Origin of the sequence: Kineosporia sp. NBRC 101731 (assembly GCF_030269305.1) — a bacterium.
In the GTDB taxonomy this organism is placed as follows: Bacteria; Actinomycetota; Actinomycetes; order Actinomycetales; family Kineosporiaceae; genus Kineosporia.
In genome coordinates this window covers 1-230,686 of record NZ_BSTC01000007.1, presented here as the reverse complement: position 1 = coordinate 230,686, position 230,686 = coordinate 1, and the positions used below count along the sequence as shown (strand labels likewise).

Annotated in this window: 202 protein-coding genes and 9 pseudogenes (1 of these 211 cut by a window edge); 96 read left to right on the top strand and 115 right to left on the bottom strand. The window is 69.5% G+C overall.

Annotated features, from left to right (window positions below):
- Positions 1-1,169: the 5' portion of a helix-turn-helix domain-containing protein gene (locus QSK05_RS21080; RefSeq protein WP_285598988.1), read on the bottom strand. The gene continues 130 nt to the left of window position 1, outside the view; only the first 1,169 of its 1,299 coding nucleotides appear in the window; the start codon lies at positions 1,167-1,169; its stop codon lies off the left edge, out of view.
- A 265-nt stretch (positions 1,170-1,434) separates the two neighbouring features.
- Positions 1,435-2,733 (bottom strand): toll/interleukin-1 receptor domain-containing protein, encoded by a 1,299-nt coding sequence (locus QSK05_RS21075; RefSeq protein WP_285598987.1) that lies wholly within the window; start codon positions 2,731-2,733, stop codon positions 1,435-1,437.
- Positions 2,734-2,911: 178 nt separating this feature from the next.
- On the opposite strand from QSK05_RS21075, the gene QSK05_RS21070 reads away from it, so the two are divergent.
- Positions 2,912-3,370, top strand: a complete 459-nt coding sequence (locus tag QSK05_RS21070; RefSeq protein WP_285598986.1) for a pyridoxamine 5'-phosphate oxidase family protein — start codon at positions 2,912-2,914, stop codon at positions 3,368-3,370.
- Positions 3,371-3,499: 129 nt separating this feature from the next.
- Positions 3,500-4,114, top strand: a complete 615-nt coding sequence (locus QSK05_RS21065; protein WP_285598985.1) for a DoxX family membrane protein — start codon at positions 3,500-3,502, stop codon at positions 4,112-4,114.
- A gap of 183 nt (positions 4,115-4,297) precedes the next feature.
- Here the strand turns inward: QSK05_RS21065 and QSK05_RS21060 are convergent, their stop codons facing one another.
- The 4 genes from QSK05_RS21060 to QSK05_RS21045 all read right to left on the bottom strand — a co-directional run bounded on the left by QSK05_RS21060 (position 4,298) and on the right by QSK05_RS21045 (position 9,926).
- Positions 4,298-6,682: a phosphoketolase family protein gene (locus QSK05_RS21060; RefSeq protein WP_352302118.1), complete on the bottom strand. Its 2,385-nt coding sequence runs from the start codon at positions 6,680-6,682 to the stop codon at positions 4,298-4,300.
- 221 nt (positions 6,683-6,903) lie between these two features.
- The gene (locus QSK05_RS21055; RefSeq protein WP_285598983.1) at positions 6,904-7,374 is read right to left on the bottom strand and encodes a putative universal stress family protein; all 471 of its coding nucleotides are present in this window, start codon (positions 7,372-7,374) and stop codon (positions 6,904-6,906) included.
- Positions 7,375-7,558: 184 nt separating this feature from the next.
- Entirely contained in the window at positions 7,559-9,292 is a 1,734-nt protein-coding gene (locus QSK05_RS21050) for a sensor histidine kinase (protein ID WP_285598982.1), read from the bottom strand.
- A 148-nt stretch (positions 9,293-9,440) separates the two neighbouring features.
- On the bottom strand, positions 9,441-9,926 hold the full coding sequence (locus QSK05_RS21045) for a pyridoxamine 5'-phosphate oxidase family protein (RefSeq protein WP_285598981.1): 486 nt from the start codon (positions 9,924-9,926) through the stop codon (positions 9,441-9,443).
- A gap of 140 nt (positions 9,927-10,066) precedes the next feature.
- Between QSK05_RS21045 and QSK05_RS21040 the strand changes: the two genes are divergently transcribed.
- A complete protein-coding gene (locus QSK05_RS21040) occupies positions 10,067-12,001 on the top strand; it encodes a DUF2264 domain-containing protein (RefSeq protein ID WP_285598980.1) in 1,935 nt (644 codons plus the stop codon).
- A gap of 24 nt (positions 12,002-12,025) precedes the next feature.
- Here the strand turns inward: QSK05_RS21040 and QSK05_RS21035 are convergent, their stop codons facing one another.
- Positions 12,026-12,319 carry a hypothetical protein gene (locus tag QSK05_RS21035; protein WP_285598979.1) on the bottom strand — a complete coding sequence of 98 codons (294 nt, stop codon included), beginning with the start codon at positions 12,317-12,319 and terminating at the stop codon, positions 12,026-12,028.
- A gap of 119 nt (positions 12,320-12,438) precedes the next feature.
- Between QSK05_RS21035 and QSK05_RS21030 the strand changes: the two genes are divergently transcribed.
- Positions 12,439-13,851 (top strand): ATP-binding protein, encoded by a 1,413-nt coding sequence (locus QSK05_RS21030; RefSeq protein WP_285598978.1) that lies wholly within the window; start codon positions 12,439-12,441, stop codon positions 13,849-13,851.
- Positions 13,852-13,924: 73 nt separating this feature from the next.
- Here the strand turns inward: QSK05_RS21030 and QSK05_RS21025 are convergent, their stop codons facing one another.
- The gene (locus QSK05_RS21025) at positions 13,925-14,263 is read right to left on the bottom strand and encodes a tetratricopeptide repeat protein (RefSeq protein WP_285598977.1); all 339 of its coding nucleotides are present in this window, start codon (positions 14,261-14,263) and stop codon (positions 13,925-13,927) included.
- A 157-nt stretch (positions 14,264-14,420) separates the two neighbouring features.
- Here QSK05_RS21025 and QSK05_RS21020 point away from each other — a divergent pair, with 157 nt between their 5' ends.
- The 4 genes from QSK05_RS21020 (at position 14,421) to QSK05_RS21005 (ending at position 16,500) form a co-directional block, all read left to right on the top strand.
- The gene (locus tag QSK05_RS21020) at positions 14,421-14,702 is read left to right on the top strand and encodes a hypothetical protein (RefSeq protein ID WP_285598976.1); all 282 of its coding nucleotides are present in this window, start codon (positions 14,421-14,423) and stop codon (positions 14,700-14,702) included.
- Positions 14,703-14,749: 47 nt separating this feature from the next.
- A complete protein-coding gene (locus tag QSK05_RS21015) occupies positions 14,750-14,974 on the top strand; it encodes a hypothetical protein (RefSeq protein WP_285598975.1) in 225 nt (74 codons plus the stop codon).
- Positions 14,971-15,825 carry an NAD-dependent epimerase/dehydratase family protein gene (locus QSK05_RS21010; protein ID WP_285598974.1) on the top strand — a complete coding sequence of 285 codons (855 nt, stop codon included), beginning with the start codon at positions 14,971-14,973 and terminating at the stop codon, positions 15,823-15,825. Before QSK05_RS21015 ends, QSK05_RS21010 begins: the two co-directional genes overlap by 4 nt.
- A 255-nt stretch (positions 15,826-16,080) precedes the next feature.
- Positions 16,081-16,500, top strand: a complete 420-nt coding sequence (locus QSK05_RS21005; protein ID WP_285598973.1) for an STAS domain-containing protein — start codon at positions 16,081-16,083, stop codon at positions 16,498-16,500.
- Here QSK05_RS21005 and QSK05_RS21000 read toward each other — a convergent pair.
- The 9 genes from QSK05_RS21000 to QSK05_RS20960 form a co-directional block, all read right to left on the bottom strand.
- On the bottom strand, positions 16,460-17,188 hold the full coding sequence (locus QSK05_RS21000; protein WP_285598972.1) for a GAF and ANTAR domain-containing protein: 729 nt from the start codon (positions 17,186-17,188) through the stop codon (positions 16,460-16,462). The two genes, QSK05_RS21005 and QSK05_RS21000, sit on opposite strands and share 41 nt — an antisense overlap.
- Positions 17,189-17,228: 40 nt before the next feature.
- Entirely contained in the window at positions 17,229-17,894 is a 666-nt protein-coding gene (locus tag QSK05_RS20995; RefSeq protein WP_285598971.1) for a GAF and ANTAR domain-containing protein, read from the bottom strand.
- A gap of 219 nt (positions 17,895-18,113) precedes the next feature.
- Positions 18,114-19,178, bottom strand: a complete 1,065-nt coding sequence (locus tag QSK05_RS20990; protein ID WP_285598970.1) for a fatty acid desaturase family protein — start codon at positions 19,176-19,178, stop codon at positions 18,114-18,116.
- A 362-nt stretch (positions 19,179-19,540) separates the two neighbouring features.
- Positions 19,541-20,935 (bottom strand): GH1 family beta-glucosidase, encoded by a 1,395-nt coding sequence (locus QSK05_RS20985; RefSeq protein ID WP_285598969.1) that lies wholly within the window; start codon positions 20,933-20,935, stop codon positions 19,541-19,543.
- A gap of 23 nt (positions 20,936-20,958) precedes the next feature.
- Positions 20,959-23,499, bottom strand: a complete 2,541-nt coding sequence (locus QSK05_RS20980; RefSeq protein ID WP_285598968.1) for a glycoside hydrolase family 2 protein — start codon at positions 23,497-23,499, stop codon at positions 20,959-20,961.
- Positions 23,500-23,551: 52 nt separating this feature from the next.
- A complete protein-coding gene (locus tag QSK05_RS20975) occupies positions 23,552-25,576 on the bottom strand; it encodes a beta-galactosidase (protein WP_285598967.1) in 2,025 nt (674 codons plus the stop codon).
- Complete coding sequence (locus QSK05_RS20970; protein WP_285598966.1) at positions 25,573-26,466, bottom strand: ABC transporter ATP-binding protein; 894 nt, start codon at positions 26,464-26,466, stop codon at positions 25,573-25,575. The genes QSK05_RS20975 and QSK05_RS20970 overlap by 4 nt, the downstream gene beginning before the upstream one ends.
- Entirely contained in the window at positions 26,463-27,356 is an 894-nt protein-coding gene (locus QSK05_RS20965) for an ABC transporter ATP-binding protein (protein WP_285598965.1), read from the bottom strand. Before QSK05_RS20965 ends, QSK05_RS20970 begins: the two co-directional genes overlap by 4 nt.
- A complete protein-coding gene (locus QSK05_RS20960) occupies positions 27,353-28,213 on the bottom strand; it encodes an ABC transporter permease (RefSeq protein WP_285598964.1) in 861 nt (286 codons plus the stop codon). Before QSK05_RS20960 ends, QSK05_RS20965 begins: the two co-directional genes overlap by 4 nt.
- On the opposite strand from QSK05_RS20960, the gene QSK05_RS20955 reads away from it, so the two are divergent.
- On the top strand, positions 28,212-28,397 hold the full coding sequence (locus QSK05_RS20955) for a hypothetical protein (RefSeq protein ID WP_285598963.1): 186 nt from the start codon (positions 28,212-28,214) through the stop codon (positions 28,395-28,397). The two genes, QSK05_RS20960 and QSK05_RS20955, sit on opposite strands and share 2 nt — an antisense overlap.
- A gap of 108 nt (positions 28,398-28,505) precedes the next feature.
- Here the strand turns inward: QSK05_RS20955 and QSK05_RS20950 are convergent, their stop codons facing one another.
- Together QSK05_RS20950 and QSK05_RS20945 are read right to left on the bottom strand one after the other, a co-directional pair.
- On the bottom strand, positions 28,506-29,495 hold the full coding sequence (locus tag QSK05_RS20950) for an ABC transporter permease (protein ID WP_285598962.1): 990 nt from the start codon (positions 29,493-29,495) through the stop codon (positions 28,506-28,508).
- A gap of 94 nt (positions 29,496-29,589) precedes the next feature.
- Complete coding sequence (locus tag QSK05_RS20945) at positions 29,590-31,293, bottom strand: ABC transporter substrate-binding protein (protein ID WP_285598961.1); 1,704 nt, start codon at positions 31,291-31,293, stop codon at positions 29,590-29,592.
- Positions 31,294-31,489: 196 nt separating this feature from the next.
- On the opposite strand from QSK05_RS20945, the gene QSK05_RS20940 reads away from it, so the two are divergent.
- Together QSK05_RS20940 and QSK05_RS20935 are read left to right on the top strand one after the other, a co-directional pair.
- The gene (locus QSK05_RS20940; RefSeq protein WP_285598960.1) at positions 31,490-32,710 is read left to right on the top strand and encodes an ROK family transcriptional regulator; all 1,221 of its coding nucleotides are present in this window, start codon (positions 31,490-31,492) and stop codon (positions 32,708-32,710) included.
- Positions 32,711-32,778: 68 nt separating this feature from the next.
- The gene (locus QSK05_RS20935; RefSeq protein WP_285598959.1) at positions 32,779-34,911 is read left to right on the top strand and encodes an alpha-galactosidase; all 2,133 of its coding nucleotides are present in this window, start codon (positions 32,779-32,781) and stop codon (positions 34,909-34,911) included.
- Here QSK05_RS20935 and QSK05_RS20930 read toward each other — a convergent pair.
- Positions 34,908-35,771 carry a LacI family DNA-binding transcriptional regulator gene (locus tag QSK05_RS20930; RefSeq protein WP_285598958.1) on the bottom strand — a complete coding sequence of 288 codons (864 nt, stop codon included), beginning with the start codon at positions 35,769-35,771 and terminating at the stop codon, positions 34,908-34,910. The genes QSK05_RS20935 and QSK05_RS20930 overlap by 4 nt on opposite strands.
- Before the next feature lie 75 nt (positions 35,772-35,846).
- Here QSK05_RS20930 and QSK05_RS20925 point away from each other — a divergent pair, with 75 nt between their 5' ends.
- Positions 35,847-37,160 carry an ROK family transcriptional regulator gene (locus QSK05_RS20925; RefSeq protein ID WP_285598957.1) on the top strand — a complete coding sequence of 438 codons (1,314 nt, stop codon included), beginning with the start codon at positions 35,847-35,849 and terminating at the stop codon, positions 37,158-37,160.
- Between the two features lie 125 nt (positions 37,161-37,285).
- On the opposite strand, the gene QSK05_RS20920 is transcribed toward QSK05_RS20925, so the two are convergent.
- The 5 genes from QSK05_RS20920 to QSK05_RS20900 form a co-directional block, all read right to left on the bottom strand.
- The gene (locus tag QSK05_RS20920) at positions 37,286-37,990 is read right to left on the bottom strand and encodes a helix-turn-helix transcriptional regulator (RefSeq protein WP_285598956.1); all 705 of its coding nucleotides are present in this window, start codon (positions 37,988-37,990) and stop codon (positions 37,286-37,288) included.
- A 218-nt stretch (positions 37,991-38,208) separates the two neighbouring features.
- Positions 38,209-38,922 (bottom strand): helix-turn-helix transcriptional regulator, encoded by a 714-nt coding sequence (locus QSK05_RS20915; RefSeq protein WP_285598955.1) that lies wholly within the window; start codon positions 38,920-38,922, stop codon positions 38,209-38,211.
- Positions 38,923-39,062: 140 nt separating this feature from the next.
- Positions 39,063-40,178, bottom strand: a complete 1,116-nt coding sequence (locus QSK05_RS20910) for a TFIIB-type zinc ribbon-containing protein (RefSeq protein WP_285598954.1) — start codon at positions 40,176-40,178, stop codon at positions 39,063-39,065.
- A 40-nt stretch (positions 40,179-40,218) separates the two neighbouring features.
- Positions 40,219-41,361, bottom strand: a complete 1,143-nt coding sequence (locus tag QSK05_RS20905) for an SPFH domain-containing protein (protein ID WP_352302115.1) — start codon at positions 41,359-41,361, stop codon at positions 40,219-40,221.
- Positions 41,362-41,596: 235 nt separating this feature from the next.
- On the bottom strand, positions 41,597-42,469 hold the full coding sequence (locus QSK05_RS20900) for an aminoglycoside phosphotransferase family protein (RefSeq protein WP_285598952.1): 873 nt from the start codon (positions 42,467-42,469) through the stop codon (positions 41,597-41,599).
- A gap of 390 nt (positions 42,470-42,859) precedes the next feature.
- On the opposite strand from QSK05_RS20900, the gene QSK05_RS20895 reads away from it, so the two are divergent.
- Positions 42,860-43,540, top strand: coding sequence for a DUF7007 domain-containing protein (locus QSK05_RS20895; protein WP_285598951.1), 681 nt, complete (start codon positions 42,860-42,862; stop codon positions 43,538-43,540).
- On the opposite strand, the gene QSK05_RS20890 is transcribed toward QSK05_RS20895, so the two are convergent.
- Genes QSK05_RS20890 through QSK05_RS20880 form a run of 3 tightly spaced genes read right to left on the bottom strand, consistent with a single transcriptional unit; the run spans position 43,541 to position 45,748 of the window.
- Positions 43,541-44,581 carry a nucleotidyl transferase AbiEii/AbiGii toxin family protein gene (locus QSK05_RS20890; RefSeq protein ID WP_285598950.1) on the bottom strand — a complete coding sequence of 347 codons (1,041 nt, stop codon included), beginning with the start codon at positions 44,579-44,581 and terminating at the stop codon, positions 43,541-43,543.
- On the bottom strand, positions 44,578-45,192 hold the full coding sequence (locus tag QSK05_RS20885; protein WP_285598949.1) for a hypothetical protein: 615 nt from the start codon (positions 45,190-45,192) through the stop codon (positions 44,578-44,580). The genes QSK05_RS20890 and QSK05_RS20885 overlap by 4 nt, the downstream gene beginning before the upstream one ends.
- Positions 45,193-45,235: 43 nt before the next feature.
- Complete coding sequence (locus QSK05_RS20880) at positions 45,236-45,748, bottom strand: hypothetical protein (protein ID WP_285598948.1); 513 nt, start codon at positions 45,746-45,748, stop codon at positions 45,236-45,238.
- 161 nt (positions 45,749-45,909) lie between these two features.
- On the opposite strand from QSK05_RS20880, the gene QSK05_RS20875 reads away from it, so the two are divergent.
- The 5 genes from QSK05_RS20875 to QSK05_RS20855 all read left to right on the top strand — a co-directional run bounded on the left by QSK05_RS20875 (position 45,910) and on the right by QSK05_RS20855 (position 52,098).
- Positions 45,910-47,886 (top strand): elongation factor G, encoded by a 1,977-nt coding sequence (locus QSK05_RS20875; RefSeq protein ID WP_285598947.1) that lies wholly within the window; start codon positions 45,910-45,912, stop codon positions 47,884-47,886.
- 309 nt (positions 47,887-48,195) lie between these two features.
- Positions 48,196-49,161, top strand: coding sequence for an RNA polymerase sigma factor (locus tag QSK05_RS20870; protein WP_285598946.1), 966 nt, complete (start codon positions 48,196-48,198; stop codon positions 49,159-49,161).
- A gap of 91 nt (positions 49,162-49,252) precedes the next feature.
- Complete coding sequence (locus QSK05_RS20865) at positions 49,253-50,227, top strand: SAM-dependent methyltransferase (RefSeq protein WP_285598945.1); 975 nt, start codon at positions 49,253-49,255, stop codon at positions 50,225-50,227.
- A 158-nt stretch (positions 50,228-50,385) separates the two neighbouring features.
- On the top strand, positions 50,386-51,036 hold the full coding sequence (locus QSK05_RS20860; protein ID WP_285598944.1) for a GntR family transcriptional regulator: 651 nt from the start codon (positions 50,386-50,388) through the stop codon (positions 51,034-51,036).
- A 54-nt stretch (positions 51,037-51,090) separates the two neighbouring features.
- Complete coding sequence (locus tag QSK05_RS20855) at positions 51,091-52,098, top strand: 1-aminocyclopropane-1-carboxylate deaminase (RefSeq protein WP_285598943.1); 1,008 nt, start codon at positions 51,091-51,093, stop codon at positions 52,096-52,098.
- Here QSK05_RS20855 and QSK05_RS20850 read toward each other — a convergent pair.
- A complete protein-coding gene (locus QSK05_RS20850; protein ID WP_285598942.1) occupies positions 52,077-53,480 on the bottom strand; it encodes a hypothetical protein in 1,404 nt (467 codons plus the stop codon). The two genes, QSK05_RS20855 and QSK05_RS20850, sit on opposite strands and share 22 nt — an antisense overlap.
- Positions 53,481-53,532: 52 nt before the next feature.
- Entirely contained in the window at positions 53,533-54,309 is a 777-nt protein-coding gene (gene otsB, locus QSK05_RS20845) for a trehalose-phosphatase (RefSeq protein WP_285598941.1), read from the bottom strand.
- A gap of 371 nt (positions 54,310-54,680) precedes the next feature.
- On the opposite strand from otsB, the pseudogene QSK05_RS36400 reads away from it, so the two are divergent.
- The 6 genes and pseudogenes from QSK05_RS36400 to QSK05_RS20820 form a co-directional block, all read left to right on the top strand.
- A pseudogene (locus QSK05_RS36400) lies at positions 54,681-54,782 on the top strand (FAD-dependent oxidoreductase); the annotation flags it as partial.
- Positions 54,783-56,174, top strand: a complete 1,392-nt coding sequence (locus tag QSK05_RS20840; protein ID WP_352302020.1) for a GMC oxidoreductase — start codon at positions 54,783-54,785, stop codon at positions 56,172-56,174.
- Positions 56,175-56,217: 43 nt separating this feature from the next.
- On the top strand, positions 56,218-57,558 hold the full coding sequence (locus tag QSK05_RS20835; protein ID WP_285598940.1) for an aminotransferase class III-fold pyridoxal phosphate-dependent enzyme: 1,341 nt from the start codon (positions 56,218-56,220) through the stop codon (positions 57,556-57,558).
- Positions 57,555-58,451: a sulfotransferase family protein gene (locus tag QSK05_RS20830; RefSeq protein ID WP_285598939.1), complete on the top strand. Its 897-nt coding sequence runs from the start codon at positions 57,555-57,557 to the stop codon at positions 58,449-58,451. Before QSK05_RS20835 ends, QSK05_RS20830 begins: the two co-directional genes overlap by 4 nt.
- A 9-nt stretch (positions 58,452-58,460) precedes the next feature.
- Positions 58,461-59,300, top strand: coding sequence for a sulfite exporter TauE/SafE family protein (locus QSK05_RS20825; protein WP_352302112.1), 840 nt, complete (start codon positions 58,461-58,463; stop codon positions 59,298-59,300).
- Positions 59,301-59,428: 128 nt separating this feature from the next.
- The gene (locus QSK05_RS20820; RefSeq protein WP_352302017.1) at positions 59,429-60,586 is read left to right on the top strand and encodes an RNA ligase RtcB family protein; all 1,158 of its coding nucleotides are present in this window, start codon (positions 59,429-59,431) and stop codon (positions 60,584-60,586) included.
- A 41-nt stretch (positions 60,587-60,627) separates the two neighbouring features.
- Here the strand turns inward: QSK05_RS20820 and QSK05_RS20815 are convergent, their stop codons facing one another.
- From QSK05_RS20815 to QSK05_RS20805, 3 genes are all read right to left on the bottom strand, one after another.
- Positions 60,628-61,035, bottom strand: coding sequence for a hypothetical protein (locus tag QSK05_RS20815; RefSeq protein WP_285598937.1), 408 nt, complete (start codon positions 61,033-61,035; stop codon positions 60,628-60,630).
- Positions 61,036-61,150: 115 nt separating this feature from the next.
- Entirely contained in the window at positions 61,151-62,416 is a 1,266-nt protein-coding gene (locus tag QSK05_RS20810) for a DUF1996 domain-containing protein (protein WP_285598936.1), read from the bottom strand.
- Positions 62,417-62,497: 81 nt separating this feature from the next.
- Positions 62,498-63,409 carry a LysR family transcriptional regulator gene (locus tag QSK05_RS20805; protein ID WP_285598935.1) on the bottom strand — a complete coding sequence of 304 codons (912 nt, stop codon included), beginning with the start codon at positions 63,407-63,409 and terminating at the stop codon, positions 62,498-62,500.
- Between the two features lie 78 nt (positions 63,410-63,487).
- Here QSK05_RS20805 and QSK05_RS20800 point away from each other — a divergent pair, with 78 nt between their 5' ends.
- Complete coding sequence (locus QSK05_RS20800) at positions 63,488-64,726, top strand: MFS transporter (RefSeq protein WP_285598934.1); 1,239 nt, start codon at positions 63,488-63,490, stop codon at positions 64,724-64,726.
- Positions 64,727-64,837: 111 nt separating this feature from the next.
- Positions 64,838-65,668, top strand: a complete 831-nt coding sequence (locus QSK05_RS20795) for an oxidoreductase (RefSeq protein ID WP_285598933.1) — start codon at positions 64,838-64,840, stop codon at positions 65,666-65,668.
- 78 nt (positions 65,669-65,746) lie between these two features.
- Here QSK05_RS20795 and arfB read toward each other — a convergent pair whose 3' ends face one another.
- The 6 genes from arfB to QSK05_RS20765 form a co-directional block, all read right to left on the bottom strand.
- On the bottom strand, positions 65,747-66,172 hold the full coding sequence (gene arfB, locus QSK05_RS20790) for an alternative ribosome rescue aminoacyl-tRNA hydrolase ArfB (RefSeq protein ID WP_285598932.1): 426 nt from the start codon (positions 66,170-66,172) through the stop codon (positions 65,747-65,749).
- Between the two features lie 4 nt (positions 66,173-66,176).
- The gene (locus tag QSK05_RS20785; protein WP_285598931.1) at positions 66,177-68,423 is read right to left on the bottom strand and encodes a DEAD/DEAH box helicase; all 2,247 of its coding nucleotides are present in this window, start codon (positions 68,421-68,423) and stop codon (positions 66,177-66,179) included.
- Between the two features lie 438 nt (positions 68,424-68,861).
- Positions 68,862-69,935: a PNPOx family protein gene (locus tag QSK05_RS20780; protein WP_285598930.1), complete on the bottom strand. Its 1,074-nt coding sequence runs from the start codon at positions 69,933-69,935 to the stop codon at positions 68,862-68,864.
- A gap of 165 nt (positions 69,936-70,100) precedes the next feature.
- A complete protein-coding gene (locus tag QSK05_RS20775; RefSeq protein WP_285598929.1) occupies positions 70,101-70,487 on the bottom strand; it encodes a hypothetical protein in 387 nt (128 codons plus the stop codon).
- 7 nt (positions 70,488-70,494) lie between these two features.
- Positions 70,495-71,568, bottom strand: a complete 1,074-nt coding sequence (locus tag QSK05_RS20770; RefSeq protein ID WP_285598928.1) for a hypothetical protein — start codon at positions 71,566-71,568, stop codon at positions 70,495-70,497.
- A gap of 5 nt (positions 71,569-71,573) precedes the next feature.
- The gene (locus QSK05_RS20765; RefSeq protein WP_285598927.1) at positions 71,574-72,161 is read right to left on the bottom strand and encodes an RNA polymerase sigma factor; all 588 of its coding nucleotides are present in this window, start codon (positions 72,159-72,161) and stop codon (positions 71,574-71,576) included.
- A gap of 178 nt (positions 72,162-72,339) precedes the next feature.
- Here QSK05_RS20765 and QSK05_RS20760 point away from each other — a divergent pair, with 178 nt between their 5' ends.
- Entirely contained in the window at positions 72,340-72,624 is a 285-nt protein-coding gene (locus QSK05_RS20760) for a hypothetical protein (RefSeq protein ID WP_285598926.1), read from the top strand.
- 192 nt (positions 72,625-72,816) lie between these two features.
- Here the strand turns inward: QSK05_RS20760 and QSK05_RS20755 are convergent, their stop codons facing one another.
- Positions 72,817-73,752, bottom strand: coding sequence for a hypothetical protein (locus QSK05_RS20755; protein WP_285598925.1), 936 nt, complete (start codon positions 73,750-73,752; stop codon positions 72,817-72,819).
- A 166-nt stretch (positions 73,753-73,918) separates the two neighbouring features.
- Between QSK05_RS20755 and QSK05_RS20750 the strand changes: the two genes are divergently transcribed.
- From QSK05_RS20750 to QSK05_RS20740, 3 genes are all read left to right on the top strand, one after another.
- The gene (locus QSK05_RS20750) at positions 73,919-75,034 is read left to right on the top strand and encodes an alpha/beta hydrolase (RefSeq protein WP_285598924.1); all 1,116 of its coding nucleotides are present in this window, start codon (positions 73,919-73,921) and stop codon (positions 75,032-75,034) included.
- Between the two features lie 173 nt (positions 75,035-75,207).
- The gene (locus tag QSK05_RS20745; RefSeq protein ID WP_285598923.1) at positions 75,208-76,320 is read left to right on the top strand and encodes an FAD-dependent monooxygenase; all 1,113 of its coding nucleotides are present in this window, start codon (positions 75,208-75,210) and stop codon (positions 76,318-76,320) included.
- 212 nt (positions 76,321-76,532) lie between these two features.
- The gene (locus tag QSK05_RS20740) at positions 76,533-78,710 is read left to right on the top strand and encodes a pyridoxamine 5'-phosphate oxidase family protein (RefSeq protein ID WP_285598922.1); all 2,178 of its coding nucleotides are present in this window, start codon (positions 76,533-76,535) and stop codon (positions 78,708-78,710) included.
- Positions 78,711-78,828: 118 nt separating this feature from the next.
- On the opposite strand, the gene QSK05_RS20735 is transcribed toward QSK05_RS20740, so the two are convergent.
- The 3 genes from QSK05_RS20735 to QSK05_RS20725 form a co-directional block, all read right to left on the bottom strand.
- Positions 78,829-79,236: a RidA family protein gene (locus tag QSK05_RS20735; protein ID WP_352302008.1), complete on the bottom strand. Its 408-nt coding sequence runs from the start codon at positions 79,234-79,236 to the stop codon at positions 78,829-78,831.
- Positions 79,237-79,454: 218 nt separating this feature from the next.
- On the bottom strand, positions 79,455-80,144 hold the full coding sequence (locus tag QSK05_RS20730) for a TVP38/TMEM64 family protein (RefSeq protein ID WP_285598920.1): 690 nt from the start codon (positions 80,142-80,144) through the stop codon (positions 79,455-79,457).
- Positions 80,145-80,253: 109 nt separating this feature from the next.
- Entirely contained in the window at positions 80,254-81,474 is a 1,221-nt protein-coding gene (locus QSK05_RS20725; RefSeq protein WP_285598919.1) for an MFS transporter, read from the bottom strand.
- Positions 81,475-81,599: 125 nt separating this feature from the next.
- On the opposite strand from QSK05_RS20725, the gene QSK05_RS20720 reads away from it, so the two are divergent.
- Complete coding sequence (locus tag QSK05_RS20720) at positions 81,600-81,926, top strand: hypothetical protein (RefSeq protein WP_285598918.1); 327 nt, start codon at positions 81,600-81,602, stop codon at positions 81,924-81,926.
- Between the two features lie 57 nt (positions 81,927-81,983).
- Here the strand turns inward: QSK05_RS20720 and QSK05_RS20715 are convergent, their stop codons facing one another.
- Positions 81,984-82,397, bottom strand: a complete 414-nt coding sequence (locus QSK05_RS20715) for a VOC family protein (protein ID WP_285598917.1) — start codon at positions 82,395-82,397, stop codon at positions 81,984-81,986.
- 72 nt (positions 82,398-82,469) lie between these two features.
- Positions 82,470-82,664 carry a hypothetical protein gene (locus QSK05_RS20710; RefSeq protein ID WP_285598916.1) on the bottom strand — a complete coding sequence of 65 codons (195 nt, stop codon included), beginning with the start codon at positions 82,662-82,664 and terminating at the stop codon, positions 82,470-82,472.
- 207 nt (positions 82,665-82,871) lie between these two features.
- Between QSK05_RS20710 and QSK05_RS20705 the strand changes: the two genes are divergently transcribed.
- Positions 82,872-83,525, top strand: coding sequence for a hypothetical protein (locus QSK05_RS20705; protein WP_285598915.1), 654 nt, complete (start codon positions 82,872-82,874; stop codon positions 83,523-83,525).
- 81 nt (positions 83,526-83,606) lie between these two features.
- Here the strand turns inward: QSK05_RS20705 and QSK05_RS20700 are convergent, their stop codons facing one another.
- From QSK05_RS20700 to QSK05_RS20690, 3 genes are read right to left on the bottom strand one after another with little or no spacing between them, the layout of a single operon-like run.
- The gene (locus QSK05_RS20700) at positions 83,607-87,779 is read right to left on the bottom strand and encodes an nSTAND1 domain-containing NTPase (RefSeq protein ID WP_285598914.1); all 4,173 of its coding nucleotides are present in this window, start codon (positions 87,777-87,779) and stop codon (positions 83,607-83,609) included.
- A gap of 47 nt (positions 87,780-87,826) precedes the next feature.
- Positions 87,827-88,483: an RNA ligase family protein gene (locus QSK05_RS20695; RefSeq protein WP_285598913.1), complete on the bottom strand. Its 657-nt coding sequence runs from the start codon at positions 88,481-88,483 to the stop codon at positions 87,827-87,829.
- The gene (locus tag QSK05_RS20690; RefSeq protein WP_285598912.1) at positions 88,480-89,760 is read right to left on the bottom strand and encodes an AAA family ATPase; all 1,281 of its coding nucleotides are present in this window, start codon (positions 89,758-89,760) and stop codon (positions 88,480-88,482) included. Before QSK05_RS20690 ends, QSK05_RS20695 begins: the two co-directional genes overlap by 4 nt.
- 96 nt (positions 89,761-89,856) lie before the next feature.
- On the opposite strand from QSK05_RS20690, the gene QSK05_RS20685 reads away from it, so the two are divergent.
- Together QSK05_RS20685 and QSK05_RS20680 are read left to right on the top strand one after the other, a co-directional pair.
- On the top strand, positions 89,857-90,078 hold the full coding sequence (locus tag QSK05_RS20685) for a hypothetical protein (protein ID WP_285598911.1): 222 nt from the start codon (positions 89,857-89,859) through the stop codon (positions 90,076-90,078).
- 97 nt (positions 90,079-90,175) lie between these two features.
- Positions 90,176-90,373 carry a hypothetical protein gene (locus QSK05_RS20680; RefSeq protein ID WP_285598910.1) on the top strand — a complete coding sequence of 66 codons (198 nt, stop codon included), beginning with the start codon at positions 90,176-90,178 and terminating at the stop codon, positions 90,371-90,373.
- 124 nt (positions 90,374-90,497) lie between these two features.
- Here the strand turns inward: QSK05_RS20680 and QSK05_RS20675 are convergent, their stop codons facing one another.
- The 13 genes from QSK05_RS20675 to QSK05_RS20615 form a co-directional block, all read right to left on the bottom strand.
- Positions 90,498-91,019 (bottom strand): hypothetical protein, encoded by a 522-nt coding sequence (locus QSK05_RS20675; RefSeq protein ID WP_285598909.1) that lies wholly within the window; start codon positions 91,017-91,019, stop codon positions 90,498-90,500.
- A gap of 61 nt (positions 91,020-91,080) precedes the next feature.
- On the bottom strand, positions 91,081-92,403 hold the full coding sequence (locus QSK05_RS20670; RefSeq protein WP_285598908.1) for a condensation domain-containing protein: 1,323 nt from the start codon (positions 92,401-92,403) through the stop codon (positions 91,081-91,083).
- A gap of 51 nt (positions 92,404-92,454) precedes the next feature.
- Positions 92,455-93,951 (bottom strand): amino acid adenylation domain-containing protein, encoded by a 1,497-nt coding sequence (locus QSK05_RS20665; protein ID WP_285598907.1) that lies wholly within the window; start codon positions 93,949-93,951, stop codon positions 92,455-92,457.
- A 25-nt stretch (positions 93,952-93,976) separates the two neighbouring features.
- Positions 93,977-95,836 (bottom strand): ATP-binding cassette domain-containing protein, encoded by a 1,860-nt coding sequence (locus tag QSK05_RS20660; protein ID WP_285598906.1) that lies wholly within the window; start codon positions 95,834-95,836, stop codon positions 93,977-93,979.
- Complete coding sequence (locus QSK05_RS20655; protein WP_285598905.1) at positions 95,826-97,649, bottom strand: ABC transporter ATP-binding protein; 1,824 nt, start codon at positions 97,647-97,649, stop codon at positions 95,826-95,828. Before QSK05_RS20655 ends, QSK05_RS20660 begins: the two co-directional genes overlap by 11 nt.
- Positions 97,646-102,064, bottom strand: a complete 4,419-nt coding sequence (locus tag QSK05_RS20650) for a type I polyketide synthase (protein ID WP_285598904.1) — start codon at positions 102,062-102,064, stop codon at positions 97,646-97,648. Before QSK05_RS20650 ends, QSK05_RS20655 begins: the two co-directional genes overlap by 4 nt.
- Positions 102,061-106,185 carry an AMP-binding protein gene (locus tag QSK05_RS20645; RefSeq protein WP_285598903.1) on the bottom strand — a complete coding sequence of 1,375 codons (4,125 nt, stop codon included), beginning with the start codon at positions 106,183-106,185 and terminating at the stop codon, positions 102,061-102,063. The genes QSK05_RS20650 and QSK05_RS20645 overlap by 4 nt, the downstream gene beginning before the upstream one ends.
- Positions 106,182-113,978, bottom strand: coding sequence for a MupA/Atu3671 family FMN-dependent luciferase-like monooxygenase (locus QSK05_RS20640; protein WP_285598902.1), 7,797 nt, complete (start codon positions 113,976-113,978; stop codon positions 106,182-106,184). The genes QSK05_RS20645 and QSK05_RS20640 overlap by 4 nt, the downstream gene beginning before the upstream one ends.
- 776 nt (positions 113,979-114,754) lie before the next feature.
- Complete coding sequence (locus QSK05_RS20635; protein WP_285598901.1) at positions 114,755-115,606, bottom strand: helix-turn-helix domain-containing protein; 852 nt, start codon at positions 115,604-115,606, stop codon at positions 114,755-114,757.
- A gap of 36 nt (positions 115,607-115,642) precedes the next feature.
- On the bottom strand, positions 115,643-116,491 hold the full coding sequence (locus QSK05_RS20630; RefSeq protein ID WP_285598900.1) for an NmrA family NAD(P)-binding protein: 849 nt from the start codon (positions 116,489-116,491) through the stop codon (positions 115,643-115,645).
- A gap of 188 nt (positions 116,492-116,679) precedes the next feature.
- Entirely contained in the window at positions 116,680-117,900 is a 1,221-nt protein-coding gene (locus tag QSK05_RS20625) for a TolB family protein (protein ID WP_285598899.1), read from the bottom strand.
- A 61-nt stretch (positions 117,901-117,961) separates the two neighbouring features.
- Positions 117,962-118,186 carry a sortase domain-containing protein gene (locus QSK05_RS20620; RefSeq protein WP_285598898.1) on the bottom strand — a complete coding sequence of 75 codons (225 nt, stop codon included), beginning with the start codon at positions 118,184-118,186 and terminating at the stop codon, positions 117,962-117,964.
- A gap of 4 nt (positions 118,187-118,190) precedes the next feature.
- Positions 118,191-118,640, bottom strand: a complete 450-nt coding sequence (locus QSK05_RS20615) for a rhodanese-like domain-containing protein (protein ID WP_352301993.1) — start codon at positions 118,638-118,640, stop codon at positions 118,191-118,193.
- Positions 118,641-118,725: 85 nt separating this feature from the next.
- On the opposite strand from QSK05_RS20615, the gene QSK05_RS20610 reads away from it, so the two are divergent.
- Both QSK05_RS20610 and QSK05_RS20605 read left to right on the top strand, forming a co-directional pair.
- Positions 118,726-119,184 (top strand): Lrp/AsnC family transcriptional regulator, encoded by a 459-nt coding sequence (locus QSK05_RS20610; RefSeq protein ID WP_285598896.1) that lies wholly within the window; start codon positions 118,726-118,728, stop codon positions 119,182-119,184.
- A 134-nt stretch (positions 119,185-119,318) separates the two neighbouring features.
- Positions 119,319-119,777: a hypothetical protein gene (locus tag QSK05_RS20605; protein ID WP_285598895.1), complete on the top strand. Its 459-nt coding sequence runs from the start codon at positions 119,319-119,321 to the stop codon at positions 119,775-119,777.
- A gap of 52 nt (positions 119,778-119,829) precedes the next feature.
- Here QSK05_RS20605 and QSK05_RS20600 read toward each other — a convergent pair whose 3' ends face one another.
- Together QSK05_RS20600 and QSK05_RS20595 are read right to left on the bottom strand one after the other, a co-directional pair.
- Positions 119,830-120,966 carry a 4-hydroxybenzoate 3-monooxygenase gene (locus QSK05_RS20600; protein WP_285598894.1) on the bottom strand — a complete coding sequence of 379 codons (1,137 nt, stop codon included), beginning with the start codon at positions 120,964-120,966 and terminating at the stop codon, positions 119,830-119,832.
- Positions 120,967-121,041: 75 nt separating this feature from the next.
- On the bottom strand, positions 121,042-121,803 hold the full coding sequence (locus QSK05_RS20595; RefSeq protein WP_285598893.1) for a helix-turn-helix transcriptional regulator: 762 nt from the start codon (positions 121,801-121,803) through the stop codon (positions 121,042-121,044).
- Between the two features lie 141 nt (positions 121,804-121,944).
- On the opposite strand from QSK05_RS20595, the gene QSK05_RS20590 reads away from it, so the two are divergent.
- The 5 genes from QSK05_RS20590 to QSK05_RS20570 all read left to right on the top strand — a co-directional run bounded on the left by QSK05_RS20590 (position 121,945) and on the right by QSK05_RS20570 (position 129,261).
- On the top strand, positions 121,945-124,209 hold the full coding sequence (locus QSK05_RS20590) for a putative bifunctional diguanylate cyclase/phosphodiesterase (protein WP_285598892.1): 2,265 nt from the start codon (positions 121,945-121,947) through the stop codon (positions 124,207-124,209).
- A gap of 143 nt (positions 124,210-124,352) precedes the next feature.
- A complete protein-coding gene (locus tag QSK05_RS20585; RefSeq protein ID WP_285598891.1) occupies positions 124,353-124,958 on the top strand; it encodes a J domain-containing protein in 606 nt (201 codons plus the stop codon).
- A 157-nt stretch (positions 124,959-125,115) separates the two neighbouring features.
- Positions 125,116-127,881, top strand: coding sequence for a cation-translocating P-type ATPase (locus QSK05_RS20580; RefSeq protein ID WP_285598890.1), 2,766 nt, complete (start codon positions 125,116-125,118; stop codon positions 127,879-127,881).
- Positions 127,878-128,279: an NUDIX hydrolase gene (locus tag QSK05_RS20575; protein ID WP_285598889.1), complete on the top strand. Its 402-nt coding sequence runs from the start codon at positions 127,878-127,880 to the stop codon at positions 128,277-128,279. The genes QSK05_RS20580 and QSK05_RS20575 overlap by 4 nt, the downstream gene beginning before the upstream one ends.
- 49 nt (positions 128,280-128,328) lie before the next feature.
- The gene (locus QSK05_RS20570; protein ID WP_285598888.1) at positions 128,329-129,261 is read left to right on the top strand and encodes a glycoside hydrolase family 26 protein; all 933 of its coding nucleotides are present in this window, start codon (positions 128,329-128,331) and stop codon (positions 129,259-129,261) included.
- 48 nt (positions 129,262-129,309) lie between these two features.
- Here QSK05_RS20570 and QSK05_RS20565 read toward each other — a convergent pair whose 3' ends face one another.
- From QSK05_RS20565 to QSK05_RS20555, 3 genes are all read right to left on the bottom strand, one after another.
- On the bottom strand, positions 129,310-130,836 hold the full coding sequence (locus QSK05_RS20565) for a hypothetical protein (protein ID WP_285598887.1): 1,527 nt from the start codon (positions 130,834-130,836) through the stop codon (positions 129,310-129,312).
- A 130-nt stretch (positions 130,837-130,966) separates the two neighbouring features.
- The gene (locus QSK05_RS20560) at positions 130,967-131,239 is read right to left on the bottom strand and encodes a hypothetical protein (protein WP_285598886.1); all 273 of its coding nucleotides are present in this window, start codon (positions 131,237-131,239) and stop codon (positions 130,967-130,969) included.
- Positions 131,236-131,994 carry a DeoR/GlpR family DNA-binding transcription regulator gene (locus tag QSK05_RS20555; RefSeq protein WP_285598885.1) on the bottom strand — a complete coding sequence of 253 codons (759 nt, stop codon included), beginning with the start codon at positions 131,992-131,994 and terminating at the stop codon, positions 131,236-131,238. The genes QSK05_RS20560 and QSK05_RS20555 overlap by 4 nt, the downstream gene beginning before the upstream one ends.
- Before the next feature lie 55 nt (positions 131,995-132,049).
- Between QSK05_RS20555 and QSK05_RS20550 the strand changes: the two genes are divergently transcribed.
- Positions 132,050-132,445: a DUF4406 domain-containing protein gene (locus QSK05_RS20550; protein WP_285598884.1), complete on the top strand. Its 396-nt coding sequence runs from the start codon at positions 132,050-132,052 to the stop codon at positions 132,443-132,445.
- Between the two features lie 7 nt (positions 132,446-132,452).
- Here QSK05_RS20550 and QSK05_RS20545 read toward each other — a convergent pair whose 3' ends face one another.
- Positions 132,453-132,734, bottom strand: coding sequence for a hypothetical protein (locus QSK05_RS20545; RefSeq protein ID WP_285598883.1), 282 nt, complete (start codon positions 132,732-132,734; stop codon positions 132,453-132,455).
- 541 nt (positions 132,735-133,275) lie between these two features.
- Here QSK05_RS20545 and QSK05_RS20540 point away from each other — a divergent pair.
- The 4 genes from QSK05_RS20540 (at position 133,276) to QSK05_RS20525 (ending at position 135,756) form a co-directional block, all read left to right on the top strand.
- Complete coding sequence (locus QSK05_RS20540) at positions 133,276-134,085, top strand: DUF5753 domain-containing protein (RefSeq protein ID WP_285598882.1); 810 nt, start codon at positions 133,276-133,278, stop codon at positions 134,083-134,085.
- On the top strand, positions 134,082-134,282 hold the full coding sequence (locus tag QSK05_RS20535; protein ID WP_285598881.1) for a DUF397 domain-containing protein: 201 nt from the start codon (positions 134,082-134,084) through the stop codon (positions 134,280-134,282). The genes QSK05_RS20540 and QSK05_RS20535 overlap by 4 nt, the downstream gene beginning before the upstream one ends.
- 160 nt (positions 134,283-134,442) lie before the next feature.
- Complete coding sequence (locus tag QSK05_RS20530) at positions 134,443-135,297, top strand: RpnC/YadD family protein (RefSeq protein ID WP_285598880.1); 855 nt, start codon at positions 134,443-134,445, stop codon at positions 135,295-135,297.
- 228 nt (positions 135,298-135,525) lie between these two features.
- A complete protein-coding gene (locus QSK05_RS20525; protein ID WP_285598879.1) occupies positions 135,526-135,756 on the top strand; it encodes a DUF397 domain-containing protein in 231 nt (76 codons plus the stop codon).
- Between the two features lies 1 nt (position 135,757).
- Here the strand turns inward: QSK05_RS20525 and QSK05_RS20520 are convergent, their stop codons facing one another.
- Positions 135,758-136,666, bottom strand: a complete 909-nt coding sequence (locus QSK05_RS20520; protein ID WP_285598878.1) for a LysR family transcriptional regulator — start codon at positions 136,664-136,666, stop codon at positions 135,758-135,760.
- 71 nt (positions 136,667-136,737) lie between these two features.
- Between QSK05_RS20520 and QSK05_RS20515 the strand changes: the two genes are divergently transcribed.
- Positions 136,738-137,682: a DMT family transporter gene (locus tag QSK05_RS20515; protein WP_285598877.1), complete on the top strand. Its 945-nt coding sequence runs from the start codon at positions 136,738-136,740 to the stop codon at positions 137,680-137,682.
- A 150-nt stretch (positions 137,683-137,832) separates the two neighbouring features.
- Here QSK05_RS20515 and QSK05_RS20510 read toward each other — a convergent pair whose 3' ends face one another.
- Entirely contained in the window at positions 137,833-139,338 is a 1,506-nt protein-coding gene (locus tag QSK05_RS20510) for an MFS transporter (RefSeq protein WP_285598876.1), read from the bottom strand.
- Between the two features lie 391 nt (positions 139,339-139,729).
- On the opposite strand from QSK05_RS20510, the gene QSK05_RS20505 reads away from it, so the two are divergent.
- Positions 139,730-139,930 carry a hypothetical protein gene (locus QSK05_RS20505; protein ID WP_285598875.1) on the top strand — a complete coding sequence of 67 codons (201 nt, stop codon included), beginning with the start codon at positions 139,730-139,732 and terminating at the stop codon, positions 139,928-139,930.
- A gap of 87 nt (positions 139,931-140,017) precedes the next feature.
- On the opposite strand, the pseudogene QSK05_RS20500 reads toward QSK05_RS20505, so the two are convergent.
- The 3 genes and pseudogenes from QSK05_RS20500 to QSK05_RS20490 form a co-directional block, all read right to left on the bottom strand.
- A pseudogene (locus QSK05_RS20500) lies at positions 140,018-140,560 on the bottom strand (ATP-binding cassette domain-containing protein); the annotation flags it as partial.
- 50 nt (positions 140,561-140,610) lie between these two features.
- Positions 140,611-141,000 carry an ABC transporter transmembrane domain-containing protein gene (locus QSK05_RS20495; protein WP_352302106.1) on the bottom strand — a complete coding sequence of 130 codons (390 nt, stop codon included), beginning with the start codon at positions 140,998-141,000 and terminating at the stop codon, positions 140,611-140,613.
- Positions 141,001-141,081: 81 nt separating this feature from the next.
- Positions 141,082-141,453 (bottom strand): annotated as a pseudogene (locus QSK05_RS20490) (carboxylesterase family protein); the annotation flags it as partial.
- A gap of 205 nt (positions 141,454-141,658) precedes the next feature.
- On the opposite strand from QSK05_RS20490, the gene QSK05_RS20485 reads away from it, so the two are divergent.
- The 5 genes from QSK05_RS20485 (at position 141,659) to QSK05_RS20465 (ending at position 143,783) form a co-directional block, all read left to right on the top strand.
- Complete coding sequence (locus tag QSK05_RS20485; protein WP_285598873.1) at positions 141,659-142,129, top strand: DUF6281 family protein; 471 nt, start codon at positions 141,659-141,661, stop codon at positions 142,127-142,129.
- Between the two features lie 129 nt (positions 142,130-142,258).
- Complete coding sequence (locus tag QSK05_RS20480) at positions 142,259-142,711, top strand: hypothetical protein (RefSeq protein ID WP_285598872.1); 453 nt, start codon at positions 142,259-142,261, stop codon at positions 142,709-142,711.
- A gap of 72 nt (positions 142,712-142,783) precedes the next feature.
- Positions 142,784-142,984: a hypothetical protein gene (locus QSK05_RS20475; RefSeq protein ID WP_285598871.1), complete on the top strand. Its 201-nt coding sequence runs from the start codon at positions 142,784-142,786 to the stop codon at positions 142,982-142,984.
- A gap of 51 nt (positions 142,985-143,035) precedes the next feature.
- Positions 143,036-143,311: a matrixin family metalloprotease gene (locus QSK05_RS20470; protein ID WP_285598869.1), complete on the top strand. Its 276-nt coding sequence runs from the start codon at positions 143,036-143,038 to the stop codon at positions 143,309-143,311.
- A 25-nt stretch (positions 143,312-143,336) separates the two neighbouring features.
- Positions 143,337-143,783 carry a hypothetical protein gene (locus QSK05_RS20465; RefSeq protein WP_285598868.1) on the top strand — a complete coding sequence of 149 codons (447 nt, stop codon included), beginning with the start codon at positions 143,337-143,339 and terminating at the stop codon, positions 143,781-143,783.
- A 296-nt stretch (positions 143,784-144,079) separates the two neighbouring features.
- On the opposite strand, the pseudogene QSK05_RS20455 reads toward QSK05_RS20465, so the two are convergent.
- From QSK05_RS20455 to QSK05_RS20445, 3 genes and pseudogenes are all read right to left on the bottom strand, one after another.
- A pseudogene (locus tag QSK05_RS20455) lies at positions 144,080-144,872 on the bottom strand (alpha/beta hydrolase family protein).
- Complete coding sequence (locus QSK05_RS20450) at positions 144,869-145,495, bottom strand: NADPH-dependent F420 reductase (protein WP_285598865.1); 627 nt, start codon at positions 145,493-145,495, stop codon at positions 144,869-144,871. The pseudogene QSK05_RS20455 and the gene QSK05_RS20450 overlap by 4 nt, the downstream one beginning before the upstream one ends.
- A gap of 41 nt (positions 145,496-145,536) precedes the next feature.
- Entirely contained in the window at positions 145,537-146,268 is a 732-nt protein-coding gene (locus QSK05_RS20445) for an SDR family oxidoreductase (RefSeq protein WP_285598864.1), read from the bottom strand.
- Between the two features lie 103 nt (positions 146,269-146,371).
- On the opposite strand from QSK05_RS20445, the gene QSK05_RS20440 reads away from it, so the two are divergent.
- The 4 genes from QSK05_RS20440 to QSK05_RS20425 all read left to right on the top strand — a co-directional run bounded on the left by QSK05_RS20440 (position 146,372) and on the right by QSK05_RS20425 (position 150,528).
- On the top strand, positions 146,372-147,220 hold the full coding sequence (locus tag QSK05_RS20440) for a LysR family transcriptional regulator (protein ID WP_285598863.1): 849 nt from the start codon (positions 146,372-146,374) through the stop codon (positions 147,218-147,220).
- Positions 147,221-147,409: 189 nt separating this feature from the next.
- Complete coding sequence (locus QSK05_RS20435) at positions 147,410-148,417, top strand: LacI family DNA-binding transcriptional regulator (RefSeq protein WP_285598862.1); 1,008 nt, start codon at positions 147,410-147,412, stop codon at positions 148,415-148,417.
- 175 nt (positions 148,418-148,592) lie between these two features.
- Positions 148,593-148,754: a hypothetical protein gene (locus tag QSK05_RS20430; protein WP_285598861.1), complete on the top strand. Its 162-nt coding sequence runs from the start codon at positions 148,593-148,595 to the stop codon at positions 148,752-148,754.
- Positions 148,755-148,899: 145 nt separating this feature from the next.
- Positions 148,900-150,528, top strand: a complete 1,629-nt coding sequence (locus QSK05_RS20425) for a GGDEF domain-containing protein (RefSeq protein ID WP_285598860.1) — start codon at positions 148,900-148,902, stop codon at positions 150,526-150,528.
- Between the two features lie 41 nt (positions 150,529-150,569).
- Here QSK05_RS20425 and QSK05_RS20420 read toward each other — a convergent pair whose 3' ends face one another.
- Positions 150,570-150,851 (bottom strand): type 2 periplasmic-binding domain-containing protein, encoded by a 282-nt coding sequence (locus QSK05_RS20420; RefSeq protein WP_285598859.1) that lies wholly within the window; start codon positions 150,849-150,851, stop codon positions 150,570-150,572.
- Here QSK05_RS20420 and QSK05_RS20415 point away from each other — a divergent pair.
- Entirely contained in the window at positions 150,829-151,476 is a 648-nt protein-coding gene (locus QSK05_RS20415; protein ID WP_285598858.1) for a zinc-binding dehydrogenase, read from the top strand. The genes QSK05_RS20420 and QSK05_RS20415 overlap by 23 nt on opposite strands.
- A gap of 48 nt (positions 151,477-151,524) precedes the next feature.
- Here QSK05_RS20415 and QSK05_RS20410 read toward each other — a convergent pair whose 3' ends face one another.
- The 4 genes from QSK05_RS20410 to QSK05_RS20395 form a co-directional block, all read right to left on the bottom strand.
- Positions 151,525-152,607, bottom strand: a complete 1,083-nt coding sequence (locus QSK05_RS20410; protein ID WP_285598857.1) for a Gfo/Idh/MocA family protein — start codon at positions 152,605-152,607, stop codon at positions 151,525-151,527.
- A 133-nt stretch (positions 152,608-152,740) separates the two neighbouring features.
- A complete protein-coding gene (locus tag QSK05_RS20405; RefSeq protein ID WP_285598856.1) occupies positions 152,741-153,319 on the bottom strand; it encodes a phosphotransferase in 579 nt (192 codons plus the stop codon).
- A gap of 276 nt (positions 153,320-153,595) precedes the next feature.
- Positions 153,596-155,191, bottom strand: coding sequence for a YfjP family GTPase (locus QSK05_RS20400; RefSeq protein WP_285598855.1), 1,596 nt, complete (start codon positions 155,189-155,191; stop codon positions 153,596-153,598).
- The gene (locus tag QSK05_RS20395; RefSeq protein WP_285598854.1) at positions 155,191-156,990 is read right to left on the bottom strand and encodes a P-loop NTPase family protein; all 1,800 of its coding nucleotides are present in this window, start codon (positions 156,988-156,990) and stop codon (positions 155,191-155,193) included. The genes QSK05_RS20400 and QSK05_RS20395 overlap by 1 nt, the downstream gene beginning before the upstream one ends.
- Positions 156,991-157,468: 478 nt before the next feature.
- On the opposite strand from QSK05_RS20395, the gene QSK05_RS20390 reads away from it, so the two are divergent.
- The 3 genes from QSK05_RS20390 to QSK05_RS20380 all read left to right on the top strand — a co-directional run bounded on the left by QSK05_RS20390 (position 157,469) and on the right by QSK05_RS20380 (position 162,138).
- The gene (locus tag QSK05_RS20390; RefSeq protein WP_285598853.1) at positions 157,469-157,888 is read left to right on the top strand and encodes a response regulator; all 420 of its coding nucleotides are present in this window, start codon (positions 157,469-157,471) and stop codon (positions 157,886-157,888) included.
- A gap of 102 nt (positions 157,889-157,990) precedes the next feature.
- Positions 157,991-160,603: a bifunctional lysylphosphatidylglycerol flippase/synthetase MprF gene (gene mprF / locus QSK05_RS20385; RefSeq protein ID WP_285598852.1), complete on the top strand. Its 2,613-nt coding sequence runs from the start codon at positions 157,991-157,993 to the stop codon at positions 160,601-160,603.
- Positions 160,604-160,686: 83 nt separating this feature from the next.
- Positions 160,687-162,138 carry an alpha/beta hydrolase gene (locus tag QSK05_RS20380; RefSeq protein ID WP_285598851.1) on the top strand — a complete coding sequence of 484 codons (1,452 nt, stop codon included), beginning with the start codon at positions 160,687-160,689 and terminating at the stop codon, positions 162,136-162,138.
- A 64-nt stretch (positions 162,139-162,202) separates the two neighbouring features.
- Here the strand turns inward: QSK05_RS20380 and QSK05_RS20375 are convergent, their stop codons facing one another.
- From QSK05_RS20375 to QSK05_RS20365, 3 genes are read right to left on the bottom strand one after another with little or no spacing between them, the layout of a single operon-like run.
- Complete coding sequence (locus QSK05_RS20375; RefSeq protein ID WP_285598850.1) at positions 162,203-162,715, bottom strand: MarR family winged helix-turn-helix transcriptional regulator; 513 nt, start codon at positions 162,713-162,715, stop codon at positions 162,203-162,205.
- A gap of 10 nt (positions 162,716-162,725) precedes the next feature.
- Positions 162,726-163,583: an MBL fold metallo-hydrolase gene (locus tag QSK05_RS20370; protein ID WP_285598849.1), complete on the bottom strand. Its 858-nt coding sequence runs from the start codon at positions 163,581-163,583 to the stop codon at positions 162,726-162,728.
- 46 nt (positions 163,584-163,629) lie between these two features.
- Positions 163,630-164,898, bottom strand: a complete 1,269-nt coding sequence (locus tag QSK05_RS20365; protein WP_285598848.1) for an amidohydrolase family protein — start codon at positions 164,896-164,898, stop codon at positions 163,630-163,632.
- Between the two features lie 121 nt (positions 164,899-165,019).
- Between QSK05_RS20365 and QSK05_RS20360 the strand changes: the two genes are divergently transcribed.
- Entirely contained in the window at positions 165,020-165,514 is a 495-nt protein-coding gene (locus QSK05_RS20360) for a MarR family winged helix-turn-helix transcriptional regulator (RefSeq protein WP_285598847.1), read from the top strand.
- Positions 165,515-165,532: 18 nt separating this feature from the next.
- Here QSK05_RS20360 and QSK05_RS20355 read toward each other — a convergent pair whose 3' ends face one another.
- Positions 165,533-166,117: a TetR/AcrR family transcriptional regulator gene (locus QSK05_RS20355; RefSeq protein ID WP_285598846.1), complete on the bottom strand. Its 585-nt coding sequence runs from the start codon at positions 166,115-166,117 to the stop codon at positions 165,533-165,535.
- 82 nt (positions 166,118-166,199) lie between these two features.
- Here QSK05_RS20355 and QSK05_RS20350 point away from each other — a divergent pair, with 82 nt between their 5' ends.
- From QSK05_RS20350 to QSK05_RS20340, 3 genes are all read left to right on the top strand, one after another.
- Positions 166,200-166,919 (top strand): SDR family oxidoreductase, encoded by a 720-nt coding sequence (locus tag QSK05_RS20350; protein WP_285598845.1) that lies wholly within the window; start codon positions 166,200-166,202, stop codon positions 166,917-166,919.
- Between the two features lie 224 nt (positions 166,920-167,143).
- On the top strand, positions 167,144-167,707 hold the full coding sequence (locus QSK05_RS20345) for a manganese efflux pump MntP (RefSeq protein ID WP_285598844.1): 564 nt from the start codon (positions 167,144-167,146) through the stop codon (positions 167,705-167,707).
- A gap of 74 nt (positions 167,708-167,781) precedes the next feature.
- A complete protein-coding gene (locus QSK05_RS20340) occupies positions 167,782-168,285 on the top strand; it encodes a DUF427 domain-containing protein (RefSeq protein WP_285598843.1) in 504 nt (167 codons plus the stop codon).
- A gap of 23 nt (positions 168,286-168,308) precedes the next feature.
- Here QSK05_RS20340 and trxA read toward each other — a convergent pair whose 3' ends face one another.
- The 5 genes and pseudogenes from trxA to QSK05_RS20315 form a co-directional block, all read right to left on the bottom strand.
- Positions 168,309-168,644, bottom strand: coding sequence for a thioredoxin (trxA, locus tag QSK05_RS20335; RefSeq protein WP_285598842.1), 336 nt, complete (start codon positions 168,642-168,644; stop codon positions 168,309-168,311).
- Positions 168,645-168,962: 318 nt separating this feature from the next.
- The gene (locus QSK05_RS20330) at positions 168,963-169,850 is read right to left on the bottom strand and encodes an SDR family NAD(P)-dependent oxidoreductase (RefSeq protein ID WP_285598841.1); all 888 of its coding nucleotides are present in this window, start codon (positions 169,848-169,850) and stop codon (positions 168,963-168,965) included.
- Positions 169,850-170,587, bottom strand: coding sequence for an SDR family oxidoreductase (locus QSK05_RS20325; RefSeq protein ID WP_285598839.1), 738 nt, complete (start codon positions 170,585-170,587; stop codon positions 169,850-169,852). Before QSK05_RS20325 ends, QSK05_RS20330 begins: the two co-directional genes overlap by 1 nt.
- A gap of 81 nt (positions 170,588-170,668) precedes the next feature.
- Positions 170,669-171,790 (bottom strand): PQQ-dependent sugar dehydrogenase, encoded by a 1,122-nt coding sequence (locus QSK05_RS20320; protein ID WP_285598838.1) that lies wholly within the window; start codon positions 171,788-171,790, stop codon positions 170,669-170,671.
- Positions 171,787-173,153: pseudogene (locus QSK05_RS20315) on the bottom strand (aldehyde dehydrogenase family protein). The gene QSK05_RS20320 and the pseudogene QSK05_RS20315 overlap by 4 nt, the downstream one beginning before the upstream one ends.
- 227 nt (positions 173,154-173,380) lie before the next feature.
- Here QSK05_RS20315 and QSK05_RS20310 point away from each other — a divergent pair.
- A complete protein-coding gene (locus QSK05_RS20310) occupies positions 173,381-174,010 on the top strand; it encodes a TetR/AcrR family transcriptional regulator (RefSeq protein ID WP_285598837.1) in 630 nt (209 codons plus the stop codon).
- A gap of 67 nt (positions 174,011-174,077) precedes the next feature.
- Here the strand turns inward: QSK05_RS20310 and QSK05_RS20305 are convergent, their stop codons facing one another.
- Positions 174,078-174,644 (bottom strand): TetR/AcrR family transcriptional regulator, encoded by a 567-nt coding sequence (locus QSK05_RS20305; protein WP_285598836.1) that lies wholly within the window; start codon positions 174,642-174,644, stop codon positions 174,078-174,080.
- A 56-nt stretch (positions 174,645-174,700) separates the two neighbouring features.
- Here QSK05_RS20305 and QSK05_RS20300 point away from each other — a divergent pair, with 56 nt between their 5' ends.
- Positions 174,701-175,339: an NAD(P)-dependent oxidoreductase gene (locus tag QSK05_RS20300; protein WP_285598835.1), complete on the top strand. Its 639-nt coding sequence runs from the start codon at positions 174,701-174,703 to the stop codon at positions 175,337-175,339.
- Complete coding sequence (locus tag QSK05_RS20295) at positions 175,336-176,259, top strand: SDR family NAD(P)-dependent oxidoreductase (RefSeq protein ID WP_285598834.1); 924 nt, start codon at positions 175,336-175,338, stop codon at positions 176,257-176,259. The genes QSK05_RS20300 and QSK05_RS20295 overlap by 4 nt, the downstream gene beginning before the upstream one ends.
- Here the strand turns inward: QSK05_RS20295 and QSK05_RS20290 are convergent.
- Positions 176,214-176,456, bottom strand: a complete 243-nt coding sequence (locus QSK05_RS20290; RefSeq protein ID WP_285598833.1) for a hypothetical protein — start codon at positions 176,454-176,456, stop codon at positions 176,214-176,216. The two genes, QSK05_RS20295 and QSK05_RS20290, sit on opposite strands and share 46 nt — an antisense overlap.
- A 164-nt stretch (positions 176,457-176,620) precedes the next feature.
- Here QSK05_RS20290 and QSK05_RS36660 point away from each other — a divergent pair, with 164 nt between their 5' ends.
- The 7 genes from QSK05_RS36660 to QSK05_RS20260 all read left to right on the top strand — a co-directional run bounded on the left by QSK05_RS36660 (position 176,621) and on the right by QSK05_RS20260 (position 183,151).
- A complete protein-coding gene (locus QSK05_RS36660) occupies positions 176,621-176,812 on the top strand; it encodes a DUF8730 family Cys-rich protein (protein WP_502879794.1) in 192 nt (63 codons plus the stop codon).
- 37 nt (positions 176,813-176,849) lie between these two features.
- Positions 176,850-178,514 carry an FAD-dependent oxidoreductase gene (locus tag QSK05_RS20285; RefSeq protein ID WP_285598832.1) on the top strand — a complete coding sequence of 555 codons (1,665 nt, stop codon included), beginning with the start codon at positions 176,850-176,852 and terminating at the stop codon, positions 178,512-178,514.
- A 59-nt stretch (positions 178,515-178,573) separates the two neighbouring features.
- The gene (locus QSK05_RS20280; protein WP_285598831.1) at positions 178,574-178,783 is read left to right on the top strand and encodes a hypothetical protein; all 210 of its coding nucleotides are present in this window, start codon (positions 178,574-178,576) and stop codon (positions 178,781-178,783) included.
- A 348-nt stretch (positions 178,784-179,131) separates the two neighbouring features.
- Positions 179,132-179,971 carry an iron uptake transporter permease EfeU gene (gene efeU, locus QSK05_RS20275; RefSeq protein ID WP_285598830.1) on the top strand — a complete coding sequence of 280 codons (840 nt, stop codon included), beginning with the start codon at positions 179,132-179,134 and terminating at the stop codon, positions 179,969-179,971.
- A complete protein-coding gene (gene efeO, locus QSK05_RS20270; RefSeq protein WP_285598829.1) occupies positions 179,964-181,139 on the top strand; it encodes an iron uptake system protein EfeO in 1,176 nt (391 codons plus the stop codon). Before efeU ends, efeO begins: the two co-directional genes overlap by 8 nt.
- On the top strand, positions 181,136-182,437 hold the full coding sequence (efeB, locus tag QSK05_RS20265) for an iron uptake transporter deferrochelatase/peroxidase subunit (RefSeq protein ID WP_285598828.1): 1,302 nt from the start codon (positions 181,136-181,138) through the stop codon (positions 182,435-182,437). Before efeO ends, efeB begins: the two co-directional genes overlap by 4 nt.
- A 150-nt stretch (positions 182,438-182,587) precedes the next feature.
- Positions 182,588-183,151, top strand: a complete 564-nt coding sequence (locus QSK05_RS20260) for a dihydrofolate reductase family protein (protein ID WP_285598827.1) — start codon at positions 182,588-182,590, stop codon at positions 183,149-183,151.
- A gap of 27 nt (positions 183,152-183,178) precedes the next feature.
- Here the strand turns inward: QSK05_RS20260 and QSK05_RS20255 are convergent, their stop codons facing one another.
- The 4 genes from QSK05_RS20255 to QSK05_RS20240 form a co-directional block, all read right to left on the bottom strand.
- Positions 183,179-184,027 (bottom strand): sugar nucleotide-binding protein, encoded by an 849-nt coding sequence (locus QSK05_RS20255; RefSeq protein ID WP_285598826.1) that lies wholly within the window; start codon positions 184,025-184,027, stop codon positions 183,179-183,181.
- A gap of 433 nt (positions 184,028-184,460) precedes the next feature.
- The gene (locus QSK05_RS20250; protein WP_285598825.1) at positions 184,461-184,865 is read right to left on the bottom strand and encodes a hypothetical protein; all 405 of its coding nucleotides are present in this window, start codon (positions 184,863-184,865) and stop codon (positions 184,461-184,463) included.
- Between the two features lie 468 nt (positions 184,866-185,333).
- On the bottom strand, positions 185,334-186,899 hold the full coding sequence (locus QSK05_RS20245) for an MDR family MFS transporter (RefSeq protein ID WP_285598824.1): 1,566 nt from the start codon (positions 186,897-186,899) through the stop codon (positions 185,334-185,336).
- A 44-nt stretch (positions 186,900-186,943) separates the two neighbouring features.
- A complete protein-coding gene (locus tag QSK05_RS20240) occupies positions 186,944-187,561 on the bottom strand; it encodes a TetR family transcriptional regulator (RefSeq protein ID WP_285598823.1) in 618 nt (205 codons plus the stop codon).
- A gap of 73 nt (positions 187,562-187,634) precedes the next feature.
- On the opposite strand from QSK05_RS20240, the gene QSK05_RS20235 reads away from it, so the two are divergent.
- The gene (locus QSK05_RS20235) at positions 187,635-188,801 is read left to right on the top strand and encodes an FAD-dependent oxidoreductase (protein WP_285598822.1); all 1,167 of its coding nucleotides are present in this window, start codon (positions 187,635-187,637) and stop codon (positions 188,799-188,801) included.
- A 100-nt stretch (positions 188,802-188,901) separates the two neighbouring features.
- On the opposite strand, the gene QSK05_RS20230 is transcribed toward QSK05_RS20235, so the two are convergent.
- The 8 genes from QSK05_RS20230 to QSK05_RS20195 all read right to left on the bottom strand — a co-directional run bounded on the left by QSK05_RS20230 (position 188,902) and on the right by QSK05_RS20195 (position 195,792).
- A complete protein-coding gene (locus QSK05_RS20230; protein ID WP_285598821.1) occupies positions 188,902-189,735 on the bottom strand; it encodes an SAM-dependent methyltransferase in 834 nt (277 codons plus the stop codon).
- Positions 189,735-191,558 carry a cyanobactin maturation protease PatG family protein gene (locus QSK05_RS20225; RefSeq protein ID WP_285598820.1) on the bottom strand — a complete coding sequence of 608 codons (1,824 nt, stop codon included), beginning with the start codon at positions 191,556-191,558 and terminating at the stop codon, positions 189,735-189,737. The genes QSK05_RS20230 and QSK05_RS20225 overlap by 1 nt, the downstream gene beginning before the upstream one ends.
- Before the next feature lie 14 nt (positions 191,559-191,572).
- On the bottom strand, positions 191,573-191,800 hold the full coding sequence (locus QSK05_RS20220) for a hypothetical protein (RefSeq protein ID WP_285598819.1): 228 nt from the start codon (positions 191,798-191,800) through the stop codon (positions 191,573-191,575).
- Positions 191,797-191,997 carry a cyanobactin biosynthesis system PatB/AcyB/McaB family protein gene (locus tag QSK05_RS20215; RefSeq protein ID WP_285598818.1) on the bottom strand — a complete coding sequence of 67 codons (201 nt, stop codon included), beginning with the start codon at positions 191,995-191,997 and terminating at the stop codon, positions 191,797-191,799. Before QSK05_RS20215 ends, QSK05_RS20220 begins: the two co-directional genes overlap by 4 nt.
- Positions 191,998-193,878, bottom strand: a complete 1,881-nt coding sequence (locus QSK05_RS20210) for a PatA/PatG family cyanobactin maturation protease (protein ID WP_285598817.1) — start codon at positions 193,876-193,878, stop codon at positions 191,998-192,000.
- A gap of 80 nt (positions 193,879-193,958) precedes the next feature.
- The gene (locus QSK05_RS20205; RefSeq protein ID WP_285598816.1) at positions 193,959-194,114 is read right to left on the bottom strand and encodes a hypothetical protein; all 156 of its coding nucleotides are present in this window, start codon (positions 194,112-194,114) and stop codon (positions 193,959-193,961) included.
- 120 nt (positions 194,115-194,234) lie between these two features.
- Positions 194,235-194,390 carry a hypothetical protein gene (locus QSK05_RS20200; RefSeq protein WP_285598815.1) on the bottom strand — a complete coding sequence of 52 codons (156 nt, stop codon included), beginning with the start codon at positions 194,388-194,390 and terminating at the stop codon, positions 194,235-194,237.
- 472 nt (positions 194,391-194,862) lie between these two features.
- Positions 194,863-195,792 carry a LysR family transcriptional regulator gene (locus QSK05_RS20195; protein WP_502879798.1) on the bottom strand — a complete coding sequence of 310 codons (930 nt, stop codon included), beginning with the start codon at positions 195,790-195,792 and terminating at the stop codon, positions 194,863-194,865.
- An 86-nt stretch (positions 195,793-195,878) separates the two neighbouring features.
- On the opposite strand from QSK05_RS20195, the gene QSK05_RS20190 reads away from it, so the two are divergent.
- Positions 195,879-196,802: an EamA family transporter gene (locus QSK05_RS20190; RefSeq protein WP_285598813.1), complete on the top strand. Its 924-nt coding sequence runs from the start codon at positions 195,879-195,881 to the stop codon at positions 196,800-196,802.
- Between the two features lie 118 nt (positions 196,803-196,920).
- Here QSK05_RS20190 and QSK05_RS20185 read toward each other — a convergent pair whose 3' ends face one another.
- Positions 196,921-197,307: a DUF1304 domain-containing protein gene (locus QSK05_RS20185; protein WP_285598812.1), complete on the bottom strand. Its 387-nt coding sequence runs from the start codon at positions 197,305-197,307 to the stop codon at positions 196,921-196,923.
- 121 nt (positions 197,308-197,428) lie between these two features.
- Between QSK05_RS20185 and QSK05_RS20180 the strand changes: the two genes are divergently transcribed.
- Positions 197,429-197,998, top strand: coding sequence for a TetR/AcrR family transcriptional regulator (locus QSK05_RS20180; protein ID WP_285598811.1), 570 nt, complete (start codon positions 197,429-197,431; stop codon positions 197,996-197,998).
- A 12-nt stretch (positions 197,999-198,010) separates the two neighbouring features.
- Here the strand turns inward: QSK05_RS20180 and QSK05_RS20175 are convergent, their stop codons facing one another.
- Positions 198,011-198,493 (bottom strand): MarR family winged helix-turn-helix transcriptional regulator, encoded by a 483-nt coding sequence (locus QSK05_RS20175; protein ID WP_285598810.1) that lies wholly within the window; start codon positions 198,491-198,493, stop codon positions 198,011-198,013.
- Between the two features lie 113 nt (positions 198,494-198,606).
- Here QSK05_RS20175 and QSK05_RS36395 point away from each other — a divergent pair.
- The 3 genes and pseudogenes from QSK05_RS36395 to QSK05_RS20165 form a co-directional block, all read left to right on the top strand.
- Positions 198,607-198,936, top strand: a pseudogene (locus QSK05_RS36395) (alcohol dehydrogenase catalytic domain-containing protein); the annotation flags it as partial.
- A gap of 148 nt (positions 198,937-199,084) precedes the next feature.
- Positions 199,085-199,624: pseudogene (locus QSK05_RS20170) on the top strand (quinone oxidoreductase family protein); the annotation flags it as partial.
- Positions 199,625-199,698: 74 nt separating this feature from the next.
- Entirely contained in the window at positions 199,699-200,196 is a 498-nt protein-coding gene (locus tag QSK05_RS20165; protein ID WP_285598809.1) for a hypothetical protein, read from the top strand.
- A 24-nt stretch (positions 200,197-200,220) separates the two neighbouring features.
- On the opposite strand, the gene QSK05_RS20160 is transcribed toward QSK05_RS20165, so the two are convergent.
- Positions 200,221-201,150, bottom strand: coding sequence for a hypothetical protein (locus QSK05_RS20160; RefSeq protein ID WP_285598808.1), 930 nt, complete (start codon positions 201,148-201,150; stop codon positions 200,221-200,223).
- A gap of 452 nt (positions 201,151-201,602) precedes the next feature.
- On the opposite strand from QSK05_RS20160, the gene QSK05_RS20155 reads away from it, so the two are divergent.
- The 3 genes from QSK05_RS20155 (at position 201,603) to QSK05_RS20145 (ending at position 205,169) form a co-directional block, all read left to right on the top strand.
- The gene (locus tag QSK05_RS20155) at positions 201,603-202,424 is read left to right on the top strand and encodes a phosphotransferase enzyme family protein (protein WP_285598807.1); all 822 of its coding nucleotides are present in this window, start codon (positions 201,603-201,605) and stop codon (positions 202,422-202,424) included.
- On the top strand, positions 202,414-202,638 hold the full coding sequence (locus QSK05_RS36655) for a transposase (protein WP_502879792.1): 225 nt from the start codon (positions 202,414-202,416) through the stop codon (positions 202,636-202,638). Before QSK05_RS20155 ends, QSK05_RS36655 begins: the two co-directional genes overlap by 11 nt.
- Positions 202,639-202,712: 74 nt before the next feature.
- Positions 202,713-205,169 carry a bifunctional diguanylate cyclase/phosphodiesterase gene (locus tag QSK05_RS20145; RefSeq protein WP_285598806.1) on the top strand — a complete coding sequence of 819 codons (2,457 nt, stop codon included), beginning with the start codon at positions 202,713-202,715 and terminating at the stop codon, positions 205,167-205,169.
- Positions 205,170-205,237: 68 nt separating this feature from the next.
- Here the strand turns inward: QSK05_RS20145 and QSK05_RS20140 are convergent, their stop codons facing one another.
- The gene (locus QSK05_RS20140; RefSeq protein ID WP_285598805.1) at positions 205,238-205,369 is read right to left on the bottom strand and encodes a hypothetical protein; all 132 of its coding nucleotides are present in this window, start codon (positions 205,367-205,369) and stop codon (positions 205,238-205,240) included.
- 304 nt (positions 205,370-205,673) lie between these two features.
- Between QSK05_RS20140 and QSK05_RS20135 the strand changes: the two genes are divergently transcribed.
- On the top strand, positions 205,674-207,827 hold the full coding sequence (locus QSK05_RS20135) for an MMPL family transporter (protein WP_285598804.1): 2,154 nt from the start codon (positions 205,674-205,676) through the stop codon (positions 207,825-207,827).
- 555 nt (positions 207,828-208,382) lie between these two features.
- Here the strand turns inward: QSK05_RS20135 and QSK05_RS20130 are convergent.
- Complete coding sequence (locus QSK05_RS20130) at positions 208,383-209,864, bottom strand: HAMP domain-containing sensor histidine kinase (RefSeq protein WP_285598803.1); 1,482 nt, start codon at positions 209,862-209,864, stop codon at positions 208,383-208,385.
- Complete coding sequence (locus QSK05_RS20125; protein ID WP_285598802.1) at positions 209,861-210,553, bottom strand: response regulator transcription factor; 693 nt, start codon at positions 210,551-210,553, stop codon at positions 209,861-209,863. Before QSK05_RS20125 ends, QSK05_RS20130 begins: the two co-directional genes overlap by 4 nt.
- 1,141 nt (positions 210,554-211,694) lie before the next feature.
- On the opposite strand from QSK05_RS20125, the gene QSK05_RS20120 reads away from it, so the two are divergent.
- From QSK05_RS20120 to QSK05_RS20110, 3 genes and pseudogenes are all read left to right on the top strand, one after another.
- Positions 211,695-212,819, top strand: a complete 1,125-nt coding sequence (locus QSK05_RS20120; RefSeq protein WP_285598801.1) for an amidohydrolase family protein — start codon at positions 211,695-211,697, stop codon at positions 212,817-212,819.
- Between the two features lie 494 nt (positions 212,820-213,313).
- Positions 213,314-213,517, top strand: a pseudogene (locus QSK05_RS20115) (NAD(P)-binding domain-containing protein); the annotation flags it as partial.
- Positions 213,518-213,562: 45 nt separating this feature from the next.
- Positions 213,563-213,752 (top strand): annotated as a pseudogene (locus tag QSK05_RS20110) (ISNCY family transposase); the annotation flags it as partial.
- A gap of 129 nt (positions 213,753-213,881) precedes the next feature.
- Here QSK05_RS20110 and QSK05_RS20105 read toward each other — a convergent pair.
- Positions 213,882-214,484 (bottom strand): TetR/AcrR family transcriptional regulator, encoded by a 603-nt coding sequence (locus QSK05_RS20105; RefSeq protein WP_285598800.1) that lies wholly within the window; start codon positions 214,482-214,484, stop codon positions 213,882-213,884.
- 49 nt (positions 214,485-214,533) lie between these two features.
- On the opposite strand from QSK05_RS20105, the gene QSK05_RS20100 reads away from it, so the two are divergent.
- Complete coding sequence (locus tag QSK05_RS20100; RefSeq protein WP_285598799.1) at positions 214,534-215,490, top strand: quinone oxidoreductase family protein; 957 nt, start codon at positions 214,534-214,536, stop codon at positions 215,488-215,490.
- A gap of 416 nt (positions 215,491-215,906) precedes the next feature.
- Here QSK05_RS20100 and QSK05_RS20095 read toward each other — a convergent pair whose 3' ends face one another.
- Positions 215,907-217,613 (bottom strand): flavin-containing monooxygenase, encoded by a 1,707-nt coding sequence (locus QSK05_RS20095; RefSeq protein WP_285598798.1) that lies wholly within the window; start codon positions 217,611-217,613, stop codon positions 215,907-215,909.
- A gap of 186 nt (positions 217,614-217,799) precedes the next feature.
- Between QSK05_RS20095 and QSK05_RS20090 the strand changes: the two genes are divergently transcribed.
- From QSK05_RS20090 to QSK05_RS20060, 7 genes are all read left to right on the top strand, one after another.
- Positions 217,800-218,657, top strand: a complete 858-nt coding sequence (locus tag QSK05_RS20090) for a sugar phosphate isomerase/epimerase family protein (protein WP_285598797.1) — start codon at positions 217,800-217,802, stop codon at positions 218,655-218,657.
- Positions 218,658-218,857: 200 nt separating this feature from the next.
- Positions 218,858-219,856 (top strand): FecCD family ABC transporter permease, encoded by a 999-nt coding sequence (locus QSK05_RS20085; protein ID WP_285598796.1) that lies wholly within the window; start codon positions 218,858-218,860, stop codon positions 219,854-219,856.
- Entirely contained in the window at positions 219,853-220,938 is a 1,086-nt protein-coding gene (locus tag QSK05_RS20080) for a FecCD family ABC transporter permease (protein WP_285598795.1), read from the top strand. Before QSK05_RS20085 ends, QSK05_RS20080 begins: the two co-directional genes overlap by 4 nt.
- A 2-nt stretch (positions 220,939-220,940) precedes the next feature.
- Positions 220,941-221,885: an ABC transporter ATP-binding protein gene (locus tag QSK05_RS20075; protein WP_352302100.1), complete on the top strand. Its 945-nt coding sequence runs from the start codon at positions 220,941-220,943 to the stop codon at positions 221,883-221,885.
- Complete coding sequence (locus tag QSK05_RS20070; RefSeq protein ID WP_285598793.1) at positions 221,882-222,760, top strand: siderophore-interacting protein; 879 nt, start codon at positions 221,882-221,884, stop codon at positions 222,758-222,760. The genes QSK05_RS20075 and QSK05_RS20070 overlap by 4 nt, the downstream gene beginning before the upstream one ends.
- A 2-nt stretch (positions 222,761-222,762) precedes the next feature.
- Positions 222,763-224,577: an ABC transporter transmembrane domain-containing protein gene (locus tag QSK05_RS20065; protein ID WP_285598792.1), complete on the top strand. Its 1,815-nt coding sequence runs from the start codon at positions 222,763-222,765 to the stop codon at positions 224,575-224,577.
- Positions 224,570-226,342 (top strand): ABC transporter ATP-binding protein, encoded by a 1,773-nt coding sequence (locus tag QSK05_RS20060; RefSeq protein ID WP_285598791.1) that lies wholly within the window; start codon positions 224,570-224,572, stop codon positions 226,340-226,342. The genes QSK05_RS20065 and QSK05_RS20060 overlap by 8 nt, the downstream gene beginning before the upstream one ends.
- Here QSK05_RS20060 and QSK05_RS20055 read toward each other — a convergent pair.
- From QSK05_RS20055 to QSK05_RS20040, 4 genes are all read right to left on the bottom strand, one after another.
- Complete coding sequence (locus QSK05_RS20055) at positions 226,335-227,966, bottom strand: (2,3-dihydroxybenzoyl)adenylate synthase (RefSeq protein ID WP_285598790.1); 1,632 nt, start codon at positions 227,964-227,966, stop codon at positions 226,335-226,337. The genes QSK05_RS20060 and QSK05_RS20055 overlap by 8 nt on opposite strands.
- A gap of 5 nt (positions 227,967-227,971) precedes the next feature.
- A complete protein-coding gene (gene panD, locus QSK05_RS20050) occupies positions 227,972-228,379 on the bottom strand; it encodes an aspartate 1-decarboxylase (RefSeq protein ID WP_285598789.1) in 408 nt (135 codons plus the stop codon).
- A 27-nt stretch (positions 228,380-228,406) separates the two neighbouring features.
- Positions 228,407-228,652 carry an MbtH family protein gene (locus QSK05_RS20045; RefSeq protein ID WP_285598788.1) on the bottom strand — a complete coding sequence of 82 codons (246 nt, stop codon included), beginning with the start codon at positions 228,650-228,652 and terminating at the stop codon, positions 228,407-228,409.
- 55 nt (positions 228,653-228,707) lie between these two features.
- The coding region (locus QSK05_RS20040) for a phosphopantetheine-binding protein (RefSeq protein WP_285598787.1) at positions 228,708-230,686 on the bottom strand (1,979 nt) is incomplete at its 5' end.

The following is a 230,686-nucleotide window of genomic DNA, read 5'->3' as shown; positions in this document are numbered from 1 at the left end:
TACTCGGCGTCGTCCAGTACCTGGTGCGCGAGCGTGCAGGCGGTGTCCGGGTCACCGGCACCGGCTGCGGCCAGGGCCAGGCGGCCCTTCACCCGGGCCCGGGCCCGGCGGGCGTGCTGCGGCACCCGCGCCAGATGCCGTTCGAGCACCGGGACCGCCTCGCGCGAGCGGCCCAGGTCGTGCAGGCACCAGCCGAGCACGAGGTCGCTGGGGTTGGCGACCGTCGTCGGCCCCAGCGGGGTGTTGACACCGATGGCCCGGTCGAAGAGGACGTCGGCCCGGTCGAGGGCCCGCCGGCAGTCGTCGTACCGGCCCTGCAACGCCAGTCCCTGGGCCTGACGCTGCAGGGCCAGGGCCCCCACACGCGTCGAGGACGGGCCACCGGCCGGCGCCTCGTGCTCGGCCCGGGTGGCGAGGGCGACGGTGGACACGGCGTCGTCGCGGTACAGGGCCGCGTTGGCGTGCCGGATGTGGGCGTAGGCCGCCAGTTCCCGGTCGCCGGCCGCGTCGGCGCAACTCACGGCCAGATCGGTCCAGCGGACCATGGCCCGGTCGTCGCCGGACTCCTGAGCCATCCACCCGGTGTACTCGGCGAAGCGTGACGTGAGCATCAGCAGCGCGCCCCGGTCGTCCGCCCGGGCGGCCCGGGCCAGCGCCAGCAGCGTCTGCACCTGGATGTCGAGGATCGGCAGCAGCAGGCCCGGGGGCTGGTTCTGGCCGAGCTTGCGCAGCTCGGCGAGCATCGCGGTGAACCCGGTCGTGATCGATCCGTCGGCGGCCACCGTGGCCAGCCGTTCGGGGCCGGCTGCGGCCAGAAGGGGAAGGGAACCACCGATGGCCAGGACCTCGCGGCGGCCGAGGGTGGGACCGGGCCTGCCGTCGTCGGCCACGTCTACGCCACCGTCTGGATCAGAAGCTCGGCAAGCTTCGGAAAGCTCTGAGGTGGAGACGGTTTCGGCCAGACGGCGGAGCTCTCCCCCGGCACCGAGAGCGGCGTCGCAGAGTCGGACCAGGTCGGGGCCGGGCCGCTTGGAACCGTTCTCGATCTTGCTGAGGTAGCCCTTGCTGTAGTGGACGCGGTCGGCGAGACCGCCCAGGGAGAGACCGGACGCCAGTCGCCGGCGCCGGATCTGCGCGCCGATGGACGCCGGGCCGGATTCTGGGTGCATGAGCTCTCCCCGTGACCTGCGGTCAGGCCGAAATAATACGTCGTCGTGCTTTTTCTCGGCAGGCAATCGTTCATCACGACCCGCTCTCCCTGTACCGGTGCTGCCCACCCGGTCCTGGAGGGTGGCGGCTTCTGATACCGATCGTGGTCCCGGAATCGGCACTGCACCAGGGGTTTCCTATTGCCCACCCGCGCGTTTCCCAGGTCCCGGGGTGGAGGGCAACGGGAAACGGCTTGCCGGAGGCATCAGGGCCGGGCGAGGCCGGCTAGGCGGCGGGCACCCGGGCCGGTACCGGTCGGCTGAGAGCCACCCACAGCCCCAGCGCGATGACGACGTTGAGCACGATCCGGCCCATCGCGTCGGTCAGCGACGCATCACCTTGAGGGTGCAGCGCGACATAGTTGACGGCCGCGACCACCGAGACGACGGCGAAGGCGGTGAAACCTGACAACACCGCGATCCGCACGGACTCCGGGATGCTCGGCGGAACCAGAACCGCCGCGACGATGATCAGGACGGCGATGGCGACCGGGACGGTGAACCAGTGGTTCTTACCTGTCACCTGCAGGAACTGGCCCATCAGGATCAAGATTCCACCGGTCGCGACCGTGGACGGGTTGCGTGCGTGCCGGGGTTCGGACGCGGGTCGGCCCCGAACCCAGAGGCCCACGGCTACCAGGAGCACCACGCCCGAGAGAACAGCCACCCAGACACCCATTCCGATGACGAAGGGGTATTCATTGTCCAGGAGCTGACGCCGGACCCAGAGGGGATCGAAGACGGCAACCACACCGGCGAGCGCGACCAGCCCCATGGCGACTGCTTCGAACGTCCCGCGCAGGAGCCAGTAGAGGGCCGTGCCCAGACCGGCGAGCGCGAGGACACCGCGGGGGAAGAGCACCGAGTACTCCCACTCGTCCCAGCCGAGCTCCACCGCCCGCTCGTGATCCACCCAGGGCAGCCAGAGGGAGAGCAGGAGTAACGCCAGGCCAGTCAGAACCAGCCACAAGGAAACACTTTGGCCCGGGGCGGTCTGCTCGACCGAGCCACCGACGGACGTCTGGCCGCCTGTATGCGGGCGGTCCTGCGTCTTCTGGTGCATCTGCAGCCCGGGCACCCGCTGCCGCAACCGCTCGACCAGCAGGCCGATGTCGGAGTCTGCCTCTTTGTGGCTGAGGCGGATGTACTGCCGGTCGGCGATGGCCCGGATGTCATCGGGCAGTTCGTCGGGTGACAGGGGCCGCACCCCGTCGACCAGCACCGGCACGATCAGGAGCCCGTTCTCCAGGGCCAGCCGGATCTCCCGGCGCACCCAGTCACCGGGCTCGTCGATGCGGCGCAGTCCTCCTTCGCGTTGTTCGAGCCAGCGTGGGCCGATCACGGCGAGCAGGACGGACGCGTTGGTGACGCCGAGCCGGATCCGTTCCGGGAACGACTCTCCCATCTGCATCGTCCGACTCGCCCGGAATACCTGGTCGGGGCCGAAGACGATCGACAGTTCCCGGTCGAGCACGACGGACCATCCCGGATCCTCACTGCGGTAGGTGATGAAGATCCGAGCCACCGATCAACCCCCGGTCGATGAGGCCACCGCCCGTGCGGTGACGCGCCGTGACCAGCATAGACGTTTTGCGTTAATAGAGACTTTTCGTAGGGTCAACGGACCTCAAGGGATGTGCCGGGCGGCGGTCCTGGGACCTACGCCTCTGACACGACGTCCGGCCCGGGGGGACCGTGAACCCATGACGAGCTCGCCGGCCCCCGAACATCTCTCCCCGAGCAGTTGCTGGGAGTACCTGCGCTCGAGCGACCTCGGGCGGCTGGCCGTGGTCGTGGCCGGCCGGCCCGACATCTTCCCCATCAACTACGCGGTGGACCACGGCTGTGTCCTGGTCCGCACCGCGGACGGGACGAAGCTCTCCGCGGCGCTCGGGGGCGACGTCGCCTTCGAGGCCGACGGCTTTGCTCCCGGCACCGGTCAGGCCTGGAGTGTGGTGCTGCGGGGCCGGGCCGAGGAACTGGTGCACCTCGACGAGCTCCTGGCCGTGGACGACCTCCCGCTGAACCCGCTGCACGGCGCACCGAAGAACCGGTTCCTGCGGATCGTGCCCGACGAGATCAGCGGACGCCGGTTCGTCACGATCGGGTCCGACATCTGGAAGGGCCCCCTGACGGGTTCCCGGCGGGTCCCGCGGGAGTGATCCGGCCGGGCCCGGCGGCGGCATCGGTGACCTTCGTCCCGCGAACGGGTGCCCACCGGCCGCTCCGGTCCGTCGAGTGACCTGAAAGTCTCATTTCGTCAGCCGGTTTCTTCGATCGAGGAGACGATCATGGCTCTGCACTTCAGCACCCGCCCGGCGAACGACAATCACCAGCTGCCTCCGCCGGAGGCCGCCCGCACCGCCCCCGCGCACGGCGCCGTGATGACCACCCGCGCGGCCCCCGTCCTGGCCGTCACCCGCATCGCCACCGGATTCGTCTTCCTCTGGGCGTTCCTGGACAAGACCTTCGGATGGCACTACGCCACCCCGGGCGCCAAGGCCTGGATCGACGGCGGCTCACCGACCCGGGGTTTCCTGTCCAACGTCGAGGTCGGCCCGTTCCAGTCGATGTTCCGCGACTGGGCCGGCGCCACCTGGGCGGACTGGGCGTTCATGATCGGTCTCGCCGGTGTCGGGATCGCCGTGATCGCCGGGGTGGCCCTGCGGATCGCCGCGACCAGCGGCACCATCATGATGCTCATGATGTGGGCCGCCGAATGGCCACTGGCCCAGCACACCAGTGGCGGCGCGCCCAGCATGTCCACCAACCCGCTCATCGACTACCACATCATTTTCGCGCTCGTCCTCATCATCAGCGCCCTCACCTACGCGGGGAACACCTGGGGTCTGGGCCGGATCTGGAACGCCCTTCCCCTCGTCGAACGCTACCCCTGGCTGCGATGACGGAAGAGGACGGAACGGCTCCCGGGCAGCGGTGGGTGACCTCGTCACCCACCGCTTTCGTCTGTCCGGACGACCATCCGAACTGTCCGGGCCGTCCGGGCCATAGCCTTTCCGGGGAATGCTCCCCCGGCAGGGGTCCGGCCCACGGGTTCAGCGCCGCGGACCGGCCTCCTGCCGGCGGGCTCAGCCTTCCGTGATCCGGCTGTCCAGGGTCCAGTTCCGGACCTCGGGCAGGTCTTCCAGGTGCTCGACCACGTAGTCCGCGTGCTCGTCCAGCCGGGCCTGACACCAGGCCTTCAGCTCGCTGGCCCCCGGCGGTGTGCGCCGGGCGTTGTTCAGTGCGTCCATCACCAGGTGATAACGCGAGACCCGGTTGCGCACGACCATGTCGAAGGGCGTCGTGGTCGTTCCCTCGTCGATGAAACCGCGCACCCGGAACCGGTCCGCGTCCGGGCGCCCGTGCACCAGCTGATGAATCGCACCGGGATACCCGTGGAAGGCGAACACGACGTCCACATGATCGGTGAACAGCTCCTTGAACAGGGTCTCGTCCATACCGTGCGGATGGTCCCGGCGCCGGGCCAGCGTCATCAGGTCCACGACGTTCACCACCCGGGTGCGCAGGTGCGGCAGCTTCTCTCTCAGAATAGCTGCGGCAGCTACCGTTTCCATGGTCACGACATCACCGGCGCAGGCCAGGACGATGTCCGGGTCGGCGCGGCCGTCGTCGGTACCGGCCCACGACCAGACGCCCGCGCCGCGGGTGCAGTGCTCGATCGCCTCGTCCATCGTCAGGTACTGCAGCTGCGGCTGCTTGTCGATGACGATCAGGTTGACGTACGAGCGCGAGCGCAGACAGTGATCGGCGACCGAGAGCAGACAGTTGGCGTCCGGCGGCAGATAGACCCGGGCGACATTGCCGCGGGAGGTGATGACGTTCTGGATGAGCCCCGGACCCTGGTGGCTGAAACCGTTGTGATCGTTGCGCCAGGCCGTCGAGGTGAGCAGGATGTTCAGGCTGGGTACCGGCGCTCGCCAGGGCAGGGCGGCCGCTTCCTCCAGCCACTTGCTGTGCTGGATCGTCTGGGAGGCACTCACCATGGCGAACGCCTCGTAGGAGGCGAAGACGCCGTGCCGGCCGGTGAGGGTGTAGGCCTCCAGCCAGCCGTGGCAGTTGTGCTCGGACAGGACCTCCATCACCCGCCCGTCCACGGACAGCGAGACGTCGTACGGCGTGGTGCGTTCGGCGAACGCGCGGTCGCTGACCTCGAAGACCGCGCCGAGCCGGTTGGAGTTCGTCTCGTCCGGGCAGAACAACCGGAAGCGGTCGGGGTTGTCCCGGTAGATCTCCCGCATCATCTCCCCGAACTTCCGGGTCGACTCCAGGTACACGCTGGCCGGCGACGGGACATCGACGGCGAAGGCACGGAAGTCCGGCAGATCGAGGTCTTGCGTGAGCAGGCCGCCGTTGGCGTGCGGGGTGGCGCTCATCCGCAGGTCGCCCTCCGGGTTGGCCCGCCGGACCAGCTCGGTCGGCGCGCCGTCGTCGTCGAAGAGCTCCTGCGGCCGGTAGGAACGCAACCAGGTCTCCAGCAGGGCCAGGTGCTCGGGATTGTCCCGGACACCGGACAACGGCACCTGGTGGGAGCGGTACGTCCCCTGGATCTGGACGCCGTCGACGACGTCCGGACCGGTCCAGCCCTTCGGCGTCCGCAGGACGATGAGGGGCCAGTGGGGACGCACGCCGTCCCAGGAACCTTCCCGGGCCGCCGCCTGGATGCCCCGGATGCTCGCCCAGGCCCGGGCCAGGGCCTCGGCGAACCGGTCATGCATACCGGGGAGGTCGGAGCCCTCGACCTCGATCACCTCGTAGCCGTGACCCTGCAGGAGTGAGCGCACCTCGGCCGGGTCCTTACGGCCCAGCACGGTCGGACCGGAGATCTTCGCTCCGTTCAGGTGCAGGATCGGCAGCACGGCGCCGTCGCGGGCCGGGTTCAGGAAGGAAATGCCCTTCCAGGCTCCCTCCAGCGGTCCGGTCTCGGCCTCGCCGTCACCCACGACCGCCAGGGCGATGAGGTCGGGGTTGTCCATCACCGCCCCGAACGCGTGCACCAGCACGTAGCCGAGCTCGCCACCCTCGTGAATGGATCCGGGGGTCGTCACCGAGACATGGCTGGGGATGCCGCCGGGGGCCGAGAACTGACGGAACAGCCGGTGCAGGCCGTCGGCGTCCTGACCGATCCGCGGATAGGTCTGGGAGTAGGTGCCTTCCAGGTATCCCGCCGCGACCAGGGCCGGCCCGCCGTGTCCCGGACCGGCCAGGTAGAGCATCTCCTGACCGGTGTGACGGATCAGCCGGGAGGCATGGGCGTAGATGAACGACAGACCGGGACTGGTGCCCCAGTGCCCGAGCAGCCGCGGCTTGATGTGCTCGGGCCGCAGCGGTTCACGCAGCAGGGGATTGGCCATCAGGTAGATCTGCCCGACGGTCAGGTAGTTGTTCGCCCGCCACCAGGCATCCAGCTCCCGGACCTCCTCCGGGGCCGGACGGGCGAGGCGTTCCACCAGATCGTTTCCTGGTCGGCGGTTCACGTCGATGAGGCTCACGTCGCTGCTCCTCGAACTCGTGGGTCGCATCAGCAGGGCCGGGCCACACTGCCCGGGTTGCCTGATCGCGGACGGGTCCCACCCTCCTCCGCACAGGTCCCCGGCGACACCGCCGAACGTCCCGAATCACTGCACCGGCGTGGCCTGGTTCGCCGGCCGGCCCGACCGACCGACCGACAGCCTCAGCCCGCGCGGGAGCGGTCGGATGCCGGCCGGACCCGGACGACCTGGCAACCCGTCGCCCTGACCAGGCAGTCGATCAACGGGGCGGATGAGCGCCCGGGCGCCGGGCCGGGATACTCACCCACCACCAGCAGGCGCGCGGAGGCGAACGGCTCGACATCGTCGTGGACATAGGCGCGGTGCAGGTAGTGGGTCGAGACCTCGAGGTCTGCGTAGGTCTGCGCCAGCATCGACCGGGCCTGGGCCAGGGCCCGGCGGGCCTGGTCACAGGCGTCCACGGCCTCCTGCCCGGGCCACCGCGGTTCGGGGCCCGTCGGGTCTGCCGGGTCCGTCGGATCTGGTGAGGGCACGAGGGTGACGATCGCCAGCCGCAGTCCCTGACGGGAGGCCTCGTCCGCGGCGACCTCGAGCACGTGCCCGGACTGTGGCCGCCCGTCCCAGCCCACCACCACGCTGCTCTGTCTGGACATGGCCACCTCGTCATCCCGGTCACGACCCGGGGCCGGGCGGTGGATGCTTCACCGTCTCCGTCCAGGAACCGCTCGCCTGCCGGTCCCAGGTTCTGGGGCGGGGACTCGTGGCAGCAGAGGCGAACGTCCCTTCTTTCGCGCCGCGGGCCCCGCTCCCGACCTTTCCTCAGGAGCCTCAGGAGCCTCAGGAGACGGACACGGTCCAGAGCAAGGTCACGCCCAGGGTGCCGGCGGCCTGCAGCGACACCTGCCCGCCGTGGCGTTCGGCGCGCTCGCGCAGGTTCACCAGGCCACTGCCGACGTGCTCACCGCGCAGGCCGACACCGTCGTCCTCGATCCGGAGTGTCAGCCGGCCCGATGCCACCGTGACCTCGATCTCGACCTGGCGCGCACGGGCATGACGGGCGACATTGCTCAGCCCTTCGCGCACGACGGCGACCAGATCGTCGACGACGGCACCGCGCAGGGCGTCGAGCAGGCCCGAGAAGCGCAGCCCGGGCTCGAACCCGAGCGCGGCCCCGCTCTCGGCCACGACGTCCAGGAGCCGGGCGCGTGGACCCTGGACGCTGCCCGGGGTGCGCTGGAGCTGGAAGATGGTGGTCCGGATCTGCGAGATGCTCTTGTCCAGCTCGTCGATCACCCCGGCGATGCGGTCGCCGGCCGGGGCCGGCAGATCACGCGGAACCAGCGACTGCAGGGACAACCCGGCCCCGAAGAGCCGCTGGATCACATGGTCGTGCAGGTCGGCCGCGATCCGGGCCCGCTCGTCCAGCATGGCCGCCCGGTGCTGTTCGGCCCGGGCCTCGGCGAGCTCGATGGCTACGGCGGCCTGATTGGCGAAACCACTCGCCGAGGTCAGGTCTTCCGCCGAGAACTCTCTTTTTCCAGCCTGTTTGAATGCCGACAGCACGCCGAGAACTCCGGTTGACCCCAGGAGCGGCACCGCCATCACGGGGCCGATCTCCTTCCCCGGCGGGGTCGGCAGAACGAAGCCCGCCTCGCCGGGGTCACGCAGGCGCAGCGGCTCCTTGGTCACGAAGACACGCCCGCTGATGGTGTTGTCCAGGGCGAGCGGCCAGCCCTGGAGCCCCTGCGTGCCCTCGCCCACGGCGACCTCGATGAACAGGGACTCCCGGTCGGCCTCGGGCAGAGCGAGAACGACGAGGTCGGCACCGGAGACCTCTCGGCTGCTCTGGGCCACGAGGTGCAGGGCTCCCGCGTCGTCGGTATCGGGGCTGAGAAGATGACGGGTGAGCGCGGCAGACGCCTGTAGCCACTCCCCGCGCACGTGCGCGGACGCGTACAGGCGGGCGTTCTCGATCGCCACGGCGGCCGTGGCGGCCAGCGCCTGCGCGAGTTGCTCGTCCTCCGCGCTGAAGGCTCCCCGGGTGCTCTCGGTCAGGTACAGGTTGCCGAACACCTCGCCCCGGATCTCGATGGGGACGCCGAGAAAGCTGTGCATCGGCGGGTGCCCGGCCGGGAATCCGGAAGAACGCGGGTCGTCGGCGATGTGCTCCAGCCGGATCGGTTCGGGGTTCTCGATCAGGGCACCCAGCAGACCCTTGCCCTCCGGCAGGTGCCCGATCCCCGGGATGGCCTCGGCGGGCATCCCGACGTGCACGAACTCCTGGAGAAGACCGCTGTCACCGATCACCCCCAGAGCCGCATACCGGGCTCCGATCAGGTCGCGGGCGGCCTCGGTGACATGACGCAGCACCGACGGGAGGTCCAGGTCGGTGATGATCAACTGGTTCGCCCGCAACAGGCCCCGCAGACGCCCCTGGGTTCCCATCACCTCGTTGGCCCGGTCCACGAGCTGACCGAGCAGCTCGTCCAGCTCGAGGCGCGGAAGGTCGGGAAACGTGAGGGACGCGGCCGTGACCCGGGCGGCCTCGGGATCGCGGTGGTCTGAGCTCATGCGCGATCCCCAGAGAGTTCTGCGAGCGTGAGAGGTGGCCCCAGCATGATAGGGGCCACGCACCTGTCGCAGGCGTCTCTTGACGATCTCGCCGGATCTCAGTGTCGGACCGCTCCGCCCTTCGTGCCCGGGCCGTGATCCATCCAGATCAGTCCTGCGGGGAACGGCGCCGGAGGGTGAACGGGTTGCGCCACATGGCCGGGTCGACGACCGGGAACCGGCGGCCGGTGATCTCCTCCACCTCGATCCGGACGAACCGGGTCTTCGGCGTACCGCTGAGGGGGGCCAGCGGCAGGCCGGCGGCGTCGACCAGGTCTTCCAGTTCTCTGATCTCGGAGGCCGTGCCCTTGATGATGACGCTCCAGGCCTCGTCCGGCCCGGCGTCGTAGCCATCGACCTCGAAGGCCACCCGGCCCTGCGTCACCGCCCGCAGCTTGGTCCCCTCGGCGGTGCGGAACACCACGGACTCGCGCTCGACGACGAAGTTCACCGGAAAGATCTCGGGGTTTCCGTCGACCACGACGGCCAGGTGCCCGACCTCGACCCCGCGCAACCGCTGCCAGCAGCTGCTGATGTCCAGGGGCTTCGTCGGCCGCGGCTGTTCCGACTCAAGGGCGTCCGCCAGGTTGTCCATGCTCCGACCCTGCGCCCGCAGGAGAACTCCCACCAGGGTCTTTGGTCCGTCGTCCCGTCGTCGGGCACGGCCACGCCGGACCAAGGTCCGGTTCACGACAGATCCGGTCCCACGGACCCTCGCGGATCTATCGTGAACCGGTGAACAGTCTCTCCAGGAGGTTGCAGCAGCTGGAAGACCGCGACCTGTCCCCCTTCACCGGCTGGACCCGGCGCTCGTGGGCCCTGCTGGCCGACGAGATGCTGCTGTCGGTGCGGCCGTTCCTCACCCCGGACCGGTCCGGGATCGACCTGCCCGGGCCTGCGGGCCGCAACGGGCATCGCGTCGACCTGCTCGAGGGGTTCGCCCGCACCTTCCTGGCCGCGGGATTCCGGATCGCCGGCGAGTGCGGTTCCGACCCGCACGGCTTCCTCGGCCAGTACGCGCAGGGGCTGGCCGCCGGGGTGGACCCGGCCTCGCCGCAGCGGTGGGTGCGTCTGGACGAGCACGACCAGGCCAAGGTGGAGGCGGCGTCGATCGCGCTGGTGCTGCACCTGACCCGGCCCTGGCTGTGGGACGTTCTTCCCGACCGCACCCGGGAGCAGACCGTGGACTGGCTGTCGGGTGCGGTCGGAGCGGTGTATCCGGCCGACCACTCGGTCTGGTTCCGCATCGTCGTCAACCAGTTCCTGAAAACGGTCGGCGCCCCGTGGTCGCCCGACGACCTGAGTGCCGACCTGGCCTTCACCGACTCGCTGGTGCGGGAGCACGGCTGGTCGTCGGACGGCACCACGCGGGCGTTCGACCACTACGCCGGCTGGGCCCTTCAGCTGTACCCGCTGCTGTGGAGCGAACTGGCGGCCGGTGATCCGGCCGCCGATGCCCGGCGCGGGGCGTACGTGCAGCGGGCCGACCACTTTCTTGAGGACGCGGCTGGTCTCGTCGGTGCGGACGGGTCACCACTGCTGCAGGGACGAAGCCTCACCTACCGGTTCGCCGCGGCCGCCCCGTTCTGGGCGGGAGCTCGCGCCGGGGTGCCGTCCAGCTCGCCCGGGCTGCTGCGGCGGGCGGCCTCCGGCGTGGCCCGGCACTTCGTCGAGGCGGGCGTACCCGACGAGCGTGGTCTGCTGTCGCTGGGGTGGCACGCCCCCTGGCCCCGAATCGCCCAGACCTCCTCCGGTCCGGCATCCCCCTACGGGGCGTCCAAGGCTTTTCTCGGCCTGAGCCTGCCCGCCGACCACCCGGCCTGGACCACCCCCGAAGAGCCGCTGCCCGTCGAGAAGGACGACACCGCATTCGTCGTCGCGGCCGCCGGCTGGCTGGTCTCGGGTCGCCGGCACGACGGCATCGTGAGGGTCGTCAACCACGGCACCGATCACGCCCGGCCCGGCGATCTGCTCACCGACGCCCCCTGGTACGCCCGCCTGGCCTACTCCACGGCGACCGGCCCGGTGATCCCCCGCCCGGACGAGCGGGTCCTGCCCGACCAGTCGGTGGTGCTCGTCGACCGTGACGGCCACCCCACCTCGCGCACCGGTTTCGACCGTGGGCGCATCCAGACCCTGCCCGGGGGAACGCTATACGGATCGTCCTCCTGGAGAGCGTCGTGGATCGACCCCGATCCCCTGACGCACGACCACGGCGCCGGACGGCCCGGCACTGTCCGGCCCGGCCCCCGGCTGAGCGTCGCCTCGCTCGTGCACGGCGACTGGGAGGTGCGCACCGTGCGCCTGCTCGACGATCCCGGCCCTCCCGATGATCCCGGCCCTCCCGATGATCCCGAACGGCAGGCCACGCTGCGACTCTCGGGCTGGGCCGTCGCGCCGGACCGCCCCTCCCGGCTCGTCGTGCTGGAGGGCCTTGACACCACCGGCGACTCGACGGCACTGGACGCCACCCCGTTCGACCCCCTCACCCACCTCCCCTGGGCACAGGTTTCTCTGCCCCGCAAGGGTTCTCGTTACACCGTGGCGCTCGCCCTCAACCCCGCGCAGAGCCCGCCCGTCCTGGTTCCGGGCACCACCCCGGCCGACGACGCCACCGTGCTGTGGGCGGACGGCTGGACCGACGACCTGACCGTGCCCGGCTACAGATAGTGCCCGGCTACAGGTAGTGCCCGGCTACAGGTAGAGCCCAGGCGGGTCCGGCGCCGGGATGACGGGCAGTTCCGGTGCGGCACCGCGCAGCAGGAGGGCCGCACCGGCCTGGTCGCCGCGGCGCACCAGGAGAAGGGCGGCATCCAGCGCCGGCTGGGGATCGACGGCCAACGGCACCAGACCTTGCACCAGCTGGTCGCGGATCCGGTCCAGCTCGAGCGCCGCCGGGACCAGGTCGAGGTCATCGGCGTGGCCGAGCCACGCCTCGACACAGCGCTCCGGATCGACGCTGTCCTCCAGATCCGTGCCGAAGCTCACGCACCACCACCCTGACCGGCCCGAAAATGTCGATTCCCCCTCGGCCCGGCGGACCCGGACCTGAGCCATCCGGGCCCGCGTGCTGCTGCGGGCTCGCCGATCCGGTCTATCGTGATCAGATGGACACTTTCGAGGCCGCCGGGGGCCGCTTCGACGTGGACGCCGCCGGTGCGGTGATCACGCAGGTGCTGGCCGCGTCCGGGCCGCTGCCGCGCCCGGTGCTCCACGATGCGGGCACCGGGTGGCCGCGGCTGGGCCTGACCGTGACCCCGGAAGGCAACCAGGTCCGCCTGGAGGGCCGGATCACGTCCCAGGAGCCGGGCTTCGACGGGCCTCTGCATCAGTTCATGATCGGCACCGATTACGTGGCACCGGTTTTCGAGACGCTGGGGCGTTTGTTCGGCGGCCTGGGTGAGACTCCCGGGGAGACGCTCACGCACGAGGGGCTCACCGCCTCCGTCCGCACCGGCCGGGCGCTGCTCGACGGGCGGGTCACCGATCGGGTCGTCACTTCCCTACCGCGCAGCGAGCTCACCGCACCGGTTCTGGCCGCCCTTCTGCGCCTGATGGTCACGGTGGCCGCACGTCGTTCCGGTTCAGGAAACTTCCTGAGCGGCCGCACCTTCCGGCTCGACCCGGTGCCGCCGCGAGAGAACCCCCAGCCCTTCGGGGGCCGGGCGAACTGGCCCGGAGCGCCGGCCCCCGACCGCCGTGGGCCGCTGGACGACGACGTCCGCCTCGCCGATCTGGGTGGCCTGGACGACGTGGTGGCCCAGTTGCACGACGTCGCCGACTCCTTCCGTCATCCCGAGGTGATGGCTCGCTGGGGAGCGCGCCGGCCCCAGGGCATCCTGATGTGGGGCCCTCCCGGCACCGGCAAGACCACGCTGGCCCGGGCCCTGGCCCACGAGATCGGCGGAACACTGAAAGAGGTCCGCAGCAACGACATCCTCGACCGCTGGATGGGTTCCTCCGAACGCAACATCGCCCGGGTCTTCGCGCAGGCGCGCCGCTACACCGAGCCCACGGTGCTGCTGTTCGACGAGTTCGACAGCATCGTCAGTTACGCGGGCAGCCCGCAGGGTTCCGCCGACCAGGCCATCAACTCGGTCGCCGGGATCTTCAAGCAGGAGATGAACGACCTGATCGACGCCAACCCCCACGTGATCGTCGTGGCGACCACGAACTTCCCCGAACGGGTCGACGATTCACTCATCCGGTCCGGTCGTTTCGACGTGAAACTGGCCGTGCCGCTGCCCGGCCCCGGCGCCCGGGCCGACATCCTGGCCCACCAGATCCGGGCGCTGGAGCGCCGGCACACCACCGACGCCTTCCGGCTGTTCGCCGACGACGTCTGCGTGCCGGAACTGGCCGCGCGCTCGGCCGGGCTGTCCGGCGCCGACCTGGCCGAGGTGCTGCGCCGGGCCCAGCTGGAGAAGGCGATGACCGAGGCCCGGGGCGGCCCGGCCGGCCCGATCACACATGACGACCTGCTGCGCGGCATCGTCCAGCTGACCGGCGCCGCGGCCTGACTGCCCCGGCCAGGCCGTGATCATGCGAACTGTCCCCGGGAAAGTTCGCATGATCACGAACGAGAAAACGGGCTCAGGCGACGCCGAAGCCGTCCGCGATGCGGTGGTACCGGGCCGACTCGCTGTCCGCGCGCCGGCGGGCGAGGGTACGAGCCAGCGTGCGGTGCGCCCAGCCGTTGGCCGGGGACTGATCGATCAGCCGGCGCAGCACCCGCTCGGCGCTGCCCAGCTGGGCGGAGTTGAAGTAGGCCCGGGCCAGCAGCTCGAGCACGGACTCGGGGACACCGTCGTGCTGCTCCAGCGGGGCAGCGATCCGCGCAGCATCGATCGGGCGCCCCTGCTCCATGAGAGCCACGGCCCGGCGGTAGACGTCGTGGGAGTTGTCTTCGAAGATCTCGTTCTGCTCACTCACGGTGCCTACAACCACAGCGGGCCGTGCGGGATTCCGCCCCTCTTCCGGGGGACCCGAGGTCAGAATTTGCGCACGATGGAACACGGTGCGCAACGGGGTGACAAAGTTTGCTCGTCCCAGGTGGACGGGACGGGTATCTGCCCGCAAGAGTGACACCGTGAGTGACGAGGACATCGACGAGGCCCGGCAGCGGCTACACATCCTGCAGGCGATGGAACTGGCCGTGAGCCGACGGGACGAGGTCTTCGCCACGGTCGAGGCCTGCACCGACGCCGGCGAGGCCCGGGTGAGACTGTCGGAGCGCTTCGACCTCTCGGAGCACCAGGCCCTGGCGGTGCTCAGCCTCCAGATCAGCCAGTGGAGCAGCGGGATGCGCGAGTGGCGGGCCGCCGAGATCGCCCGGTGCGAGAAGCTGCTGGGGGCCGCCGAGACGCCCTGAGACGGGTCGTACGGCCGGCCCGCGGGCCGGCCGGTAGCGTGCCCGGCATGGATCTCGAACTTCACGGGCGGGTCGTGCTGGTGGGGGGAGGGACCGCCGTCGCCGGGTCCGGGGTCACGGTCACCACCGTCAGCCCCGGCCCGGTGTCGGGCGACGCGGCCATCGCGGTCGAGCCGGGGTGGCCCGGGAAGTCCATCGCGACCGGGCACCGCGTCCACGGCACGACCTCCCCGTCAGCGCCTTTCACCCTCCAGACCAAGGACGTGCCATGACCGAGACCGTTGCCGTCACCGGAGCCCTGGGCAAGGTGGGCCGGGCCGTCGTGAGAGACCTGCTGGCCCACGGCTACACCGTGCGGGCCACGGACGCGCAGGGCCCCTTCGGCGAACGCGCCGGACTGGGCGTGGACGTGATGCGCGCCGAGCTGACCGACTACGGCCAGGCCGTGGAGGCTCTGGGTGGCTGCTCGGCGGTCGTGCACCTGGGCAACATCCCGCAGCCCGGCATGGAGTCGGCACCCGACACCCTGAACCGGAACCTGGCCGCCAACAACAACGTCTTCCTGGCCGCCCAGCGGCTCGGGCTGCGGAAAGTGGCGTGGGCCTCCAGCGAGACGACCCTCGGGCTGCCGTTCGACGTCCCGCCGCTGTACGCGCCGGTGGACGAGGCCCACTTCCCGCACCCAACCTCGACCTACGCCCTGTCGAAGGTGCTGAGCGAAGACGTGGCCGCCCAGGTGTCGCAGTGGTCGGGCATCCCGTTCGTCGGTCTGCGGCTGTCCAACGTGTTCGTCCCCGAGATGTACGCGAACGTGCCCGGGTACTGGGCCGACCCGGCGGCGCGGCGCTGGAACCTGTGGGGGTACATCGACGCGCGCGACGCCGCGACCGCGTTCCGTCTGGCGCTGGAGGTGGAGACGACCGGCTCGCAGAACGTCATCATCGCCGCGGCGGACACCCTGATGGACCGGCCCTCCGCCGACCTGCTGGCCGCGCAGTTCCCCGGCGTCGAGATCCGCCGGGACCTGAAGGAGTTCGAGACACTGCTGGCGATCGACGGGGCCCGGGACCTGCTGGGATTCGTCCCGCAGCACTCCTGGCGTGACGAGGTTCCGGGCGTCTGACGGGGGGACCGGCAGAACCGCCCGGTGAGATGACTGTCAGGATGCCGATTCACCCCGTAGGATGAAACCGGTCGATCAAGCTGCCCTGGACCCGGTGGCGACGACCACGGCGTCTCTTGGAAAAACAGGGTCATGTCCTCATCCAGCCGGGCGGTTCTGTCCGCCGTCGATCGGGTCGTACAACCGCTGGTCCTCCGGGACCGGTCTGTCACTGTGAGCTTCTCCGGTGACCTTCGCGCCGCCGGTGTACCGGTCATGCGCTTGCATCTGCTCAGTCTCGCCTGCGAAGACGGACCGGAAGAGATCGTTGTCGATCTCTCCGGCGTGACCTGGCTCGATCGCGACGGGATAGAGCCGCTGGTCGAAGCCCACCGCCTCCAGACTTTCCGGGGTGCGGTGCTGCGCCTGGCCCAGATCTCCGCCCCGGCAGGCCGTTTCCTGAGATCGCAACCGCGACTGGCGCAGATGCTCGGCCGCTCTCCCGCCCCATCGGCACCGGACGACTCCTGGCGTCGTTTTCCCCCGGAGGACGGAGAACCGGACTCCTGGGCCCCGGTTCCTGACGACGCCGAGGTGAAAGCGCTGCACGAGGAGATCGCGTCGCTCCGGGCCGCCCTTTCGGGCCACGACCCGCTCAGCCGCTCCCGAAATCAGGAACCCGAGCGGGATCGTTGACGATCGTCCGGGCCATGTCGCTCAGACGCAGGTGGTGAGTGCGGCAGTACGTCCGTAGCAGCGTGAACGCCCGGTCGATCGTGACCCCGGTGGACTGGGCAATGACGCCCTTGGCCTGTTCGATGACGATCCGGCTGTTCAGGGCCCCCTGCAACTGCTCGGTCAGGACCTGGCCGCGGCGCACCTGCCGTTCCTGCAGGATACCGATGGTGGCCACGTCGACCAGCGCCTGCACCACCCGCACATCGCCTGGGGACATCGCCACCGCAGCGGCGCTGAAAAGCCCCATGCTGCCGATGACCTGCTGACGCCGCCGCAACGGGAAAGCCTGGACCGAGGCGAAGCCCGCCGTTCGCGCGGCGGGGGCGAACCTCGGCCAGCGGGTGCCGGCGCGTTCCAGGTCAGCATCGCCCACCGGAATACCCTGCCGGAAGCAGTCGCGGCACGGGCCCTCGTCGGCCTGGATCTGGAAGAGATCCAGCAGGTGGACGCGCTCGTCGGAGGCGGCCATGAAGTGCAGCCGGTCGTCGGCGTCGGCCAGCAGCAGTCCGGCCGCGCGCGCCCCGGTGAGCTCCGACGCGCGAGCGGTCACCATCTGCAGGAATTCCACCAGGTCGAAATCGTCCACGAGAGTGTCGGCCAACTCGACGAACACATCGGCCAGACGTTCTGGAGCGATCGAGCTCATCGGCTGCTCGCCCCCTCATTCACCGGATCGGCTGGTCCTGTCATGCTTCATCCCGTTCGAGAGTGAGTTTACGGTCGACGATGTCGCGAGCGACATCGCCCAGCCGCCGTCCCTGGAGATAGGCCTCGGCCCGCAGGCGCAGAAGCGCAGACTCGGGGCCGACCCCGAGCTGGACCTGGAGCATGCCCTGCGCGTGGTACACCTCCACCCGGTAGCGCGAGACCTGGCTGATCTCATAGGCAAGCCGGTCTGCGCCCATCACCTCGTGCGCGTCCAGCAGACCGGTCAGGGCAACCCCGGTGAATACCTGGGCCAGATCGAAGGCATCGGGTGGGAGCACCCCGGGGCGGGCACGGTACATGTCCAGCACTCCTAGACGCACCGCACCGATCCGCATCGGGAACGCGAAAACTGCCTCCACCCCGTGCTCCATCGCTGCCGAGGTATAGGCCGGCCAGCGCGCCCCGGATTCCCCGGCCAGGTCCGGGACCAGCACCGGCCGACCCTGCGAGCGCGCGTCCAGGCAGGGTCCCTCGCCGAGGGTGAACTGCAGTTCCTCGACCAGTTCGCTGCGGGTGTCCGAGGCGGCCGCCAGCCCCTGGGTGCCGCCCGCGACCATCACGCTGATCGCGGCGCCGGTCACCGGTAGGGCCCGGGTGGCCGCCCGGCACAGACACTGCAGCCAGGCGATCGACCCACTCGACACCTCCGAATCGGGTGATTCCCGAGCGATCAGGCCATGGACCCAGGCGGTGTCCGCACCTGGAACCTTCATGACCGGACCGCGGCCGGTCGCAGAACATCAAACATGGCAGCACCATTTCTCTTTGGGGCCGCCAAAGGACCGGAGCCTTGCGTACGTACGTTCGTACGTCCTCGACCCTACTCGGCCTACCGTGACCGGCACATTGCGGAATGTCTCGGTTCAGTCGCGGTACTGCCGGACCAGGGGGCAGGCGAACGGGTCACGGTCGGGCCGGCCGACGGAATTGAGGTACTTCACGACGATGCGGTATGAGCCGATCAGGCTGGTCTCGGTGTAGGCGACCTGCCGGCTGCGGCAGAACGCCCGCACCACCGGCCGGGCCCGGCGCAGGTTGGGCCGGGGCATGCTGGGGAACAGGTGGTGCTCTATCTGGTAGTTCAGCCCACCCATCGCGATGTCCGTGACCAGACCGCCGTGCACGTTGCGGGACATCAGGACCTGCCGCTGGAGAAAGTCGATCCGGGTGTCCCTCGGCACGATCGGCATGCCCTTGTGGTTGGGCGCGAACGAGGCGCCCAGCAGGAGCCCGAACACGCCGAGCTGAACAGCGAGGAAGGCCGCCGCTTTTCCGGGCGGCAGCACGCTCAGGAGCACGCCCAGGTAGAGGACGAACCGGGTCAGGATGATCGCGCACTCCAGCCGCCGGTGCGGCAGCGCCCGGTTCGACAGCAGTTCCCGCACACCGCTGACATGCAGATTGGCCCCCTCCAGCAGGAGGAGCGGGAAGAACAGGTGCCCCTGGTGCCGGGTGAACCAGGCGGACCCCCCGGTGCGGGCCCGGGCCACCGCCGGGGTCATGGCGATCGGCCCGGGAGCGATGTCGGGGTCACGGTTCTCCTGGTTCGGGCCGCTGTGGTGACGGTTGTGCTTGTGCGACCACCAGCCGTAGCTCAACCCGGCGAAGGCACCGGACAGCACCCGGGCCGCCCACTCGTTCCATCGGGAGGAGACGAAGATCTGCCGGTGGGCGGCATCGTGACCCAGGAATCCGAACTGGGTCAGGACAACTCCCAACAGCACCGCGACCAGCAACTGGCACCAGGTATTTCCCAGCGCGAGAACAGCTGTCCAACAGGCGAAGAACGCTGCCACCAGGCCGATGGCCCAGCCCCAGTAATAGGTATAACGCCGCCGGAGCAACCCGGCGTCGCGGATCTGCCGGGACAGCTCGGCGTACGCCGAGACCTGTCGCACCCGGACCGGTCGAGTCTCCAGATTGCTCATGTTCAGCTGCTTTCACGGGCCTGCGGACGAACCGCCGGGTCCGGGGCAGCACTGTTACAGTACCCCGCATCCCGACGTGGCACCCGCGCAGCGCCCCCCGCCCTCACCGGGGGGGCCGCACCCGTCGGCCAGAAACCGGCCGGCTCCGCACCGGCCCACAGACCTTCATCGGCCGCGGCCCGACAGACCTCCTCCAGCACCTGCCGTTCCGCCCGGCCCGTGGCCGCGGCCAGCCGGGCGACGTCGTCGAACTCGGGCATCACGCGCCATGACCCGGACAGAAGCGAACCGAACCGATCAGCATCGAACAACGCCTGCCCCGGGGCTCTCACCCCCCGGGGCAGGCCCGCGTCAGAACGTCGTCACCCGAGAGGATCCACCGGGGCCGGCAGGAGACCGGTGGTGGTCACCCCGCTGTACCAGTGCCCGGAGTCCTTGATCGTGCGGGTCTGCGTGGCGTAGTCGACGTGCACCAGCCCGAAGCGCTTCCCGTAACCGTACGACCACTCGAAGTTGTCGGTCAGCGACCAGGCGAAGTACCCGCGCACGTTCGCACCGGCGTCCAGGGCCCGGCCGACTGCCTCGAGGTGGGCGTGCAGGTAGGCGGTGCGCCGCTCGTCGTGGACCCGGCCGTCGTCCGCCACCACGTCGTCGAAGGCCGCGCCGTTCTCGGTGATGTACAGCGGCAGGCCGGGCCGGCGGCGATGCATGTCGAGCAGCAGGTCGGTCAGGCCCTGCGGTTCGACCAGCCAGCCCATCTCGGTGTACTCCCCCTCGGGCCGCACCCGGGCCACGCCGTCCACCAGGGTCGGCTGGAACGGGTCGCGGTCGGGATCCTCACCCGCCCGCACGGTGGAGGTCGAGTAGTAGTTCAGGCCCAGGGCGTCCAGCGGGGCGTGGATGATCTCCAGGTCGCCGTCCTGCACGAACGACCAGTCGGTGAACGCCGCGGTGGCCTCGAAGAGACCCTCGGGGTAGGCGCCGTCGAGCTGCGGGGCCAGCAGGATCTCGTTGTTCACCAGGTCGAGCTTGGTCTTGACGGCCACGTCCTGCGGTGCGGCGGTCGCGGCCTGGTTGACCTGAATGTTATGGGCGATCGCCACTTTCGCGTCCGGACCGGCGTGCTCGTGGATCGCGGCGGCGCCCAGGCCGTGGGCCAGGTTGAGCGTGTGCACCGAGGCCAGGGCCTGGGCCGGGTCCTTGATGCCGGGGGCGTGCTCACCGGACAGGTAGCCCAGGTAGGCGGCACACCACGACTCGTTCAGGGTGATCCAGAGATTCACCCGGTCGCCCAGTGCGTCGGCCACCAGACCGGCGTACTCGGCGAACCGGTAGGCGGTGTCGCGGTTCGGCCATCCCCCGGCGTCCTGCAACGGCTGCGGCAGGTCCCAGTGGTACAGGGTGAGCGCCGGGGCGATCCCGGCGTCCAGCAGCTGGTCGGTCAGACGCCGGTAGAAGTCCAGGCCCGCCTGGTTGGCCGGCCCGGAACCGGTGGGCTGCACCCGGGGCCAGGCCACCGAGAACCGGTAGGCGTTCAGCCCCAGGTCGCCCATGAGCTTCACGTCGTCGGCGACCCGGTGGTAGTGGTCGATGGCCACGTCACCGTTCTCACCGTTCACCACCGCGCCCGGGATGCGGGAGAACGTGTCCCAGATGGACGGCCCGCGGCCGTCGGCCTCCACCGCACCCTCGATCTGGTACGAGGACGTTGCTGCTCCCCAGAGGAAATCGGTCGGGAATCGCCGGGGTTCGGTCATTTCTGCTCCTGGTTCAGGATGTTTCAGGAAGTGGACATGTGGGTCGACGGGCCGGTCGCCTCGGGCGCCGGGCGCACCGCGACGCCTCGCAGCTCGTTGGCCGTGCGCAGCACGGGCGATCGGGTCAGAGCCTGCGGGTCGAGATCAGCGGAGGTGGTGATCAGGAAACTCGTCCGGGCCCCGGCCGGCAGGCTGACGACACCGTCGTCCACCTGCGCGTCCGCCGCCAGGCGATCGGGAAGCACGGTGATGCCGTCGGCGAAACTCCGCGCCAGCACATCGATCCGGTAGCCACCCTCGACCCGCTGGGCCGAGACCTCCAGCGGGTCGGGGTCCAGCTCCAGGTCGACGTCTTCCACGAACGTGTGAACGGTTCGCGCACCCCCGAACTCGGCCACCACCACCTCGCCGGCCGGGTCGTCCGGCGTGGCCACGTCGGCGGACACCGGCTCGAACTCCACCGACCGGGGCGCCACCGTCAGATCCGTGATCAGGGTGACGTACCCCTCCCCCGCCAGCGTCTCGCGGCGCACCTCGGCCGTCCCCGTCCAGGGCTCGTCGCTGTCGTTGACCGCGACCAGCGTCAGGTCCTCGTCGTCCGCCATCAGGTACAGGGCCCGCGGCGCATTGGCCCGGCGCAGCGCGAAATACACCGGCTTGGGCCGCTCCTGGCTGTCGACCAGGGCCCAGGAGACGACCGGCCAGCAATCGTTGATCTGCCAGACGATCCACCCGGCCGTGCGCGGCCACCACGACCGGTAGTGCTCCACCGCGTGCCGGATCGCCCGCGCCTGGTTGAGCTGAGCGGCCCAGTGCCAGTCCTCGAAGTTCTCCGGAACACCGGTGTGCGGGGCCATGCCACGCCCGAGCTTGCCGGTGCCGTCGTCGGCCTTCTGATGGATCAGGAACACCGGGTCGGCGCAGGCGTCGGCCACCGCCGTGAGCGGCCCGCCGTCGGCGGCGTGCACGTGATCGGTCAGCGTTTTCCAGGCCGGCGGCCCCTGGTAACCGAACTCCGAGCAGAACCGCGGAATCTCGTCGCTGTACACGGACCAGTCCAGCCGGTTCCAGACGTCCCACTGGTGGTGCGTGCCGCGGTCGGGATCGTTGGGGTGCGACTGCTCCGGCGTGCGCCGCGGCGTGAACGGGCTGTTGGCGCTGTAAGGCCTCGTCGGGTCCAGCTCGGCGACCACGTCGGCGAACAGCTGCGTCGCGTAGGCGTGCCCCCAGGTCTGCCCGTCCAGCTGCGCCTTCCACCCCCAGTCCTCGTGGCCCCAGAGGTTCTCGTTGCCACCGTTCCACAGCAGGAGCGACGCGTGCGGCATCAGCCGCACGACGTTCTCGCGCGCCTCGGCCTCGATCTCCGAGCGCAGCGGCTCCTCCTCCGGATAGGCCGCACAGGCCAGCAGGAAGTCCTGCCAGACCAGAAGCCCTCGCTCGTCACACAGTTCGTAGAAGTCCTCGGACTCGTAGATCCCCCCGCCCCAGACCCGCAGCAGGTTCAGGTGCGCCCCCAGCGCCTGGTCCAGGCGCCGGGCCACGCGCTCGCGGGTGATCCGGGTGACGAAGTGGTCGTCGGGGATCCAGTTCGCGCCCCGCACGGCGATCGGCTTACCGTTGACGAGAACGGTGAAGGCGGTGCCGTGTTCGTCGTCACCGGTGTCGACCTCGACGGTGCGGAAACCGATCCGCCGGTTCCACGCGTCCAGCATCTCGTCGTCGGCGGTCAGTTCGACGCTCAGCTCCGCCAGTGGCTGTTCCCCGTGACCGACCGGCCACCACAACGGCGCATCGGGCACCCGCAGCGCCAGCACGGCGCTGTTCTCGCCGGCCGGGATCGTCGCCGTGGCCGTGATCCCGCGGATCTGCGCCCGAACCTGCACGGCAGAAGCGGTTTCCAGACCGGAGCGCTCGATGTCGAGGTGCACCTCGACCGTTCCGGTCCCGTCGGCGACCACTCCTACCACAGGACGCACCTGCGCGAGTCGGGCGGTCGTCCACCGTTCGATCCGCACAGGTTTCCACAGACCGGCCGTGCGCAGGTCCGGACCCCAGTCCCAGCCGAACGAGCAGGCCATCTTGCGGACGAAGTTGAACGGGCGGGGCACGTTCACGGCCGGACGGTTGCCGAGCTTCTCGCGCAGTGCCTCGGCCCAGGTCGTGGCCGACGTGAGGTTGACCTCCAGGGCCAGCTCAGAGCCTGTTATCAGGGAGGTGACGTCGAAGCGGTAGCTGCGGTGCATGTTGGCGGTCTCGCCGAGGGCGGTGCCGCCCAGGCGCACTCCGGCCACGGTGTCGATACCGTCGAAGACCAGGTCGACCCGCTCACCGGGGGCGGGAGCGGCGAGGTCGAGGGTCGTGTCGTAGCGCCAGTCGGTGCGGTGGAACCACTCCAGGTCGCTCTCGTGCGCGTCGTCGTACGGCTCGTCGATCGCCCCGGCGGCGAGCAGGTCGGTGTGGACGCATCCGGGCACGGCGGCCGGATGCGTTCCGGTCGCCCGTTCGGGCACCTCCCCCGCGGTCGCGGTGACGGTCCATCCGCTGGTCACGCTCTGGTGTTTCACGAGGCCCTCCCGGGCTGGGTGGTCATGGCTGACTTCGGGAACGATTTCATGATCACCGGGGAGGTTTTGCATGATCACGAACAGAGGATTCGCGCACCACCCGGACGCCTCCGGCGGGGACCAGGGTGGACGGGCCGACCTTTTCGTCCGTGAGCAGGTCCAGCCCGCCGGCCGCGACCTCCACGTCGGTGTCGAGGTGGTTGATCAGGAACAGGTACGAGGCGTCGTCGCCGATGCGGCGCACCGCCTCGAGCCCGGCCGGCGCCTGCACGGTGCGGGTCAGGCCGGTCTCGGTGATCAGCCGGGCGGTGATCGCGTCGATGCTGCTCCCCGGCAGTGCGGCCGACACGTACCAGGCCGCGCCCTCACCCACCGCGCGCCGGGTCACCGCCGGGCCACCGGCCAGCGAGCTACCCGCGTAGGAGATCACGGCCGACGCCCCGTCGAGCTGCACCCGCTCGGTCCAGTCCCGCACCACCCCGCCGTCGTCCAGCGGCACCTCCTGCGAGGTCTGGAGCGGGTAGAACTCGTCGGTGAAGATCCCCAGCACGTCGCGGAAGGCGCCCGGGTAGCCGCCGGTGCGGACCCGGCCGGTCGGGTCGCAGACCCCGGACAGGTAGGTGACCAGCAGCGTCCCCCCGCGGGCCGGCACCGCCGACAACCGCGCGGCGACCTCGTCGTCCACCAGGATCAATCCGGGCACGAGCACCAGGTCGTAGGAGGCCAGATCGGACTGCGGACCGGTGGCCGGCACCAGGTCGACCAGCACCTGCCGCTGCCACAGAGCCTTGTGCCAGGCCCGCAACTCGTCGCCGTACCGCAGGCCGCGGTGCGGTTTCAGGCCGTGCTGCAGGTACCAGCCCGACTCGTCGTCGACGACCATCGCCACCCGGGCCGGCTCCACCCGTGACCCGGCCACCTCGGCCAGCGACCGCAGGTGGCCCCCGAGCTCGACCACCTCCTGCCAGACCCGTGACCGGGTGCCGGCGTGCGGCAGCATGGCCGAGTGGAACTGCTCGGCCCCGGCGGTGGAGGCCCGCCACTGGAAGAACATCGCCCCGTCGGATCCGCGGGCCACGTGGGCCAGGGCGTTGCGGGCGATCTCGCCCGGGTCCTTGGCCCGGTTGCGCTGCTGCCAGCTCGGCCCGCCGGTGGAGTGCTCCATCAGCAGCCAGGGCCTGCGGCCGGGCGACATCCCCCGCATCCGGTCGCCCGAACACGCCAGTTCAATGGCCCGGTCGGGGTCGTCGACCAGCGTGTAGTGGTCGTTGGCGACGATGTCGGTGTGCGGGGCCCAGCGGGCGTAGTCGACGATCTGGGCGCCCGGCCCGACCATCAGGTTGGTCGTCACCGGGCGGTCGGAGAACTGCTGGATCACCTCCCGCTCGGCCCGGTAGTGCGCCAGCAGGGCGTCGGAGGAGTAGCGCTCGTAGTCCAGGAACAGGCCCGGGTTGGGGGCGCCGTGCTTACCGCGCGGTGGCAGGATCTCCTCGAAGGAATTGAACCGGTGTCCCCAGAACGTCGTGCCCCAGGCCTGGTTCACCGCCTCGACGGTGCCGTGCCGCTGCGCCAGCCATTCCCGGAAGGCGACCGCCGAGACGTCGCAGTAGCAGCGCGCATTCCCGCCACCGAGCTCGTTGCCGACGTGCCAGAGCCGCACCGCCGGGTGGTCCCCGTAGCGGCGCGCCAGCCGTTCGGCGATCCGCAGGGCGTACGCGCGGAACACCGGCGAGCTGGGACACCAGGCGTTCCGGCCACCGGGCGGCTGCTGGTAGAGGTCGGCGTCGAACGGCAGAATCTCCGGGTGAGCGGTGTGCAGCCAGCTCGGCGGCGCCGCGGTCGGGGTGGCCAGGTCGATCCCGATGCCGTTCTCGTGCAGCAGGCCGACGACCTCGTCCAGCCAGCCCAGATCGAAGACGTTGTCGGCGGTCTCGATGAGCCCCCAGGAGAACACGCCGAGCGTGACCAGGTTGACCCCGGCCACCCGCATGAGGGCCACGTCCTCGACCCAGGTGTCGCGCGTCCACTGTTCGGGGTTGTAGTCGCCGCCGTAGACGAGCCCGTCGGCGAGCCTCATGCCGCGACCTTCTGCGTGCCGCTGGGTACCCACTCACCCAGATCGTGGTCGTAGCAGACGGAGTCGTCGATAGACTCCCGGTCGGGGGCGGTGGAGTGAACGACCGCACCGACCCGGTTGGGGTCGGGGGCCGACAGCGCCAGCAGCTTGGTGTAGTCGTGGTGCGGGTCGAGGATCACGGCGTCGGCCGGGCCCCGCTCGACCACGCGCCCGTGGTGCAGCACCAGGATTTCGTCGGAGAAGTGCCGGGCCGTGGCCAGGTCGTGGGTGATGTAGAGCACCGCCAGGTCGCTTTCGCGCTGCAGGCGGCCCAGCAGGTTCAGCACCCCCAGGCGGATCGAGACGTCGAGCATCGAGACCGGTTCGTCGGCGATGAGCACCTGGGCGCCGGGGGCCAGGGCGCGGGCGATGGCCACCCGCTGACGCTGGCCGCCGGACAGTTCGTGCGGGCGGCGGTCGGCCATGTCGGCCGCCGGGGTGAGGTTGACGCGCTCCAGCATCGACAGCACCTCGGCCCGGGTGGCTGCGCCGCCCTGGGTGCGCCCGTGCAGCCGCAGCGGGCGGGCGATGTGGTGGGCGACGGAGTGGAACGGGTTGAGCGAGGCGAACGGGTCCTGGAACACCATCTGCACGTGCCGCCGGTACAGCGCGTTCGGCACCGCGGAGCCGTCGTCCTCACGCACCTCGATGCGTCCCGAGGTCGGACGTTCCAGCCGGGTGAGCAATTTGGCGATGGTCGACTTGCCCGAGCCGGACTCCCCGACCAGGGCCACCGTGCGGCCGGGTTTCAGGTCGAAGCTGACGTGGTCGACGGCCCGCAGCCGGCGCCGCTTCAGGCCGTCGCGGATCCGGTAGTCCTTGGTCAGGTCGCTGACGTGCACGCTGGTCATGCCGAGAACCCCTCATCTGCGCGCCCGGAACGGACGAAGTCGCTGCGCTCACCGGTGAGGCTCGGGAAGGAGCCCAGGAGTTTGCGGGTGTAGGGATGCTGCGCCGCCGCGTGCAGCTGCTGGGCCGTCTCCAGCTCGACGATCTCCCCGCGGTACATCACCGCGATCCGGTCGGCGATCTCCAGCAGCAGCGGCAGGTCGTGGGTGATGAAGAGCACGGCGAAGTCGAGTTCGTCCCGCAGACGCAGGATCTCGCGCAGGATCTCGCGCTGCACCACCACGTCGAGAGCGGTGGTCGGCTCGTCCATGATCATGATCTGGGGCTGCAGCAACATGGCCATCGCGATCATGGTGCGCTGCCGCATGCCGCCCGACAGCTCGTGCGGGTAGGACCGCAACCGCACCGGGTCGACCCCGACCCGGGTGAGCACCTCCGCCGCACGCTCCTTGCGCTGGGCCCGGGTCATCGACGGGACGTGGGCCTTGAGCGTGTCGTCGAGCTGATAACCCACGGTGCGCACCGGGTTCAGGGAGTTCATCGCCCCCTGGAAGACCATCGACAGCTGCGACCAGCGGAACGTGCGCAGCGCCTCGTCCTTCAGGCCCAGCAGGTCGATGTCGCCGCTGTCGCGGTCGTGGAAGACCACCGACCCGGACGCGATCCGGGCCGGGGGCTGGTGCAGCCGGTTCACGGCGTAGGCCAGGGTGGTCTTGCCGCAGCCGGATTCCCCCGCCAGGCCGAGGATCTCGCCGCGGTGCAGTTGCAGGGAGGCCGACCGGACGGCGGTGAACGGTTGCTCGGTCTCGTAGACGACGGTGAGGTCGGTGACGGTCAGCACCGGGCGCCGGGTGGTGACCGGCTCGGTGGTCGGTTCGGCGGTGGTCGTCATCGCCCCTCCTTGGCCGCGCTGCGGAGCCTGCGCCGGGAGGTGCGGGCGTTCTTCAGCTTGGGGTCGATGATCTCGTCGATCGAGAAGTTGATCAGGGACAGGCCCATCCCGAACAGGGCGATGATCAGACCCGGCGGCACGAACCACCACCAGGCGCCCAGCGGCAGGGCGAAACCGTTCTGGGCGTAGAAGAGCATGGTGCCCAGGGTCGAGGAGTTCGACGCCCCCAGGCCCAGGAACGACAGGCCGGCCTCACCGAGGATGGCCGCGATGACCGCGTAGACGAACTGGGAAGCCAGCACGGGCAGCAGGTTCGGCAGGATCTCGACCGCGATCACCCGCCAGGGCCGCTCCCCCGCCAGTTGTGCCGCGGCCACGTAGTCGCGGTTGCGCACCGACAGGGTCTGGGCCCGGAGCACCCGGGACGAGGCCGCCCAGCTGGTCAGGGCCAGGACGAGCGCGATGGTCCACAGCCCCCGGTCTTCGGGCGGCACGAACCCGGAGATCACGATCACCAGCGGCAGACCGGGAATGACCAGGAAGACGTTGGACAGCAACGAGAACGCCTCGTCGGCGTAGCCGCCCAGGTAGGCGCCGTAGATGCCGAAGAACGCCGACAGCACGGTGGCCATCACCCCGACCAGCAGGCCGATCTGCAGTGATCCCCGGGTGGCGAAGGCCAGCTGGGAGAGCACGTCCTGACCGGTCTGGGTGGTGCCCAGGAGATTGGCCCCCGACGGGCCGGACAGGCCGATGTCGTTGATGGCGTCGGGGTCACCGACGAAGAACGGGCCGAACGCCCCGAACAGGCCGATCGCCACGACGAGCGTGAGACCGACCGCCAGCCAGGGGGTCATGGTCGGCAGCAGGGAACGACGGCCCCGGGGCATCGGATTCGCCGTCGGAGCGGTGGCCGCAGCCGCGAGCGGCCCGCCGGGCCCGGTAGGGGCGGCCGGTGCCGCAGCGGCCGACGCGGTGGTGGACGCGGTGGTGGACGCGGTGGATGTTGTGGGGGTTACCGCGACCCCCCTTTCTTCGTGATCATGCAGAGTTTCCCGGGGAAGGTTTGCATGATCACGGGCAAGGGGTTCCGGCGAGGTGCCGGAGGCGGGTGTCTCCGGATGCGATGTGCTCACCCTGATTCTCCTCTCAGCCCTTCGCGCGGGTGCGCGGGTCGATGAGGCCGTACAGCAGGTCGACGACCAGGTTGGCGCCGAGCACGGCCAGCGTGATGTAGAGGAAGATGCCCTGCATCAGGGCGTAGTCGTTGTTCTGCACGGCCGACAGCAGTTTCGAGCCGATACCCGGGTAGGAGAACACCTGCTCGGTGACGACCGACCCGGAGACCACGAACCCCAGGGAGATGGCGAAGCCGGCGATCGAGGGCAGAACCGCGTTGCGGGCCGCGTAGTTGCGCATGATCGTGCGCTCGGGCAGGCCCTTGGCCCGGGCCGTGAGCACGTAGTCCTCCGACAGGGTGGAGACCATCATGTTGCGCATGCCCAGCATCCAGCCGCCGAGCGAGGCCAGCACGATGGTCAGGGCCGGCAGGAACCCGTAGAGCAGGGCGGACTGGATGAACGACCCGTTGAACCCCGGATCGAGGACGACGTCGTAGCCGCCCTGTGAGGGGAACCAGCCGAGCACCCGGGCCAGCAGGTAGACCAGCACCAGGGCGAGCCAGAAGTACGGCACCGCAGCGAGGATCGTGGTGGCCGGGACGGCCGAGTCGAGCCAGGTGCCCGGCCTCCAGCCGACCACGGCGCCGAGCCCGACCCCGAGGATCGCGGCGATGACGGTGGCGATCCCGACCAGGGTGATCGTCCACGGCATCGAGGTCGAGATGACGTCGGTGACCTTGGTCGGGAAGTACGTGACCGAGGTGCCGAGATCGCCGTGCGCGAGATTGACCAGGTAGGTCCAGTACTGGTGCAGCAGCGAGTCGTCGGTGTCACCGCCGAGCAGGGCAGCGTAGGCCTCCCGCGACTGCGGGGTGATCGTCCCGCCGCGCTGCTGGAGCTTGGCCAGCAGGATGTCCACCGGATTGCCCGGCAGCAGGCGGGGAATCGCGAAGTTGAGGGTGATGGCCGCCCAGACGGCGACCGCATAGAACAGGAGTTTGCGCAGCACGTAGTTCACGCCGAGACCGCCTTCCGGGCGACTGAGGTACAACCCTCCCGTCCGTGATCATGCAATTCCGGGGAGGTTTTGCATGATCACGGAAGGGGTTTGGCTAGGAGGCCGGCTTCAGGTTCTTGATGATGGCCGCGAAGTCGTTCTTCGACCAGACGGCGGGCACCGCGTACATGTTGTCGTCGCTGGGCCAGCCGGTGAACTTCTTGGTGCTCCACTCGCTGGTCGTGCCGCCGGTGAGCACCGGGATGTAGGGCATGTCCTCGACGATCTTCGTCTCGATCGTGTCCAGGAACGGCTGCCGGGCCGCCTTGTCGTCCTGCGGGAGCTGGCGCAGCGCCTTGATCGCCGCGTCGACGTCCGGGTCGGAGAAGCGGGAGACGTTGTTGCCCGACGTCTTCCCCACCTTGGCCCCGGCCGAGGAGGCGAAGAAGTTGTTGTAGACGTAGTACGGGTCGGGCGCCGAGCCCTGGTACAGGGAGTCGATGGCCAGCTCGTACTTGCCCTGGGTCTTCTTCTCGGTCCACTCGTTCCAGGACGACTGGGCCACCTTCAGTTCGATGCCGGCCTTCTTGAGCTGCTGGGCCATGGTCTGCACGGCGGTGATGTAGTCGGTCCAGCCGGTCACCACCTCGACCGTGAGCGACAGCTTCTCCCCGCCCTTGGCGTAGATGCCGTCGCTGCCCTTGCTCCAGCCGGCGCCCTCGAGCTCCGAGGTGGCCGCGGCGACGTCGGCCGTGTCCGGGGCCACGGGCTGCTCGATCGAGGAGGAGATCAGGTCCTTCTGGTTCGAGGTCAGCACGAACGTGGGCGAGATCTCGCTCGAGGTGTTCTGGAAGGCCAGCGCGTTCAGCTGCTTACGGTCGATCGCGTGATAGATCGCGCGGCGCACGGCCGGGTCGGTCTGCGGGCCGGTGCAGCCCATGTCCGCACTGGAGCAGGTGAGCAGGGCCGTCTGGCTCTGGTTGACGGTGGCCGAGTCGTAGCCCGGGTAGGTCTCGGCGACCTTGTCGATGTTGGGCACCGGGCCGGTCTGCCAGTCGATCGTGCCCGCCGCGACGCCGTCGGCACCCGCGGTGTTACCGGACAGCGACAGGAACCGGACCGTCTTGATGGCCGGGGCGCCGCCCCAGTAGTCCTCGTTGGCCACGTAGGTGAAGGCCTGGGCCTTGAAGTCACCGAGCTTGAGAGGTCCGGTGCCGACCGGCTTCTCCATCACGTCGGTCTCGGGGTTGACGTCCTTCCACAGGTGCTCGGGCACCATGTAGGTGTTGCCGAGCACGTCCGGGCCCTGGGTGTAGGCCGGCTTGTCGAAGGTGAAGACGACGTGGGTGTCGTCGGTCGCCGTGGCCGAACCGTCGTAGCCGATCGAGTTGAGGGCGGCGTGCTTCTTCAGCAGGCCGAAGGTGAACACCACGTCGTCGGCGGTGAAAGCCTCCCCGTCGGTCCATTTCACCCCGTCGCGCAGGGTGACCGACAGCTGCGTGCCCTCGTCGTTCCAGGCGTAGTCGGTGCCCAGCAGCGGTTCCGGGTCACCGGAACCGGCCTTGTTGATGAAGAACAGCTGCTCGTAGATCGCCGCGCCGCCACCGATCTGGGTCGGCGAGAACGGGTTGAAGTTGATCTGGTAGTCGCCGGACTGACCGGTGTAGGCGACCAGGGTGGTGGTGCCGCCCCCGGATCCGCTGCCGTTACCGCTACTGCCCGAGCATCCGGTCGCGAGCAGGCCGGCCACGGCCAGTCCCGCTGTCAAGCCCAGGGCCCGGCCCTTGCGGGAGCGAGCCCTCTTCGCCGTAAGGAACATCCTTGGTCCTTTCCGTCCACCGCCACGTCTCAGGGGCGGCTCGTCTCCCGCTGCATTGCGGTTGGCGCAATTCTTACGTTGGTAAATTTAGTATGTCAATATAGGTCCCGGGACACCGCGACGACGCCGGTCACCGGCGACGAGCGCGCCCCTGACCTGCCGTGAATCTCCGCGAAACCTCTCCCGAGGGAGTCCCTTGGCCACCACGACGCCCGCCCTCGTCCTCGATCTGATCCGTACCGCCGGTCCGGTCAGCCGCGTGGAGCTGGCGCAGCGGGCCGGGCTGACCGCCGCGACGATCACCAACATCGTCCGTGATCTGCTGGCCGGTGGGCTGGTGCGGGAGACCGGCCGGCGCCCCGGCGCGATCGGCTCCCCGCGGCGTCTCCTGGAGCTCGCGGCCGACGCCTGGTACGCCGTGGGCGTCCAGCTCTCGCGGTCCACGACGACCACTGTCGTCACCGACTTCACCGGCCGCCGGCTGGCCGGCACCCACTCACCGGGCGTCGGTGACGGCCCTCCGCAGGTCACCCTGACCGCGCTGGCCGCCCACGTCGAGCACCTGCTGACCGCGACGGCGGTGCCCCGCGAACGGGTACTCGGACTGGGGCTGGTCACGCACGGTCCGCAGGACCGCGAGCGCGGCATGGTCCTGACCTCCCAGCCGACGCCGGCCTGGCAGCGGTTCCCGCTGACCACGACGCTGGCCGAGCTGCTCGCCCTACCGGTGCTGCTGGAGAACGACGCGACGGCGGCGGCGGTCAGTGAGCAGTGGACGGGGTCGCTGGACGTGGACACCTTCGGGGTCGTCTGGATGGGTGGGGGCATCGGGGGCGGGGTGGTGCTGGGGGCCGAGTCCTTCGGTGGCCCGACCGCCAATCCGGTGGAGATCGGCCATGTTCCGCTGGATCCGGCGGGGCCGGTGTGCGGCTGCGGGAACCGGGGCTGTGCGGAGGTCACGGCCGGGCCGACGGCGGTGGTGGCCCGGGCGATGACCGATCGGCGGGTGCGGACCCGGCTGCGGTTGTCGGGGCGCCTGGACGACACCCTGTCCGACTTCGAGAAGCTGGTCGTGGCCTCCGGGCAGGGCGACGGGGCGGCCGCGGATCTGCTGCGGGCCTCGGCCGAGCGTCTGGCCGACGCCGTGGTGACCCTGATGAACCTGTTCGACCTCGACACCGTGGTGCTGTCCGGGCCGGCCCTGGTGACGGCGGGGCCGCTGTACGCCGAGGCGGCGAACCGGGCGGCCGAGCGCGGGGCGCTGGCCCGGTTGTTGCGGCCGGTGCGGGTTCTGGTCTCCCCCGATGCCGGGACCGCGGCGGCCGTGGGTGGTGCGCTGGTGGTGCTGCGGTCACCGCTGGTGCACGCCGAGCCGGTGGTCGCTGCGCGGCAGAAGGTTCTGCCGATGAACACGTAAGAACGAACGTCCGGAAGGTGCCTGCACCTCCCCGAAATCCCCGTCCCACCAGCACATCAAGGAGCACCATGCCGACCCCCTCGTCCCTCATTCGCCGTGACGGAGTCGCCGTCCTCGTCCGCCACCCGCAGGACGCCCCGCCGGTCGTGCAGCACTGGGGCGCCGACCCCGGCCCCCTGACCGCCGATGACCTGGCCGCACTGACCGACGCCGACGAGCGCCAGACCCGCCCGGGCACGCTCGACGCGACCTGGCGGCCGGGGCTGCTGCCGGTCGAGCCGGACGGCTGGCCGGGTCGCCCGGGTCTGCTGCTGGTGCGGGCCGGGGTGCCGCTGATCCCCCGCTGGCAGCCGGTCGACGTCAGCGTCACCGATCACGAAATCATCGCCCGGTTGCACGATCCCGCCGCCGGGTTGCGCCTGACCAACCGGCTGCACCTGGAACCCGGTGGGCTGCTGGGGGTTGAGCACACGCTGACGGCGCAGGTCGAGGTGGAGGTGCAGTGGCTCGAGGCCACTGTGCCGGTGCCCACCCGGGCCGACGACGTCACCACGTTCTCCGGGCGGTGGACCCGGGAGAAGTCGCCGCAGCGATCGCCGCTGGGCCGGGGATCGCTGGCCCGCCAGACCCGGCGGGGCCGGCCCGGGCACGACCAGCCCTGGCTGCTGGCCCTTTCCGACGGCCCGGCGAGGTCTCGTTCCGGCGAGGTCTGGGCCGTGCACCTGGCCTGGAGCGCCGATGTCACCTACCGCACCGACCGGCTGCCCGACAACCCCACCCTGCTGGGGGCCGGGGAACTGCTGCGCCCGGGCGAGATCCGGCTGGGCGCCGGTGAGGAGTACACCTCCCCGACGGCGTGGTTCGCCTGGTCGCCGGTGGGCCTGGACGGGATCACCGAACGGTTCCACACGTACCTGCGTTCACGTCCCCACCATCCTCAGTCACCTCGTCCTCTGGTACTGAATACTTGGGAGGCCGTCTATTTCGACCACGACCCGGCCACCGTCGCACGGTTGGCCGAGCGGGCGGCCGAGATCGGCGTGGAGCGGTTCGTGCTGGACGACGGCTGGTTCCCGGCCCGGCGCGACGACACCCGAGGCCTGGGCGACTGGGAGGTCGACCGCAGCGTCTGGCCCGACGGGCTGGAGCCCCTGGCCGACCGGGTGCGTGAGCTCGGGATGCAGTTCGGGCTGTGGTTCGAGCCCGAGATGGTGAGCCTGGACTCTGATCTGGCCCGCGCCCACCCGCAGTGGCTGCTGCACGACGCGTCCCAGGTGCCTTCCCCCGAAGACCTCTCCTGGCGCACCCAGTACGTGCTCGATCTGGCCCACCCGCAGGCCTACTCCCACGTGCTGGAGCGGATGAGCGCCCTGGTCGCCGACCTGGGCCTGGCGTTCATCAAGTGGGACCACAACCGCGACCTGGTGGATGCCCGGCACGAGGGTCGCCCGGGCGTGCACGCCCAGACCACGGCGGCCCTGCGGCTGATGGCCGAGCTGAAGAGCCGTCATCCGGGGCTGGAGATCGAGTCGTGTTCCTCCGGCGGGGCGCGGTGCGACCTCGGCGTGATCGAGGTGACCGACCGGGTGTGGGCCAGCGACTCCAACGACGCGGTGGAGCGCCAGGACATCCAGCGCTGGACCGAACTGCTCCTGCCGCCGGAGCTGATCGGCGCGCACGTGGGCCCGCCCACCGCGCACAGTTCCGGCCGTACCGTGGACCTTTCGTACCGGCTGGCCACGAGTCTGATGGGCTCGGCCGGGTTCGAGTGGAACGTGCTGGAGTGCGACCCGGAGCAGGTCGAGCAACTCCAGCGTTTCGCGGGTCTGTACCGGGAGCTGCGGGGACTGTTGCACACCGGAACCGTGGTGCACGCCGATGTCCGCGACCCGGCGCTGCGCGTGCGCGGGGTGGTCGCCGGCGACCGCAGTGCCGGGGTCTGGACCGTGGCCACGGTGGCCTCGCTGGAAGACGCCCGCCCCGAACCGGTGCGTCTGCACGGCCTCGATCCCCAGCGTCACTACCGGGTGCGGGTGCGCGACGAGATCGGGCCCTCGCGCTGGGGCTGGATCACCCCCGGCTGGCTGTCCCACGGCGAGGTGGTGCTGACCGGGCGGGTACTCGACGTCGTCGGGCTCCAGATCCCCACCCTCTGGCCGGCCCAGGCCCTCGTCCTGCACGCCACCGCCGTGCAGTCCTAAACCGGCGGGGCGGTCGAGGCGCGGGCCACGACCTGGGCGACCGGCGGCGACTCGAGGGTGGGGGCCTCACCGCGCACGGCCCGCAGCAGCAGGCCGGCGGTGAGGACCCCGAGTTCGTGTACGTCGCGGCTCACCACCGACAGCGGCGGGTGGCAGATCCGGCTGTTGGCCGAGTCGTCCCAGGCCAGGATCGAAAGGTCGCGCGGCACCTGAAGACCCAGACGCTGAGCGGCTTTCAGGCCGGCCACGGCCATCAGGTCGTTGTCGTACACGATGGCCGTGGGGCGTGGGTCGGCCGCGAGCAACTCACCGGTGAGGGCGGCCCCGGCGGCCGCACCGTAGTCGCCCTCCCACCGGGTGCCCTCGCCCCCGGCGGCGGCCACGGCCTGCGCGAACGCGGCGGCCCGGTCGCGGGTGTGCCGGTACCGGTCGGGCCCGGAGACCCAGGCGATGCGCCGGTGCCCCAGCCCGGTGAGGTGATCCACCGCCGCGCACATGGCCCTGGCGTTGTCGTAACCGACCACCCATTGCCCGGACTCACCCGAGGCCGGATCGCCGCCGATGTGGACGGCGGGCAGGCCGAGCCCGGCACAGACGGCCTGGCGGGGATCACCGTCGACCAGGTCGGAGACGACCACCGCATCGACCAGCCCTTCGGCCACCCACCGCCGGTAGGCCAGGATCTCGGCGTCCAGGTCGGGCACGACGTGCAGGAAGACCGTGCCGTCGTGACGATCCAGCTCTTCCTCCATGCCGGCCAGCAGATCGGCGTAGAAGGGTTCCAGGCCGCCGTCGTCGTTGATCGGCAGCAGCGCCATGCCGACCCGGGGACCGGGGCCGGACCTCTCCAGCGACGTCATGCCGACCAGGATGGCACGCCCGGCCCGCCGTCAACCTGGCGAGGTGGGACCGGGAACCGTGTAATGCTTCTGTCCGTGTACGGAGCGGACGCTGGGGCGGAGACGCAGAGACCATCCCGCCGGGCTCCCCGGACCTCGACGCGGCGCCTGGTCCTCGACCTGATCCGTACCCGTTCCCCGATCAGCCGGGTCGAGCTGGCCGAGATCACCGGCCTCACCCCGGCGGCCATCACCCACGCGGTGCGGTCCCTGCTGGACGACGGCCTGGTGCAGGAGAGCGGGCAGCGCGAGCGCACCGGCGGCAAACCCCGCGTCATGCTGACGATCTCGCCGCGGGCCCGGTGTGCCGTGGGGGTCCAGCTGGGCGCGGACTGGATCGTGGTGGTGATTATGGACGCGCGAGGCGCCGTGGTCGGGCGGGTCCGGGCCCGCGGGGCCCGCCAGGACGACCCCACCCAGGTCGTCACCGTGGTCGCGGCCCACGTGAACACCCTGCTGCGCGCCACCGCCATCACCCCGGACCAGCTGGTCGGGGCCGGGCTGGCGGTGCCCGGCACGATCGACCTGGACGCCGGGGCGATCCGGGCCTCCCGCACACTCCCGCGGTGGGGCGGGCATGCCGTGCGCGACGCCCTGGCCCAGGCCCTGGGAGTGCCCGTGGTGATGGACACCGACGCCACCGCGGCCGCCGTCGGGGAACACTGGAGCGGGCGCACGGCCGACGCCGCCGCCCACTGCACCCTCTACATGGGCGCCGGGATCGGCGCCGGATTCATCCTCGACGGCGCCGTCCACCGCGGGGCCGGGGGCAATCCCGGACCGCTGGGACGGCTGCACCTGCACCGCTCCCCACCGTCCGGCCACCCCGGCCACGCCGGCCACCCGGGCCACTCCGGACGAGACGCCGGGCCGGCTCTGGAAGATCTGGCCGCACCCCACGCCGTGGCCCGTCGGGCCCGGGCCGCGCTGGCCGCCGGCCGGGAGTCCGCGATCGCGCTCACCGACGACGAGGATCCGTTCCGCGACTTCGGGATGGTCGCCTCGGCCGCGGTGCACGGCGACGCCCTGGCCGTGGAACTGGTCGAGGAGTCCGCGCACTACCTGGCCGACGCCGTGGTCACGGTCGCCGACCTGCTGGACATCGACTCGCTCGCGCTGGCCGGGCCCTCGTTCAGCACAGCCGGTTCCCTCTACGTGACGGTGCTCGAAGAACGACTCCACACCGACCTCTACGCCGCCCGGCCGCACGGCGTGAACGTCACCCTGGCCGCCCACATCGCCGACGCGGCGGCCGTCGGGGCCGCCGCCCTGGCCTTCCACGAAGACCCGGGCAACGGCCCGGCCATCGTGCGGCCGGCCCGGGCGATCTACGAGGTACCGGCCCCCTAGGGCCCACTCCCCCTGGAACCGCTTCCCCCAGGGCCCACTTCTTCGTTCGTGATCATGCAAAACCTCCCCGGGGAGGTTTTGCATGATCACGAACGAAGGGGAGGAGCGCCATCGCGCTGGATCTGCTAGATCAGGCCTTGCCGCAGGGCCGCGGTGACCGCGTGGGTGCGGTTGCGCAGGTGATGGCGCTGGATGACCGTGGACAGGATGCCCTTGACCGTGCGCTCGGAATAGCCGATCAGCGGGGCGATGTCGGCGGTCCCCAGACCGTCGGCGATCAGGCGCAGCACCATGATCTCGCGTTTGCCCAGGCCGCTGAGGTCCGGGACGCCGGAATCCGGCGCGGCCGACTCGGGGCGGGCGAGGTCCGCCTCCAGCGCCGCCAGCCGATCGGCCACCGAGGTCCCGCCGCGGACGTCCGCGTGAGCCCGCCGGAGCACCTTGGCGACCACCGCCACCGTCGCGTCGTCCCGCCAGATCACGCCGTACAGACCGGCCTGCGCGGCCGTCGCCAGCAGGCCCGGGTCGCCCGGCTCCTCCAGCACCGCGCAGACCGGCAGTTGCCCGCCCCGCGAGTACGAGGTCAGTGCGCCGAGCAGGACCAGGTCGATCGCCCGGTCGACGACGACCAGCAGATTGCTCTCGTGGCGACGTGAGTCGGGCAGCAGGTGCATCTCGCTGCGCTGCACGATCAGGCTGGCGATCCCGGCCCGGCTCAGCGGGTCGGCCGTGACCAGACCGACCCGGATCGAGCGGGCGCAGGCGTCCGGGGGCCGGCGGCGTTCGGGCTCCGCCGCGGCGGAGGGGGTGCGCGTGAGCGTTGAAGTCATCATTCTCCCGGGCGATGCTCGCCATCGTGGTGCGCACGGACGCAACCGGAAGTGCTGCCGCTGGCCTTCCTCGTACGTCCTCGGGCTTCCTTGCACCGACCAGACACACTGACGACACACTGACGCGCGCCGGAGGGTCCAGCCATCGCCGGGGAACCCGCACGTCCGTCCGTCCGGCGGAATCTGCCCGATCGGACATCGCCGGAGGCCACCAGGATTCAGAGCACGCCGGCCCGGATCGCATAGGCCACGGCCTGTGACCGGTTGGCCAGTCCGTGCCGGGTGATCATGCCGTAGAGAATGGTCTTGACCGTGCGCTCGGAGTAGGCCAGTTGCCGCGCCACCTCGGCGGTGTCGAATCCCTCGGCCACCAGCCGGATCACGTCGATCTCCCGGGCGTCCAGACCGGAGGCGGTGAGCCGCCGGGGCGCCAGGACGGTCTGCTGCACCCGCGCCACCGCGTCCACGAGCATCTCCTGGATCTCGGCCGGCAGGTAGACACCGCCCCGCCGCACCAGGCGGATCGTCTGCAGCAGCCGCTCCCCCGTCGCCTCCGAGCGCCAGACCAGAGCCCGCACCCCGACCTCCACCATGGCGAAAAGGTCGGCGTCACCGAGGTGATCGAGCACCAGCACGCACGGGGGCCGGCCGGAACCGGCGAGCGCCCGCAGTTCCTCCATCACCGAACTGGTGACGGAGGTGGACACCACCAGTGTCACGTCGATGTCGGCGACGTCGGTCGACAGGACCGGCTCGATCCGGGGGCCGGCCGCGAGCAGGCTCAGGACCCCCGTGCGGCTGAGGCGGTCCTGCGCGCGCACCAGCACGGTGATCCGCTCGGTCTCCTCCAGTCCGGAGACCATGCGCAGGGGTGCCGGCCGTCGCCGGTCCGGTTCGGGCGCCGGAGGGATCTGGTCGGTCCGGGAAGTCATCCGGCCGCCCCGTGGGAGCAACGTTCATCCGTCGGGGCAGTGATCAATACCGTCACAACCGGCCGACCCTAGCGCCCCAACGGGATCATGATCCACTCGAGGATCAGGAACAACGACACGTTCACCCCTGCCCGAAGGGTCTACCGGCCCTTCAGCAGGGTGTAGGCCAGGACCAGGGCCGCCACCACCACGAGGGCGGCCAGCACCGCCGCCACGATCTTCGCGACGCTGTAGGGACGGTCGCCGATCACCTCGCCGGTGCGGGCGTTGATCATCACCTGCCAGACCCGGTTGTCGAAGCGGTAGGCCGCGAGCCACACCGGCAGCAGGAGCAGCTTGAACGTCACCGAGTTCCACTCGGTGTCGGTCGAGGAGACCTGCTGCTCGTCACCGCCGATGTCGTCGCGGCAGTCCCGCTCGATCTGCCGCTGCGCGACTTGCTGGAACCGCTGCAGGCCCTCGGGCGGCTCCACCTCGTAGCGCATCGTCTGGTAGCCGGCCAGGTACTCCGGCCGGTAAGGCACCACCACGGGCAGGTCCCACGGGTCGAGCTTGTCCACCTTGTCGACGGGAAGGTTCTTCACCGCGGAGACCAGGACGTCGTCGAAGATCCGCTGCACCGTGCCGTAGACCGGGGTCCAGCGCGTGCGACGGACCTCGCGCTCCTGCTCGTCACCGTTGGAGTCACGGTAGGTCTCGGTCACGTAGTAGTGGTCGCCGCGCTGGCCGTGGTAAACGGTCGTGGTGTCGCTGTCGTAGGTCCAGAAGGGCAGATAGGTGCCCTGCAGGCCTTCCCGGGCCGCGAGCGCCGTCAGCGAGTTGGGCGCGAACCAGCGGCTCTTCACCCAGCCCTGGAACAGGTCCATCGCCTTGGCCGGGGTGATCGCGAACGGCAGCACCCCCTCCGGCGTGATCATCACGTCGGCGTCCGGCTCGACCACGACGGCCGCACCGCAGAACGGGCACGCGTCCGAGAGCTTGTCGGTCTCGCTCCGGGCACCGCAGCCCGAGCAGGTCACCGTGTGCGGGGCGATCTGGGTGACCGGCTTGTCCTTCGCGGTGGCCAGCCACTGGTCGAAGGAGTGCTCGCGCACCTGGCGGTCGGCGTCCTGGACCACTTCCTGCTCGAACCCGCAGTAGGGGCACTTCAGGGCGGTGGTGCCCGCCGCGAAGGTGAGCCGGGCGCCGCAGGAGGCACACGGGTACTGCTGCTGGCTGTACTGCGGCGCCGGGCTGCTACTGCTGTCGTCCGTCATTCCCTGACCTGTTCGCGTTTCGTCCGGTGGTGGGCCGTGCCTACTGCGGGGGCAGCGGTGGCGGGCCCTGCGGCAGCAGGCGGGCGATCTCGGGAACCGAGGACGCGGCTGTCCACTCGGCCATCCCGGCTTTCCACACCAGGGTGGTCGCCGCGAGGTGGCCGCCCGAGACCTGGCTCTGCAGACCGGACTCGTCCAGCGGGCCGACCTGCTGGCCGTTGGCCGCGATGTACCACTGCACGGCCGTCGGCAACGGCGGCGGCCCCGCGGGAGCGGCGACCGGCGGGGCCGGCGCGGCGGCGGCCGGGGCGGGCGGCGGCGAGGCCTGCTGCTGGTACATCGAGGCGGCCGCCTGCTGACCCAGCCCGACCCCCAGACCGATGCCCATCGCGTCCCCTGCTCCACCGGGGTTGTTCGAGGCGTTCTCGATCGCGTTGGCGGTCTGGAACTGCGTGTACTTGTTCAGGTCACCGAGCACACCCATCTGGGTGCGCTTGTCCATCGCCTGCTCGACCTCGGGCGGGAGCGAGACGTTCTCGATGATGAACTTGGGGATCGCGATGCCGGAGGGGGCCAGTTCCTCGGTCAGCGTCCCGGCCAGGCGGGCGGCGATCGCCTCCTGGTTGGCCGCCAGGTCCAGCACGGCCACCTGCGCGTGGGCCAGGGCCCCGGCCAGGCGCCCGACGATCATCTGGCGCAGGTATTCCTTGACCTCGTCGGTCTTGAACAGGCCGTCGGTGCCGACGAGCTCCTTCAGGAACTTGCCCGGGTCGACCACGCGGGCCGAGAACCCGCCGAAGGCACGCACCCGGACCATCCCGAAGTCGGCGTCGCGCATCATGATGGGGTTCTGCGTGCCCCACTTCAGCTCGGTGAACTGCCGGGTGCTGACGAAGTAGACCTCGGCCTTGAACGGCGAGTTGAAGCCGTACTTCCAGCCCTTGAGCGTGCTCAGCACGGGCATGTTCTGCGTCTCGAGCGTGTGGGTGCCCGGCTGGAACACGTCGGCGATGGTGCCCTCGTTGACGAAGACCGCCGTCTGCGACTCCCGCACGATGAGCTTGGCGCCCATCTTGATCTCGTTCTGGTAGCGCGGGAACCGGTACACCATCGTGTCCCGGCTGTCATCGAGCCACTCGATGATGTCGACCAGCTCGCCGCGGATCTTGTCGAACAAGCCCACCATGTCTCCAGACTGTGTAGCCGTCTCTGCCCGGCCGCGATCGTAACTGCCCCGGCCGGTGCGCAGATGCCCGGTCCGGACATCATGCTCCCGTCAGACGGGGAACCGGGCGTGGATGTTGCATCGGCCCGCGCGCCCCTTCGCGCAAGGGGCGGACCTCACAACGCCGGCGGGGAAATTCCGTGCGGTCCGGGCGCACGGAATCTCCCCGGTAGGGCAGTCGCGGGCCCGACCCTCACACCAGCGCGGCCAGGGCGGTGGCGACCGGTCGAAGCTCTGCCTGATCGAACGACTCCCGCACGCTGCGGGCGAACAGCCAGGCCACCACCCGGTCCCGGTCGAGACCGGCCAGGTCGGCCATCCGGTGCGCCTGGCCGCGGGGGTCGGTGAACAACTGCTCCCGGTTGTTGAGCAGGTGCTGCAGCACGTCGTAGTGCGGATCGCCGACGTACGGCTTCGGGTCGATGACCAGCCACGGTTCCCGGTGCGTGGCGATCACATTGCCGGCATGCAGGTCGGTGCACAACAGCACAGAACTGGCTGCGCTCAAGGGTAATTCGCGCAGGAGCGCGATCCCGGCCCGGCTCAGGCCGGGATCGAGCGGAGTCGGCCGCGCCTCGCACGCGTCCGCCCAGTCCGCGCACATCCGGCTCAGCGGCCGGAACGGGTGCGCACCGGCCGGCGTCCGCCACAACCGGTTCAGCAGCCCGGCGATCACGACGTCCTGCTCCACCGCGGGCAGCATGCGCAGCGTCGTGCCGGGTTCACAGCGCTCGAGCAACAACATCATGGTGGACGCGTCGGTGAGATTTTCGTACAACCGCACCGCACCCTGTCCCGCCCAGGCCGGCAAACCGGCCGCCTCGTCCTGTGCTTCATCGTGCCGCCAACCGACTTTCAGCACCAGCCGGCGGCCCGCCGGATCACCGGCCGGCGCCACCCAGGAACAGGCACCCCCGGGCTGGTAGGGATCCCCCAGCTGCAACGACCACCGCCGCGCGGCTGCGGCCACGACGGCCGGCAACGCGTCCACCCACGCCCGGAACGCCACGTCGTCCGACCGGCGCACGGCATCGCCCAGGTGGGCCGGCAACGTCAGCGGAGCCATAGCGAATCCATGGATGCATTGTCACCCCCCGATGACAAGACCTGGGTGGCTGCGCCAGAAAAAATTTACGACTCCTTGACCCTCGCCTGCATGTCGTCCGGCAGGTTACGCAGAGCCAGTTCGTTGACCGAACCATCAGCGGACCCGATCCGCAACCCCGCACGATCCCAGGACTTCTCCCGTCCGGGCGGCTTACCGGCCGATTACAGACTGCGAACCCGGAAAGGCCCATTCCGCTTCCCACCAGCCATGTTGCGGCCGTGAGACCGGACACCAGATGTGCAGCACCGGTGCACATCCGAGTCAAATTCGGTTACGGTCAATGCCTTGCCCATCACGCAGAGCTGGACGTGTGACGGGTAGTACACGTAGGCAGAAACCGGAGGAACGATGCTCACCACCGAACCGCCGCCCCTGAGCCCCTGGGGCAGCATCCGTGCGTTCGACCAGGTGGGCACCGAAGGCATCCTGCGCGTGCACACCGACACCGGCACCGGATACTTCGTGCCCCGGCAGCTGAACGCCCGCGTCCACGAGATCTGGCGCATTCCCACCGGATGGTACGGGCACAGCGACGAAGATCGGCACTGGGCGATCGTGGCCATCACCTTCCCGGCGCTGTTCCCCGACGCGCTGGTCGAGCAGGCCCACGCACTCCAGCAGCAGGCTGACTCGCAGTGCTACACCATCGTTCTCGCAGCCGAGCTCGCGGTGGTGACGGCCCCCGTCATCTCCAGCACAACCGAGGCGACCACCACGAACGACAGCAGCGAACCCCTCCCCGAACGCACCCAGCTCATCCCGATCGCGGCGAGCGCCCCCGCCGACCAGCAGGTGCCCGAAACTCCCCGCCCGGCCTGGGTGCGCAAGTCCGGCCCGATCGCCCGGCAGGTCTGGGGCGACTGGCACGAGACCGTGCCCACGGGCTTCGTCGGGGTCGTCGCCTCTCCCGACGAGGCCCCCGAGGACGAGACCTGGCATCTGGTTCCCGTGCAGGAGTACGAGTCGCGCGGCACCTTCCGGTTCGTGGTCGACGTCGAGAACCACGAGGCCTGGAGCGGCCACCCCTGATCAGGCTGATCCAGCTGATCCGGTTGATCCGGGGCTGAGCGCCCGGACCAGCCGTCCCGCCAGTTCTGGCGCCACCTCCCGCAGCTGCGGGTACTCCAGCACCAGATGCTCCAGCTGCGCCTCACGGGCCGCGTTCGGCAGGTGACCGATCGTCAGGGTGCGCGCGTGCCACACCGCCGAGGGTTGCCCGGCCTGCTCGAACGCCCAGCGCAACAGCTCGTCCGGCAGTGGGTAGTGCTCGGCCAGGAGCACCGCGTCGTAGAGGTCCTTGCCCTGCGGATGCGTATCGGTGAACAGCCAGAGCAGTTTCCAGGCCAGCGACAGGGCCGGTGACGCCGCCTGCACCACACCGCCGCCGGGTAGTTCCACCAGCTCGGGCTCCTGAGGCATCACCTCGTTGAAGACGAAGTCGAGCTGGATGTTCCCACCCGGCAGCCCAGACAGCTCAGGCTGATCCGGCTGATCCGGCTGCTGCGCCACCGACCAGGGCAGGACCAGACGCCGGCCCGGCACCCGGTCGTAGGTCCAGATGTCACCCAGCACGGCCAGCGACGCGTCGAAGTCGATGCCGCCACCTTGACCGTTCGCGAAAGTGGCCATCAGGGAAGGGATCGCGGCCAGCATCGCGACCGATGCGGCGTGATCGATCGCCTGGGTGGGCGGCACCACGACGAAGTCCAGGTCACCGGGCTCACGGGCCGCGGCGGGGAGCCAGAGCGCCATGGCCACGCTCCCGCGCAGTACCAGCGACTCGACCCACGGCGAGTCCGCGATGGCCGCGAGCGCCAGGAACAACGCCCGGCGCCGGGCGACCCGCCAGACCGCGCCCCGGGCCGGATCGCTGAACTCCGGGTCGCCGGCCCGGTAGGCGTTGCGGTGGTGCAGCGTCGCGGGATCGAAGAGAAACTGCTGATGGACGTCGTGCGCGCCGATCGCGCGGAACGTCGCCGGGAGGTCGTTGTACTCCCGGGTGGCCTCGTCCAGCGGCGCCTGGGGCACCTCGACCCCGGCCGCCGCGGCCAGGTACGTCTTCTTCGTCATGCTCTGACCTCCTGCGCGATCCAGCCCTCATCGAGGGCGAGATAGCTGTCGTACAGCACGAATTCCTGCTCGACCTCGACGATCTCCAGCCCGTCGAGCGCCTCCAGCAGCAGCAGCAGCGCCGCCTGAGCCCCCGCGGGGCCGACGCCCCGGCAGCGCTGGGTCACGAACCGCTCGTGCCGGCCGTCGGCCCGGGCACGCCGCGCGTTCCAGGACAGGTGCGCGCCGTGCGGCACCACCCGGACGGCCAGCGTGTCGAGGTCGCAGTCCGGTGGCAGCACGAGCTTCACGTGGTGCTCGTAGTACTGCCCGTCCGAACACGGTCCGGCCGGTACCTCGGGCGCCCCGGTCGTCGACTCGATCTTCACCCGCACCGGCTCGAACCCCTGCGCCCGCAACCACTCCACGACGTCCCGGGCCTTCACCCTCTCGTCGGCATAGGAGCGCGCCCCGGCGGCCGTGACCATCAGCTGGGACGGGGTCCGGCCGCGAGCCAGCATGATCTGCGTGAGCTTGAGATCTGCCACCGCACAACACCGTTCCAGCCGATCACTCTCGGCCGGACTCTCGGTGCGGACGGTCACGTGCGTCTCGTACTGAACTGTGGACACATCCGGGAGCTTCCCAGAATCGGCTGGCCCCCGGCACCGGATTTCAGGGAAGCGTGCGCCGCCTCTGGCCCGCCGCCGAGGCCAGACCGGCAACCACCGCGGTCACCACCAGCGAGCCCACGAACACCATCACCACCCCGACGACGAACAGTCCGGTCTCGTCGTCCCGCCAGTCCAGGTAGGCACTCACCGCCAGCCCCAGCGGAACCGCGAGCGTTACCGACGGCCCCCAGTTGAGCCACGCGGCCGGCAGTCCGACGACGGCCAGGGTCAGTACCAGACCCACGACCCGCCAGACCGGATAGTCGACGCCGGGTTCCAGGCCCAGCCGCATCCACAGGGCCCAGCCCAGCAGCGTGACGACGAAGCAGACCAGCGCCACGACGACGTCGGACACGACGAGCAGCGGCCCCTTCTTCCAGAGTTTCCAGCCGTCGGGAGCCGGTGGCCAGGAGGGATCCGGCGCCCAGCCCGGTTCCGGACGCCAGCCGCCCGGGGGGACCGGCCAGCCCGGCGGTGGGTCGAACGTGGGGCGGCGGGAAGGTCGGGAGAACATGGGCCATTCTTTCAGCTCCGCCGCGCCTGCCCTTAATCGGTTGCACCGCGCGGGCGCCCCTCGTCATCCTGGGCCCGTACCCGTCAGCCTTCGAAGGAGACCGAGCATGCGCACAGCTTCCACGCCCCGACCCCTGACCGGTTCGATCGTGGAGTTGTCCCATGTCATGTCCCACCGCCTCGCTGACCCTGGGCGTCGTCGCCCATGTCGACGCCGGTAAGACCAGTCTCACCGAACGGCTGCTGTTCGAGACCGGCGCGTCCACCTGCCTGGGCAGCGTGGACGCCGGCACCACCCGCACCGACTCGACAGACCTGGAACGCAGCCGGGGCATCACCATCCGCGCGTCCGTGACCGGGTTCGCACTGGGCGATCTCACCGTCACACTCGTCGACACGCCCGGCCACCCGGACTTCATCGCCGAGGTGGAGCGGGCCGTCGGGGTGCTCGACGCGGCCGTGCTGGTGGTCTCCGCGGTCGAGGGTGTGCAGTCGCAGACCGTGCAGATCTGGCGGGTGCTGCGCCGGGCCGGCATCCCCACCGTGCTCTTCGTCAACAAGGTCGACCGGGCCGGCGCGGACACGGCGCGGGTCCTGCGGGAGCTGGGTGCCCATCTCACCCCCGCCCTGGTCCCCTTGACCCGGGTGAAGCACGAGGGCACCCCCGGCGCGAGCGTGCACGGTATCGACATCACCGCGGACGAGGTACTGGAAGCGATCGCCGCCGTCGACGACCGCGCTCTGGAGGCCTGGGCCGACGACCGCATCCCGGACCAGCTCGGCTCGCTGCTGCAGGACCTGATGGCCCGGACCCGGCTGACCCCGGTGCTGTTCGGGTCGGCCCTGACCGGCACGGGCATCATCTCGCTGCTCGCGACGCTGGTGCAGTTGCCGCCGGCGCCCCAGGCGGTCCAGGCGGTCCAGGACGAAGCCTCGGCAACGGTTTTCGCCATCGACCGGGACGAGCAGGGTCAGCGGCGGACCTGGCTGCGGATGTGGCAGGGGTGTCTCGTCCACCGCTGTCGTCTGGCTCTCGGCGACCGGCGTGCGCATCTGGTGACCGGGCTGTGGGTCAGCACGGCCGACGGCCTGCAGCCGGCGCACGAGATCCGGGCCGGTCAGGTAGGTGCCGTGGTGGGGCTTCCCGATTCACGCATAGGTGACGTCGTCGGGCGCGGGTCTTCGCGCCCACCCCAGCATTTCCCACCGGCCACGGTGCGGGCGCTGGTCCAGCCGGTGGACGCCGCCCGGCGGACCCAGGCCTTCCAGGCGTTGCAGGAGCTCGCCGAGGAGGACCCACTGATCGGCCTGGAACTCAGCGAGGCCGATCAGGAGACCGCCGTCAGTCTGTACGGGGAGGTCCAGCAGGAGGTCATCGCCGCGGTCCTGGCCGAGAGATTCGGCGTGGAGGTACGTTTCGCCGAGCAGTCGGTGGTGTGCGTCGAGCGGGTACGGGAAACGGGGGACGCGGTCGAGCGGATCGGTGAGAACGGCAACCCGTACCTGGCGGGCCTGGGTCTGCGCGTCGAGCCGACGCCCGAGAACAGTGGTATCACCTTCTCCCCCGGCCTGGAACCCGGCCGGCTCCCCACCGCCTTCATCTCTGCCACCGAGGAAGGAGTACGAAAGGCACTACGAGTCGGGCGTTCCGGATGGGAGGTGTGCGACTTCCGGATCACGATGACCTCGTCGCAGTACTGGCCACGCCAGAGTCACGGGCACGAGAAGTTCACCAAGTCCATCTCCACGGTCGCCAACGACTTCCGCCATCTGGCGCCGGTGGTGCTGCACACCGCCCTGGCCCGGGCCGGCACCTACGTCTGCCACCCGGTGGACCGCTTCGAACTGGAGGTGCCCGAGGCAGCACTTCCCGCGATCCTGACCTCCCTCGGGCGACTGGGTGCCCGGGTGGACGACTCCACCCAGGTCTCCGGCCGGGTCGTGCTGCACGGATTCGTCCAGTCGGCCCGCATCCCCCAGTTCAGCCGCGCTCTGCCCGAACTCACCTCCGGTCACGGCATCCTGACCACCGGCTTCGCCCGGTACGAGCCGGACCGCTCACCGTCCGCCCCCACCCGCGCCCGCCGCGGCCCGGATCCGGCCGACCGGATCACCTGGTTCCGTTCCCACCCGCGCTGATCCGATGTCTCGCCCCCGTACGGGACCATGTTCCAGCCATCCCCGCCCGGACAGCCGAAGCGTTGTGTACACCTGGTACATCCGGTACCGGATGTACCAGGTGTACACAACGCAGACCTGCCGCCCCCGACTCCGGTCACCGTCGGCCCTGCACCGCCGTGAACGGCTCTCCCCGGCTTACACGGAGGTCCCGGTCGCAACCGTGCCCCTTCGCGATACTCGCGCCGGGGTTGCGTCCGATTCATCCGGGAGAATCCTGGTCAGCGACCATCAACGAACATCAGCGGACGCGGCAGGAGGTGTGAGGGCGTGAGCACAGCAGGGGACGATGTGGCACCGGACGGGTATCTGGTCCGGTCGGCCCGGGCCGGGGACATGACGGCGTTCGCCCTGCTGGTCCAGCGGCACCAGGCCTCGCTGCGCGCCACGGCGATCGCGCTGCTCGGGTACACCGACGACGCGGACGACGCGGTGCAGGACGCTCTCCTGATCGCGATGCAGCGGTTGCCCGACCTGCGCGACGTGAACGGGTTCGGCCCCTGGGCCAAGGCGATCGTGCGCAACAACTGCCGCGCCCAGCTGCGGGCCCGGCGGGCCGTACCGGTGCCCGATCCCGAGCACTTGCTGCCGCCCGATCCCGGCCCCCGCCCGGAAGACCGGCTCGAACGGGCCGTGCACCGCGACTGGGTGCGCGAGGCGATGGCCGGTCTGTCCGCCCCGGTGCGGGAGGTGATGCTGCTGCGCTATTTCAGCGGGGTGTCGTCGTACCGCGAGATCGGCCAGATCTGCGGGATCCTGCCCGAGACGGTCGGCAGCCGGTTGCGTGACGGGCGACGGGCGCTGGCCCAACGCCTGCAGGAGACCGCGGGCCAGGTGCGCACCGACGTCCGGGCCGACACCGCGGCCGCGGCCTGGCACCGCGAGTCCACCCAGATTCTCGGGGCAATGGCCGACGGGACGTTCGCCCGGGTGCTCGACGACTGGTACCACCCGGACGCGTCGATCGTGGTCATGGGCTTCCTGCACGGGCGGCGCACGCTGTTGCTAAACATGCTCGAGCTCACCTTCAGCGCGGATGTGAAGGTGAGGCTGCACAACACCATGGCCAGCAAGGACGTGCTGCTGTGGGAGGCGGACTTCCTGAACCCACCGTCCGATCCCGGGCACTGCCCGCCCACGATGGCGGCCCTGTTCACCCTCGACCAGGGGCGGGTCTCCCGGATGGGCATCACCTACGGCACCCATCACCCTTCCGATCATTCGGCCGATCAGTGACGTGACCTGGATCACCTCTCGAGGAGCGCATTTCCGATCGGCCCGCTCCCTCTTGTCCGGTCCTGACGTATCGCCGGAACTGGAGAAGTAGATGACTGACACACAGCCGCCCCTGCTGAACGCCCTGGCCGCCCGCGCAGTGGTGCGGGAATGGGTCAAGGGTGCGCAGACCCTGGCCATCGTCGGGGCCGCTCACCGGATGGGCTGGCTGGAGAAGCTCGCCGAGCCCCTGTCCCTGGCCGCTCTGGCCACCGACGCGTGGCCGCAGGCACGCGTCCGAGGTGTGGTGGACGTCCTCCAGCAAGCCGGTGTGGTGAGCGGGGCCGACGGCACCTGGCAGCTCACGCCACCGTTCGCCGACCTGCTGGCCGGGGCGTCGGGCGTGAGCCTGGAGACGGTGCTGGACTCGGCCCGGCTGGACCTGGCCGCTCTGCAGAAGCTGGACCGCGAACAACCCGAAATGGTGGACGGGGTGGCCGCATTGGTCGTGGCCCGGGACGCCGGGATCGCGGCCGACCCGGTCACGCAGATGCTCTACCGCTCGGTCTACGACGCGATGCCGGAGGTCTCGGCCGTGCTGGAGAGCGGTGGGCCGATGCTCGACCTGGGCAGTGGGGTGGGCGGCGCACTGCTCACCACCGCGCAGCTGTACCCGCAGCTGAAGCTGGTCGGCGTCGACATCGTGCCCGAGGTCGCGGCCGAGGCGGTGCGTCGCCGTGACGAGCTGGGACTGACCGACCAGGTCGAGGTGCGCTGCGTGGACGCCCGGAACCTGCCCGACCGCAGCACGTTCCGAGTGGCCTACTGGGCCCAGTGCTTCTTCCCCGACGCCGACCGGGCCGAAACCCTCGCCGTGTTGCGGCAGGCACTGACCGATGACGGCCTGCTGATCCTGCAGGAACAACTCGCCGGCCCGACCGACGTCGTGCAGCTGGGACAACGGGGCATCAGCGGTGGGCACACCGTGGATGAACTGGCCGCCGAGGCCCGGGCGGCCGGATTCGTGCTCGTGCGGCAGGTGACCACGAACCTCGGAAACCTGACCCTGGTGCGCAACCAGCCGTAGCCCCGTTCTTGTTCGTGATCATGCAAACGTTCCCCGGGGAAGTGCGAGCACCTACCGGCCGAAGGCTGGGGATTGCATGATCACGAACAGATAGGGGTGCGGGGCCGGAGATCCGCCCTCTCTGGCCCTCATGCAATATTTCGCATACCGTATTCCGCATGCCGGTCCCCAGTGCAAGCGCCGCGACCCCCCGCCCCCTGCTGCGCGACCGCGCCCTGGTGGCGCTGCGCGCGGCGATCGTCGACGGCACGCTGGAGCCGGGTGAGCGACTGGTCGACGCCGAGCTGTGCGCCTGGCTCGGGGTCAGCCGGACCCCGGTGCGCGAGGCCCTGACCCACCTGGAGAAGACCGGCCTGGTCCAGATCCGGCCCGGCAGCAAGACGATCGTCGCGCCCCTCGACGTCCGGGCCGCCGTCGAGGCGCAGGCCGTCGCCGCCGGCCTGCACGAGCTCGCCGCCCGCGAGGCCGTACCCCTGGTGAGCCCCGCGCACCTGGCCACGATGACGACAGCCAACACCGCGTTCGCCGGCGCGCTCGCCCAGGCCGACGTCGATGCCGCGATCGCCGCGGACGACGCCTTTCACCGGGTGTTCATCGACCTCGCGGCCAACCGCATGCTGACCGGCATCCTCGAAGACGTGACGCCGCTGCTGCGGCGCATGGAGCGGGTCCGCTTCGCCTCGCTCACCGGGCGGGCGTCCGTCGCCCAGCACCGCTCGATCATCCAGCACGCCCGGGACGGGGACGCCGACGGCGCCGCCCGGTTGACCCGCGCCAACTGGATGACCCTCCAGCCTCCCACCGACTGAGCCCTACCGACTGACCCCTACTGACCGACCCCGTCCCGATCGCAGGAGAACACCGTGTCGCTCGATGATTTCGCCCGCTACCCACTGCTCTTCGGACCCAGCCCGGTGCATCCGCTCGACCGACTGACCCAGCACCTGGGCGGTCCGCAGATCTGGGCCAAGCGCGAGGACTGCAACTCCGGCCTGGCCTACGGCGGCAACAAGACCCGCAAGCTGGAGTACATCGTCCCCGATGCCCTGGCCAGCGGGGCCGACACACTGGTCTCGATCGGCGGGTACCAGTCCAACCACACCCGTCAGGTGGCCGCCGTCGCTGCCAAGATCGGCCTCAAAGCCCGCCTGGTACAGGAAAAATGGGTCGACTGGCCGGACGCTGTCAACGACAAGGTCGGCAACATCCTGCTCTCCCGGATCATGGGCGCCCACGTCCAGCTCGACTCCGCCGGTTTCGACATCGGCATCCGCGACTCCTGGGAACAAGCTCTCGAAGACGTCCGGGCCGCCGGCGGAACGCCCTACGGCATCCCCGCCGGAGCCTCCGAACACCACCTCGGCGGGCTGGGTTTCGCCAACTGGGCGCGCGAGGTCGAGCAGCAGGAGGCGCAGCTCGGCGTCTTCTTCGACACGATCGTGGTCTGCACCGTCACCGGCTCCACCCACGCGGGCATGATCGCCGGTTTCGCCCAGCAGGACCGTCCCCGCCGGGTGATCGGCATCGACGCCTCCGCCACCCTGGAGAAGACCCGCGCCCAGGTCGAGCGGATAGCCCGCCACACCGCCGATCTGATCGGCCTGGGCCGCGACCTGCGTGACGACGAGATCACCGTGCTGGAGGGCTGGGCCGGAGACCTCTACGGAGTACCGGTGCAGTCGACCATCGACGCCATCCGCCTGACCGGTCAGCTCGAGGGCATGATCATCGACCCGGTCTACGAGGGGAAGTCGATGGCCGGCCTGATCGACCTGGTCCGCCAGGGCGACATCCCGGCCGACTCCACCGTGCTGTACGCCCACCTCGGCGGCCAGCCCGCCCTGAACGCCTATTCCGGCGTCTTCTCCTGAGTCCGGCCGGCAGCGCCGGAGAGCTCCCGCAACAGGTCCAGCCACGGGCCGGTGGGGAAGTTCTCCTGCGCGATCTGCCGGTTGCGGCGCAGGCGGTCTTCCAGCTCGGCCGGGCGGGTCCGGAGCACGGTCATCAGCTCCTGGCCCGCCTGCTGCGCGTCCTGCGGTGACGGGCCGACCCGGACCGTCCAGAAGTCCTTGCCGTAGGTCGGGACAAAGGCATCGTAATCGGTTACCGCACATGGGATTCCGGCCACAGCGGCCAGGGCCGGCCCCAGGCCGACGGTCTCCACGTCCAACAGGTTCGGGGTGAACAACACACCCCCACGACCGGCCGCGGCGAGCCGTAGCAGGTCGACCTCGTCCAGGTGCCAGTGGCCGGTCCCGTCCTGATAGCTGCGCAGCGGAACCCCTTCGAGGAACCGCAGGTCCTGCTCCAGCCCCAGGGCGCGGGCCTTGGTGACGACCTCCTGGGCATAGACCGGGTCTTCGCTCAGCCCGCCGAACACCAGCAGCACCGGGGCCTGGTCGTCGTCATGGCCCGGCCGGGCCCCGGCCAGCACGTCCAGGGCGATCTCGACGCCCTTCACCCGGAACACCCGCACCGGGTTCAACAGGATCGGCCGGCCCGGTGAAATGCCCTGCTGGCGAAGGAATTCATGGTGCCGATCCGCCAGCGGACCGGTCGGGACCTCGGGCAGCACATTCGGGACGATGTGGGGCTCGGCCCCGGTCGGGTACTGGCGGCACTCCTGCGCCAGCGACTCCGAGACCACCGCCCAGCGGTGGAACGGCTCGTCCGCCGGCAGGGTGGTGAACTCGTTCGGATGCTGTGGGTAGACCCGCTGCCCTTTCTCGAAGATGGCGCAGCTGCCGAACAGGTCGTGGTCCCAGAACAGCACGCCGCCGGAACCTCTCGCGCCGTAGTACTCGGCGGCGGCCTGGTGCAGGGCCGTCGTGACCGGCACCGCGTCCGACAGCGTCATGTTGACCGCGCAGACCCAGTCGACCTGAGCCTCCTGCAGCCACCGGCCGAAGTACTCCCGGTAGGGAGCGGCCAGCCGGTCGATGCGCCGCCGGAGCTCCTCGCGGTCGGCACTGTCATTCAGTGCCACCGCATTTCGCACAGCCGTCCATTCAGCCGCTGCCGGTCCGGACGGGAGCGGGATCGGCAGCGGGGCCAGGAACTCGTGCCCCTCCGGATCGGGTGGACCGTCGGGGAAGTACCCGGGCTTGTCCGGGCGCCAGGAGTAGCCCAGCTCCGCCGGCACCGGGCCCGCCTCCACCAGGCCGTCCCGGCGGCCCAGGTCGATCACGTTGCGAAAGATCGTGAGCAGCCCACTGACCGGAACACCATCTCCGGAAACCAGTCCGATACGCATCCTTGCGTCTCCCTCGTCAGCCTCGTCAGCCCTGTCAGCCCCGTCAGCCCCGTCAGTCAGCTTGGGACAGCACTTCCAGCCAGGAGGCGAAATCCTCCGGGCCCTCGAAATGGGTACCGGCCACCGCCGCCACCTCCGGTGCCGTCTCGTTCCCGTGGACCACCAGCGCATACCCGCCCGCCGCGCCCACCGCCGCGAACGCCGGCAGGTCGCCCTTGTCGTCACCTGCATAGGCCACGACGTCGAGCCGCTCCTCACCGATCAGCTCGCGCAGCGACGTGCCCTTGTCCACCGGCAGGGGCGGCCGCAGTTCCTGCACCAGCTTGCCCGGCTCCTGGCCCAGCCCGGTCGAGGCGGCCACCCGGGCCACGACCTCGTTCACCAGCTGCCCCACCGTGCCCCGGTCCGCGGCGTTGCGCCAGTGCACGGCCACCGCCACGCTCTTGGACTCGATGTGGACGCCCGGCACCGGCGCCAGCTGGTCGGTCAGGAGAACCTCCGCCTCCCGCACCCGGGCGAGCCACTGCGCCACGTCGGGCCGCACGAGAGTCGAGCCCTCGACCCTGCGCTCCAGCCCGTACGACCCCAGGAGTACCAGCCCGGGGACCGGCACCCGCTCCGCCAGGAAGTCCACCGGCCGCCCGGACAGCAACGCCACCACGTCCAGCCGTTTCACCAGTCGTTCCAGCGTGGGGACGAGATCGGCCGGCAGACGACTGGCGGCCGGGTCGTCGACGATGGGCGAGAGCACCCCGTCGAAATCCATGACGATCCCGGATCGCCCGTCGCCCTTGATCAAAGATTCCACGATCCCGGCTCGGTTCTGCATGCCGCCAACATTCCACGGATATCCCAGATCAAGCAAGAACCCCGAATAACGCGACGTAAACGCACGGTGAAACCGGCGGCGTCACTGAATGCCGGGCGGACCTTTAGGTGATCTTGAAGGATTCCTTGACGGCCCCTGGGACCGGGGCTAGAGTCCGGATTGTTCTGTTACGCGGCAGTTACACCGAATGGCGCCGCCCGGCCGTGTGCACCGTCATCCACCGGCCCGCAGACAGCCCGTTTCTCGGGCGGCCGAAAAGAGCTGTTGCCAGCGGCTTCCGACGCGCCTGAGGAACTTCACGCCACCATCCACCCGCAGCCGGGTGACGGCCCCCGCGGACCTCATGACCGCTCGACCATCAAGGAGTTGCCATCACCGGGGATCCAGACGTCTGCATTGTCGGGAGCGGTGCCAGCGGAGCGACAGCAGCCCTGGCGCTAGCCGAAAAAGGTTTAAAAATAGAAATTCTCGAGGTGGGTCAAGGCGCCCACCGGCCATCGGACTACCTCGCCGCCCGCACGGTGATGGCCGGCGCCGACCACCGCAGCACCGCCACGGCGCCCGTGCTGCCGGACGCTGCCAACCCGTGGACACTACCGGCGGTCGGCGGCGGCATGACCCGCTTCGCCGGAATCTTCTTCCGCATGCGTGAGCGTGATTTCCACCGACGCCAGGAAGAACTGCCCGGAGCCGATCTGGCCCCGGAATGGCCGATTCGCTACGCCGACCTGCGGCCTTGGTACGAGCAACTCGAACAGCGCTTTGGAATTGCACGATCGGCCACCGGTGATATGAATGCGCCGCCCTCCGGTCCCCCCATTCTTCCGGCCCATGAATCATCTCCCGAAGCACATTTGTTCGAGGCGGCGGCCGGCCGGCGGAACATCTCCTGCTTCCCCACCCCCGTCGCCGTGAATTCCCGCCCGCACGGTGGGCGTCCGGCCTGTTCGTACAGCTCCGTGTGCAACGAGAAGCTCTGCCCCAGCGGCGCCCGGGCCGATGCCGTCAGCGAACTGCGCTCCTCACCCAGCGCCGGCAATGTCCGGATCACCAGCAACGCCTACGTGCGCCGTCTCCTGGTGCGCGGCGACACCACGGTGGGCGCGGAGTGGGTCGACCTGGCCACCGGAACCCTGCGGGTCACCCGGGCGAAGACCTTCCTGCTGGCCGCCGGTGCCGCGCAGAGCGCCGCCCTCCTGCTGCGCTCACCCACCCGGTGCTCACCGGGTGGACTGGGTAACGAGACCGACATGGTGGGGCGGGGCCTGTGCCTGAAGAGGAGCGGCTACGTCTGGACGCGCATGCCCACCCGGGCATCGCAGGGCCCGTCCCTGTTCTCGACCATCTGCACGACCGACTTCTACGAGCGGTTACCGTCGGGGCTGAGACCCGGCGGTCTCATCTACGAGGCCAGACTCTCCGAGCACAGCACCCCGGAATGGCGCCTGCACTGCGTCACCGGCGACACTCCCCTGCGCTCGAACCGGGTGCAGGTGGAAGGCGTCCACCGCAGCGGTCCGCTGCGCGGCGAACCGAAGATCGTCATGCAGTACCGCCCGACGCCCCAGGACGACCGGCGCCTGGGCGAACTGCTCGACGTGACCGCTTCCACCGTGCGGGAAGCCGGAGGCCAGGACGTCCGCACGACAGTGATCCCCAACGAGCGCGGCGCCGCTCATCTTCTCGGCAGTTGCCGCGCGGGCGACGACCCGGGCACGTCCGTGGTCGACCCGGGCGGCCGCGTCCACAGCTCCGACAACACCTACGTCGTGGACGGGGGCTACTTCCCCTACGCGACCGCGGTGAACCCCACCATGACGATCATGGCCAACGCCCTGCGGATCGTTGCGCCCCTGAGCCGGTAGTCACCCAGCTGTCCGGAACCGACCAACCTGCGAGGTATTCATCGTGACGTCAACGCCGACGAAGCAGACGCCCACCACCCGGAACGAACTCGACCGGGCCCTGGCCATCACCTCCTCCCGTACCTGGGACGCGGACCGGCGCATGCCCCTGGTGCCCGACCGGGGGCAGGGTGCCCATTTCTGGGACTCCGCCGGGCAGGAGTACATCGACCTCACGTCCTGTACCGGCGCCGCTCCCCTGGGCATGGGCCACGCACCGGTCCTGAACGCGGTGATCGACGAGATGCGCCGCAGTGGAGGAGTTCTCCCGGGCGTCATGAGCAGCCTGCGGACCGACGTGGCGCAGGACCTGTGCTCGGTCTTCCCGTGCGCGCAGCGCGCCCTGTTCTTCCGTACCGGTTCCTGCGCGACCAGTGGCGCGGTCCGGCTGGCCCGCGTGCACACCGGTCGCGACCTGATCCTCACCTCCGGTTTCCACGGGTGGCACGACTGGCAGTTGCAGTACAAGGGAACCCCCGACGTGGTGGGACGCGACGCCGGCGTCGTCGACTTCGGGTACGACATCGAGCGGCTGCGCACGCTGCTGGAGAGTCACCCCGGGAGGGTCGCGGCGGTCTTCGTCACGCCCGAGTCGACCTGTATGCCGCTGGCCGACCTGTTCACGATGCAAGACCTGGCCCGCTCGCACGGCGCCCTCTTCGCCCTGGACGAGGTGATGACCGGATTCCGGTTCCTGAACGGCGGCCTGCACGGCGCCCTGGGCCTGAGTCCCGACCTGATCACCGTGAGCAAGGGACTGTGCAACGGCATGGCCCTCTCCGCGGTCCTGGGTGCGCGCAGCGTCCTGGAGGCGCACGAGAAGACCTATCTGGGAAACACCTTCATGCGGGAAGTGGCTCCGTTCGCCGGCGCCCGGGTCTCCGTGGAGCTGCAGCGGGGCGGCGGGATCCAGACCATCATCGACCACGTGTCCCGCCTGGTGCCCGGCATCAACGCGGCGTTCGGCCGGCACGGCCTGGCCGCCCGGGCACTGAGCGCGGCCGGTATCTTCCACGTCCTGTTCGAGGACGACGACCTCGGGCAGCGCTTCTACACGCAACTGCGGCGGCGGGGTGTGCACGCGGAGTTCGGTGGCGCCCACCTGGTCAGCGCAGCCCTGACCCCGGACGACATCGACCAGGCCGTGCTCACGTTCGACGAGGTGGCAGCAACGTTCGCCGGCCCGTCGGCCGCAAGCATCAGCCCCGAGGCGTTCGCCCGCTTCGCCGGGGATGCCTTCCGGGTGACGCCGCCGGTCGCGGCACGGTGGTGGGAGCAACTGGGCCCGCGTCTGGACACCGCCACCACGGATGCCGGAGCCACCCTGGTCGGGAGGTCCGCGTGAACACTCCCCTCCTCCTCGGCGGCGAACACCGTTCCGGGACGACGCTCCTCAGCGTCGTACTGGACTCGCACCCGGCCCTCGACGTCGGCCCGGAACTCGATTTCGCCGAGCCCACCAACCTGGGCACGCTGGTGATCGAGACGTGCCGGTTGCTGCGGGAGGGCGACCCCCGCGTCCTGGGCCCCGGCACGGACACGAATGACCCTGCTTACTACGACGTGGCCCACTTCGTGAAACAGTGCGAGCGCTACGGCATCCCGCCGGCCACCCTGTCCGACCTCGTCGAGCAGCAGATCGCGCAGGACGGCCGGGACATCGTGGCCCTGCGCGACCGGTGCCGGCTCCTGGATCGCATCGGGAAGTTCAAGATGGCGACCACGGGCAAGCTGACCTGGGGGATCAAGCTCCAGCGCAAGATCCAGGACGTGGACCGCTACGCGCAGATCTTCCCCGGGTCCCGCTTCATCCACATCATTCGCGACGGCCGGGACGTGGCGGCGTCGCACCTGCGGACCGTGCCGGACTGGGGGTACCGGTCGATCGACGACACGGCGTACAAGTGGGCCAACCTGATCGAGGCCACCCGGTTGCGGGCTCCCGCCCAGCGGTATCACGAGATCCGGTACGAGGATCTGGTCGGCGAACCCGAGAAGGCCTGCCGGGCCCTGTGCGACTTCCTCGAGATCCCGTTCGCGAGCCAGATGCTGCAGCACCATCTCGTCGACCACACGCTGCACGCCCACGACTGGTCCCATCCGTCGTCGGAGGCGACCAAGAATCCGCTGAGTGAGGCACCCGTCGGGCGGTACCGACACGATCTCACCGCCGAGCAGATCGCGGACTTCGAGAACATCGCCTCGGGTACGCTCCGGACGCTGGGCTACGCGGTGTGACCGGGATCGATCCTACGACCAGGCCTGGAGGACTGCATTTTTCACGCTGTCATCGCCCTTCTCGACTTCCCCGGGAACACCCAGATCGCGCTGGCCGGCCTCATCATCCTCTTCTCCTCCGCGTTGCAGGCCGTGATGGGTTTCGGCTACGCGATCTTCAGCATGCCGCTGCTGACGATGATCTGGGGCCCCCAGGAGGCCGTGTGCGTCGTCATCGGTTCGGGGTTCGTCGTGGAGATCCTGGTGCTGGTGGCGAGCGGCAGCCGGCCCCGGTCGTCGCGGCGGGCCGTCCTGGAGTTGTCCCTGTGGTCGGTGCCCGGCCTCCTGCTGGGGGCGATCGCGCTGACCCGGGTGCCACAGATCCCGCTGCAGATCCTCATCGCCCTGGCGGTCGTGCTGGCCGTGCTGAACCAGCTGAGGTCCCGGTTCCCGGGCCGGTCCGTCGTCACGACCGGGGCCCCGGGCCACTGGGTGGACTCGGGCGTCGCCGCGCCGCTGGTCGGCACGGTCTCGGGGTTCCTCAGTTCGTGCACGTCGCTCGGGGCCCCGCCCGTCGTCCTGTACCTCAACGCGCGGCTGCAGGAGCCCCGGCGGGTGCGTGACACGCTCGTCATGCTGTCGGTGGCGCGGCTGCCGCTGAGCGTGGGCATCCTGCTGGTGACGAGTGCCTGGGTGCTGCCGGCCGGGCTCCCCCTGCTGTGGATCGCCGCGGGCCTGGGCTTCCTGCTGGGACGCAAGGCCTTCCAGCTGCTCAGTGCGGAGTTCTATCAGCGCGCCACGTTCGGGCTCCTGGTGGCCGCCGCGGCGATGGCGCTCGGTTCGGTGGCCTTCGGCGTGATCACCGGCTGACCGGCGGATCCACGACCCGGACCGCTCGCGACGGGAAAATCCGTTGCGTGACCGGACCCCCTTGGCCAGAGTGTGGCCATGACGTACTGACGGACATTCCCCTCCCCGGCTCCACCCTGTCCTCCGTCATGCCCTCTCGCACCTCCCCAAGGATTCCTGTGCCCGTTTCCGCACCAGACCAGGCCACCGTCACCGTCTTCGCCTCCCCGCGCAGCTGGATCGAGTCGTCGGCCGTCGACCAGTGCCACCAGGTCGCCTCCCTGCCCGGCATGGTCCACGTGGCCGGGATGCCCGACCTGCATCCGGGCAAGGGCGCGCCGATCGGCGCGGCCATGACCTCACGCGTGCTCTATCCCCATCTGGTCGGCGGTGACATCGGCTGTGGCATCGCCGTTTTCCCGCTGCATCTGCGAAAGCTCGCGCCGGAGCGACTGGCCCGGCGGTTTCCCGACCTCGACGAGGCCGTCACACCCGAGGGCGAGGTGCTGGAGGAGCTCCAGGCGATGGACGCCCTGGGCGGCCTCGACCGGATGCCGGGATTCGGCACCGTGGGCCGGGGGAACCATTTCGTCGAGCTCGCCCGCGTCGACACCGTCCAGGCCCCCGGGCACGCCGAGCGGCTGGGGATCGGGCGTGGCGACCTGGTGCTCGTCGTGCACAGCGGATCGCGCGGCATCGGGGAGCACCTCCTGCGCGCCCACACGCAGGAGCACGGGGCCGGTCCCGCCGCGGACCCGCAGGCGTACCTGGCCGCCCACGACGCCGCGGTGCGCTGGGGGCAGCTGAACCGGCGAACGATCGCCGCCCGGGTGGCCACGGCGATCGGGGCCCGCGTAGCCGACCCGGTCGTCGATCTGTGCCACAACCAGGTCGAGATCCGCGACGGCGTCTATCTGCACCGTAAGGGAGCGGCCCCCGGCGACGACCGCGACGTCCTGGTCGCCGGCACCCGCGGCACTCCGTCCGCCCTGGTGGCCGCACACTCCCCGGCGGCCGCCAACTTCTCGGTGGCCCACGGGGCCGGGCGCAAGATGTCCCGCTCCGACGCCCTGCGCCGCAACCAGGCCAAGCACACTGTGGCCGAATTGCGGCGCACGCCGGTAGGTTCCATCGTGATCTGCGGCGACCGGCAGTTACTGTTCGAAGAAGCGCCCTCCGCCTACAAGCGCATCGAGCAGGTGGTCGACGACCTGGTCACCCATCACCTGGCCACACCGGTGGCCACCACGGTCCCGATCATCACCTACAAGACGCAAGACCTCTCCGACGGGCGGCGCCGGCGATGAGGCCCACCGTCGCCTGCTGCTCTCGGCCGCCGTAGAGGGGCTCACCGCACCGCCAGGACGGCCGCGGCGAGCGCGATCGTGGCGGTCAGGGCCCGCGCCCGGTCGATCCACAGCAGGCGCCTGACGGCTTCGTGGTCGTGCCCCGTCCCCAGCCGGCCGTGGACCCGGGCCGCGCAGGCCGTGACCCCGAAGGTGGCGGCCACGGCGCCCAGGGCCACGCACGTCCAACCGCCCGGGCCGGACAGCAGGGCCCAGCCGCCGGCCAGGACGAGGGTCCCGTACATCACGATGACGAGGGGGACCACGGCCCGCGAGTGGGCCTCATGAGCGGGTGCCCATTCCTGAGCGGGCACCCGCGCCAGGGCCGGGTAGACGAGCGCCGTGACGGTGACCTGGAAGCCGAGGTGAGCGGCGGTGGCCGCCAGGAGAAGCGTATCGACAGTGGTCACCACCCGAGCGAAGCACGCCGGTCCGGACGGCGCACCTGGGGCCCTACCTCGCCGCCAGGCCGGCCGGGATGCCGTGGCACCCCGACCGGCCCCGACCGGCCGGATCCGAACTACATCAGAACTGCTTCTCCTTGTTGCAGGTCACCAGCTGGTTCACGCAGCTCTTGACCAGGTCGGCCATGGTCTTGGTGTCCCAGGCGAAGAACCCGTCGAAGTGCATGGACGAGGCCATTCCGCTGGCCAGCTCGAACCCGGCCTGGGTACCTTCGGTGTCGTAGTTGACGACGAAGGTGACGGCCGGGATCCGGACCGGGAACGCGGCCGGGCAGGTGCCCTGCGCACCGTAGGCGACGTGCGACTTGTGGTCCGGGCTGTCCAGGTTCTTGCCGTCCCAGCAGTCCGGGAACCGCTGCAGGAAGTGCAGCGAGCCGTTGTCCTGGCAGACGGGCCAGTTGCCGTCGTCGCTGCGGGCCACGCCGTCGGCCGGGCCACCGGCGCACCAGAACTGGTTCACCGTGCCGACCGGGGTGGCCTCCTGCTTCTTTGCATCCCCCACGACCATCCGCATGCCGTTCGGCATCGGCACCGTCTTGGTCTTGTCCTCCAGCAGCGAACCGTAGTAAACGATCAGCTCTTTCGGTTCCACCTTCTGGCCGGTGCTCTTGTCGGTCAGTGACGGCATCCAGTAGGCCGAGTGGTCTTCGGTCGGCCGGCAGGTCGTGGACGTGAACTTCATCAGGTCCTCGGTGGTGCTGTTCGCGTCGGTGCTCTCGTTGCCGAAGAACGAGTGCAGGTGCGACTTCCCGGTCTGGCCGGGGAACACGATCGGGTCGTTGTTGCCCGAGTGGCTGTACGTGCAGGTGGCGTTGAACTCGGGGTTCTTCTTCGCGGTGGCCGGCGGGGTGCGCGGCGTCAGTGCCTCGAACTCCTCGAGCTGGGCCTTCCAGGCCGCCGCATCCACCGGGATCCAGTCACCGGCGGGCATCGTCATGGTGGCGCCGGGGGTCATCGTGTGGTCCGGCGTGCTGGTGTCGGTGGGGGTGCTCGTGCTGGTCGGGCTGGTCGGGGCGGTCGGGGCCGGGGTGCTACTCGGCGTGGCACTGGGGCCTGGGGTCGGCGTACTGCCGTGCCGCCGCTTCTTCGTGGCCGGCTTTCCCAGTGTGCTGGCGTATTTCGCCGCCTGCGCCGTGGTCATCTCCAGCTCGTCATCACCCGCGGAACCGGCGACCGGCTGCACCGTGCTGCCGTGGTGGCTGCCCTGGGGCAGGTTGGCGGAGTTACCCGGGACCGCGCCGAACGCGATCGCCGCGCCCACCCCCAGGATCGAGGCCGTCGCCAGCGCAATGGCCGGGCGCAGCAGCCGGGGACGTCGTCGCGACACGTGATGCTCCTTCTCGTGGTCAGGGAACTCGAGTGGTCCGACCCAACCGCGAGCCTGTGAATCACCTGTAGGCCCAAAGTCCTAGACCTGGGTCCCGCCCTGGGTCCCCGGCCCCTGCGCGCCCCGGGCCAGCGCAGCCAGGCGGGCGGCCGCCGCGGTCAGTGTGCGCCCCCGAGCCGTCGCCACGCTGACGTACATCTGGAAGTCGGCGTCCTCCACCTCGATCCAGTGCAGCGAGGGGTCTTTCTCGACCAGGTACCGGGGCAGGAAACCCGCGCCGAGGCCGTTGCGCACCAGTGCCGCGGTGTCATGGGTGTCGGAGGCCTCGATGAACACGTCCCGCCGCAGCCCCCGGCGCCGGAACTCGGCGTCGACGAGGGTGCGGTTGGCAAACCCCTGGCGGAAGTCCACGAACCGCAGCGGGGCGGCCTCGGCCAGGGTGATCGTTTCCCGGCCGGCCAGGGGATGATCCAGCGCCACCGTCAGCCCCAGGTCCGAGCTGGCCAGCACATCGATCTGCAGGTCGGGATAGTCCTCGGGGCGCGCCGCCATGAACGCCACGTCGATGTCACCCACCCGCAGGCTCTCGGACAACCCCGCGGTGCCGGAGGGGGCCGGAGCCAGGCGCATCGTGACATTCGGGTGCTCGTGGGTGAAACGGCCCAGCAGACGCGGCACGTCGAACAGGGTCACGTTCGTCATGTAGCCGATCCGGATCGAGCCGGTCAGGCCACCGCCCACCGCGTCGACCGCGTCCCGGGCGACCTGGAAGGCGTCCAGGATCCAGGACGCGTGCGGCAGCAGGGCGCGCCCGGCGGCGGTCAGGCGCACCTGCCGGGTGGTGCGGTCGAACAGGCGCTCCCCCAGATCCGATTCCAGGGCCGCGATGGTGGCCGACACCGCCGACTGCACCAGATGCAGATCAGCGGCGGCCCGGGTGAAACCACCCGCCCGGGCGACGGCGACGAAGACCTCGAGCTGACGGCTGTCCACGACTCATCACTATGCCAGATCAATTCGATCGGATTTCATCGTTGGACGGGATAACTGCAGGTGAGTCAGGCTCATGCCATGTCAACCGCCACGCTCTCGGCCCCGGCCCCGGCCCGTCGTGAGGTCAGCCACGGCGCCGGTTTCTGGATCGCCGCAGCCTCGTTCCTGATCGTCATGGCCTACAACACCGTGCCCACCCCCCTGTGGTCGATCTACCAGCGCCGCGACGGCTTCTCCACGTTCGCCATCACGATCGCCTTCGCCGCCTACGCCGTCGGCGTGGTGATCGCCCTGTTCCTGGCCGGTCACCTCGGCGACGTCCACGGCCGCCGCCGGATCCTGCTGCCGGCCATCGCGCTGCAGATCGTCTCGGCCGTGGTCTTCATCGCCTGGCCCGAGCTGCCCGGCCTGATCGCCGCCCGGGTCATCGCCGGGTTCGGCGTCGGCATGCTCACCGCGACCATCACCGCCCACATCCTCGAACTGCACCTGACCTCGCGCCCGGGCGCCGACCCGGTGCGCGGGCAGATCGTCGCCGGCATGGCCAACCTCGGCGGCTTCGGCATCGGGGCCCTGGTCTCGGGCATCCTGGCCGAAGGGGTGGGTTCGCCGCTGGTGACCCCGTACGTCGTGTTCCTGGTGCTCCTGGTCCTGGCCTTCGCCGGTATCGCGCTCGTCCCCGAGACCGCCACCCGTCCGCAGCAGCGTCCCGCCTACCGGCCCCAGCGCGTCAGCGTGCCGCACGCCGCCCGGGGCCGGTTCTTCCTGGCCGGCGGCATCGCCTTCTCCGCCTTCTCGGTGCTGGGCCTGTTCACCTCGCTGGCCCCGGTCTTCGTCGCCGGCCAGCTGCACATCACCTCCCGCGCCACCGCCGGCCTGGTGGTGTTCGTGACCTTCGCCGCCGCCGCGATCTCCCAGATCGCCGTGCGCCCTCTGAGCGTGCCGGCCCGGATCGCTGTCGGCACCGTCCTGCTCGTCGCCGGGATCGCCGTCCTCGCTGTAGTCGTGGAGACCGTCGGAGCCCTGGGCTGGTTCTTCCTGGGCGGCGTCGTCAGCGGTGCGGGCGCCGGTCCGCTCTTCGCCGCCGCCCTGGCCGTGGCCGGGTCCCTGTCCGCACCCGCGCAACGCGGCGAGGTCCTGGCGGGCATCTTCCTGATCGGCTACATCGGGCTCACCCTGCCGGTGGTCGGCATCGGTGTCGCCACCCTGTCGATCAGCCTGGCCAGTGCCCTGGTCGGTTTCGCCGTGGTCATCATCGCGATCGCCCTCCTCACCGCCGTGCCGCTGCTGGCTGCGCTGCGGCGGGCAAAGGGCTGAGGGGTAAGAACAGGGCCTCCCTCAGAGCCGGGCTGGACGCGCACCCCCGATCCGGCGGTCATAGCCTCGGGGCGAGTGGTAGACCACCCATGCTCTGGAGAAAGGCATTTCATGACCACCTGGCTGATCACCGGCTGCTCGACCGGCCTCGGCCGCGCCTTCGCCGAGGCTGTGCTGGCACGGGGCCACCATGTCGTCGTCACCGCGCGGGACGTCTCCCGGGTCCAGGACCTGGCCGATGCCCATCCGGACACCGCCCTCGCCCTGCCGCTGGACGTCACCGACCAGGAGCAGGTGTCCGCCGCCGTGATGGCGGCGCAGGAGCGGTTCGGGGCGATCGATGTCCTGGTCAACAACGCCGGGTACGGCTACCGAGCCGCGGTCGAGGAGGGCGAGGACGACGCCGTCCAGCGACTCTTCGAGACCCACGTGTTCGGGACCACCCGCCTGGTCAAGGCGGTCCTGCCGGGCATGCGGGAGCGTCGCTCGGGCACGATCGTGAACATCTCCTCGATCGGGGCCCGCGTCTCCCCGGAGGGCTCCGGTTACTACGCGGCGGTGAAGGCCGCCGTCGAGGCCCTCACCTTGTCGCTGCGCAAAGAGGTGGCGTCGCTGGGGATCGCCGCGATGGTCGTGGAGCCCGGAGGCTTCCGCACCGACTTCGCCGGTCGTTCCCTGACCCAGGCGGCCGTACCGATCGCCGACTACGCCGACACGGCGGGCCGGCGCCGCAAGGAGCACGACACGGTGCACGGCACCCAGAAGGGCGATCCGGCCAGGGCTGCGGCCGCGCTCATCGAGGCCGTGGAATCGAAGGAGCCGCCCTTCATGCTGCTGCTGGGCAACGACTCCTCGGACGAGTTCCGGAAGGCTCTGGACGCCCTGCGCACCGAGGTCGACGCCTGGGAGAAGCTCAGCCGGAGCACCGACTTCGACGAGTGACGCCACCCCTTGTTCGTGATCATGCCGACCTTCCCCGGGGAGGGTTCGCCTGATCACGAACAAAGGTGGGTCACCGCGCTAGTCGGAGGTGTCCCGGCGTAAGCGTTTGACGTTGCCGCGGCGCTTCTTCTGGGCGATCCGGCGTTCCTGGGAACCCCGGGTGGCCTTGGTGGCGCGCCGCGCCCGCGCCGGTGGGGCGAGCGCGGCCGCCACGATCTGCGCCAGTCGCTGTTCGGCGGTCTCGCGGTTCTGGAGCTGCGAGCGCTGCTCGGACGAGGTGACCTGCAGAACCCCGTCCACGAGGCGCGAGCTCAGACGACCGAGCAGTCGTTCGCGTTGTTCGGGTGTGAGTACCCCACTGGCAGCCGCGTCCCAGCGCACCTGGACGCGGCTGTCAGTGGTGTTCACACTCTGGCCGCCCGGCCCTGAGGAGCGGGAGAAACGCCAGGTCAGTTCGTTCTCCGGGATCGTCACGGTCGCGTTCACCCGCAGGGGCCCGGCCATGTCGTTATTCCGCCGGCTCGCTCAGGGGATCGTCGAGCGGTACCGCCAGGGGGTCGTCCACCGGTTCGTCCCCGGCTGTGTCCAGGAAATCCTCCAGCGGCCCGGCATCGGGCTGCAGGGCCTGGCTGAGCTCGTCGGCCAGCAGGGCGACGAGCATGTCGAGCTGGACGTCGGACGAGGACGAGACCTCGGTGTCGGATCCGTCCAGGGCCCGGGCGGCCAGTCCGGCCTTGCTGTCGATGAGCTCGGCGATGCGGGCGTCGATGGTCTGGGCCGCGATGACCCGCCAGGCGGTGACCGGCTCGGTCTGACCGATGCGGTGGCTGCGGTCGATCGCCTGGGTCTGCTCGGCGTCGGTCCAGGACAGCTCGGCCAGGACGATGTTCGAGGCCACCTGGAGGTTCAGCCCGACGCCGGCGGCGGTCAGGGAGCAGACCGCGACGGCGACGCTGGGGTCGTTGACGAAGGCGTCGATGTTCTTCTGCCGCAGTGAGGGGGTCTGGTCGCCGCGGATGGACGCGAACCGTACGCCCTGCCGGGTGAAGGTCTCCTCGGCGGTGTCCATGACGTCGACGTGCTTGGCGAAGAAGACGACCTTGCCGGCGCTGCGGGCGAGCTGGCCCGCGTAGTCGGCGGCCAGCCCGGCCTTGGCCTGGCCGATGCGGCGCATCATGCTGAAGACGTTCTCGCCGGTCTTGGTGGCTGTGTCTTTCAGCTCGGCCCGGGCCACCCGGCGCGCCAGTTCCAGATCGATCCCGTCGGCGGAGTTGGTGGACGAACGGCTCGCCAGAGCGCTCTGATAGCGCTCGACCATGCGCCGCGCCAGGTCGCGCTCGGCCGCGCGGACCGATCGGCCGGCGGCGCCCTCCAGCTCGACCGGGAGGTCGGCGACGCGGCGGGCGGGGATGTCGGCGGCCACGTCGACCTTGCGGCGCCGCACGATGCCGCTGTCGATGACGCACTGCCGCGCGGCGCGGTAGAAGCCCGGGTCGGCGGGGTTGAGGCCGGTCTCCTCCAGGGAGTCCATCAGCTTCCCGAGCGGCTTCTTGTCGTCGATCCAGCCGAGGAACTGCCAGATCGCCCGGAAGTCGTCGATGTCGTTGATCAGTGGTGTGCCGGTCAGGGCCATCAGCAGCGGCTGCGCCGAGCGGGCGCGCAGGCGCTCGGACAGGCGCAGCACGTTCTGCGAGCGCTGGGAGGTCTTGTTCTTGATGAAGTGGGCCTCGTCGACGACCATGCCGCCCAGGCCGAAGTCGCTCAGCCAGCCCACGTGCCGGTCGAGGACCTCGTAGTTGACCACGACGATGTCGGCGAACCCGTCGACCGCGTCGCCGTTACCCTGAACCACGGTGACGGGGCGGTGCGGTGTCCAGCGGCGGGCCTCGCGGGCCCAGTTGGTCTTGACCACGTTGGGCACGACCACGAGCAGCGGGTACGCGTTGGCGGCCTCGGCGGCCAGCAGCGCCTGGGCGGTCTTGCCCAGGCCGGGCTCGTCGGCCAGCAGGAAGGTGCGGTGCCCGGCGGCGGCCGCGGCGACCAGTTCACGCTGGTGCGGCATGAGCTGGGCGCTCATCGGCCGGCGGGAGACCGTCCCGGTCGGGAGCTTCATGCAGGCGGGGGCTCCGCTGTCGGCGCGTTCGAACGAGTCCAGCAGCGGGCCGAGCAGTTCCCATCCGGCCAGCCGGTGCCGGGGGGTCGGGGCCGGCCGGGCCGCCGAGAAGTCGGGGACCAGGAACGGGTTGGCCATCTGCCGGGAGACCACCGAGCGCGGGATCACGCGGCTCTCCGCGGGGGCGGGCGCCGTCGGGGTCTCGGAGGGGGTGGCCGCCCGGGGCTCGGTCTCGGGCTCCGGTTCCAGGCCCGCGGCCTGCTGCATCTCCCGCTTGAGCGACCGGGCCGCGTCGGACAGCGGCGTGTCCTCGGTGAGGAAGGACATCAGCCCGGTGTCCTGGACGGCGGTCGTCGCCAGGACGGTCGCGAGCCCGTCGAGACGTTTGAGCTGTTCGGCCGTGCGGGCACCGCTGGAGGAGGTGTCGGCCCGCAGGCGGGCGCGTTCCTCCCGCAGCAGCGCGGCGACGGCCTGGAACTTGGCCCGTAGGGCAGGGGTCAGGCGGCCGCGGCGGGCGGCGTCCTGGATCTCCCGCATCGCGGCGGCGAGCACCGCGATGACATCTTGGCGCTGACGAACCCGCCGCTGGTTCTGCGGCGCAGGACGGCGATGACCTGCTCCACGCTGGCCTGGTCGGGCCACAGACTCCTCCTCCACATCCGCCCGGGAAGGGCGTACAACTCCGGCACGGCCACCCGGGTGGTGTATCGCCCGGGTGCCGTCCGGTTCTTCAGGCCCGCCACGAGACATCCGGGACGGGAGCTACGGTGCTCCGACCCCGGGCGAGCCTGGTAGATCGGCACACAACAACGCTTGAGGCCACGGTGGCCCCCTCGCAGGCCCCTGAACGCACCAGGGCCTGGGCCATCAACACCACGACCGGTTCCGGTCTCGTGGTCAGTGCCCCGCCTATCCTAAACGCATACGCGGGCATCTCATTCCTCGGACCCTCCTTCGGGCCTCCGGAACGTGCCGCCGACCGCTGATCAAGCGCTTACCTGCGGGTCCGGCAGGGCCGGCCTCACCCGGTCCACCGCATCGTCCGTCGGTGTGCCACCAGCGAACGAGGCGTCGGTCTCCTCATCCCTCGGCCGGCCGGCGATCCCCGTCCCGAAGAGTCGTGGGCGATGGCGCGTCCGTCCGCCGGACACGCACCACCGGGCAGGCCATACCTACCGCTGTCGGGTACGAGGAGATGTAGGCGGCCCAGGCATCCTCGTATCCCTGGTCGTTCGGCCTCAGGAGGGAGGCGTCGGCGTCCACCCAGCATCCGCGTTCGGTGAACCTCACCCGACCGGGCATGATCAGATTGCGCCACCATTGCTTCTGCTCGGGGTGGCCGACCCCGATGATCAGGTCATGCTCCGCACCCGCGGCGACCATCACCACCAGGCGGTGCCAGGTGCCGCTGCGACGCCCGTGAACCTGCAGACCGGCGAACCTGACCGGGACGATCCGGTACAGCGGTGAGGACAGCAGGCCCAGAAGGATCCTCCCAGGGACGGAAGGACCGCCCAGTGAGGGCGCACAGAGTCCGAGCACAGCTCCCAGGACCGCACCCGCGATCAACCCGGTACCCAGCCCGAGGGCGATGACCGATACGTCGGCCCAGTCGCTGTCCGGCAGGGTGGCTCCGGTGAAGATGACCGCCATCGCCGGGCACCAGGCCATAGCGCTGAACGAGACCCACCGGAACGGATGCCGGGCCACGCCATGCAGGACGAGTGCCTGGGCGCCACCCAGGACCGCTCCCATCATCACCCCGATGGCCGCGGCGCCGACCAGGATCAAGGCCAGCGGAGGGGACGCCTGGGAGCTTCCGTCCCCGGAGAGAGCAGCCGGTACGGTGCCGGCGGCCCATCCGAGGGCGGCGACCAGAGTCGTCACGGCCACCCAGCGCCCGACCGGCAGTCTCGGGAAACTGCTCCGGAGCAGGCCGGCCATCGCGACCGACACCGCTACCCCCTCCACCACTCCCCCGGCGACAGCCAGCCCGATGGTGAACAGGACCTCGCCGGATCCGTCTGCGGCACCGACCACAGAGTCCGTGACCCTGGCCGCCGCGGCTGCGGCGGTCATCCCCACGCCCTCAGCCGCTGCCAGCGCCAGCACCCAGTGCCGGACCGGAGTCCAGGGCTTCGATTCCCGCTCCATGCCCATCACCAACCCTGATCAGAGCCTGTTCTTGCCCCTCACCCTCCAGGTCCAGAGTTGACACGCGCCCCAGCTCTCGGCAGAGGCAAAAGTCCGCCATCCGCCGGGCCCCCGGACAGGGCCTTGACGAGCACGCGGTACCTGCTGGTGCCATCGCACGACATCTCACCCCCGTGGCAGATCGTCCGAGAGCTGTTTCATGTATAAGGAAACATCCTGATGGATATCTACTTTCGCGGCGAAGATCGTTACTTGGACACCCCGGTCGCCGGTCTCGTTCATTTCCTCCTGCACGACGACCAGCGACGCGATCGCGTGCCGGCGGCCCCGTCCGGCCAGGAGCAGACTCAGGACGGCCGTCGCGTGCCCGGGTTTCAGGCACCCGGACAGCGCGCTCCGGTCCTCGTCCCTTACGGCCGGAACGTAGTCCAGAAGGCGCACGGCGAGCGCGGTCGCCGCCACCGGTCCGGCCCCGTGCGCACCGGCCTGTTCGGCGAGCGCGGCCTCGACGAGAACGCGGCACCGGACGCGCTCTGGCCGGGGCCTGCGCATGCGGGTCTCACCCCCGCGGCAGATCGCACGAGAGCTGTTCCATGTACGAGGAAACGTCCTGACGGATACTGACCTTCGCCGCGAAGACCGGTACCTGCGCGCCCCAGTCGCCGGTCTCGTTCATCTCGTTCAGCAACGGCCAGTCCCGGTGGCTGCTGAGCGCCGTGTCGACCGCGGCCATGCTTTCCTCGTCCCGGTCCGCGCGAGCGTGCGTGTAATCCTCCAGCCAGGCGCAACTCACCGCGGTCAGGAGTTCGGTGCCGAAGTAGTAGCGGTCCTGGCTCAGTTCGGTGACCGGGTCGGGGAGGTCGAATCCGGCCGGGAGCGGCACGCCGCGCAGCATGGTCGCGGCCGTGGCCGCCGAGTTCCCGGGCGTGACGGTCCCTTCTCCCAGATCTGCGTTCCACTTCTGGGGGTCCACGACCCGTAACGAGCTCAGCACCGCGAGGAACTCCTCGTGGTCACGCGCGCGGTCGAGCCGGACGGAGACGAAGATCTCCCCTGCGGGGATGAGAATCTGCTCGGAGAGCGCCGTCTCGAACAGTGGCGCCTGCCGGCCGAAGATGGTCAGGGACGTCCGCCGGCTGACGTCGGCGCCGATGCGCTGCACGGTGCGTTCGTAGGCGGACTCGGGCCCCCACCAGATCGTCAGTTTCTCGTCGCCCTCCCCGGTGAACTGCTGCTCCCCGTCGTCGGGCGCGTTCTGGACCAGGGAGGCCGGGCGCCACCGGTCGTCGTCGACGGTGAGGTACGGATTGCCCGTGGCCACGAGGGGTTCCTGGGGCAGTTCGTCGGCCGGCGCGACCGGGGCCCTTCCCTGGACGAGCACGACGCACACCGCGACCACCGCTGCGGCCACCGCCGCCGCGGCCGGCCACGGACGACGTGAGGGCCGGGTCGCCAGGGCCGGCGGCCCGTCGTCCAGGTCGAGGGCCGGGATCCGATCCGGCAGCACGTCGTCGTTCCGGTCTCCGCGCAGGATCTCCTCCAGGAGTTCCTGCCCGGCACGATGGAATCGCGCAGGCGACGACGGGGCGGGACGCACCCGGTGCATCAGATCCTCGAACTCCCGGTTGTTCATTGATCTCAACTTCTTTCCGGCTGGGACGCGGTACGGGCAACCACTACATGTCCGGGTCCGCCGTGGTCGTCGCGTCGCCCGGCGCCCACCCGTTCGGGAGCCCGAAAGTCTTTACGCACGGCCTTGCGGGCGCGGAACAACCGGGAACGCACCACCGGGGCGGGCAGATCCAGCAGGATGCCGATCTCGCTCGGGGTCAGCTGGTCCCAGACGGTCAGCTCCAGCACCTCGCGGTCGGTCGCCTCGAGTGCACCCAGGGCCGCGTCCACGGCCAGGACCTCGACCAGATCGGCCGACGGGTCGTCCACCGCGTCCTCCCGCAACTCCAGCCGGAGCCGCTGACCGAGCTGGCTGCGGCGCCGTTCCCCCCGGGCGTGGTTGGCCAGCACGCGGCGCGCCACGCCGAACAGCCACAGTCGTGCATCTTCCCCCGCCGGTATCTCCTCACTCCGGCGCCAGGCCACCAGAAACGTCTCCGCGACCACGTCGGCCGCGTCGTCGGGGCCGTTCACCCGCCGAAGGACGTAGTTCAGGATCACCGGGAAGTGGGCGGAGTACAGGTGCCGGTAGGCAGCGTCTGACAGTTCCCTCACGACCTACTCATGTCCGGACCAACCACCGGCGTTGCGCGGTGGCGGGAACATTCTGACCGCGCCGACCGGGCCCGTCGTACAGTGCGACAAAAGGGGTGACACGCCCTGGCATCCGGATCATGACCACGTCGTCCTCCGCGCCCCGCCCGATTCTCGGCCCGCTGAACCGGCAGTCCCCGTGGATGAGGCCCTGCCCGCAGACCGCGTGCGCAGTCGGCTCTCCGCCTACGTCTACGGCAACATCCTGGTCCTGGCCGCGATCATCGGCACCACCGGGGCCGCGGACCATGCCCACTCCTGGCTGATCGTCCTGGCCACGGCCCTGACCACCTACCTGGCGCACGTCTTCGCCCACCACGTCGCCGAGCAGGTCGGGCGCACCGATGAGGAACACCGCAGCCACCTGATGCACGAGATTCGTTATGCGGTACCATTCTCAGTTCGGGGATCACCCCGGTGCTGATTTTTCGCCGGTCTCGTCGAGCTGCGCCTGGCCGGCACCGGACTGGTCGTCGAACGCCTGAGCGGCCGCCGGACCTCGGCCGCCACCCTGTGGAGCGGAGCCGGGATCGCGGCGGCCGGCATCGTCATCGCTCTGCTCAAGGTGAAATTCTCACGCTGAGAACGGTTCCGGGTCAGGTTCGCCGGAACTCGCTCACCTCCCGTCGCGGTCGCATCCGAGCAGGTCCACGTACTCGGAGGCGTCCTGCCGGGTGCCGACCTTGCCCGACAGCAGGAGGATCCCCGAGTCGGGAGCCTCTGCCCGCGCGTTGATCTCCCTCTGCAGCGACCATTGCTGGTAGCCACTCAGCGCCTTGTACACGGCGGCCATCTTCTTCTCGTCCTGGTCCGCGTAGGCCCGGAGGTACTCCCCCAGCCAGGCGCAACCGACAGACCCCAGGACCCGGCCGCCGAAGGTGGTGCGGTCTTCGCTGAACCTCGTGGCCAGGGTCGAGGTGTCGAAGTCGTCAGGAATCGGCACGTCGCTCAGCATCTGCCCCGCCACCTCCGGCGACTGCTCGGGCCGCACCACGTCCGGCCCCAGGGAATCCTCCCACCGAGCGGGTTCCAGGACCTGCAGCTCACTCAGTACCGCGGTGAAGGCGTCACGATCGCGCACCCCGTGCACCCGCACCGTGATGAACGCGGAACCCGAGGTGAACAGCACCTCCTGATTCAGCGCATCTTCGAGAACTGTTGCCCTCCGGCCGAAAATAGTCAGCGGATCCCGCTCCCGCAGGTCGGCCCGGCGGCTGCTCAGGACCAGGTCCGCAACCCGGGACGGATACCACGTGATGGTCACCGTCCGCCCCGCCAGCGTGAAGACCTGACTTCCGCTGCGCTCGTCGTCCTGGCTGAGCGACGTCAGCCGCCACCGGGCATCCTTCATGAACAGATGGGGATTGCCGTCGGTCGCCACCGGTTCCTGCGGCAGTTCGACGGCGACGGGATCCGCCGACCCGGAGTTCTCGTCATCGCGGTGGACGAACACGAGCAACGCAACGGCGACAGCCATGACGACTCCCACCCACCACCAGCCGGACGCGCGCCGCCCACCGGGTGTTCGGGAGCTGACATCGGGACTGGACATGATCTCCTCCAGGAGCTGCGGCCCGGCCTCCGGGGAAAGGGACGGCGGGCGAACGCATCGTGCGGACACCCCCTACATGTCCGGCCGGCACCCGTACATCGCGGCACAACCCGGGAACGGCCTGCGGCGTCGAACAGCCATCGGCTGAACAATCCTGAGGAGTGAGATGACCAACCTGCTCGCCCGCCCCCGTCACCTGATCCTGATCGGGTCGATGGCGGCCGTTCTCGCGGTAGCGGTCATGGTGGACGCGTCCCGGCCCGCCGCGGCGGGCCAGCCTCCGGCTTCGGTCGCGGCGGGGACGACGATCGCCCAGCAGGTCGTCACCACGACCTACGACCTGGGTGACACGGCGTTCCGGGACCGGGAGACCGGTGCTGTCAGCGAGGTTCGCGGCGTCGTGTTCCGGCCCCGGACGATCAGGGGCAAGGTGCCACTCATCGTGCTCGAGCACGGCACCTGGTACGCCTGCACGAATGCGGACGAGACGAAGTGGCCCTGCCGGAAAGGACGCGCCGATCCCAGCTACCGGGGATACGACTACCTGGGCCGGCAACTGGCGGCCCAGGGGTACGTCGTGGTATCGATCGGCTCCAGCGGCATCAACCAGACCGCGGCCAGTGAATACGGAGCCCGGGCCGCTCTGATCAATCACCACCTGAAGCTGTGGAAGCAACTGCAGGAGGGCACCGGTGCGCTGCGTCCCCGGCTGGCCGGGCTGACCGGTCACGTGGACCTGCGGCGGGTCGGCACGATGGGACATTCGCGGGCCGGGAAGGGCGTCATGTGGCAGGCCTCGGACAAGCACCGGCACCAGTGGCCGAAAGGCGTGACGGTGAAGGCCGTGCTTCCGCTGGCGCCGGTGAAGTTCGACTGGCCCCTGGGTGACATCAGCGACACCTTCACCACCCGGGTGCCGGTCGGGGTCGTCATGGGCTCGTGCGACGGCGGGATCAGTCAGTCGCTGGAGGGACAGGGCTACCTGGACGACGTGAAGGGAAAGACACGGGCGGGCGCCTACTCCATCGTTCTCGAGGGGGCGAACCACAACTTCTACAACACCCGGTGGACGCCGCCCACACCGCTCGCGTACGACGACAGCACCTGCCCCGGCCGCACGCTCACCCCGGCCACCCAGCACAGCGCCCTGGTGCAGTACGCGACGGCGTTCTACGGGCGTTTCCTGCTGGGAAAACACAGTGCCGAAGCGACTCTGAACGGTGACAAGCCCCTGACGGGGGTCACCAGCCGGACGCGGACCGTCGATCCGGTGAAACCGTGAGGTCGCATGACCTTTCGACGGGAGTGGAGACGCCGGCCCGGCTCGCCCGCCACCAGGCCCCGGCCGGGTGTGAACCCTTGACCGGTCCCGCCACGTGCTCTCTCGGGCACCTCGACAACGTCGCCGACGGTCTGTCCTGGTGAACGGTTCGCGAGTGCTGGAAGGACGATGTCATGGGCGAGCAGGTACTGGTGGCCGGAGCGGGGATCGCCGGTCTGGCGGTGGCGCGGGCTCTGCGCGGCCATGACATACCGGTGGTGCTGAGCGAGCGGAGCGAGGACCGCTCCGGGCTGGCCATCGTACTGCCGGGCAACGCCGTGACGGCCATCGACCGGCTGGGGCTGGGCGAGCGGCTGGCCTCGCTCGGGTCGCCGACCCGGCGCCGGGAGTACCGCAGTGCCCGGGACCGGCTGATGTTCGGCGTCGACGAGGACGCCTTCTGGGGGCCGCAGGCCCGGCCCCGGTGTGTGCGGCGCTCAGACCTTCTGGATCTGCTGGCCGACGGCCTGGACGCACCGGTGCGCCGGCCGCTGGCGGTACGGGCGACCACCCCGCAGGACGACTCGGTGCGGGTCGAGTTCGGGGACGACACCACGGAGGACTTCGGGTTCGTGATCGGTGCCGACGGCATCCGGTCGGCCGTGCGGTCCGGGCTGCCGGGAGGCGCCGAGCGCACCCAGGCTCTGCTCACCGGGTCCAACTGGCGCTTCATGGCACGCAATCCCGGGGTGGACTGCTGGACCGTGTGGACAGGGCCTACGGCGACGTTCCTCCTGGTGCCGGTGGATCAGGGGCAGGTGTACGGGTACGCCTCCAGCGTGGTCGGAGGTGTGGTCGCCGACAATCCGGACTGGCTGCAGACCACTTTCGCCACCTACCCGGCTCCGGTCCGGCAGGTGCTGGCGGAGCTCGCCGGGCGCCCGGACACGCTCTACCACTCAGCGGTCGAAGAGGTCCGCTCCGGCACCTGGGCACATGGACGCCGCGTGCTGATCGGTGACGCGGCGCACGCCACCGCCCCGGTCTGGGCCCAGGGCGCGGCCATGGCCCTGGAAGACGGTCAGGTGCTGGCCGACCTACTGGCCACCCACCCGTGGGACCAGGTCGGCGAGCGCTACCAGAATGCCCGGCGCGCTCGGGTGCAGCACGTCCAGGACTCCACCGACCGGTTCTCCCGGGCGGCGGCGCTGCCTGCCATCGTCCGCAATTCGCTGGTCCGGTTCGTCGGGCCGCGTTCCTACCGCAGCACGTACACCCCGCTCAGGACGCCACCTGCGGCCGTCTGACGGGCCCCGATTCACCGGCGGGGCGGTCACGTCATCCGTGGCCGCCCCGCCGGGCGCAGGCGAAACGTGGTGGCCACCATCGGAAGTTCCGCGCCCCTCACGGAACTGATCCTCGGGCACCGCACCGTGGGCGTCGTCCTCTGATCCGAGGTCGGCGTGTCCGCGGTATCGCTTGGCCGCCATTCGCAGACCGGCCACCCTAGCCTGGTGGGATGACCACGGAGATCCCGGGCGAAAGGCTCACGACAACAGCGTTTCTGACCACTCCGGACGAGATCGCTGCACTGCTGGGCAAACCCGTGCCCGCCGTGATGATGAAGCAGATCGATCACCTGGATCCGGGCGCCGTCTCGGTGCTGCGGCATTCCCCGATCGCGGGTGCCGGATACCGGGACACAGCAGGATCGCGCCGCAGCACGTTCGTGGGTGGTGACGCCGGGTTCCTCGAGGTACTCACCCCTACCCGGATCGCCTTCTCCCTGCCCGAGACCTCCCCTGTGCCAGCGAATTCGACCGGTTTCTCCTTCGTCTTCCTCCTACCCGGGGTCAGTGAGACCCTCCGGCTGAACGGCCTGATGCTGAGCCGCGACGGGGCCCGGACCGTCGTGCGGGTGCAGGAGGTCTACGTGCACTGCGCGCGGGCCATCGGACGGTCCCAGCTGTGGGTGGCCTCGCATTCCCCGGCTCCATCCGGCCGCAACGTCCCCGGCGGATCCGGCCCTCTGAATGCACCGGGGGTACGGGAGTTCCTCGCCGCCGCACCGTTCCTGGTCTGCACCAGCGGCGATGCCGACGGCGGGAGCGACACCAGCCCCCGGGGTGACCGGCCGGGTTTCGTCCGGGTCATCGACGGGCACACGATCGCCATCCCGGACCGCAAGGGCAATCGCCGCGCCGACACCTTCCACAATCTGCTGCAGGACCCCCAGATCGCCCTCGCCGCGCTGGTGCCGGGCTCCTCGCAGGTCCTGCACCTGAACGGGACCGCTTCGGTCACCACCGATCCGGATCTGCTCAGCACCATGGCGTTACGAGGTATGAGCCCGCACGCGGCGCTGCTGATCGACGTCGCCGGAGTGGAACTGGGCGTCAGTGTCCCGGTGCGAGACGCCCACCTGTGGGATGCGACGGCCCACGTCGACCGCGACGCGTTCCCCGATCTGAACATCCTGGCGGCCCAGCACCTGGCCACCAACCCGGCCCACCGGTGGGGCCTGCTGATCCGGCCGGTGGCAGCCCTCCTGAAGCTCTTCCCGAACGTCACCCGGCGCCTGATCGGCCGGTCGTTCAGCTCGGCCCTGGCCCAAGAGGGCTACGACAGTGATTCTCCGGCCGCCGTGCCCACCCCGCCGCGCCGGGCGTCCACACCCGCGCGCCGGTTCGAGGTGTCCGCGATCCGCCGGGAGACACCCGACGCCGTCACGATCGTCCTGCGGGGCGGCGACGAACCTCTGGACTTCGCTCCGGGACAGTTCTTCACGTTCGGCCTCGACGTGGACGGGACCACCGTGCGGCGCGCCTACTCCGCGTCCTGCGCTCCCGGCTCCCCCGAACTGGAGATCACCGTCAAACACATCGACGACGGGATCTTCTCCAGCCATCTGCACCGGAAGCTCGCGGTGGGCGACCAGATCGAGGTCCGCGGACCCTCGGGTGCACTCTTCGACCCGGCCCCGGCCGACACCGACGAGATCGTCATGGTGGCCGCCGGCAGCGGTGTCACCCCGATGATGAGCATCATCCGGGCGCGGCTGGCCGGTCCGGGCCGCGCCCGTCTGATGCTGCTGTACGGCAACCGGGACGAGACCAGCATCATCTTCGCCGGTGAGCTGGCCCGGCTGCAGCGGGAGCATCCGGGCCGGCTGGTGGTGACGCACCAGCTGACCGGCCCGGAACCCACCTGGACCGGCCGGACGGGCCGGATCACCGGCGCGTCCCTGACCGGCTGGCTGGCCACCGTGCATCCCTCTCCCGAGGCCCGCTACTACCTGTGCGGCCCGGACACCCTCATGAACGGAGCCCGGGAAGTCCTGCGGGAACACCAGATCCTGGACGATCGGATCCGGCTGGAGAGCTACCGCAGCGCGGCCCCTCCCGACCCGAGCGGCACCGCCCACCGGATGAACGTCACCGACGGCGGGGCCGAGATCGGCGCCGGAACGGTCCCGGCCGGACAGACCCTGCTGGAGGCCGGGCTGGCCGCCGGGCTGCCGATGCCCTACTCCTGCACGGTCGGGAACTGCGGCGAGTGCGTCGTGAAGCTTCTCTCCGGCCGGGTGACGATGAGCGAGCCGCACTGCCTGCCCGTCGGGCAGGAGGCCGAAGGTTACGTCCTGACCTGCGTGGGCCGCGCCCAGACCGACGTCACGCTCGACATCGCCGACCTCTGAGCCGCCTCGGTCCAGGATATCCACCTTCTTGTTGGTGATCATGCAAATCTTCCCCGGAAGGTTTGCATGATCACGAACGAAGGAGCGGCGAACGTTGCTGGTCGATCCCCGGGGTGTCTCAGTCCAGGACGGCCAGGGCGTCGATCTCGACGAGCATCTCCTCGCGCGGCAGGCCGGTCATGACGGTCGTGCGGGCCGGGAGGACGCCCGAGGCGCAGCGCTGCGTGACGAACTCGCCGTAGGCCTCGTTCATCGCGGCGAAGTCGTCGCGGGTGGTCAGGTAGACCCGCAGCATGACGACGTCGTCGAACGTGGCGCCGCCGGCCCGCAGGATCGCGTCGACGTTCTCCAGCGTGCGCAGCGTCTGGGCCTTCACGTCGCCGGGGTACAGGTACTCGTTCGTCACCGGGTCGACCGGGCCCTGGCCGGACACCTGGAGCACCGGACCCTTGCGCACTCCCTGGGAGAACGTGTGGGCGGGCGCCGGGGCGTCGGTCGTGGTGATGGCGGTGCGGGGCATGCTCATGGCTCCTACTGACTTTCTTCAGGGATTCCGATGCGGCGATGGAGCGGACGAGATACTCAGGCGCAGTAGGACGCTCGGCCAACGCGCGGATGACGACAGCCGGGGATCGACCCACAGCACGCAGTTCCTGTCGACCTCGACACGTCCCGCCGGGGACGAGCCTAGTACGGACGAGTCCCGGTTCTCCTGAACGGGCTCGATGTTCTGCGAGCTCGCCCTCACCGTGGCGGGGTGACCTCGTCCGTACGTCCCTGGTGGTTCCGGCGGGTCAGCCACCAGCCCAGGCCCAGCCCGACCACACTGACCCCGACCCCGACCCCGGTCGCGACGACGGCCAGGGTTGCGTCACCGGAGACCGCCGCGTCACCGAGCGCGGTGTAGGCGAACGCCCGTGGGGCCGAGCCGATCAGCGTACCGAGGGCGATCTGGTACGCGCGCAGACCGATCACCCCGAAGGCGTAGGACAGCGGCGCGTCCGGCACCCCGGGGATCAGCCGCTGCACGACGACCGCGACGGTGCCGTGCCGCCGGGCCAACTCCGTCAGCGCGCGGGTGCGTTCCCCACCGATCTCCTCGACCGTTCCTCCCCCGGCCCGGCGGGCGATCAGCAGGGCCAGCACCGAGGTGAGCGTGGTGCTGGCCAGGCTGCACGCGAAGCCCAGGCCGGTGCCGAACATCGCGCCGCCGGCGGCGGACAGCAGCGGCCCGGGCACGAACACCAAGGCCAGCACGGCCGATGTCACGATGAACACGGGCCCGGCCAGAAGACCGAACCGCTGCATCTGCGACTGCAGACCCTCGACCGAGACCGGCAGGAAGAACGCCGTCAGCAGGCCGAGCGCCCCCAGGAACACGACGAGCCCGGTGAGACGGAGCACCGGACGCTGCACGTCGACAGCCTCGCACATCCGGCCGATCGTCCCCCTCGAGGGCCGCTGATCAGGTCCAGGACCACCGCACCGTGACCGAGGACGACACCGACAGCGTGCCGGGCGAGATCGAGATCCCGACCGGCGCTCATCGGCCCGATATCCCGGTCATGGCCGGCGTGCCGACCGGCGGATCCAGGTCACGGGTGGCCGGGACCAGGACGGCAGCGATGGCGCCGAGGGCCCAGATACTCGCCAGGGTTGCCGCGGCGACCTCGACCCCGGCTTTCTCGGTGAGGACGGCCGCGCCCATGATGCCGAGGGCGGGGGCGCCGGTCATCAGTGCGTTCTGGGTGCCCATGACGCGTCCGCGCAGGTCGTCGTCGATGCGTTCCATACTGAGAACACCGAGCAGGCTGGCGAAGAGGCCGCTGGAGAATCCGATCAGGAAGGCGCCGGTGAGGATCACGACGGTGCTGAGAAGGGTTGCCGTCACGGCGAATCCGGCGACGGTTCCGGCCATTCCGGTGACGAGCCAGAACCGGCGGGAGCGGGTGCGGGCGGCGACGGCGTAGAGGCCGCTGCCCAGCAGCAGGCCGAGGGCGAGGGTGGTGAGCACCAGCCCGAGCCGGTTCTGCTGGCCGGTGCTGGTGAAGTGGACGGGCAGGACGAGGCCCTGCAGAGCGGCGAGGACCACGGCGGACAGGCAGATGAGTGCGGTCGTCGTCACCAGAAAAGGGCTGCTGAACAATGCTTTCCAGCCAGCGCGGAGACCGGTCCCGGGCCCCGGCGCCTCTACCGTGGTGAGTGTGCTCGGGATCAGCAGGGTGACGAGGGCGGCGGCCAGGGAGGTCACGGCGGTCACCCAGAGCACGGTGGTGCCCTCGAAGAAGGTCAAAGCCCCGGCCGCGATGGCCGGCCCGATCACGATGCAGAGGGCGCCGAGACTCTCCCGGAGTCCGACCAGACGCTCGGGGGTCATGCCGCTGTTGCGGGAGATCGCGGGCAGCAGGGCCTCTCGGGCGGTCAAGCCGGGAACGTCGCCCAGTGATCCGAGGACACCGAACAGGACGAACCAGCCGACGGTCAGGTCGGTGGTGAGGGCGACCAGGGGCAGGGCGGCAGTCGTGGCGGCGGAGACCAGGTCGGTGACGATCGACGACGTGCGGCGGTTGATCCGGTCGATGACGCTTCCCATGAAGATCCCGGCCATGACGGCGGGGACCGCAGTGGCCGCGGCGACCACACCGGCTTTCAGAGGGCTTCCGGTGGACTGCAGGATCACCAGGGGCAGGGCGACCGCGGCGATCGAGTTACCGAGGACGGACAGGAAGTAGGAGCCGAGATAGGCGAGGACGACGCGGGGCATGGGCCCAGTGGAAACTGCGACGTAGCGGCAGGGTCAAGGGCCGGGATCCGGCCGCTGACTTGGTCATGTTGAGGTGCTCGGCACGGTCCTGGTCGACTCGCCGTCACAGATCCCCAAGAGGAATGATGACCGCCGACCCCGACCTTAAAGCCTTCCTCGCTGCCGCAGAGATCTACCTCGACGTGAACGCCTTCGACGCCACGTCCATGAGTGATCTGGTTGCTGCCTTTACCCGCGAACCGGCACCCGAGAACCAAGTTGCTTTCCGCCGCGGTCTGGTCAAAGGCGTGCGGGTGGACGAGATGATCGCCCGCGGGATGCGAGAGGCCACCATCGTGGGGGTGCAGCGGTTCGTGACCGAGGACACGGTGAGGGAGCTGCGCCGTCTGGCCATCTTGAACTGGTTGCCGGACGGCTGGAGGCACCCTGGGGAACCGAGAACTGCCAGGTGAGAGCCTATGGCAGAGGGCTTCCCATCAGGTTCTCTGCTGAGCCCGGGGCCGTGGCGATCAGGACGCTTGATGGCAGACGGCCTCCAGGTTGATGCCGTAGGGGTCGGTCACGAAGCCACCGAAGTAGTCCTCGTGGTACTCGGGATGGAACGCCGGGGTCAGCAGCTCGGTGGCGCCGGCAGCCAGTGCGGTGTCGTAGAACGCGCGCACCTCGTCGTGCGTGTCAACGGTGAAGGCCAGATGCATGTTGGTGCCCACCGTGCCGTTGTCGACGAGCCAGAAGTACGGTTTCACCCCGGCCAGACCGAAGCCCACCATGGCCGGCATCCCGGGCTCGTAGTCCGGCGGGATGTCGAGCATCCGCGTGATGCCGATCGAGGCCAGTACCGGGTCGTAGAACCCGACGGCCGCGACCAGGTCCGGCACGGCAATGTTCAGATGGTCGATGCGAGATCCGGAACGATCGGTCATCAGAGTTCCCCCTTCGGCAGGCAGTGAACCCACCGTAACCATCGAACTCCGTACCGCGAGTGGACCGGGCGCTCAGCCCATCCTGCGGGACTGCAACTCTTCGGGTGTGTAGCGGGTGGCTTTCCGGTGCCATTCAAGGATTCCGGACATCCAGTTCTTCAGATAGGCCACGTGCTGCCCCAACGCCTCGCCGACCGCGTCATCGAGTTTCAGCTCGGTGATCAGGGCGGGCAGGTCGTGGTCGGCGATCAGGGTGAACTGCTGCATTGAGGAAGTAGGCGTAGTCCTGGGCGGCGGTGTCGAGTTCACGCAGTACTCGATGGGCGGCTGCGGCTTCGCCGGCGATTTCGCAGACGCTGCCTGAGCTTTGCGCGGCAAAGCGACACGCCCGGCGGATGCCTGGACCAGCTCGGCGTCGAGCCGGGATGTCCCTGGTGCGGTCCTGCGTCGTGTCGCCGTCGATAGCCTTGATGGGTGATCATGATGACGCCGATGCTGGAGCGCTGGAGTGTCGTCGACTGTCCGTTCTGGGTGGTCGAGCAGCCCCAGTACTTCGTCCCGGTGTCCGCGCGGCCGACGCCCGGGCAGGTAGGAGCCGCGATGTGGGCGTTGATCGGCCGCACGGCCACTGCTGACGACCTGTCGATCATCCCGGCGACGGCGACCGAGGCCATCGAGACGTATCTGACCAGTGACGACGGTGACTTCGCCCCCGGTGGCCTCCAGATCACGGCGCCCGACGTCGTCATCGACCCCGGCTGCTGCTTCGGCCTCGACGAATGGCGCACCTGGCTCGAGGTTCTTCACGGTGACAACATCTACCTCGGCCACGACCCAGACGTGTCGCTGGAGCACCGCGGATCGACGGTACGTCTGTGGAAGACCAAAGACGAGATCCGGCCAGGAGAAGCGCCCGGCGACCATCACACCGACATCCCTCGCGATGCTTTGGCCCGACTTCTGCGTGATGTTCAGCAGGACCTCATCGGCTTCCTCACTGCCCTGCGACCTTGGGCGCAAGCGATCGTCCCCCATCTGGCCGAGCCGCTGACCCTCGCGGTGGACCAGCGCCTGCGCATCAGCGCCCCTCTTGAGCTCGAAGCAGAGCAGCATCCGTCTCAGATCTGACGGAACTGCAAGGGCGAGAACCCACATCAAGCCAACGAGGAATCAGGGGGATTTCCTACTGTCTCCCCGGCGGAGAGGGTGTCAGCCGCACGTGCGGCGATAGTCCCCACCGATGTACTCGGCCCACTCGGCCCGCGTGAGATCACGGCCGGCGCGACCGCAGAGGTGTTCCTTCGACGTGTTCGCGCCGAGGTACCAGATCTCCACCGGCCCTGGCCCTCTCATGGCCAGGTGAACGCCGTCCGGGCTGAATGTCAGGAGATCCACCCCTGCCCCATGGTCGGAGATCAGCCCCAGCGCCCTACCGGTGGCGACGCGCCACATCCGCACGGACTCGTCCTGGCCCGTACTGGCCAGCGTTCTCCCATCGGGAGAGAAAGCAAGGGCTTCGACGACGTCCTCATGGGCGGTGATCACGTGCAGTTGCTGACCGCTCGCAACGTCCCAGACCCGAACCGTATGGTCATAACCACCACTGGCCAGCGTTTTTCCGTCCGGGCTCAGCGCGAGAGCCAGCACATACGAGGTGTGCCCGGTGAGTTGCCGCAGCAATCTGCCACCACGGGCGTCCCAGATCCCGATCTGGTTGCCGTTACCCGTGACGGCCACAGTAGTTCCGTCGGAACTGTAGGCAAGGCGGCCCACCTGACTGGTGGCGCCCGCGAACGTCCGTACGACCGTGCGGCGAGCGGTGTCCCAGATCCGGACGGTTCCGTCGTGGTAGCCGGCAGCGAGAAGATGACCGGGGCCGAAATCCATTGTGGTAAGACGCTTGCCAGCGACAGAGAGTTTCCCGGTGGGCAGACCGGTCACCGGGTCGCGTAATTGCACGGTCCCGAATCCCCCGGTGTTCCCGGTGTCCTCGAAGGACCCTGGCACGCCGACATCACCGGTGGCCAGGACAGAGCCATCGGCACTGAACTCGACCTGCCCCGTTCCGCCTATCCCCCGGTCGACGTTCCCCCGAGCCCGACCGGTGTGGGCATCCCAGAGTCGCAGCCGGTCTGCCAGATACCCCTGCGCCGAGGCAAGGAGCGAGCCGTCCGGCGAATAGGCCAACCCCATGATCTGTCTGGGCGCTTGCCCCAGAAGACGGGTGCTGTCGCCGGTAGCCAGTGTCCACAGACGTACGCGATTCGCCACGGCGGCCGCCACGGTCTTGCCGTCGGGGCTGAAGGCCAGGCCGGAACCGCTGACGGCCTCCCCCGCGAGACTCATCGACAGCACCTCGCCGCCGTTCAGGTCCCACACCTGCACCCGGTCGGAGCGGTTGAGTGTGGCCAGATGCCGGGAATCGGGACTGTAGGCGATGCCGGACACCGAGTGGAGCGCGTAGGCAGAGACGTCACCCCGGCTCTTACCGTCCTTCGCCCCCCAGATGCGGAGCTCCGAATCCGGCCCGACACCAGCGAAGGTCTTCCCGTCCGGACTGTGCACGAGAACATCTGTCGAGCTGGTGGTTTGTCCTTTCACCACGTGGATCTGCCTCCCGGTGGCACCCGACCAGATCCGGATCGTCTGATCCGCGCTCGCCGTCACGACGGTGTTCCCGTCCCGGCCGTACGAGACCGTATTAACCGTTTCCGTGTGCCCCTTCAAGGTGTGCAACAGCTTCCCGGTGGCTGCATCCCACAGGCGCGCCGTGTTCCTCGTACCGTCGGCCGTGGCCAGCGTCGTGCCGTCCGGGCTGAATGAGACACCTGTCATGGCCTCCGTCCGACCGACGCCGGCCGCGGCAGTCGCGGCGTCCGTCAGACGGCGAATCTCCCGTCCGGTGAAGACGTTCCAGAGGCGCGCCGTACCGTCCCCGCTACTACTGGCGACCATCGCGCCGTCAGGAGACCAGACCACCTGCAGCACCGCGCCCTGATGTCCGGTAAGGACACGTTTCTGGCTGCCGTCGGCGGCATTCCAGATCCGTACGGTCTTGTCGTAGCTGGAGGTCGCGAACATCGTGCCGTCGGGACTGTAGGCCACCGCGGTTACCTCGTCGGTGTGCCCACTGACCGTGCGAAAGATCGGCGACCGGGCCGCGACAGTCAGCAGGTCTTCAGTGTCGGTGGTGTGATGAATGCGGTCGGCCTCCAGCGCCAGCAGCGTGGCCAGGCGCGGATCGCTGCGCAGCAGGTCTTGCGCCTGGCCCACCATCTGATCGACCAGGATGCTGTTGCGCGACAACTCGGCCGCCCGGGTCTGGCGGAACGAGACCACGGCGAGCACCGAGGCGATCGTGAACAACGCGGCAAAAAGACCGGCCAGGAAACGGACCCGGCGGGCACGCCGTTGTTCGGCGGTCCTGGCGGCGTCCTGATGGTTCTGGCTCGCCACCAGGAATTCCTGGTCGAGTGTGGTCAGGGCCTGCGGGTGTTCCCCGGACCATTCCCTCATGGTGTTGAGACGGTCGCCGCCCCACAGTGTTCCGGATTCGTCGCGGTGGGTGTTCCAGTAGAGCGCGGCGTTGCGCAGTTCCTCGTGCAGCCGCAGGCCGGTGCGGTCGTCGTTCAGCCAGCCCTGCAGTTCCGGCCAGGCCGTGATGATGGTCTCGTGGGTGAGGGTGCTCGTGAGCCGGCCGGAGGTGACGATGCGGGCCTCGTTCAGGCGGCGCAGAACGGTCTCGGCATCGGCCTTTCCGTCTTGGAAAGAAGCCAGGAGGTCGGACGTGACGACACTCTGGCGGGTGTCGTTGGTCCCGTCACCGATACTCACCATGGACAGGAGCAGAGGACGCACGATCTCCCGTTGGTCGGCGCTCAGGTCGTGGTAGACCCTCTCGGCGGTCGCGCTGATGGCGTGGGCCAGACCGCCCATCTCGCGGTAGTCACCCAGCCGGAGCATGGTGCCGTCGCTGTCCTCCCAGAGCTGGCGCAGTGTGTGGGCCAGCAGCGGCAGGGACTCGGCACTGGTGTCGTCGAGCAGGGCCCGGGTCAGCCCGAGGCCCAGAGTGAGACCGGCCGCGCGGGCCGGGCCCTCGATGACTTCCTGGAACTGCGCTCGGCTCATCGGAGGCACGAACAGGGAGTGGTGTTCGAGGTGGACGCGCAGGATGTCCTGCGCGGCGAACTGCGCGTAGAAGTCCGCCCGGAAACTGAGGAGGACCACCGCGTCCTTCATCGACGCTCTGATCAACGCAGCGAGGAAGGCCTTCCGCTCCTGACCGGAGCACCCGAGGGTGAAGAGTTCCTCGGCCTGGTCGACCACAAGAAGGACGCGGGCACCGTCGGGTCGTTCCTCCAGCAGAGGGCCCAGCGAGTTCCCCAGCGCGTTGGGCTCGCGGGCGAGGTCGTCCGGCAGCGCGCCGACGGCGTGGTTCATCAGGGTGATGCTGTGTGCGAGCGCCTGGAGCGGTTTTCGGCCGGGCTCGAGGTACACCACCGGCCAGTCCTGCGAACCGTCGACATCCAGCAGCGCGTTGTCGACGGCGGGGATCAGTCCGGCCCGGAGCAAGGAGGTCTTGCCCACTCCGGAGGATCCGGTGACGATGAGCAGACTCACGTCGGCCTGCGCGCGGACGGCGAGGCGGGTGAGCAGGGCGGCGAGGATCTCGTCACGACCGTGGAAGAACCCGGCCGCCGCCTCGGCCGGGCCGACCGGGTCGAGGCCCGGGTACGGGGCCTGCCCGGGGTCGGGCCGGCCGGTCTCGTCCACCGGTGTGCGGCTGTCGATGAAGCGGCGGATCTCGGCCTGCCGCAGCTGTTCCAGGCGCATGAGCTGTGCCAGGGCCGCGCTCTGGCGAGCGGCGTAGTCGTCCACGCGGTCCTGCCCGGCCTGCACCTGATCGAGGATGACCCGGTGGCCGGTGGCGATCACGCCGGTCAGGTCGTTGAGCACACGGACGAGGCCGGCGTGCAGATCGGGATCGGCGCTGGTCTCGTCCAGGGCCCCGCTGAGGCTGAGGAACCGGCGCAGCTCATGCTCGAAGACCAGTCGCACCCCATGCTGCTCGTCCTCGGAGAGCAGCCGTTCGAAGGTCTTCTCCAGCACGGCCTGCAACCGGGCGGACTCGTCACCCTCGGTCTTCTCGTCGTGCCGGGTGCGCCGCCAGACGTCTTCGACGACGCTGGCCATCAGATTCCCGCCGACGCCCGCGATGATCGCCGCCGCCCCCGCGGTGCCCCCGGCCGCGAGCGCGGGCAACCAGATCTGGGCGCTCGTCGCGGCGGCGAGTCCCGCGACCAGCGACAGCCCTTCCGGCGTGGCCTCCCCGCGTAGCCGGGACATCCAGTTGCGCGCGCCGGCGCGCCCCTCGTCCGTCATTCTTCACCCCCGCCGCTCAGCTTAGACAGAAACGGGGCTTTTGCTACCTATTGTCGCCGGAGTTGGTTGGCCGTCAGCTGGGCATTCATCCAGTGCTGATCGGTCTGCACGTGCCCGGCCCGGACCCATTTAGCCACGTGGGTGCCGAACTGCGGGCGGTCGAACGAGCCGGCTGTCCGCACCACGAATCCCTCGCTGCGGTCGGCATCCCGGCCGGCCTGCCAGCACCGCAGCAGTTCTCGGGGGCCATCGGTGGGGAACAGCCCGCGGTAGAGCACCGGAACGCAGCTCAGGGCGAGCAGTTGCGCCCATTCCTGGGTGCTGTCCCAGTCCAGGCAGGCGTCGTCCTGCCAGATGCTGAAGACCAGGAAGTACGAGGGCAGGTCGTCGTAGGCGATGGAGTGGCGCGCGTAGAGGTTCTCGCCGCACACGCGCATCCCCTCGGGCAGGTCCGGCCACAGCCGTCCGGCCAGCGCCCGGACCCAGGTGCGGGAGGGGTGGGGCCGGGAGTCCACCGAGCGGGCATGCACGTAACCGGTTCCGATGGTGGTGTTCTCGCCGTCCATCTTCTCGGTCAGCACTACCTCTGCGCCGGTCAGGGCGGTGAGGTCGGCCAGGTGCTCGTCGTCGGCACCGGCACCCGGGCTGCCCGGCAGGTGCCGGGTGCGCGGGTACTTGACCCGTTGCGCAGGGCGGGCATTCATGACGGTGTCCGGGAGGTGGATGACCAGGGGACGCGGGCGGCCGGGTGTGCGAGGACGGCGGCTCGGGAATCGAGCCATCGGGAGTGGTCGGTGTAGTCCCACGAGGTGCGGTTCGGCTCCACCACGGTGAGGCTCTGGTACTCGTCCGGGGTCGGCCAGCGCAGTCGTGCCGCCATGGTCGTGACGGCGGCGGCCGGGACCGCGTCGGCGCCGGGTCGGGTCGTCTGCCGTTGGAGGGCCAGGGCCAGCGGAGCCGCGAAGTAGACGGCGTGCAGCCCGGCCCCGTACCGGCCGGCGTAGGTGATCAGCACGTCCCTCACCTCGCGCAGCAGGTGGGTGGCATCCACGCAGATGTCCCGCCCGGCGGCCAGGTGCTCGGGGATCTGCTGGAGGACGGCGGCCGCCGCGGCTCGACGGTCGCGTCGACGGGCGCCCTCGCTGGAGAGCACCACCCCGCCGGTGGCCGGTGCCCAGGTCTCCCGGGCCCAGGTGGACTTGCCCACCCCGGGCAGGCCGATCGTGTAGGTGATCGACCCTCCGGTGCTGTGCCGCTCGGCGGCCGCCAGATGCGCGGATGCGGCCCCGGCGTTCGTGATGGCTCCCTCCACGACGGCGCGGAAGGTCTCCCGAAAGGCCCGGGGGTCGACGCTGCCGCGCACCGCCACCTGGTCGAGCACCCCGTGGCTGCCGGGCCGGGCCGCGTCGAGATCCTGCAGCACCAGGTCGGCGAAGGCGACCTGATCGGCCAGGTCGTGGGCGTCGTCGCAGATCCGCCCGCGCGAGTCGCTGTCCCACAGGGCCGTCAGCAGCTGCGGATCGGCGACGTGCGACATCCGCAGGGCCGCACCCGGATTGATCCGGGCGGCCGCGTACGTCCACATGTGGGCGCGGACCAGCGCGTGGACACCGGCGTACACGCCCAGGGGCAGTTTCAGCAGCGCCGGATGGGTCGCGAACAGCGTCGAGACCAGCTGGGCGCCCGCCAGGTCGTGCCCGTGGGCCGCCCAGCGTCCCGGCCCGATCTCCTTCGTGGTGACGGGTTTTCCGACGTCGTGCAGCAGCCCGGCCAGACGCAGGGTGATCGCGGACCAGGGATCGTCCAGGAGCCCGGCCTGTTCGCGGGCCAGGTCGTAGACCCAGCGCGAGTGCACCGCCACGTCCCCCTCGGCGTGAAAGGCTGCCGACTGCGGGCATTCCCGTAGATCGGCCAGCTCAGGCCGAGTCTGCGACGTCAGGTCGACGTCGGCTCCGCGCAGCGCGCACTCGATCGCGTCCATCCGTGCCTCACCTGATTCTCCGCTTCCGTGACCGGTCGAGAGTCGCGTGGCTGGGCGCGGCGGGCAAGTTGTTTTCCGGTCGCGGCGTGGCCGGAAGTGCGCGACCAGCAGGCCTGTCCGCACACCATGACCCTGGTGGTGTTCGACCAGCAGGGCCGGCGCACCACGAAAAAGGTCACGCCGGAGGACTACACACCGAAACTGGTGCGGATCAGGGTGGACGGTGCCGTTCAGGTGCTGCTCGTCCCGGGTGGGCATTTCGGCACCTCGGACAACAAGGAGATCACCATCGCCGCGGTCGGGCCGTACCTCTACTGATGCTCGATCCCGTGAATCTCACGGTCCGTAACCATGCACACGAATTGCCGTGAAAGGGCTAACACCCCCCGGATCGGGCCGCCAGTCCGGCGACCGCGTGTGGGTTGACCGCAGCTTCCGTAAGTTCCCCAACACCAAGGGAATCGTCAGCGACGCGAACGCCAAGCGGGACGGCTGGAAGATGTGCGGTTCGTGGCCCAACCGCACCGAGTCGGTCTACAACGCCGAGTACGCGGCCCGCGCCTGCGCCGAGCTGAGCGGTGTGACCAAGTGCGGCAAGTGGTACGTCGACTGATCTGCTCAGCGGTCGGCTGACGCATGGATGTAGGCGTCCGGACCGGTCATGCGTAGCTCCTGGGCGGTGAGATCGGTCGGGGGCCCGATCTCCACCCAGGACTCCGCCCGGACGTGCGGCCTGGTCAGCGGCTGGGACTGGCCCTCCGGACGGTGCCGGCGAATCCGTCGGCACCACTGGCCAGGCCCTCGGCCGTCCACTCGTCGGCGCCGAGGGCCTCGAGCGCGTGGTCCAGGGCGCTCTCCCAGGAGGCGCTCTCGGGCACGAAGGCCGACAACAGCCAGCCCCCGACGACGAATCCCGCTTCCACGGCGTCGGCGGGCGGGAGCAGCGAGGCCGGGTCCTGCTGCTCGACCAGGGCGGTGAGGAAGGTCTGCGCGGTCGGCCGGTCGATGTCGGTCCAGGCTTCCATGTGCACGACGGAGTCGGCCAGGGACGCGATGCTGTCGGGGTTCGGGGGCCCGTCGTACAGGTCGAGCAGCACGTGGTTGTCCACGGCGAGGCACAGGTCGACGGCGTCGGCGAAGGCCTGATCGCCCTGGTCGACGAGGGTCTGGGTGGCCACGACCGATCGCGCCGGATCCCGCGCGACCACCGCGGCCAAGGCCTCCCGCACGAGCGGCTCCACCTGACGGTCGATCCTCATCGGCACCACTCCTTCATGCTCCGGTTCTCCTGTCGCCCGGCCGGCGGCAGGTCCGGCCACGTTAGTGGCGATGAGCGGGTCCGGCATTTTGTGCGGAAGCGACACCGTCATCCCGCCCGGGATCGTCTGCGGCCCGTTCGAGGAGCTCTTCGAAGATCCGCACGATCTGGTCGGCTCGCTCCGGTTGTACGCTGCCCACGGCGTGGATGAGCTTCCCGACGTAGCCCTCCGCCACGCGGTTGATCTCGAGGAACACCTCGATCTGGGCGTCGACCGGTTCCAGTTCCACGTTCTGGACGGTGAGACCCGGCAAGACCCAGCGCCTTTCGGTATCGGCGTTGGAGTAGGCAAAGCCGATCTGGTACAGCGGGTTCCGCTTGTCCCCGTAACCTCCCGCGAGACTGGCGACCAGATGACCCACCGGCACATGACGATGCGCGATGGCCCCGGCCACCGACCGCTTCACCCGGTCCATGGTCTGCGCGAACGAGTGCTCCGGGTTCACGGTCTCCCGAACGACGGTGCTGTTCTGGAAGAACCCCACGGTGTCGAACTCTTCCTCCTGCGAGCGCAGATCGGTGACCACCGCGACGTTGAGGTCCGGGACACCGCTCACCCGCCAGATGCTGCGCAGCAGCGCTGTGAGCAGGGCGGAGAACGGCGTGGCCCGGTGCGCGGCGGCCATGGCGTCCAGGCGTTTCGAGGGCAGTTCCCCGAGCCGCACCTCGCACACGCGGGCCTTGAAGGCGGTGCGCTGGTCTTCGGGGCGGACGTCGGGAAAGGGCCTGGGCGGCAGGGGTGTCAGTCGTGAGGTCCAGTAGTCCGGGCCTTCCGGGTCCTCGTCGCCATGATCGGTGAACTCGTGCAGCTGGGGGGCAGGGCCGAGGTCGACGTCCGGGTCGGCGTAGGAGGCGCACAGATCGTCGATGATGATGGCCTTGGACCGCTCGTCGACGATGATGTGGTCGAGCACGAGGAACACGTCGAACGTGTCCTCGCCCGAGCGCAGCACGGTGCACCGGAACAGCGGGCCATGATCCAGGTCCAGGGGTCCGTCGATCAGGTGACGGGCGAGCTGGTCGGCCGCCGGCCCGGGCCCGGCGGCGAGGGTGGGATCGGTGGGGCTGAGTTCCCGGAAGACCGATGGGGCCGCGGTGGCGTGGACCACCTGGACCACCTGGTCGCCCTGCCACGCGAAGGTGGTCCTCAGCGCCGAGTGCCGGGCGACCACCGCCCCGACCGCGTGCTCGAGGCGGTCGGTGTCGAGCGGGCCGGTCACCTTCAGCCGGGAGACGACGTTGAAGCTCCCGTCCTGGTGGGCGCGGCGTGGCATGGTGTACAGCCGGGTCTGGGCCGCGGTCGCGAGGTGGATCTGTGGGCGCAAGGGACTTCTCCTCGATCGATGACGATGGGTGGATCGCCCGGGCGCCGGTGTTCAGGCCCGGTTCCCGGCCCGCAGGGCCTGGACGTCGACCTCTCCCTTGTGCGTGCGCGGAAGCGGGCCGGGCATGATCACGACCCGGTGGGGGACTGCGGTGGCCGGAAGGTGCTGCGCAGCGTGACGGCGAACGGCGGCCGGTGACAGCCCTTGGCCGCAGACGTAGGCGATGGTGCCGACGGTGTGCCGTCCCTGTGACACTCCTTCCACGTGGGCCTGGGCGAGCTGGGGGTGCAGCAGCAGGGCACCCTCGATGTCGCCGAGTTCCACCCGGGTGCCGTTGATCTGGATCTGTCGATCGATCCGGCCGGCGTGCACGAGCAGGCCGTCGGCGTCACGTCGGGCGAGGTCGCCGCTGCGGTACATCCGGGCCGGGGCGGGCTCTCCGGGCCACCGGATCTCGGGGAATCGTTCCCGGGTCAGGTCCGCGGCGCCCAGGTAGCCGTGGGCCAGGCCGATCCCTCCGATGAGCAGTTCGCCCGTGGCCCCGGCCGGAACGGGTCGCAAGGACTCGTCCACCAGATGCACCCGGGTTCCCCAGATCGGCGATCCGATCGGCACGTCGGGTCCTCGGCTGCCGGGGGTGCACCGGAACGCGGTCGAGTCGATGCACGTCTCGGTGGGGCCGTACTGGTTGTACAACGCGGTCCACGGGAACCTGCGTAACCAGGCGTCCCGTACCTCGGCACCCAGCGGCGCCCCACCGGAGAACACGTATCTCAGCGATGCGGCCGCCTGCACGGTGGTGAGCGTGGATACCTCTTCCAGGATGCGGGGCACGAAGTGCAGCGTGGTGATGTGGTCGTCACGGACCTGGTCCATCAGCGTCTGCGGATCCTGGGCGTCCGGTCCGGCGACGACCACGCTGGCCCCGAAGGCCAGCGGAGCGAGCATCTCCCAGATCGAGAAGTCGAACCCGGTGGCGGCGTGCCACAGGACCCGGTCCCCGCGCGTGAGCGGGTAGGTGGCCTGGCCCCACCGCAACCGGTTCACCAGTGCCCGGTGCGGCATCACCACCCCCTTGGGCTGCCCACTGGTACCCGAGGTGTGCATCACGTAGGCGACGTCGTCGCCTCCGTGCGGGCTGATCGGGGCGGTGCGCCCGGGCCCGTACCCGTGATCTGCCTCGATCGCCCCGGAGCCGATGACCGGCGGCCCGAGGGCGCCGAGCCGGGGGTCGTCCGTCACCAGGAGATCGGGTCCGACCCGGGTGATGACGGCGGTGAGCCGGGACACCGGCTGACCGGGATCGAGCGGCACGTACCCGGCCCCGGCCCGCATCACCGCCACCGCGATCGCGATGTGGGCGCAGCTGCGTCGCAGCGCCACCACCACGTTCGTGCCCGGTCCGGTCCCACGGGCAGCCAGGAATTGCGTCCAGGCTTCGATCTGGGCGAGGAGGTGCCCGGCGGTGACGAGCCGGCTTCCCTCGACGACCGCCACCGCCCCCGGTGCCGCACGCAGCCCGGTGAGCACGAGGGCATCCGCCGTCACGAGTACTCCCCGCGTTCGGCCCGTCTCAGCGGTAGGCATGGGCCTGCACCTGGTAGAGCTCGGCGTAGCCGCCCTGCCGGTCCAGGAGGTCCTGGTGTCGTCCTTGCTCCCTGATCCGTCCCTTCTCCAGGAAGACGATCAGGTCGGCCTTGCGCACGGTGGACAACCGGTGGCTGACGATCACCACGATCGCACCCGTGGTCCGGGCCAGGGCCCGGGCCGTGCCGACGTACCGGTCCAGCAGAACCTCTTCCGCCACCGGATCGATGGCGGACGTGGGCTCGTCCAGGATCACCAGCAGCGGCCTCTCACGCATGGCGGACCGGGCGACGGCCACTGACTGCCACTGTCCTCCGGAGAGCCCCACACCGTCGGTGAAGGAGTCACCGAGGCGGGTGCCCAGACCCTCGGGGACGGATTCGACCAGTTCCGCCGCGCCGGCCGCCCCCAGCGCGCCGAGGACCCGGTCCGGGTCCCCGAGCCGCGGCAGGTCCCCCACCCCCACGGTCTGCTGGAGGGTGAACTCCAGACGACTGAAGTCCTGGAAGGTCGCGGTCAGGCGGGAACGCCACGCCTGGGGGTCGATCTCGGCCAGATCGACGCCGTCCACCCGGACCGCTCCCCGCACCGGGCGGTAGAAACCGGACAGGAGCTTGACCAGGGTGGACTTACCGGCTCCGTTCTCCCCCACCAGGGCGATGACCTGCCCGGCGGGCAGGATCAGGTCGATGTCCCTCAGGACGGCGGAGCCGGGAGCCCGGTCGTAGCCGAACGTGACGCCGGCCAGCTCCATCCCGCGGTCCAGCTGCCCGGGTGGCCGGCGCTTCCCGTCACCGGATCCGCCCGGGGCACTGACCTGCTCCAGCCACCGGTAGTTCACCCCGGCGCGCACGGTCCGCAGCAGGGCACTGGTGTAGCGGACCATCATGGTGATCTGGAGATTGATGCTGGTGAGGAGAATGAGCGCCAGTACCACCTGGCCGGTGCTCGCCGTGCCGCTGCGGTAGGACGTCAGCACCAGCAGGAGCGCCAGGACGTACCCGGCGCTGAAGACCAACCAGCCCAGCACCACGAGCCCCAGCCCTCTCCAGGCCGCCTGCTCGATGAGGGTTCGCGCCCGGCGTCCACTGTCGCGGTGCAGGTGCTCCAGTCGCCCGCCCACCCCGAAGACGCGCAGTTCCAGCGACGCGCTCGGTGAGGCGGCCACGGCGAACAAGTCCCGGGCCCGGCGCAGGTCGACCGCCGCGTGCGCGAGGCCGTCCTGCCGGATCCGTTCGGCCCGCCGCGCCGCCACCAGGGAAACGACACTGACCAACGGAAGCAGCAGCAGCCACGGGCTGATCGATCCCAGAAGGATCGCGGTGACCGAGAGACGCACGAGTACACCGATTTCCAGCGCGACGACGTCCACCCCCTCGGTCAGGCGAGGTCGCTCCTGGCGGAGCAGTTCCAGTCGGTCGAGGTAGTCGGGCCGTTCGTAGTGCTCGATCCCCGGCATCCGGTGGGCCAGGTTCTGCAACCGCAGGTCGACGTAGGACGAGGTCTGCTCGACCAGCCGGGCGCAGACGTTCAGGGAGGTCCGCATGACCAGCGCGGTCGTGCCCGCGGCCACGCCCCCGGCCACGGCGTAGGCCCAGACCGCAGCGGTGTCGCCGCGATCGGCGGCATCGGTCAGCGCCGCGAGGAAGACCACGGTGAGGATCTGGCCCAACGGCCGCAGGCCGAACATCGCCACGGTGGCCAGGGATCGGCCACGGTCAGCCGCCAGTGACAACGCCAGGACCGCCCGCAGACCCTCCAGCAGGGTCGGCTCGCCTGTCTCCGGGGCACCGTCCGGGACGGTCGCGACCGGTCGCGGCCCTCGGCCCCACCGCTCAGGAGACACCGAAGCGCTCCGCCTGGATCGTGAACATGCGGGCGTAGGAACCACCGACGTCCATCAGTTCCTCGTGCGTGCCGTCTTCCAGGACCTGACCGTCCTCGAACACGACGATCCGGTCCGCCCGCCGGATGGTGGCGAACCGGTGCGAGATCAGGATCGTCGCGGGAACCTCGACCTGCGTCATGACCTCCTCGTAGAAGCGCGCCTCGGCACGGGCGTCCAGTGCCGCGGTGGGCTCGTCGAGGACCAGGAACGAGGCGCCGGAGCGCACGGCGTGAACGGCCCGCGCGATGGCAACCCGCTGCCACTGACCTCCGGACAGATCGGTACCACCGGGGTAGCGGCGTGACAGCACCGTGTCGTAACCGTGCTCCAGCCCTGCGGCCAGGTGCCCGGCCCCGGCGAGGGCGGCCGAGATCTCGATGCTCCCGCTCGTCTGGTCCCCGCCGGGAGCGCCGAGCCCGATGTTCTCGGCCAGAGACAGCGGATAGTGATTGAAGTGCTGAAAGATCACCGCGAAGTCCCGCTGCCAGGCGCGTGCGTCCAGCTCCCGCAGGTCGGTCCCCCCGACGGTGATCCGTCCTTCGACCGGCTGGTGCAACTGGCACAGCAGCTTGACCACGGTCGTCTTCCCGGCGCCGTTGAACCCGACGATCGCCAGGGTCTCGCCGCGGCGGATCACCAGGTCGAGGCCCCGGATCACCCAGCGCCGGCTGCCCGGATAGCGGAAACCTACCCCCTCGAAACGAATTTCCCCTTCCGGCAGGGAGGTCGGTACGACCGGGGCGGGTTCGTCACCACCGAGAACGCGTTCCAGCTCCACGCAGGCGGCCACCGGACGCGCCCCCGCACCCAGGTTCAGCAGATCCATCGTCAGCGCGACCACGGCGGCGACCCCGGTGACGGCGGTGGCGAAGGTGACGAACTGGCCGAAGCTGATCTCCCCCGACGCCACCGCCAGCCCGAGACGGGCATAGGCCAGGGCGTGGACCGCGGCGACCGCCGCCGCGGCCGGGAGCACGCGGCGTGTACTCGCCCCGAACCAGGCACGTCCCACCCCCGGACTCCATTGGCTCCTGAACTGTTCCTCCAGCCAGCCGGTCAGACCGAAGATGCGCACCTCCTTCGCGGCATCGCCGGACAGGGCGAGGTCACGGATGTACGAGGCCCGGCGCAGCCGGTCCGGATCGCCGTAGGCAGCGCGCTGCTGCTCGCGATACTCCGCTGCCATCAGCAGGGTCAGGGTCAGGTAGGCCAGGACGAGGAAAACCGCCACCCACACGTCGAACCACAGCAGGACCAGACCTGACACCACCGCCTGTGTCCGCAGCAGGGTGATGTTGGCCAGGGCGACGACGGCATCGTTCACCCCGACCGACGCTCCGGCCGCGCCCTGGGCGACCGCGAGCTGGTTCGCCGTGTTCGGGTCGTCCAGCGGCCCGACGTCCGCCGAGCGCGTCATGGCCCGGATGAGCCGCTCCCGGACGGCATCGCCGACGCGACGCCCCAGGGCGTCGGCCAGCAGATTGACCAGGGGCGCGACGATCTGGAGGCAGAGAAAGGCCACCGCGAGCGAGACCAGCGCCGCGACCACCGCCCCGTCGAGGAGGGCGTCGGAGCCGCTGACGGTGCCCACCAGGTAGCCGTTGGCCACCGCCACGACGGCGGGCAGCGCCCCGGCCGCCCCGACCAGGGCGGTCAGGACGAGCGCGCGAACGGGATCGACGACGAACAGCTGCTGCGCGAGGACGACCGTCGGCGCGGCGGACCAGGTCCGCGCTCTCCTGGCGGTGGCGCGGACGGACGAGGCGTTCACGTCCTCACCCCGCAGACCAGGTCCATCAGATGGGCCGACAGATCGACGGCGGTGGGATGCCGGTAGAGGCACGAGGCCGGCAGGCGGAGACCGAGGTCCCAGTTCAGCCGGTCCCGCAGGCGCAGCCCGGTCAGCGAGTCGATCCCCTGCTCCTGGAACGGCACGGTGCTGTCGAACTCCTCGCTCGAGGCTCCGGTCACCCCGGAGACGGCGGCCATCAGGTATTCCCCCAGTCGTTGCTCCCGTTGCCAGGGCTGGGCTTCCCGGATGCGGCGGGCGGCCGCGGCCGCCGGGCCCCGGCGGTCACCGGGCGACCACAGCTGGGCGGCGAGGGCGGACGGGCGCCGATCGGTCGACCGGGCCGCCGGGTCCAGCACCATGGCCAGCAGGTCCGAGCCGTGGGTCACCGCATGATCCAGGACCGTGAACGCCTGCTGGGCGTCGATCTCGCCCACGACCGCGGGGACCACGGTGCGCCGTTCCCGTCCGGCGGCGTACATGCCTTCGCCCCAGGGCCCCCAGGCGATCGAGACCGCCCGCTGTCCGTTCACCCGGCGATGTGCCGAAACCGTTTCCATGGCGGCGTTCGCGGCCGAGTAGGCCGCCTGGCCCGGTGCCCCGAACCAGGCCGAGGAGGACGAGAAGCTGATGAAGAAGTCGAGCGAGCGCTCGCTGCAGGCCCGGTCGAGGTTGCGCGAGCCGTCCAGCTTGGGGGCGAAGACCGCCGCCAGGGTGCTCTCCTCGAGATGGGGCAGGGTGGCGTCGGACAGGACTCCCGCGGCGTGGACCACCCCCCGCAGGGGTGGCCCGGAACGGTCGAGATAGTCCAGGAGCTGCCGGATCTGGATCGCATCGGCCACGTCGACGGCGGCCGTGACGACCCGGACCCCGGCGGCCGCGAGCTCGGCGAGGACGGGCAGGTCGTCCTGGTGGTCCGCGGTCCGCCCGGCGGCGACCACGGTCGTGGCGCCCCGGCTGCCCAGCCAGCGCAGCACCTGGATCCCCAGGGCCCCCAGGCCACCGGTGACCAGGTACGTCCCGTCGGCCGCGAGCGCCGGGGGCTCGACCCGCAGGGTCTCCTCCCGCAGACCGGGACGACGTCGTACACCGTCCCGATAGCAGACCTCCGGCTCGTCGCCCCCGGTGATGTCGGGCACGACGGTGTCCGGGGCGGTCCGCACCAGTTCCAGGCAGTGGACGGTGATGGCTGGGTTCTCCAGGCGCGCGACCCGTGCGAGGGCCCACACCGCGGCCTGGGCCGGGTCCGGTGCCTCTTCCGACTGCCCGGTCGCCCGGGTCGTGAGGAAGACGACCCGGTCGGGGGCGGGCGGCTGACCGCCGGTCCAGTCCCGCAGGCGGGCGACGGCCGGGGCCAGTTGCTCCAGGACGGGGGTGGCGTGGTCGTCGGACGGGAGCACCTGGACCACCCCCCAGGCGGGAGCCGGGCTGTCCGGGGACAGCTGGTGCACGGGGGCCGAAGGTCGGGTCACCGGTTTTCCGGCGTCCTGGCGATCGCACGGGTGGCCGTGGTGCGCGAGGGCGCTGCTCAGCTGTTCGGCGATCGGGTCGCCGGGGGTGGCCAGAACGGTCCAGTGCCGACCCGGGGACGGCCCGGCGAGAGCGTCGGGCAGCGGATGGTCCTCCCATTCCAGGGATGCCACGAAGAGCCGTTCGGGAGTGTTCGCAGCCGGGTCGCGGCGGTCACCCGGCCCCGAGGAACGGCTCACTGCGCCGGGCGCCGGGGGCAGGTGTGGACCGACCCAGTGCCGCTGCGGGATGCGGTGCGACAACGGCACCGGCACCCGGGCGGGCCGTCGGCCCGGGGCGGTCAGCCGGTCCAGGTCCACCCGTACTCCGTGCACGAACAACCGGCCGGCCGCGTCGGCGAGCGAGTCCACCGCCCCTGGGCGCACTCGTACCGAGGGGACGAACGTCGTCGCACCGGCCAGGGAGAGGCCGTGCCGGCTCAGCGTCGCCGAGGGACCGATCTCCAGGAAGACGCGTTCTCCTTCCTGGTCGGCCATCTCGCGCAGCGCCGAGGCGAACCTGACCGGCGACCGCAGTTGCCGGACCCAGTAGTCCGGGGTGGCCAGGCCGTGCGGATCGCCGCCCAGGCACGGGACGACGCCCAGGGTCGGCGGCCGGAACGTGGCCTGCGCGACCACGGCCGCGAAGTCGGCCATCATGGGCTCGACGGCCGCGGTGTGGAAGGCATGCGTCGTGGGCACCGGGACCGTCGTGATGTCAGCGTCGAGGGCGGCGACCGCAGCGTCCAGGTCGGCCTGGGGGCCACCGAGCACGACGACCTGGTCCGTGTTCACGACGGCCACCTCGGCGAGCGAGCCGGCCCGGTCCACGGCCGCCCGGACCTGGTCCTCACCGGCCAGGATCGCGACCATCGCGCCGGTGGGGCACAGCTGGTCCATCAACCGCCCGCGGGCCTGCACCAGCCTCGCCGCCGTCCCGAGGGTGAACACCCCGGCGGTGCACGCCGCCGCGTATTCGCCGAGACTGTGACCCAGCACCGCGACGGGTTCGACCCCGGCCGCGGACCACGTCCTGGTCAGGGCGTACTGGAAGGCGAACAGGGCCGGCTGGGCCCACCGGGCCCGGGTGGCCAGGACCGGATCGGCGGCCCGGATCAGATCCATCAGCACCGGCCCGTCCTCGCCCAGTTCCTGCGCGCATTCCTCGAGCGCCTCGCGGAACACCGGGTGGGCACGCAGGGTCTCGGTCGCCTGGTTCAGCGGGCCGCCCTGACCGGAGTACAGGAACACCGGCTGCTCCCGAGTCCCGGCCCGGCGTGGGTCCACGCTGCCGGCGGCGACCGCGCCCGTGTCGTCGCCGCCCGCGACGGCCCGCAGCCGGTCGACCAGCGTCGGCCGGTCGTCCGCCGTGATCACGGCCCGGTGACTGGACACCACTCGTCCGGTGTTCGCCGTCGCCACAACGTCTTCCAGGAGCTGCTCCGGATGGGCGAGCAGGTGCTCGGCGTAATCGGAGGCCTGGGTGCGCAGGCCCTGCGCGGTGCGCCCGGTGATACCGAGCAGCACCGGGCCGGGGGTACCCGGACGACGGTCGCGCTGCGGCGCGGGAGCCAGGACGACGTGTGCGTTGGTGCCACCTCCGCCGAAGGAACTCACCCCGGCCAGCGGACGTCCGGCCGGCCACGCGACGGCCTCGGTGACGACCCGGAACGGCGAGTCCCCGGCGGCGATCCGCCGGTTGGGCGTGCGGAAGTTCGCAGTGGGCGGAACAGCACCGTGCTGGAGGGCGAGCACGGTCTTGATCAGCCCGGCTGTCCCGGCGGCGACGTCCAGGTGCCCGATCGAGGACTTCACCGAACCCAGCAGACACCCGCGCGGGGTTCCCCCGACGAACACCTCCTCCAGCGCGGTCAGCTCGATCTGGTCACCGAGGACCGTCCCGGTGCCGTGCGCCTCGATGTACCCGACGTGGGCCGGCTCGGCCCCGGCCATTCTCAGCGCCGATCGCACCACGTCCACCTGGCCCTCGCTGCTCGGGGCCAGGTATCCGGCCCGCAGCGCGCCGTCGTTGTTGACCGCGCTGCCCCGGACCACCGCCAGGACCGGGTCGTCGTCGGCCAGCGCGTCGTCGAGCCGGCGCAACGCGACCATGCCCACACCACTTCCGCCGACCGTCCCCGACGCCGAGGCGTCGAAGGGGCGGCAGACGCCGTCGGGGGCGAGGATCCCGCCTTCCTCGTACAGGTATCCGCCGGCGACCGGGAAGTGGATACCGGCCGCTCCGGCCAGGGCCAGGTCGCACTCCCCGGCCAGCAGCGACATCCAGGCCAGGTGCACCGCCACCAGCCCGGTGGAACAGGCGGTCTGGATCCCGATGCTCGGTCCGCGCAGACCCAGGCGGTGCGAGACCCGGCTGCACAGATGGTCGGTCTGCGTCGCGACGTACGCCTGCAGCGGCGCCAGCTCCGCGAGCAGGTCAGGCTCGCGCACCAGGTGGTTCCCGAAGTAGGAGTTCAGGGCCGATCCGGCGTACAACGCCATACCGGCACCGCCGAAACAGCCGATCCGCACGTCGTCCGCCCGCCGGAGGTCACGTCCGGACCTCTCCAGCGCCTCGGCGGCGCACTCCAGGAAGAGCCGGTGCTGCGGATCCATGACCCGCGCCTCGGACGGTGTGATCCCGAAGAGGCCGTGGTCGAACTCGTCGGCGCCCTCCAGGTATCCGGTCACGGGCACGTAGCGCGGGTTGCGGACCAGCTCGGGATCGGCCCCCGCACGGATGAGTTCCTCCTGGTCGAACGAGCGGATGGACGACACGCCGCCCACCAGGTTCTCCCAGAACTGTTCCGGCGAGCGAGCCCCCGGGAACCGGCACGCCATGCCCACGATGGCGATGTCGAGGCCGGACCCGCTGCCGGCCGGCGTCATTCCTGGTCTCCCCGGGCCGCGCGCAACCGTGCGAAACCGGACGCCGCCGCACGCCGGTCGGCTGCGTCCGGGCGATCAGCCCCGGCCGCTGCCCTCACGGCCCGGCCCCCGCGAAGACGGTCCACGTGCGCGGCCAGTGCGAGCACGGTCGGGTGCTGGAACACGTCGGCCAGCTCGATGCGCACGGCCAGTCGCTCCTCAAGCAGGTGCTGAACCCGGGGCAGGTGCAGGGACTGCGCACCCATGTCGAAAAATCCTGTGCGCCGTCCTACGTCGGCGACGTCCAGGACATCCGCCCAGATCCCGGCGACCGCCGAGACCGTTGCGGCATCACCGGCCACCGCCCGGCCGACGGTGGGGTCGGACCTGCGCCGCCCGAGCACCCGCCGTCCGAGGGCGTCAGGAACGGCGAACTCCTGCGAGCCCGGTGGCAGACGATCGCACCCCACCTCGAGGCGGTCCGTCCCGGAGGGTTCGGACAGCACCCGGGTCAGGAAGAACGGGCTGTGGGGATCGAGACCTACCACCGTGTGCCCGGCCGGTCGCAGCGACACCTCGTTCAGGGCCTGTAAACCCTCCTGTGCCGACAGCACCCGGTAGCCCCGGGCACGGACGAGCTCCTCGTCCTCGGCCGCGGCACTCATCCCGATCGAACGCCACCGCGACCACGAGACAACATACGCAGCAATCCCTTCCGCCTGAAGACGGAGCTGCCAGGCGTCCAGGTAGCTGTTCGCGGCCGCGTACCCGGTCACGTCCTTCCCCCCGAACAGGGCGTTCACCGACGAGAAGGCGAGCACGAAGCCGCCCCGTTCGCCCACGAGGCGGCCCAGGACCTCCGCGGGTGCCACCTTGGCGCCCAGTACCTCGCGCAGACGCCGACGGTCGAGCCGGGCCAGCGGTCGGCCGTCCATCTCGCCGGCAAGGTGCACGGCGCCGGAGATCGTTGCTCCCCAGACACTCTCCGCCTCGGCCACCGCAGACCGGACGGCCGCCTCGTCGCCGGCGTCGACGGCGGCGTACCGGACGTCACCGAGCCGCCGCAACTCCTCCAGACGCTGCCCCGGAACGCGACCGGAGACCTGGTCCGTACCCTCCGCATCTGCCGCACCCGCCGCATCCGGGCCCGGCAGGAGGTGCCGGCCCAGCACCAGCAGGCGCACCCCCGGCAACCCGAGCAGGTACCGGCTCACCTCGAACCCGATCCCGCCGAGCCCTCCGGTCACGACGTACCCGCCACCGGCGCGGAACAGGGGGGTGGGCGATGCCACCGGGCCGGGCCGCCGACCGGCGAGGACCGGCACCCAGCGCAGCCCGGAACGGTGGGCGACCTCGACCTCGTGCGCCGGAGCGGTCAGATCCGGCAGCGCGTCCCGTTCCCGGCCGGGCGCCACGTCGATCAGCCGGACCCGCAGAGCCGGTAGTTCGGCCCCCAGGCTTCGCACGAGTCCCCGCAGCGGCGCGAGCTCCGCGGCGGGACGCTCGCCGTCGAGCACCGCGCAGGCTCCCGGCACGAGCACGCTCAGTCGCATCGGTTCGGGCGAACGATGTTCCGCGGAAAGAGATCTCGCCACATCGACGACCATGGAGGCGAGCGCTGTCTGGCGGTCCAGGAGGGCCGGCACCTCGATGGGCCCGGTCCCGGACGACGGCAGGACGAGGACGACGTGGCCGAGCTCCGAGCGGACCTCCCGGGCCAGGAGCTCCTCCCAGGCACCCCGCGTGTGCAGAACCGGCGGACCGGTCCGGTCGGCGGGCCACGACCCGGACGTGTCCGGCCCGAGGCCGGGCCACCCGTCCGTGAGTTCCGCGGTGAGCACGGCGGCGGTGCACCGCCGGTAGTGGCTGGACAGGAGCGCCGTCAGTCGGCCGGCCGTGTCCTGGTCCGGGGCGAGCACCAGCACGGACGCAGTCGCGGCGGGCGATGCACCGGGAGTGATGCCGCGGGGGGTCCAGGTCGGCTCGGCCAGCCACAGGGTGGATGCTTCGGCCGCCCGTTCCGTCCCGGCGGGCGTGTCGATGCGGTCGGCGAAGGCACCGCCGTGCAACTGCTGGGCCAGCAGGGAGCGCTGGATCTTGCCGATGGAGGTCTTGGGTATCTCCTCCGGCCGGACCAGGATGACGTGGCGGGGGTACACCCCGAACTGTTCCAGGACACGACGGCGCACATCGCCCCGGACGAAGGAGGCGTCGTGCCCGGGGCGCGGGCTGCAGAAGACGACCAGACCCTCGGTGGCGTCGCGGTCCCGGCGGTGGGCCACGGCGGCGGTGAAGCTCTCCCGCACCCCCGGACAGCGCTGCACCACCGCTTCCACATCGCTGGCGGTGATGTTGTTCCCGTTGATCAGGATGATGTCCTTGGACCGGCCGACGATGGTCAGCGCCCCATCGCGCAGCTGCGCCCGGTCACCGGTGCGGAACCACCCGTCCGCGGTGAAGGCCTCGTGGTTCGCCGCCTCGTTGGCGTGGTACCCGGCGGTGACCATCGACCCGGTCACCTCCAGGTCACCGGTCTGCCCCTCGCGCAGCACCGTGCCGTCCTCGGCGACGATCCGCAGCGACAGCCCGGCCACGGGCGGCCCGACACAGACCGCACCCACCACGGACGTGGCGGCCCCGGTGTGGTCGTGGGCGTAGGTGACTCCCGAGCAGGTCTCCGACATGCCCCACATCGGGACCATGCAGTCGTCGCGCAGCCCGAACGGGGCGAGAACCGCGAGGAAGTGCCGTACCTGCTCGGCGACGACCATCTCGCCGCCGTTGATGATCGAGCGCAGCGCCGACAGGTCCCACGAACGTCCGGGGAACTCGGCCGCCCGGGAGCTGACCAGGGCGCAGGCGAAGTTGGGCGCCCAGGTCGTGGTGGCGCGATGGTCGCAGAGCAGGTCGATCCAGCGTAAAGGCTCCTCCAGCACCAGTTCGGTCGCCGCGTGGACCTGGACGCATCCGAGCCAGACGTCGCGCACATGACACATCAGCAGGCCGACGACATGGTCGAGCGGGAACCAGTTGACGGAGACGTCGTCGGCCGTGAGGTGGTTCTCGGCGACGGATCCGGCCACCATCGCCAGAATTGCCTGGTGGGTCTGGGTCACCAGCTTGGGGACGCCGGTACTTCCGGACGTCAGCAGCATCACGGCGATCGCATCGGGACGGATCGGCACGACCTGTCCCACGGGCGCCGCGGCCAGTTCACTGACGGTGAGAACCGTTGCGACACCCCGCATGGCGTCCGGAAGGCGATCGGCGTGATCACTGATCACCAGCGGATGCCGGAGCAGGTCCCACACCACTTCCAGCCGCTCGCCGGCCGCACCGCCGGCGAGCGCGGTGGGAGCCGAGCAGGGGACGGGGATCGCACCGGCCAGCTGGCACCCCCAGAACGCGCCGAGGAAGTCGGCGTGACCGGCCTCCTGGAGCAGGACCGGGTCACCCGCACCGACACCGGCCCGCTGCAACCCGCCGGCCACGCGGGTGGCGCGCTCCAGCAAGTCGGCGTAGGACATCACGGTCCGGTGGCCCTCTTCCCGGGCCAGGACGACGTGCCCCGGACCGGCGGCACCCCGGCGCAGGGCATCGGTCAGGGTGAGAGGGGCACCGGACTCACCGGGCAGATCGGGGGCCCGCACGAGCGCAGGCCCCGGATCGGTCAGTGCACCCCCGGGCGAGGCCGCGCCGACCGGGCTGCGCAGATCGAGCAGGCCCTGGATGCGCGGGGCCGGAGCATCCACGACCCGGGCCTCCACCGCGGCTGCCCCGGCCCGGCGGGCCGAGTCCTCACTGTCGCGCAGAACGCCGGCATCGATCACCGGGACGTCCAGCAACCGATCGGTGTCGATCTCACCCCCTGCCTGCCGGGGCAGGGCCGACATCCGGACGAGGTGCAGGGGCACGGGCAGGTCGGCGCAGGCACCTCGAAGACGGTCGAGCAGGTCGGCGTGGCTGACCGGGTGGTCCGGGACGACGTAGGCGACGAGAACCGTCTGCCCCTGCCGGTCACAGCGCTCGAGAACCCATCCGTCGCCGACTCCGGCGGTGCGCTTCAGCACATCCTGCAGCCGCTGAACCGCAGCCGGGGTGTGCTCGTCCTCGGGACTCGATCCGTTCGGCTGTCCGCTCATGCGTTCTGCTGCTCCTTCTGGGCCGACTCGGTCACCGTGACGACAGCACCGTCCGTTCCGGCGCGCCCCAGCGCGTGCTGTGTCAGCTCACGGACGGTGGGGGCGGTGAAGAAGACGTCGACCGGTAACCGCCGGCCGAAGCCGGTCCGGACCCTCGCGAGAATCCGGATGGCGCGGAGCGAGTCACCGCCCAGCTCGAAGAAGTCCTGGTCCGGTTCGGTGCCCTCACGCTGGAGCACGTGGTCCCAGATGTCCGCCATCCGGCGCTCGGCGGCCTCGACGTCGCGGTCCGGCCGGGTCTGCGGCTGCGGGAGTCCGCTCGCCGCCGTCGTTTCGGGACGTGTGAGCCGCCGGCCGGCGGCCACCCCGAGCAGGGTCAGCCAGTCGGTGGCGTCCGCCATCCGTTCCGGAAGCCGGTCCGGGCCGGGAACCGGCGCCGGGGTGGTCGCACCGACGGGGTGCTCGAGCGCCTCGTCCAGCTGGGCGCCGCTCAGCACCTGACCGTCCGGCAGGGCCAGCGCGGGGACCTGCGGATCCCGCGGTGCCGGTGCTGCCGTCACCCCCGCCACCCAGGTGTCCAACGGCACCACCTCGGTGCCGGGCATCACCGTGGCGGAACGGTCGCCGACGGTGGTCCGGGGCGGCGGATCACCCTCCGCTCCTTCGCCCGGCCGGCACAGCCCGCCGGACCAGAGGATCCCGAGCAGCCCCACGAGCAGGCCGTGGCCCGGCCCGACTCTCAGCCCGACGGGTTCTCCAGGTCGCACACCGCACGCCTGCAGTCGCGCCGCGAGGGCCCGCGCCCGGGCCACCACCTTGCTCAGGTCGAGCGGGACACCCTGAAAGTCGAGTACCACCGGGGACGGTTGCCGCGTGGCCCGGTGCTGGATCAGGGCCAGCAGGCCGTCACCGTCCTCGGGGTGACCGTCCGGCGCGAGAGCCGGCGACGCAGCGGTCAGGGAGGGCAGCAACGCCATGAACCGATCGTGCAGCCCCAGGACCTCGGACTCCGTGAACACCGAGGTGTTGAACTCCCACGTGATGCGGTGCCCGTCGGCATGGTGCGCGATGTTGAGCCCGAGGTCGAAACGCACGGCAGTGGACGGGCTTTCCACGTGCTGCACCCGCAGTCCGGCCATCGCCGGGACCACCACCCGGTCCCAGGTCAGGACGGCGTTGATCACCGACGGCCGACCCCACCGTTCACGCCGGGGCAGCACCCGCAGGATCTCGGCCAGTGAACAGGCCTCGTGGTCGAAGGCGTCGAGCATCGTGCGCCGAACCCGGCCCAGGTGCTCCACGAACCCGGATGGCCCGGCAGCCCGGCGGGATCGGATCGGCAGCAGGTTGGCGCAGTAGGCGACGAGCCGGGCGTCCGGGCCCTCGACCGAGCGGCGCGAGACCGGAATCCCCACCACCAGGTCGTCCTGGCTCGTCTCGTGGTGCAGGAACCAGGTGAAGGCGGCCAGGAGCAGCATGAACGGACTGGCGTTGTGCGCCGCACCGAACGTCTGAAGGTGGCCCAGTACCTCCTCGGGAAGGTCGCGGGACATCCGGCGACCGGTGTGCCCGGCCAGCGAGCGCCCGCTGCCGGCACCGGCCGGGGTGAGCGGGGGCGGCATGGGGGTGAATTGTTGCTGCCAGTACTCCAGGTCTTCGGTCCGGGCCGGTCGGGGCGGACTGCCCAGATGATCGGCCAGTCGCGGCGCCGGAGCCGGAGCGGCTCCGCGGCCACGATGCTGGTCGTACAGCTGACCCAGCTCGGCCATCACCACGCCCTCGGCCGTTCCGTCGGCCACCACGTGATGAACGGTCAGGCACAGCAAGTGGGTATCCGCGGACTCCTTCAGCAGGCCGGCCCGGATCAGTGGGCCGGTCGCGAGGTCGAAGGCCTGGTTCCCCTCCTGATCCAGCCATTGCGTGATGCCCCGGGCCCGCGCGGCCTCGTCCAGGGCGCACAGGTCGGTCAGGGGCAGGTCGACGGGGGCGGGGGCACCGATCCGCTGGCCGAGGCCGTCCTCGGTGAAGCCGGCCCGCAGCGCCTCATGCCGGTTCACCACGTCCTGGAACGCGGCGCGGAGGCTGTCGAGATCGAGATCGCCGACCAGCCGGAGCACCCGGCGGAGGTTGTAGGCGATGGACGCCTCGTCCCCCAGCTGTGCGGCCGCCCAGACCAGCTGCTGGTTCGGGGTGGTGGGCAGATGCACGTCCGGTGCCGCCGGCCCGGTTTCCTCACCCCGGGAACGCGAGGACAGGTGCGCCACGGGCCGCTGGAGCGGGGCAGCGACGGGTGAGGGGCGCAGTTCGTTCAGCGCGTCGAAGCCTTCGCGCACCAGGTCGGGAGAGACCCCGAAGTCGACGAAACAGGCCACTTCGTCGACACCGGAGTCGGCGAGTTCGGCGACCAGGGCCCGGCCGCTGGAGACGTCGCCGATCAGGGCCCTCTCCCGCAGGAACTTGTCCCGGGCGGTCCGGACCAGATAGTCACGGTCGTCGTCGGCCAGCCGGTCGAGGTCGAGGCGCCGGGTGCCGCTGCTCACCCGTGCGGTCAGGTCGACCGCCGCCTGCAGGTATCGCTCCAGCGGGCCGGCTGCGGCCGCGCGCGCCCGTTCCGCATCGTCCCCGATCAGGGTGTGCAGCAGCACCGACACCCGCCCGGCCGCGGGGTCGAGTTGTGCCTCCTCCCGGCCCTGGCGGTACTGCCGGATGCGTTCCCTGAGCTGTGCGACATCCTGGCTGAGCAGGTTGGTCAGGACCCCGGCACCGATCCGGCCCGCGGCGGCGAACGCGTCCCCACCACCCAGCGTGGTGAGCCAGACCGGCAGCTCGCTCTGGAGGGGACGCGGATGGGTACCCACCGATCTGGACGCACCGTCGCCGTCGGGGAACTCGACCTCCTCACCCCGCCACAACCGGCGGACCTCGTCGATCCTGCGCAGTGTGGTCGTGCGCCGGTCGGCGAAAGTACCCGGCGCGAGGACGAAGTCCGTGTCGTTCCATCCGGAGGCGAAGGCGATCCCGGCCCTGCCACCGGACAACCGGTCGACCAGCGCCCACTCCTCGGCGATCCGCGCCGGGTGATGCAGGGGCGCGACCACGCTGCCCGCGCGCAGGCCGACCCGCTCCGTGCGCACGGCCAGAGCCGACGCCAGCACCGCGGGATTCGGTGAGAAGCCGCCGAAGGCGTGAAAGTGGCGCTCCGGCAACCACACGGCCGCCAAGCCGTTCGCGTCGGCGAAATCGGCGCCGTCCAGCAGGAGACGGTAGTGATCGTCCGGTGCGATCAACGTGCTGTCGCCGAAGTACGACAGGCTGAGTTCGACGCTGGCCGGCTCAGGACGATCGGATGGCGGGGTGTCCGGCGGTCGCTCGCGCTCACGGGTCCGGAAGCCAGAGGCGTGCCGGGGTGCATCCTGGGGTACATCCTGGGCGGGCCCGAACGTGCCGGCCCGGTGAGGTGCGACGACCCCGTTCGACCTCCGGTCCTGCTCCCACAGGCCCGCGTCCCGCATTTCCTCCGCTGCGTCGATCGCTGCCGCCACCACCCGCTGCGCGTCCTCCTCGGTATGGCGGGTGGACAGGAAGGACGCCCCCGTCTCGGCGACGTAGACGCCGCGCAACGCGAGATTGACCCGGAACAGGTCCATCTCCATGGGCTGGAGCGTGTACGAGAGATTCGCTCCCTGGGCGAAGCGGAAGAAGGATCCGAGGCCCGGCGCGGTGACCGGCACCTGAGCCCGCGCGAAACCGTCCGCCAGGCCTCGCAGCATGCGATCCGCGCGGGCGTTCAGCCCTTCCTGCAGCCGCGGGCCCTGGTCGGCCAGTTGTCCCAGCACCGCCCGGGCAGCCACCAGGGCCAGCGGGTGATTGGCATACGTCCCGGCCGTATAGGTCAGCGCCCGACCGGAGGGCACGCGAGGTTCCCCGAACCACGACCCGGCGTCGACCAGGTCGATGTACTCCCGGGACCCGGCGACGGCGGCCATCGGGAGTCCGGCGGCCAGGCACTTGCCGTAGGCGACCAGATCCGCCCGGACCCCGAAAAGCTCCTGGCCGCCCCCGGGGGCCAGCCGGAAGCCGGTCAGGACCTCGTCGAACACCAGCACGGTCCCGGACCGGCGGGTGACCTCCCGCAGATCGGCCAGGAACCTCCCGGCCTGCACTCCGGGATCCCCGTTGGGCACCGGCTCCACCACGACGGCGGCGATCTCGTCGCCACGGGCCGAGATGACCTCCAGGGAGTCCGCGCGGTCGAACGGAAGCAGGAGCACGTCCTCGACCATCCCCCGGGTGGTCCCGGCCACCATCGGCCCGGCCGAACCGGGACCGTCAGCTCCGGCCGTCACCAGCGTCCCGTCGAAATGGCCGTGGTACGCCTTCGAGAAGATCACCACCTTGGACCGGCCGGTGGCGGCCCGGGCGATCCGCAGGGCCGTCATCACCGCCTCGGTCCCGGAGACGCAGAAGAACATCCGCTCCATCCCGGTGATCTGCCCGACGAGTTCGGCCACCTCACCGGCGTGCCGGCTGGCACTGCCCAGTTGAATCCCCTCCGCCAGCTGATCTTTCAGCGCACGCATCACCGCCGGTGGATTGTGACCCAGCAGGTGGGCCCCGAAACCCATCGACAGGTCCAGGTACTCGTTCCCGTCGCAGTCCCAGATGCGGGAGCCTTCGGAACGCTCACTGAAGATCGGGTAGCGGGTCTGTGCGGCCACCGGGTTCGACGCGGCGACGAAACGGCGGTTGTTGGCCAGCCGGTCCTGGTGCCGCAGGACGTGCTCGCGTGAGCCGGAGGTGCGCGCGTGGTAGCGACGCATCACATCGGCGATGTAGGGCTCCGGGTCCTTCCGGCGTACCGGCGCACCACCCGCGCGCCCGGCCCCGGCGGCCGGCGCCCGGGCCGGCAGCGATCCCCCCGCACCGGCGGCCGCGTCGCCATCGGCCGCCTGGAGGGCCGGAGCGGCCCGGAGTTCGGCCAGTTGGGCGGTGAGCGCGCGGACCTGGGCCTGCAGCACGGCGACAGCGGCCTCCGCCTCGGACGGTGTGTCTTCACCCGCGCTCCGAGCCACCGGGGCCACCGGGGGAACCAGGGAGACCGGCGGAACCGGGTCCGGGCCGGGCCGGTCGTCGGGTGAGACCGTTGCGGATGGCGAACCGCTGTCCTTCGCCACCCGGCAAGCTATATCGTCGATCGTCCGGGCCTCCTCGAACAACTGACGCACCGACACCACGGCGCCGAATCGGTCCTTGACGAACTGGACCACCGCAGCGAGAACGAGCGAGTCGGCCCCCAGCTCCAGCAGCGGTGTCACCTCGGACACCCGATCCGGGGCCATCGCCAGCAACCGCGCCAGTTCCACCCGCAGGTCGTCACGGATACCGGTTACCTGATCGCCCATCTCATCATCTCCACCTTCGATGTGGTCGTCCGGTTCCACCGGCTCGGGTACCCCGGGCAGCAGCAGGCGATGTCGTCGAAACGGATGGCCCGGCAGACGAACGGTCCGGGCCCCGGTCGCGATCCGGTCCCAGTTCAGCGAATGTCCCGCCACGAAGAGCTCCGGAAGCGCCTGGAGGATCTCGCGCGGGCCGCCGTCCCCCGCTCCGGTCAGGCTGGTGACCACCCGCACACCGGCGGCAGTTCTTCCCGGCAGCCCTCCGGCCAGGTCCACACCACCACCGACCTGAAGAACCAGGCAAGGACCTTCATCGGGCCCGGCCGATGCCAACGCCCGCACCAGCGCGCTGTCTCCGGTTTCGGGGTCGTCGGGCCGGGGAGCACTCACGACCACCGGGACCGCCGGGCCCATGAGCTCCGGCGACGGGAGCGGCGGGAGCGACAGGCTCGACGAGGGCGACGCAGCACCCCGGCTCACCGCCGCGAGAGCCTCCTCCAGGGAGCATCCCCCGGCCAGAGCGTGCGCCACCCACCCGGTCGCCGGCTCGGCCACGATGACGTCAGGGCCCAGTCCCCATGCGGTCCACATCGCGCCCACGGCGTGACGGACGGCGAAATCGGCTACCGGTCCGGTCTGATCGGTGAACTCTTCCGGCGTGGCGGCCGTGATGACACCACACCGCCGACCGGCGTCGACCACCCGGTCGAACCCGTGCCGGAACGAGGGCAGGCCTTCGTAGAGCCGGCGGACGCAGACCCGGTTGACTCCTGCCGGCAGAACGAGCAGGACCGGAACCCGCGCGTGCTGCGGACTCAGCGTTCTCGTGTGCAACCCGGGCACCTCGCCGCCGGAGGCGTACGCTGACAGCATTTTCCGCGTGTGCGCCACGCTGTCCGTGACCAGCGCCAGCCGACTGCGCATCTGCGATCGCCCCCGGGTCACCGAGACACAGACGTCGTCCAGATCAGCGGTCGATCGTTCCAGCGCCTGCGCGCAGCGCTCGGCCAGCACGCGCAGGGCCGGTTCATCACGGGCGGAGAGCGCGAACACCGCAGACGACGCTCCGTGGCTGCGGCCCGCGTTTCGTGCGCGGCGGCGCTCCGGCTCCGGTGGTTCGCCGACCACCAGGTGGCAGTTAGTGCCGCTGAGGCCGAAAGCGCTCACACCCGCTCGACGCGGCCGAGAACCGTTCCACGGCTGAAGTTCGGTCTGAACGCGTAGCCCGGCCCGGGCCCAGTCCACATGGGGGCTGGGCGTGCGGTGATGGAGAGTGGGGGGCAGCGCGCCGCGCCCGACGACCAGCAGTGCCTTCACCAACGAGGCGATGCCGGCGGCAGCCTCCAGATGACCGAGGTTGGTCTTCAGCGACCCGATCGCCAGCGGTTGCGCAGGCGGACGTCCCCGGCCGTACACCGCGGCCAGGGCCTCTGCCTCGATCGGGTCGCCGAGGGATGTACCGGTCCCGTGGGCCTCGACATAGCCCACGGTCAGGGGGTCGATCCCGCCGGCGCGCAGTGCGCTGCGCAGGACCGCTTCCTGGGCCCGCCCGTTGGGTGCGGTCAAGCCGCTGCTCGGCCCGTCGTGATTCATGGCCGACCCGTGGATGACCCCGAGGATCGGGTCCTCGTCCCGCAGCGCGTCGTCCAGACGCTTCAGCACGAGCGTCACGACTCCTTCACCGAGGACGAACCCGTCGGCCTCGGCGTCGAACGCCCGGCACCGGCCCGTGGGCGAAAGGGCGTTCGTGAGCCGGCGGGCAGCGATGCTCCAGGGCGTCCGCACCAGGTGAGCTCCGGCCGCGATGGCGAGATCGGACTCGCCACCGGCCAGGCTCTGCATCGCCAGGTGCACCGCCACCAGGGACGACGAGCACGTGGTGTCCACCGTCAGGGCAGGCCCGTGCGTCTTCAGCAGGTACGACAGGCGACCGGCAGCCACCCCCCGGTTCACCCCGGTGACCGAGTACGGGTCGAGCCGCGCGGATCGGCCGGGAGCAGTGGCCAGTTGCGTGTAGTCGTCACCGCCCATCCCGACGAACACGCCGGTCGCGCTGCCGGCCAGCGCATCGGCCGCGAGATTCGCATGCTCCAACGCTTCCCACGTCGTCTCGAGGAGAAGCCGGTGCTGCGGGTCGATGTTGACGGCCTCCCGCGGTGAGATCGCGAAGAAGCCGGGGTCGAACTCCAGGACGTTCTCCAGGAAACCACCGGTCACCGAACCGGCACCGTTCGGTGAAAACTCCTCTACCCCGGTGTGCCAGAGCGATACAGACCGGGTGGTCACCGCATCGACGCCGTCGCACAACGCCGACCACAGGGCGTCGACGTGGTGGATGCGGCCCGGCAATCGGCAACCCATACCCAGCACCGCGATACCGGAGCGTGAAACCATGCAGATCAGACCTCCCCCGGTCGAGACATGCCGGTATTACTGCACCTTCGCCCACGTCGTACCGCCGAAAGAATCTCGGGCCGGATCTCCGTGGAGCAGCGCCCTGGGTCTTCGGTTTCCCCTTGTACTCATGCAGTATTGATGCACCCGCTGGTGGCCGCAGAATGCACCCCAACCGCACAGCGTCGGCCTCGTCGAGCCCGAACCAGGCCACCTATGAGCCGTTTTCCCCTGAATCCTAACCCGCGCCCCGGTGACGTCAAGTAGTCGGACGGCGACCGATCGGGCAGAATTGGTCGCCTTTTAGGACAGAGCCTTTCGCGGCTCTCCCGGTATGCCGAAAGCTGTTCGGAGCGCCCCGATCAAGGCCCGGTGCAGTGCGAGGGCAGGGCAGACGGATCATTCCTCCAGGTACCTTCGGTCCTGGGAGACCCGTGGCCGGGTGACTGTGCTCGACCGCCGAACAGCACGAAAAGCAGGCACAGGTATACCTCGTGTCCCACCTGTATCAGCAGTAAACACAAGGCACTTGGTCCACGGTGGCCTTCCGCGGCAGTAGGCGCGACCGTCGCACCCGGTGCCTGGCAGACGGGGGGCAGCACACTGATGTTCCATGATGTTCTCAGCGGTCGAACGGTCCGATGCCTGGCCCCGGGATGCCGGTCGGTGGGTCACGACGCCGAAAGCTTCCCCGGAGAGGACCTTGTCGATGAACCTACGGGGTCGGGCCCGGCATCGGTCGATCCGCCGGCCCGGAGGAGATCAGAACCGGCAGGTCACCGGGACGCCGTCATGTCCTGCGTCCCCAGCACACTCAGCAACCGCAGCCGCTGCGCCGACTCACTGCCGGGCGCGGCACTGAACACGATGATCCGCAGGTCCGCGCCGTGCACCGACAGGACGTCGCAGTCCAGGTGCAGTTCGCCGACCACCGGGTGGTCGAGGGTCTTGCTCTCGTTCCCGTTACCGAAGTGCGCAGCCGCCGTACTCGTCCACAGCCGGGCGAATTCGTCGCTGGATCGGCGTAACTCGCCGATCAGGGCGGCCAGTTCGCGATCGGCGGGATAGCGCGCGGCCACGTCCCGCAGGTCGGCGATCAGCGAGGCCCGGTAGCCGGCCAGATCGGGGTGCCGCATCCGGCCCGGATCACCCAGGAACGAGCGCCACACCAGGTTCTCCGCCCGGCCCGGGCGGGGATTGCGCCCGTCACCGCTCATCGCGGCCCAGATGTCGTTGTGCTCCAGCAACGTCCAGGCCGCGTCGAACACGGCGATGGGCGTGTCGGCGAAGCGGTCCAGGAGCCGCTGCACGCTCGGGCCGATCGTCTGCGGCACCTGACCGCCGGCCTGCGCGGCGTACCCGGCGATACGGCAGGCCATCTCGTACTCCGCGTCGGAGATGCGCAGGGTGCGGGCGAGCGCTTTCAGCACAGAGCTGCTGGGATGCGCCCGGCCCTGCTCCAGCCGCTTGACATAGTCCGGGGAGATGCCGGCCAGCCAGGCGACCTCCTCACGGCGCAGCCCGGGCGTGCGGCGCGAATCCGGACGGAACGGCAGGCCCACGTCGGCCGGGCTGACCTGGGTGCGCCAGGACCGCAGGAGTTCCGCCAGATGCGGTGCCTCGCTCATTTCACCCTTGTCTTCCTGTACTCGGCGCCCGTTGGGTCAGCGGAACGAGACGGCGTTGCGCTCGCACCATTCGCCGAAGGTGGTCAGCGGCCGGCCGATCAGCCAGAGAGCGTCCTCGGCGTAGACCGAGGAACGTCCCGTGGCGAACAGCGTGTGCAGGTTCTCCAGTCCCCGGGCCGCTCGCTCGGGCATCCCGGAGGCGATGTTCTTCTCGGCGAGCTGCGCCGGTGTCAGGTGCACCAGCTCGATGTTCAGGCCCAACGTCTCGTTGAGGATGTCGACCTGCTCCCGGGACGAGAGCACGTCGGGGCCGTTGAGGATGTACGACCGGCCCGCGTGCCCGTCCTGGGTCAGGGCCACGGCGGCCACCCGGGCGACGTCGTCGGTGTCGATGGGCACGGTCTTGCCCGGGTCGGTCGCGTCGTAGACCCGCCCCTGCGCCCGGATCGTCGGCACCCACCACAGAGCGTTCGTCATCAGGGTGTTGGCCTTGAGGTACGTGACGTCCGGCGAGGACGCCCGGAAGACCTCGTCGCGAGTCGCGATCATCTCGCCGATGATCGGCCGGGGGTAGGCGATGGTGCCGAACGAGGACAGCAACACCGTGCGGGGCACCCCCGCCGCCGCGGCGATCTGCACGTACTTCTCGGCCTGCTCGACGCTCGGGTGCGCCTGCATGTAGAAGACGCCCTCGACGCCCTGGACGGCCTTGGCCAGGGCCTCGGCGTCGTCCAGGTCGCCGACGACCAGTTCCACGTCACTCGGGAGGTGGCGGGCCCGCTCGGGGTCGCGCACCAGGGCCCGCACGCTGTGCCCCTGGCCGTGCAGGTCGCTGACCAGGGCGCCACCGACGTTCCCGGTGGCTCCGATGATGAGGTATGTCATGTCTGTGGCCTTTCGCGATGGTCCGTGTTGCTGCTGGAACAAGTCTCGCCGCGGGCCCGGGCGCGAGAGTGGCCCAGGTCGAGCCCCCCTCAGGCTTCAAGTTCAGCAGATGGCTCCTGCGATGTTCCCGGCAACAACAGGGTGAGCAGGTTCGGCCTCGGGGTCACCCCATCGCTGGTGCGCAACGCCTATGCGCACGCCCCACCAGCGTCACTCGTGCTGACCAACCGCGTCGTCCTGGTCCGCAGATCCCGCCGATAGACGTTGACCATGCCCTCAGCCTTCTCCGCACGGTCCCGGTCGGTCCCACTCGTGTAATAGACCACGTACCGCCCGTCGGGCGTCATCGCCCCCGGATAGCCCGGCTGGCCCAGGTCGAAGGAACCGTCAGGCCGTGCGTCGACACCGTTTTCCTTGCCGGTTCCGACGTTACGCAGGACGAGGCTGCCGGGTGTCTGCAGCAGGACGAGTCGTCCGCCCTGACCGATGTCGGCGGAGGAGTCGAACTCGATACGCCGCGGCACCGCGGCCGCGGCGGTGCGCCGGGTCTGGCGGTCGTAGCGCCACACCCCGTCGGTGTCGGTGTAGAGCACGAACCGGCCGTCGGGGCTCAGGCGCTGGTTGAACCGGAACACCGAGGCCGGCTTCCCGAACCGGTCGGGGATCAGGGTGGTCTTGTTCGTGCGCAGGTCGCGTACGTACAGCGCCCCCTGAACGGAGGCGGTGGAGGCATTTTCGGTCAGGTCGGTCGCTGACGACTTGAACAGCACGAGGCGGCCGTTCGCGCTGATCTCCGGCTCGATCGAGGTGTCGTTCGCAGTCTTTCCCTCGAGATTGGCGCTCACCAGGGTGACGCGGTCGCTGTCGACGTCACGGACGAAGACGGAGGCGAGGTCGGAGTCGTTGTTCTCGAGATGGTTGTAGGTCAGATGCCGGCCGTGGGCGTCCAGCATCGGCGAGGTCCAGACGTGGCCCCCGCCCTCCCGGGTGCGCTCCCCGGTGCGCCGGTCGTAGACCCAGATGCCCGCCTCGTTGACCGGGCTGTCGCTGCCGAGGTTCAGGTAGCTGACCCGGGTACCGTCGGCACTGATGCTGGGCAGGAAGTTGTACCCACCCTTGACCGGGTCACTGGCCACGGTGGTGCGCCGCAGCAACAGGTCGCGCAGGAAGATCATCCGGTCGCCGCTCTCGGTGTCCGGTGCGTACCCGGTGAAGACGACGTAGCGTCCGTCGGCGCTGATCTGGGGTTCGGCGTTCGTGGTGGTGCCGAGCCAGCCGGGCGGACAGGCCGTCCTCGCTGTGGTCCGATCACCTGCGGACGCGGACGGCGGGGTTCCCAGGATCCCCATCCCCACCACGGTGGAGACGGCCAGAACCTGGATCAGGCGAAATGAACGTCGAACGGACATCTTTGACCTCCCACGGCCCGGCTGGGCCACAGCCGAACCATCGCGGGAAAGACCTCACGCGTTACTGCGGCCCACCCGGTTCCGCCTGTACCAGCACCGGGGGCACCACCCAGCGCTCCCGGGCCGAGTACTCCGGATGACAGGTGGTCAGGGTCAGCTGCGCCAGGTCGGGCACCGCGTCCGGCTCACCGGATTCCGTCTCCAGCGCGCCGGTTCCCCCCGGCCGGACGATCTCGTGACCGGTGACCCGATAGGCGAAAAGCGCCTGCCGGGTCTGCCCGATCACCCGGTCACCGGCCTTTCACCCTCCTCGGGGGCACCGGGGCGACGAGGTCGTCGGGAGAGCGGCGGGAGCGCCCGGCGTCGGTGACCACGGCCAGTCCTTCGCGGGCCCAGTACTCGAAGCCGCCGATCATCTCCTGCACCCGCGTGTACCCCATCGAGGCGAGCACGAAAGCCGCGCGGGTACTGCCGTTACAGCCCGGCCCCCAGCAATAGGTGACGATCGGGGCGTCCCGGTCGGGGGCGAACTCATGGATACGCCCGGCCACCTGCGGACCGGGCAGGTGCACCGCGCCGGGAATCCGCCCCTGCCTCCACCCCGCCTCGGAACGCACGTCGAGGATCAGCGGGGCCGTACCGCTCGCGCGGGCCGCCGCGAGATCGGCCGGGTCGGTCTGGTGGGCCAGCCGGGCAGCGAAGAAATCCACTGCGGAGATCAGGTTCTGCATGCACACCATTCAAGGCGACCAGCAACGGACGAACCAGGGGCATCCGAGGGTTCTGTGGCCTTAGGCTCGTGGATCCGCTGGTACTTTCGCCGTCATGCCGACGAATCCACGGACGCTGCTCGATGCGACCGATCACGCCATTCTCGACCAGCTCCAGCGCGACGGCCGGATCAGCATCGCCGACCTGGCCCGGGCCATCAGCCTGTCGGCCAGTTCCACGGCCGACCGGCTGCGTCGCCTCACCGATGCCGGTGTCATCACCGGTTTCAGCGTCACCCTCGATCCGGAGGCGCTGGGGTACACCGTCACGGCGTTCGTACGCCTGGCCTACCCCACGGGCAACTACAAGCCGTTCCACGCCGTGCTCGACACCACGCCCGAGGTGGTGGAGGCCCATCACGTGACGGGCGACGATTGCTTCGTGCTCAAGGTGCTGGCCCGGTCGATGCGCGATCTGGAGCGCATCACCGGCAAACTCGCCACGCTGGGCGGGATCACGACCAGCGTCGTGTATTCCAGCCCGCTCCCGCACCGCCGCCTGACCCCGGCCTGAGAAGGGCCGCCGCGTTTCCTGTTTCCTCTCCCGTGGGCACCGGGCAACCCCTGGAACCCGGACCGGTCCGGCGACGAGCATGAAGACGTCACCGCAGCTCGACACCGAATCGTCCGTCGACCGGAGGAACACTCATGAAGCTCACCGGAAAGCGTCTGACCACGACCGTGATCGGCTTGACCCTGGCGGGATCGGCCGGTCTCGCCACCTTCGCCGGCCCGGCCAGTGCGGCCGGCTCGACCAGCACGACTCAGGCCGCCCCGGCGGCGGCCGCGGCGGCGGGCTGGAACAGCGTGTCCGGAACGGCCAACAGCGATGGCTCCTGGACCTATTACACGAGGGATCGGCACAAGACCAGCTCCGGCCCGGTCACGATCAACATCACCGCCGCCACCGGCGGTGTGACCTCCGGGGGAACCTGTTTCCGGCTCCGGGACACCACCACCCATTCGGTGTTCGCCTCCGGCTGCGTCACGGCCTACGGCTCGAAGAGCCTGATCGCGAACACCGGGACGCACACCTTCAGGATCGAGGCGCAGAAGCAGTGGGCCGGGGGCCCGGACAACTACTGGGGTGGTTCGCTCTACTACTGAGCCGCTGAGGCCTGAGGTGGGAATCGCCGGAGGGGCGATTCCCACCACCCGGTCACATCACCCCGGACGTGAGCTCGCTGAACACCCGGTTCGCGGCCTCGGACTCGAACTGCCGCTGCAGCTCCGCCCGGGCGATCTGCCTGCGGAACTCACCGGTGTAGGTCGCATCACCGGCGTCGTGCATCAGATCGGTGATCCACGCGGCGAACGCCTGGTAGTTCCAGACGTGGTGCAGGCAGGTCTGCGAGTACTGCTCCAGCAGGCTCGCATCGCCCTCCCGAACCTGCCGGATCACCCCGCGGGCGAACGTCTCCGCGTCGAAAAGCGCGAGGTGGATGCCCTTTGCGCTCATCGGCGGCACGATGTGCGCGGCATCGCCCAGCAGATAGAGCCTTTCGTGGCTCATCGGCTCGTGCACGACGCTGCGTAGCGGCACGATCTGCTTGTCGATGATCGGGCCGGTGGCGACCGGGGTGCCGAAACGGGCCTCGATCTCGCTCCAGATGCGCTCGTCGGGCCAGTCGTGCGTGGTGTCGCCGACCGGGCACTGCAGGTAGAGGCGGCTGTTCTCGGTGCCGCGCGGGATCAGGCCGGCCAGCCCCCGGGAGTGGATGCCCATGCCCGAGGTCCGGGCCGGGACCGCCGCGAGGGCGCTCACCCAGGCGTAGGGGTATTCACGGGAGAAGCGGGTGAGTGCGCCGTCAGGGACGGCGGCCCGGGTGACGCCCCGGTCGCCGTCGCAGCCGGCCAGGTAGTCGCCCGTGATGACGGTGTTCTGGTAGCGCACGAGCGGTGTTTCGAGGTTCTCCAGGGTGATGTCGGCCTCGTAGCGCAGGTCTCCCCCGCCCTCGAGGAACCGATCGGCGAGCTGGTGGACGAGGGTCTGCTGCGGGATGAAGATGCTCTCGTTGTCGTCGTCGACCTCGATGGGCATCGCGTGCCCGTCGATGAAGAAGCCGCCTTCCACCTCCGGGTGCCCACCCGCGTCCACTATTTGCCCCAGGCCCCACTCCCGGAACATCCGGACACCGCGGGTGTCGACGGTTCCCGCCCGCTGCCTGCGCTCCACGTACTCGCGGCTGCGCCGTTCCAGGATGATGCAATCGATGTCGTTGCGCTGCAACATGTTGGCCAGGGTCAGGCCGGCGACTCCGGCGCCGACGACGATCACGGTGGTGTGTTCTGTCATGCCTTCACCCTGGCTGCGGGACCGCTGTGCGCCCACCGGTCGGCGGACACCGGGTACCGGAAACCCGCCATGTTCCTACGGGCGGAAACCGGCCTGGTAGCGGCCGGGGGTCTGGCCGACGATCTCGGTGAAGGCGTCGATGAAGGTCGAGGGGTTGGACCAGCCGCACTCGATCGCGGTGTCGGTGACCGAGCGGCCGTCGGTGAGCAGGGCCAGGGCGTAGTGCACGCGCAGGATCGTGCGCCAGCGGTGGAAGCCCAGACCCAGCTCGGCCTGGAACAGGCGACTGAGGGTGCGCTCGCTGGCTCCGGCGCGGCGGCCCAGCTCGGTGAGGGTGGCGTCGATGCCGGGGTCGGCGTGCAGCAGGCCGGTCACGGCCCGCAGCCGGTCGTCGCGGGGTTCGGGCAGGTGGAGGGACTCGTCGCCGGACGCGATCGTCAGCTCGTCGATCACCACGGCACGCAACCGGTCGTCGGCACCCGGTCGCGGTTCTCGGTCACCGGTCAGGGCCAGCAGGGCCTCCCGGAGCAGGGCGCTGACGGCGAAAACGGAGGGGATGGGGGCCAGTTCGGGACACAGGGCAGCGGGGACGGTGAACAGCCGGATGTCGGTGCGCCCGTAGAAGCGGTGCGAGTGCCCGAAGCCGGGCGGGGTCCAGGTGACGCGCCCGGCCGGGGCGACCCAGGTGCCCCGGTCGGTGGTGGTGGCCACCGCGCCGACAGCTGCATAGACGAGCTGACCGTCGGTGTGGGAGTGGGTTTCGAGGTGGTAACCGTGCGGGATCCAGCCACCGCCGCGGGTGGGCGCGTCGTCGTCGGGCAGGTGGTTCTCCGGCATCGGCCATCAATGTACCCCTTGTCCCCCAGCGACCTTTCCGTGAGGCAACCGATCCCGCGGCCCCTCGAAGGGGACGCAGCCGTTGGGAGGAATCGGCCGTCCGAGCCTTGACCGCGAAGTCCGCCGCGCCGAAGGGGCTCCATGTCTGTGCAGAGCGATCGGCGCTTCCTCGCACTGGTGGGCGTTCTCGTCGTCACCTACTGGCTGGCCCCGGACGGGCCGGTCCGGGTCACCGCCCAGTTGCTGGTCGGCCTGTGCGCGGTGGTGGCCGTGTTCACCGCCGCCCGCGCCGATCGTGCGCACCGCACCGGCTGGACGCTCTTCGCCCTCGGGGTGACGTTGTCGGTGGCCGGTGACGCGACCGCCGCCTGGTACCTGTCGACCGGGCACAGCATCCCGTTCCCGTCCCTGGTGGACGGCTTCAACCTGGGCGCCTACTGGGTCGTGGCGCTGTCACTGAGCCGGCTGCACGGTGGCCGGCGCCCCGACATCGCCGGGTACCTGGACACCGCCGTGCTGACCGTCGCCGGTGGGCTGGTGCTGTGGCTGGCGCTGGCGGTTCCCCTGAACGGCGGGCTGGACCTGCGCGAGATCGTCGGTTCCGTCTATCTGATCACCGACATCGTGCTGCTGGGCTGTGTGGTGCGGGTGTGGCTGAACCCCGCCACCACCCTGCCCCGGGCCACGACCCGAAGCCTCGTCCTGGGTGCCGGTGTGGCGTTGATCGGTGACACGGTCTACGGGATCGCCGACGGGGCCCTGAACACCCAGGACCGGCTGTTCGAGAGTGCCTACCTGGTGATGTACACGGCCTGGGGCCTGGCCGCCCTCCGGGCGGCCCGGGCGGCCCGGACCGCCTCCACCCCGCGTCGCCTCGCCTTTCAGCGGATGTCACCGGCCCGGTTGATGACGATGTACGCCGCGCTGCTGGTGATCCCCGCCGTCGAGCTGGTCCACCGCACCACCGGCGTGGACGTGGACGGGTGGGCGACGATCGCCGCGTCCGTCCTGCTGTCCGTGCTCGTTCCGGCCCGCATGTGGGTGGCCATGGGTGAGCTGGAGGCGTCCACCGCGCAGCGCGAGCGCCTGAGTGACGACCTGCAGCACCAGGCGGCCCACGACGCGCTGACGAACCTGCCCAACCGCGCCTATCTGCTGGAGCTGACCACGGCCGCCCTGCACCGGGCCCGGCGCAGCGGCAACGAGGTCGCGGTCCTGTTCGTCGACCTCGACTACTTCAAACGGGTCAACGACACCCTGGGTCACGCCGCGGGCGACGAGGTGCTCCAGGTGACGGCCGACCGGATGCGTTCGGTCCTGCGGGCGGGTGACACGCTCGGGCGCCAGGGCGGTGACGAGTTCGTCGTCCTGATCGACCCGGTGCCCGCGCCCGCCGAGCTGATGGAGATCGCCAACCGTCTGGTCGCGGTCGTCAGTGCGCCCATCCACGTGGCCGGGTCGCACGCCGTCATCGGGGCCAGCGTCGGTATCGCCCTGGCCCGCGACGCCCAGGTCGATGCCTACCAGTTGCTGCAGGACGCCGACATGGCGGCCTACCGGGCCAAGACCAACGGACGCGGGCGGGCCGAGATGTTCGACGCGGACCTGCGGGCGGAGCTGGCGGCCCGGGCCCGGCTGGAGGCCGATATCCAGATCGGCCTGACCCAGGACCAGTTCGAGCTGCACTACCAGCCGGTCATGGACGTGGCCACGGGCCGGCTGCGGGGGTACGAAGCCCTGATCCGCTGGCGTCATCCCGAGCGCGGCCTGGTTCCGCCCGACGACTTCCTGCCCACCGCCGAACAGTCCACCCTGATCTGCGCGATCGGCCGGTGGACGCTGAACCACGCGACCCGCCAGCTGGTGGCCTGGACCGAGCAGGACCCGGCCGGGCACGCCGACGCCACCATGGCCGTGAACATCTCCGGTCGGCACCTGGCCACCCGCGCCCTGATCGACGAGGTCCGCCAGGCCCTGACCGACAGCGGCCTGGCCCCCCGGCGCCTCGTCCTGGAGATCACCGAGACCGTCCTGATGGAAGAGCCGGCCGCCGACGCCCATCTGCGGGCCCTGCGCGAGATCGGGGTGACGGTCAGCCTCGACGACTTCGGCACCGGTTACACCTCGATCGGCCAGCTCCAGAAGCTCCAGGTCGACACCCTCAAGATCGACCAGAGCTTCCTGCACTCCCCCGACCCGGGCACCGCCGCCCTGGTCCAGCTGATGATCACCGCCGCCCACGCCTTCGGGCTCGACGTGGTCGCCGAGGGTGTCGAGAACCAGGAGCAGCTCGACCGCCTGGCCGCCATCGGCTGTGAGTCCGCCCAGGGCTACTACCTCGGCCGCCCCGCCCCGGCCCCCAGCATCACCGCGGGGACCGGACCGCACGCGGCCTCGCCGGCCTGAGCCGTTCAGGTACCGGTAGGGCCGTTCGGGAACCGGTCGGACCCGCCGTGACGAACGACCCCCGTTCGGCCGTGTCCGACCGGGGCCCACCCCGGCGACACTACTGAACGTGACCAGTAACCAGGCCGTTTAGCGAGCTCGCCGTGCCCGTCGAGAACTACTACAGCGTGCTGGGGGTGGCGCCCTCGGCCGACCCGAGCGGTATCCGCCGTCAGTACCGGCGGCTGGCCTGGGTCCTGCACCCGGACCGGCGTTCGGGTGCGCTGCAGAAGGAACGCGCCACCGCAGCCATGGCCCGGGTCAGCCTGGCCTACTCGACCCTGCACGACGCGCAGCGCCGGGCCGAGCACGACCAGGCGCTGCTGGTGCAGCCCCAGCCCTCGAAGGAGCAACGCAGCCAGGTGCTCGTGCACGTGACCGCGGCCCTGGCCGAGGTCCTGGGCCAGGGCCGCGATCTGCCGGGACTGGAGCAGGCCATCGTCACCCGGATCCTGCAGGGGGCCGCCGAGTACATCCCCCGGGCCCTGGAGATGGTCGAGGGTCACGTCTCGGTACTGGAAGGCGGTCTGCAGGTCGCGGCCTTCATGGCTCTGGCCAAATCCTTCACCTCCTACGAGGAGTCCCTGCCCGAGGGGCAGACCTCCGAGCCGGCGTACGCCCACCTGATCCGCGCCACCGCCTACACCTGCGTCCACGGCATGACCTGGGAATCGCGCCTGTCCTGGCCGGATCCGACGCTGCCCGGATGACTGCCCGGATGACTGCGCCGCCCGGTCTGTGGATAGGGCGTAGGTTGAGGGTGGAGACCCCGGCAGACGAGTGAGTCGCGGGCTCCGCCGAGATCCATGACCCCGGGTGGTACGCGCATCCCGGTGGGAGTTGTGCCGTGACCGATCGTGCCCCGTCGTGACCGCCGCCGCAGTGGTCGTCCCCACCGGAGCCGGTCCGGAACCGGATTCCTTCGATGTCGACGCGCAGCGCTCGCTGACGGAACTGCTCCGCGATCTGCGCACCACGCCCGCCGGGCTGGGTGGGCGCGAAGCCGCCCGCCGCCAGAGGGTTCACGGCGCCAACGAGATCACCCGCAAGGGTGGCCGGCGCTGGCCGGGGGAACTGCTCTCGCAGTTCACCCAGCCGCTGGCGATCCTGCTGGCCCTGGCGGCCGTCCTGGCCTGGGCCGGTGGCACCCCGGCGCTGTCGCTCGCCGTCCTGGCGGTGATCCTGCTCAACGCGGGATTCGCCTTCGTGCAGGAGATGCAGGCCGAGCGGGCGGTCGAGGCGCTGGCCGCGTTCCTGCCCGCCACCGCCCGGGTGGTCCGTGACGGCGTCCACCGTGAGATCCCCGCCCGTGAACTGGTTCCCGGCGACGTCCTGATCATCGCCGAGGGTGACCGGATCTGCGCGGACGCCCGCATCATCGACGGCTCGATGACCCTGGACCTGTCGGCGCTGACCGGTGAATCGATGCCGGTGACCCGCTCGGGCGAACCGGCCGCGACGATCGGCCCGCTGCTGGAGGCCACCGACCTGGTGTTCAGCGGCACGGCCTGTACCGGCGGGCAGGCCCGGACGGTGGTGACCCGTACCGGCATGCAGACCGAGCTGGGCCGGATCGCCGCCTTGTCACAGAGCACGACGAGCGAACCCAGCCCTCTGGAACGTCAGGTCCGCCGGGCCACCTGGATCATCGCGGCCGTCGCCGTGGCCGTCGGGATCGCCTTCCTGCCGGTCGGGGTCCTGGCCGGGCTGGGCTGGAGTGCGGCCATCAGCTTCTCGATCGGGCTGATCGTGGCGAACGTGCCCGAAGGTCTGCTGCCCACCATCACGCTGGCCCTGGCCGCGGGGGTGCGGGAACTGGCCCGGGACGGAGCGGTGGTCAAGCGGCTGTCGGCGGTGGAGACGCTCGGCTCGACCACGGTGATCTGCACGGACAAGACCGGGACCCTGACCGAGAACCGGATGAGGGTGACCCGGATCTGGCTGGCCGCGGGCGAGCTCGACACCCGCACGACCGCCGGTCCGCCGGTCCGCCAGTCCGCCGGCCCCCTGCCCCGCCTGCTGGCCACCACCGCGGCCGGCTGCACGACCGCCGAACCGCCGAGCCCGAGCCAGCCGCACGGCAGCGGCGACCCGACCGAACTGGCCCTGCTGGTCCTCGCCGACGACCTCGGCTCCGGCGTCAGCAGCGCCGACCGGGACGACGGTCGCCAGGCGCTGTTCGCCTTCGACGGTCACCTCCAGCGGATGAGCAGCATCGACCGCGTCGCAGACCGCCCCACGGTCCGGACCAAGGGCGCCCTGGAGAGCGTGCTGCCCTGCTGCACAGCACTTCTCGATCAGGACGGCCACGACCGGCCACTGGACGACGCGGACCGGGCCGGCCTGCAGCGGACGCTGGACGCCTATGCCGCCGAGGGTTTACGCGTACTGGCGGTCGCCCGCCGGGTTCTGGACCCGGGCACCGTGACGCCGACCCGCCAGGACGCCGAGTCCGGGCTCACCCTCATCGGTCTGGTCGCGATGCTCGACCCGCCGCGGGCCGGGGTGGACGAGGCGGTCGCGGCGGCCCACCGGGCCGGGATCACGATCCACGTGATCACCGGTGACTACGGGCCGACCGCGGCCCAGATCGCCGGGCAGGTCGGCATCGGTGGCCCGGGCGGCCCGATCGTCACCGGAGCGGAACTGGACCGGCTGAGCGACGCCGACCTCGACGCGCTGCTGGCCGGCGGCCAGGAGATCGTCTTCGCCCGGGCCTCCCCGGAGGGCAAGTTACGCATCTGCGAAGCGCTGCGCGGTCAGGGACAGGTCGTGGCCATGACCGGCGACGGCGTCAACGACGCACCCGCCCTGCGCCACGCCGACATCGGCGTGGCGATGGGCCGTTCCGGCACGGACGTGGCCCGGGAGGCCGCCACGATGGTGCTGACCGACGACAATTTCGCCACCATCGTGGTCGCCGTCGACGCCGGCCGGCGGGTGTTCGACAACGTCCGCAAGTTCGTGCTCTACATCTTCGCCCACGCCGTACCCGAGGTCGTGCCGTTCCTGATCTTCGCCGGTTCCGGTGGGGCGGTACCGCTGCCGTTGACGGTTCTGCAGATTCTCGCCATCGACCTCGGGACGGAGACCCTGCCGGCCCTGGCGCTGGGCCGCGAGCCGGCCGAATCCGGGCTGATGACCAGGCCTCCCCGCTCCCGCACCGCCGGGGTGATCGACCGCGCGCTGATGCTCCGGGCGTGGCTCCTGCTCGGTAGCGTCTCGGCGGCACTGGTCATGGGCGCTTTCCTGCTCACCCTGCACCGGTCGGGCTGGCACCTGGGCGACCCGACCGGCGAGGGAACGCCGCTGCACCAGGCCTATCTCCAGGCCACCACGGTCACCTTCGCCGCGATCGTCGCCTGTCAGATCGGCACCGCCTTCGCGGCCCGGACCGAGCGGGCCTCACTCTTCACCGTCGGCGTCTTCTCCAACCCCCTGCTGCTGGCCGGGATCGCCTTCGAACTGGTCTTCACCGGCGCCGTCATCTATGTTCCACTGCTGCAGGACATTTTCGGCACGGCCTCGCTCAGCCTGACCCAGCTGATCGTCATCGCGCCCTTCCCCATCCTCGTGTGGGGCGTCGACGAACTGGCCCGCTGGATCCGACGACACCCCGGGGGTAGGCCATGACGGTCCTCATCGACAAGATCGCCCTGATCCACGTCACGGACGGCCAGATCCTCAGCACCCGCTCCCGCGGGAAAGACGTCTACTACCTGCCGGGCGGCAAGCGTGAGGCCGGCGAGAGCGACATCGACACCCTGGTCCGGGAGGTCAGCGAGGAACTGGCAGTCGTGGTCGACCCCGGGACCGCCGTTCACGTCGGCACTTTCGAGGCCCGGGCCGACGGGCAGCCGGACGGGACGATGGTGCGGATGACCTGCTACACGGCCGATTTCGAGGGGACGCCGGTGGCCAGTAGCGAGATCGCGGAGCTGGTCCGACTGACGTACTCCGACCGGGACCGGGTCTCCCCGGTCGACCAGATCGTCTTCGATCATCTGCGCGACCGTTCCTGGCTGCGCTGATGCTCCTGATGTGCTTGCCGTCGTTGGCCCGGTCTGTCATATTTCGGCGATGAGCTGGCGGGACCTGGCACGACGCATCACGTCCGCGCTCGACCCGGGCCCCTCCGACCTGATCACCTGGTCCTCGGGCGTGCACACCACCGGTCACTCCGTCGACGAGGCGCGAGCCTTCGCCCAGCAGCGGGGCCGGCCGATCGGCCACTTCGCCGCCTTCCCGAGTCGCGACGCCGGGCCGGCCGGACTGGCCGACATGTGGTGGCTGCCCCCGGCCGACCTCGGTGACCTGATCAGCGTCGGCGTGCCCATGGCCTACGACGGGGGTTCCCTCGACGACGACCTGTCCGGGCCGCTGCTCCAGATGGCCACCGCCCTGAAGGCCGACGGCCGGGTCTGCGTCATCCGGCTGGGCTGGGAATTCAACATCGACAACTGGCCCTGGTTCCTGTCCGAGGCCAACCTTCCGCAGTGGAAGGCGCGATTCGCCCAGTACGCCACCATCTTCCGGGACGTCCTCGGCGAGCGCGCACTGGTCGGGCTGAACGCGAACATCGGCGGCTCCCAGACCGGCATGCGCGCCGACTGGGCCCAGCGGGTGTGGATGGACGAGCACATGGACTGGGTGGGCGTAGACGCCTACGACTGTTTCGAGCCCTACAACACCCCGGACTGGATCACCAAGCACTGGACCATGCCCCACGGCCTGACCTGGTGGTCGGACTTCGCCCTCGAACGGGGGGTGCCGCTGGCCCTGCCGGAATGGGGCGTGGCCGCGGGCACACAGTGGGCCGGGCACCAGGGCGGGGACAACCCCCAGTACATCACCGAGATGCACACCTTCTTGCGCCGTCACGTCGCCCGCGGCGGAAAGGTGCTGCTGGACACCTACTTCCACGACCGGGAGCCGTACCTGCTCAGCGACTTCACCACGAACCCGAAGGCCGGCGCCGAATACGCCCGCCTGTGGGGCGGGACCCGCCGGTAAAGGCCGTGACTGCCCAGGTGCGCCACCCCCAGGCAGTCACGGCACACCTCATTCCCCGTCGGCCTCGAGACGCCGGACGAACTCGTCGGCAATCTGTCGCTGGAGTTCGGCCAGTTCCTCGTTGCTCAGACCCTCCAGGTCCTCCAGGTCCTCGCCGGAGGGCCCCCGACCCTCCTCGTCCGCCGGGTCGTTCTCGGAGTTCCCGCCGGCGTCGGCGCAGTCGATCTGGTCACCGTTGGTGTAGGTGAGGCACATGGCGCCGTCCTCGGCAATCTCCACCAGACGCGTCACCGTGGTGGTCTTGGTGATCGAGGCGGTCCAGGTGCCGCTGGAGGTCGGGGCGACCTCCTTGAGCGTGAGCTGGTTGGCGTTCCAGTTCAGCTGCGGGAAGGCCGCGATGATGGCGTTGGCCAGGGCGGCATTTCCCTGACGGACCTTGTCCTTGGCCATGCGGTGCACGGTCAGCGTGTTCAGCTTCCCGTCGTGCACCTCGTCGGCGGGCATCGTGGAGACCGCGGTGACGGACGTGGACGTGCCCCGGGGCGTCAGGCCGGTGACGAAGTCCCAGCGGACGCTGTTGGTCCGCCGCAGGAGCAACTCGGACTCGTTGCCCGCGTCCGGCCCTTCCCCCGCCTTGCCGACCGTTTCGTAGCCGCTGCGCCGGAACAGCCGGTCCATGAATCCGGTCTGCGCGTGCGAGGCCTCGCGCTGCTTGGCCGCCAGTGACATCGGGTACACCGGCCCGGGCAGCTCACCGGCCTTGACGTCCTTGTCCAGGACGGCACTGTCACCGTCGAAGACGACCACCCCGGCGGGTACTTCGTGCTGTTCGGGGAAGCCGGTGTACCGGGTGACCGGAACCACCATCCGCGCCTGCGAACCCTCGCAGTAGGCCCACACGTCGCCCGGGTCAGCCATCAGGTCACCCCCGACGAACGACAGCGCCCGACGCAGGTTGTACTGGAACCAGCCCCGGGCGACCGGGACCTGCGCATCGAAATCGCAGACTTTCACCGCGTTCTCGCCGTTCTCACCCGGTGTCTGCACGACTATCTGATCGAAGCCCTTCACCCAGCCTTTCGCCCGCACCGGGGTCACGTAGCCGCCGGTGGCGGGAAGGAAGGTCGTCGCGTCCTCCTCGAAGGTTCCGACCACGCTGCCCGCCCGGCTGGTCACCGCACTGGCGGCCACGGCCCACGGCGTCCGCCACTGGTACTCCGGCTGGGCGTCGTCGGTCACCACGATCGACTCCGACAGCTGGTGCGCCCGGAAGTATCCGCCCCAGACCCCCAGGCACGGAAGGACGACCACACCCACCAGGATCAGGGTGCCTGCCCCGAGCAGATGGCGCTCCCGTTCGGCATCGACGAGAGCACCCACGCCAGCGAGCACGACGAGAACGATCAGCGCCTTCCACATGCTGGAGGCCCACACCGTTCGCAGCACCGCGAAAATGCTGCCGTGGAAAGCCCACCAGCAGAACAGGAGGACGAGGAGAACCAGGACGACACCGATCGCCGCCATCCCCCACTCACCCCAGCCGGAGCGCCCGCCTCGATACCTGCGTCCTAACATTTCCAGATCCCCTCCCACGCGTGTGGCAACATGATGCCCTTTCGCACCATGCGTCCGGTACGTGAGAGACGCAACGTGGATCGGGAGCGAACGCATCAGCCCCGGGAAGCGTCCACCATCAGCCAGCCGGCTATGAGCAGCCCCACAACGCCGATGACCCGCCGCAGCAGAGACGCCGGAAAATGCCGGGCGATGACCGGGCCGACCGCACCACCGGCGAGGCACCCGAGCCCGAGCAGCCCGGCCGCCGCCCGGCCGCCGCCCGGTCGACCGGCCCGAACACGGCCGACGAGACGGCGGCCACCACGTCGACCACCCTCAGGAGCACATTCTTCAGCGCATTCGCGTGCTGAAGCCGGGACTCGGCCGCCACCATCAGGAAGGCCGTGTCGGCCGTGCTCACCGGTTACTGCTGAGCACGCTGACTCCCCGTGCCACCAAATCGTTCACGGTATCGCCCGGGTCGCCGTCGGTCACCACCCCGGCAATGTCGTCGAACTGGACCACGCCGTAACGCGATGCGGTACCCAGCTTCTCGGCACTGGCCAGCACGTAGGTCTCGGCCGCCCGGCGGGACAGGGCCCGTTTCATCGCCGCCTCGTCCGCGTCCCCGGTGGTCAGGCCGTGCACCGGATGCACCCCGGTGACGCCCAGCAGGAACACGTCGGCCGAGACACCCGCGGCGGCCTCGACGGCGGCCGCGCCGCAGGTGACTGCCGAATGCTTGAAAAGCCTTCCACCGAGCAGGATGACCTCGACGGACGGATGACCCAGCAGTGCGACGGCAATGGTCGGGCTGTGGGTGATGACCGTGCACACCAGATCCTGGGGCAGGGCCCGGGCGACGGCCAGCGTGGTGGTGCCGCCGTCGAGGATGGCGACGCCCCCGGGCCGCACGAGAGTGGCGGCGAAGGTGGCGACAGCCTGCTTGCTGTCGGGCGCGACGGTGGTGCGGCTGCCGTAGTCGACCACCGCCGGCGAGGCGGGAACCGCTCCCCCGTAGACCTTCTGGCACAGCCCAGCCGCGGCCATCTCACGCAGGTCGCGGCGGATGCTGTCTTCGGACAGGCCCAGCTCGGCCGCGAGGTCCTTGGCGACGATCTTACCGTCGGTCCGCAGCCGGGCCAGGAGGAGGTCTCGTCGTTCCGCCGCCAGCATTCGCACTCCTTCACGTTCTTGCACGTTTGTTCACGCTCTGCCTAGTCTAGCTTCCATGACCGACAGACCGCTCCTCATCCTGATCGCCGGACCCTACCGATCGGGCACCGGCGACGACCCGGACAAGATGGCCGCCAACCTCACCCGCCTCGAGGCCGCCGCCTGGCCCGTCTTCGCCGCCGGTCACGTCCCGATGATCGGGGAATGGGTGGCGCTACCCGTCCTGCGTTCTGCGGGCGCCGACCCCCACGACCCGAACGACCCGCTGAGTGAAAAGGTCATGTACCCGACCGCGCAGCGCCTGCTCGAGCACTGCGACGCGGTTCTGCGCCTGCCCGGGGAGTCCAACGGCGCCGACCAGGACGTCGCCATCGCCCACCGCCGGGGCCTGCCCGTCTACTACCGGGCCGAGGACATCCCCGTGCGCGAGGCCGGGGCCGTCGTCGGGTAGGACGAGGTCACCCGGCCAGTTCCTGGATGGTCCGCTGCCCGAGCGCGGTGACGCGGTACTTGGCCAGATCGCCCTGGAGGTAGATCAGGCCCTGGGCCTGCAGGGCGGCGTAGCTGGAGTGCCGCACCGCCCGGGGCGGTTCGCACAGGTCGGCAAGGAAGCCCAGGAGCCGGGCCTGGGAAGCAGTCAGGGTGATGGTCACGCTCGCCCGCACGGTGACCGGGGATGCCGCCCCGCGGCCCCGGCGTGAGCCCCGCTCCAGGGCCGGCAGCCGCGGTCCGGGTCTCACCGGAACCACCGCCACCACGATGGCGACGACCGTCGTCCATCCCGAAAATTTCTCAACGCCTGCACGTTACCCGGACCGTAGGCGTACAGGGTGTGGGCCTCGGCCCGCTCCACAGCAACGATCCCCGGCCACGACAGCAACAGCCCTTCCAGGATCTCGGCCTGCGCGAGGTGGGGCTCGAACCGTATCGAAAGACAACCGTCCGGGACTACGGACACCTGATGGATCGGTATGCCCTGCCGCCGCAGGTGAGACGTCAGCGCACCCACGACCTCGGCGTCCCACACCACAACGCCTTTCGTGAGACGACTTTCCGTGCGCCCACTCCGCCCCGGCATCCGATGGTGACCTACGGCGTCGTCACGTCTCTTGAATCTCTTCACGGCACCCCCAGACATTTCTGCACTCGACGAAATCTCCGACTCCCACGGAAACTGGCCGTGCGGAACAGGAAACACTCTCGGGGATGGACCACCCATAGCCAACGTTCGATTTTCGAACGGGCCTCATCGAACGCACCAAGTATGCGAACATTCACTACATGTCACCCGAGGGGGATCAGCGGTGGTCCATCGCCGCGGAATTAGGTGCCGAGCTCAAGGCCGCGCGGCTGCGCGCCCACCACACGTATGCCGACGTGAAACTCGCTCTCCTGGGCGGTAAAGAGAAAATCTGGAGGATCGAGACGGGCAAGGGCCCGTACAAGTGGGACCACATCCAGGCGCTGTGCACCTTCTACGGCATCGAATCGCCCCGCACGGCGCTCTTCGTCGAGATGGCCCGGGCGACAGAGCAGCCCGACGGTACGTGGGTCGATTCCAACCCGGCCCGCTTCGGGCTCTACGTGCTTCTGGAGCGGCGGTCGACGCAGCTCACGAGCATTGCGGGTGACCTGATGAACGGCCTGCTCCAGACCGCCGAGTATCACCGCGCCATGCTCGACGCCTGGCCGCTGGACACCGCGACGGCGGAAGCTGAGCAAATCAAACTGCGACAGGAACGGCAAGAGACGTTCTGGAACCGTTCGGACTCGCGCCTGGACGTGATCATGAGCCAGGCGGCACTGGAACATCGAGTCGGTTCTCAGACCGTCATGGACGAGCAACTGCGGCGTATCCGTTTTCTGGCCGAACGGAAGGGGGTCAACCTCAGGTACGTCCCTTCCAGCAGTCCTCCGCACGGAGGCATGCGCGGCAACTTCACCCTGGTGCAGACGGAGCTCGGGACCTCGGTCTACACCGAGCACATTGAAGGGGGTCGGTTACTCTCGGAGCCCCGGATAATCGAGAGCTACGTGGAAGCTGCGCGGTCAGCGATGGCAGCATCCCGCGACATCAGGGAGTGGCAGTGACGAACGGCGACACCGGCTGGATCAAGAGTGCCAAGTCCGCGAACAGCGGCGAGTGCGTAGAGATGCGCCGGCACGACGGAGCCATTCAGATCCGTGACAGCAAGGACCCGGAGGGAGCGGTCCTGAGCTTCACGCCCGGAGAGCTCGACGCCTGGATCGACGGCGCCAAGAAGAACGAATTCGACCACCTGCTCTAGTTCGTCTCTCCAGAGCCTCGGTCTTCGGACCGAGGCTCTCTGGCTTTTGTTGCCCGGCAGTAGATCGTCATACCTCCCACAGGACGGTACGAACCCGCCGTTGTCCACAGGCACCACCTCGTGCCGACGGATCAAGAGCGCCCTGCGGCAGCCTATTTTCATGACAGAACGCCCGAAGCGCCCAGGCCCGATCTACGACCGGGTGATCCGGCCGGTCGTAGAAGGCGACTTCGAGGCTTTCGCCACCCTGCTGGGTATCCCGGTACACCAGCCGCCGGTCTTTCTGCCGGGCTCGTTCGAAGACCAGTCCTGGCAGACCGATCTCCTCGTGCGCACCGGCCCCGAGCAACTCCTGCACATGGAATACATGCGTAGCCCCGAAGCCGACATGGCCGCCCGCATGACCAGCTACCGCGGGCAGATCATGCTCAAACACCCGGGCATGCGACTGACCCAGGTCGCCATCGTCCTGGGCAACGGCCGACTCCAGTCCAGGGACGACCCCGGCACCGGATTCTGTCTGGGGCTCCGCACCATCTACCTCAGGGAACTCGACCCGGCCCTCCTGCTGTCCCGGCCCGGCCTCGCTCCGCTGGCTGTCCTCAGCCGCGGTACCCAGGAAGAGCGCGGGCAGCACCTGGCCGCGACCCTGGATCTGATCGGCCGGCAACCCGCGCACCGCCGATCGGTCCTGGCCTGGGCCGCCATGACGCTTGCCCCGATCACCCTGGACCGCTCTACGATTGAACGGATCCGGAAGGAGAACACCATGACCGTCAACGACGTCGCCGACTTCTACAGCGAGATCGACTTCGGCATCGAACTCCAGCAACGCGGCCGGCAGGAAGGCCGGCAGGAAGGCTCGGCCAAGGTGTTACTCGCCCTTCTGCACAGCCGGTTCGGTGATCAGGCCGGTCTGCCTGAACTGGCCGACCGCCTCGCCCGTACCGGCGACGACGCTGCCGCGGTCGAGGCGATCAACGCGGCCACGAAACCGGAAGACATCGCCCCCTGAACCCTCCGAAGCACAGGTGTACCGGTCTCAGCCGGCCCCGGTCAGCCGGAAGGCCATCACCTCGTCCCGCTGACCGGTGCTCAGTCCCGGGCGGGTACTGGGGAACGGGGTCCCCGCAGGCCCGCGAGGTGCGTGTCGAGAAGGCGTTCCCGCGCCTGCGGGGCGACTGTTCCGACCACCGGGCCGGCGCCGGTGATCTACGAGGAGCGTCACTCAGGAGCTCCTGGCATGAGCGATTCCAGCACCACCGACACCACCGACACCGCCCAGGGGCAGAAGTCGTCGTTCAGCGGCGACCAGAATTGCGTGGAGGTCCGCCGCACCAACGACCGCAGCGAAGTTCGCGACACCAAGAACCATGCAGGCGTCGTGCAGTCCTACACATTCACGCAGTGGGCTGCGTTCGAGGCCGACATCGAAGCGGGCGAGTTCAGCCACCTCGCTGGGCCTCTTTCCTGAACTATCGCGCGGCGCTTTCGGTGACGAGGTGTTCCGCCGAGCGAATCAGGGCCCCGAGAACACTGCTGACCGTTGTGCGCAAGGCACTTTCGGGCCGAACGAGGGCGTCGACATGACGAGCGAGCTGCATGCCGGCCAACGGCCGCAGCACGAGGTCGGGTAATACCGGCGCGGTGTAGCGCGGCATGAGGGCGATACCTGCACCGGCGGTGACCAGGCTCGCGGCGACGGTGAGGTCGTTGATGCGGTGGACAATCGTCAACGGGCGGCCCGCCGCCGCCGCGATCGCCTCGAGCGGGGCAAGGAGAGGAAACCCCTCGTGCACGGCGATCCAGGGCTGATCACTCACCTGCTCGGCGGTGACGGTCTCTTGCCCGGCCAGGGGGTGGTCGGCGGGCACGGCGACATCGAGGGGTTCGTGCAGGAGCGGCGTGACCGTGACCGTCGTCGGCCACGGCGGGCTGTGGTCGAGCCGGTGGGCCAGAACGATGCCGTAATCGGCACACAGCGCGGGGAAGTCGGCCTGGGGCACGTCGTGCTCAGTGCACTCGATCACCGGTCCGCCGGCGCCGACGGCGCGCAGCAGCGCTGGGAAGAAGATTATGCCCGCGCTGGAGTAGGCGGCGATGCGCACGGTTCCGTGCCCATCGTCGAGGAATACGTCAACTGCGGCCTCGGCGCGCGCCAGGGCGGTGGCGACATCGGTCGCGGCAGCAGCCAGTGCCTGCCCGGCCTCGGTGAGAACCAGGATGCGCCCCCGGCGCTGGGTGAGCGCGACCGGCACACCGCGCTGCAGCGCCGCGAGCTGCTGGGAGACCGCTGAAGGAGTGATGAACAGCGCCTCGGCCACCGCCGTGACACTGCCGCGGTCCTGGAGCTCGCGCAGGACCAGGAGCTGACGAGCGTCCATGAAGACACGCTACATCTTTAGTGAAGCAACACGTGATTGATCTTCATCGGCGAGGCCGTGATGCTCGGGCTGTGAGAGCAACCAATGCCCGGACCGATCGCACCACAGATGCCGTTCTCATGGGCGTCGCCCTGGTGTGGGGCAGCAGCTACCTGGTGGCCAAAGGGCTCACCGCAGCAGCGTCCGTGCTCGTCGTGCTGTCCTTGCGTTATGTGCTTTCAGCGGTCGCCCTGGCGCTGGTGTGCCGGTGGACCCGGGTGAAGGCCTCCGGTACGAAAGAGGTCAGCGTCGGCGTTCTGCTGGGCTGTACCCAGGCCTGCGTGCTCACGTTGGAGACGTTCGGCGTCTCTGCGACCACAGCGACCAACGCCGGCCTCATCATCAGCCTGACCGTGGTCTTCACCCCGCTGCTGGACACCGCCTGGGGTCGCACCTCGCTGCCTGCACCCTTCTTCGCCGCCACTACCGTCGCGGTGGTGGGCGTGGCGTTGCTGGTCTCCGACGACGGCCTTCGGGCCCCCGGATGGGGAGACGGCCTCATGCTGGCGGCCGCAGCGGTCCGCGCGGTGCACGTCAGCCTGATCGGCCGCCTGACCGCCGCCCGCCGGTACAGCTCGCTGGTGCTCACCACGGTCCAGGCCGCGACTGGTGCTCTGCTGCTGTCCGTGGCCGCCGCACCGCAGCTGGGGGCGGCAGTGACCCACCTGCCGTCCGTCGCGTGGGCACAGTTGATCTACCTGGCTCTGGCCTGCACCGTCTTCGCCTTCCTGGCCCAGACCTGGGCCATCCGTCGCACCTCACCCAGCCGGGCCAGTCTGCTGATGGGCACCGAGCCGATCTGGGCCGTCGCCGTCGGAGTCCGCCTCGGCGACGAAAGCCTCACCGCAGTAGCGGCCTTGGGAGCCTGCCTGATCCTCGTCGCGACCTATTACGGCCAGCACGTCGAGCGCACCCACCGCATGGGAGCCAAGGCCACCGACCGTCCGGAGCCCGTCACATCCCAACCCGGCCAGTAACCCGATACCGAGTCGATGGGTATCGCGGTCAACGGCAAGAGCCTGCGGGGATCCATCACTGCACTGTGACCACCCCCCGTGATCATGCGAGACCTCCCCGGAGCTCCGGGGAGGTCTCGCATGATCACGAACTCAAAGAAGCGGGGCGGATCAGTGGGCCATCACCGGGGCCGCGTCCGGGTCGCGGACCAGGGCACCGTGCCGTAGGAGCACCCCGCTGATGACGGCTCCGGCGGCGAAGACGAAGGCGGCCCAGAGGAACGCGGTGGTGTAGCTCTCCAGGTAGGAGCCTGCCACCACGGCGGCATCGGCCGGGTTCTTGCCCACCAGGTACTCGTTCGCGGCGCTGGCGGCGACGGCACTGAACACCGCGGTGCCGATGGAGCCGCCGATCTGCTGGAACGTGTTGACGGCGGCCGAGGCCACACCGGCGTGGTCGGGGTCGACGCGGTCGGTGGCCGCGCTCATCGCCGGGGCGATGATCAGGCCGATGCCCAGTCCGACCACGATCAGGCCGGGCAGCACGTGACCGGCGTAGGAGCTGTCGAGCGCCAGCCGGGAGAACCAGACCATGCCGACGGCGGCGATCAGGAACCCGGCCGTGACCGGGACCTTCACCCCGATGCGCTCGACCAGGGCGGGCGAGGTCTGCGCGGAGAACATGATGCCGCCGATCATCGGCAGGAACGCCAGGCCGGTGGGCAGCGGCTCGTAACCCAGGATCGTGGTCAGGTAATAGGTGAGGAACAGGAACACCCCGAACATGCCGGCGCCGACGAAGGCGACCGACAGGAACGATCCGCCCCGGTTGCGGTCCAGCAGGACGGCCAGGGGCAGCAGGGGGGACGCGACCCGGGTCTGGGACCAGGCGAAGACCACCAGCAGAACGAGGCCGGCGACGATGAAGCCCAGCGTCTTCCCGCTGGTCCAGCCATCGGTCTCGGCGCTGGCCAGACCGTAGACCAGGGAGACGAGGCCGGCCACGCTCAGGACCGAGCCGGCGATGTCCAGACCGGCGGCGTCCTCGTCGCGCGGCTGGCGCGGCAGCAGCAGAAAGCCACCGGCCAGGGCGATCACAGCGATGGGCAGGTTGACGTACAGGCACCAGCGCCAGGACAGGTACTCGGTCAGCGCACCACCGAGGATCAGGCCGATCGCGCCGCCGGCCCCCGACAGGGCACCGAACACGGCGAAGGCCCGGCCCCGCTCGTGCGGGTCGGTGAACGTGGTGGTGAGCAGCGACAGGGCCGCGGGAGCCAGCAGCGCCCCGAAGACCCCCTGCCCGGCCCGGGCCCCGACGAGGAGGCCGAACGTGGTCGCGGTGCCACCGAGCGCGGACGCCCCGGCGAAGCCGACCAGACCCACCATGAAGGTCGTCTTGCGACCCACCAGGTCACCCAGGCGTCCACCGACCAGCAGCAGCGACCCGAAGGCGAGCGCGTAACCGGTGACGACCCACTGGCGGCTGTCGTTGGAGAAGCCGATGTCCTGCTGGGCGGTGGGCAGGGCGATGTTCACGATCGTGGCGTCCAGCACCACCATCAGCTGGGCCAGACACGCCACGGCGAGGATCCACCAGCGGGTGGAATGGTGCTCTCCGTGCGCAGTTCCGGCCTCGGTGGCCTTCATGCTGGTGGCTTCGGGTGTCGGGGGCATCGAGTCTCTTCCGGGGGTGAGGAATGCATCATCTTCGGGGGTCGGGCGCCGGCCGACCGAGGAACGACTCCGGTCCCGGACAGGGCTGAACTTCAGCGACGGTCCGCCTGTCGACGCGAAGGCCTTCTCCTGGCAGAACGGGCCGGGGCATCACCAGAATGGGTGTGGCGAATCGGGCGACAACGACACCCCACACCCGTGGACGTGACGCTCCGTGGTGGCCGCCGGTGCGAACGCAGGACATTGGGGGCGGGTTTCGGCGCGGTGACCCTGGCCGGGTCGCTTCTTGGGGGCGGTAGGGAAGGACCGAGCAAATGGGCCCGTGTCGCACGCGTGACCGGGGCGCAGAGATCAGTACGCTCGCCGCGTCAGAGACTCCGGGAGGGATCACATGGCTGCGTTCGACAAGCGTGATCGGGTCATTGCCACCGCCGATCTGAGCGGCGTACTTTTCGCTGCCGTGCGGCGAGGTGATCCCGGCACCGTGATCCTGGTCGATGAGTCACCCGGGAAGGCCCACTCGTTCACGGTGAAGTTCGACAACGGCGAGATCGTCCAGGTACGCGAGGAAGATCTTTACGCCGAGAAGTAGCACGTCAACCCAGTAGCCAGAGTCCGTCAATTCTCTTCCGCAGAATCACTTCCTGCGGCCCCAGCGCAGAATTCGGAGACCGGCGTCTCAGGTCGGGGTGACCTCGAAGGCCTTCCACATCGCCGCGTAGCGCCTCTGGGCGGCGACCAGCTCGTCGTGGCTGCCGATCTCGGCGATCCGACCGCCGTGCACGACCACGATGCGGTCGGCCGTGCGCGCGGTCTGGAGGCGGTGGGCGATCACCACCGTGGTGCGACCGCGGGAGACCTTTTCCATCGCGGCGTTGACGCTGGCCTCGGTGATCAGGTCGAGGTTGGACGTGGCCTCGTCCAGCAGCAGGATCGCCGGGTCGACGAGCTGGGCGCGGGCCAGGGCCAGGAGCTGGCGCTGGCGCTGGCGCTGGCGCTTGACCAGGGTCGACTTGCCCGCGCCGGTCTCCCCCACCAGCGCCACGGTCTCCCCCGGGGCCAGGCGAAGATCGATGCCGCGCAGGGCTTCCGGCGGCGGGAGGACCGCCGGTTCTGGCCCGGCCGTCCGCGCGTCCATCGGTCCCCGGCGCCGGGTGCGGCGGGCAACGCACCGGGGGTAGGCGAAGTGCACCTCCTCCAGATCGACCCGGCCCGACGCCCGCCCGGGATGCACCGGGGTCGTGGTGTTCGGGGTCAGCGTCGGCGTGCGCATCAGCTCCCCGATCCGGGCGCCGAGATCGTGGTCTGCTGCCAGGCGTCGAAGACCTGCGCAAGTTGCTGGATGGGTGAGAAGAACAGGTCGATGTAGAGGACGAAGGCGATCAGCGCCCCGTTGGTGAGGCGGTCGTCACGGATCATCCCGGCCCCCACCCCGAGCACGATGACCCCGGCGACCCCGGCCAGGAACTGGCTGAACGGGAAGTACATCGCCGACAGCCGCTGGGCCCCGGACCGGGACTCCAGATATTCCCGGTTGAGCTGCTGGAAACTGTGCACGGTGGTCTCGGTGTGCCCGAACGCCTGGGCCTCACGCACACCCGAAAGCCTTTCCTGAAAGCCCGCGTTGACCATCGAAATCAGGTCACGGGCCTCGTTGTACACCACGTTGGCGCGACGCCGGAACAGCACCGTGGCCACGGTCAGGGGTGTTCGTGTAGAGACAGATTCGCCGTCGTCGCCGAACCAGGCGAAACCTTCTGCGCCGAGCCGGTAGTTGAGGATCACCAGGACGACGTCGTCCCGCGCGAATCGGCTTCCGTCGTAGCCACCGACGGAGCCCGCGCCGCTGGTCGATGATCCACCGTGGATGAACACCAGGACCAGATGACCAGTTCCGGTCGCCGGGGCCCAGATGTTCAGATTCAGGTAGTCGTCACCGGAGACGGTTTGCCGGGGCAGCAGTTCGGCCGGAGGACCGGCCCCGGCCACCTGCGGTGCAGTGGCCACGAACCGGGTGGCATCGCGCACACCCGTCCAGCTGCGGCGGCGGGCGGTCAGTTTGCCCCGCAGGTCGCCGACCGGCGGCTCGGCGTAGCCGATTCCGAGGAAGCGGCGTACCCCCCTCGTCCATCACGACGTCGGCCGGCTGCCCGCACGTCGTGGTGACCGTGACCTGTTCCACACACACCTTTGATCTCGCCGTTGGCGTCCATGTCTTCCGGACCAAGCTTTCGTTGATACCCCGGACAACCCGACTCGCAATCAACCGCAAGGTCAGTGTGACGACTCGTCAGCCATCACGGCGGGCCAAGTTCCAGGCATGAACAAACCGGGCAAACTGCGCGGTCGGCGCGCTAGTCTTGTTGATCATCACGCGGAGGTTGGCCACATGCTCTCACTTCGGTCCCGATCGACACTGCTCGCCGCCATGGTCCTGCTGCCCGGCCTCACCACGGCCTGCGTCAGCACCGGCAGCAGCGAACCGTGTGTCATCGGAGTGAATTACGAAGGCATGCTCTACCTTGAGCAGTCCATCGTTTCCCAACGGCCCGGCCCCCTCGTGGGCACCGCCGTTGAACGCTTCTGTGAATCGGGGAACGACTCACAGGAGGAGACCGCTCCATCATCATTTGACGCCCATCAACTAGGTGAAGTGGATCCGAAGTACGCCATCCTGGTCATCGGCGCTCGCGCAGCCGGGAGCAAGGCTTCATCAGGCACCGTGTTCTCCATCCCGCAGGACAAGGTGCCGGCCGACGTCTGGGCGGAGATTCAGGCGCTGGCCGGATAACGGATCGCCCCCACTAGCAAACCCCCGGTGATCGATCTCTCGCCAAGAGGGATCGGGTGTCCATGATCCATTTCCGGGATATTCTCATCGCCAGGTGTCGCCGGGATTTCGGCTAATCGTCCGGCCGCGATGGAACGCGTTTCGCCGGAGTATTTTCCACGGAAGGAAGTACCACCTGTGGTGATCTTCAGGCCTGCCCTCCAGCTCCGTCGGCGGGCACTTCTGGTTGGGGGTTCGCTGGTTCTGGCGGCCGGGGCAATCCTGGTTTCCTCGCAGGCCAGCACCGCCGCGGTGACCGCCGACGACTGCGACCTCTCCGAGGAGGAGACGATCACCGTCGAGGACCTGCCCGAGGGCTCGTCAGCGATCGAGTGTGAGGCGGTCGGCCTCGTGCTCCGATCCGGCGATGTCGGTGTCACTGTTCCGGCGCCGGGCGAGGCCGCCGGGGTCGAGGCCCTCTCAGAAGACGGCATCCAAGGCTTCCAGATCGAGGTCGCCGCCGACGGCACGGTGACCTACCCCGAGGAGACTCCGGGGACAGAAGACAGCGATGAGTTCAGCACCGCCGCTGTAGGCCCGTGAGACGACGGCGCCTACAGCACTAACGATCTTAAGGAGTACGGCACCTACGACTGGTATGTCGGCGACGGCGGAATGCCCGGTGCACTGACCAAGGACGAGGCACGGGCCGCGTTCGCCGACGCGATCAACAACATCACCGGCAGCACCACCAGCTGCAGCGACTACTCAACCGACACGGTCGATGCCAAGTCGCAGTACCAGGGCCTAACCACATACGAGACCGACATGAATGCCAGTGGTGACTGCACGAGTCGGGATGGTGAAAGTACCTGAGATGCTGGCGATCTGCCGTACGAGACGCGGGGTCAAACCTGCTACTGGTCAGTGCCCTCCCCTGGGATCAAGAATGACCTTCTCGAGGCCGACGTCCGCTACAACACCAACGATCACAACTTCACCAACAACGGTGCCTCCGGCAGCTGTTCGGCGCAGTACGACGTCCGATCGGTCGGTACCCACGAGGCCGGTCACGTGTTCGGGATGGGCCATGTGGGCAGCGGTCACGACAACCTGACCATGTACACCAAGTCCTTCTACTGTGACACCAGGGCCCGCACTCTTGGCAAGGGTGACGTGCTGGGTCTGCGCAGTATCTACTGATCCGCACTGGGGAGGGAGCAACAGCTTGAACCGAAAGCTATTGGTGATCGCCGCACTGGGTCTGACGTTGACCGGGAGCTCCGGCACTGCCCTCGCGGTGGCCGCCGTCCAGGGCGAACCGGCCCCGAACGTAGTCCTGGCCACACCGGTCCAGGCCACCCGCACCTACGCCGCCGGGCCAGAAACCACGTATCAGCTCTACAAGAAGCCGTACTCGCACATCACTGGCGGCCATGCCGAAGTGGATCCGATGGTGGCGATCGTACCGGACCAGGCCAGGTCCTACGACGCGCTGGTCACCATGTCCTTCCGGTACAGCACCAAGGGCAGCGGGCCATTCACCGCCGACGTCAACGTGGACACCAAACTCGGCGTCTCCGACGATCTGCCGACTTTGCCGAAAAGCGCCGCACCCATCACCCCCAGCAGGAAGAGGCCTCCAATTCAACCCAGTTCGTGGTCCGCTCGCTGAAATTCGGCACGACGTATCGGTTTCAGCCGATGGTCGAAACCAGGGTGCCAAAGAAACCCGGAGAGAACCGGATCACCTCGTCCGGTGTGGTCCTCACCGTGCAGTTCACCCCGAGGAGCTGACTCCAGGTCGACGATCGCCTGTTGCGGATGGGCGGCCACCCACGGTGGCAGACCGGCCGCATGCATCGATTCGAACCGTGCGACAGCCTCTTTGCGCTCCACGGAACTCCCACCCTCTCCAACCGCACCGATCTCAAGACAGGTGAAGCACCATAGACCGGGGCCGGGACTCCCTCACCGCCCCCCTGCGACCTCGACCCGGCCCCACGGGGTGGGCTGCGCGGCCAGGACAGCGACGGCCTCGGCCCAGGCCGGGTCGTCGGGATTCAGGGCACTGCGCAGGTAGGCCCACACGAGCGCCCGCACGGCAGCCACGCGTTCAGGGTTCTCATCGCTGGTCTCACCCGCGTCATACCCGGAGACACCACCGAACATGTGCTCGGCCCCGAACAGGTTCAGCAGCGTCTTGTTCACGCCCTGACACACCGGACTCCGGTGGTACGCGTCGGCGCGCCAGTTCTCCTGCTCGCTGAACACCGGTCACGGTCATCCCGGCGAGCAGGCTGACGGTGTGACCACCCAGCGAGTGCCCGACGGCGGCGATCCTGCTGCGGTCCACGCGGCCCGCCAGCCCCGGCACCACTGTTTCGATGTCGCCGAGACGATCGAGGACGAACCTCAGGTCCTGCGCCCGCGAGCGCCAGAACAGCGGGCCCCCGGCGGCGGCGTCGTCGCGCAGCCCCAGGCCGGTGAAGTCCAGGTGGCTGGGTTGCAGGACGGCGAAACCGTGTGCGGCCCAGAAGTTCGCGAGGGGGCCGTAACCGTGCAGGGAGGCCAGGAAGTTGGATGCGCCGTGGCCGTGGGAGAGCAGGATGACGGGCAGGTTCTCACCGGTCGCGGGCGCGGAGACCTTGATCTCCAGGGGTACCGGGCGGCCGGGGACGGTCAGTGTCACGGGGCTGAAGGTGACGACGGGCAGGGCGGCGTTGACGGGCAGGCCGGCGGCCTCGGTGAAGGGGGTGCTCATCGCGGTTGTCCTGACGGGTCGTGGGCGCGGGAGATGGAGATGTTGAAGGTCGCCGTCCCCAGGGCCCCGACGGTCGCGAAGAACAGTGGGGCGGCGTGCTCGGTGGCCAGGGCGGTGTCGATGCCACCCAGATCCAGGATGCTGTCGTGCGGCCAGCCCAGATCGGCCAGTAGGCCGGTGACCGCGGTCTTGGCCTGGGCGTCGTCACCGCTGACGAACACGGTCGCCTGGGGCACGGAGGCCAGCGGGTCGACCATGACGGTGACATTCATGGTGTTGAGCGTCTTCACCACGCGCGCTCGCGGGAATCGGGTCTGGATCTGCTGACCGACGCTGTCGCCGGGGTAGGCCATCGTCATCTGCGGGGTGAAGGCAGCCGAGGGGTCGAGCACGATCTTGGCGTTCAGGACGTCTTCGCCGATGTCTTCCAGGGTGCTGACCACGTCGGTGCCGGGGATGGCGGTGATGACCACGTCGGCGGAGGCGACGGCCTCGCGCCGGCTGAGGATTCCCGGTTCACCGGCACGGGTTCGCGATCCGAGGACCACCTGGTGACCGGCGGCGGCGAGCCGGGTCCCGAGGGCCGTACCGACCTTACCGGTGCCGAGAACTGCTATTTTCATTGACTTTTCCCTTGGAAGAGACTGGCCGCGAGGAGAAGGGATCACCAGGGGACGACGCCTGCGTCCTCGAAGAAGCCTCCGGTCGGTCCGTGGTCGGGGAGGGTGGCCAGGCGGATCGCGGTCGCGGCTCCTTCCTGAGGGCTGCGCACGCCGCGGAATCCGTTGAGGTCGGTGGCGACGAATCCCGGGCAGGCGCAGTTGATGAGGATGTTCGTGCCGGCCAGTTCCTGCACGTATTGCAGGGTCACGGCATTCAGGAAGGTTTTCGAGGGGGCGTAGGCCACGGCGACGGGGCCGGTGGTGGTCTCGCTGCCGGGCCCGGACTGACGGGTCAGGGAGCCGACGCTGCTGGACATGTTCACGATCCGCGGCGAGGGGGCCTGGCGCAGCAGGGGCAGCATTGCGTTGGTGACCCGGATGACGCCGATGACGTTGGTCTCCACGACCGTGCGGATGATGTCGGGGGCGACGGTGCTGGGCTGCTGCGGGTGCCCGCCGGTGATCCCGGCGTTATTGACCAGGGCGTCCAGGTGGCCGACCCGATCGGCGATCAGTTCGGCGGCCGCGGCGACGCTGTGGTCGTCGGTCACGTCCAGCGGGACGGAGAAGGCGTCCACGCCGGTGGCCCGCAGCCGGGCCACCGCCGCGTCCCGGCGGACCTGGTCCCGGGCGCCGATCCCGACGCTCCAGCCCAGCGCGCCCAGGCCCGCCGCAATCTCGTAGCCGATGCCCTTGTTCGCGCCCGTGACCAGGGCGGCCTTCGTTTCACTCATGTCTCGATCGTGCGGCCGGGCCGGGTCAGGGGTCCAACACCGCCTGGGTCAGGCGCGATACCGCCACGGTATTGCCGGCCGGAGGCGGGCGTAGGCTGAGGCGGTGGAGACCAGGGAACTGCGGTACTTCGTCGCCGTGGCGCAGGAGTTGCATTTCGGCCGGGCCGCGCAGCGCCTCGGCATGGCCCAGCCACCCCTGTCCCGGGCGATCAGCCAGCTCGAACGCCGGATAGGCGTCACCCTGCTACAGCGCGACAGCCACTCGGTGAGCCTGACCGCGGCCGGTGCCGTGCTGCTGCACGAGGGCCGCGCCGCTCTGGACGCGATGGAGGCCGCCGAGCACCGCACCCGGCGCGCGGCCCAGGCGGCCGCCGGGCGGCCCAGCATCGTCCTGGTCACCAAGGCCGGTGCCTCCAGCGAGCTCCTGGCGAAGCTGCTGCACGCCTACGCGGCCGAGCCCGGGTCGATCCAGGTCGACGTCATGCTCTGCGGGCCCGGCGAGCAGGGACGCCTGCTGGCCGGCGGCCGGGCCGACGTCGCGATCCTCCACCGGCCGTTCGACGACATCACCGGTTTCGACACCGAAGAGCTCCTCACCGAAGGGCAGGTGGCGGTGCTCCCGGCCGGGCACCTGCTCACCACCCACCCGAGCCTGCGCCTGAGCGATCTGGACGACGTGCCGGAGCTGCCCCGACCGCGCTGGCCCGCCCCCGACGGCTCCTACCCGCCCGGGCCCGGTCCCGAGGTCCAGAGCCACGCCCAGCTCCTGCAGCTCATCTCCCTGGGCCGCACACTGATGGTGTCACCGGAATCCTGCCGGTCGCAGCTGCGCGACGACACGGTGGCCGTTCCCCTCGTCGACGCGCCGAAGGTCACCACGGTGATCGCCTGGCCACCCAACAGCCGTTCCCGTGCGGTCGCCGACCTGGTGCGAACTGCCGTCCGGCTCTGAACTCCTCCCCGGACCAGAGTCCTGATACTCGGCGAAATGGTCTGACTTTCAAGACTTTTCGCGGTGGAGCGAACCAACGGCGATGAGTCGCACCGACCGCCTTCGACAGCTTCCGTCACGACGCTTCTTGTCGCCGGGTGAGGCGCACGCTACATTTGTTCGAACCGGTTCGACGGTGAAAAGGTGCTCATGGGCCCGACCATTGCCGATGTGGCCAGAGTCGCGGGAGTCTCCCGCAGCACGGTCTCGTACGCGCTGTCCGGCAAGCGCAGCATCTCCGACGAGACCCGACAGCGGATCCTTGACGCCATCCAGAGCCTGGGATTCACCGCCAACGCCGGTGCCCGGGCCCTGGCCACCCAGCGCACGATGGTGCTCGGCCTGCTGCTGCAGTTCGAACCGGACGAGTTCGCCCCGGCCATGCTCCAGTACGTCATGGCCGTCACCGAGACCGCTCGCCGGAAGGGCTACGACATCCTTCTGGTGACCGACCACGACGGGCCGGCCGCGCTCCGGCGGATCACCGACTCCGGCATGGTCGACGGTGTGGTGCTGCTCGACGTGCTGCACGACGACCCCCGGCTACCGGTCCTGCGGCAGGCCCAAGCGCCCGCGGCGACGGTCGGACTGCCCGGCGACAGCGAGGGACTGGACGTCTACGACCTCGATTTCGGCGAGGCCGCCCGCCAGATCATCGATCACCTCATCGATCTGGGCCATCACGAGATCGTCCTGATCACCCCGCCCGAGCATGTGTTCGCCCGGGGCGGCGCCTACAGCTGGCGCTTCCGCGACGCGGCGGTGGAGCAGGCGGCCCTGCGCGGCGTGCGGCTGATGGTCCATCACGGCGAGGCCGACCCGTCCCGCATCCCCTCCACCGTCAACGGCATCCTCGATGCTCACGAGGCAGCCACCGCCCTGATCGTGCACAACGACGCGACGGTGGCCATGCTCCCCGCGGTGCTCGGCGTCCGTGGTGTCGCGGTCCCCGGTGACCTGTCCGTGGTCAGTCTCTACTCCGCGGACTTCGCCCGGATGTTCTCCCTGCCCTACACCTTCGTCGAATCCGCCCCGGGCCTTCTCGGCCGGTCGGCGGTCGAGGCACTGGTACGACGGATCGACAATCCCGGGGTGATGGACCGTTCCGTACCCCGGTTCATCGTCCCGCACCTGATCGATCGAGGATCAACCCACTGAACCGTCCCGCCCGGGCGGGATCCAGCCGACACGTCGTCGAACCGGATCGACGATCCCGGTCGCGCGCTTCAGCTCGCACCGTTTCCGGTGGACCTCCGCGAACCGATTCGGTACGACGAGAGTGCCCTTTTTGCAGATAGTTCCACACCGTACAGCGCAAAAGACCAACAACGTGGTGCCCAATATCCTCAGCTGGCATGCCCTTCCCGGTGACCCGGCCGTGGACGCCGCCAACGCCCGAAGCGCTCTGAGTGCCCGCGGCCTGACCGTCTCCGGCCTGGACATCAACGAGTACGGCGCCTACGGCGCCGAACAGCAGCCAGGCCTGACCGCCTGACCATCCGTTCCCGGCGTGGTTGCTCTCCGGCCGCGCCGGGCACCGGATGGACCGCGATCCACCGTCCGCGCCAGGATGACCGGGTTCAAGTCTCTCGAGCGAGCTGCCGAGAACATCCCGAGCCCTGATCGGAGGCGCCGGGACCGTGCCCATCTCACCACCTGTACCGGAGCGATCGTCGCCGGCCACCCTGCTGGTCGCGGCGCGCTCGGCCATGCTCGGCTCCGACCTGGACAACGCGCAGGCCCGGGCCCGGCAGGCCGAGACACTGGCCGAGGCCGTAGGCGACCAGCTGATGCGAGCCCGGGCCGTCGCCATGGTGGCCCGGGTCTTACATCTGCGCAACGAGATGGCCGACGCCCTGACCCAGGCGCTGAGGGCGATCAACCTGTGCGAGGAGGTGGACGACCTGGCCTCGGCCGCCCAGGCCCACGAGGTGGCGGCCCGGATCTTCCTGGACATCGGCGAGATGGCCCCGGCCCTGGAAGAAGGCCTGGCCGCGACCAAGGCCGCCGAATCGAGCGGGGATCTGACCGCGAGCGTGTCGGCCCTGCGGGCCATGACCAACATCTACGCCGCCCTGCGCCAATGGGACACCGCTCTGGAGTTCGGCGAAAAATACTGCGAAAAAGCCCATTTACTGGGGCACCCGGCAGACGAATGCGTTGCCCTGGCCACCGTCGCCTACGTCTACGCCGCGATGTCCGCCGACGCGACCGACCGGGGCGAGACCGAGCGGGCCCGGGCCTGGGGCGAGCAGAGCGTCTCGTTGTCCAGGACGGCCATGCTGACGTCCCGCGAGTCGGGCAACCGACTGAACGAGAACACCAGTCTGGGCAACCTCGCCGAGATGCTGTCGGACATCGGCCGGCCCGAGGAGGGACTGGAGCTGCTCGACAGCTGGACGGTCGACCCCGCCCTCGACACCGGGAACATGATCGCGCACCACCGGGAGGCCCGAGGGGCCGTCCTCGTCGGGTTGGGACGTTTTCGCGAGGCGGCCGACCTGATGGCGCTGGGGGTCGCCGAGGCGCCCACCCGGCAGTACGAGATCTCCGCCTCCCGATCGCTGGCCATGGCCCTGGAGGAACTGGGTGATCTGCGCGGTGCCCTGGACGCCCACAAGCGCCTGTTCGTTCTGGTCACCGAGCAGATCTCCGAACAGGCCCAGCGCGCCGCGAGCGTGGCCGCCGTGCGGCTGGAGACCGTCCAGGCGCAGGCCCAGGCCGCGATGCTCCGGATGCAGACCTCCGACCTTCAGCGCACGAACGAAGACCTCAACCGCCACTCCGAGGACCTGCGCCGCCAGGCCCTCGAAGACCCGTTGACCGGTCTGCCCAACCGCCGCCGACTGGACCAGTTGCTGGCCGCCGACCTGCGGTCGTGCTCACTGATCCTGCTCGATGTCGACCACTTCAAACACGTCAACGACACGCACACGCACCTGGTGGGAGACGCGGTCCTGCGCGAACTGGGCAATCTGCTGCGTGCCAACTGCCGCGACGGCGATACGCCCGCACGTTTCGGGGGCGAGGAATTCGCCTTGGTCATGCCGGACATCCCGCTCGACGGGGCACTGGCCACGGCCGAGCGGGTGCGGGCCGCCGTGCAGAACCATGGATGGGCGGCCCTGTCTCCCGGGTTGAAGGTCACGGCCAGCTTCGGGGTGGCCCTGGGCACCGAGGCGGACACCAGTATCGAACTGCTGGCGCTGACCGATCACCGCCTGCTCCAGGCCAAGGCACTCGGTCGCAACCGGGTCGTCGGCCCCTGAGGAAGCGGTCGGCGAGAATCGTCGGCGTTCAGAGGCCAGGGTCACGCCCGATGGGTCATGGGCAACCGGTTGTCGTACGGCGCTGCGTCCCGGGCGATGTGCTGGACGGTCCGCACGAAGGCAGCCACGGCGGTGGAGCGTGAGGCGGCCGGCCAGGCGAGCGTCAGGGTGGCCGGCTCCAGCTCTTCCACCGGACGGTAAGCGATACCGGGCCGGGCAAAGCGTTCGGCCAGCCAGACGGGAAGGAACCAGACCGCGCTGCCCACCTCGACCAGACTGAAGATCCGCGAGTGCGATCCGGTGTTCGGTTTCGGCCAGGACACGTACGCCGAGCAGGCCGTGATGACGGCCCGGGCGGCCAAGCCGTCCGGTCTCTCGTTCGCCGAGGCCGCCGGATTTCCCATCCCGGTGGAGACGGCCGACCGCATTCTGGAGGATCTGAACGCCCGACCCGGGCAGAGCATCCTCATCAACGGTGCATCCGGTGGCGTGGGAACGGTCCTGATCCAGATCGCCCTCCACCGTGGGCTACGAGTCATCGGGCTGGCCGGCGCAGGCAACCAGGACCACCTGCGCTCATTCGGAGCCGAGGCCACCACGTACGGCAACGGTTTTCAGGAGCGGGTCCGCCGTCTGGCCCCCGGGGGCATCGATCTGGCGGCCGATCTGGCCGGCAACGGCGTCCTGCCCGAGCTGGTCGAACTCACCGGGAGAGCCGATGCTGTGCTGGCGATCGCGGACTTCGCCGGTGCGGCCCGCCACGGTGTGCGGGCCTCTGGCCGGATGCGTGATCCGGTGAACGCATTCGTCCAGGCAGTAAGTTTTTTCGAGATCGGCGCCCTACGGCTTCCCGTCGGGAGGAGCTTCGGGCTCGCCGATGCCGGAGCGGCCCAGGCCGTGGTGGAAGCCGGGCACGCGGCCGGGCGGACCGTCATCGTGATGGACTGACGAATCCACCGTCGCGCGTCGACCTGCTCTGACATCGACCTGCCCTGGTCAGGGCGACCAGGGCAGGTCGCGAACCTCGACCGTCCCGCCGTCGGCTGCCGCCCGCTCCACCGCCAGGGCGATGGCGTGATCGTGGCTGGCCTGTGCCAGCGGATACGGCGCGGGACCATCGCCCTGTGTCCAGGCAGCCATCGCCACCATCTGGGTGAGGATCGCGATCTCCTCGTCCGGTAGCCGTAGCCCGATGAACGGATTGGTCCACAGAATGTGCGCGTCCAGGGCGATGTACTCGCTGTCGTAGCCCTCGAGGTCGAGGTCGTAGCCGCTCTGGTGGCGCAGTAGGGGCGACGTCAGCACGCGCCCGTCCCAACGAATCACGCTCTCGTCGTTGATCTCGCCGTGACTTCCACGCACCAGCAGCCGGCGCGCCCGCAACCGGTTGTGCCATTGGTTGTCGGTGAAGTCGTACAGCCCCGACCGGCCCGGCCCGAAGTCGAGCGTGGCGATGGTGGTGGTCGCGGCGTGCGGCCCCATGTCGTCCCTCAGGCCCGCGCGCGTCATCGGGTCGAGCAGTTCGGCCGTCGACGTGGAGGCACGGACCTGAACGTCGCTGAGGCCGACGCCGAGGAACCCGCGCAGCAGAGCGATGGCGTGGTACTGATGGGTGGACGAGACATGCACGGACGACGGTGTGCCGATCAGTCCCCGGCGCGTGGCCTCCAGGCGAGCGGCATGCATGGGCATCAACGGGTACTGTTCCGCGACCTGGACCAGCCCGCTCTCCCCCACGCGTCCCCAAAGATCTTTCAGTGCTGCTAGATCCGGCGCCGGCGGGGTCTCACTGAGGACGGCGACACCGGCCTCGACCAGCTGCTCGACGACTGCCGGATTGGCCTGCCAGGTGACCGAGCTGATCACGAAAGCCGGATCGGTCACGGCAAGGAGTTCCTCCACCGTCGCGAAGACGGGAACACCCCAGCCCAGTTCACGCGCCCGCTGCGGATCCCGGGACACCACACCCGCGACCTCCAGGACCTCGGGCACGAGCCGGGCCAGACGGACGAAGAAGCCTGCCCGCCATCCCGTGCCGACCACGCCGCACCGTACGGGTTCGTGCCTGGACTCGCTCACCGTGTTTCCCTTCGGATCAGTACCCGGTACAGGTGGCCCGTTCCATGAGGTCCGCAAGGAACCGGAAGGACCGAGCCACCAGCCCCTGACCGGTCACCGTACAACGCGATGCGTTCGGTGCCACGGCAACCGGTCAGCGGTACGACGAGCGCTCGTCCAGCCCCATCGGGGTAACAGGCGGAACGATGTACGACCTACCAGGTGAGCCCATCCAGATGGTGACGACCGGCCAGAGACCAGTGATGCGGTGCTGCGCCGCCTCGCGCGCCTCGGCCTGGGGATGGTGTGCGTAGAGCGCGAGCTCGACGGACATGTCGTAGAAGTTCAACCGCTCGCGCAGATGCTCGCGCTCGAACAACTCCGGATACGCGCCGCGCAGCCACCCGGGAACGTCTGCGAGTGTCCTTTCATCGAGGCCAGTTTCGTGGGGTGTGGGTGGGTACTCCCGCGCCCTGGCACACCAGCGCAGGAGCGTGTCGAGCTCGGCATCGACCGGCTGGGCCAATGCCTCCGCGAAGTCGACGATCCCGGTGACACGCCCTTGGTCGACGATCACGTTGGATCCATGAAGATCACCATGCACCAGGACCAGCTCGTCAGCGGCGAACAACGCCAGCCGCTCCTGGACCCAACCGGCAACCTCCGCGAGCAGACGCGGGTCGTGACCGGGCCGTCGACCGGCAGCCTCGACCTGCTGCAGCGTGGCCCTCACGACGGGCGCGTGGAACGCAGGCTACGGCCCGCCACCGAGCGCGCCCGCCAGCCAGGGCGGCAGCAGATCGGCCGGGACCCGTATGCGGTGAAGAGCGCGCAACGCCGTTCCGAGGCTTTCGATCATCGCCCGGCGCGTGGCCGGGTCCGCCGTCGGCCACCCTCACCGACCCACGCGCGACTCACCCACCCAGCCTTGAGATGAAAGCGCCCCGTGGCCGGCAGGCCCGCAGCCTCCAACGTCCGCAGCAGCGCCGGGTCCTGCGCCGGGTCCGCGTCAGTCACGCATCCGGGCCAGCGCCGAGCACAGCTGACGATGCGCGGACAGTTCCTCCTCCACCGGCCGCAGGACGACGTCGGCAGCGAGCTGGCTGATCCGGCCCTCGAGCCGGCGGCGCGCTTGCCGGGCTCGCCGGCGGGCTCCGGTGCGGGCGAAGATCCCGCCGACCTGGGCCAGGAAGAATCCGCTCACCAGCCCGAGCACCAGCAGAAGGGTCGGCACCGGGATCCGCTCCCAGCGCGGTAGCGGCGGCTGCGGCAGTTGCAGCCAGGCCACGACGAACAGCATTCCCAGCCAGACGAGCCCGGTGACCGCTGCGGCCAGGAGCAGCCATTGCACAGTTCCGGTCACCCGCCACCAGTGCGGACGCCGGCCCAGGCCGAGGTCGGTGCCCGCCACCGCCCGATCGAGCAGGTCGGGCATCTGGTCCTGGGAACTGGTGGCGGCCCGGCGGATCGCCTGCGGCCACGGCTGCGGCAGCCCGGACGCAGCGCGATCACTGATCCGCCGCAGCGCATTGTCCACGTGAGCGCGTTGCAGGGCCGAGGGCCCCGGCAACGAGGTGCGCACCAGTTCTGAGGGTTCGTCGCGCAGCCTCAGGCGGCGGGCCGGGTCCAGACGCAGGCGTGAGGTCCAGGCGGTCACCGGCCAGCCGGTGGCGCGCCGGGCCCGCAATCGGTAGGCCCCGGCCACGGCCTCGCTCACCGCCTCCGCACCGGCTGCCGCGCTCAGCGCGTCGGTGAGTGAGGCGCGGTCGGCGGCCGTCACGGCCTGGTTCGTCGCGCCGGCGCAGATGTCGTCAAGACGTTCGGCCATCGCCGCCAGGTCAGCCGAGAGCCGCTGCACGGCAGCCTGTTGGGCGGAAACATGACGGGCCAGGACGGCTCGGAGGGCCTGGATGCCTTCACCGGTGAGAGCCGAAGCGGGCAGCACCGTCGCTGCGGCCAGCCCTTCCGACTTGAGAAGGGCTCTCAGGTCGTCCAGACACCCGGCGCCGGCCTCCGGTGGGAGGCGGTCGATCTGGTTCAGGACGACGAGCATGATGTCTGCGTGCGCGGCCAGCGGCGCCAGGTACCGCTCGTGCACAGCGGCATCGGCGTACTTCTGCGGATCGAGGACCCAGACCAGCAGGTCCACCCGCTCGACCAGCCTCTCGGCCTCCAGACGGTTACCGCGCTGCACCGAATCGACGTCGGGAAGGTCCAGCAGGACCAAACCCTCGAGCTCGGCATCGGTCTGCGCGCCCAGCACATGGCGGCGGGGCACCTCCAGCCAGTCCAGCAACAACGTCGCGTCGTCCTGGCCCCAGACCGCCGCGTGCGCCGCCGCGGTGGTCGGGCGGCGTATCCCGACCTGCGAAAGGGGTTCGCCCACGAGCGCGTTGAACAGCGAGGACTTGCCGCTACCGGTGGCCCCGGCCAGCGCGACCACCGTGTGTGCCTCGCCGAACCGCAGCCGGTCACCGGCCTTGGCCGCGATCTGCTCGGCTCCGGTCATCAGGTCCGGATCGAGGCGCTCGTGCGAGAGCGTGATCACCTCCTGCAGGGCCTCGAGCCGCTCGGCGATTCCGGTACGCCGTCCGGTGAGCAGCATCAGATCCTTCCCCGGGTGCTCAGGGGAAGGGTGGCCGCGATCGGCGAAGAGCCAGGTTCGACGGTCACTGACGCGCCCGGGCGCGTCAGTGACCGCATGGATCGGCGCGCCTTCTCGAAGGTCTCCAGATCTGTACGCAACCCCAGCGCGGAGTCCAGGTCGGGTGCGGCGCCGTCCACCACGTCCACGAACCGCTGCTGTTCGCTCGCCAGCAGAAACTCCACCCGCTCAAGAAGGTCGGCGCGGGCCCGGGCGGCGAGCGTGCGCACGGCGCTGTCACCGAACACGGCCTCGAGCACCTTCTGACCGGCCGCCGACGTGCCCCCGGCGACCAGGAACTCGATCCCGCTCAGTCCCCCGGTCTGGGCGAACACGGCCAGCATGAGCACCAGCCCCGCGCCGTTGGTGCCGAAGGAGGCCAGCCGGGCCATGGAGCGTTTCTGCCCGCCCTCGGCGGCCACGAGGTCCAGAACACGGCCCTGCCAGGCCCGGATCTCGTGCTCCAGGGCGGCTTCGAACTCGCCGGAGGTATGCCCGAGGGCCGGTGCGTGATCAGCCAGCAGGGCCCGCCCCGAAGGGCTTTCGCGCCAGGCATCGACGGTGCGCTCGGCTGCGCGCTCGGCGGCCGAACGCAGCAGCGTCTGCACGCTGCTCTCCAGGGCCTCCTGCACGGGCGCGGTCGGCGCGCGCCGACCGGTGAGGAAGGCGGTGACCCGGTCGCGCAGGCGCCCCACGCGCTGTTCCAGGTCGCGGGTCAGCTGCCCGGTCCCGACGAATTCCTGCCAGCGGCTCAGGACCTCGCCCCGCAGCACACTGCCGCTGCGGATGCCGTCGTCGAACTCGCGCACCGCGTCGGCATAGAAGCCCTCGGCCGCATCGCGCAGCAACGCGGCCGCCGCCAGTTGCTCGTCGACCTCCCGGGCCAGGGACGAGACCCGCGCGCGCAGGCTCTGCAGAGCACCGTCCAGGGTGGTCCGGATGACCTCGGCCCGGGCGTCGGCGTCGCCCGCGAGACGATCCAGCCACGCCCGCAGCGGTGCCACGATGTCCTCCGGCAGCCGGTCGTCGGCGCCGTGCAGACCCGTCTCGGGAATGGCGAACAGGGTCGCCCGGGCCAGGCCGTTCTGGTCGAGCATGGCCGCCAGGTGGGAGCTGATCTCGCGCAGACCCTCCGGGGGCACCCGGTTGATCACCACCGCCAGCGCGGTGCTGCGCTGCTGCGCGGTGTGCAGCAGTTCCCAGGGCACGGCATCGGCGTACCGGGCGGCGGTGGTGCAGAAGATCCACAGGTCGGCGGCGGCCAGGAGCTGTCCGGCCAGCTGGCGGTTCTCGGCCACCACCGAATCGATGTCGGGGGCATCCAGCAGAGCCAGACCGGCCGGCACGCCGGCGTGGGCGACCACGTGCAGACTGCGCCCGCCGCCCTGGCTACCGTCGCCGCTGGTGCGGGCCAGCTCCGGCAGGATCCGGTCTTCGCTGAACCAGTTCAGGTCTTGCGGGCTGCACACCAGCACCGGTCCGCGGGTGGTCGGGCGCAGCCATCCCGCCTTGGTGACGTTGTCGCCGATCAAGGTGTTGACCAGGGTGGACTTTCCCGCTCCGGTGGAACCCCCGACCACGGCCAGGAGCGGAGCGTCCAGCTGCCGCAGGCGGGGCAGGAGGTAGTCGTCCACCTGACCCACGAGCTCGGTCTGCGCCTGCCGGGCGTGATCGGCCCCGACGACGGGCAGGTCCAGCCGGAGGCCACTGATGCGCGGACGCAGCGCTTCCAGCGCCTCGGCCAGGGAGGGGACGGTCATGGTGCTCATCATGAGCGGCCGCCCTGATTGCACCACTGCAGCCGTCAACCTGCGCCGACACCGATACCGGCCGGCCGTGGCGCCCGGTGGACCAGGTGGATCCCCCCAGGCTGCGAAGACCCCCACCTCGACATCTCAGCGTGCGGTCCGGACCGGGTCTGTGACAGTAGGGCCACAGACCAAAAGCTGTGCACGGTATGAGGTCTCTCCCCGCTGGGACCTAGCTCGCCACATTGCTGCACGCCGGAACCGGGCGCTGCGGGCTCCCGACCGGCGCCGGAGCCCGGCGAGACGTCGTGCCGGAATCCACAGACCACCACCGCCGCCGGACCGCGAAGGACACCTGATGCACCATCGCGCAGATCAAGAACCCCTCCCGGTCATCCTTCTCGTGAGCGACAGCCCACACGACTCAGGGGTCCGGGACGGAACGAACGCGGCGTGCGCTCTGACACCGGCTGCGCGGTGCAATGTGAAGGTGGCCGCGGACGGCACCCAGGCCCTGCAGTTGCTGCAAGGACAGGAAGATCAGCCTCCGTTGCAGCCGACCATGATTCTCCTGGATCTGAGGACCCGCGAGATGAACGGGTTCGATTTCCTGATCCATGTGCGGGCCGACCCCGCGACCCGTGACCTACCGGTGAAGATGCTGAGCACCATCACGGCCCAGACCTCCCCCGAGATCGTGCTCAGTGGCCAGGAACCCCTTCCTGACCACACTGCTCCCCGCCCTCGCACCAGCCAGGAACTCCTGCGCGGCCTGCACGCACTCGGCGCCACCTGGCTCAGCAACTCCTGGGCCGCCACCGATGCCGGAGCACAGAGCCCGGACGAGCTGTTCGCTGCTGCCCCGAAGGTCACCCGGGTGCCGGAACCACCGGTGAAAGGCGCTGCCTGAAACGGCCCCTCAGGGCTCTTCCCCGAAGCGCCGGCAACAACGCGGCCGGAGGCTCAGGTTCACTCTCAAGCGACCGGCAGCCACGGACGATGACACCGGGCGATGGCAGATAACCGTGATCCAGAGACGAGCGACCCCACCGAACGCCGCTCCGGTGTCCGGGGCCGGTGGATCGCCCAGCTGATCGTGCTCGGTGCCGCCCTGGCCGCCGTGGTCGTCCTCCAGGAACGTCTGTCCGGATATCCCTGGCACCGCCTGAGCGACGATCTGGGCGCCATCGGCGCCGGCCCGGTGCTCCTGGCCGTGCTGGCCACGTCCGCCTCGTACGCGATCATGGTCTGCTACGACGCGATGGCCCTGACCTACGTCGAGCACGCGATGCCGCCCCGGCGCTACGCGGCCGCCTCGTTCGTCGCCACCGCCTTCGGCAACACCCTGGGGGCCTCGGCCATCGTCGGGGCCGCTCTACGCGCCCGGCTGTACTCGGCCTGGGGCCTGCCCGCCTTCGCGATCACCCGGGTCGCCGCCTTCAACCTGATCACGCTCAGCCTGGGCAGCTCGGCCCTGGTGGCCGTGGGCCTGGGCTGGGCGCCGGCGCTGGTGCTGGACTGGCTGCCGTTCGGCCGACCGGTCGCGCAGCTGCTGGCCGCCGCGCTCACCGCGGGCGTGCTGGCCTACCTGGCCTGGTGCGGGCGCGGCAAGCAGCCCGTCACCATCCGCAGCTGGCGCCTGGACCGGCCCACCCGCACGATGGCACTCACCCAGCTGGCCGTGTCGGTGATCGAGTGGCTGACCATGGCCGTGGTGCTGTTCGTGCTGCTGCCCGCCGGGCACGGCCTGGGCTTCTTCCCGTTCGCGGTGCTGTTCGTGCTCGCGACCACCCTGGGCCTGCTCAGCAACGTGCCGGGCGGCCTGGGGGTCGTCGAGGCCGTGCTGGTACTGGCCCTGACCGACAGCTCCGACAGTACGTCGTCCACCGGTCTGGTCACCGCGCTGGTGGCCTACCGCCTGATCTATTACCTGCTGCCGCTCGGTCTGGCCGCCGTCGTGCTGGCCGTGCTCGAGGCCCGCCGTGACTCCGACCGCACCCACACCCTGGTGCGCGTCGCCGACATCCTGACCCCCTCGGTCATGGCGCTGCTGCTGATCGTGTTCGGCGCGCTGATGATCATCACCGGTCAGGTGCCGGGGGCCTCGGGCAGTTCGCTGAGCACGTTCGTGACCAGCCTGGGCGGCGTCGGCGTGCTGGTGCTGGCACGGGGTCTGCACCGCCGGCTCCAGGGGGCCTGGGGACTGACCATCATCGCCCTGCTGGTGTTCGCGGCGACCCACCGCACCCGGCTGGCCGTGGCCGCCGTCGTCCTGACGATGTTGCTGGTGCTGGCCCGCCGGGTGTTCCGGCGCACCACGTCGCTGCTGAGCGACCCTCGGGGCTGGGCCTGGCCACTGGCCGTCACCGGGATCGCGACGGCGCTGGTGTGGTGGCACGACGCCTCGCTGTCCGAGAGCCTCGGCGACCGCACCATACCGGCCATCGTGACCGGAGATGGCTCCTCCTCCACCCGGCTGGTACTGACCGCGGGCGTCCTCGTGCTCATCGCGGTCGCCATCCGCCTGCAGCGACCCGGCCCGGGCCCGCTGATCGCCTCCGCGCAGGATCTGGAACGGGCCGTTCCCGTGATGGAACACTCCAGTCACGGCAACGCCTGCCTGATCTGGACCGGCGACAAGCGAATCCTGTTCTCCGAGGCGGGGAACGCCCTGCTGATGTTCCGGGTCGAGGGCCGTAGCTGGGTCGTCATGGGCGACCCGGTCGGAGCCGAGGACGAGTTCGACGACCTGATCTGGCGCTTCCTCGACCTGGTCAACAGTCGCGCCGGCCGACCCGTCTTCTATTGCGTGCGTGACGATCTGGTCGATCTGTACCGCTCGCACGGGCTGCTGCTGAACAAGCTCGGCGAGGAGGCCATGATCGGTCTGCCCGACTTCACCCTGACCGGATCGAAAAATTCCAAGCTGCGCAGCGAGTGCCGGGCCAGCACCAAGGCCGGCGTGAGCATCGAGATCCTCGAGGGTGAGGCCCTGCGGGCCGTGCTGCCTCAGCTGCGGGAGGTCTCCGACCAGTGGCTCGCCAAGCACAATACGCGCGAGAAATCATTCTCACTGGGCGCGTTCGAGGAGGACTACGTCTCCCGGTTCCCGGTCGCGGTGGCCCGAACCGAGGACGAGGTGGTCGCCTTCGCCTCTCTGTGGACCAGCGGCTCCCGGCACGAGGTCAAGGTCGACCTGATGCGCCGCCGGCTGGATGCGCCCCGCACGGTCATGACCCACCTGTTCGTCGAGTCCATGCTGTGGGCCCAGGAAAATGGCTACGACACGTTCAATATCGGGATGGCTCCGCTGTCGGGGATGCGCACCGACGGGCCGTTCTGGGAGCGGGCCGGGCACCTGATGTGGACGCACGGGGAGCACTTCTACAACTTCCAGGGCCTGCGCCAGTTCAAGGAACGCTTCAACCCCAGCTGGGAGACCCGCTACGTCGCCTCGTTCGGTGGCCCGGCCCTGCCCGTCGTGATGCTCGACGTCGCGGTGCTGGTGGCCGGAGGCCTGCGGGGCATGGTGCCGCACCTGCACCGGATCCCGTCCGGCATTTCCCGCCCGTCGCCGAAGGTGCTGGTGGGTGCCGACCAGGCTGACCCCGGCCGCTCCGCGTGAGCCTGCGCGAGTCACCCCTCGTGGCCGTCGAACGACGCCTGATGGCAGCGGTGGCACGCCATGCGGCCGGCCGGGGAGCCGTCGTGGTGAATCGCCCGGTCCTGCCGAACACTCTGCACGGTCGATCTTTTCCCCTCTTCGCCGTCCGCACCGGCCCCCGCGGGCGCACACCCGTGCTCTTCGTCCCCGGCGGCCCGGGCCTGGCCTCGGTGATCCCCTACCTGACCCTGCGCCGCGCAGCCTCCCGACAGGGCCTCGACGTGATCATGGTCGAGCATCGTGGGGTCGGCCTCTCCCGCCGGGACGACACCGGCCATGACCTGCCGGTCGCCGCGATCACGGTGGAGGCCGCCGCCGACGACCTGGCCGCCGTGCTCCAGGCCTGCGCGGTGCCGCAGGCGGTCGTCTACGGCAGCTCGTACGGCAGTTACCTCGCGCAGGTCTTCGCCGCTCGGCATCCGGACCAGGTCGCGTCCCTGGTGCTCGACTCACCGCTGCTCTCGGCGAAGGACGACCTCGCGGACGTGCGCGCGTACCGGCGTCGGCTGCTGTGGGGGTGGGGCGACGAAACCCTCATGAAGGACGCAGGTCACCAGGACGTCGCCGGCACCCGGGAGGGTGCCGGACACGGGGAGAGGCCGGACCGGGTTCGCCCGGGCGACGGGGGCGACCCCGGCCCGACCCGGCCTACTCTTTCAACTGCCTCAGCCCCCTCAGCCCCGCCGGCCCTGCCCACGGCCGTACGGAACGCGGCCGCCGCCGGGGTCCCGATGCCGCAGCTGAGCCGCGTGGTCGAGGTGGTGTACGAGTTCGCCGGCCCGGACGCGCTGCTACGACTCCTGCGGGCCGCTCACCCCGCCCGGTCCGCAGCGGTTGCGACGCAGCCTGTGGCTGCTGCCCAGCCTCCGCAAGCAGGCCGGCCCCGAGGGGCGGTCCGGGCCCGGCTGGTGTTCCGGTTGATCGCCCGGTCCGGCCGGCTCGAGGGTGCGGGCACACCCCACATCATGGAGCCCGACCTGGTCAGCGGCATCGCCTTCGCCACCCTCGGGTTCGGCCTGCCTCCCGACGGCGCCCCGCTCGACCCGCAGCTGCATCTGGCCGACCTGGCCCCTCGCAGGCCGGGTTTCACCGGGGATCCGATCGACCTGAGCGAGCACCTGACCCACTTCACCAAGCCCCTGGTAGTGATCACCGGCGAACGCGACCTGCGCACACCTCGCCCCGTCGCCGAGCGCATCGTGGCCCTGGCCCCGCACGCCGTGCTCGTCCCGATCGCCGACCTGGGCCACAGCGCCCTCGACAGCCACTACCTGGCCGCCATCCACATCGCCCGGGCACTCGCCGACGGACGGGCCGACGACCTCCGTCCGCCCCGCACACACCGAACGTCCGCCCAGGGCAACCCCTCCGCCCCCTCTCCCCTGCTCGTCCTGGCCGCCCTGCCCCGACGCGGACCGGCGGCACTCCTGCGCCCGCTCCTGCGAACAGCGACGTGGGGCGTGTCCCGTGAGCGGACCCAGCCACGACATCAGTGACGGGACAGGCCTCTACGCCCCGGGCGGGCCGCCTGCTGAGCCGAGGTGGCAACGGCGGGCCACCTCATATGCATGACCCCGGATCTTCCGTGGTTCCGATGATGAGATAGAGGGCTTCGCGCAGCAAAGCGATCTGGTCAGGGGTCAAGGACTGCACTGCGGCGGTTTCGGCGTCCTCGGCCTGCTGTGCGACGGCCGCGCGAATGGAGTCGCCTTCCGGTGTGATGACGGGAATGCGTGCCCTCCGGTCGCGGGGGTCGACGAGCCGCGTGACGTAGCCCGCTTTCACGAGACGATCGATTTCCGCGGTGAGAGTTGTCTTGTCGACCCCGAGTGCCTGGCCGAGTTCGATCTGGGTGAGGTTCTCGGTCTTGTGCAGGGCACTGAGGACGATGTGGTCGCGCAGCGTCAGGCCGTGCCGGGCGGCTTCGGAGCCGGTGACGGCGTGCATGCGTTGCGCCGCGCGGTGCAGCAGCCACGTGAGTTCTGAATCCGGTCCGGGCCCCAGAGGCGGATACGGCGCCTCCCCTCGGCTCGGCTGCGGTGCGGCCTCGTTCACGGCGTGGGCTTCGTCCATGACTACATTCTCACCCGGCTTCTCCGGGGAAGTGGGTGGGCAGGGGCGGGATGCTGTCGTAGGCGCCGACGTCATGGGAGGGCACGATCTGGAAGGCGCGACTGAGCGCGATGCTGCGCCGGAGCCCCTGGCGTACGGTGCCCGGGTCGACATCGGCCAGGCGACGCATCAGCCAGGGGCGCTCGGCACCACGGGTGATGCCGTCCATCTGCCAGGTGAGATCGCCGATGAATGCGTACCGCGACCCGGAGGGCAGCGTCACCAATACCACCACCGACCCGGACGTGTGTCCCGCGGCGAGAGCGACAACGACCGAACCGTCGCCGTAGACGTCGAAGCTGGCGGGGAAGCCCAGGTAGGGCATTGCGTCGAAGGTGTACTCATGGATGTCCAGGCCCCGGGACACCGAACGGAAGACGGCACCGTGTGAATCCTCGGTGCCGTACCGGAGTTCGTCCTTGTTGATCCACACCGGTACGTGCAGGGAGTCCAGGCCGCTGACGTGATCCCAGTGCACATGGGTGACGAGCACGCCTCGAAGCCGGGCCTGGTCGTAGCCGGCGGCCTCGAGTTGCTGTGCGGCAGTCGATCTCCGTTCGTAGGGCGCGCGCTCCATCCGGGCGAGCATGGCGATGTGCGCGGCCACGTTCTCGCCGAAGCCTGCGTCGATCAGCAGGTCGCCCTGCGGGTGATGGATCAGGACGGCGGTCGCCGCGAAAGACCGCTTGTCGAGGAACGATCCACCCGTGACCGCGAAGGCCGCACGGGTGGTGTACGTGCCCGTCGGGAGTTGGTACAGGGCCATCCCGGCCGGAGGGTTCGCCGTCGGTAGAGGGCCGGACCAGAAGGAGGGAGTCGTTGTCGCCACACCAGAATCGTACGACCTCGGATCATCCCAATCAAGATGATTATCGCTAGTGGCCTCGCACGGCTGACCACTCGCGGTTCAGGGCCACCCGCGCACCGCGCCTCCAGACGGCGCGGGTATTGAGCGAGTCGCTGATGGCGGTGGTCGGGTCCCCGTCCACGAGCAGCAGATCGGCCCGCATTCCGGCCTTGATGCGACCTCGATCGTCAAGACCGAAGCGCCGTGCCGGAGTGCTGGTCGCAGCACGTAGTGCCTCGATCGGTGTCAGCCCGGCCTGCACGAGGTACTGCAGCTCGTGATGCACGCTGGCGCCGTGGGCCAGGCCGCCCAGGAACGGGAAGGCCATCGACACGTCGGTACCGACGAGGATGTCGACACCGGCGTCGTGGAGCGCTTTGACCGAGGCGAGAACGTCCTGGAGCTTGCCCTGCGGATAGTGATGGAAGCTGGAGCGCAGGGTCGCCATCCAGTCGTCGGACAGCCGGGAGGCCACCCGCGGATCATCGGCCAGCGATGCGCCGGTGACACCCATCATCGACGCGTCGAGCACGACGCAGGGCACGACGAAGGCACCTGACCGGGCCACGAGATCAATGATCGCCGGAGTATGGGGCCGGTCCATGAACAGGTGCACCAGCCCGTCGATACCGGCCTCGATCGACATGCCGGTGGCTTCGACGGTCAGCGCGTGAGCCACGGTGAGCATCCCGTGCTCCCTCGCGGCCGCCACGCCGGCGTTCAGCGTCTCCCGGTCCAGCATGGGCAGACCCGGGTGCCCTTCCACGCTGCCGTCGTCGACCATGAACTTGATGTAGTCCGAACCGGTCTCCACCAGTTGAGGAATGAACCCCACCGCTTCCTGCGGCGTGCTGGAGAAGGGCATCACCGGCCGTTGCCGCCGGGGCGCTCCCGCCGGTGGGGTCGCCCCAGGAGGTGGGCCCGGGCGAAAGCCCTCCGGGAACAGCTCACTGGGATGTCCGCCGGGCGGGGTGATCCCGAACCCGGACGACCGCACATCGGCGACGGTGTCGTCCTCGGTGATGTGCGCCCGGTGGTGCCGGGTGTTGGTGCCCTGCATCTCCAGCTCCGTCGTGACCCCGAACTGCAGAGCCAGCGCCAAGTTTTCGACATTGGTGTGCACGTGCGCATCGATCAGGCCGGGCAGCAGGGTCGCCCCGGCCGCATCGATCACCTCGGCGCCCGCCGGCGGTTCACCACCCACTGCCGCAATCTGTGTGCCCTCGAGAACCACGGTGGTCGCGGCGAGCACCTGGTGCCCGTCGAAGATCCGCACATGGGTCATTGCCGTCGTCATAGTTCGCTCATCCCTCGCGACCGATGCGCCGGTGACCTCGACCGACACATGTGCAAGCTAGCATATGCATGCCAAAAGTCATGTAGTTGCAATCCGCAGACATCCTCGGAAGACTTGGACGGTGGACGAACGCAGGGGCGACGACAGCCGCGATCAGGTGCTCGATGAGGTGGGGGCCGCATTCGCCCGATTGCGCCGCCGTACCAACCTCATCAACGTCGACCCCCCGGTGACGCGCAAAGACCTGTCCCGCAACCAGGTGATCAACATCGTGGACGAAGCGGCTGGAGAGATCACCGTGGGCGCGGTTGCCGAACAACTCGCCGTCGACCCATCCGTCGCCAGCCGGATGGTCACCGAGTGCATCAATGAGGGCTACCTCGTGCGCAAAGCGTCCCAGCTGGACGGGCGTCGCACCGTTCTCGAGCTGTCAGAAGAAGGCGTGAAACTGCGCGACCGCTTCCGCAGCCAGCATCGCCAGGCTTTCCTCAAGATCACGCACGATTGGCCGGAGAACAAACGGCTGACCTTCGCCCAGCTACTCATCGACTACGCCGATGCGAGCGTCGCACTGACCAACCGGCGCCACGACCATGGGGCCCCCACGCCCCGGTAGCCCTTCACCCGCTGGGCTTCAGCGCGAGATTGACCTGCGGTCGGCCTTTTCGAGCGGCGCCGGGAACGCCGCCATCGCGGTCTCGGCGATCTGCTGGAGGTCTTCGAGGGTGCCGCCGTCGCGAGCGCAGCCGGACATGCCCCGCAAGACCACCACCAGGAACGAGGCCAGGCGGTCGGTGCGGGTGCCGGGCGCGAGGTCGCCGTCCTTCACCCCGCGCTCCAGCCGGTCCAGGAGCCGCTGATACAGCTCCTGCCGTTGTGCGGTGAGCCGTGGTTCGGTCAGCATCAGGCAGCCGGGAGGAGTCGCCGCGTCGGTGTGGGCGCGGGCGGTGTCTTCCAGTACGCGCACGATCGCCTCACGCGCGGTCGGCAGTTCAGCCGCACGGTCGAGCCCTTCGCACGTGAGCCGGAAGTACGCGGCCGAAGCCTCCTCGAAGAGGCGGTTCTTGTCGCCGAACGCGGCGTAGAGGCTCGGTGGCGACACCCCCATGGCCGCGGTGAGCGTCGCGATGGACGTCGCCTCGTACCCCTCGCGCCAGAACTGCTCGACAGCAGCGGCCAGGGCTGCGTCGCGATCGAAGCTTCGAGGTCGGCCGGCCATGCCGCCAGCATAACGTAGTGACCACTATGGAATGTGATAGCGTCCGCGACATCAATAGTGATCGCTACAGAATGGAGCTGTCGTGGAGCTGAAGGACGCTGTCGTACTGGTGACCGGGGCGAACCGGGGCATCGGCGCCGAGTTCGTCAGGCTGCTCAAGGAACGTGGGGCCGGCAAGATCTACGCCGCCGCCCGTGACCTGAGCTCGCTCGAGACGAACGGCGTGGAACCGATCGCGCTCGACATCACCGATCGCGCACAGATCGAGGCCGCTGCCCGCGCAGCTGGTGACGTGCAGGTGCTGATCAACAACGCCGGGATCTCCACGGGCACAGCGCTGATGACCGGCGACGAGGCGAGCATCCGGCGGGAGATGGACACCAACTTCTACGGCACGCTGCAGATGACCCGGGCCTTTGCCCCGATCCTGGCGGCCAACGGGGGCGGTGCTGTCCTCAACGTCGTCTCCGCCCTGTCCTGGTTCGCCGTTCCCAACGGCGGTGCCTACGCCGCGTCGAAGGCAGCGGCCTGGATGCTGACCGACAGCACCCGCCTCGAGCTCGCGCCGCAGGGCACGCACGTGGTCGGTGTACACATGGGGCTGGTCGACACCGACATGAGCAAGGGCCTGGACGCGCCGAAGATCCACCCGGCCGACCTGGCGGGTGCGGGCCTGGACGCGATCGAGTCCGGCGCGCAGGAGGTGCTGGCCGACGACTGGGCCACGTTCGTGAAGTCCGGGCTCCGGCTCGACCCGAAGGACCGGTACGAGCAGATCTTCGCCGCCCTCGCCGGGAACTGAGCCGACGGTGCGCCGGCGCCGTGATCGGCGTCGGCTCACGCGACGCGGGACCTCACCGACAGGCCCCCGCGGCGAGCGCTCCACCACGTAGACCCGCTCCTGTCGTCCTGGGGAGAGACCGGACGACTGTGCTTCCACAGCCGTCTGGGCGAAACTGTGGGGCCGAGGGTGCCGATACCAACCTGACACCCGGCTTCTGCGCGCCCGAAAGGCTCTCCGCCCGCATGTCGTTCCTCACGCTCCTGATCATCGCGGTGGGTGTATCTGCCGATGCGTTCGCTGTCGCTGTCGCCAAGGGCCTGCACCTGAAGCGCCTGACCTTTCGAGACGCCGGGGGCCTGGCGATCGGCTTCGGGCTGTTCCAGGCGTTGATGCCCCTGGTCGGCTGGCTCCTGGGGCGCAGCTTCAGCAGCTACATCACCGGGATCGACCACTGGATCGCTTTCGGCCTGCTGGGCGTCATCGGTGTGAAAATGATCCGCGAGGCCCTCTCCCCCGACGAGGAGGAGGATGCTTCCGACCGCATCGAGCTACGCGAACTCCTGGTGCTCTCCGTGGCCACGAGCATCGATGCCCTGGCCGTCGGCATCAGCTTCGCCTTCCTCAGCGTGTCCATCCTGCCCGCGGTGGCCCTCATCGGGGCCATCACGACGGTCCTGACCCTGGTCGGTGTGATCATCGGCCGACAGGCCGGAGGCCGCATCGGCCGCCCCGCGGAGATCGCCGGCGGCGTCATCCTGATCCTCATCGGGACCCGGATCCTCATCGACCATCTCGGTGTTCTCTGAGACACACGCACGGTTCCGGCGGCCGCAGGCGCCGCACACTCGCGCTCGCGCCAGGTCAGCGCTTGAATCGGGGAATGAGCCGTCGACCAGTGACCCCCGATCCCGTCCGTCCCGGACAGGAGTCGGTCTGGGACTACCCCCGCCCACCGGCGCTGGTGTCCAGCACGAAGCGGGTAGTGGTCCGGCTCGGCGGCACCGTGATCGCAGAGACCGACCGCGCCTGGCGAGTGCTGGAGACGTCGCACCCGCCGACCTGGTACGTCCCCCGGGAGGCCGTCACCCCCGGAGTACTCCGACGCTCACGGGCCGCATCGACGCTGTGTGAGTGGAAGGGTGCGGCCACCTACTGGGACGTGGTCACTCCCGACGGGGAGCTGCCCGCGGCGATGTGGTCGTACGAGGCCCCGACCGCCCTGTTCGCGGACCTTGCGGGCGCGCTGACCGGTTACCCGGCCCAGTTGGACTGCACGGTGGACGGGGAGCGGGTGCGTGCGCAGGAGGGAGGCTTCTACGGCGGCTGGATCACCGATGACGTGGTCGGCCCGTTCAAGGGCGGGCCCGGCAGCTGGGGCTGGTGACCTGGTGGGAGCACGGACGAAAGTCACGATCGCGAACGAGTCCCCGGGCCGCGGCCCAGCACCTCACGCAGCCGTGTCTCCAGGGCCTTGCGGGGCAGCGCGCCCACGATCGAGGCCACCTCACGCCCACCCCGGAACAGCTTGAGCGTCGGGACCGTCGTGATCCCGTACGTTTCCGCGCTCTCCCGGTTCTTGTCCACATCGAGTTTCACCACCGTGATCCGCCCCTGATGGGCGGCCGCGAACTGCTCGATCACCGGCGCCATGGCCCGGCAGGGCTTGCACCAGGCTGCCCAGAAATCCACCAGGACCGGCCCGTCGGAGAGCAGGACCTGGTCGACGAACGTCGCATCGGTCACGGACCGGACTGATGGTCCTGACGGCATAGCTCTCCCTCGTTGCGCCGGCCGGATCGCGCTGACCGGCCACGACGATTCTGCCCGATAGGTATCGCTTCCCGAGAACCGGGAAGGGCCGAGCGCTGTGCCCCATGGGCCATGGGAAACTCCTGGTGTGGAGGCTGTGACAGCAGCACGATCGTCCGTACACACCGATCGGACCAGGACACGCCCTACAACTCGGTCAGACTCTCGGCCGGCTGATCGCTTCCGAAGGACATGGGGCCGGTGACCCGGAGGGGGTCACCGGCCCCGAAGACCTCTTACCAGGAGATCGTTTCAGCCCTGCAACTGGAGCGTCTGCCCGAACCCCATACGCGTGACGAACGCTTCCCGGGTCAGGTCGGAGAACGCCATCACGTGATCGACCCCGGCCGCGGTGAAGTCGACGACGCTGCGGAACGGCTTGTGCCCCCGGGGAAGACCCAGCACGCGGGAGATCTCGTCGGCCACCACCTGCGGGTCCTGATCGATGTCCGGCTGCATCAGACTGGCGGTGGCCTCCTCGTTGCGGGCCACCAGCGGGTCCAGGAACGCGTACGCGGCGCTCACCTCGGCGTCGGAGGCCCGGGAGGCGTTGGGGAAGTGCGAGGTGCCCTGTGTGATCGCGCCCGGCATCACGATGCTGGTCTCGATGCCGAACTGAGCCGCCTCGTAGGAGGTCACGACGGCCAGGGCGTCAAAGGCGGCCTTGGAGGCCACGTACGGCCCCAGGAACGGCGGCGTGGTGACGATGATCGTGCTGCCGACGTACAGCAGCGTTCCCGAGCGCTGGGCCCGCAGGTAGGGCAGCGCCGCCCGGTTGACGCGGTGCGCACCGACCGCGTTGATGTCGATCAGGTGGGTCAGGTCCTGGTCGGTGAACGCCTCGACGTACCCGACGTACAGGTGCCCGGCGTTCTGCACGACCACGTCCAGGCGCCCGGCCTGCTCGACCACGGCTTTCACCGCGGCGTCGGCCGAGGCCTGGGAGGTGACGTCGAGCTCGACCACGTGCAGGTCGAGCCCTTCCTTCTCGGCCAGCTCGTGGAACTGGGCGGTGACGCCGGCGTTGCGCGCGTCGATCCCGCGCATGCTGGCGAAGACCGTGTGACCGGCCCGGGCCAGGGTCTTGGCGGTGAGGTTGCCGATCCCGGTACTCGACCCGGTGATGAGAACAACTGACATCAGGCCGCGCCGCCGTTGGTGTAGAGCACCTGCCCGTTGACCCAGCGGCCCGGACCGGCCAGGAACGCGGTCACCTCGGCGATGTCATCGGGCGTGCCCAGGCGCTGCATCGGGTTCAGGCCGGCGATGTGGTCGATGACCTGCTGCGGCTTACCCTCGAAGAACAGGGGCGTGGCCGTCGGGCCGGGCGCCACGGCGTTGACGGTGATGTCCTTGCCGCGCATCTCGCGGGCCAGGATCAGGGTCAGGCCCTCGACGGCGCCCTTCGACATGGCGTAGGCGCCGTAGGTCGGCATCTGCAGCTTCATGATCGAGGTGGAGAAGTTGATGATGGCCCCACCCGGGCGCACGGTGCGCGCGGCCAGCTGACTGACCACGAAGGTGCCGCGCACGTTGGTGCGCTGGATCCGGTCGAACGTGTCCAGGTCCATGTCCACGACCGGGGCCAGCGGCATGATCCCGGCGCTGTTCACCACCACGTCCACGCCGCCGAAGGTGTCGGTGGCGTGCTGGAACAGACGCCCCATCGCGTCCTCGTCGGCCACGTCACCGCCGAAGGCGGTGGCCTTCCCACCGGCGGCGGTGATCGCGGCGACGGTCTCGTCCGCCTTGGCGGCATTGCCGCTGTAGTGCACGAGCACGGACATGCCGTCGGCGGCCAGACGCTCGGCCACGGCCTGACCGATCCCGCCGGAGGCGCCGGTCACGATGGCGATGCGGCTGTTGGTGTCGCTCACTGTTGCTCCTCAGATAAATAGACCAGATGTCCATATAAAAGTACCGCGAAAAAGACTTGCTGTCCATTAACGCTGGACGGGTCACTCGTCCGGCGTCAGCTCGACCCGCAGGATGCGGTCGTCCCCCGCGCGCGGCGGCGTACCGCCCCAGGTAGCCCCATCGGTGTTCGACGTGGTCAGCCACAGTGCTCCGTCGGGGGCGACCTCGACCGTCCGGATCCGCCCGTAGTCGCCGACCAGGTGCTCGATCGGGTCCGCGGTGGCCGTGGACCCGTCCACCGGCAACTGCCACAGACGCTGCCCACCCAGCGCCCCCGTCCACAAAGACCCCTGCGCGTAGGCGATGCCGGAGGGCGAGGCATCGTCGGGGTGCAGCACGAACAGCGGTGGTTCACCCGCGTCCCCTTGTGTTCCCTCGCTCTGTGGCCAGCCGTAATCCCGGCCCGGGAGCACCACATTCACCTCGTCCCAGGTCCGGTGCCCGAGCTCGGAGGCGTAGACCGTGCCGTCCGGGCCGAAGGTGATGCCCTGGACGTTGCGGTGGCCGCTGGAGTAGATGGGCGAGTCGGAGGGATTGTCCGCGGGTACGGAGCCGTCGGGGCGGATCCGCAGGATCTTCCCGTTGAGCGAGTCGTCGTCCGCGGCGTTCTCCGGCTCGAAGGCGTCCCCCGTCCCGATCCACAGGTTCCCGTCGGGCCCGAACCGGATGCGTCCACCATGATGGCGATCGGCGGTCTCGATGCCCTCCAGGATCACCCGCGGCGTCCCCAGGGACGCGTAGTCATCACCCACACGCAGGGCGACCACCCGGTTCGTGGGGGTGGACGACACGTACGCGTACAGCAGCCGGTCGGAATCGAAGTCCGGGGACAGCGCGATCCCCAGCAACCCTCCCTCCGAGCTCTTGACCACGCCTGGCACCACACCCACCGGTTCGGGCGTCCCGCCGCCGGCCGGGATCCGCTGGATGCGCCCGTCGGCGCGCCCCGAGACCAGCGCCGAGCCGTCGGGCAGGAAGTCCAGCCCCCAGGGCATGTCCAGATCGGTGACGATCTCGCTGACCTCCCCGAGCCGGGCCGTGCCGTCCGGGGTTGATGTGGTGGATGTGGTGGACAGGGAGGACGACGTGGAGGCTGCGGTGCATCCGCCCAGAAGGAGCAGGGCCAGCACACCGGGAAAGTGACGACGCACCCGGCGGTTCATCGACGCCCTCCCGCGAAGTCCTGGGTGATCTGCTTGTACTCCAGGAAGTCGTCCAGACCGGCCAGGCCACCCAGACGCCCCAGACCGCTGGATTTCCAGCCGCCCTCCTCGAACTCGACGGTCAGGTGGGCCCAGCTGTTGACCGAGATCAGACCGGCCTCCAGCCGCCGGCTCAGGCGTACCGGCCGGTCCACGTCCCGGGTCCAGATACTGGCGCTCAGGCCGCATTCGGTGTCGTTCGCGAGGGCCACGGCCTCGTCCTCGGACGCGAACACCTGCAGCACCTGCACCGGCCCGAAGATTTCTTGCTGGACGATCGGTACGGCCGAGTCGTCCACCTCCAGGAGGCTGGGGCGGTAGAAGGCACCGGCCGACAACGGTTCCTCGACACAGGGCCCTCCCCGCAGCAGCACCCGGGCCCCGCCCTCGAGCGCCTCGTCCACCATCCGGTCCACCCGCTCGACGGCGGCCCGGTCGATCAGGGGCCCCATGTCACTGGCCGGATCCGCGGCCGGCCCCGGACGCACCCTTCCGAGCGCCTCGACCAGACGCGCCCTCACCTCGTCCGCAATGCTTTCGTGCACCAGGACCCGTGTGATGCCGCCGCCTGAGCGATGTTCCGGCCGGTGGTGGTGCTGCCCGTGTAACTGATCGCCTTCACCTGCGGGGCGTCGACCAATCTGCGGGCGGCGAGGGACCCGGTCTCGATCAGGATGTTCACCACTCCGGCGGGCAGTTCCGGCACACTCGCGAAGAGATCCATGACGATGGCGGCGGTCTGCGCAGCCTGGGCCGGCATCTTCACCACCACTGTGCATCCGGCGGCCAGGGCCGGGGCGATCGAGCGAACACTGAGATAGGAGGGGGAGTTCCAGGGGGTGATGATCCCGACCACGCCGATCGGCTGACGAATGGCCATCGACTGCACACCCGGCGCCACGTCCGCGACCCGCCCCTGAGGATGAATGGCCAGTCCGGCCGCCATCCGCAGGGCCCGCCCGATGTACGAGGTCTCGCGCAGGGCCTCGGCCCGCAGCTTGCCGTTCTCCCGGCACAGGCTGGCCACGAGTTCCTCGCGCCAGTCCTCGAACCGGTCCGTCAGATGACTCAGCACCTGTGACCGGAGCATGGGATCAGCTGACCACGAGGATGTTTCGAAAGCATTTTTCGCCGCGACGATGGCGGCGTCGACGTTCTCGGCCTCCACGTCGTGGAAGCTGCCGATGGTGGCGCCGGTGGCGGGATCGACGCTGGGGAGAACAGCTCCCCCACCGACGTACTGGGCACCGATCCAGTGCCGGACCTCCGGGCCCGCACTGATCTGGTCTTGTGGTGACGGGAGCACAGATGGTTTCCAATCCATGGAGGCGTTTCAGGTGGAAAGGTCGGCCAGGTCCTGCTCCGAGAGCTGGATCCGGGTGGCGTCGAGATTCCGACACAGATGGCTGACACGGGATGTCCCTGTAACTTAGATGGACTTTCGGTCCATATAACAACACGGAAAAGGACCGCGCGTCCACATGGCCACTCGTCGTTGCTTAAGGACTATCTGTCCATTAAGATCGCGGGAGTCCCTGGAAAAGGTGGAGCATGGTGCAGCACGAAGAACGACCCGTTCCGACGGGCCCGGAGCGGGTCCGCCGGGGTCGCGGACGTCGTCCCGCCGCCGAGGTCCGCGCCGGCGTGCTCGAGGCCGCCGGCCAGTTGCTGTTCGGCGAGGGCATCAAGGCGGTGACCTTCGATCGCGTCGCCGCGACCGCCGGTTCCAGCAAGATGACGCTGTACAAGTGGTGGCCCTCGGCCGGCTCACTGGCCGCGGAGGCCTACTTCGCCCACAGCCAGCAGGTCCTGGAGTTCCCCGACACCGGCGACATCCGCGCCGACCTGACCCACCAGCTCACGTCGTTCGTCCGCCTGCTGACCCAGGAGGGCGGCGGCCCGATCATCGCCGAGCTGATCGGGGCCGCCCAGACCGATCCGGCTCTGGCGGAAGCCTTTTCCCGCAACTACTCGGTCCCTCGCCGCGAACTGGCCGCGCAGGCCCTGGAACGCGCCCGCGAGCGCGGGCAGCTGCGCGACGACATGGACCTGGGCATTCTCGTGGACCAGCTCTGGGGCGCCTGCTACCAGCGACTGCTGATCCCGGACGCCCCGCTGGACGAGGCTTTCGCCGTCGCCCTGGTGAACAACGCGCTCGACGGGGCCGGGGTCCGCCCCTAGGACCTGTGGTTCGGCCATTCGTGCGCCGCGCGTTCGTGGCACAGGTCCGCTCGACCGAGCGCCCGGCTCACCTCCATCGGCCCAGGTTCTCGACGGTGGTGGTGATGAACGCGTCGTCGGCGGTGCCGTGTTCGATGGTGGCCCGGTAGTAGATCGGCCCGATCGCCAGTGCGGCGGCATGGCGAGGGTCTGTGCGCAGGTCCACTTCCCCACGCGCGCGGGCTTCTTCGAGGGCTTCGACCAGCCGGGCAGTGAGGAGCTCGGCGAAGCCTTCGCGGCGTGCGTCCATGTCCTGCTCCCACAACGCGGTGTTGGCCAGTGTGGTGGTGACGACGCGCACATCGTGGTGATCGAGTTGCCTGGCGATGGCGGCCAGTTCCCGAATCAGCCAGTCGCGGGTGGGGGTGCCGGGAGCATCGAAGAACGGCATCGGCACGGTAGCCATCGCTGCGGCCAGCAGCTGATCGGTGCGCGGCCAGTGCCGGTAGACCGTGGCCCGCGCGATCCCCGCCTGCTCAGCGACGCGGGCGTGGGTGATGGCACCGGGTCCGTGGGTCATCAGCAGCTCGCGGGCCGCGCCGACGATTGCGTCTCGGCTGCGCAGGAACCGGGGATCTTCGGGTGAGGGCGCCATGAACCCAGTCTATGAGACATCTTGACTCATACAGCAGAAGCTGAGACGGTCGCTCTATGAGACAAACTGTCGCACAGAAGCGGATCGTGGTCCTGGGCGCGACCGGGGCCACCGGCCGTCTGGTCGTCTCCACGGCCCTACGGCGCGCCCATCACGTCATCGCCCTGGTCCGCCGTACGGGTTCTTTCGCGCCCGCCGAAGGCCTGCACGAGGTGGAATGGCAGCACCTGAGTGACGTGGCGACGCTGACATCAGCCCTGACCGGCGCCGATGCGGTCATCAGCACCCTGGGTGGCGCGGCGCAGGGCCCGACGTCCGTGTGCACCGACGCCATGACCGTCACCGTCCCCGCCATGCAGCGCGCGGGGATCTCCCGGCTGGTCGCGCTCAGCGCCCACGGAGTCGCCGACAGCCGCGACCGGTCGCTGTTCTCCCTCGCGGTTTGGGCCGGGGTCGGCGAGAAGATGCGCGACAAGGAGAGCATGGAGCCCTTGGTCTCCTCCTCCGGCCTGGACTGGACGATCGTGCGCCCGCCGATGCTCAGGGACACCCCCGCCACCGGTAACTACCGGGTCGCCACCGACCTGCCGGTGCATCTGTGGACCTCCGTCGCACGTGCCGACGTCGCCGACTTCCTCGTCCGCGAAGTCGAAGCTCCTCACCACCTGCACGCCTACCCGCGGATCACCCGATGAAGGCCCCGCTTTCGCTCGTCGGCGTGGATCTTGAGGGACGCGTCGCGGTCGTCACCGGCGCCGGTGGTGGCATGGGACGAGTCATCGCCGGCGAACTGGTCGCCGCCGGTGCGCAGGTGCTGGCCGTGGCCCGGAATGCCTCCCGTACCGAGAGCCTGCTGCGCGAAACTGTCGCAGGCAACGGCCCCGGCCGGTTCGAGGTGATCCAGGCCGACCTGTCCGTGCGCGAGGGCGTGATCGGCGCCGCCGCAGCGATCAGCGAGCGCTGCGAGCAGGTGCACCTGCTGGTCAATAACGCCGGTGCGCACTTCCCCGACCGGCGGCTGAGCCCCGACGGCGTCGAGATGCATGTCGCGGTGGACTACCTGGCCGCCTTCGGGCTCACCTACCTGCTGCGGGAGAACGTGGTGCGGGCGGCGGGGCGGGTGGTCAACGTCGCCTCCAACACGCTCAACGACACCCGCCAGATCAAGCTGCGGGGACACGCCCGCCCGGCGACCCTCGACCCCGGGCAGCTGCACGACCTCACCGCGCTGAACCCGCCGAGCGGCTTCGTCCCGTTCGAGGCCTACGCCCGCGCCAAGCTCCTCACGGTGACCAGCGGCTACCATTTCGCGCGAACCTTACGACCCCAGGCGGTCACGGTGAACTCCGTACATCCCGGCATCGTGGCCACCGACATCATCAACGACCTCGTCCCCGCGGTGCTGCGTCCCTTCGAAGCGCTCATCCGTCAGACCATGCTGACACCCCGAGAAGGGGCTAGCGCCGCGCTGCGGCTGGCCACCGATCCCGCACTGACCGGTGTCACCGGTCGCTACTACGACCGGGACCAGGAGACGACGACCCCCGCCGTCTCGCACGACGCCGTCGTTCAGCAGCAGCTGCACGATGTCAGCAGCCGGTGGTTCACGCACTGACCCGAGCCCGCATCCATCACGTCCGCAGCCACCGGCCGGCTCCCTTCCTGGCGCAGGAGCATCGACGACCGCGGGATCGCGGCATCGGGCCCGGCCACACCGACCAGGGCGATCTGCGCACCGAAACCGTTGGCTGCCATGACGTTCGCGATGACGGCGGGAATCGCGGTGGTGTCCGGACCATAGGCGGCGCCCACCCGTCTATATCCCCCCGGGGGGTTCTGGTAGTCTCCTTGCTATCCCCCCGGGGGGATACAGGAACGGCCGGCCACCACACCCGAGGACCCCGATCCGGCTACGCCGCATCCTGCCCGCGGTGAAGTTCTCCCACAATTGATCCGATCCCGAGAAGGAGACCGTGATGTGCCGAGCCACGAGCTGCAAGATCTGTGGAAAGACCACCTGGACCGGCTGTGGGCAACACGTGGACCAGGTGCGCGCCCAGGTACCGAGCGCACAGTGGTGCCCCGGGCAGCACACCGACAGGGAGAAGGCATCAGCCCCGAAACCGCCGGCCTTCCTGGACCGGCTGCGTCAACGGTTCGGGCGATGAGTGTGCAGTCACGTCAAGCGGTGAGGGTGGTCGAACCATGACCGAAACTGGAACTCGCGTCGTCGTGATCGGCGGTTCTGCAGCCGGGATGAGCTTCGCTGCCCGCGCCCGCCGCCTTTCGGAGACGTCCCGGATCGTCGTGCTCGAGCGAGGCCATCACGTCTCGTACGCCAACTGTGGCCTTCCGTACTTCGTCGGCGACGAGATCGCCGAGAGCGGCGATCTGCTGGTGCAGACGCCGGAGAAGCTGCGAGCGGCCTTGAACCTGGAGATCCGGGTTCGCCACGAGGTCGAGCACATCGATCCCGTGGCGCGGCTGGTCCGCGTACGTGATCAGGTGACGGGCCAGGTGTACGAGCAGCCCTACGACGCACTGATGCTCGCCACCGGGGCCGGCTCGATCCTGCCTCCGGTGCCCGGCATCGATCTGCCGGGCGTGCAGGTCCTGCGGACGATCCCCGACGCCGAGGCCATGCGCGACCGCGTCGAGAGTGGCGCAGGTCACGCGGTCGTGGTCGGGGCGGGCTTCATCGGGATCGAGGCGGCCGAGCAACTGCGCCGCCGCGGTCTCGACGTGACCGTGGTGGAGCTGGCCGACCAGGTCCTGCCGCCGCTCGACCCGGAGATGGCGCACTCGGTGGAGGACGCCATGCACCAGGCCGGGATCGATGTCCGCAAGGGCACGTCGTTGTCTGCCATTGAGTCCGAGACGGATGGCCGATTGCTGGTGACCCTCTCCGACGGGACGGTGACGGCAGCCCACATCGTTCTGGTGGCCGCCGGAGTGCGGCCGGACACCGCACTGGCAGCGGCGGCCGGCCTGAGCCTCGGCGAACGTGATGCCGTCCGGGTGGACGAGCACCTGCGCACCTCGGACCCCGCGATCTACGCCGCCGGCGACTCGATCGAGGTGATCGACGCCGTCACGGGCGCACCCGTGGTCGTCCCGCTGGCCGGGCCCGCCAACCGGCAGGGGCGAGCCGCCGCCGACCACCTCTTCGGCCGTGGAGGACAGACCCCGCCGGTGCTCGGGACGGCTGTCGTACGGGCGTTCGGGATCTGTGCCGCGACCACGGGCCGCAGCGAGAAGTCCTTGCGCTCAGCCGGAATCGAGCACCACGCGGTGCATCTGCACCCGAATCAGCACGCCGGCTACTATCCCGGCGCCCAGGCCATACACCTCAAGCTCCTGTTCGCACCGAACGGCCGGGTTCTGGGAGCGCAGGCCACGGGAGCCGAAGGCATCGACAAACGCATCGATGTCCTGGCCACCGCGATCCGCGCCGGGATGACCGTGGACGACCTGGCCGAACTGGAATTGGCCTATGCTCCACCCTTCGGTTCGGCCAAGGACGCGGTGAACATGGCCGGCTTCGTAGCGCAGAACGTGCTGGCCGGGGACGTCTCCTTCTGGCGGGGTGCAGACCTGGAGCCGATGCCCATCGGAACCGTGCTGCTCGATGTCAGGTCCCCGGCCGAGTTCGCCGAAGGCCACCTGCCTCAGGCACTCAACATCCCGCACACCGAACTCCGGGAGAACCTCAGCCGGATCACCCCTGACATCCCGCTGTTCGTCTACTGTGCCAGCGGATTCCGCTCATACCTGGCCACCCGGCTGCTACGCCAGAGCGGCTGGCCCCAGGCCAGATCACTGTCCGGCGGACTACGTACCCTCGCTGCCGAAAGGCCCGGATCCTGGTAATGGTTTCGCCTGCCGAAGCGGTTCGGGCCACGCGGGCAATGGTCCTGTCGAGCAACGGGATGCCCGAAGCACCACAGAGCACCGACCAGGGCAAGGAGAACTCAGGAGACGCTGGCGTCGCCAAGTTCGCTGCCAAGATGACGGTCGTAGTAGCCGCCATCGGAGCCCTGGGCGTTCTGGGGGCCGCCGTGGTCAGCCGCAGCAACTCGGAGCCGTCACCCACTCCGACCATGACGACGTCCAGTTCGTCGATCATCAAGGTGTTCTAGCCAGGGCCCCATCGACTCAGCGCGGCTGCGCCGACCGCCCGCGCCACCACCACCGAGGCACGTCAGCGTGTCCAGCAGCGTGGTGTCGGCAAGATCACCACCCAGCTGGGCCGCTACCTCGGCCGGGGCCTCAACGGCCGTTGGGCAACGGCCAGGACCGCCCCGATCGCCTTCTCCTGAGCACCAACGCGCCGTCCCGGCGTCCTCTCCGGAGCACGCTCACTCGCCGCGCGAACCAGAATGTAGGTGCTTTCACCTGGTCATTCTCGGAAAAACGGCCCCTTGCCAAGGGGCTGTCAATTAGGTAAGCCTTACCTCCGTAACTATTGATCAACAGGAGGAAGGCACGTGTTCGCGAACTACCTGATCGGCCTGCGCGAAGGGCTGGAGGCCGCCCTGGTGGTGAGCATCCTCGTTGCCTATCTGGTCAAGGCCGGCCGCCGCGACCGCCTGCCCGTGGTCGCCGGGGGCGTCACTCTGGCCATCGCGCTGAGTGTCGGCTTCGGTGCCTTCCTCACCTACACCTCGACCACCCTGCTCAAGGATTTCAAGAGCCAGGAACTGTTCGGCGGCATCATGTCCTGCATCGCCGTGGTCTTCGTGACCTGGATGGTGTTCTGGATGCGCCGCACGGCCCGGAACCTGCGCTCCGAACTCGACGGAAAGCTCTCCGCGGCCCTGAACGTCGGTGGCTACGCCGTGGCTCTCACCGCGTTCCTGTCCGTGTTCCGCGAGGGCCTGGAGACCGCCCTGTTCTTCTGGTCGGCCGTACAGGCCGCCGGCAGCACCACCAGCCCCGTCATCGGCTTCAGTCTGGGCATTCTCACCGCCGTCGGGCTGGCCTGGCTGCTGTACAACCGTTCGGTCAAGCTCAACCTGGCCCGGTTCTTCACCTGGACCGGCGCCGGTCTCATCGTCATCGCCGCGGGCGTGCTGGCCTACGCGGTGCATGACCTGCAGGAGGCCGGCGCCATCGGTGGCCTGTACACGCTGGCCTTCGACATCAGCGGCACGATCCCCCCGAGCTCCTGGTACGGAACGCTGCTCAAGGGCGTGTTCAACCTCAGCCCGCAGACCACCGTGGCGCAGGCCATCGCCTGGACCCTCTACTTCGTCCCCGTCATGACCCTCTTCGTGCTCGGCAGCCGCCGCGCCGGAACCCGAAAGCAGGAAATCTCCCATGCCTGAAGCACTCTCCAAGACCCTCACGGCCGCCGGCCTGCTGACGGCCCTGGTGGTGTCCGGTTGTTCCTCAGGCAGTTCCACCGGTGGCAGCACCGAGTCCGGGGCCGACGGCCCGATCACGGTCGACGCCGGTGACACCAACTGCGACGTCTCCACCACCCAGATCGCCGCCGGCCAGCACACCTTCAGCGTCACCAACAGCGCCAGCCAGGTCACCGAGGTGTACGTGTACGCCGACGGCGACCGCATCATGGGCGAGGTGGAGAACATCGGCCCGGCGCTGAAGCGTGAGCTGATCGTCGACCTGCCCGCCGGCACATACCAAGTGGCCTGCAAGCCCGGCATGGTCGGCAACGGCACCCGCACCGCACTGACCGTCACCGGGGCCACCCCCTCGGCCGCCACGCTCGACGAGAACCTGCAGAACGCCGTCGACGACTACAAGAAGTACGTCAACAGCGAGGCCGCGGCCCTGGTCGACACCACCAAGACCTTCACCGACGCGATCGACGACGGTGACATGGACGCGGTCAAGGCCGCCTACCCGGCCGCGCGTCTGCACTACGAGCGCATCGAGCCGATCGCCGAGAGCTTCGGTGACCTCGACCCGCTCATCGACATGCGCATCGACGACGCCACCGACGGCACGGAGTTCACCGGCTTCCACGCCATCGAGCAGCTGGTCTACGAGAAGGCCACCCTCAAGGGCACGTCCGACCTGGCGAAGCAGCTCGACACCAACGTCGAGAAGCTGCAGACCGTGATCAAGGACGTCGACTTCACCCCTCTGGTCATGGGCAACGGCGCCAAGTCGCTGATGGATGAGGTGGCCAAGTCCAAGGTGACCGGTGAGGAAGAGCGCTACTCGCGTATCGACCTCGTCGACTTCGCCGGCAATGTGGACGGCGCCCGCTACGTGTACACCGCGCTGCGCCCGGCCTTGAAGGAGAAAGACCCCGCCCTGGTCAAGACGCTCGACGAGCGTTTCCCGGCCCTGGTCGACCTGCTCGAGACACACCGCGCCGAGGAAGGCGACAAGGGCTACATCACCGGCAGCCCGTATGTCTCCTACGACGACCTCAGCAAGGACGACGTGAAGGCCCTCGCGGTCGAGGTCGACGCCATTTCCGAACCCCTCGGCCAGATCTCCGGAGTCGTGAGCAGCAAGTGAGCACCCCCGAAGCAACTGCGCGACCTTCGCGGCTCAGCCGTCGCCGGCTGTTCGGCCTGATCGGGGGCACCGGTGCTGTCGGTGCCGTCGGTGCCGTCGCCGGGGTGGTCGGCGCCAGGGCGACAACGGGCGACGCATCGGGCGACGGCTCCCGCGGTCAGGTCGTGGAGTTCTTCGGGGACCATCAGGCCGGTATTGCCACGCCCGCCCAGGACAGACTGCATTTCGCCGCGTTCGACCTCAGCCCGGTCGCGCAACGCGAGGCGCTGATCGAGCTGCTCACCGAGTGGACGAACGCGTCCCTGAAGATGACAGCAGGACTGGACGTGGGCACCGGTGCCGTCACCGGTGACCCGTCCGCTCCCCCGGACGACACCGGTGAGGCACTCGGCCTGGCCGCTGCGAAGCTCACCATCACCATCGGTTTCGGCACCAGCCTGTTCACCGACGCGCACGGCAACGACCGGTTCGGCATCGCCGACCGGCGCCCCGAGCAGCTGGCCGACCTGCCCGCCTTCGCCGGCGACGCGCTGAAGGCGGAGATCAGCGGCGGGGACCTGTGCGTGCAGGCCTGCGCGGACGACCCCCAGGTGGCCGTGCACGCGATCCGCAACCTGGCCCGCATCGCCCGCGGGACCGCGTCCGTACGCTATTCGCAACTCGGCTTCGGACGCACCAGCAGCACCACGGTCAACCAGGAAACCCCGCGCAACATGATGGGTTTCAAGGACGGAACGGCCAATCTCAAGGCCGACGACAACGACTCGATGAACCAGCACGTGTGGGTACAGGACGGCGACGGCCCGGACTGGATGACCGGCGGCTCCTACCTGGTCTCCCGCCGCATCCGCATGCTGATCGAGCCGTGGGACTCCACCCCGCTGACCGAGCAGGAACGCGTCATCGGCCGCACCAAGGGCGCCGGAGCCCCGATCGGCAAGACCAAGGAGTTCGACACCGTCGACCTGGACGCCAAGGGCAGTGACGGCGCACCCCTGATCGACCTGAAGTCGCACGTGCGCCTGGCCCACCCCACCACGAACAACGGCGCCACCCTGCTGCGGCGCGGCTACTCGTTCACCGACGGCACCGACGACCTGGGCCGCCTCGACGCCGGCCTGTTCTTCCTGGCCTACCAGCGCGACCCCCGCACCCAGTTCGTCACCATCCAGAACTCCCTGGCCGGCAACGGCAACGACGTGCTGAACGAATACATCCAGCACGTCGGCAGCGGACTGTTTGCCTGCCCTCCCGGGGTGAGGGCGGGCGAGTACGTGGGGCAGGCGCTGTTCACGTAAACCTCTGCACCGCTGGTGAACTGCGCCCCGCCCCACGGGCGCGCCGGCCATCGTCGTTGTCCGTCAGTGACACGCCGGAACCGTGCGTCCTCACCCTGCTGCCGGAGCGGGCCTAAGATCCCGGCACCGGCTGAGGAAGGGCATGGGGCGATGCGGAAACTGACCTACGGCATGAACGTGTCACTGGACGGCTACATCGCCGCGCCCGGCGACAACCTCGGCTGGAGCACGCCGAGCAACGAGATGTTCCAGTGGTGGCTGGAGCAGGAGCAGGCCATCGGCCTGTTCCTGTACGGGCGCAAGCTGTGGGAGGCCATGAGTTCCTACTGGCCGACCCGCGACCAGCAGCCCGACGCCACCTCCACGCAGATCGCGTTCGCCCGGAACTGGCGGGACACCCCCAAGGTGGTGTTCTCCTCGACGATCGAGAAGGTCGACTGGAACACCCGCCTGACTACGGATGACGCGGTCGCGGAGATCACCCGGCTCAAGGCCGGGGACGGCGAACCGATCCGGGTGGGAGGTGCCACGCTGGCCGCGGCCGCCATGCGGGCCGGGCTGATCGACGAGTACACACTCGTCACCCATCCGGTGCTGGTCGGCGGCGGCACACCGTTCTTCACCGCGCTGGACGGCTGGGTGAACCTGAACCTGATCCAGACGCAGCCGCTTCCCGGCGGGGTGATGGTCACCCAGTACGCGACGAGGCGCTGAAGGTGCGCGGGCCAGGAGCTCTTCACCTCACCGGGCCGGCTTCTCTCCTGATGGGCTGCGCCTCAGGAACTCTCGTGCGCCCCGCAACCGGGTCGTGAGTTTCGCCTGGGTGGAGGTGCTGTCCAGGCGCACGTCCAGCGGGCCGGCCACACCGGAGTCGGCCCGGCGGCCGGTGGGCAGCAGTGCGGGGTCGAGCCCGTCGCGGCGGGCGATCAGGGTTCCCAGCTCGTGCCGGCTCACCGCATCGGTGCCGGCCAGATGATGGACGCCCGCACCAGTTCGCGCTGCCAACTCCAGCAGGGCGGTGGCCAGGTCGGTGACGTGCACGGCGCAGCGCACGTCGTCGGTGAAGAGCACACCCGTCGTCGTGCCGGCGGCCAGCGCGTGGGTGAACTGTTCGGTGGGCGAGTCACCGCCACCCACAATGAGGGACGTCCTGGCCACCACGGCGCTCGGGTCCAGTCCGGCGACGGCCACCTCGGCGGCGGCCTTGGCCGCACCGTAAGCGCTCACCGGATCGGGGCGGGCGTTCTCGGCGTAGGAGTCCGCGGCGCCGGAGAAGATCGCGTCGCTGGAGACATGCACCAGACGAGCTCCCGCCCCGGCCGACGCCGCGGCCACGTGCATCGCTCCGGCTGCGGTGGTGTCCCAGTCCGCCTGAAGGTAGGCCGCGTTCACCACGGTCCGGGGCCGCACGTCACGGACCAGTGCGTCCACCTCGTCACGCCGGCAGATGTCCAGGGCCCGCCAGGTGGCTGCCGGTTCAGTACCCGGACGGCGGTGGAAGGTGGCCGTCACGTCCCTCCCCGCCCCCAGGGCGAGACGGACGATCTCCCGGCCGAGATATCCACTGCCGCCGATGACGAGAAGGTCCACGGCTGAAGGATAGGCCAGGCCCACTCCCAGCTGACTCAGCCCACTTCGGCCCAGTCCGGCCCACTTCGGCAGAGCTGGGCCCAGCCCCGCAACCCCCCAGCCCGGCAGCCCGGCAGCCCGGCATCGGAATGATCGCAGCGAAGGATGGGCCATCGCAGCGATGTCGCCGCGGCACCCCTGATCGATGTGGTTGAGCCCCCGCCCACGGTGTGTACACCTGGTACATCCGGTACCGGATGTACCAGGTGTACACACCGGGAAAGGTCTGCTGCCCAGAGGTAGGGCCGGCGAGAGCAGCGAGCGACCTCGTGCTTGCGCCGCCGGGCGCCCACCGGCGCAGCCGCGAGCGCGGGACAGAAGTGGGCGCGCGACAGACGTGGGCGCGGTGCAACGGTCGGGCCGGTTCGCAGTGGCCCAGCTCATAGCCCGAGCTTCAGAGGCCCAGTAGGTCACGCCGGCCGAAAACCGCGTCCAGGAAAATCTCGTCGTTCATGTCCGAGCTCACCAGCAACGCTTTCACCTCGCTGATCATCGGGCTGAGCAGCGCGGGTCGTTCCAGGCTGATGTCGACGACCGTGGTGGTGGTCTCGGCGATGTCGGTGATCCGGTCCAGCTCGTGGGCGGCCAGGTCGTCACCGGTGCGGTACTTCAGTCGCACCAGGGCCACCTGGGCCTGGGTGGGGGCGGCCACGACCGTGCCGTAGCGGGCGGCGAGCGCGGGGTCGAGGCCGTCGACGTAGAGGGTGGGTCTGTCGGTGATGGGCAACAGGTTGTGCTCGTTGACCAGGACCGTGAACGCAGCAAGCTGTTCGACGGTTGCGGCACTCGTGCCGGGCATCACACGACTCCTCATCAGGCTTACAGGGGCACTGATAGCAACGGCGTGCGGCGTTCACAGGTTCGACGAAACGGGCACAATCGGGCGTGGTCTGCGTGACACTCCCCTGCGTCACTTCATGATCACCCAGATGCGTGCGCGCGTTGCCGGCCCCGTCAGCACGGTCAGCACCGTCGGTCGAAGAGATGACCACGACCCCGACGGAGGGGCCGTGGTCGTCCGCCCTACTTCTTCTTGCCGGACTTCTTCTTGCCCTTCTTGCCCTTCTTCGCCTTGGCGTCCTTCTTCTTGCCCTTGGTGTCCTTCTTCTTCGCCATGGCTTCCCCTCGATGATGGCCGGCAGGTGAACTTTGGCCATCGGTGAGGGACCGCTTCGGCTTGAGTTCGCGGGTCCTGACGGAACCGCAAAATGGAGGACGCCCGTGGAGACTCGAGTCTCCACGGGCGTCCTGCATGGTCGGGCTGGTTCTACACCGTGACCGGATCCGCCGGCGACTCGGCCGCGTGACCGTCGGCCAGTTCCTTCTCCGGCAGCAGGAAGGCCAGCACCAGGCCTACCGCGAACAGCGGGATCAGGTAGAGGAACACGGGTGTGAGCGCGTGCTGGTAGGACGCGATCACGGCGTCCTGCGCAGCCTGGGGCAGAGCGTGGACCAGGGCCGGGGTGAGTGCGTCGGTGTTGCCGACGGACTGGGCGGACGAGGCGTCCAGACGGGTGGCGAGCTGGTCGGTGAGCCGGCTGGTGAACACCGCGCCGACCCCGGCGATGCCGAGGGTGGCGCCGATCTCCCGGAAGAAGTTGTTCGAGGAGGTGGCGGTGCCCACGTCGGAGGCCGGGAAGTCGTTCTGCACGGCCAGAACCAGGGTCTGCATCATCAGGCCGAGGCCGGCGCCCAGCACGAAGACGTAGACGCAGATCAGCGCGACGGGGGTGTCGACGCTCAGCGTGGACATCAGCAGGGCCGCCAGCATGACCAGCGCGACGCCGCCGATGGGGTACATCCGGTACTTGCCGGTGCGGCTGATCGCGTTGCCCGAGGGGATGGCCGCGGACATGATGCCGACGACCATCGGGATCAACAGCAGGCCGGACTCGGTGGCGCTGACGCCGTAGACCATCTGCAGGTAGGTGGGCAGATAGCCGATGATCGCGAACATCCCGACGCCGATGACGATCATGCCGATCAGCGTGGCCATGTTGAAGATGCGGCTGCGGAACAGGTAGAGCGGGATCAGCGGGTCGCTGGTGCGGCTCTCCCAGACGAAGAACAGGATCCAGGCCAGCACGCCGCCGATGCCGGTGCCGATGACCAGCGGGTCGGTCCAGTCGTACTCGGTGCCGCCCCAGTCGGCGACCAGCACGGTCGCGGTGACGGCGGCGGCCATCAGCACGAAGCCGATGACGTCGAGCTTGGCGGTGGCCTTGTGCTTGGGTAGCTTCAGCACGATGGCACACACGATCAGCGCCAGGCCGCCCAGCGGCAGGTTGATCCAGAACGCGTAGCGCCAGCCGATGCTGTCGGTGAACCAGCCGCCCAGCAGCGGGCCGGCGACCGAGGACAGACCGAAGACCGCGCCGATCGGCGCCATGTACTTGGCGCGCTGACGGGCCGGCACCAGGTCGGCGATGATCGCCTGTGAGGTGATCATCAGGCCACCGCCGCCCAGGCCCTGGATGCCGCGGCCGATGATGAGCATCGTCATGTCTTGCGAGAGACCGGCAATGGTGGAGCCGACCAGGAAGATCGCGATACCCGACAGGAACAGGGTCTTGCGGCCGACCAGGTCACCGATGCGTCCGTAGACCGGCATGGCGATGGTGGCGGCCAGGATGTACGCGGTGGTCACCCAGGCCATGTGCTGCACGCCCTCGAGCTCACCGACGATCGTGGGCAGCGCGGTGCTGACGATGGTCTGGTCGAGCGCGGACAGCAGCATCGTCAGCATCAGGCCGCTGAAGATGACCCAGAAGTTGGCGGGGACGCTGGTGGGGCCTTCGTAGGACGTTCGGGAGGCTGGGATCGGTTCAGCCATGGGGCAACTCCGGGGGTCTTCGGTGATCGGGCGCGCCGTCGCGCCTAGGGGATGAGAAAGCCGTGCAGCAGCGTGAGCGTGTGCTCGACCTGTATGAGCGGTGAGACCTGCGGGGAGGACTCGGAGGCGGGCCCGTGCGCCCAGCGCTGCAGGCCGGTGCGCATGGCAGCCAAGCCGACGGCCGCGATCAGGGTCGCGGTCTCGTCACCGGGCTCGGCGCCCAGCCGCTGGGCCACGGTGGTGGCGACGAACTGCTCGAACGTGTCGAAACTGGCCAGGAGGGTGGCCAGTACGGACGGATACGCGGCGGCCAGGGCCATCACCTGGCGCAGCTCGTCCCGGTCGGGCTGGTTCAGTTCCAGTTCCCGCAGCAGCAGCCGGGTCAGATCGCGCAGGACCTGGGGCGGATCCTTCTGCGGGGAGGCCAGGAACTGCGCCAGCGCGTCGTCGGGCACGGTGCGCGGCCCGGCGATGACCGCGGCCTCCTTGGTCGGGAAGTAGTTGAAGAACGTGCGCCGCGACACCCCGGCCGCGGCGCTGATCATGTCGACGGTGACGTGGTCGAAGCCGTGCTCGACCGCCAGCCGCAGCGTGGCCAGGTGAATGTCGCGCGCCGTGGCCTTCCGCCGCCGGGAGCGCAGGTCTCCCTCGTTCGCCGTCATGTCCAGCAGTATTGCACACCGTGCAAGTTCTGCATGCTGCGCAGTGCGGGGGCCTTGGCTAGGCTCGGCCTTCGTGACTGGACACACCGCGCACGTCGTCGTCATCGGGGGCGGTATCGCCGGCACCTCCGCCGCGCTGGCCCTGCACAAGGCCGGGATCTCGGTCACCGTGTGCGAGGCACATCCGGGCTCGGCCGGTGACCTCGGCGCGTTCCTCACACTGGCCGGCAACGGGATGCGGGCGCTGGACGCGATCGATGCCGCCACGGTCATCTCCGAGGTGGGCTTCGACCTCACCGAACTGAGCGCCCTGGGCGCCGACGGCGTCCCGCTCACGACCCGCCCGATGGGCGAGCCCGATCATCCGCTGTACCGTTTCCGCTGCCTGCGCTGGAGCGCGCTGACTTCGGCCCTGCAGGCCGAGGCGGTGCGGCGGGGTATCCCTCTGCGGCACGACGCAACGTTTGTTTCGGCCATCCAAGACGCATCGGGCGTCACCGCCTCGTTCGCGGACGGCTCCCGGATCACCGCCGACCTGTTGCTGGGGGCCGACGGGATCAACTCCCGGGTGCGCCGGATCGTCGACCCTCAGGCTGCCACGCCGCGCTACGCCGGGCAGCGGGTCTTCTACGGCTACACCTCCACCGCGCAGCCACCCACGGCGCCGGGCCGGATCACCATGGTGCGGGGTCAGGCCGCCTCGTTCGGTTACGCCGTCTCCCCCGCCGGCGAGACCTTCTGGTTCGCCCGCCAGAGCGCCGCGGCCGTGACCGAAACCGGCCCGGCAACTGCGGCTTTACGCCATGAACTGCTGGAGGCACTGCGATGGGACAGCACCCCCACCGCCGACATCGTCGAGGCCACCGACGACCTCCTGGTGACGAATACCAGCGACCTGCCCGACGTGACCACCTGGTCGCGAGGACGTCTGCTGCTGACCGGCGACGCCGCGCACGCCGCCTCCCCGGCCACCGGCCAGGGCGCGTCGATGGCCTTCGAAGACGCCGTGGTGCTGGCGAAAGCATTGCGCGACAGCGATTCCGTGAACCAGGCCATCACGTTGTTCGAACGTGTGCGGATGCCCCGCACCCAGCGCAACATGGAGGCCAGCGCCGCGATGACCGGCCGCGGCACACCCCCACCCGCGCAGTCCCCCACCTCCCCCACCTCGCAGGACACCGAGCTCCTGCGCCAGATGGACTGGAACGCGCCCCTCACCCCCACCCCCACTTCCTCGTGATCATGCCAAGTGTCCCCAGCGTTCCAGAACTCTCGGCGGGTGTGTTCGAGAACTCCGGGGACACCTTGCATGATCACGATGATGGGGGATGGGTGCAGCCTCAGCCCGCGGCCTGCTCCGGCACCGCGGTGGCCGACTCGAAGTCCAGCGCTCGCGGCCTGCTCAGTCCCGGCACCAGCAGGGTCGCGCCCTGGCTACGGCCGCCGTGGTCGAGTTCGGCCAGGCGCATGCGCTCGATGACGGGTTCGTCGTTGTGGGTGCCGGTGCCGGAGGCGGCCTGGATGTAGGTCACCTCGTGGCCGGGCGGGTAGAACTTCAGTAGATGGTCCCGTAGTTCCGTGACCGTCGTGCTGTGCCGCAGCGTGTGGGTCTGCGGGTCGAGGCCCTCGTGCACCTGGAACATCGGGGCCTGGGGCAGCACCAGGTGGGCGCGGGTGTCGGGGGTGATGCCGAGGGTGACGAAGCTGGTGGCCTCCCACATCGAGAAGCCGTAGAAGGGCTCGAGGTTGAGGTCGGCGAACATCCCGTCGAGGAACGAGACCGCATTGCTGACATGCACCTTCAGGCCGCGTCGGGGAGCCTCCTCAAGGATCCGGTGCGCCACCCAGGTACCGACCATCGCGCTGCCGTAGGTCGCGAAGGCCACCGGCGCATCGGCCTGCGCGGCATCGAGAATCCGATCCAGCCACTCGGAGTACGTGATGCGGCGCTTCTTGTCCGGCCCGTAGTGCACCATCAGGTTCTCCATCTCCGGGATACCGAAACCCGGCGCCCGCAGCGGCGGCACCCCGAACACCCGCGTGCAGTTCTTCAGAATGGCCAGCATCTCCAGGGTGAAGTCGTTGGGCAGCCGGTTACCGTACCCGACCAGGTAGATGTCCGCATCGGGCACGGACATGTCCCACGCGACCTCGATCTCACCGTTGTGCTGCATCACGATTCCCTCTCACTCGATGACAGATCCCGGGCCCAGCTGCGCACCGGGCCCAACGCGACCGGCTGCACGTCGGTGACGTCGACGCTCAGGCGGAAGACCCTCCCGGCCCTCCGGCCGTTCTCCGGGTCGAAGAAACTCAGGCACACGTCCCGGCAGACCTGATCCGCCCGGCCGAAAGGGCTCTCCTCGACGGTCGTGCGGTCCAGGACCAGCCCGAGGGCAGAGGCCTGCGAGAACACCTCCGCTGCCGCGAAGACGCTGGTGGCAGCGAAGTTCAGGGCCCGCTCAGACGCCGTGGCCCCGCGGTTGCGCAGATCGAGGCAGATCCGGTGCAGGAAGTCGCGCAAGGCCGGCACCGTGAGGGCCCCGACCTGATCCACCAGCCCGGCCTGCCCGACGGCTTCGGCCGCCAGAGGGCCCGCCGCCCAGCCGTTCAGATGGCGGGGCAGTTCCAGCTCGATCACCGCAACCATCTGCCCGGAGATCAGTTGCGCCCACCGCCCGGTCGAGCGGGCCGCGACGGCCACCCGCTCCACCTGACCCGCGCCACGGACGAACTGTCCCTCGAGCAGGTCGACGAGCCGCGCATACACCTCCGGCGCAAAGGCGTCGGCCACCTCGACCGCGTACAGCGGAGTCGACTCCAGACTCAGCGTCCAGATCAGCGAACCCGACTGCGTGGGATTGTCCCGCAGATGCCGCACCATCTGCCGGACATCATCCGGCTGGGCCGGGAACAGGGTGCGCCCGGTGCGCACCGCAGCCATCCGCTGGGCGAAAACCTCTTTCCGGGCCACCGTCCCGAAGTCGTACCCGAGGGCGCCGAGGGCGAAAACAGGCTCCACCCCGACCGACTCCACCTCGACCGACTCCACCGAAGCGAGAGTGACCGCGTCCAACGCAGGCTCAACGACGTCCACCATTGACGCCAGCACCTCATGACCGGCGAGCACCCGGCGCAGGGCGCCGCGGATGTCGAGCAACCCCGACAACCCCCGCTCGGGCTCACCGTGACAGCTCGCCGCCGGAAGCGGCCTGGCTGTGGCGATCAGAGCATCGCGCACCGCCAGCGGATCGACGGCCAGACCGTGCCGGCGCTGCAGGCCGATCAGCAGGGCCGCCACTCCGGTGACCACGGGAGTCGAGACGCTGGTGCCCTTCTCGGTGCGCCGGCCACCACCCGGCGTGGCCCCGAGCATGTTGCCACCCGGCGCCACGATGCCGTGGTCACGATATCCAGGCCCGAAATTGCTGAACCGGAACATCCGGCCCTCGTCGTCCACCGCCCCCACCGTCAGCACCGTCGGGATGACCGCCGGAATCTGCTGCAGCTCGCCGTAGTTGTTACCCGCCGGCACCACCACCAGCACCCCGGCCTCCTCGGCCTTGGCCATCGACCGCCGCAGCAGGTCGGCCGCCTCACCCGACGAGGTCGCCAGCACGGGACTGAAGTGGATCACGTGCACCCCGGCATCAAGCAGCGCATCGACTGCGTGCACCAGGTTCAGCGGATCCGCCACCGTCGCCGTGTTCGGCAGGGCCGGCACGATGATCCCCCGGCAACCCGGCGCCACCCCCGGAACCGGCTCGTCTCCCTGCCCGAAAATCTGTGACGCGACGAAGGTTCCGTGCTCAGCCAGTAGTTCGTCCGTCGGGATGGCCGGCAACCAGACCGGTTCGACCACCCTGAGGTCGGCACCGGCGAAGGCCGGATGCCCCAGATCCGGCCGCCCTTCGACCACCCCGATCCGGATCCCGGCATCCCCCCTCGTCGCGGCCCACAGCTCCCGCATCCCGGGAATCTCAGCCAGAGCGGGCACAACTCCCCCTCATGTCAGGACCAGATCCGGCCACGGCGCGTCGCGTCCGGCCCCGGTGCGATAGTCCCTTCTCCCTCACACCGCTCGACCCACATCCCGTAGTCGACCAGACCACTGTCGAGATGGTGATCGGTGATCAGGGCGACCGGGCGCGGGGTGACCGGGCGGCCGATGAAGGACGACGTACGCACCGGTGGTGTCGGTTCCGGCTTGCGGGGTGCCTTGCGGCGAGGAGGATTCATGACACCTTCATCCGCTGGTAGCTGGGATAGGCGAAGTACTGCGGATCGTTGAAATTGGCGCCGTGCATCAGACGCATGCGCATGGCCACCCGCTGCTCCGGGGTACCGTGCTCGACATCGACACAACGGTGCGGCTCCACGAACGACGGCCGGTACACCGGCGCAACCTGCGGCGGGAAAAAGGATTTCGGAATCATCTAGGCCTCCGGCCAGGAACGGACCTCGCCGAGGGTCACCGGCTGCACATCACTCACGTCGATCGTGAACCGGAACACCCGCTTGGCCCGGCGGCTGTTCTCCGGGTCGAAGAACCGCAACCGCACGTCCCAGCAGTCACTGTCCTGCCGCCCGAACGGGCTCTTCTCCACCGCGATCGAGTCCAGCACCTGACCCATCGCCAGAGCACTCGCGAATGTCTGAGCCGCCTGGAACGCATTGGTGGCCGCGAAATTCAGCGCCCGATCCCGAGACGTGGCCCCCAGATTACGCAGGTCGTAATAGATCCGGCTCAGGAAGTCCCGCAGGCTCGTGGCCACCGCCTCCGGCGGCGCGGTCTCACCGGGCTGACTCACCGCGATCTGGGTGGCCCCCGCCACCAGACGGTTGACCTCCCAGCCGTACAGCCCGCGACGCTGCTTCAGGTCCAGCAGCGGAACCACCTGACCGGAGAACAACTTCGCCGTCTGCCCGGACATCACCCCCGGCACGGCCACCCGCTCGATGAAGTCGTCCGCCTCCTGCGCGTCGACCTCCCCGGCCAGCAACCGAATCAGCAGATCGTAGATGTCTGCGGCGTAGGGCCCCGACGGCTCCAGCGCATAGATCGGCGTCAGCTCGAGATTCAGCGTCCAGATCAGCGCATTCGCCTCGGACGGGTTGGCCCGCAGGTGATCGACCATCTGCCGGGCGTCGTACGGGTTCGCCGGAACCGCGACGCCCTCGATCAGCACCGGGGCCATGAGCTGCTTGAACGAGTCCCTGCGGGCCTCGGAACCGAAGTCGTAACCGAGTGTGCCCAGGGCATAGACCAGGTGACTGCCCGGCTCCTCGGGAGCGGCCGACAAGGTGACCTGCGGCACGGAGACCTGCGGCGCCGGGGCCGATGGCGCGGCCGGGCAACCACAATCGTCACCACCGCTGAGAACAACAGACTCCGGTTGCAGGGACGGGATCACAGGAGGGGTCAGGACGACGGGGGCGGAAAGCTCGGTGGTCAAGGCGGTCAGTGCTCCTTCGATATCGAGAACGCCGGCGAGATAGCGCTCGCAGTCTTCGTTTCCGTGGGACTGGCAAGGTCGTGCCGATTCCAGGAGAATCCGGCGCACCCCCAGGGGATCAGGACGCGCCTTCAGGCGCAGTTGCTCGCAGAGCAGCAGAGCGGCCACCCCGGCCACCACCGGAGCGGCCAGGCTGGTGCCGGTACGGCGGGCGGTTCCACCGCCGGGCACGGCGGTCAGGAGGTTCTCACCGGGCGCCATCAGACCTTGTTCCCGGTACGCGGGCCCCCAGTTGCTCATCGGGAGGGGCCGCCCCGACTCGTCCAGGGCACCCACCGCGAGTACCGACGGGAGTGAAGCGGGAACATGCTGGCAGGCACAGCCGTCGTTCCCGGCGGCCGCGATCACGAGCACATTCTCCTGAGCGCACAGCCGCACAGCGCGACCGAGCGGATCGTCGGCCTCACCGCTGGAGCTGAGCTGCCCGCCGCTGATGTTGATCACGTGGGCACCGGACTCCACCGCCAGCTCGATGCCTCTGGCCAGCTCGAGTTGCGAGGTCTTCTCCCTCCGGGCCGAGAAGGCCGGCACCGACAGTCCCCGGCAACCGGGTGCCACCCCGACGACCTGTGTGTCCGGCTGCCCGAAAATGATGCTGGCCACGGCAGTTCCATGGGCGCCCGGCCGACTGTCGGCGGATTCGGCGGCCCAGACGCCGGTCAGCACGTCCAGCCGGGCTCCGGACAGCGCCAGGTGCTCACGGTCGACCGGGCCGTCGATCAGTGCGATGCGGATGCGATCGTCACCGGTCGTTCTGCCACGTAGCCGCGCCAGGCCGGGGATGCGGTTCAGATCGGTCATGCTTTGCTCCGGACGAGGTTGTCCCGGAGCGCCTTCCGGGCCGATGGTCGATCCTTCGCACGCTCCGGGACCAGGTTCATCTACTCGTCGCCCTCACCGGCGAACGGCGGCAGCAGCGGGAGCGGGAAGCCGAACGAGAGGTCGGCCCCGTCCTTGACGCCAGAGGCACCCGAGGGCCTCCGGATCACCGGCGGCGCGAGGCTGGGGGCCACACTCTGGATCAGATCCTTGGGCATGTCTCATCTCCTGACCTGTCGGGAATGGATCGGGGCGGCCCGGAGCGCGCACCGAATCGTGCTGTCATCTTTTGCTTTTGGACGACGTCTGGTTCGGCGCACGCTCCGGGACCGGATCACCTACTCGTCGTCGTCACCGGCGAACGGCGGCAGCAGCGGCGGGCCGAACGGGAACGACAGGCTCGCCCCGGCCTCGGCGACCGAGGTTCCGGCCGGCTTGCGGGTCACCGGGGGAACCAGGTGAGGGGACACGCTGGAGAGCACGTTCTTGGGCATGCGTCTGCTCCTTCTCGTGGTGATGGTGAACCGACCATCCACCGGCCTGCTTTCGGGCAGGCGAAATCCACGGCGGATGGACGTGGTGGGCCGACGGGCCGGGCCGCGCAGGGCCGGCGTCCCTGACGGGAGAGCGTCGGATCAGTGAAGAAGAAATCTTCGGACGGGAACACGTCTCTGAGGGCGCACGAATATCACTGACAGCCCCCGTTTCTGGAGAGACGACCCGTTCCCGACTACGGATGCAACGCTAACATTGACCGAGGGTGATCGGGAACATTCCCGCGCAACTTTTGCGGGCAACCCTGATACCGGCCCCTCCAGGTGCATCGGACAGTGAAATCATGCTCCTGATAACAAGTTCAAGAATCACCGGCACGCCGTCCACCGTTGGCCACGTGCGTCTCCTGTCGTCACTCAGCGATACCGACCAGTCGCCTGACGGGTAATTGAAGCTGACGAAACAGAGCGTTCAGGCTGACAGTTCCATCACCGGCGACAGCACCGGGTTCGCCCGGGCCGCCTCGGCCAGGGCCTGACGGAAGGCTTCGACCAGACGGTGTTTCGAACGGCCGGAACGGACCGCGGTGAACAGGGTGCGATGCGGATCGCCGGGCAACGACACCAGTTGGGCACCCTCCAGATGAGCCGCCCCGACCAGCGAGGGAATGAAGGCCGCGGCGTGCCCGAGCCGCACCAGGTGGGCGTGCAGCAACGGGTCCGGGCTCTCGAAGCGCACTTTCGCCTCGAAACCCGAACGTCGGCAGAGCGCGTCGGCCCAGCGGCGGGCCGGGCTGTTGTGCGGGTCGAGAGCCCACGACATCTCCGAGAGGTCGGACAGCCGCACCGGCCGCACACTGTGCGGGCCTTCCCCCGGCAGGGCCAGGCGCAGCGCGTCCCGGGTGAAGTCCTCACGGTCGATACCCGAACGGATGGGCTCGGGCTGCCCGGGGTACTCCTCCCCCAGGATCAGGTCGAACTCGTGGGCCAGCAGCCCTTCGTAGGCCGGGCCGACCTCGCGCTGGGTGATCTCCACGTCCATCCCCGGGTGCTTCTGGGCCAGCACACTCAGGGCCACCGGCAGGATGCTCAGCAGCACGGTCTGGAACGAGGCCACCCGCAACGTGCCGTGGATCTCCGGCTGGGCGGCCGACAGCTCCGCCTCGGCCAACTCCAGCTGCTCCAGGATCACCTGGGTGTGCTTGACCAGGGTGAGCGCCTCGTCGGTCAGGCGCACCCGCCGACCGACCTTCTCCAGCAGGGGTACCCCGGCCTCGCGCTCCAGTTGCGACAGCTGCTGCGAGATCGCCGACGGCGTGTACGAGAGCACCCGGGCAACCTCCGCCAATGTTCCCGAACGGTTCAATTCGTACAGGATGCGCAAGCGGGACAGGTTGAGCACGGGCATCCGTTCGTAAGCTGTTCTAACGCTTTATGGTCAAGAGCGTTCACTAGACTAAATGAACACTCCACCTCCATGCTGGAAACATGCCCGCAACATCCTCGACCGGCCCCCGTGCGTCCAGTCCCGCCCTGTTCTTCATCGTCGGTTCCTGCTTCTCCCTGCAGTTCGGTGCCGCGTTCGCCGCGAAACTCTTCCCCGAACTCGGCAGCTGGGGCACCACCGTGCTCCGCCTGGGCATCGCGTCACTGATTCTGCTGGCCTTCACCCAGCCGGCGGTGCGCAGCTGGAGCCGCACCCAGTGGCGCGCCACCCTGGCGCTGGGGCTCTCCCTCGCGGGCATGAATGGCTTCTTCTACGCCGCACTCGAGCGCATTCCGCTCGGAACCGCCGTCGCCATCGAGTTTCTCGGTCCGCTGATGCTGTCCGCCGTCCTGAGCCGCAAGGCCCGGGAGCTCGCCTGGGTCGCCCTGGCCCTGGCCGGCATGGCCCTGCTCGCGATCGAGAGCTTCACCACCGCACATTCCCTCGACCCGATCGGCGTGCTGTTCGCCTTGATCGCAGCCGGCTTCTGGGCGCTCTACATCCAGACCGGCTCCCGGGTGGGCATTCTCGTGCCCGGCACCGGCGGCCTGGCCGTTGCGCTGGCCATGGCCACGATCGTGGTCGCACCGATGGGCCTGCACGGCGCCCTGAACGTGGTCGGCTCGCCGCACCTGCTGGCCGTCGGGGCCGCCACCGCACTGCTCGCCTCGGTGATCCCCTACACGCTGGAAATGGCCGCCATGCGCCGGATCCCGCGCAATCTTTTCGGCATCCTGCTGAGCCTGGAGCCCGTCGCCGCCACCCTCGTCGGATGGCTGCTGCTGAGCCAGACCCCCGGCCCGCTGCGCCTGGTCGCCGTCGGCCTGGTCGTAGCCGCCAGCATCGGCTCCAGTATCGGCGCCGCCCGCGCGGCCCAGGCCGAGAACGCCCCGCGGGCCGACGACCGGGTACTCGTACCGGCCTGAGACCGCCCGCCCTCTTCTTCGTCCGTGATCATGCCGACGTTCCCCGGGAGAGTGGGAGCACCTCCCGGCCGAAGACTGGAGGATTGCCTGATCACGCACCGGCGGAGGGCGACCTCCATCAGCTGAACGCGACGAGCGCCAGGGTCACGATCGCCGGGACGAACTGGCCCACCGCGGACTTCAGATACTGGCGGCCCGTGCTCATCAGCACCGAACCGGCCACCGCCATGCAGGCCGTCCCGAAGATCACCAGCGTCTTACCCACGATCAGCGCGTCGCCGTCACGCGTCAGCAGCACCAGGCCGACGGCGACCCCGATGGCCAGCGCCAGATTGTAGAAGCCCTGGTTGTAGGCCATCGGCCGGATGGTCTCGGCCTCCTGCTGGGTGGCGATGTTGAACCGGGCGAACACCGCCGGGCGCGTCCACAGCACGCTCTCCAGCACGAATGCCGCCACATGGAACAGCACCGCGAGGATGCCCACCACCGTCGCCGCGATCAGCACGTCTAGTCTCCCACTTCCGTCGCGCGGCCCCGGCCGCACGCCTGCCCGCCCTCATTCCGAACCGATCGGTCCGAGTTGATACTCTGGACCGATCGGTTCGGAATGTCAACAAGGAGGGGTCATGGCCCGCACGAAGGAGTTCGACGACCTCACCGCGGTGACAGCCGCACGCGACGTGTTCTGGGAACGCGGCTACGGCCCGACCTCGCTCGCCCAATTGATGGCCGCGACCGGGCTGAGCAAGTCCAGCCTCTACGAGACGTACGGCAGCAAGCGCGATCTGTTCACCCGCGCCGCCGAGAACTACCTCGACCTGATCATCACCCCACGCCTGGCCCCGCTCGAAGCCCCGGGCGCCGGACGGGACGAGCTCGTCACGTACTTCACCGACCTGGAAGCCTTCTTCACGAAGGCCCCCGCCCGGATCGCCCGACGCGGATGCCTGATGCTGAACACCGCGATGGACCTCAACGACCTGGACGCCGAGGCCGGCCAGCTCGTGAGTGGTTACCGGGAGCGCGTGTTCGCGGCCTTTCGGGCGGCCATCAGCACCCTCGGCCGAGCGGATGCCGAACGACGGGCCCAGATCCTCACCGCCTCACAGATCGGACTGATGGTGACGTCTCGCCTGGATCCGGCCGCCGCCGCGCAACTGGCGCAGGCACTGGCCGACGACGTCCGGGCCTGGTGACCGGGTTCGGGATCAGCCGCGGCGAACTCGCACCGTAGCGATCGATCGCTCCAGACCCTCCACCAGCGGAACGAGTTTCAGACGATCATCGGGCCCCAGGGCTTCGTCCAGATGGTTCTCGAGGACTTCCCAGACCTGGGCGATGCGAGGCCGCAGCGCGTGGCCGGCCTCGGTGAGAGACACCACCATGGCCCGCCGGTCGCGTGGGTCGGGGCGCCGGGCCAGCAAGCCGGCCTCTTCCATGCGCCGGATACTGCGCGAGACGGTGGAGTGGTCCAGCCCGATGGACTGCTGCAAAGAGGTCTGGCTCTGCTCGTCCCGGTCGAACAGGCGCATGAGAATCAGTTCCTGACCGGGATAGAGCCCTAGCTCCAGCAGGAGTTCTGCGGTCAGCCCGTGCAGGGTGCGCGAGAGCGCCAGCAGGGCGAAGCCCAGGGGCGCACGCTCAACCAGCGTCGGCCGGTCCCCGAGAAGCCGCGCGAAATCGTCATCCATGATCGTCCTCCTGACTCGGCGGCATCCTATGTGATGACAGCCACGTTGAGTTATGTGGCTAGCCCTGTATTTACTGGGCCGGCCACATAACCATCGAAGGAGTCATCAGCATCATGAAGGCGATCCAGATGAGTACCCCCGGCTCCCCCGACCTGTTGCGCCTGGTCGACCTGCCCGACCCCGTCCCCGAACCGGGCCAGGCCCTGGTCCGGGTACAGGCCGCGGCGGTGAACTTCATGGACCTGCTACGGGTCAAGGGCCTGCCGTTCGACATCCCGACCCCCCTGCCGTTCACGCCGGGCGCCGAGGTCGCCGGTACGGTCGTCGCCCTCGGACCGGGCGTCGAGAACGTGAAGGTCGGTGACCGGGTGTTCGGCCTGACCGGTCAGCTCGCCGACGGGGGCTGGGCCGAGCTGGCGCTCGCCGGCGCCCAGGGGCTCATGCCCGTTCCCGAGGGTGTGAGTCTCGATCAGGCCACCGGCCTGACCGTGGTCGGCGCCGGTGCTGCCGTTCTGCTGATTGCCGCCGCCGCGGTGAAGCCGGGCGAAACCGTCTTCGTCCCCGCCGCCGCAGGGGGGTTTCGGCAGCTACGCCGTGCAGATCGCCAAGGCGCTGGGCGCCACCGTGATCGCCGGCGCGAGCACACCGGAGAAGCGGAAGATCGCTCAGGAGCTCGGCGCCGACCACACCGTGGACTACCGGGCCGCCGACTGGGCCACCCAGGTGATGGGCCTGACCGGAGACCAGGGTGTCGACGTGGTCCTGGAGGCGATGGGCCCGGGACACGTCGGTGAGAGCCTGTCGATCCTGGCGCCGTTCGGTCGTCTCTACACCTACGGCACCATCACCGCCACGGTCACCGGTTCGGACCAGCCGGTGGACGCCGATGCCGTGGCCCGGGTGCTCTTCAACCCGGCACCGGGCCAGTCCCTGGTCGGCTTCAACGCCGTGACCTGGCTGACCCTGCGCCCCCAGCAGTCGTTCGCTGCGGTCGGCCAACTGCTGGGCTGGCTCGCTGACGGCACCGTGGGCGGCCCACGGGTCACCACCCTGCCGTTGGCCGAGGCCAGTTCCGCCCTGTCGCTGCTGGACCGCGGCGAGAACATCGGCAAGATCGTCCTGGTGCCCTGACCGGCCCCCGTCCACGATCGGCCGGCCCTCCCCCGAGGGCCGGCCAGGCTCCGGCTCTACGACATGATGCCTTCGTGACCTCGCCCGACTCTGCCCTCGACCACCTGCGCACCGAACTGCGGCGCCGACTCGCGTCCGGCGATCTGGACCACGTCGAGCTCACCGCCGCGACCGGGCCGGCGTTGCGGGTAGACGTCGTCCAGGCCGGTCAGCTCTTCTTCTGGATCACGGTCATCGCCACCACCGACGCCGAGTTCGACCTGGCCTCGGGCGCGCGGGCCGCCATGCGCTCGTTCCCCTGGACGATGCCGTTCAAGCCGAAGCTCGAGCGCCGTCAGGCCTCCCTGCCCGTGCTGTGCCGGTGGCAGCGGGCCTACGTCGACGACACCGCCGACCTATGTGTCACACTGCTGGACAAGCACTTCCGGGTTCCACTCGACACCGTGAAGATCTCCGGCCCGGTGCCGGCGGACATCTCCACAGACGTCGGACCGCCCCCGCCGACCGCAGCCAAGCAGCAGAAGATCTGGCTGCGCGACATCACCGCTTGGTTCATGCGCACCCGAACCTAGGGCCCTGGCCCGGAACACCCCACCTCACGAGGACGAGGTGTTTGGCGTAACCGTAGGAGCCGTGGTCGATGGGGTACTTGCCGGGACCGGTTCGCCGAGGGGGCCGGCGTCACAGATCTGGGTCACCTGGGCCTGGGTGCGATTGATCCAGCCGGCCACCTCGGTGACACCCTTCCACCGTCCACCAGCATCGCGCTTCACATGGCGGCGCACGAACCCGTCGCGGATCTGGGTCGCGGCCCGGCGCCGGGCCTGGGTCGCGATGATCGCGCCGGCCACCGTGAAATACCGCTCGCGGGTGTGGTCCACGTCGGTGTCCAGAGCGATCCCCCGCTGCGCGGCCAGTGTTGCCAGGGCCCGGTCGTCCATGGCTTTCAGCTCGCCGGGCGGGGCCAGGGCCTGGGTGCGGGCGGCGAAGAACTCATCGGGCTGCCAGTGCCCGGCCTTCTGCAGGCCCCGTCGCGCACCGGGGTCGAAGCAGACCAGCGCCCAGGCCAGATTCGCGCGCTCCTGTTTCAGCGCGGTCAGCCGAGTGTCGGCCTCGTCCACCAGACCGGCGGCCAGCTTCAGCCGGGCCGGAACCTCCGCCGGGGTGGCCGGGCCGTTCAGCTGACGTTCGACCCAGGCCTGCTCCTTGGCCGCGATCTCCTCGCCATCAGGAATCTGCAGGCCGGAACGGGTCTGAGCGGCCCCGCCGCTCCCCGCCTTCGGTGGCGCCGGAGGCAACGGGAGCTTGCGCAGCTCGGCCGCATGATCGCGCCGCAGCTCGCGCCCCTGCTTACGCCGGTTGGAGACCGTCTGCCGCGAGACCCCCATCAGACCGGCGAGGACCTCGACGCCCCAACCAGCATCATCGATGAGCGCAGCGATGTAGGCACTCATCACGGAGGTCTGGGCGCGATCGGTCTGCATGTCCCGGAGGTGCCGCACCACGTCCTGCGACTCGTCGTTCATGAGGCGAGCCTAGGGCCTGTCTTATGTCTCACGCCGTGAGCTGCGGAGGTGCCCGGTGTTCATCGGGGCGTCGCCGGTGGGCCGGGACGTTTCATGATGCCGGAGTCACGGCGCCCCGCACGATCTTGCCGTCCACGACCCGGCGCGGCATCGAGAACGACCCTTCGCCGTCTGTATCGGCCCGCTCTCCGCTAGATGCACTCTTGGTCAGGGGTATTCATGTCAGGAGCCAGGTGACAGGGGCCAGGAAGGTCCCGTCGAGATCCTCGATTCGGTCAACGATGGCCTGAACGGTCACCACTCCGGCCGTCACCGTGCATCCCGCGACTGTCGGCACTCTCCCCACGGAAACCGGGGCAACCGGAATCTCGACTTGCGCCGCACTTCCACGAGCTATCGCCCGGTCAACCTCAGCCCGGATCCACCGACCGGCCGTCGGTTCAGGTTTTCTGGTGATCGACCAGGTGCACCGCGTCGGCCGCCTGGATTGCCCCAGGACGGTCGCCGTCAAGGACCTGCAGAAAGGCCAGCACCGCTGGACGATCCACCTGTGCACATGGATCGGAACCGGGCCGGTGCATGAGCCCGCCGACATGCGCCGGCTGGGGGCGGACCTCGCGCGCCTGCACGCAGCCATGAGCGAACCGGGGATGGACTTCAGTGACAGACCCTTGAGCTTCCAGCGCCCGGCCCTTGCACTGCCCGCTCAGCCGGCACCAGCCTGGTGGACAGCACGCGAGCTCTCGCAGGACCGCATCCTTGCCTGCCAATCGCCCCAGAACACCGTGCTACCCGTGCGGTCGCCTCACGGGGACATGCACTGGGGCAACATCGTTCAGGCCAGCACGGGAGGGTTCGCCTTCATCGACTTCGACAAGGTCATGTCAGCGCCACCGATGTTTGATCTGGCCAAGCTCATCGTGACCAGCATGTTCCAGCTCGACGACCCGGTTCAGTTCCAGTCCCGCCGGACCAGGGACTTGCTGAAGAACTACGCATCCGTGCGGGAACTGTCACCGGCCGCGCTGAGACCATCGCCAGCTGGTGGATCACCCGCCACCACCGCGACCAGCATGACCCACTCGGAATCCGATCTACAACCATCGACTGCGCAGAACAGGACATCTGAGCGGCGCCGTCGTGACTTCCTCAGGGGCTGGCCGAACGCATGCCAGGGTCAGCGGCCACGACAGCCGGCCTTCACCCCGGACCTTGGACACGCTGAACCCGGCATGATGCTGAAGGAATCGAGATGGTCCTCTCGTGGCACGTAAGTCGTATTCAAAGGAGTTCCGTCATCAGGCGGTGGACCTGTACCGGTCCACGCGCGGCGGGACGGTCCAGGGCATCGCCGCTGATCTGGGAATCGGCCGGGACGCCCTGATCGACGTAAGGGTCTTCACCCAGCGCAGTTTCGGCCAGATCCAGCACGTCAATTCCGGACGCGGTGACCTGCAGAATCCTCGGCCTCTGCCCGAGAAGCGCTGAAAAGTGGCTCCAGCATCTCGTCCCGCGACGGGACCGGGACCGGGCCCACTACGCGGCCCAGAGGCGATTGTTAGGTGAGCTTCGAGCAAGGCCATCCGGTGCGCGCTCTCCCCCTCAAGGTCGGATACGAGACGGACGACGTCTCACGCATGGGCAGCTCTCTGGGATCCGATGCGCGACGGATTCCGGCACAGCACAATCCCGGCCATGTCGAGGAATCTGCTCAGGGCTACGGATCGGACCAGCCCCGACAGGAGTCCAGCGATGAAGCATCTTTGAGCCAGGGCTTGCCCGATGATGGATCGACGACGCGCGAGACCCACGACCCTGCGCTGACGTCCCGGTTGCATGAACAGGTGTTTCAGGCACTCCAGGACGTGGTGATCGTGACCGATCTGTCCGGCCGGGTGGTGGACTGCAACCGGGCGGCAGAGAAGATGCTCGGTGTCGACCGGGCCTCGATGCTCGGTCTGACCTATCACCAGGTCTGGGCTGCTGGTGAGGACCGTTGGCGGTCCAGCAGCAGTCACGCAGCCTCTATTGCGGAGCCGGTGTCCGAGCCCATCATGATGCAGGCCCTGTCCGAACACGGTTCATGGTCGGGAGACGTGCCCCTGCCAGGGGCGACCGGGGGGATCGGCGCCGCGCAAGTCATCCCGGTCAAGGACGAGAACGGCCGCTTGGTCGGATACGCCGGCATCATCCGCGATGTCACAGCCAAACGGGTCACGGCCACCGAACTGGCCCGTGCCGAACAGCGGTGGCGCACGATGCTCGACGTAGCTCCGACCGGCCTGGCGCTGGTCACCCTGGAAGGCCGCTTTGAACGGGTCAACAAGGCCCTGTGCCGGATTGTGGGTTACCCGGCCGAACAGCTGCTCCAGATGACATTTCAGCAGATCACCCACCCTGACGATCTGGCCGACGACATCAATCTGGTGCACCGCCTCCTGGCCGGCGAAATAGAGCATTACACCCTGGAAAAGCGCTACCGGCATGCCCTCGGGCACGCGGTCTGGGTGCAGCTCTCGGTCGCGCTGATCCGGGACGGCGAAACGGGGCGACCCGAGCAATTCGTTACGGCCATCGAGAACATCACCGCACGACGCCAAGCCCACGACCGGCTTCATGCGATCATCGCGGGGGCCAACGACGCCTTCATCGGCATCGCACCGGCCGGGTACGTGACCGAGTGGAATGCCGCTGCGGAGAAACTATTCGGCTACACCCGCGCCGAGGCCTACGGCCACACACTCACCGAGCTGATCATCCCGCCCGACCTGCGCGAAGCCCACCACCAGGGACTGGAGCGCCTGCGCCGCGGAGGACCTCCTCGAATCCTGGCACAGAGCATGGAGGTTCAGGGCCAGGCCAAAGATGGGCATCTCATTCCCGTGGAACTGACGATCTGGCGTGCAGACGGCGCTCGCGGTGCCAGCCTGGAAGGCGTTGACGGAGAGTTCTACGCGTTCGTCCGGGACACCACCGAACGCAACCGCGCCGTCCAGCAGCAGGCCGCTATCGCCGCCGCCCAGCTCGCGATCGCCGAGGTCGAGCTGTCCCCGCAGAAAGTCATGCACGAAATCTGTACGCACGCCGAGGCTCTGACCGGTGCCGACGGTGCCTGCGTCGAGACCATTGACGGCGATGACCTGGTCTACCAGTTCAGCACGGGCGCGGCCGAACAGTACCGGGGCCTGCGCCTGCCGATCGCCTCCAGCTTGTCCGGGCTGGCTGTGATCACCAAGGAGACGCTGTGGTGCAATGACACCCGTTCAGATCCGCGCGTCCACGCGAAAACCGCTCTCTGGACAGGTGAGCGCTCGATCGTCGTCATTCCCTTGCGCAGTGGTGACCAGATTCATGGCGTGCTGAAAATTAATTCCCGCCGGGCGGGCGCCTTCACCGAGCAGGACTGCGTCACTCTCAGTCTTCTGGCTGCGCCCTTCGGGGCTGCCCTGGCCAACGCATGGCAATTGGAAACCACTGCCACGCAGGCCGTCACCGATACCCTCACCGGGCTGGGTAACCGTAGCTACGGCCTGCGCGAACTGGACCGCGCGCTTCTGCGTCAGGGTCGGCGGGGTGGGCACATTGCCGTCATGTTCATCGACCTCGACCATTTCAAACCGGTCAACGACATCCACGGGCACAACGCCGGTGACCAGGTCCTTCAAGCTGTTGCCGGTAAACTACGTTCGGCAGTGCGGCGAACCGACACCTGCGCCCGCTACGGCGGTGACGAGTTCCTCGTCGTCAGCGAAGACGTCACCAGCAGCGACGAGGCCATCCTCATCGCCGAGCGCCTCATTCACCTCATCGCCGGCCCCTACCCACTCGGGAACACCCCGACCACCGGTAGCCGGGACGAGACAGAAATGCCGCCCCCGCAACCCGTCATTGGAGCCAGCATCGGCATTGCTGTGTCCGCCGCTACCTCAACCGCAAGTCAGCTGCTACAGGCGGCCGACGAAGCCATGTACGAGGCTAAACGCAGCAGCGGCAACACCTACGCCCTCCGCAAGCTCTAGCACCGCCTAGCAGCGCCAAGTCTGGCTGCTTCACAACCGCTTTCGTACCAGATTGGTCTCGCAGCCACCTATCGGAACACACGGATCAGGGCGTGGCTGCGGTAGCTGTACAGGACACCGGTCTCGGCGTCGCAGGTCACCAGGACCACGACGTGGACGGGCCCCAGATGCTGGTAGGCCAAGGCCTGCCAACCGTCCATGCGGGGGCATCTGCGGCTCGAGCAATCCCGACATCGGCCTGACGACGCTCAGTATCGAATTATTTCATCCAAACATTCTCTCCTGTAATCCCGCAGTCACCCAGCCAGCAGGTCCGGTCGAGCTGGTCATCGGCCGGGGCCTGCCCTTGCCTACCGCACATGACCTCAATGCCGCCACGCTGGTTCATGCGCGGGCACCTGGTCGGCGAACCCGCCTGCGCCCCGTATTAACAGTCGCCTCAGATTCGCTCAGTAGGAAGTGATCATCAGATGAGCGGTGCAACACCTATGTAGGAGGCTAGTGATGGCAATCCACACAGCGCGGTCCGCGCAAGCCCCGCCCAGTCGGCTGACGAGCCGATGGGTACCGTGGCTGGTCATTGGCTTATGGGTGGCGCTGGCGGTGGTCATGGTGCCGCTGAGCGGAAAGTTGAGCTCGGTCACCACGGATAGCGCCGTGGACACCCTGCCGGCCGGTGCCGAGTCCACCAAGGTGGCAGTGTTGGAGGACCGTCTCCCCGGCGGTGAGGACAACACGTTCGTTTTCGTGTACCACCGCACCGGTGGCTTGACCAACGCCGACCGCGCGACGGTCCAGCGCCACTACAACACTTTTGCCCAGCAGTACCCGCCGACGACGGCCGCTCCTGAGGCGGACGACGAGGACGAGGGCTCACCGACGGCGGCCTCTACGGACGGTGAGGCGATGACATTCACCTTGTCGGTGAGCACAACCTACGGTGAACCGGAGGCCCTTGTCGGCCCGTTGCGTGAGGCAGCGAAGGACCGCCCCGCCGGCCTGGACCTCGAGGTGACCGGCCCAGCCGCGATCGACGGCGACCTGGAGTCCATCTTCGACGGCATTGACCTGCAGGTCTTCCTCACCACCATTATCGTCGTCACGCTCCTGCTCATCCTCACCTACCGCAGTCCGGTGTTGTGGTTCATCCCGCTGGTGGTCGTGGGAGCGGCCGCACTGACCTCGATGGCAACCGTCTACCTGCTCGTCAAGAGTTTCGGCATCGTCGTCAACGACCAGAACTCCGCGTTGCTGACCATTCTGGTATTCGGTGTCGGCACGGACTACGCGCTGCTGCTCATCTCCCGGTACCGGGAGTCACTGCACCAGCACGAAAACGTCCGGGTCGCCATGGTTCACGCGCTCCGCAGCGCGGCGCCGGCCATCATCGCGTCGGCGACCACCGTGGTCGCCGGCCTGCTCTGTCTGCTCGTCGCAGACCTGAACAGCACCAGCGGACTGGGCCCGATCGGCGCAGCCGGCATCGTGTGCGCTCTGGTGGCCATGCTGACGCTGTTCCCGGCAGTGCTCGTGGTGTTCGGTAGGCGGATCTTCTGGCCGGCCATCCCGCGGTTCAACACGGCGGTGGAGGAGAAGGTAGGGATCTGGGGACGGCTTGGTACCGCCATCAACCGCCGTCGGTGGATGGCGGCGCTCGGCTCGCTCGGAATCCTCGGCGTGCTCATCCTCGGGCTGACGGGCAACACCAGCTCCCTGCGGGAGCAGGACCAGTTCCCGACCGCGCCGGAGTCGGTCACCGGCTTCTCCGTTCTTCGCCAGCACTTCCCGGAACTCGGCGGCCAACCGATGACGATCTTCACGCGGCCGGCGTACCAGGAGCAGATACTCGCCATCGTCAAGGACACCCGCGGTGTGGCCCAGGCCAACCCGGAGGAGACCAGCGGCAACTGGGCCAACATCTCCGTGTTCCCCACGGACGCGCCGGATACCGTCGCCGAGTACGACACGATCAAGCGGGTGCGCACCGCTGTGCATGCGGTGAGCGGGGCGCAGGCGATGGTCGGTGGACCGAGTGCGGAGAACCTCGACACCGAGGCGACCACCCGTCGCGACGAAAAGGTGGTCATTCCCCTGGTCCTCATCGTCGTCCTGATCGTCCTCGGGCTACTGCTGCGCGCCATCGTAGCCCCACTGGTCCTGATGGCCACCGTGATCGTCTCTTTCGCAGCAGCTTTCGGTGGCAGCGTGTTCGTCTTCGACACGATCCTCGGGTTCCAGGGAATCGACTATTCGGTGCCACTGCTGGCATTCCTGTTCCTGGTGGCACTCGGCGTCGACTACAACATCTTCCTGGCCAGCCGGGCCCGGGAGGAGACCATGCGTCTGGGCACCAGGGCGGGCATGCTCAAAGCCCTCTCCGCCACCGGCGGCGTCATCACCTCGGCCGGCCTGGTGCTGGCGGCCACGTTCGCGGTCCTCACCACACTTCCGCTGGTGATGCTGATCGAGGTCGGGTTCCTGGTCGCCTTCGGCGTGCTGCTCGACGCCCTGCTGGTGCGATCGATCCTGGTGCCCGCTCTCACCCTGCTGATCGGCCGGCGCATCTGGTGGCCGAGCCGGCTGTCCCGTCCAGAGGCGCAACTGCCGCACGGTCAACAATCGCTCGCCGACAACGAAGAGCCCGCGCTGCAAAGGTAAGCCCGACAGCACGGACGAGATCCGGGACGGACACCACGTCCGTCCCGGATCTTCGTGCGCCACAGACGTGGTCGCGGCCGGTAGCCATGATCTCGGACCGCATCCGTGATGGGTGGCGGGCCCAGGCCGTCGTTCCCGGGCCTGGTCAGCCGTGATCACCTCGACGGCTGGTCAGGGACTGTGGACAGTTTTCCCAGGATCGGTGGCGATCGGTGAGACGTGCCGTAGGCAACCGATCTGAGTAGCGAAAGAACTTCTGGCAGAGGTTTTTCCGGCGTTCGAGCCGGTCACGACGGTCATGGATGGCGTGGGGTTTCGGGGCCTGGCCGACGTCCTTGACAGGGACTACGGCGTCGAGACGTGATCACGTTCGATCCGGACCGTCCGCGAAGCGGTTTGCGGCCGTGAAAGGCGGCGGCCGCATGGCCCAGACATCCGGCCACACCAGTGAGTACGTCTCCACCAGAACCCCGGGTGAACGACCGGAATCACGATCCAGAACGCTGCTGGTCAGGAATCCGGCCGGGCAGTGACCACTCGGATCCTGCGCGAGGACTACTGCCCCTGCTTCGCCACGCCGCCGGTTGAGGGCACCACGCCGTCCTGCCCGACGGTAGCCCGCCCGAGCAGCGGGGGCGAGGTCGCGGCCGGAAGGTCGACCCGAAGCAGCGCACCCCCGCGCGCGGAACGCGCGACCATGACCCGGCCGTCGTGGGCGTCGACGACCCGCTGCACGATCGACAGCCCCAGACCGGATCCCGGCAACGCCCGGGCGCTGTCAGCACGGTAGAACCGGTCGAACACCCTCGGTATGTCAGCATCGTCGATGCCCGGCCCGGCGTCGTCAACCTCCAGCACCGCCATGGTGCCCTCGGCACGGAGCCGGACCTGAACCTGCTGGTCCACCGGAGACCACTTGCTGGCGTTATCCATGAGGTTGAGCACCGCCCGCTGGAGCGCGGCGGGACGCCCGCCCACCCACACGGAGGTGAGGTCGAGGGCGATCTCGACGTCGGTCGCGCGCGAACGCGCCCGGGTCGCGGCGGCCACCACCACGTCGGCGAGGTCGAGCAGCTCGGTGTTCTCATCGCTGACGTCACCGCGTGCCAGCTCGGTCAGCTCGGCGGCCAGCGTGCTCAATTCGACCATCTGGGCGCCGAGGTCGTTGAGCAGCCGGCTGCGGCTCTGTGCCGGCAGTGCGCTGTCCAGAGTGCCGCGCCGATCGAGCCGGATCAGCAGTTCGATGTTCACGCGCAGGCTGGTGAGCGGGGTCTTGAGCTCGTGGGCGGCATCCTCGGCGAGCAGCCGCTGGGCCCGGCGGGAGTCCCGGAGCGCGGCGAGCATGTCGTTGATCGACTGAATCAGCCGCCGGATCTCCCCACCGCCCTCATCCGGGATGTCGGCGTCGAGATCCCGGGTGTGGGCGACGTGTACCGCGGCGGCGGTCAGCCGGTCGATCGGTGCCAGCCCGGCCCGTGCCACGGTCCTCCCCACCAGGGCGCCGCCGACCACGCAGAGCAGACCGATCAGCAACATGCCCAATCCGAGCCGGGTGATGGGGCTTTCGTCAGCGACGCGGGCCACCTGGACCGCGCCCTCGCCCGCCCGCTGCGTGTAGATGAAGTAGTCGTTGTCGCCGCCGTCGATCGACTCCATCAAAGCGTTCGACGTTCCCTGTGCCACGCGCCCGGCGTGCTCGCTGACCGGGAGCAGCGCGGGTTGGCCCTCCGGGATCCGGGTCGAGCCGTCGGGCAGGATGATCCGCACGAGCCGACCGGATCCGCGATACGGCGGTAACTGGACCTGTGCCAGACCGGCACGCTGCGCGTTCGTCGCCAGGACGCGGGCGTCGGCGCGCAGCTCATTCTTGGCGGTGTCCTGCAGTTCCCGGTCCAGTAGCTCGATGCCCACCAGGAAGGCCACGAACACGCTGCCGGCGATGGCCGTGGCCGCGATCACCGTCAGCCTGGCCCGCAGGGACCGCCGGCGCCACCATCGGGTCAGCCAGCGCGGTTCCCGCCCGGCGGGTCTGCTCACGGAGGGGTCTCCCGCAACGCGTATCCCAGGCCCCGCAACGTGTAGATCAATCGTGGCTCATCCTCGGCCTCCATCTTGCGGCGCAGGTAGCTGATGTACACCTGGAGGTTGTTGGCGGTGGCGCTCATGTTGAAGCCCCAGATCGCCTCGAACAGCATGTCGCGGGTCAAGACCCGGGTCGCATTGCGCATGAAGACCTGCAGGAGAGAGAACTCGGTCCGGGTCAGGCGTAGCGGCCGCTCACCCCGCCACGCCTCGAACCGGTCGGGATCGAGGCGGACGTCGGCGAACGACAGGATCTGCGACTCCTCGCCGGTCGGCATGCGCCGACGCAGCAACGCGCGCACCCGGGCCAGCAACTCCTCAATGGCGAACGGCTTGGGCAGGTAGTCGTCGGCGCCCGCATCCAGCCCCGCGACCCGGTCGGAGACCTGGTCACGGGCGGTCAGCATCAGCACCGGTAGATCCCGACCCGCAGCTCGCAACCGCCGACAGGTCTCCAACCCGCCGAGCCGGGGCATCATCACGTCGAGGATCAGCAGATCCAGCGTGTCACCGCCGACCCCACCGGCCCCGTCGAGCACGGCGAGACCGTTGGAGACGGAACTGGTCTCGTAACCCTCGACCTGGAGTACCCGCTCCAGCGACTCACGAATGGCCGTGTCATCATCCGCGATCAGGATCCGCATGCCGGCCCGCCCCTTCCCATGGATGCTTTGGCCGCTTCATTGTCCTTGATCAACCTGAAGCCAGGATTAGTGCGTCGCTGGGACCGCGCTCGAGCGGATACCCACCACCGTCGGCTCATCATCACGGGCAGGACCGATGACCAGTTTCGCACCCGGCGACCAGGCCGTAGAACGTGCGCGCCGGTCACGGACACCCGGCACCCCCGGTGGCTCCCGCGCGCCACCCTCGTCCTCCGGCGGCCGCTGCCCTGGGATCCCCGTGCTCCGGGTGACCGTGCTGCTGGCCGCTGCGCGCACCGACGATGACGGGCGCCGTGACCACGCTGACGTAGAACACCGCCGGCATAACCGGCAACGCCGCCTCGCGCAGTTCATGGGTCTGCCCCGAACGGGACTACGTCGGGCGTCATGTGTCTCAGGACCGGCAACGGCCCGGCCTGATGGTTTCGGCACCAGCCGCCATCAACGGTTGGGTGACCCCGTCCGCGAGACATTTCAGCAGGTTCACCATGAGCGCAGCGACCGCCTACCTCAGGTCGGGCAGGCACCGATCAGCGCTGCAACCGGCGTGACATTCCCAGCTGCGTCTCACTATTCGCCTGAGGCTCGATCGTGCCCTGCCCCTGAAGCTGACCTTGCAGGCTCGGCGTGTCACGCCCGATCAATGACACCGCTTCTCACCTGCCGGTCCCGCTTCTAACGGTCGCCTCAGATTCGCTCGATATGAATTCTGGGTCAGAGCAACGAGACACCCCGCGGGTAGAAGGCTGGTGATGGCAATGAAGGCGGCGCCGTCGGGGAAAGCACTGACCGAGCAGGTGAAGTGCGGGACGGCCACCGGAATGCTGGCGGCCACGCTCCCTGTCGCCGCCTGGGGGTCGCACACCGACAACGAGTACGGGACCCGCCGCGCCCGGCCCGCACAGCGTTCACGCGGGCGAGCGATTCCTGCCCCACGGAAAGTCCCGGCCTCCTCGTGCGAGCCGTCGGGGCGCAGCGGTATCGCCCACCACGCTGTCGCGTACGCGGTGGCGCCGGGCAGCGCTACCGCAGTGAGCAAACAGGACACGAAGACCCGCGGCCTTAGCCGACGGACACCACACGGATACTGCGCCGCGCAGACACCTGGAGAGCTACTGACATGAAATCCATCGCCAACCCCCTGCATCACCTCACGGTAGGTCGCCGCGGTTTTATCACCGGCACGACACTGGGCCTTGGTGCCGGCTTGTCGACGCCTGCCATCGTCTCCCGCGCGACGGCGGACGAGCCTTCGGACGTTGCGTTGCGAGACCAGGACCTGCCCTTCATCGGTACGGAAGAGACCTTTTCCACGCATGAGCTGATGGTGCTGAACGACAGGCTGTTCCTCGAGGACACCGGCCTGGCCGAGATCGGCCCACGTCGCATCGGCGCCATGGACGAGGCCGGACTCAACGTTCAAATCCTTTCCGCACATACGCCAGGTGTGCAGAATGTCCCCGGAAGGAAGGGCATCGATTTTGCGTATCGCCTCAACCGGATGCTCGTCGATGGACCGATGGCCACCTACCCACGGCGGTTTCAGGCATTTGCAACCTTGCCGCTTCAGAATCCTGAGGCCTCGGCGGACGAATTAGAACGCGCAGTTCGCGAAGATGGCTTCCTGGGCTGCCTGACCAATGGAATCATCGGGAAAAAATTCCTCGACCATCCTGACTTCGAGCCCGTCCTGGCGCGCGCCGAAGCCCTCGGTAAGCCGATATACATCCATCCAGGCCTACCGCCCGACGAAGTTTTCCAAATCTACTACAGCAACATGCGACCGGAATATCAGGAGGAATTCCAGGACCAGGTGCTCAGCATTTCTGCGTACGGATGGCATCAGGAAGTCGTTACTCAGTGCATTCGAATGATAACTTCAGGGGTGTTCGACAGGCATCCGGAACTCCAGATCATCATCGGCCACATGGGAGAGGGCCTTCCGTTCTTCTACAAACGCATCCTGGAGAAGATGGGCGAAGTGACCCAGAAGAGCCTGGAAAAGCCGTTCGAGCAGTATTTTCACGACAACTTCTGGTTCACTACCAGTGCATTCCCGCAGACTGATCTACTCGACCTCCTACTGAAGTACATCAGCGTGGATCGAGTGATGTTTGCAACCGACTACCCATTTGCGGACATGAAAAAACAAACCGACTGGTTCCGGGCAGTCGATTTGCCACGGGAAGCCAAGGAGAAGATTGCCTTCCGGAATGCCGAGAAACTTTTCGGGATCAAAGTTTGACACGTCTCGACGGCCGAATGAGGCCCGCGAAGTGAACTCCGTCAAGGGCACCGTGATGGGCGGCCAGATGGCCGGCGTCAACCAGGACGACAAGATCGCAGTCACCGATGCCCTCGGCGAGGTACTCGAGAGCATCCTCGACGGAGTGGAGGACGCCACCACGGGCGTCACGACCATCAACGTCGATTCCACGCTGAAGAAGGAGTGCCCCGACGTACACGCCGCCGCGGTGAAGGCTTGCGGGGGTCAACGACCTGAACATCCTGCTCGACTGATCGGACTCCTGCCCCCGCCTTCATCCCGCCTGGGAAACCCGGTCAGCGTGCGTCCAGGTGGCGGACACTGTGCGCAAGAGGACGGACCGGCCGCCTCCACGAGCGCAGCCGGAAGCGGCCGGCGCGAACACTCGTCACGGAGGCGGTCCCCCGGAGAAGTCCGCCTGATCCCTGTGCAGTCATCGTACTGATGCCTGCGTCACCATCGGTTCCCGAGACTTGCCGGCACTGGCACTACCCGAAATCGCCTTGCCACGCCCGGCCTCACTCACCGGGTTGGTGACGGCCCCGGGCGGTAAGGCCCGGGCCGGTACGGTGGCCGAAGCGGCCGAAGCGGACCTGGTCTTTCTCAGCGTGCCCTGGAGCCGGATCCCGGCAGCCGTGGCGCAGGTGCCGGACTGGTCGAGCCGAATCGTGGTGGACACCACCAACCCCTCGAGGCGCCCACATCCCAAGGTCGAGGACCGGCCGGGCTGTACGCCGCATCTGAAGGGCAGCGTGGAGACAGTCAACGGCGCCTCGGAGCGGATGTTCATGGCGGGACTGGCCCCGCTGTACGCACGCCCAGTGCCTGACCAGTAGCCGTGTCGTGGATCCGGAAGCCCCGGCACTGACGTTCGAGGCGTTCGTGCGGGAGCTGTTGGCCTGGGGGCAGTGGCTTGGCCGTCAGCAGAAATGGCCACCGCCAGAGACCGTTCCGATCCTCCTCGAAACCCTCCACCAAGGGCGCCGGTGATGAGGCCAACCTTGTCCTAAAGCACCGGTGCCTCGCCACAGGGTGACCGGTTCAGACAACCTGAACCGGCGTCTGGGTGAGGAGATGCTCGAGGCAGAGAGCCAGGCCGGCCTCGAGATGCTCGGAGGAACCCGTCGAGATCAGCACGGTGACGCCGCCCTGGATCGCCGCGATGAAGGCCGCGGCCACCCGGTCGGCGTTGACGCCCGGATCAGCCTCGCCGACCGCCTGGGTGGCCACGATTCCCTCCCGCAGACACGCCTGCCACCGCCTGACTAGTTGTGCCGCAACATCTTGCGCTGCCGGGCTGTACCGGCCCACGTCGGCGATCAGGACGGCCAGCGGGCAGTTCACTCCCTGATCCCGATAGCGGGTGATCATGAGGTCACACCATGCCCTCCACGACGCGGCCGAGGTGAGCTGGCTCAGGTACGGCTCCTGATCGTCGAACACGAGGGCGGCTTCGAGTTCGGCGACGGCGAGCATCAGTTGTTCCCGCCCACCCGGGAAGTGGTGGAACAGCTGGCCCTTGCCAGTACCGCTGCGCCGGCACACGTCATCGAGGGTGACGGCGTTCGCACCGTTGTCCCGGACCTCGCCCGCGGCGGCCTCGACGATGCGTGCACGGGTGGCCAGACCCTTGACAGTAGTCATCCATAAACTGTACTGGCTGGTCCATTTTTTCGTATCTAGCGTCCTCCGCATGAGAGCAATCGTGATCACGAAATCGGGCGGACCCGACGTTCTGCAGCTGCAGGACCGGCCGGCACCCCGGCCGGGTCCAGGCGAGATTCTGGTGGACGTCCGCGCGGCGGGGGTGAATTATTTCGACACAGCCATCCGCAAGGGAGCTCTCACCGACATTCCCGGCATGGAAGGCGTCGGCATCGTGAGGGAGACCGGCGAGGGCGTGACGGAGTTCGCGCTCGGCGACCGGGTCGGCTGGCTGACGATCGAGACGCACAGCAGTTACGCCGAGCAGATGGTGCTGCCCGTCGGCCATGTGGTTGCGCTGCCCGACGCCATCGACGACGAGACGGCTGCGGCCGTCATCCTGCAGGGCCTGACCGCCCAGCACTTCACCACGGTGTCGCACCCGGTGCAGCCGGGAGACATCACGGTGGTGCATGCCGCCGCCGGTGGCGTCGGCATGCTGGTCACACAGTTCGTCAAGGCGCAGCGCGGCACCGTCATCGGGCTGGTCTCACGACCGGAGAAGGTCGACCTGGCCACCAGCGCCGGCGCCGATCATGTCCTGGTCTCCATGGGTGGCGCATTCGTCGAGCCGGTGATGGAACTGACCGGCGGAGAGGGGGTACACGCAGTGTTCGACGGCGCGGGATCAACCACCTTCGCCGGATCGCTGGATGTGCTGCGCACGCACGGGACGCTGGTCTTCTACGGCCCGGTCATCGATACCGTGCCGACGATCGCCATGAACGAGATCCCCCGCAGCACGCGACTCACCTACGGTGCGACCAACGATCACGTCCGCACTCCCGAGGAGCTGAGGGCCCGATGCGCTGAGCTGTTCGCGCTCGTCGAGCAGGGCGAGCTGAAGGTCCGCATCGGTCACCGCTACGCCCTCGAGGACGCAGCGCAAGCCCACCGCGACATCGAGTCGCGCGCTACCACCGGGAAACTGCTCCTGATCCCCTGACAACGGCGCGCCAAAGTTCCGCGTCATGACCTTCCGGGCTGGGCAGGTCATGACGCGGATCGGCCGAGGAGAGTTCATGGATACCCAACCATGAGTGGCCGTTGTTACCGACGACAGCAATTGAGAGTGAAGTTCTCGCGGCAGCTCGTAGTGTTCGCGAATAATTCTGGCGGCACGAGGATTTGACGTACGAAGCGGCGAAGGTCCGGCGCGACCGGCCGACGGTGAGGCGATGGCCCTGGGGCGACGCCAGCAGCGCCTGTTGCCGGCCCTGCTGGCGTCGCGGCAGGGCCGGGAACTCCACAACGGTGGGCACCTTCGCCGGGTCGAGCGCAGGGACGAGGCGGGCCCGGCAGAACCGGCCCGCTCGTCGGAAACGTCGACCGATCGGCCATGACATCACTTCATGCAGAACCCTATTCGTTCTTGGGGTGCACCGAAGACGGCAGGAAGCGCAGCAGCGACATCTTGCGGCACATGAACCAACGGTGCTCCACGGGCTCGGAGTACAGATCCGCAAGGGCAGCCTCGCCCAGACTGTGCGGCCCCACGATCCGATAGGCCGAGGGGTTGAAAGCCCCGAACCAGATCTGCTTGAAGAACTTGGGACTGGAGATCATTGAGCGCATCGACGGCAGGCAACCGACCTCCTGCGCCAGCGCATCGAGATAAAGAACCTGCGAAGGATGAGACTCCGTGTGCCGTGGGCTCAGAGCAGTCCAGTACTCCTCCCACTCTTTCTCCTGCGCGATCACTTCGTCCAGGTTCTGCGGTGGGTGCAGCTCACCGCTGAGCACCCGCGCGAAGTAGCGGGCCTGCATCTCGGCACAGATCGGGATACCGCCCGAGAAGGGACGCACGAAGCCGATATAGGCAACCTTGCCGTCGTGCCCCGGGTGCAGGAAGTGCCGGTAGAGATTGCGCACGTTCCCGTCCTCGACGTCGATGTCACCCAGCCTCAGGTCCCGGTGATAGCCGGTACACAGCACCACTGCGTCGAATTCGGCCTGGGTGCCGTCCTGGAAGTGAACGGTCGATCCGTCGGCGCGGTCCAGACCAGCATCGTTCACCACCACCTTCCCGCTGACGATGCTGGGCAGGAAGCTGACGTTCTTGCAGAAGATGCGGCGCGGGCTCCAGCTACCCTCCGGATGCGACTTCCGGTTCCACTCATCGAGAAGTTCCCAGTTCTCCTCGTTCTCGAGCGTTCCCAGGTCCATCTTGTTGGGTTCGATCGACTCGCCGAGCGGGTTCAGCGGCTGAATCCGGCGTCGTCCGGGCTGGATCCGCTCACGCAGGTTCCGCACGTCCTCGGCCACGGCTGAGGGGATCCCCAGCGCCACCGACACGACCCCGAACAAAGCCTTGGCCGGCCTGCTCCTGCCCCAGAAGGTCTGGTAGGGCACCGGTCGCCGGGTGGCACGGTCGTACATTTCGAAATGGTGCGAGCGCACCGTGAGACTGTCGGTGGTGCGGTGGTCGTCCACGACTCGGGGCAGAAGGTAGCTGTATGAGCGGATGGCCAAAGTGGTCTGCGCGGCGACGTCGCCGACCTCTCGGACGATGTCGGCTCCGGACTCGGCCAGACCGACGACCAGGACGCGCTGGCCACGAAACCGTTCGGCATTGCGGTATTCCGCGGAGTGGACGATCTCTCCGGTGAAGCCGGCCAGCGCCGGGATGTCCCGGTTCGGGGTCTTGAACGGGCCCGAGCTGATCGCCACTGCGTCGAACGTCTCGGTGGATGTCACCCCCTCCCGCAGGGCCGTGACCGCATATCCTTCCGGCACCTGCTGGATATCGGTGACCTCGGACCCGAAGCGGATGGCCTGGTGCAGTCCGAAGTAGTTGGCGTAGTCGGTCAGATAGTCGAAGTACTGCTGCCGCGTGTAGAACTTCCGGCCGCCCTTGAACGGGAAGTCCGAGTAGGCCATGAGCCTCATGGAGATGGTCAGCAGGAGGTTGTCGAAGGCCTTGGTCTTGACGCCGTCGTCGCCCTCGCGCAGCCAGATACCGCCCAGGTCGGCGTTCCGATCGTGGCAGACGACCTCGTGGCCCTCGTCGAGCAACTGCTTGACCGTGGTCAGGCCGCAGGGACCCGCCCCCACAACGCACACCCGCATGGCAACCCCTTAGCTGTGGTCCGGGGTGGGCACCACACCCACGACCCGAGAATTTAGCTTAGGCTTACCTTATTTGCGCGAAGGCTGACAAGAGGCGCACTCCAGACCGGCGCCGGCGCGACATCCACTTGGCACGATCCCGCGATCGAGCTAGGGTAGGCTAACCTAACTTTTGAAAGAGCTTCGATGACAGGGGAAACCGTGAAGACCAGCATGGCGACGCTCTCGATCGGGGGTTCCCTGGAAGAAAAGATCGAAGCGATCGCCGGCGCCGGGTTCGACGGCCTGGAACTACTGGACGACGATCTGCGCCGCTCCCGGATGTCCCCCGCCGAATGTGCGGCCCGGTGCGCCGACCACGGCCTCACCATCGACGCCTACCAGCCCTTCCGACGGGCCGAAGGAGTACCGGCCGAGGAGTTCATCGACGTACTGGCCCGGTTCCGCAGCGAACTCGAGGTAATGAGCGCGCTCGGGGTCACCTCGATCCTCGTGGTCTCCAACACCGACGCCGACGCCATCGCCAGCCGCGACCAGTCGGTGACCCAGCTGGCCGCACTCGCCGACACCGCCGCCGAGCAGGGCGTGACGGTGATGTTCGAGGCGCTGGCCTGGGGTACCCACATCCGCAGTCTCACCGATGCCCGGGACACGGTGCGCCAGGTTGGCCTCCCCCATCTTCATCTGGTGGTGGACACCTTTCACCTGCTTGCCGGGGGCGAGGGCGCACAGGCCCTGAGCGACCTGCCGGGTGAATCCGTCGGCCTGGTCCAGCTGGCCGACGCCCCCTGGCTGGACCTGGATCTGAAGAGCTGGAGCCGGGGCCACCGTTGCTTCCCGGGGCAGGGTGACCTCGACCTTCTGCCCCCGGTCGCCGCACTGATCTGCGGCGGATATGCCGGCCCTCTGTCGCTGGAGATCTTCAACCCCGGCTACCGCACGCGTCCTGCGTCGGTGGTGGCCCGCGAAGGCGCCCACTCCCTCCGGCAGTTCATCGCCGAACTGAGCGAACGCACGGGAGCCAACGCGACCACCCGGCTCTGAGGCGCCGGCCGACCACCGCAGTAGAGCCCCCACCACCAGACCTACCCAGGTCAGCTGAGGCTGCCCTAACCTGGCGTGGTTTACCGTTCCGTCATCCCCGGAGAAGGAGAGCCGTGCCTGCTTCCGTGACGCGTCGTTCGTCGTCGCGTGCAGTCCTCTCCCCGGCCCCGCCGGGAGCCGATGACGCCATCCCCCGTTCCGTGCTTCAGCGACGGCGGGCGCTTGGGCTTGCCCTGATCGCCGCCGCCCTGGTCGCCATCTGCTTCCTCAGCCTGGCCCTGGGCTCCAATCCCCTCTCGTTCCAGCAGGTCTGGACCGGCCTGAAGGCCCACGACTCCACGGAGCCCTCGCTCATCGTGTGGACCCTGCGGGTGCCGCGCACGCTGCTGGGCATCCTGACCGGCGCTGCCTTCGGCGTGGCCGGCGCCCTGATCCAGGCCCTGACCCGCAACCCGCTGGCCGACCCCGGGATCCTCGGGGTCAACGCCGGCGCGGGCCTGGCGGTGACCCTGGGCGTCGGTATCTTCGGCATCACCGACATCTCCGGGTACGTATGGTTCGCCTTCGCCGGCGCCGCCCTGGCCACGGTTCTGGTGTACCTGATCGGCTCGGCCGGGCGCGGAACGGTCGCCCCGGAGACCCTGGTGCTGGCCGGTGTGGCGCTGGGAGCGGTCCTGGGGGGCTTCGCCACCTTTCTCACGCTGATCGACGAGCAGACCTTCGAAGCCATGCGGAACTGGAACCTGGGGTCGATCGCCGGCACCAACAGCGAGGACACCCTCCACGTCATGCCTTTCATCGTCGTGGGCCTGCTGATCGCGATCGGCCTGTCCGGCTCGCTGAACTCGATCGCCCTGGGCGACGACCTGGCCGCGTCCCTGGGAACCCGGGTCCAGCGCACCCGCGTGCTGGGACTGATCGCCGTCACCCTGGTGGCCGGCGCCGCGACGGCCCTGACCGGCGGCATCGGCTTCGTCGGGCTGATGGTGCCGCACGTGGTGCGCTGGTTCACCGGACCTGACCAGCGATGGATCATCCTGTACTCGGCCCTGGCCGCGCCCGTGCTGGTCCTGGCCGCCGACGTGATCGGACGAGTGGTGGCCCGCCCGGAAGAAGTACCGGTGGGCATCGTCACCGCCGTCGTCGGGGCCCCGGTCCTGATCGCCCTGGTACGGCGCCGGAAGGCGAGCGGGCTGTGACGACGACCCGAACGGCGCCAGGCCTGGACTTTGGCTACCGAACCCTCACCGTGCGCCTGCCGTGGTTCTCCCGGCGCGCCGGGCTGCGGCTCGTGATGGTGTCGTCGGCCCTCTTCGCGGCGGCTTTCCTGGGCGCGATCCTGGCCCTCACCATCGGCGACTTCCCCCTCACCATAGGAGAAGTCGTCGCAGCGCTCACCGGCGGGGGCGAGTCCTTCCCCCGCACGATCGTGCTGGAATGGCGATTGCCCATCGCGGTCTCCGCCGTCCTGTTCGGAGCCCTGCTGGGCCTGAGCGGCGCGGTCTTCCAGTCCCTGACCCGTAATCCGCTGGGCTCCCCGGACGTGATCGGCTTCGACTCCGGTGCCTACACCGCCGTGGTCATCACCATGCTTCTCATCGGCTCGGGCAGCTACTGGTCCATCGCGGCCGCCTCGACCGCCGGGGGCCTGGCCACCGCCTCGGTGGTGTACCTCCTGGCCTACCGCCAGGGCATCCAGGGATTCCGGCTGATCATTGTCGGCATCGGGGTCTCGGCCATGCTCGGGTCGGTCAACGCGTACCTGATCTCACGGGCCAGCCTCGACGACGCGATGGCGGTCGGGTTCTGGAGCGCCGGGTCCATCTCCCGGGTCACCTGGTCCAGTCTGGCTCCCTCGCTGATCCTGACCGTGCTGATCGTCGGCGCCACGGCCCTGCTGTCCCCGGCACTGCAGCGCCTGGAACTGGGGGACGACGCCGCCGTCACGCTCGGCACCCGCCCGACCCCGGCCCGCCTGGGCCTGATGGTCACCGCGGTGACGGCCGTCGCAGTGGTCACCGCGGCCGCCGGGCCGATCGGCTTCATCGCCCTCACCGCACCGCAACTGGCCCGCCGTCTGACGCGATCGGCCGGGGTCAGCCTCCTGGCCGCGGCCGGGATGGGCGCCGCCCTGCTGGTCTGCGCGCACGTGGCCTCCCTGCTCATCGCGCAGGCGTACCGGCCGATCCCCGTGGGGTTGATCACGGTCTGCCTCGGCGGGCTGTACCTGATCTGGCTGCTGATCCGAGAGACCCGCCGACAGTACGGAACCGTGCGATGACCATGACCAACACCCCCGAACACGATGCCCGCGGCGTGCACGAACCGGCGGCCACGCAAGACCCGGCCGGTCATCGCCTCCTCGTGCAGGACGCGACGATCGGCTACGACCGGCGCATCATCTCGCAGCACCTGTCGGTCGCCGTGCCCGACGAGTCGTTCACCGCGATCATCGGCCCCAACGGCTGCGGGAAGTCCACACTGCTGCGGACCCTGGCCCGGGTCCTGCGCCCCAGCCAGGGAACGGTACTGCTGGACGGCAAGGCCATCAGCAGCTACAAGTCCAAAGAGGTCGCGCGCCGCCTGGGCCTGCTGCCGCAGACCTCGCTGGCCCCGGACGGCATCCGGGTCGCCGACCTGGTCGCCCGCGGCCGGGCCCCCTATCAGAGCCTGATCCAGCAGTGGCGTACCGAGGACGAGAGCGCTGTCGCCCAGGCGCTGTCGGCCACGCACCTGAGCGACCTGTCCGGCCGGCTGGTGGACGAACTGTCCGGAGGCCAGCGTCAGCGGGTCTGGGTGGCGATGCTCCTGGCCCAGGACACCCCGATCATGCTGCTGGACGAGCCGACCACCTTCCTCGACATCGCCCACCAGTACGAGCTGATGGAGTTGTTCCGCACCCTGCACGACGAGGGCAAGACCGTCGTCACCGTGCTGCACGACCTGAACCAGGCCGCTCGCTACGCCGACCACCTGATCGTGATGCGCGACGGGCAGATCGTCACCTCCGGGACACCGGACGAGGTCATCACCCCCGACCTGGTCGAGCAGGTCTTCGGCCTGCGCGCCCTGGTCGTGCCCGACCCGGTCACCGGGACACCGTCGGTGATCCCCCTCGACCCCCGCCGGACAGCCGTCCGCCCGGTGGAACCAGCACCACTCACCCCCGGCGAGAACCCCGACCAGAACGACCAACTGACCGCCCCACAGCAGAAGGACGTGCGATGACCGCCCGCGAGTTCGGAGCCTTCACCGGCCGTAACCTGACCGGAAAACTGCAGTTCAGCTGGATGGCCAAGATCGACAGCCGGGACGTGACCGTGGTCCGGTTCGAAGACCTCACGCCCCGCTACCGCCGCGTCGTGCTGGGCGGCGAATCCCTCGCCGACTTCCCCTGGGCCGACTTCTCCGCGCCCGACCACGTCAAAGTGTTCTTCCCGCACCCCGAGTCGGGCGAGCTGGTGTCCTCCCGGGAGACCGAGGACGGCTGGGTCGTCCTCGGTGGCAGCACCGACCCGATCCACCGCGACTACACCGTGCGCGCCTTCGACCCCGACCGTCACGAACTGACGCTCGACTTCGTCGTCCACGATCACGGCATCGCCGGACGGTGGGTGCGCAACGTCCAGGTGGGCGACCCCCTCGTGCTCAACGGCCCCAGCGCGAACTGGCTACTGCCGGAGAACTTCTCGCACTACCTGGCTCTGGGCGACGAGCCCGCCCTGCCCGCGGTCGCCCGGATCATCGAGGAGGCTCCGGCCGGTTCCCGCGTCACCGCCCTGATCGAGGTGGAGGACGCCCAGGACGAGCAGGAGCTGACCGGCAAGGCCGACGTGGACGTGCGGTGGATCCACCGCAGCACCGCCCCCGTGGGCGAGGGGGACCTCAGCCCGCTGGAGACGGCCCTGCGCGCCCTGGAACTACCCGCCGACAAGAGCACCCTGTTCGTGTTCGCGGCCGGAGAGACCAACAACATCAAGCCGATCCGCCGGTACCTGCGACGCGAGGCCGGTCTGCCCAAGGAGCAGCTGATCGTGGACGGGTACTGGAAGCGGGGCGTGGTCAACTTCGACCACCACGACAACGAGCTCGACGAAGACTGAGCGTGTCGCCGCAGGTGCAGGAGACACCGCGCCGCTGGGGCCTGTTCGAGGCCCCGGACCGACCCAGCTCCCGGCTGCACCTGCGGGTGGACCCGGCCTGGTCGCCGACCCGGCTCTCCATGGCGATCATCGCCTCGGTGTGGCCCTACGCCCTGAGCGGTTTCTCGCTGCTGATGGTGTACAACGTGGCGAACGTGCTGCTGCCGGTCGCCGTGGGCAAGCTGATCGACCACGTCGTCGCCCCGGCCGTGGCCGGGATGGACGCCGACCGGATCACCGGCCCGGCGATCACCTGGTCGGCGGCGATCGCCGGGGTGTACATCCTGATCAACGTCGGCTACCGGCTCGGCGGACGGGCCGGGTGGTACGGGGTTCAGCGCGCCCAGTACGAGCTGTCCCAGCTGACCCTGGCCCGCCTGCTCGACGAGCGGGACCTGGGTGCCTCGTCCCAGCCGCCGGGACGTCTTCTGTCCCTGGCCACCTCGGACGCCCGCAAGGCGTGCCAGTCGGTGTACGTCGTGGTCTATCCACCCGCCGAGGTGGTCGGGCTCGTGGTCGCCGCCGGCGTCCTGATCACGGTGCATCCGGCCCTCGGCATCGGGGTCCTGCTCGCCCTGCCGGTATCCCTGGTCGCCATGCACTTCCTGGCCGCACCGATGCGTCGGCGCAGCGAGGCCGAACAGGAAGGCGTGGCCGACGCCGCCGCCGCGGCCGCCGACCTGGTCTCGGGATATCGCGTCATCCGGGGTCTGCACGCCCAGGGGACGGCCGGCACCCGGTACCGGACGGTCAGTCAGGGGGCGCTGCGGTCGGCGATCGCCGCCCGTGAGGCGGAAGCGGGATTCCGCAGTGCCGCCATCGTCGTCGGCTACCTGTTCGCCGCGGCCGTGACCACCGCCGCCGCACTGCTCGCATTCGACGGGCGTATCTCCGTCGGGGAGTTCGTCACCGTCTCCTCCATCGCCCTGACCCTGATCGATCCCCTCCACTCGCTGATCGGGACGCTGGGCGAGCTCCTGGCGATGTCCCACGCCTCCGCCAAGCGGCTGCTGGCGCTCCTGTCGACCTCGCTGCCGCCCTCGGCCGAGGAGCCGGTGGACGCCGAGGTGCCGGTGGACGCGGTCGGTCCCGTTGATGCGGTCGGCCCGGTGGATCGGATTGATCCGGTGAATTCCTACGTGACAATGGTTTTCGACCAGGTTAGCCTGACCGAGTCCGTGACGCTGTCCGGCCGGGTGGGACCGGGCGAGTTCGTCGTCCTCGATCTTCCCCCGACCGCACGAGCCGCACTGGGCGACATCCTCACCCTGCGCTCGGTCCCCGCATCGGGCCGGGTCACCCTGGCCGGCCTGCCTCTGGCCCAGCTCAGCCCGCAGCAGCGGGCGGCGATCCTCGTGCCCCCGCACGCGCCGGCGCTGCTGCCGGGCACCGTGCTGGACAACGTGCGCGCCACCGGCGACGAACCCCTCACCCTCGAGGCGGCGCTGACTGCCCTGCAGGTCGCCGCCCTCAACGACGCGGAACTGCCCGAGGGGTACCGGACCACCGCCGACTACGGAGGCCGGCAACTGTCCGGGGGACAACGCCAGCGCATCGCGCTGGCCCGGGCGATCGCCGCCGAGCCCGCCCTGCTCGTCCTCGACGACCCCACCTCCTCCGTCGACGCGGTCACCGAGCAGTCCATCGCCGCCGCCCTGCGCGCCCACCGCACCGGCCGGGCCACGCTCGTCCTCACCTCCGCCCCCGCGTTCCGGGCCGTGGCCGACCGGGTGCTCTCCCACCAGACCCACCAGCCGGAGTTGATCCTCGATGTCTGAGCCCCTTCCGGTCGTCTCCGGCCGCGTGGTCGCCACCCATCTGTGGCGCCTGCTGGAGGGCCGGCGTCTGCAGGCCGCGGGCATCCTGGCGTTGTTCATCGCCGAGGCGGCCATCGGCCTGGTGTTCCCCCTGGTGATCGGCAACCTGGTGGACACCGTGAGCGACACCGGGCGCAGCGGCGTCACGGCCTCGTTCTGGTGGCAGGTCGCGCTGCTGGCAGCCGCCGCCGCAGCCGCCGCGGCCCTGGCCCTGGCCTCCGCGTTCGCCCTCGCCCGCGTGGCCGAGACCCTCATCGCCGACCTGCGCGAGCAGTACGTGACGGCGGCTCTGGCCCTGCCACGGGCCACGGTCGAGGACGCCGGCATCGGCGACGTGGTCACCCGGGCCTCCGACGACGTCAGCCAGGTCTCGGAGTCCCTGCCCGACATCGTTCCCCAGGTGGCCCTGTCCGTCTTCGCCCTGGCCCTGGCCGGTGGCGCCCTCGCCACGCTGAGCCCCTGGTTCCTGGCCGCCTTCGCCCTCACCGTCCCCTTCTACGTGCTCGCGGTCCGCTGGTACCTGCCGATCGCCCCCGGGGTCTACCTGTCCGAGCGCACGGCCCAGTCGGCCCGCGCCCAGGACGTTCTGGGCACCCTCACCCAGCTGCCGACGATCACGGCCCACCGGCTCCAGCGCCGGCAGCTGGCCCGGATCGAGAACAACAGCTGGCAGGTCGTGCGGTGGGCGATGCGCACCCGGATCGTGCAGAACCGGCTCTACGGGCGGCTCAACGTGGCCGAGGCCGTCGGCCTGTTCGCCGTGCTCGGGGTCGGCGTGTGGCTCGCGCTGCGTGGTGAGACCACGACCGGGCAGGTCACCTCGGCGGCCCTGCTCTTCCTGCGCGCGGCCGCCCCGATCGAGGGCCTGCTGTTCGTGATGGACGAACTCCAGTCCTGTCTCACCGCCCTCGCGCGCATCGTCGGGGTGATCGAGACCCGCTCGCCAGAGCCGTCGAACCCTCCTGCCACGACCGGCTCGGCGGCTGTCGTGGACCTCGACGACGTGCATTTCTCCTACCGGAGCGGACGTCCCGCGCTCACCGCGATCAGCGCCCGGATCGGCGCCGGGACGCACCTGGCGGTGGTCGGCTCGACCGGCTCGGGCAAGTCCACCCTGGCCTCCCTGATCGGCGGGGTGCACCGCCCCGGGGCCGGGACGATCACCCACCAGCTGCCACCCGAGCAGGTCGTGACCGTCACCCAGGAGACCCACGTCTTCTCGGGCACCGTGCGCGACAACCTGACGCTGGCAGTTCCCGGGGCGACCGACGAGCAGGTGCTCGCCGCGGTGGAGACGGTGGGCGCCGGGCATGTCATCGCCCTGCTGCCCGACGGACTCGACACCGAGGTGGGCGACGGCGGGCACGACCTGACCCCCGCGCACGCCCAGCATCTGGCTCTGGCCCGGCTCGTGCTGGCCGACCCCGCCCTGGTGATCCTGGACGAGGCCACCGCCGAGGCCGACAGCGCCGATGCCGACCGCCTGGACCGGGCCACGAGCGCCGTGATCGCCGGCCGCGCGGCACTGGTCATCGCCCACCGCCTCTCCCAGGCCCGCTCCGCTGACCGGATCCTCGTGCTCGAGGCCGGTCGGCTGGTCGAGTCCGGGGCCCACGACGACCTGGTCGCCGCCGGCGGCCGGTACGCGAGCCTCTGGAACGCGTGGGAAAACGGAAGGGCGGCAGGGCCTTCGGCCCCACCGCCCTCAGAGGACAGATTTAGCTGAGTGAGGACTCCTGCGCCCGCTGGAGGCGCTTGCTCACCTTGCCGATGGCGGTCTGCGGGAACGCGGTGACGACCTCCAGCGCATCCGGCAGCTTGTACGAGGCCAGGCCGCGTTCGCGCAGGTACCCGCGGATCGCCCCCAGGCTCACCGGGTCGGCGCCCTCCCGCAGGATCACGTAGGCCTTGACCCGCTCGCCGAGTAAGCGATCCTCGACCCCGACGACTGAGGCGTCGTACACCGCGTCGTGCCCCAGGATGAGGTTCTCCACCTCTTCCGGGGCGATTTTCTCCCCGCCCCGGTTGATCTGGTCCTTCGAGCGGCCGACCACCGTCAGGAATCCCCGCTCGTCCTGCTGGACGATGTCACCCGTGCGGTAAAAGCCGTCGGGGGTGAAGCTCCGGGCGTTCTGCTCGGGTGCGCGGAAGTACCCCCGGATGGTCGTCGGGCCGCGGGTCAGCAGGTGGCCGGGTGTTCCGCGCGGCACCTCGTGACCCTCGTCGTCCAGGACCAGCAACTCGTCGCCCGGTGAGATGGGCCGGCCCTGGCAGGTCAGACTGGTGTGTTCGTCGACGTCGAGCGGGTTGTAGTTGACCAGGCCCTCGGCCATCCCGAAACCCTGCTGGAGAATGACATCCAGTTCCGGTCGCACCCGGCGGGCCACCTCCGCGCTGAGCCGGGCCCCACCCACGTGCAGGCTCTCCAGGCTCGAGAGGTCGTAGCGCTCCTTCAGCGAGGAGTTCAGCCACGCCAGGACGATCGGCGGCACCACCGATGACTGGGTGATGCGATGCTGCTCGATGAGCGGAAAAACGCTGTCCGGGCTGCCGTTCGCAGACAGGACGACGGTTCCGCCGGCGGTCAGGACGCCGAGGAACCCCGGCGAGCGGGCCGACATGCTGTGGCAGATCGGCACCGCGATGAGCTGCACCGAGTCTTCGCTGATGCCGCACAGCGGAATGCTCGCCCGCACCGAGTGGATGTATGTCTCGTGTGTGTGCGGGATCAGCTTGGGCTGGCCGGTGGTGCCACCCGACAGCTGCAACAGGGCCACGTCCGAGGGCACGGCCCGGCGCACGTGCGGCAGCGGCGCGAAGGCCAGCAACTTCTCCAGAGCCGCTCCCCCACCGTCGGCGTCGAGCACGACGGTGTGGCGAAGGACAGGCCAGGCCTCCTTCAGCTCGGCGGCCAGGGCCGCCAGGTCGGTGCCGTCGTGCGTGGCGACCGTGACGTACGCGCAGGCCTGGGTGACCCTGATGAAGTGCTCGATCTCGGTGCGCCGGTGGGCCGCCGGGGCGAACACCGGCACCGCGCCGATCTCCCAGAGCGCGTAGACGAATTCGATGAACTCGGGGATGTTCGGAAGGTGCACCACGACGCGATCGCCGCGGCCGACGCCCAGGTCGACCAGGCCGGAGGCGATCCGCGAGATACGGTCGACGAGCTCGGAGTAGCTGAGCCGGGTCTGGCCCGCGATGATCGCCGTCTTGCCGGTCAGACGCTCGGCCGAGTCGAACAGCGGCTCCGACATCGTCTGGTCGATCCAGAAACCTTCACGCCGGTAGTGCGCCGCAAGGTCTTCCGGGTAGGGGACGAATCCGTCGAGGATCAGCGGATCCAGGTTCATCGCGCCTACCTCGACGAGAGCTGATCGGCCGCACCGGGAACCGGCTGCGCCGGGTCACTTCCCAGAGCCACGATCCGGTTGCCCGCATCGACGTGGACCACCCGGGGCTCGTGCGTGATCAGCTCGGCCTCGTTCACCTGCACGTAGGACATGATGATGACCAGGTCCTCGGGGTTGACCAGATGGGCCGCGGCGCCGTTGATGCAGATCTGCCCGGAACCGGATGCACCGGTGATCACGTAGGTCTCGATCCGCGACCCGTTGGTGATGTCGACCACGTGGACCTTTTCACCCTCGACCAGTCCCGCGGCCCGGACCAGGTCCTCGTCGATCGTGATCGATCCGACGTAGTGCAGGTCCGCCTGCGTGACGGTGGCGCGGTGGATCTTCCCGCCCAGGACGGTGCGCAGCATATGAGCTCTCTTTCTCCGATGGAATTTTCAGCTACCGGCGACGGCGTTCTCGTGCTCGGCGATGAAATCGCGGAGCGACTTGGGCCGCAGGTCCTTCCAGGTCTTGTCGATCCAGTCGATGACCTCCTGGCGTCCGGTCCCGTCCGGGCCGCCGAAGGCGATCGTCCAGCCACCGGGCACCGGCCGGAAGGTCGGCCAGAGGGAGTACTGCTCCTCGTGATTCACCAGGGCGAAGAAAGTTCCGCTGTCGTCATCGAAGGGATTCGTGGCCATGCTGCGCCTCCGTGATGCATAGGGTCGATCCGTGAACTTAGGTTAGCCTAACTTCTCATGTGTGGAGAGCCCGGGCCAGAGCTTCTTCCAGCAACCTCTCTGCACCCGTCGAGAAGCCCAGAAGCATCACCACGGCCCCCTCCACGTCGCAGCGCCAGCGGATGACAGCGCGGTACTGGTGCTCGATTCCTTCCCTCTGCCCGGGCTCGGCACCGGTGCCGTGAAGGCGGGTCACCAGCAACGCCGGGACGGGCACCTTCTTCAGGGCTCGCCGACCGGAGCGGTGGTGGAAGCGCAGGAGGGGGTACTGCTCGGGGACGAGATCGTCGGCCTTCGCGAGGGCAACGACGGGACTGGTCGCGGTGAAAGGCCCGACGGCCCCCGAAACAGGTTCCCCCAGAGACACTTCCCCGTCGAACACCAGATCGGGCGCATGCTTGAGACCGAACTCCGCCACGGCTGCCCGCACCCCTGCGAGAACCCGCTCGGCGCTCAGCCCGGCCCCGAGGTCGACCTGGGTGAACCCGGTGGCATCCCAGGCGTCGGGAACATCGACCGTCGCCGCCGTGAGCCGCTGCGCCCAGACCGACGTGGCTGCCGCATTCTCCTGCTCCCCGGACACGTCGACCTGGTGAAGGGCCGCCACCAGAGAGGCCTCCGGCGGGAAGGACACGCGACCGCCCTCGACGGTCTGCCGGAGACGGGCGAGCAAGGTGTGAACTCCCAGCCGGTCCGCCGCTGCCCCGTGGACGGCCAGCATCAGCACCGTGACGTCCCCGCGGGAGACGGCAACCAGCGCGACCGGAAGTCCTTCCGTGATCCGGATGTGGCTCAGCGCGAGTGAACGCACATCGGCATCGTTGAGCGCTGGTGCGCCGTCCACGAACTGCCCCGCAGATTCCGCCGAACCGGGCGGCATGATCTCGGACAACCACAGACGCTTGTTCATCACCGTCACCCGCAGCCGCAGCGCATCCACCGCAGCGACCAGGTCCAGGAACGCGGACCTGATCCGCGCCGACGGCACGACCGGCATCGTCAGGCTCTCCGTGTAGACCCACGCATCCGGCTCCTGTCCGGACTCACGCAGTCGTTCCAGCACCGTCGAGGGCGGCAGCGTCACCGGCTCGGCCGGCGGCTGCTCGATCGCGGCCGCCTGCTCGAGCACGGCCTGCTCGTGCACCCGTGCGAGTTCGTCGATCGTCCGCAGCTCGAACATGTTCCGCACCGAGATCGACAGATCCCTTCGGATGGCCTGGGCCACCACCCGGGCGGCCAGGATGCTGTCCCCGCCGAGCCGGAAGAAGTCATCCTCGACCGACACGGTCGTGCCGGCCGGAAGCCGCAGGACGTCGGTGAAGATGTCGGCCAGAGCCGTCTCCGCCACCGAGACCGGTTCCCGGCCCGTACCACTGGCAGCAGCCAGGTCCGGCACCGGCAGGGCGCGGCGGTCCAGCTTGCCGTTCACCGTGACCGGGAAGCTTTCCAGAACCGTGAACACCGTCGGCACCATGTACTCCGGCAGCATTCCCGCCGCGAACTCCCGCAGTCCTTCACCGAGTTCAGCGCGCGCGGTCAGGTAGGCGGCCAGGTACTTCCCACCGGCCGGATGGTCATACGCCACAACCGCCGCCGCCGTCACCTCCGGGTGCGACTCCAGCACGTTGCGGATCTCGTCCAGCTCGATCCGGAAACCCCGCACCTTCACCTGGTCATCGGCCCGGCCGACATACTCCAGCTGCCCGTCCTGACTCCAGCGCACCAGGTCTCCGGTCCGGTAGAGCCGCGATCCATCAGCAGCGTAAGGATCAGCGACGAACCGCTGCGCGCTCAGGCCCGGCTGACCGACGTACCCGTCCGCGACCTGAGCACCGCCCAGGTACAACTCGCCGACCACGCCCGGCCCGACCGGGCGCAGCCAGGAATCCAGTACCACCACCGACGTGTTCCACACCGGACGACCGATCGGAACCGTCTCACCCTCCGGATCAAAATCCTTCAGAGCGAAACCGACCGTCTCCACCGCAGCCTCGG

Bases quoted from the DNA above. Each gene is read 5' to 3' on its own strand.
- QSK05_RS20435 (WP_285598862.1), top strand. From the start codon at position 147,410: ATGGGCCCGACCATTGCCGATGTGGCCAGAGTCGCGGGAGTCTCCCGC.
- QSK05_RS20060 (WP_285598791.1), top strand. From the start codon at position 224,570: ATGTCTGAGCCCCTTCCGGTCGTCTCCGGCCGCGTGGTCGCCACCCAT.
- QSK05_RS20605 (WP_285598895.1), top strand. From the start codon at position 119,319: ATGAAGCTCACCGGAAAGCGTCTGACCACGACCGTGATCGGCTTGACC.
- QSK05_RS20210 (WP_285598817.1), bottom strand. From the start codon at position 193,878: ATGACCGATCTGAACCGCATCCCCGGCCTGGCGCGGCTACGTGGCAGA.
- QSK05_RS20730 (WP_285598920.1), bottom strand. From the start codon at position 80,144: ATGTGCGAGGCTGTCGACGTGCAGCGTCCGGTGCTCCGTCTCACCGGG.
- QSK05_RS20755 (WP_285598925.1), bottom strand. From the start codon at position 73,752: ATGTCCAGTCCCGATGTCAGCTCCCGAACACCCGGTGGGCGGCGCGCG.
- QSK05_RS20285 (WP_285598832.1), top strand. From the start codon at position 176,850: ATGACCGAAACTGGAACTCGCGTCGTCGTGATCGGCGGTTCTGCAGCC.
- QSK05_RS20375 (WP_285598850.1), bottom strand. From the start codon at position 162,715: ATGGACGAAGCCCACGCCGTGAACGAGGCCGCACCGCAGCCGAGCCGA.
- QSK05_RS20945 (WP_285598961.1), bottom strand. From the start codon at position 31,293: ATGTTCCTTACGGCGAAGAGGGCTCGCTCCCGCAAGGGCCGGGCCCTG.
- QSK05_RS20965 (WP_285598965.1), bottom strand. From the start codon at position 27,356: ATGACGACCACCGCCGAACCGACCACCGAGCCGGTCACCACCCGGCGC.
- QSK05_RS20875 (WP_285598947.1), top strand. From the start codon at position 45,910: ATGTCATGTCCCACCGCCTCGCTGACCCTGGGCGTCGTCGCCCATGTC.
- QSK05_RS20555 (WP_285598885.1), bottom strand. From the start codon at position 131,994: ATGCTGGCGGCGGAACGACGAGACCTCCTCCTGGCCCGGCTGCGGACC.
- QSK05_RS20970 (WP_285598966.1), bottom strand. From the start codon at position 26,466: ATGACCAGCGTGCACGTCAGCGACCTGACCAAGGACTACCGGATCCGC.
- QSK05_RS20800 (WP_285598934.1), top strand. From the start codon at position 63,488: ATGTCAACCGCCACGCTCTCGGCCCCGGCCCCGGCCCGTCGTGAGGTC.
- QSK05_RS20220 (WP_285598819.1), bottom strand. From the start codon at position 191,800: ATGAATCCTCCTCGCCGCAAGGCACCCCGCAAGCCGGAACCGACACCA.
- QSK05_RS20280 (WP_285598831.1), top strand. From the start codon at position 178,574: ATGCCCGAAGCACCACAGAGCACCGACCAGGGCAAGGAGAACTCAGGA.
- QSK05_RS20575 (WP_285598889.1), top strand. From the start codon at position 127,878: ATGACGGTCCTCATCGACAAGATCGCCCTGATCCACGTCACGGACGGC.
- otsB (WP_285598941.1), bottom strand. From the start codon at position 54,309: ATGCAGAACCGAGCCGGGATCGTGGAATCTTTGATCAAGGGCGACGGG.
- QSK05_RS20505 (WP_285598875.1), top strand. From the start codon at position 139,730: ATGGCTGCGTTCGACAAGCGTGATCGGGTCATTGCCACCGCCGATCTG.
- QSK05_RS20525 (WP_285598879.1), top strand. From the start codon at position 135,526: ATGAGCGATTCCAGCACCACCGACACCACCGACACCGCCCAGGGGCAG.
- QSK05_RS20215 (WP_285598818.1), bottom strand. From the start codon at position 191,997: ATGATTCCGAAATCCTTTTTCCCGCCGCAGGTTGCGCCGGTGTACCGG.
- QSK05_RS20895 (WP_285598951.1), top strand. From the start codon at position 42,860: ATGCTCACCACCGAACCGCCGCCCCTGAGCCCCTGGGGCAGCATCCGT.
- QSK05_RS20820 (WP_352302017.1), top strand. From the start codon at position 59,429: ATGCCCTCTCGCACCTCCCCAAGGATTCCTGTGCCCGTTTCCGCACCA.
- QSK05_RS20055 (WP_285598790.1), bottom strand. From the start codon at position 227,966: ATGAACCTGGATCCGCTGATCCTCGACGGATTCGTCCCCTACCCGGAA.
- QSK05_RS20140 (WP_285598805.1), bottom strand. From the start codon at position 205,369: ATGGACGGTTGGCAGGCCTTGGCCTACCAGCATCTGGGGCCCGTCCAC.
- QSK05_RS20230 (WP_285598821.1), bottom strand. From the start codon at position 189,735: ATGCAGCACAACGGTGAGATCGAGGTCGCGTGGGACATGTCCGTGCCC.
- QSK05_RS20445 (WP_285598864.1), bottom strand. From the start codon at position 146,268: ATGAGTGAAACGAAGGCCGCCCTGGTCACGGGCGCGAACAAGGGCATC.
- QSK05_RS21005 (WP_285598973.1), top strand. From the start codon at position 16,081: ATGCGCTTGCATCTGCTCAGTCTCGCCTGCGAAGACGGACCGGAAGAG.
- QSK05_RS20125 (WP_285598802.1), bottom strand. From the start codon at position 210,553: ATGCGGATCCTGATCGCGGATGATGACACGGCCATTCGTGAGTCGCTG.
- QSK05_RS21000 (WP_285598972.1), bottom strand. From the start codon at position 17,188: ATGAGCTCGATCGCTCCAGAACGTCTGGCCGATGTGTTCGTCGAGTTG.
- QSK05_RS21050 (WP_285598982.1), bottom strand. From the start codon at position 9,292: ATGAGCTCAGACCACCGCGATCCCGAGGCCGCCCGGGTCACGGCCGCG.
- arfB (WP_285598932.1), bottom strand. From the start codon at position 66,172: ATGGCCGGGCCCCTGCGGGTGAACGCGACCGTGACGATCCCGGAGAAC.
- QSK05_RS20640 (WP_285598902.1), bottom strand. From the start codon at position 113,978: ATGGTTTCACGCTCCGGTATCGCGGTGCTGGGTATGGGTTGCCGATTG.
- QSK05_RS20850 (WP_285598942.1), bottom strand. From the start codon at position 53,480: ATGCGTATCGGACTGGTTTCCGGAGATGGTGTTCCGGTCAGTGGGCTG.
- QSK05_RS20510 (WP_285598876.1), bottom strand. From the start codon at position 139,338: ATGCCCCCGACACCCGAAGCCACCAGCATGAAGGCCACCGAGGCCGGA.
- QSK05_RS21030 (WP_285598978.1), top strand. From the start codon at position 12,439: ATGGACACTTTCGAGGCCGCCGGGGGCCGCTTCGACGTGGACGCCGCC.
- QSK05_RS20565 (WP_285598887.1), bottom strand. From the start codon at position 130,836: ATGTTAGGACGCAGGTATCGAGGCGGGCGCTCCGGCTGGGGTGAGTGG.
- QSK05_RS20520 (WP_285598878.1), bottom strand. From the start codon at position 136,666: ATGGACGCTCGTCAGCTCCTGGTCCTGCGCGAGCTCCAGGACCGCGGC.
- QSK05_RS20310 (WP_285598837.1), top strand. From the start codon at position 173,381: ATGGTGCAGCACGAAGAACGACCCGTTCCGACGGGCCCGGAGCGGGTC.
- QSK05_RS20625 (WP_285598899.1), bottom strand. From the start codon at position 117,900: ATGTCCGTTCGACGTTCATTTCGCCTGATCCAGGTTCTGGCCGTCTCC.
- mprF (WP_285598852.1), top strand. From the start codon at position 157,991: ATGGCAGATAACCGTGATCCAGAGACGAGCGACCCCACCGAACGCCGC.
- QSK05_RS20340 (WP_285598843.1), top strand. From the start codon at position 167,782: ATGAGCCGTCGACCAGTGACCCCCGATCCCGTCCGTCCCGGACAGGAG.
- QSK05_RS20720 (WP_285598918.1), top strand. From the start codon at position 81,600: ATGACCGCCGACCCCGACCTTAAAGCCTTCCTCGCTGCCGCAGAGATC.
- QSK05_RS20355 (WP_285598846.1), bottom strand. From the start codon at position 166,117: ATGGCCGGCCGACCTCGAAGCTTCGATCGCGACGCAGCCCTGGCCGCT.
- QSK05_RS20985 (WP_285598969.1), bottom strand. From the start codon at position 20,935: ATGACCGAACCCCGGCGATTCCCGACCGATTTCCTCTGGGGAGCAGCA.
- QSK05_RS20745 (WP_285598923.1), top strand. From the start codon at position 75,208: ATGGGCGAGCAGGTACTGGTGGCCGGAGCGGGGATCGCCGGTCTGGCG.
- QSK05_RS20540 (WP_285598882.1), top strand. From the start codon at position 133,276: ATGTCACCCGAGGGGGATCAGCGGTGGTCCATCGCCGCGGAATTAGGT.
- QSK05_RS20345 (WP_285598844.1), top strand. From the start codon at position 167,144: ATGTCGTTCCTCACGCTCCTGATCATCGCGGTGGGTGTATCTGCCGAT.
- QSK05_RS20175 (WP_285598810.1), bottom strand. From the start codon at position 198,493: ATGGATGACGATTTCGCGCGGCTTCTCGGGGACCGGCCGACGCTGGTT.
- QSK05_RS20635 (WP_285598901.1), bottom strand. From the start codon at position 115,606: ATGAGCGAGGCACCGCATCTGGCGGAACTCCTGCGGTCCTGGCGCACC.
- QSK05_RS20920 (WP_285598956.1), bottom strand. From the start codon at position 37,990: ATGACTTCAACGCTCACGCGCACCCCCTCCGCCGCGGCGGAGCCCGAA.
- QSK05_RS20595 (WP_285598893.1), bottom strand. From the start codon at position 121,803: ATGCCGGAGAACCACCTGCCCGACGACGACGCGCCCACCCGCGGCGGT.
- QSK05_RS20695 (WP_285598913.1), bottom strand. From the start codon at position 88,483: ATGAATGCCCGCCCTGCGCAACGGGTCAAGTACCCGCGCACCCGGCAC.
- QSK05_RS20250 (WP_285598825.1), bottom strand. From the start codon at position 184,865: ATGCCCGGCACGAGTGCCGCAACCGTCGAACAGCTTGCTGCGTTCACG.
- QSK05_RS20915 (WP_285598955.1), bottom strand. From the start codon at position 38,922: ATGACTTCCCGGACCGACCAGATCCCTCCGGCGCCCGAACCGGACCGG.
- QSK05_RS20710 (WP_285598916.1), bottom strand. From the start codon at position 82,664: ATGCAGCAGTTCACCCTGATCGCCGACCACGACCTGCCCGCCCTGATC.
- QSK05_RS20865 (WP_285598945.1), top strand. From the start codon at position 49,253: ATGACTGACACACAGCCGCCCCTGCTGAACGCCCTGGCCGCCCGCGCA.
- QSK05_RS20935 (WP_285598959.1), top strand. From the start codon at position 32,779: ATGCCGACCCCCTCGTCCCTCATTCGCCGTGACGGAGTCGCCGTCCTC.
- QSK05_RS20590 (WP_285598892.1), top strand. From the start codon at position 121,945: ATGTCTGTGCAGAGCGATCGGCGCTTCCTCGCACTGGTGGGCGTTCTC.
- QSK05_RS20750 (WP_285598924.1), top strand. From the start codon at position 73,919: ATGACCAACCTGCTCGCCCGCCCCCGTCACCTGATCCTGATCGGGTCG.
- QSK05_RS20890 (WP_285598950.1), bottom strand. From the start codon at position 44,581: ATGACGAAGAAGACGTACCTGGCCGCGGCGGCCGGGGTCGAGGTGCCC.
- QSK05_RS21055 (WP_285598983.1), bottom strand. From the start codon at position 7,374: ATGTCCAGACAGAGCAGCGTGGTGGTGGGCTGGGACGGGCGGCCACAG.
- QSK05_RS20960 (WP_285598964.1), bottom strand. From the start codon at position 28,213: ATGACCCCCTGGCTGGCGGTCGGTCTCACGCTCGTCGTGGCGATCGGC.
- QSK05_RS20880 (WP_285598948.1), bottom strand. From the start codon at position 45,748: ATGTTCTCCCGACCTTCCCGCCGCCCCACGTTCGACCCACCGCCGGGC.
- QSK05_RS21015 (WP_285598975.1), top strand. From the start codon at position 14,750: ATGGATCTCGAACTTCACGGGCGGGTCGTGCTGGTGGGGGGAGGGACC.
- QSK05_RS21065 (WP_285598985.1), top strand. From the start codon at position 3,500: ATGGCTCTGCACTTCAGCACCCGCCCGGCGAACGACAATCACCAGCTG.
- QSK05_RS20400 (WP_285598855.1), bottom strand. From the start codon at position 155,191: ATGCTGCTCACCGGACGGCGTACCGGAATCGCCGAGCGGCTCGAGGCC.
- QSK05_RS20320 (WP_285598838.1), bottom strand. From the start codon at position 171,790: ATGAACCGCCGGGTGCGTCGTCACTTTCCCGGTGTGCTGGCCCTGCTC.
- QSK05_RS20135 (WP_285598804.1), top strand. From the start codon at position 205,674: ATGGCAATCCACACAGCGCGGTCCGCGCAAGCCCCGCCCAGTCGGCTG.
- QSK05_RS20740 (WP_285598922.1), top strand. From the start codon at position 76,533: ATGACCACGGAGATCCCGGGCGAAAGGCTCACGACAACAGCGTTTCTG.
- QSK05_RS20180 (WP_285598811.1), top strand. From the start codon at position 197,429: ATGGCCCGCACGAAGGAGTTCGACGACCTCACCGCGGTGACAGCCGCA.
- QSK05_RS20240 (WP_285598823.1), bottom strand. From the start codon at position 187,561: ATGACGGCGAACGAGGGAGACCTGCGCTCCCGGCGGCGGAAGGCCACG.
- QSK05_RS20990 (WP_285598970.1), bottom strand. From the start codon at position 19,178: ATGAGCAATCTGGAGACTCGACCGGTCCGGGTGCGACAGGTCTCGGCG.
- efeO (WP_285598829.1), top strand. From the start codon at position 179,964: ATGCCTGAAGCACTCTCCAAGACCCTCACGGCCGCCGGCCTGCTGACG.
- QSK05_RS20245 (WP_285598824.1), bottom strand. From the start codon at position 186,899: ATGGCTGAACCGATCCCAGCCTCCCGAACGTCCTACGAAGGCCCCACC.
- QSK05_RS20190 (WP_285598813.1), top strand. From the start codon at position 195,879: ATGCCCGCAACATCCTCGACCGGCCCCCGTGCGTCCAGTCCCGCCCTG.
- QSK05_RS20690 (WP_285598912.1), bottom strand. From the start codon at position 89,760: ATGGACGCGATCGAGTGCGCGCTGCGCGGAGCCGACGTCGACCTGACG.
- QSK05_RS20630 (WP_285598900.1), bottom strand. From the start codon at position 116,491: ATGACATACCTCATCATCGGAGCCACCGGGAACGTCGGTGGCGCCCTG.
- QSK05_RS20450 (WP_285598865.1), bottom strand. From the start codon at position 145,495: ATGAAAATAGCAGTTCTCGGCACCGGTAAGGTCGGTACGGCCCTCGGG.
- QSK05_RS20365 (WP_285598848.1), bottom strand. From the start codon at position 164,898: ATGACGACGGCAATGACCCATGTGCGGATCTTCGACGGGCACCAGGTG.
- QSK05_RS20550 (WP_285598884.1), top strand. From the start codon at position 132,050: ATGACCGACAGACCGCTCCTCATCCTGATCGCCGGACCCTACCGATCG.
- QSK05_RS20045 (WP_285598788.1), bottom strand. From the start codon at position 228,652: ATGGCCACGAATCCCTTCGATGACGACAGCGGAACTTTCTTCGCCCTG.
- QSK05_RS20715 (WP_285598917.1), bottom strand. From the start codon at position 82,397: ATGACCGATCGTTCCGGATCTCGCATCGACCATCTGAACATTGCCGTG.
- QSK05_RS20120 (WP_285598801.1), top strand. From the start codon at position 211,695: ATGAAATCCATCGCCAACCCCCTGCATCACCTCACGGTAGGTCGCCGC.
- QSK05_RS20780 (WP_285598930.1), bottom strand. From the start codon at position 69,935: ATGGAGCGGGAATCGAAGCCCTGGACTCCGGTCCGGCACTGGGTGCTG.
- QSK05_RS20395 (WP_285598854.1), bottom strand. From the start codon at position 156,990: ATGACCGTCCCCTCCCTGGCCGAGGCGCTGGAAGCGCTGCGTCCGCGC.
- QSK05_RS20095 (WP_285598798.1), bottom strand. From the start codon at position 217,613: ATGCGGGTGTGCGTTGTGGGGGCGGGTCCCTGCGGCCTGACCACGGTC.
- QSK05_RS20485 (WP_285598873.1), top strand. From the start codon at position 141,659: ATGAACAAACCGGGCAAACTGCGCGGTCGGCGCGCTAGTCTTGTTGAT.
- QSK05_RS20910 (WP_285598954.1), bottom strand. From the start codon at position 40,178: ATGACGGACGACAGCAGTAGCAGCCCGGCGCCGCAGTACAGCCAGCAG.
- QSK05_RS21070 (WP_285598986.1), top strand. From the start codon at position 2,912: ATGACGAGCTCGCCGGCCCCCGAACATCTCTCCCCGAGCAGTTGCTGG.
- QSK05_RS20775 (WP_285598929.1), bottom strand. From the start codon at position 70,487: ATGCGCAGGCCCCGGCCAGAGCGCGTCCGGTGCCGCGTTCTCGTCGAG.
- QSK05_RS20795 (WP_285598933.1), top strand. From the start codon at position 64,838: ATGACCACCTGGCTGATCACCGGCTGCTCGACCGGCCTCGGCCGCGCC.
- QSK05_RS20955 (WP_285598963.1), top strand. From the start codon at position 28,212: ATGGTCGGCAGCAGGGAACGACGGCCCCGGGGCATCGGATTCGCCGTC.
- QSK05_RS20070 (WP_285598793.1), top strand. From the start codon at position 221,882: ATGACCGCCCGCGAGTTCGGAGCCTTCACCGGCCGTAACCTGACCGGA.
- QSK05_RS20675 (WP_285598909.1), bottom strand. From the start codon at position 91,019: ATGAGGATCGACCGTCAGGTGGAGCCGCTCGTGCGGGAGGCCTTGGCC.
- QSK05_RS20600 (WP_285598894.1), bottom strand. From the start codon at position 120,966: ATGACAGAACACACCACCGTGATCGTCGTCGGCGCCGGAGTCGCCGGC.
- QSK05_RS20530 (WP_285598880.1), top strand. From the start codon at position 134,443: ATGACAGAACGCCCGAAGCGCCCAGGCCCGATCTACGACCGGGTGATC.
- QSK05_RS21045 (WP_285598981.1), bottom strand. From the start codon at position 9,926: ATGGACAACCTGGCGGACGCCCTTGAGTCGGAACAGCCGCGGCCGACG.
- QSK05_RS20260 (WP_285598827.1), top strand. From the start codon at position 182,588: ATGCGGAAACTGACCTACGGCATGAACGTGTCACTGGACGGCTACATC.
- QSK05_RS20645 (WP_285598903.1), bottom strand. From the start codon at position 106,185: ATGAGCGGACAGCCGAACGGATCGAGTCCCGAGGACGAGCACACCCCG.
- QSK05_RS20475 (WP_285598871.1), top strand. From the start codon at position 142,784: ATGCCCGGTGCACTGACCAAGGACGAGGCACGGGCCGCGTTCGCCGAC.
- QSK05_RS20900 (WP_285598952.1), bottom strand. From the start codon at position 42,469: ATGGCTCCGCTGACGTTGCCGGCCCACCTGGGCGATGCCGTGCGCCGG.
- QSK05_RS20480 (WP_285598872.1), top strand. From the start codon at position 142,259: ATGGAACGCGTTTCGCCGGAGTATTTTCCACGGAAGGAAGTACCACCT.
- QSK05_RS20610 (WP_285598896.1), top strand. From the start codon at position 118,726: ATGCCGACGAATCCACGGACGCTGCTCGATGCGACCGATCACGCCATT.
- QSK05_RS20295 (WP_285598834.1), top strand. From the start codon at position 175,336: ATGAAGGCCCCGCTTTCGCTCGTCGGCGTGGATCTTGAGGGACGCGTC.
- panD (WP_285598789.1), bottom strand. From the start codon at position 228,379: ATGCTGCGCACCGTCCTGGGCGGGAAGATCCACCGCGCCACCGTCACG.
- QSK05_RS20735 (WP_352302008.1), bottom strand. From the start codon at position 79,236: ATGAGCATGCCCCGCACCGCCATCACCACGACCGACGCCCCGGCGCCC.
- QSK05_RS20160 (WP_285598808.1), bottom strand. From the start codon at position 201,150: ATGAACGACGAGTCGCAGGACGTGGTGCGGCACCTCCGGGACATGCAG.
- QSK05_RS20305 (WP_285598836.1), bottom strand. From the start codon at position 174,644: ATGGCGCCCTCACCCGAAGATCCCCGGTTCCTGCGCAGCCGAGACGCA.
- QSK05_RS20770 (WP_285598928.1), bottom strand. From the start codon at position 71,568: ATGAACAACCGGGAGTTCGAGGATCTGATGCACCGGGTGCGTCCCGCC.
- QSK05_RS20860 (WP_285598944.1), top strand. From the start codon at position 50,386: ATGCCGGTCCCCAGTGCAAGCGCCGCGACCCCCCGCCCCCTGCTGCGC.
- QSK05_RS20100 (WP_285598799.1), top strand. From the start codon at position 214,534: ATGAGAGCAATCGTGATCACGAAATCGGGCGGACCCGACGTTCTGCAG.
- QSK05_RS20300 (WP_285598835.1), top strand. From the start codon at position 174,701: ATGAGACAAACTGTCGCACAGAAGCGGATCGTGGTCCTGGGCGCGACC.
- QSK05_RS20725 (WP_285598919.1), bottom strand. From the start codon at position 81,474: ATGCCCCGCGTCGTCCTCGCCTATCTCGGCTCCTACTTCCTGTCCGTC.
- QSK05_RS20090 (WP_285598797.1), top strand. From the start codon at position 217,800: ATGACAGGGGAAACCGTGAAGACCAGCATGGCGACGCTCTCGATCGGG.
- QSK05_RS20615 (WP_352301993.1), bottom strand. From the start codon at position 118,640: ATGGTGTGCATGCAGAACCTGATCTCCGCAGTGGATTTCTTCGCTGCC.
- QSK05_RS20200 (WP_285598815.1), bottom strand. From the start codon at position 194,390: ATGCCCAAGAACGTGCTCTCCAGCGTGTCCCCTCACCTGGTTCCCCCG.
- QSK05_RS20105 (WP_285598800.1), bottom strand. From the start codon at position 214,484: ATGACTACTGTCAAGGGTCTGGCCACCCGTGCACGCATCGTCGAGGCC.
- QSK05_RS20650 (WP_285598904.1), bottom strand. From the start codon at position 102,064: ATGACGCCGGCCGGCAGCGGGTCCGGCCTCGACATCGCCATCGTGGGC.
- QSK05_RS20975 (WP_285598967.1), bottom strand. From the start codon at position 25,576: ATGAGGCTCGCCGACGGGCTCGTCTACGGCGGCGACTACAACCCCGAA.
- QSK05_RS20570 (WP_285598888.1), top strand. From the start codon at position 128,329: ATGAGCTGGCGGGACCTGGCACGACGCATCACGTCCGCGCTCGACCCG.
- QSK05_RS20930 (WP_285598958.1), bottom strand. From the start codon at position 35,771: ATGACGTCGCTGGAGAGGTCCGGCCCCGGTCCCCGGGTCGGCATGGCG.
- QSK05_RS20205 (WP_285598816.1), bottom strand. From the start codon at position 194,114: ATGCCCAAGGATCTGATCCAGAGTGTGGCCCCCAGCCTCGCGCCGCCG.
- QSK05_RS20330 (WP_285598841.1), bottom strand. From the start codon at position 169,850: ATGTCAGTTGTTCTCATCACCGGGTCGAGTACCGGGATCGGCAACCTC.
- QSK05_RS21010 (WP_285598974.1), top strand. From the start codon at position 14,971: ATGACCGAGACCGTTGCCGTCACCGGAGCCCTGGGCAAGGTGGGCCGG.
- QSK05_RS20075 (WP_352302100.1), top strand. From the start codon at position 220,941: ATGACCAACACCCCCGAACACGATGCCCGCGGCGTGCACGAACCGGCG.
- QSK05_RS20700 (WP_285598914.1), bottom strand. From the start codon at position 87,779: ATGACGGACGAGGGGCGCGCCGGCGCGCGCAACTGGATGTCCCGGCTA.
- QSK05_RS36660 (WP_502879794.1), top strand. From the start codon at position 176,621: ATGTGCCGAGCCACGAGCTGCAAGATCTGTGGAAAGACCACCTGGACC.